Here is a 227,426-nt window from a genome sequence, read left to right as displayed (position 1 = left end):
TCTGGGTCGACGCACTGACCAATTACCTGACCGGCGTGGGCTTTCCGGACACCGAGTCGGAGTCCTACCGTCGCTACTGGCCTGCCGATCTGCACATGATCGGCAAGGACATCATCCGGTTCCACACCGTGTACTGGCCTGCCTTCCTGATGTCGGCGGGGCTCGAACTGCCGCGCCGGGTGTTCGCGCACGGCTTCCTGTTCAACCGCGGCGAGAAGATGAGCAAGTCGGTGGGCAACGTCGTCGACCCCGTCGCCCTCGTCGACGCGTTCGGGCTCGACCAGGTTCGCTTCTTCCTGCTGCGCGAGGTGCCGTTCGGTCAGGACGGCAGCTACAGCGAGGACGGCATCGTCAGCCGTATCAACACCGACCTCGCCAACGAACTGGGCAACCTGGCGCAACGGTCGCTGTCGATGGTGAACAAGAACCTCGGCGCGGCCGTGCCCGATCCGGGACCGCTGAGCGCCGAGGACGCCGAGATGCTCGCCGCAGCCGATGCCCTGCTTCCCACGGTCCGCGCGCACTTCGACGAGCAGGCCATGCACCTTGCACTCGAGGCGATCTGGTCGGTGCTCGGCGCCGCCAACCGGTACTTCTCCGCCCAAGAGCCATGGGTGCTGCGCAAGTCGGAGGCCGCCGAGGATCAGCAGCGGTTCGGCGCAGTGCTCTACACGACGCTGGAGACCGTCCGCATCGCCGCGCTGCTCGTCCAGCCGGTGATGCCGGAGTCGTCGGCAAAGCTGCTGACGCTGCTCGGACAGAACGAGGACGCCAGGACGTTCGCGTCGATCGGCACGCGGTTGGCACCGGGCACGGCACTGCCGAAACCCGAGGGTGTGTTCCCCCGCTACGTCGTCGAGGAGGCTTCGTAGTGAGCTGTGCCACATTCGCCGTCTAGGTGTCACACTTCGACGGTCACGGGTGTCTTGAGGTCAGACCGGCAGCGCAGCCGGAACGACCCTGAGGAGTAGTCATGACCACGAGCAAGCAGACCAACGTCGTGGTGATCGGCGGCGGATACGCGGGCGTCATCGCGGCCAATCACCTGCGGACCAACCCGGACGTTGCGGTCACGCTGATCAACCCTCGCCCGGTGTTCGTCGAGCGAATCCGGCTGCACCAGTTGGTGACGGGCTCCGACGATGCAATCGTCGACTACGCCGACGTGCTGGGCGCCGACGTCCGGCTGGTCGTCGACTCGGCCGTCCGGGTCGACGCCCCCGCGCGCACCGTCGCGCTCGCGTCCGGTGACACCGTCGCCTACGACTACCTGATCTACGCCGTCGGCAGCACCGGCGCTGCGCCGACCGTGCCCGGCGCCGCCGAATTCGCCTATGCTGTCTCCGAATTCGAGCACGGTGAGCCGCTGCGCGCCGCGGTGGCAGGCACCCGGCGGGGCGAGCCCGTCGCCGTGGTGGGCGCGGGCCCGACCGGCATCGAGATGGCCACCGAGTTAGCCGAAGAGGGCCATGCGGTGACGCTGCTGTGCGGTGGCGTGCTCGGGCCGTACCTGAGCAACCCGGGCCGCAGGTCGGTCGCGAAGGTGATGCGGCGCCTCGACGTCACGGTGGTCGATGGGCCAGGCTCGAAGGTCACCGAGGTGCGCGAGGGCTCGGTGGTGCTGTCCGACGGGCGCGAACTGCGCAGTGCCGTGACGATCTGGACCGCGGGCTTCGGGGTGCCGGACCTGGCCCGGCGCAGCGGCCTGACCACCGACGGGCTCGGCCGGTTGCTCACCGACGAGACGCTCACCAGCGTCGACGATCCGTTCATCGTCGCCGCAGGCGATGCGTCCGCGCCGTCGGGCGCTCCGCTGCGGATGAGCTGCCAGGCCGCGCTGCCCCTCGGCGCGCAGGCCGCCAACACGGTGCTGAGCCGGATCGCGGGAATCGAACCGGCGGTGATCAATCAGGCGTTCACGGGTCAGTGCATCAGCCTCGGGCGCAACGCGGCCACCATTCAGTTGGCTCGCCCCGACGATCGGGTGATGCCGCTCTACATCGGTGGCCGCGCTGCCGCCACGGTCAAGGAAGCGGTGTGCAAGGGCACGATCTCGTTCCTGGCCAAGGAGGCACGCAAGCCGGGCTCGTACTTCTGGCTCAAGGGCGGCAAGCGTGCGCAGCGGCTGGCGGAGGCCGACACCGCGTCGGTCCGATGAGCGAGGAGCACGCCGAACGGTTCACTCGGCTGCGGCCGCTGCTGTTCACGATCGCCTACGAGATCCTGGGCGCCGCAACCGAAGCCGAGGACGTGCTGCAGGACGGGTACCTGCGCTGGGCCGAGGTGGACCTCGACACCGTCGAGGACACCAAGGCCTACCTCGCCCGGCTCGTCACCCGTCAGGCCCTCAACGCACTGCGCGCGCAGTCCCGCAGGCGCGAGGAGTACGTCGGACCGTGGCTGCCCGAGCCCGTGCTGGTCGATGCAGGCGATGCGTCGTCGGACGTGGTACTCGCCGAGTCGGTCTCGATGGCGATGATGGTCGTGCTGGAGACGCTGAGCCCCGATGAACGTGCGGTGTTCGTGCTGCGCGAGGTGTTCGGCTTCGACCATGGCGAGATCGCCAAGGCCATCGGGAAGTCGCCTGCGGCGGTACGCCAAATCTCCCACCGGGCACGCGAACACGTTCAGGCCAGACGCCGACGGTTCGAGCCGGTCGACCCCGCGACGTCGTCGGAGATCACCGCGCAGTTCTTCGCCACCGCCGCGACCGGGGACGTCAACGGGCTGATCGGCATGCTCGCACCGGACGTGGTGTGGACCGCCGACAGCGACGGAAAGGTCAGCGCCGCACGGCGTCCGGTGTCCGGAGCCGACAGCGTCGCCCGGCTCATCGTCGGCCTCATCCGGCTCGGCGGGCCCGACGGTCGCGCCGAACCCGCGTTCTACAACGGGGCACCCGCGCTCGTGCTGTACACCGGCGACAAGCTGGAGGGCGTGGTGTCGGTCGAGATCGTCGACGGCAAGATCGCCAACTTCTACGCGATGCGCAACCCAGAGAAGCTGGCGGGCGTGACGGTCTCCCGCGCGATCGGGCGGGTCTGACAAGCTGAGGCGGTGCACGTCGAGCCGTTGAGTGCCGGGAACGCCCCGGCAGTGCTGCGCGCACTCGCAACGGCGACCACACGGCTCCGTCTGCCGCCGCCTGCCGCGCTGACCGGCGACTGGTTCGCCTCGCGCGCGGTGATCGTGCCCAGCGTCGCGGTGCTGCCGGTGGATTCGGCCGACGTGTTCGACGTCGCGCCGGGGGCGGGTGACGGCACCGTCGGCGGCGGGTGGATCGGCTACCTGTCCTACCCCGACGCCGGTGCCGACGCAGCGGACGGCCGCATCCCCCGTGCTGCGGGCGGCTGGACGGATTGCGTACTGCGCCAGGACCTCGACGGCCAGTGGTGGTACGAAAGCCTGCTCGGCACAGGGCCGCCCGCCTGGATCACCGACGCCCTGGCAGCGCGGGCGCCGGTCGAACCCCACCACGTCGACTGGCGGGCACCCGATCGCGCGACGCACCGCCGCGGCGTGCTGGCCTGCCTGGAGGCCATCCGCGCCGGCGAGGTGTACCAGGCGTGCGTGTGCACCCAGTTCACCGGCAGGCTCGACGGATCGCCGGTCGACCTGTTCGTCGACGCCGTCGCCCGCACCGCACCCGCCCGGGCGGCGTTCCTGTCCGGCGAGTGGGGTGCGGTGGCGTCGCTGTCGCCCGAGCTGTTCCTGTCCCGGCACGGCGAAGTCGTCACCTCGAGCCCCATCAAGGGCACCCTGCCGCTGGACCAACCGCCGTCGGCGCTGCGGCAGTCGGCCAAGGACGTCGCGGAGAACGTGATGATCGTGGACCTGGTGCGCAACGATCTGGGCCGGGTGGCGATCACCGGATCAGTGACGGTGCCAGAACTACTCAGCGTCCGTCGCGCACCGGGAGTGTGGCATCTGGTGTCGACGGTCGAGGCGCGCGTCGACGCCGACCTGCCGATGGCCGCGCTGCTGGACGCGACGTTCCCACCGGCGTCGGTCACCGGGACGCCGAAGGAGCGGGCGCGGGAACTGCTGCGGACCTGGGAGCCCGCGACGCGCGGAATCTACTGCGGGACGGTCGGATTCGCCTCGCCGGTGGCGGGATGCGAACTCAACGTCGCGATCCGGACCGTCGAGTTCGACGCCGACGGGTCGGCAGTGCTCGGTGTGGGGGGCGGCATCACCGCCGACTCGAATCCGGACGACGAGTGGGACGAATGCCTGCACAAGGCGGCACCGGTGGTCGGCAGGACGCTAGCCGCGGGCCCGCAGCACGGCGTCGTACAGCTCGCGCCGTGACGGCGCACCCGGCGTGGCCTCGACCACCTCGGCGCACGCGTCCTTGACCCGCATGCCGTCGTCCACCCTGGCCTGGACCAGGGTCACCAGGGTGTCGACGTCGGCCCGCGGTTGGGCGCCGGCGAGCACGACGGTGATCTCGCCAAGCACGCCCTCGGCCGCCCACTCGGCGAGGTCGCCCAGCGTTCCGCGCTTGACCTCCTCGTGGGTCTTGGTGAGTTCGCGGCAGACGACTGCGCGGCGATCGGCGCCCAGCACGTCGGCGGCGTCGCGCAGGCACTCCGCCAGACGGCGGGGTGACTCGAAGAACACGCACGTCCGCTGCTCGTTGGTCAGGGCCTTGAACCACGTGAGGCGGGCGGCATGCTTGCGCGGGGCGAAGCCGTCGAAGCAGAACCGGTCCGACGGCAGACCGGACACCGCCAGCGCCGTCGTCACCGCCGACGGGCCGGGCAGGCAACTCACCGTCAGCCCGGCCGCGGCGCAGGCGGCCACCAGCCGGTAGCCGGGGTCGCTGATCAGTGGCATGCCCGCGTCGCTGACGACGAGCACCGTCGCTCCCCCGGCCACGTCGTCGACGAGGCCCTGCACCCGCCCCGCCTCGTTCTGGTCGAAGAAGCTGACGATGCGGCCGGCCGGCTTCACCTCCAGCGACTGGGCGAGCACCCTGATGCGGCGGGTGTCCTCCGCGGCGATGACGTCGGCGGTGGCCAGCGCCTCGATCAGGCGCGCCGAAGCGTCGCCGACCTGCCCCAACGGTGTTGCTGCGAGCAGCAGGCGGCCTCCGGTCACAGGCAACAGCCTACGATCGCATGCGTGACCGCCCCGCCCGCCGAGCGCACAGTGCCGGTGATCAGCCCGGCGCCGCTGATGCCTACGCCCGACTTCGGGCCGCTCGACCGGATGCAGGGCTGGATCATGACCGCGGTCATCACCGCGCTCGCTGCGATCACGCGCTTCATCAACCTCCGCTCGCCCACCGACGCGGGCACGCCGATCTTCGACGAGAAGCACTACGCGCCGCAGGCCTTCCAGATCCTGGGCAACCACGGCGTCGAGGACAACCCCGGCTACGGCCTCGTGGTGCACCCGCCGGTGGGCAAGCAGCTGATGGCGATCGGCGAGGCGATCTTCGGCTACAACGGGCTCGGCTGGCGGTTCAGCGGCGCCGTGTGCGGCGTGATCATCGTGCTGCTGGTGGCGCGCATCGTCCGTCGGATCACGCGGTCGACGCTGATCGGCGGCATCGCCGGGCTGCTGATCATCGCCGACGGCGTCAGCTTCGTGACCGCGCGCACGGCGCTGCTCGACGTGTTCCTGGTGACGTTCGTGGTCGCGGCGTTCGGGGCGCTGATCGTCGACCGGGACCAAATGCGCGAGCGGATGCACGTCGCGCTGCTCGAGGGCCGGATCGGCGAGACGGCATTCGGCCCGCGGCTCGGCGTGCGCTGGTGGCGGTTCGGCGCGGGCGTGCTGCTCGGGCTCGCCTTCGCGACCAAGTGGTCGGGCCTGTACTTCATCCTCTTCTTCGGGCTGATGACGCTGGCGTTCGACGTCGCCGCGCGTCGGCAGTACCGGGTGCCGCGGCCGTGGGTGGGGACGCTGCGTCGCGACCTCGGCCCGACGGCGTACGCGATGGGCCTCATCCCGGTGCTGGTGTACCTGGCGGCGTATGCGCCGTGGTTCGCCTCCGAGACCGGGGTGTACCGCCACGAGGAGGGCCGCACCATCGGCGACGATGGTCTGCTGCCCAACGCCATTCGCTCGCTCTGGCACTACATGTATTCGGTGTTCACGTTCCACTCGGAGCTGACGAATGCCGCGGGCAACCACCACCCGTGGGAGTCGAAGCCGTGGACGTGGCCGATGTCGCTGCGGCCGGTGCTGTACGCGATCGACCAGCAGGACGTGGGCGGCTGCGGCGCGCAATCCTGCGTGAAGGCCGTCATGCTCGTCGGCACTCCGGCGATGTGGTTCCTCGCCGTGCCGGTGCTGGGCTGGGCGCTGTGGCGCGCGGTCGTCAAGCGCGACTGGCGCTACGGCGTGGTCCTGACCGGTTACTTCGCGGGCTACCTGCCGTGGTTCGCCGACATCGACCGGCAGATGTACTTCTTCTACGCCGCGCCGATGGCCCCGTTCCTGGTGATGGCGATCGCGCTGATCCTCGGCGACGTGCTGTACGCGCCTCGCCAGAATCGCGAACGCCGAACGCTGGGCCTGCTCGCGGTGTGCTTCTACGTCGCGCTGGTCATCACGAACTTCGCGTGGCTGTTCCCCATCCTCACCGGCCTGCCGATCTCCCAGGCGACCTGGAACATGCAGATCTGGCTGCCGTCCTGGCGCTAGGTGTTGAGTGTTGAGTTCTCGCGAGGTCTACACCAGCGTCGTGCCTTGGGAGTTATCCACAACCGTGGGGTAGACGTCGCGAAACTCGGCGGGTTCTGTCGGGTGCGGCCACCAGCATCCGGTCCATGGAACGAGCATTCGTCGGCAGTGAACTACTCGACGGCGGCCTCACGCCGGGCCAATTGCGGTGGCGGTACAGAGCCGTCCACCCACGCATCTACGTCCCGCGTGACGCCGCGTCGTCGATCCAACTGGACGCGTACGCCGCCTGGCTGTGGACCGACCGTCGCGGCATCGTGTCCGGGCGCGCGGCCGCCGCACTGCATGGGGCGCAGTGGGTGATCCCCGGTACGCCGATCGAGATGATCGCCCCGCAGGGTCGCCCTCGAGCAGGGGTGCTGATCCGCAACCAGCGCATCGACTGGGACGAGGTGTGCATGCTCGACGACGTATCGGTCACCACGCCCACGCGGACGGCGCTCGATCTCGCCAGGCACTTCGCGCGCGACACAGCCGTGCGGTACCTCGATGCGCTGGCGGCGGCGACCGGCATCACGGCCGAGGACGTGGCACCGCTTGTCGAGCGCTATCGCGGCGCCAGGGGGATGAAGCGCGCTCGCATCGCGCTGGACCTCATGGACGGCGGGGCGCAGTCGCCGAAGGAGACGTGGCTACGTCTGCTCGCAGTCGACGCCGGATACCCGCGGCCTCGGACCCAGATCCGCGTACACGACGGCAACAGCGAGGCGTTCCTCGACATGGGCTGGGACGAACCCATGATCGGCCTGGACTACGACGGAGAGCAGCATCAAACCGACCGTCAGCGCTTCGTGCACGACATCGGACGCAACGCGGTGGTCGAGCGCCAGGGCTGGCTCGACATTCACGTCGTCAAGGAACACAGCAGGGGCTTCATCCTGCAGCGCATTCGGGAGGCTGCCGAGCGCCGGCGGTGGTTTCCGCTCGCGAGATCTACACCAGCGTCGTGATCAGCGGTCGATCGACGACAGTGGTGTAGATCTCGCGAGGACTACAGCGGGTCGCGAGCCACCGGGCACGACATGCACCTCGGGCCGCCGCGGCCGGTGCCCAGCTCGGAGGCGGAGATCGGCAGCACCTCGATGCCCGAATCCGCCAGCCGCGCATTGGTTTCGGCGTTGCGCTCATAGGCGACGACGACGCCGGGCGCCAGTGCCAGGGTGTTGTTGCCGTCGTCCCACTGCTCACGCTCGGCTGTCACGGGATCGAGGCCGGTGTCGATGACGCGCAGCTTCCCGATCCCCATCGCATCGGCTGCCGCCTTCACGAACGGGGCCGCGCCGTCGATCTTCACCCCGCTGCCGGTGCGGTGGATCGTGAACGCCGACAACGAGTCGACGATGTTCGGGTACATCACGACGGCGTCGTGGTCGACCATGGTGCACACCGTGTCGAGGTGCATCTGCGCCCGCTCCTGGGCGATCGGCACAGCCAGCACGGTGTGCGCGAGGTCGTCGTCGAACAGGCTGCGCGCCAATGCTTCCGCTCCGGCGGGCGTGGTGCGCTCCCCCACACCGACGGCCACCACGCCAGGCGCCAGCAGCAGCACGTCGCCACCCTCGACCGGAGCCGAGCGCGACTCGTACGCCCGCCGCACGCCCAGGAATCGCGGGTGGTGCGCATAGATCAGGTCGGTCAGCGATGTCTCGCGCACCCGGGCGGGCAGCGCCAGCGACGTGATGGCCACCCGCGCCCCGATCCAGAACGACGAGTCCCTGGTGAACAGCAGATTCGGCAGCGGGTCGATCACGAAGTCGCCGCCGTGGTGCATGCGGCGGACCAGCGACAGCTCGATCTCGTCGAACGGCAGCTCGTTGAACGTCATGCCCGCCATCAGCACGTGGGCCAGCGCTCCGGCGTCCAGCGTGCGCAGGTACACCGAGAGTTCCTGTGCCAGCGGCAGTCCGAGCCTGCGGGCGTCGACCGCGGCCGAGATGCCGTGCATCCGCGCCGCGCCACTGGCAAGTGCCTCGGTGAGCAGGTCGGCGACCAGCAGCACCTCGACGCCGCGGGAGCGCAGCAGGTCGGCGAACGCATCGTGCTCCTGCTGCGCGCGCGCCACCCACGGCAATCCGTCGAAGAGCAACTTGTCGTTGTTGCGCGGCGTGAGGCGCTGCAGTTCGGCGCCGGGCCTGTGCAGGATCACCACCCGGAGCGTGCCGACCTCGGAATCCGCTCCCAGCAGCGTCTCAGTCACGTCTAGCACCGTACGCGCAGGGCACTGCATCGTCCCTTCAACGCGACCACCTCAACTATCGTTGAGGTCATGGAGACGCTCGAACTGAGCCCTGGCGAGCTGTCGCGGCGCAGCGGGGTGGCGGTGTCGGCACTGCACTTCTACGAACGTGAAGGCCTCATCGTCAGCAGGCGGACTACGGGCAACCAGCGCCGGTACGCCCGCGAGACGATCCGTCGAGTCGCGTTCATCCGGATGTCGCAGCGCCTGGGCATCCCGCTGGCCCGCATCCGGGAGGCGCTGTCCACGCTGCCCACCGACCGAGTGCCAACCAGCAAGGACTGGGCGCGCCTGTCGGCCGGGTGGCGAGAAGACCTCGACGAGCGGATCCTGCACCTGCAGCGGTTGCGCGACAACCTCTCCGGCTGCATCGGCTGTGGTTGCCTCAGCCTAAAGGCGTGCTCGCTGGCCAACCCGGGTGACGTCCTGGCCCAGCGGGGGCCGGGCGCTGCGAACCTATGACATCGAACGCCTGTGCGATAGGATCACGGCGTGGCTGGAAGCGCGATGCCGGTTCAGACCTCGCTGTTCGATTGCACCGAACGGCGAGATCTCGGTGACGGCGCCTGGATCGACGTCCGGGCCGGTTGGCTGACCGGCCACGACGAGTGGTTCGGCGAACTGCTCGAGGCGATCCCGTGGCGGGCCGAGCGCAGGCAGATGTACGACCGCGTGCTCGACGTGCCCCGCCTCGTCAGCTTCCACGACCTGCTGGCCGGTCCCGCTCCGCACCCTGCGCTCGCCAAGCTTCGCGTCCGGCTCAACGACATCTACGCCCGCGAACTCGGCGAGCCGTTCACCACCGCCGGCCTCTGCCTGTACCGCGACGAGTCGGACAGCGTCGCCTGGCATGGCGACGACATCGGCCGCAGCCGCTCCGAGGACACGATGGTGGCGATCGTGAGTCTCGGCGCGACAAGGGCTTTCGCCATGCGTCCCCGCGCCGGTGGCCGCTCGCTGCGCCTACCCCAGGCGCACGGCGACCTGCTCGTCATGGGCGGGTCGTGCCAGCGCACCTGGGAGCACGCGGTGCCCAAGACCACCAAGCCGACGGGCCCGCGGATCAGCATCCAGTTCCGGGCCCGCGACGTCCGCTAGGCCCCGCGGACGTCCTCGACCGCGGCGACCACCAGGTCGCGGGCACGCTTGGTGTCCACCGGTACGACGGGCTGATTCGGCACGACGAGAGGGTTCGCGGTAACGATCACCAGGAACGACCCGAAGGTCGCGACGTAGTTGTACAACTCGCCGGAGGCCGGCTTGCCGTTCACCACGGTCTGCACGACGCGGTGAGTGCCCGTGGTCCGCACGCCGTCGATGGCAGGCGCCTCGGCCACTTCGACGAGGCCGCGGGCGCCCGTTCCGGCGAACGCCACCTTCTGACAATCCGGGCCGGGCTCGGGCAGCGGCACCGCCTCGGACGTCTCGACGGCGATCGCGATGAACCGGTTGCCAGCGCCCTCCGCGGTGACGGCGGCCATGTTGCCCTTCAACCCCGGCGGCACCTGCAGGCCGGTCGCGAACTTCCCGCACGCGGGTGGGTCGAACCTGATGCCCGGCGGAAGTGCCTGCGGCGCAAGCAGACGCGGGTCGACACCGGTGGGGTCGACGGTGGACACCTTGAACTCCTGGCCGAACGCCGACTTCAGGTCGAGCACCTTCGCGATGTCGCCCCCTGCGTCGTCACCGGATGAGGCCGACCCGCCGGAACACGCGGCGCATGCGGCCAGCAGGAGGGCGGACAGAAGCACGAGCGGGGTCCGAGACATCGGCGCCAATCTACCCGCCGGCGGGTGCAGCACCCCGCAACGCCGACACGGTACTGCTCAGCAGCGTCGCGCCGAAGTCGGCGGGCAGGCCCGGCTCCGCCGACCCCGGGTCGGTCACGACCGTGACGTAGGCGACGTGACCGGGCAGGTAGGCAGTGAAGGTGTCTGCGTGCGAGCGCGTTTCGGTGCTGCCCTCGACCACGGTGACGGTCTCGGCGCGCAGTGTCAGCGTCCGTGCGTCGGCGATGGGCGGCGCGTCCACCATCGACACCGTTCCCGAGGTGTGTCCGGCCAGCACGGTGAACTCGCCGCACTCGGCACGCGCGACGTCGTCGAGCCCCACCGGCGCCGCCGCCGCTGCGACGACGTAGACGATGGCCCCCGGACCCGAGGCGGACCAGCCCCGCACCGATACGGGGTCCACCGGCGGATCGGCCAGCACGCCGCATGCCGGCGGCTCGGCCGTCCATTGCGCACCGAGTCCCCACATCGCCACCGGCGCCACGCGTCCCGTCACGTCGGCCACCTCGAACCCCGCGGGCAGCGCCGTGCGCGTCCGACCCACCTTCGCGGGGTCGATCACCGTGTTCACCGCCGGAGGCGCCGCTGACGGCCCGGACGAGGAGGGAGGCGGTGCCGGCTCGGATTCGCCACACGCCGCGCACAGGGCCAGCACCAGGGCGACCGCGAAGATGCGCACGCCGCCTTGATACCACGGCTGCGTCGTCATTCCCGAGCGCTTCGGCACCTCCGTCCGTAGGCTCATGCTGCTTGCCCACGACAGGAGATCCACGAGAATGAACACGCCCACGAAGGCCGCAGGCACCGTCGTCGCCGCCGTCGCGTTGGCCCTGGCCCTCGCCGGGTGCGGGTCCGACTCCGAGACGCAGGCGACGTCGTCGTCGTCGGAGAGCAGCAGTGCGTCGAGCAGCAGCTCCGAGAGCAGCGCGCCCCAGACCAGTGCAGCGCCCGCGGGCAAGCGCGAGACGATCGCCGACTACATCAAGGCGAACGGCATCACCGAGACACCGGTCAAGAAGGGCCAGCCGGACACGCCGACGGTCGACCTGCCCGTGCCGGCCGGTTGGCAGGATGCGGGGCCCAGGACCCCGCAATTCGCTTACTCGGCAATGGTGTTCACCGGCGACCCAGCGATGGCGGCCGATCCGCCTACGATCGTGGCGCTGATGTCGAAGCTGACCGGAAACGTCGATCCGGCGAAGATCGCCGAGTACGCCCCGGGCGAGCTGCAGAACCTCCCAGGGTTCCAGGGTGGCGATGCCCAGAAGGACGAGTTGGGCGGTTTCGAGGCGTATCAGGTGGGCGGCAGCTACCTCCGTGACGGCGTGAAGCGGATGATCGCCCAGAAGACGGTCATCATCCCGAAGGGCCCCGACCTGTTCGTGCTGCAGGTCAACGCCGACGGTCTCGAGGATCAGATGGGACCGCTGATGGACGCCACCGCCACCCTCGACGAGAAGACGGTCATCACCCCCTAGCCGGTCAGGCCCGGGAGATCTCCGATGCCTCGGCGACCTGCTCGTCGGTGGGCCGCACCCCGGTGTAGCGCTCGAACTGCTCGGCGGCCTGCAGGGCGATCACCTCGGCGCCGGTGACGACGGCGGTGCCTGCGTCCCGCGCCGCCTTGATCAGAGACGTCTCCGACGGCAGGGCCACCACGTCGAACACCGTGTCCGCGGCGGCGATGGTCGCCGGGTCGAATGCGCACTCCGACGCCTCGGCGCCGCCCGCCATCCCGATCGGCGTGACGTTGACGATCACCGATGCAGTGCGATCGCCCACCTCGGGGGCGTACTCGTAGCCAAGGCGATCGGCCAGCGCTCCACCGGTGTCGACGTTGCGGGCGACGATGACGCCCGAGGTGAAGCCGCTGTCGCGGAAGGCCGCACCGACGGCGTTGGCCATTCCGCCGCTCCCCCGGATCAGCACCGTGCCCTCGGGGTCGAGGCGATGCGTCGCGATGAGCCGTTGCACCGCAAGGTAATCGGTGTTGGAGGCGGTCAGATGGCCGCCCGGGACCGACACGTCGTTGACGATGGTGTTGACCGAGTGGATGGCCCGGGCCGAGGGCTCGACCTCGTCGACCAGGGCGAGGACGTCTTCCTTGAACGGCATCGACACCGAACAGCCGCGGATGCCCAGCGCACGCACGCCGCCGATCGCCGCGGCGATGTCGGTGGTGGTGAACGCCTTGTAGACGAAGTCGAGGCCCAGCACGTCGTAGAGATGGTTGTGGAAACGGGTGCCGATGTTGCTCGGTCTCGCGGCCAGCGAGATGCACAACAGGGTGTCCTTGTTCAGCGGTGGTCGTCGGCCGGCCGACTGCGTCATCAGCCCAGCGCCCGCATGACTTGGCGTGCGAGCGAATGGATCCCGCGGTACTGCGACGGGGTGAGCGACGTCTCGGAGAGTGTGGGCACGTCTATCACCGTAGTCACCACCCCGAGGTCGTCGCGATGCCAGCGCGCGCCGTATCGGTCGAGGATGGCGCGCATCGCGTAGTTGTCGGCCAGCACGCGCGCGGTGAACTGCTGAACGCCATCACCGTGTGCGGCGACCGCCAGGGCGTCCATCAGGAACGACCCGATCCCGCGGCCCTGGTAGTCGTCGCCGACGATGAAGGCGACCTCCGCTACGCCGGGTTGACCCTCCTCGCGCACGAACCGGGCGTCCGCGACGACCGGACCGGCGGCGCCGTCGGTCAACACCCACACGAAGTGGTCGACGTAGTCCACCTCGAAGAGGTAGCTCATCAGCCGCGGAGTCGGCGTGCGGGTGGATTGGAAGCGCCGGTACAGCGTCTCGCTGGAGAACTGCACCGGACCATGCACGAGTCGTTCGTTGTCGCCGGGCAGGACGGGCCGCAGGAACAGCACGGTGCCGTCGCGCATCGTCACCGGAATCGGCGCCACGTAGGCTGCGAGCCGCTGCCGGGCGGTCCGGACGAGGGAGTCCATCATCGCGGGCGCTTCGAGCATCGTGGCGAACGCCTCGCGGCCCCCGATCCACCCGGTGAGGCCTTCGACGGCAGTCACGGTCGCCGTACGCGGGGTGTCTCGCAGCAACGCGATCTCGCCGACGATCAGACCGGGTCCGACGGTCGCCACGCTGGAGTCGCCGTCGATGTTCGCGTGCGATACCTCGGCGTGCCCGGAGCGGATCAGGAGAAAGGAGACGGCCTGCTCGCCCTGGCGCATCAGCACCTGTCCGGGCGCGGCGCTCAACGGACGAAGCCGGGCTGCCAGCGGCCTCAGGGTTTCGGTGGGACAACCAGCGAAGAACGCCAGTTCAGCCAGCTCGTCGACGCTGACGGCATCGGTTCCCGTCACGCCCCGAGGCTACGGGTTCGGCGGAGCCGTGTCAGGGGGTGACGGCATCCATCGGAGGACCGTTCAATGCGGTCACCTCGCGATGGGCCACGGCCGTTGCGACCGCGGTCCCGTCCCGGACCACGCCCACGATGGCCACTTCGTCGTTCACGGTGAAGGCGCCCGCGGTATCGCCGACGCGGCTACCGGCGGCCGTGATCGCATTGGTGTCCGCGTTCACGAGGTAGGTGCGCGCCACGCCGTCAACGCCTTGGGCGGTCACGGAGGTGGGCGTGACGTCGATCAGCCTCCCCTCCTGGCTGATCGACTGCTCGACGTGCGGTACGGCAGCGTTCTGGACCTGCTGCGCCGGCGCGGCGGTGGGTGCCGGATCGGCCGTACGCGCGAGGATCGCTGCGGTCACCGAAGCGAAGACCACGGCAAAGGAGATCGTCAAGAAGATGGTCACCGTTCGCCGCATCTCGCGGTCCTGCATCGTGTTGGTCTTGCCCATTGCGGGCCTCGCCTCTCGTCGGGTAAGCAACGAATACCCGAGGCGTCGGTCGAGAAAACACCGAAGTCGACGCGCACGTCGGCGCGATGGCGGGAAGATCTCGACAGGTCGGCAACGTCGGAGTGCAAGAATCCCCATTGTCCGGGGCCCTGGCGCGTAATACAGTCAGGTCAGGTTGAGGGCACAGCCGTCCAAACGTCATTCGACGCCCGGCAAGAACTGCGAGCGGTGGCTTTAAGTCAACAGGGCCCATTCCCGTGACGTGACTCCCAATCCCCCATGGAGTTCACTGTGTCCGTCGCACCCAATGCCACCCGTGGCGCGCCCGTCCGTCCACACCAGGCGACCTTCACCTCCTGCCCCATCGGCACGTCGATGGTGCTGCACGCCGTGGCCGGAGAGATCGACGCCGCCAATGCGTCGAACCTCTCGGCCTACGTCGAATCCAACCTGGGCGACGCGGGAAAGCTCGTCCTGGATCTGCGCGAGCTGACGTTCTTCGGCACGCAGGGTTTTTCGGTCCTGCACCGCATCAACGTGACGTGCTCACGGCAAGGGGTCACTCTGGTGGTGGTGTCCGGTTCGGAGGTGGACCGGATACTGCGGATCTGCGACCCGGCGGGAGGCCTGCCGGTCGCTCGATCACTCGAGGCTGCGATCAACGCGGCGGCGGCCCCGCCACCGACTCACCTCAGGTTGGTCCCCCGGGGCTGAGAATTCGTCGCGATACGCACGTTCCTGTTCGCGATCCAGCTTGGCCTGGCGCCAGCCGCCCTGACCCTTGCCGCCGGAAGCGAACAGCCATATCCCGCCGACGATCAGCACGACGGAGAGCACGGTCAGTACGACTGGCGAAGCCCACCCCGCCCCGCCGCCCGCCGCAGTCAGCATTAGACCGACGGCGACCACGCCGGCGATGACCGACGACAGTCCTAGCAATGGCATCCAGTAGCTCTTCTTGGAACGTTCTCTCGCCATGTCGAGTACCTCAACTGGTAGGGGGCTGAGCCTCTACATCGGGGTGTTGCTCGGCCCAGCGGAGTTCCTGCTGCCGAACACGACGGTGGGTCAGCCACAACCACGATCCCCCCACGATCCACGCGAGCACTGCAATGCCCGCGCATACGGCGCCGGTCGCCACGCTGCCGGACGCGAACGACGCCAGGCCGACCACCAACGCGACGACGCCCACGGCCATCGTCACCAATCCCGGTGCGTTCACACCGTTCTTCATCGTCTCGCCCGCGTGCTGACGCGTCGTGCGGGCGTGATCGACCGGATCGTGCGACGTATCACCCATCGTCCACCTCACTCCCGGCACCGCATCTAGATCCACGGCGCCACGGTGCAGCGAATACCCGCGGCCGTTCCGTCAAAACGACCGCGCGACCCCGTTCACCGTCATGTCACCAACGCTGACCGCCGTTTCGCATCGCGAGTGCGGGGAACCCCGCCTCCCATGCCTAGATGTACTGACCACGGACGTTGGTGACGGCGTGGTGAGGTGACAAGACGAAGACCTCCGAGTGGAGTGCGAGCTGTCTAGGAACGCTCACCGATCTCGGAGGTCTTCGTGGTTCACCGTAATGCCCCTTTGTCCGAAACCGGCCGTCTGCGGTTGGCTCGTTGCGTCGTTGATGACGGGTGGCCGCTGCGACGTGCGGCCGAACGTTTCCAGGTGTCGGCGACGACCGCCGCACGCTGGAGGGACCGCTACTGCGAGCAGGGTGAGGCCGGAATGTCCGACCGCAGCTCGCGGCCGCATCACAGCCCGAATCGCACGCCGACGCGCACCGAGCGGCGCATCATCGGAGTGCGTGTCACCCGCCGTTGGGGACCGGCCAGGATCGCCTACCTGCTGGGGCTCAACGTCTCCACGGTGCACAACGTGCTGCGCCGTTACGGCATCGCGAGGTTGCGGTGGCTCGACCGCGCTACCGGCCGAGTCGTGCGCCGCATGGAATCCGCATCGTGTGGAGATCTCGTGCACGTCGACGTCAAGAAGCTGGGCAAGATCCCCGCCGGCGGAGGCTGGCGGATGCTTGGTCTGGCCGCCGGGAAACGCAACAAGCAGGCCGACAAGAGTTCGGGGGTGCAGACCAAGTATCACAATCCGGTGCGCGGTTATCACTTCATCCACACCGCCATCGATGCGCACTCACGGCTGGCGTACTCCGAACTGCTGACCGATGAACGCAAGGACACTGCAGCCGACTTCTGGGTGCGCGCCAACGCCTGGTTCGTCACGCACGGCATAGATGTGCGGAAGGTATTGACTGACAACGGATCTTGTTATCGATCGCACGCGTTCCGCGACGCATTGGGCGATATCGAGCACCGGCGAACCCGTCCGTACCGGCCGCAGACCAACGGCAAGGTCGAGCGCTTCCACCGCACCCTGGCCGACGAATGGGCCTACGCGCGGCTCTACACCAGTGACGCGGAGCGCTGCGAGGAGTACCCGCGCTGGCTGCATACCTACAATCATCACCGCGGCCACACCGCACTCGGCGGTCAACCACCAGCCAACCGTGTACCTAACCTCTCAGGTCAGTACACCTAGACCAGCCGTGCTCTTCGACATCGACGGAACCCTCGTCGACAGCAACTACCTCCACGTCCACGCCTGGCTGCGGGCGTTCGCGGAGGTCGGCGTCGACGTCGAGGCATGGCGCATCCACCACCGGATCGGCATGGACGGCGGTTCCCTGCTCGACGAGTTGGTCCCCGACGAGTCCGCCGAGCGGGCGCCCAGGGCCAAGGAACTGCACGGCACCTTCTACAAGGAGACCGCGCCGCTCATCCGTCCCCTCGCCGGTGGACGCGAACTCCTCGACGCCGTCGCCGACATGGGCCTGCAGGTGGTGCTCGCGACGTCGGCGCCGGAGGACGAGTTGGCCATTCTGCGTGACGTGCTCGACCGGGAGGACATCCTCTCGGCGGTGACGTCGTCCGAGGACGTGGAGACCGCGAAGCCCAGGCCCGACATCGTCGAGAAGGCGCTCGAGCGCGCCGGCGTTCCCGCCGATCAGGCCGTGTTCGTCGGCGACACGGTCTGGGACATCACCGCAGCCAGTCGCGCGGGCGTCGAGTGCATCGCCTTCGCCAGTGGAGGCATCGGCCGCAAGGAGCTGGAGGACGCGGGCGCGATCGCCGTGTACGACAACCCGCGGGATCTGCTCGAGCAGTTGGCGTCCAGCCCGATCGGGCGGCTGCGTGACAGCGGCTAGACCGCGTAGGGCAGGGTCGACCCGATGAAGTAGACGACGGCGGCCGAGATGACGGCGACGAACATCAGGAACGCCGACACCGTGGCGATCACGTACGTGACCCCATCCAGCTTCGACTCCGGTGCTCGCTGCTTCGTTTCCATGACCTTCGCTTTCGTCGAACCGCGTCCGATGTGCTGTCAATACCCAAACCGCAGCACCAGAAAACGCCAGGGTTAGCCATACCTACGGATTCAGCGCTCGAATCGGCCACGAGCCACCACGGAGAATCGACGCCTACCAGTCAGCGCGCGGCTCAACTGCATATTCGCCGAAAAACCGAGGCCATTGCGATGACCACTGATTCCGTATTAGCCTGATCACACCAGGTTGAGCGCCCAGCCGGACGTCATCGTCACCCGGCTCGAATCCTCCGGCGACGGCCCTCAACCGCAGCACGTGACGTGAACCTCAGTACGAACCCCCCTCGACTGATGGAGTTCTCGAATGTCGGTAGCACTCGCGGCCCCGCCGGCCGCCACCCTTCGCCCCGGCGCCCTCTGCATTCGCGATGAGCGCCTGAACCCCACGACGGTGTTGGTCGACGCCGCAGGCGAACTCGACGCCGCCAATGCGCGCCAGCTCGTCGACCACGTCGCAGCCATCGACGACCCACATTCGGCGCTGATCGTGGACTTGCGCGGATTGACGTTCTTCGGAACGGAAGGGCTGTGGGCGGTCAACCGGATCATCGCGGCGAGCGCCAAGCGCCACGCCACACCCGTGCTGGTGGCCGGCCCCGAGGTGAGGCGGCTGCTGCGGATCTGCGATCCGCACGGAGTCTTGCGGACGGTGAGTTCAGTGGTCGACGCACTGGTCGCGTCGAAGCCGAACTCGACGCGCACGCTCATCCACGTCTAACCCGCCGCACCGGGCACATCGGTCCGCACAGCCACCGACGCCGACGCCGACGCACCCACGGTGAACACGTCTATCACCACGTCATCGTCCCGGTACCGGGCCAAGTGATGCAGGCCTGGCGTCGCGGCGATCACCTCGTTGGCCTCGTCGCCGCTCATCGGGTAGTCCGCCACGGCATAGCGCCAATGCGCCGCGACGATGGTCGTACCGCTGTCGAGCCGCGGGCACTCGCGCGTCAAGACGTCCCGCAGCGCGGACGCCTCGAAGTAGTAGGCCACCTCCGAGAGCACGACGAGATCGGTACCGTCGAGCGGCCAGCGTTCGTCGAGCGATGACCGCAACAGATCGACCCGCCCAGCGGCGCCGCTGCGTTCGAGACGTGCCCGGGTGGCATCGAGGGCGGCCGCCGCGACGTCGGTCGCAGTCACCTTGGCGCACCGCGCGGCCAATGCGTCGGTGAGCACGCCCACCGAGCATCCCGGCTCGAAGGCATGCTCATAGCGCGGGGAGGGCAGCATCGCCAGCGTGATCGCGTACTTGCGTTGCTCGTACCAGCGCTCCCCGAGGCTCCAGGGATCTGCTGCGGCAGCGTAGATCTCGTCGAAGTAGTCGTCCGACAGGCGACCGGTCATACGAACACGACCTCCCCAACCGTCATCAGCCGATTCACGACGTGCGGCGGCAGGATCGCTTCGCCATCGACCGGCTTGGTCGTCTGCGAATGGAACTGTCCGGCCGCGGCCACCTTGCCTGCTCGTGCACTCGCGTCGACGGCAACGCGCTGCATGCGCGACCACGGCACCGCGACGTCGCCGGGTTGCGCCCAGTGCCACATCCAGATCGGGTACTCGAGGAGCCGCACGGAGGTTCGGTCGCATGCCGCGGCAGCAGCCCGACCGACCGCCTCGTGGTCGGGGTGTCCGTCGCCTCGCCACGTCGCCGCACACCAGGATCCCGGCGGTCGGTCCGTCAGCAGGTCGACGAGCGATTCGCTCAACGCACCCTCATGGGATTCCAGTTCGCCGTCGGGCAAACCCAATTCGATGACGTCGTCGATTCCAAGTGCGTGCGCCGCCCGCCGGACTTCACCCCTCCTCGTCGCCTCGAGTGCCGTGCGCCGCGCGGGCGACCAGTCCGGGAAGGCGCCGCCGCCATCGGTGACCGAGACCCACCGGACCTCGACACCCCGGGCGCGCAACGCCGCAGCCGCCCCGCCGAATCCGTAGGTCTCGTCGTCGGGATGCGCCGCAACGACGGTGAGCGACGAACACGTCGAGAAGTCCAGCGCTGGATGCCCCGCCAGCCAGTCGAGCCACGCGGCGGACGACGTGCCGCCGTCGGCGATCGGGCACGCCGCGAACCGCGAGCAGTTGCCTTCGTCGACGTTCACCGTGCGGCCAGTCGGCCGAGTACCGCAAGGTCGCGCTCGGCGTGGCTCTGGCGCACGTACATCGTGAGGTCCGCGACGCGTTGCGCGTGTGCGGCATCCATCGCGAGCGGCTTCGGTCCGAGCGCGCGGCCCGTGCGACTGATCGCCTCGTCGACCGCGTGCTCCACCACTGCCCGCACCCGGCGGGCGATCAGTTCGGCATCGGGATCGCGGGAATCCGAATCGACGGCACGAGCTGCTGCCGCGACCGTCGCCTCGGCAGCCGCGAGCGCTGCGTCCACGGCGCCGAGATGGGCCTGGGCATGCGGATCGGCCGGTGCCTGCGACGAGTCCTGCGCCGCGTGCGACACCGAGCGATACAGCGGAGCAGCGACGGCCCGGGCGCCTCCGAGCCAACACGCAGCCACGCCGATCGCGCCGTGCCAGAAGCCATGTCGCGTCAGATACTCGCCAGGGGCACCGACCTCCACCGCAACCGCCGACTCGAAGTGGACGTCTCCGGTGGCGCTGTCACGCATGCCGACGTTCTGCCACGTCGACGGCGGTATGGACACCCCGGGGTCGGAGAGGTCGACCGCGTACAACCCGCGAGCCCCGTCTGCGCGGCGCGCGGTGACGAGTGCGTGCGTGCACAGACCGGCACCCGAGCACCAGGCCTTGGTCCCGTCGAGGATCACGCGGTCGGCGTGGTGGGCCGTCACGACGGCGTCCGGCGGCTCAGCCGCCCACACGCCCCACAGTTGGCCGAACGCCGGGGGTGCGCCGTTCAACTCGACGAGGATCGCGGCCGCGTCGGTGTGCGCCTCGGCGAGTCGGCCTGCGGTGACGTCGACTTCGGTCAGCCTGGCCAGCGCCGTCCAGCGTTCCAGGGTGCGCCCGTGCCCCGGCAGTGGCAGGTCGAGTTCGCCCGCGTCCAGCCACCGGCCGACGAGATCGCTGGTCACGTCGGCTCCGTCGTAACGCCCTTGGAAACCGAACGGAGGTGCGCGGCGAAACCGCGGGGCGCTCTGCCGACGGGGCGTGCAGACGTCGAAACGGAGATGCGGCGGTCGCTGTCGATGCGCACCCCGGCCTCACGGAACCGGCGCACCAGATCGACGTCCTCGTCGGCGGCCAGGGGCGCGAAACCACCCGTCTGCCAGTAGGCGCCGGCACGAAAACCCATGTTCGCGCCATGGACGTGCCGATGCCCGCGTCCGTCGGGCCGGTACTTGGATTGGTAGGAGGACAGGTAACGGCGGACGGCGGCGGCGGACGTGTTGCGCCAGTTGCGTACGCGCACGACGCCCAGCACCACGTCCGCGCCCGACCCGATCTGCCGAATCAGCCAATCGGGATCCACCCTGCTGTCGGCGTCAGTGGTCGCATACCAGACCTCGTCGTCCGAGACCGCCTTCGGCAGCGACCTCGCATGTTCGAATCCCGCTGCGCGCGCCGCTCCCACGTTGCGAAGGTCGACCTCCAGCGCGTGCACGGCACCGCCGAAGGACCTGGCGACCTCGACCGACCCGTCGGTGCAGGCATCGAGCACGACGACCACCGACGTCGCGAACGGCAGATGCCCTGCGGCATCCAGAACCGATTCCACGCACCCTCGGAGTCGACTCGCCTCGTCGTGGGCGGGAATGACGACGACGGCATGGCGCAGGGTGACCCCCTGCAGCGGTGAGGCTGGTCGTCTCACCCGTTACTCATAAGCCGGGTAATCGGCAGCGGCCAACACCGTGGCCAGGTGTACCGCGTTGCGGGCCACCGCCGCCGTCGTCGAGGACACCGCGTCGGGCACCTCGTCGAGATCGCCGTAGTCGGTCGAACCCATCGCCGGGCCGGTCCAATAGGTGTTCGCCTGTGCCGGAATGGTGTAGCCGACGTCGTTGAGCGCTTGGAAGACGTCGGCGGCCACCTTGTGCGCGCCGTCCTCGTTGCCGACGACGCTCACCACCGCGACCTTGCCCGCGAGGATCGGCCGTCCCGCGTCGTCCTTGGTGGACAACTCGGCGTCGAGACGTTCTATGACGCGCTGGGCGATGCTCGACGGATGGCCCACCCAGATCGGGGTGCTGAACACCAGGATGTCGGCGGCGAGGACCTTCTGCCGGATCGTGGGCCACTCGTCGCCATCGCCCATGTCGACCTCGACCCCGGGGGCGATCGCGTGGTCCACGCATCGCACCGACTCGCATTCGACGCCGGCCCCGCGCAGGTGCTCGAGCACGTGCTCGGCGATGAGTGCACTGCTCGACGGTGCCGGGCTGGGTTTGAGGCTGCACACCAGCGCCAGGGCGGTCAACTGCCCCCTGTCATCACTCATGATCGATCATCTACCCAATCGTCTCGGAGCGGAATCTGACGAGAACATGACGTGGGTTGCGTCGCCGCGAACCGGGGTAACGCTTGATGCACCACGATCAGGAGGAACACATGGCCGGACGAGACCCGGAGCAGAGCGAGTCAGACGTGCAGGCCGACGATCACGTCGCCTCGACACGGGCGAGCAACGACGACGACGGTGACTACGTCGGCCGCACGTTCGCCGACGACGACTTCGACGCCGGCGAGAGCGGTGCAGAGGCCCGCGCGAAGACCGAGTAGCCCTCCTCACTCACCCCTTCGCGACGCGAGCGATGAGGGTGCGGGTGGCCTTCTCCACGATTGCCTGCCGTTCGGCCGGGTCGTCGGTCCGTTCCGCGCGGCGGGCCGACGCCTTGATCGTAAGGCCGTGTTCGTACGCCGTCACCACCCGCGGATCGACGTAGGACGCCCTCGCGACGGCCGGTGTGTTGCCGAGCCCGTCCGAGACCTCCTTGAACACATGCGATTCGACCCGCTTGACGACCTTCTTCGACACCGGCGGGTCCGCGTCGACGAAAGCCTCCGCAGCGAGCACCGTGCCATGCCAGGTACGCAGATCCTTCACGCTGTACTCGGACCCGACCATCTCCTTGAAGCGCGCGTTCAGGTCCTCGGCGTGCAGGTCCGCCCAACCGGACATGGTGCGGCACACCAGAAGTCGATTGCTGTCGTGCTCGCGACGGAGTAAGGAGCGGATGGAGCGCACCACCTGCGGATCCTCGATCTCGAGGATTCGCCGCACACCGCTCTTGGCAGGGTAGTCGAAGGACACGGCGTTCTTGCGCACCGACACGTGTTCGCACAGCAGCGTCGCAATGCCGTAGGACTCGTTCTCCTCCGCATACTGCTCGCCACCGGCCCGGAAGTACCCCCGGTCCAGCAGGTGCAGCGCGATCGCCAGCACGCGATTTCGGTCCAGACCCTTGCGCCGAAGGTCCTCGGCTACATCGATTCGCCACTGCGGCAAGGCCTTCGACATGCCGAGGACACGGTCGAACTTCTCCTCGGCCCGCTCCTCCTGCCACCGCTGGTGATACAGGTATTGGCGGCGCCCGGCGGCATCGGTGCCGACCGCCTGGATGTGCCCGTTGGCGTGCGGGCTGATCCACACCTTCTTCCATGCCGGCGGGATGACCAGTTCCTTGATCCGGGACACCGCTGCCTCGTCGGTCAGCGGCAGTCCGTCGGCGCCGACGTAGGAGAAGCCCTTGCCGCGCCGCACCCTTCCGTAACCCGGGCCAGTGACGACGCTGCGCCGTAGCCGCACCGCAGGGTCCTATCCGTTGCTCTTGCGCAGCGCGTCGGGCTTGTGCACGGCGTCGTTGCCGCTCTTCTCGCTACGTACCCGGTACTGCGGGTCGTCGGGGCTCGCCCGCACCGTGCGCTTGGCCGCCTTCGTGTCCTCGGTGATCTTCTCCTCGACGGTCCCCTCGGCGGTGCTGCCGTGGCTGCTCCACTCGACGTGGTCGCCCTTCTTGAATTCTTCGTCTTTGCTCATGAGGTCGTATTACCCACTGTCACAGGCAGTTATGTGACGGCTTTATTTCGGCGCCCATGTTCCGTTCCATCATGGCCAGCGCGGCCTCACCGAGTTCGGGAATGATGTGGGCCACCGCGTCGGGCGGCACGACCACGTCGAGGTGACGCAGGTAGCCGTCGAGGGCGGTGTAGAGGATGCACTGTTCGGTCACCTGGCCGGTGAGCACGACGCGCTTCGTCTCCAGCCGTCCCAGTAGGTAGTCGAGCGCGGTGGCGTAGAACGCGCTGTGGCGCACCTTGGTCAAGAAGGTGCATTCGTCGCCAGGGGCAATCGGTTCGATGAGATCAGGGCGCTTGCCGTCGAGTGCCGTTCGGATCAGGTCGCCGCGGTCGGCGGTGAAGTCGCCCCTATTGTCGTTGACGTAGATGAGGTCGACGTCGTCGCTTGCCCTCGCCTCGTCGATCAGCTTGGCCAGGGGGTCGACGATCTCTCCGACGTTGGCGGCGAGCGCGTCGGAGTCGCGATGGTCGTAGTCGTTCAACATGTCGATCACCAGGAGTGCGGTCTTGCTCATCAACGGTCAGTACCCGGGAATCCCCGGCTCATTCGTCCGCCCCGCCCACCCGACGCCGGTTCGTCACGGTGAACGGAACCGCCGCGGTGGTAAAATCTAGATCAAGGTTGAGAGTGCAGCCTGCGGTGTCGTCGCCGGGGCGGACACGGTTCCCCCCGCGTCTGGACGAGCTGACATCACTTCGATCGCCGACCGGCTGTCAAATACCGACGTCGGCAAGACGCCCCAGACGGGGCAGGGAAGCTGGTGGGCATGCTGCCCAAGCAGACCATTACCGATCAACCAGTCGACCCGCGGGGGCCGGTGGCCCCGGGCCCGACCGTCGATCGTGCTGAACTCCTCGACCAAGTCGGCACCGGCCTGGCCGGGTCGCTGAACCTTCGTCGCACGGCCATCCGCCTGCTGACCCTCATCACACCCGGTCTCGCCGACTGGGCGGTCGTCATCGTCCCCGACAGCACCACCGGTGGGCTGCACGTACTGGGCGGTGCAGAGCACGGCTTCAGCGACATCGTGCCCATGGCTCAGGTGTATGACCAGGCGCTGGGCCGGGTCATGCGATCGGGACGGACCGAACTGCTGCACGTCGAACTCGGCGTCTTCGAGACCCCGGTCGTCGGCGACGGACTCGCTGCCCTGATACCCCACCCGCGGCTGTCGGCCGAGGCCGCCGCACTGCGCCCGGCCGACGTGGTTGGCCTCGGGCTCACGGCCCGCGGCTCGACCGTCGGCGCACTGATCCTGGTCCGCGGCCAAGGCCGAGGCTTCGACGCCCACGACATCGCCCTCGCCGAGCAGGTCGCAGAGCGGGCAGCGCTGGCGCTGGACTCGGCGCGCCTCTACGAGGACAGCTCGCGCATCGCCAGCACGCTGCAACGGGGCCTGCGTCCACCGTCGCTGCCGGACATCGTCGGCGTGCGTCTGGCAGCGCTATACCGGCCCGCGGCCGAACACCTCGACATCGGCGGCGACTTCTACGACGTTCACGGCTCCGACGACGATTGGCTACTGGCACTCGGCGACGTCAGCGGCAAGGGCGTGGAGGCCGCCGCCGTCACGGGCCGCGCCCGGCAGAGCATCCGCACCGCCTGCCTGTTCGACCGTCGACCCACCGCACTGCTCGGTGCGCTCAACACCGTGCTGCACGAGACGGGCACCGACAAGTTCGTCACCGTGGTGTGCGCCCGCCTGCGCCGCTCCGATGACGGGCGGATCACCGTCGAACTCGCATCGGCCGGGCATCCCCCGCCAATCGTGTTGCGCGCCAACGGCCGCGTGGAACAGGTCGACGTGTTCGGTACCGCGGTGGGCATGATTGCGCACGTCGAGTACGCCTCCGTCGAGATCGAGCTGCGGCCGAACGACACCCTGCTGATGTTCACCGACGGGATCGACGAGGCGTTCGGAGCCGACGGCATGTATGGCGTCGAACGACTGCTCCGGCTGCTGCCCGCGTACGCCGGCGCCGCGCCCGAGGTGGTCTGCGAGGCCATCGAGCGCAGCGTGATCGAGCACCTCGACAGCCGCGCCCACGACGACATCGCCTTGCTCGCGGTGACGTGCGGGGATTGAGCACGTGAGCGATCTCGCCCTCGCCTCCGCCTACGACGACGCCATCGCCTCGGGCGACGCCAGCACCGTCGCCGCGGTGATCGACCGCATGCTGGCCGCGGGTGAGGATCCCGTGACCGTCCTGACCGACGTCATCGCCGCGTCGCAGCGGGAGGTGGGCGCCCGCTGGCAACGTGGTGAGTGGACCGTCGCGCAGGAACATGCGGCCACGGCGCTCGCCGTCTCGGCCACCAAGGTGGTCGCCGCCCACGTCCGTCGGATCCCACCGACGCGTGGTGGCGCGCTCATCGCATGCGCGGAGAAGGAATGGCATGCCCTGCCCGCGATGATCATTGACTGTGCCCTGCGGGCGGACGGCTGGGACACCACGCTCCTCGGCGCATCGACCAGCCCGATGCGACTGAACCGGCACCTGCAGGAACTGGGTCCCGAGGCCGTCGCCGTCAGTTGTTCGGTCCTCGGCTCCCTGCCGACGTCACGCCGCTTCATCGAGGCGAGTACCGCTGCGGGAGTGCCGATCCTGGTCGGAGGACCCGCGTTCGGCCCCGACGACGCGCGGGCGCGTACCCTGGGTGCCACCGCGTGGGCGCGCGACGCGCACGATGCCATTCGAGCGATGCGCGAGCTGCCCGCAGTGGTCGCGCCCGCACCGGCGCTGCCGGGCGAGGCGCTCGCCGAGCAGTCGGCGCTCGAGATCGAACACCGCAGGATGGTCGATCAGCTGGGCCGTCAATGGTCGGTCGCGGCGATCGGCACCGGTTCGGTCAACCTGAGCGACGACGAGGTCGTCGACGTGCTCAACCAGACGCTGCACGCCGCGGCGGCCGCGGTGCTCACCGCCGACCCGCGGCCCGTGTCCGAGACCTCGGCGTGGATCGAGGACTTGCTGCGCGGGCGGGGCGCCGACCCCGCCTGCGTCGCCGAACTCCGCGGGCTCGTCGGCGCGGCGCTGCGCGACTACCCGCTGGCAGCCGCCGTCGTCGCGGAGCACTTCGCCACCGGACCCGCCTGACGCACTCGCGGGCTAGTGCTCCTCGAGCACCGGGTGAGCGGCCGAATCGCTCGTCGCGGTGATGAACTCGTCGATGAGACGGAACACCTCGTAGGGCGCCTCCACGTGGGCGAAGTGGCCCACGCCGGGCATGACCTCGAGGTGACAGTCGGGCCTCGCCTCGAGTGCGGAGTACGCGTGGTCGACGGGAATGATCGTGTCGTCCTCACCCCAGATCGCCAGCGTCGGCAGATCCGACTTCAACTTCAGCCTGTTCAGTGCGCTGACCGACTGGCCGCGGTAGTCGACCACCGACCGCAGCGTCCGCAGGAACGACTGGCGGGTGGCGGGGTCCGCGAACGACGAGTACGCGCTCCAGATCTCCGCTCCGCGCGGTGAACGAAGGCCCCTCGACGTGAGCCACGACTTCACCGCGTCGCCCACCCGGAGCACCGGTGGCGGCGCGATGATGGGCATGAACAGTTCTGCTCCCGGTGCCGAGAGCAGTCGCAGGATCAGACCCACGTCTGGACCCAACCCGCCGCTGCTGATCAGGACCAGCCGTCGGCAGTAATCGGGGTGCTGGTAGAGGAACTGCATCGAGATGCCACCTCCCAGCGAATGGCCGACGACCGTCGCCGAACTGACGCCGAGCTCGTCGAGGAGGTCGCGCAATCCCACCGCGAACGCGCCCAGCGAGTAGTCGGTCCGTGGTTTCGCCGACTGCCCGTGACCGAGTAGGTCGGGGGCGATGACCCGGTACCGCTGCGCGAGCTTCGGCAGGAGTTCCCGCCACGACTGGGAACTCCCGGCCATGCCGTGGACGAGGAGGATGACCTCACCCTGGCCCTCGTCGTAGTAGGCGATGCGTTCGCCGTGGATGTCGATGGACTTCTGTTCGGTCATCAGGGTTCTCCGTCCCTAGAACCACCATCTTACCGATGGGTAACTTTTACGCGATGCGTTTGTGGTGTCGAGGATGGAACACAGCCCGTGTGGGTAACGTCACGTCCATGAAGCTCATCTCGCCGACCGACTCGATGTTCCTCCTTGGCGAATCACGCGAGCACCCGATGCACGTCGCCGGCCTGCAACTGTTCGAGCCGCCCGCCGACGCCGGACCGGACTTCGTACGCGAGCTGCACTCGGTGATGGCCGAGACGGGTGACTTCCAGCCCACGTTCCGCAAGCACCCGGGCACCCTGCTCGGCGGCATATCGAACCTGACGTGGGCCGTCGACGACGACATCGACGTCGACTACCACCTACGGCGTTCGGCACTCCCCCGCCCCGGCCGGGTGCGCGAACTCCTCGAGCTGACGTCGCGCCTGCACGGCTCTCTGCTGGATCGTCACCGCCCGCTGTGGGAGACGCACCTGATCGAGGGTCTCGCCGACGGCCGCTTCGCCATCTACGTGAAGTTCCACCACGCGCTCATCGACGGGGTGTCGGCTCAGCGTCTACTGATGCGCGCGCTGACCCCCGATCCCGACGATCGCGAGACCCGCATCGCCTGGACGCTCGGCTCGAAGCGGCGCAGCGCCGAGGACGCGCCCTCGCGGTCGGCGCTCCAGCAACTGACCGGCGCCGCGGGATCGGCACTCTCCCTCGCGCCGACCACGCTGTCGCTGGCACGGGCCGCGCTGCTCGAGCAGCAGCTGACGCTGCCCTTCCGCGCGCCGAAGACGATGTTCAACGTGCCGATCGGCGGTGCGCGTCGGGTCGCCGCGCAGTCGTGGCCGCTGGCCCGGCTGCGCAACGTGAAGACCGCGGCGGGGACCACCGTCAACGACGTCGTGCTCGCGATGTGCGCAGGTGCGCTGCGGGCGTACCTGACCGAACAGGACGCGCTGCCCGACACTCCCCTGATCGCCATGGTCCCGGTCAGCCTGCGCGGCGAGGACGAGCAGGACGCGGGCGGCAACCTGACCGGCGCGATGCTGTGCAGCCTCGCCACCGACGTCGCCGATCCAGGGAAGCGACTGGAGATCATCAGCACCTCGACGCGCGAGAACAAGCAGGTGTTCAACGACCTGCCGCGCACCCAGGCCCTCGCACTCTCAGCCTTCGTCATGTCCGGGCTCGCACTGGGACTGCTGCCCGGCTTCGTCTCGTCGGCGCCGCCGCCGTTCAACATCGTGATCTCGAACGTGCCTGGCGCACGCCAACCCATGTACATGAACGGTGCCCGCCTCGACGGCAACTACCCGTTCTCGATCGCCCTGGACGGCCAAGCGCTCAACATCACGCTGACCAACAATGCCGACAACCTCGACTTCGGTCTCGTCGGCGCCAGGAGCAGCGTGCCGCACATGCAGCGCCTGCTCGGCCATCTCGAGGACTCGCTGACCGCGCTGGAGGAGGCGGTGGGAGCCTGACGGCTCCGACCGATTGGGTTCTGCGCCGCCGTGCTGCGATGCTGGTGCGTCGTGGCGGTTGACGGTGGTACCCGATGAGCCGCGGTCTGTACGACCGCTGCACCTGCGGCCACACCCATCCCGAGCATTCGCTGTTCGGCACGTGCCGGGCGTGCCTCGACTGCGGCGAGGTGTTCGACGAGGACGACGATCACGCCTATCGGCAGTGTGAGTGCCGTGCGTTCGACCCCGTCCCCGAGGACGACCCGGTCGTCTACGTCATTCGAGACAGCTGAGGTCGTCCAGAACCGCTGCGGCTCAGGCCTTTCCGAACGCGATCGATACGTTGTGGCCGCCGAAGCCGAAGCTGTTGGTGATCGCGTGGCGGAAGTCGCCGCGGCGGGCCTCACCCGTGACGACGTCGAGGTCCATCTCGTCGTCGAGGTGCGCGAGGTTGAGCGTCGGCGGCACGACGCCGTCGCGCAGGGCGAGGACGGTGAGCACCGACTCGATCGCACCCGCCGCCCCGAACGAGTGACCGAGAGCCGCCTTCGGCGCGTAGACGGCGGGATGGTGGCCGCCGAAGACCTTGTGCAGGGCGATGGCCTCGGTTTGGTCGCCGCGCACCGTGCCCGTGGCATGGGCGTTGACGTGGTCGACGTCGGTGGGCGACAGACCTGCGCGCTCGAGCGTGCGGTTGATCGCGTACGTCTCCTGCTCGGCGTCGGGGTCGGGCAGGAACGCGTCGTAGCCGTCGGAGGACACCGCGGCCCCGAGCACCCGCGCCAGCACCGTCGCTCCACGCGCCTTGGCGTGCGCCTCGGTCTCCATGATCAGCATCGCACCGCCCTCGCCGAGCACCATGCCCCTGCGGTCCCTGTCGAACGGGCGACAGGCCCCGGCCGGGTCGTCGTCACCGGGGGCCAGCACGCCGTCGATCTGGCCGTACGCCGCCAGCGGCACACCCTCGATGCGCAACTCGACCCCGCCGCAGATGATGATGTCGGCGTCGCCGAACACGATGCCGCGCCACGCCTCGGCGATGGCGGCAGCGCCGGACGCGTCGCCGGTGAGCGGCGCCGTGACACCGGCGCGAGCCTTCTGGTCCAGTCCGACCGCGGCGGCAGCACCGTTCGGCATGAACATCTGAACCGCGAGCGGTGACACCGCCTTCAGTCCCCGCTCCTGCATCTGGTGGTACGCCACGATGATGTCCTCGGTGCTGCCGAGGCCGGTACCGACCGTCACGCCTAGGCGCGCGGTGTCGACCTCGGGCGATCCGGCGTTCGCCCATGCCCTGCGGCTCAGAATCAGCGCCATCCGCTGCAGCCAGGACAGACGCCGCAGCTCGACGCGGCTCAGCTCGCTCTCGAAGTCCTCGAGCATCTGACCGCCGGCACGCGACGGCAGGTCGAGACCGTCGAGGTTCGGGGCAGACAGGTGACGGATTCCGCTGCGACCCTCGAGCAGCGCGGCCCAGGTGGACTCCGCGTCGGTAGTGAGAGCCGTGGTGGCCGCGACACCGGTGATGACGACGTCTGGGTACTGGCCCGACATGGTTCGCCTTTCTCGAGGCCGGCGGGGAACGTCACCCGCCGACACCACTGCAGTGTTCGAGGGGGCGCTCGTCGTACGGCGCAATGCCAACACAACTGCAACGTCAGTTCAACGGCACTGCCGCCGACGGCTACCCCCGAGGCCCCTCGCCAACCATTTCTCGACGGACGCGGGCGAAAGCCAAAATACAGGGTCGCCGCCGCACGCGGTGCAATCGATCGCCGTCGACGCTGGTGACGCCGGTCGTCGGACCCCGTCGGGACCGGTGCAGTAGCTTCGTCCGCGGGCGGCGGGCGGTGCGCGAGGCCCCGGGTTTACACGATCTGCGGCCACGGTCACGTGATCGCCTCCGCAAAGCGTTTGGCGCCCGACCTGCCGGGCAACCTCCCCTCGAACGTTCGACGGGCAGTGCGGCCCTCGACTGCTGGATCGAACCGCTCACGGAGCGAAGAAGGACGTGCCATGCCAGGCGGCCAGGGAATCTACGACAACACCGACGAACCCGACGAGGGTGAGAGCGGCACCCCCACGACGGGCGAGGACGTCGACACCGACGCCGACACTCCGGACGTGAACATCCCCGAAGGCGCCGAACCGACTGACTGACAGTCGGTAGGGGCAGAATCGGTCGATGGCCGCGAACACCTCCGACACCACGCGCGACGACCGCGCGCGGGATCGCGACGAGACGGGCCGGGCGCGCAATGCCCGTCCGCGCGACGCGCTGGGCCGGCCGCTTCCCCGGGGTGCCGCCGGGGTGCCGCGCGTTCCCGACGACGCCACGTTCACGCCCGACGAAGCGCTGCGGCAAGCGCAGGACCTCATCGACGACGGCGGCTTCTTCCACGCTCACGAGGTGTTCGAGGCGGTGTGGAAGACCTGCCCACCCAACGAGCGGTGGCTCTGGCGGGGTCTGGCCCAGGTGGCGGTCGGCGTCACCCACGTACAACGCGGCAATCACAGTGGTGCTCGCGCCCTGCTCCAGCGCGGCCGGGACGCGCTGGACCGCCCGCATGCCCCGCACGACGTCGACGTGACCGGCGTCGTCGCATTCGCGGATCGGCTGCTCGAGGATGTCGGCGCCGGCCACCTCGTCGACACGGCCGTCCTGAATTTCACGCTGCGCGCCAACTGATCCTCAGCCGTTGGCACCCATCGCGGGGATGCCGAGGGCCAGCAACGCGAGTGTGGCGAGGAACCACCCGGCGCCCTGCCAGATCGGCCAGGTGCGGTTGCGCTGCCAGTCGCGGTAGGTCTTGGCGAATGCTCCGAGTGCGCCGAGGAAGAGCACTGCCGGCGCCGACACCGCCCACCACACGTTGTTCCTGTCGACCACCGCGTAGATCGCGAAGGCCGCTGCGGCCAGTGCCACGATCACCACGGCGTACACCGTCGCCGCGCGCTGCGCACGTGGGTCGTGCCAACGCTTCTCGACGTCGTTCGTGCCGAGGGACATGGTTGCCGATCCTTTCCGCGAGGGCGCTGCACTGAGAGCTTCCCCCGCCCGCCTTCGCGAAACGTGACTCGGCAGTCGCTAGGCCCGCCTTCGTCCGCTCAGCGTCGCGGTCGGCCAATGAACGCACGACTGAAGACGAGCGCGTGAGGTGCCAGCGAACGGGTACGCGCGCCGCGGTGGACACCCCTACGACCGCAACCACCGCACGGTTCGCGGGCGAGGCGTGCCAACGATGAACCGGCCCCCGCAACCAGAGGACGTCCGTGCCGCGATGATTCGCGAGATCGTCCGCAGCCTGCGCGCCCTGCTGACCGAGTCCGACCGCATCGCCCACGGCTTTGCCATGGAGCATCGACTGTCGCCCAGCGACTTTCGCGCTCTCCTGCACGTCGTGGCCTCCGAAACCGAAGGCGCGCCGCTGGCGGCGAGCGACCTGCGCACCCGGCTCAACGTGTCCGCGGGTGCGATCACCTACATCATCGACCGGCTGGTGAAGGCTGGGCACGTCCGACGCGACGCCGACCCGTCGGATCGCCGCAAGGTCATACTTCGCTTCTCCCAGCAGGGTTTCGACCTGTGCCGGTCCTATTTCGAACCCATCCAGACGGGGTACGCACGTGCTCTCGCCGACGTCTCGGAGCACGACCTGGCTGCCACCGAGGCCGTGCTCGACGCGCTGCTCGTGGCGATGCGCTCACCGGGTCCCAATGCCGACCTGGCCCGGACGTTCGAGTAGTCCGCGCACATCCGGTCCGCCAAACGAACGAACCTCCCCACGGGGCAGCCACCGTTCCCTCGGCGTCGTAGCGTGATTACAAGGCATTTTTTGACCTTTCACCGTTTAGGCACAAGCGGGCCATTCAGCCGCCGGGTCGCAACCGCAGCCGTCGAGCGAGTGCACATCCGTGATTCGCCAGGCAGCCCGGACCGCTGAGGGCAACCCTGATTCGCACGGCGAAAGGGATACAGCTCTCACGCTGCCCCCCCCCCTTCGGGAAGGGAGTCCTCTCCATGACAAGCACTCTGACGACCGCGACCGTTCAGCTCGGCATCGACATCGCCGCTCCCGTCCCCCGGCCAGTCAAGCCCACGCGTTCCCGGGTGACCGATGAGTACCTCGACGTCGTCGACATGTTCCACGCACTGCACGACATGGCGGTGGGCGGCCACGAGTACCACCGTCAACGCGAACGCATCATCCGGCGCTGCATGCCGATGGCAGATCACGTGGCCCTGCACTTCGACAGGCGAGGCGAAGCGCTCGACGACCTAGTCCAAGTGGCCCGCGTGGGGCTGCTCAACGCCGTCGAACGCTTCGACCCCACGCGCGGTTCTTCGTTCGTCGCGTTCGCCATTCCCACGATGATGGGCGAGGTACGCAGGCACTTCCGCGATCACGCATGGACGATGCACGTACCGAGGCGGATTCGCGATCTGCACGTGCAGATCACCCGCGCCACCACCTCCCTGATGCAGGAGCTGGGTCATTCGCCGACGCCGAGCGAATTGGCCGACTACCTCGGCGCGGATCGGGAGCAGGTGGTGGAATGCCTGATCTCCGCCGACGCCTATCAGTTGCGGTCACTCGATGCCCCGATCGGCGGTGACGGGGTGCGGCCGCGCATGGTGGCCGACGTCGTCGGCGAGGTCGACGACCGCATCGACTACGTCACCGACAGGGAGGCGATCCGGCCGCTGTTGGCTGCACTGTGCGACCGAGACCGCGACGTCCTGCAGATGCGCTTCTTCGACTCGATGACGCAGAGCCAGATCGCCGAGAAGATCGGCACGTCGCAGATGCAGGTGTCCCGCATCCTCGCGCGGATCCTTGCCGACATGCGCAAGGCGCTGGAGTAGGCGCGGCTGCGACGGGTATGAGATTCGTGGCACCCAACGACCGAGAAGATTGTCGAGGACCACGAATGAATCACCTGTGCAGCGGAAGCGGACGGGAACTCGCAGGCGACCCTCCGCCGAACACCGCCACGAGCTGCCCCGTCTGCGGCCGGGGCGTCCGAGTCGACGGCCACGACACCGACCACGGGATGACATTCAGCGTCGCGGCGCACCAGCAAATCTTCCAGAGCAGCTAGCACTCGGCTCGCGTTCGTCGGGCCGCTCGACGGCGACCAGTCCCCGTCGGGTTAGTCTCCGTGTCGCCGGCGCGTCGCCGCCGGTTCCCCGATCTCCCGCACCGCCTTGCGAACGGACGACTCATCAACGACACCGCGATCACGATCGTGGGCGCGCCCACGGGCCGCCTCGCGTGACGGGACTGGGCACCGTCGGCCAGGCGGTGGCGATCTTCGTCGCCACGAACGTCGACGACGTCGTCATCCTCGCCCTGTTCTTCGGCCGTGCGGCCGGCCACCGGGCGGCGACGACGGCCGTCGTGGTCGGCCAATACCTCGGGTTCGTCGCGATACTCGCCGGGTCGGTGGTGGCGGCGCTGGGAGCCCGGCTGCTGCCGGAGTCGACGATCGCCTACCTGGGCCTGCTGCCGCTGCTGCTCGGCTTCTACGCCGCGTGGGAGGCCTGGCGTTCCCGGGGCGACGATGACGACGACGACGCGACGGGCCCCTCGCAACTGGGTGTGCTGACCATCGCCGCGGTCACCTTCGCCAACGGCGGCGACAACATCGGCGTCTACATCCCCGTGTTCGCCGTGGCCGGCGTCGCGGGGATGGTCACCTACGTCGTCGTGTTCCTGGTCGGGGTCGCGGCGTGCTGCGCGCTGGGCTGGTATCTCGCCACCCGCCCTTCGATCGCCCGGCTGATGGCGCGCTGGGGCGACGTCGTCCTACCGGTGGTGCTGATCGTGCTGGGAGTGGTGATCCTCGTCGAGGGCGGGGCGTTCGGGCTCTGACCTCACGTCCGCCGATGACCCGAGCGAACTGCTCGCTAGGGTGCGAACGTGACCGCAGCGCCGCCGCCGTCCGGCGAACCCCAGCCCTCCCCACCGGTTGCCGGCATGGGTGCCCGCGCTGCTGCGCTGCTCGTCTTCGGCTCGTCGGCTGCGGTGCTGGTCATCGAGATCACTGCCCTGCGACTGCTCGCGCCGTACCTCGGGCTGACGCTGGAGACCAGCACCCTGGTGATCGGCATCGCGCTCACCGCGATCGCGATCGGCTCGTGGGCGGGCGGGCACCTCGCCGACCGGTCGGATCCGCGCCGGCTCATCGCACCGTCGCTGGGCGTCTCTGGGGCCGTCGTCGCGATCACGCCCGCGGTGGTGCGTGCCACGGGCGAGTGGGCGCAGCCGATCCTGCTGCTGGTCACGTCGCTGACCATCCTCGTTCCGGGCGCCCTGCTGTCCGCGGTGACGCCCATGGTGACCAAGATGCGTCTGACGGCCCTCGCCCAGACCGGCACCGTGGTCGGGTCGCTGTCCGGAGTCGGCACCGTCGGCGCCATCACCGGCACCGTGCTCACCGGATTCGTGCTGATCTCGCGGGTTCCGGTGAGCGGCATCCTCGTCGGGCTCGGCGCCCTTCTGGTGGTCGGCAGTCTCGTCCTCGAGTGGCGAATGCGCACGTGGCGCAGGGCCAGCGCCGCGGCGGTCGCAGGCATCGTCGTGCTGGGCGGTCTCGCAGGCCTGGTGGCGCCGGGAGGGTGCGATGCCGAGACCAAGTATCACTGCGCCCGCGTGACCGCCGACCCCGAACGTGCCGGTGGACGCACCCTCGTGCTCGACGGAGTCCGGCACTCCTACGTCGACGTCGACGATCCCACCACCCTGACGTTCGCCTACGTACGCGCGATCGCGGCGGCCGTCGACAGCGCATTCCCTCCGGGTCAACCGCTGGCGGCCTACCACCTCGGCGGCGGAGGCATGACGTACGCCCGCTATCTCGCCGCCACCCGTCCAGGATCCGACAGCGTCGTCTCCGAGATCGACGGTGGCGTGGTCCGTGTGGACCGCGAGCGGCTGGGGCTGACCCAGGACAGCGGGATCGACGTACGGGTCGAAGACGGCCGGCTCGGTCTGCGCGAACTGCCTGCGCGCAGCCGCGACGTCGTGGTCGGCGATGCCTTCGGCGGCGTCAGCGTCCCGTGGCACCTCACCACCAGGGAGGCGATCGGCGACGTTCGGCGCGTACTGAAGGACGACGGCGTGTACGTCGCCAACCTCATCGACTACGGCGCACTGGCATTCCTGCGTGCTGAAACGGCCACTCTCGCAGAGACCTTCGACCACGTCGTCCTCGCCGGGGAACCCAGGGACGTCGGCGTCGACCAGTCGGCAGCGCCGAACGGCGGCAACTTCGTCGTCATCGCCTCGGACCGGCCGATCGACCCCCGGGCGCTACGAGATGCATTGCGGCAGCGCGGAACCCATTGGACCACGATCTCCGGCGCCGACCTCGCCGACTGGACCGGCGACGCCCAGGTGCTCACCGACGACCATGCTCCGGTCGATCAACTCGCGGAGCCGAACCGCCCGTGAGGTGCTCACGCGCGACGTTCACGAAGTCCGCGACCAGCGGGTTGGAGTCACCGACGCGCGTCGCCACCATGACCTTGCTGTTGGGGAATCGCTCGACCGGCACGGTGGCCAGATCGGTACGCAACGAGCTGCGCCGGTCGCCCACCGGCAGGACCGCGATCGCCTGACCGCTCGCGACGAGTTCCATTCTGTCCTCGAAACTCTCGTTGACCGGGCCCGCCGAGATGGGGCCGGGATCGCCGCCCCGGTACGAATCCGTCGGATAGAGGGCGCGAGCACCGCCATGCGGGCAGATGAACTGCTCGCCGGCGAAGTCGTCCGGCGACACCGATGCCCGCCCTGCCAGGTGGTGGTCGATCGGCACCACCAGCATCCGCGGCTCTTCGTAGAGCACGGTCGTGTCGGCGACGTCGGCGGGGAACGTCAGCGGGTCACGAGCGACCAGAGCGTCCACTCCCCCTTCGGCGAACACCCGACCGTCGTGACATTCCAGGTGGCGGGTGTCGATCTCTGCACCTGGGTGACGCCGGCGTAGTTCCCGTACGGCGGGAGTGATCACCAGGTCCTCGACGTATCCGATGATGACCTTGCCCGTCGGCCGGTAGGCCCGCGTCGCCAGCGTCGCCTGCCGAGCGGCCCGCAACAGCGCATGCGCCTCCGGTAGGAACGCCTTGCCCGCCTCGGTGGGCAGCGTGCCCTGCGGCGTGCGGTCCAGCAGACGTACGCCCAACCGGTGTTCGAGCCGCTGGATCTGGCGGCTCAGCGACGGCTGCGCCAGGTGCAGTTCGGCGGCCGCGCGGCCGAAGTTCCCGTGCTCGGCCACGACGGTGAAGTAACGCACCAGTCGCAGCTCGAGGTCCGTCCCGAGGTCGTTCACCCGCACACCCGCATGACCCTCCCAACCCGGTCGGTGGCCGGAGGTATTCCTCGCCATGCCGATTCGGCATGGCGGGATGCGAACCAGGTCTTGGACACCATCCACCCGCGGTCGAAGACTCGAGGGGACGAATGCGACGAGAGGATCGACGAAATGGGCAGGTACGACGGCAAGAACGTCGTCATCACCGGTGGCAGCAGCGGGCTCGGACTGGCGGCCGCCCGATACCTGGTGGACGAGGGCGCACGCGTCATGGTGACGGGGCGGACCAGCGAGACACTGGCGGACGCCGCTCACCGACTCGGCGACCGCGGTGTCGCGGTACGAAGCGATGCGAGTTCGCTCACCGACATCGACGCGCTGGCCGACCGGGCCGCCGCCGAGTTCGGCACCATCGACGCGCTGGTGGTGAACGCGGGCATCGGCAGCTTCGACGCCTTCGAGGACGTCACCGAACGGACCTTCGACGACGTGTTCGCGATCAACGCGAAGGGTCCGTTCTTCACCGTGCAGAAGCTGGCACCGCTGCTCGCTCCGGGCAGCGGCGTGGTGTTGACGACGTCGATCGCCAACCGAACGGGGTGGGACAGGCTCAGCGTCTACTCGGCCAGCAAGGCAGCGCTGCGGTCGATGGCGCGCACGCTGAGCCGGGAACTACTGCCGAGGGGGATCCGCGTCAACGCGATCAGCCCCGGCTCCATCGACACCGGAAAGCTGGAGAAGGAGGCGCCGGAGCGAGCCGAACTCCTCAAGGCCCAGTTCACCGCGAGCAGCCCGATGCAGCGGTTCGGCCATCCCGACGAGTTCGCCCCGGCGGTGGCCTTCCTGGCCTTCGAGGCCACGTTCGTCGCAGGCATCGAATTGGTCGTCGACGGCGGCGAGTCCCAACTATGCGGTCGTCTGGATCGGCGAACACGTCGATGACATTGCAGGACAACGGAAAGGCACACCCATGACCACCTTCGAAGGCAAACGAGTCGTCATCACGGGAGGAACCAGCGGCATCGGCCTCGCCACCGCGAAGGCACTGGTGGGTGGCGGCGCTCGCGTCCTCGTCACCGGCCGTTCCGCGGCGTCCCTCGATGCCGCGAGAGCCGAGCTGGGTCCGACGGCGATCGTCGAGCACAGTGACGCGGTCACCGGCATAGCCGCACTGGCCGATCGCGCGGCCACCGAGTTCGGCGGCGTCGACCTGCTGGTGCTCAACGCAGGCGGAACTCTGATCGCGACACTCGACGAGACCACCGAGTCGTCGTACGACGAACTGTTCGATCTGAACGCCAAGGCGCCCTTCTTCACACTGCAGCGGTTCCTGCCGCTCATGCCCCCTGGCAGCGCCGTCGTGCTGACGACGTCGGTGAGCCACGTCAAGGGCATCGCGTCGACGAGCGTGTACTCGGCGACCAAGGCGGCGCTGCGGTCGATGACGCGGACGTTCGCCCGCGAGCTGATCGGCCGGGGCATCCGCGTCAACGCCGTGTCCCCCGGCCCGATCGACACCGGCATCCTGGAGCGCAACATGCCTCGCGACGAGGCCCGGCAATTCCTCGGTCAGATGGCCGCCGACAACCCGATGCAGCGCGTGGGCGAGGCCGAGGAAGTGGCGAAGGCGATCATCTTCCTCGCGTTCGACGCCACCTACACCACCGGCACGGAACTGGCCGTCGACGGAGGTGCGTCTCAGTTGTGAATCAGGACGCTTCGGCCTCGAAGGCGGCGAGCGCTGCGTCCAGTGTCGGGAAGGTGGCGAACATTTCGTTCAACGCGGTCACCTCGATCAGTCTGCGCGTGGCCGGTGAGTCGGCGACGACGGCGTAGAAGACCGCTGGGTCGAGTTCCTGTGCAGCGAGTACCAGCACGCGCAGACCTGCCGAGCCCATGAACGTCACGCCCGTCAGATCGATGATCAGTGCACGTCCAGGGGACGCAACGGCGGCCGTGACGGCCTCTTCGACTAGCGGTGCCGTGGCCAGGTCGACGTCGCCCTCCACGAACAGCGCGGTGACGTCGCGATCGCGACGTTCCTCGCGTGTGACGACCGGATTCGGGGGCATCGTCGACCGACCCTTCATTCTCACGACGCAAACGTCACGCGCAAGCGGACATACAGTTCGAAGGACTCCGGTCTGAACCCAAGTCGACTCTAGCCGATGTTTGAGTCGCCCCTCCGACGTGAAAGTAACTCCCCAAGGGGACGACCACACCGCGGGAGCTTGGATGACGACTGACGTAGCTCGCGTTCGGCGTCCGCCGGTACGGCGATGACTCCATCCCGGCTACATCTCGTCGTTCCGGCGCGCGCGGAGTCGCTGTCGGCCGTACGCGAACAGGTAGCGGATTGGTTGTCGTCGCTCGGGACGCCCGACGAGCGGATCGGCGACATCATCCTCGTGGTCAACGAGGCATGCAGCAACAGCATCGAGCACGCCTACGTGGGCGCAGCGGCGGGCGCCGTCCGCGTATCGGCCGACGTCGACTCGCAGTCCATCTGCATCACCGTCGAGGACTTCGGCCGATGGAAGACGGACACGTCGAAGACCGACGTCTCGCGTGGCCGTGGTCTTGCCCTGATGCGTGCGATGAGTTCTCACGTCGGCCTCTACACCAACACGAACGGCACGCGAGTGTCGCTGACGTTTCGCGCACCGGCAGACGGCGGCGATCCCCCACGCTGACGGCGCTCACGCGGTCGTGCACGCCATGGACTTGACGCCGTTGACGAAGGTGGACCGCAGCAGATCCGGTGGTGCCGTCGCGTGCAGATCCGGGAACGCTGCGAGCAGCTTGCCGAGCACCACCCGCATCTCCATGCGGGCCAGATTCGCACCGAGGCAGTAGTGCGGACCGCCTGCACCAAATGCGTGGTGATCGCGGGCGTTCGCACGGTGGATGTCGAACCGATCCGGCTCGGCGAATACCGCCGGATCGTGGTTCGCAGCCAGGTACCAGACCACCAGCTTGTCTCCGGCCCTCACCTCGTGCGGACCCAGCATGGTGTCAGTCGTCGCGGTGCGTCGCATGTGAAGCACGGGAGAAGACCAGCGCAGGACCTCCTCGATGGCATTGGCCTGCAAGTCCTCGAAACGCGAAGCGAGAGCCCGCTTCTGGTCGGGATGTTCGCTCAGGAGATGCATGGCCCACGCAAGGCCGGTCCTCGTCGTGTCGTTGCCCGCGGCGGCAAGCAGGATCACGAAGGACCCGAACTCCTGCGGCGAGAGCCTCTTGCCGTCCACCTCGCTGTGCATCAGCGTCGACGTGATGTCGTCGCCCGGGGATCGACGGCGCTGCTCGCCCAATGTCATCGTGTAGTCGAAGAATTCGACCACGGCGTTCAGGCTCGTGGTGGCGTCACTCACGTCGCCGTCGTTCACGCCGAGGATGAGGTCGATGAGTTCCCGCAGGCGCGGGCGATCCGACTGCGGGATGTCCAGCAGGTCCGAGATGACCTGAAAAGGCAGGTGCGCCCCCACGGTCTCGACGAAGTCGAAGTGCCGCTCGTCGCGCAACCGATCGACGATCTGGGTGGCGAGATCGTCCACGTAGTCGGTCATTCGACGAATCGCGCGCGGCGAGAAGGCGACCTGTACGAGCCGCCGATACTGCTGATGTTTGGGGGCGTCCATCGCGATGATCGATCCGAGCATCTGAAGCACGTCGGCGGGCATGTCGTCCATCGAGAAGCCCTGCGTGCTGGTGAACGTCTCCGGAGCCCGGGTCACCGCCCTCACGGAGTGGTACGAGGTCACCGACCAGAAGCCGGTCCCATCGTCGGGTTCGACGAACTCGACACCGCCGCTGCGGTCCCGGCGAGCGTGGAATGCGCTCAGGCGAGCAGCGATGCCTTGGTCCCAGAACGGGCTCGGGTTCGCCGAGTTGGGAATGACGTCGATCGACTTCAGGACTTCCTCCAAGGCCGGGGATGGACATGCGGCAGGACGTGGCTTCGCGTGAACCGTTCTGCCAGCACCATACTTTTTAGTATGGTACATCGGCCTAGTGCGTCACGATGGACCTGCCGCTGCGCGCCGATGGGCACTGGCTGAAGACTTCGAGCACTTCGCCACTGAGATGGTTGGGCTGAGCACTTCGGATCCCCTTGCCGCACACTGGCTGACCCGAACTCCTCTGGCGCTGTGGTACAGCTTCTTCACGACACTGCAGTCACCGCCACCTCGGCCACACGGCGGCCGGACCGAAGGCAAAAGGACCAGGCCAACCTTCTGACCTGGTCCTATTCTGTGGAGCTAGGGAGAATCGAACTCCCGACCTACTCGATGCGAACGAGTCGCGCTACCAACTGCGCCATAGCCCCTAGTGCCGGTACAGGTTATCAGTCACCCTGCCCGGCGAGAAAACCACCGGCTACTGGCCCGCCGCTCGGGGCAGGTCGTAGTCACGCTCGAGCCGGGTGTACTCGAGATGCTCGAAGATCGGATCCTCGTCGTCGATCTCCAGGACCACTGATCCTGGGCGACGCAGTCGTGAAGGGACGACGTCGAACTCCTGGTCGTCGGTGTTCTCCACCCCCAACCTCGACCGAGCCATGCGCTGCGCCCTACGGCGTCGCAACTGCTCTTCGATCCGGGTCTGCCGTCGCAGATAGGCGAGGTAGAGAACGGTGACGACGCCGATGGTGCCGCACAGCCACCACAGGCTCGGAGTCACCACATAGGACGCCACGGCCGATGCGAGCAGCAGTACCGACATCGCCATCAGCATGCGCTTGCGGAACGCGAACTTGCGCTCGCGGACGGCCACGGACGTCTTCGTCTCGTAGCGGTTGGTGCGGGCTCGCGACATGGAGTCGGCCAGCTTCGGCTCACCGTCGGACTCGGCTTCCAGGCCCGACGAGTCGTCGACGTACTCGTAGTCGTGGTCGGTGCCGTCGTCGATCGCCTCGAGTCCGTCGGTGTCCTCATCGGTCTCGAAGGCGGCGTCGCTTATGGAGGCGGCGTCGGTTTCGACCACGGCGGCGGGTTCGGCCGCCGCACGGACGTCGGGCTCGACGGCCTCGAACTCACCGGTGTCGTCGGAGAACTCGGCGTCGGCGCGGGTGCGGATGGCGGCGGTGGGAGGCCCAGCCTCGGCCGCGACGTACTCGGGTTCGGCCGGGACGTCCTCGTCGGACTCGGCGTGGAAGTCGAGCGGCAGCTGGGGCTCGTCGGCCTCCGGTTGGGCCGTGGCTCCCACCGGCAGTGCGCCGGAATCCATCTCGACGACGTCGACGTCGAGGTAGTCGGGTTCGGTCGACACCGCGCTCGCGGCCAGCACGACGGCCTTGCGGGGTGCGGTCTCGGCGTCGTCCCCGTCGTAACCGTCGTCGTACTCGTCGAGGTCTTCGTGGGTGGGGCGCCAGTCGGGGTCGCTGAAGTGTCCGGCGGCCGGCCCGCGCTTGCGCAGTCGCGCGCCGCGACCGGTGTTGAGCACCCGGGTGGCCAGCGCGACGTCGCTCGTCCGGCGCACGGTGTCCCGCTTGCTGATGAGCATCGGGACGAGGACGAACAGCCAGAGCACGACGAGGGAGATCCACAGGAGGGATTGGGGGATGCTTGGCATTGCGCCGGCTCCTTTCCCCTTCAGGCTAGGTCTGACGACCAGCGCATCGAGGGGGGACGCGCCGAGGACAATTACACACCTGTAATTCTCCTTCTACAAGCACATTCGCCACTGGTGTCACATCTGCAACAGGTTTCACGCCCAGTTCGCTCGCCCGGACCGGACCAGCGCTGCCGTTGCGGACACCTGCAGTTCCTCGACGGTCAGCGCCACCAGAAGATGGTCGCGCCACGCGCCGTCGACCTCCAGGTAGCGCCGCAGCAGACCCTCTTCACGGAACCCGGTCTTGGCCAGCACCCGGCGACTCGGCGCGTTCTCCGGCCGCACCGTCGCCTCGATCCGGTGCAGCATCACCCCGCTGAAGCCGTGATCGACGCCCAGCGCGAGCGCCGCGGTCGCCACTCCTCCGCCGTTGAACTGGCGAGCCACCCAGTAGCCGATCCAGGCCGACCGCAACGCGCCATGGGTGACGTTGCCGATCGTCAACTGCCCACAGAACTCGCCGTCCAACTCGATCGCATACGGCAGCATGCGGCCCCGTCGTGCCTCGGCCCGCAACCCCGAACAGATCGACGGCCAGGACGAAACAGCATGCCGCACTTCCCAATCGACCTCCGCGACCGGCTCCCACGGTTCGAGGTGAGCGCGGTCGGCCAACCGGATGCGGCTCCACACGCCGCCGTCGCGCAACCGCACCGGCCGCAGCCTCACCAGACCTGCGCGCACCCGGATCGGACCGATCGGCTTGGGCCAGCCCGGATGCAGCGAGGCGGAGCGGAACAGGTTCACCGACGTGCCACCGGTCGGTCAGCCGCGCTGGGCCAGGAAGGCCACGTCGACGACCTCACCGGTGCGGACCTCCTCGGTCTCACTCGGCACCATCACCAGACAGTTCGCCTCGGCCAGCGTCGCCAACAGGTGTGACGACGCGCCCGGCGCACCACCGAGCGCCTGCACCAGGTACTCGCCGGTGTCCTGGTCGCGCATGAGCTGCCCACGGAGGAAGCCCTTGCGCCCGGCGACCGAGCTGATCGGCGACAGCGCGCGGGCCTGCACGACACGCCGAAGCGGTTGCCGCTTGCCCAGCGACATCCTGATCAGCGGACGCACCATGACCTCGAACACGACCAGCGCGCTCACCGGATTGGCAGGCAGCAGGAACACCGGGACGCCGTCGCGTCCCAGTTGGCCGAAGCCCTGCACCGACCCGGGGTGCATCGCGATGCGGGCGACTTCGACCTCGCCCATGTCGGCCAGCACGGTGCGGACGCTCTCGGCGGCCACACCGCCGACCGCCCCGGCGATCACCACGACCTCGGCGCGGTTGATCTGACCCTCGACGACGTCGCGCAGGGTCTTGGCCTCGGTGTCGACGATCCCGACCCGGTTGACCTCGGCGCCGGCGTCACGGCCGGCCGCTGCCAGCGCGTAGGAGTTGACGTCGTAGACCTGCCCGTTGCCCGGCGTGCGGGAGGTGTCGACGAGTTCCCCACCCACCGACATCACCGACAGTCGCGGCCGGGGATGCACCAGCACCCGCTCGCGACCCACGGCCGCGAGGAGACCAACCTGGGCTGCGCCGATGATCGTGCCCGCGCGGACTGCGACGTCACCGGGCTGGACGTCGTCCCCGGTGCGGCGCACGTAGGCACCGGATCGCACGCCGCGCAGGACGCGCACCCGCGAGTCGCCACCGTCGGTCCAGCGCAGCGGCAGCACCGCGTCGGCCAGCGTCGGCATCGGCGCACCGGTTTGCACCCGCGCCGCTTGGCGCGGCTGCAGGCGGCTGGGGGTGCGGGCACCGGCCTCGATCACGCCCATGACGGGCAGGCTCAGGTCGCCGCGGTTCTGGTCGTCGTCCGCCCCGGCTCCCAGGACGTCGACGCTGCGCACCGCGTACCCGTCGATGGCCGCCTGGTCGAAGCCGGGCAGCGGTCGCTCGGTGACGACCTCTTCCGCGCACATCAATCCCTGCGCCTCGGCGATCGCCACTCGAACGGGTCTGGGTGCCACCGCAGCGGCTGCCACGCGAGCCTGCTGCTCCTCCACCGAACGCAAGTCAAGCCTTTCTACAGTCCTAGGGCCCGCCGTGCGCACGTGCGCGTCGCCGCCCAGCCCGTGGGCTGGGTTGCCGCGTCAGCCCGCGGAAAGGCCCAGTCGCTCGACCAGCCAGCTCCGCAGCTCGGGGCCGTAGTCGTCGCGTTCCAACGCGAAGTCAACCGCAGCCTTGAGGTAGCCGCCGGGATTTCCCAAGTCGTGTCGGGTCCCGCGGTGCACCACTACGTGCACTGGATGCCCGTCCTCGATGAGCAGTGCGATGGCATCGGTCAGCTGGATCTCGCCGCCGACGCCCTTCTGCACTCGGCGCAACGCGTCGAAGATGGCGCGGTCCAGCACGTAGCGTCCGGCGGCGGCGTACAGCGACGGCGCGTCCTCGGCCTTCGGCTTCTCGACCATGCCGTTGACCTTGAGCACGTTCGGGTTGGCGGCGTCGGGGACGACCTCGACGTCGAAGACGCCGTAGGCGCTGATCTTGTCCTCGGGCACCTCGATCGCGCACAGCACGGTGCCGCCGCGCTTGGCGCGGACCTTCGACATGGTCTCCAGCACGCCGGTGGGTAGCACCAGGTCGTCGGGCAGCAGCACCGCGATCGCGTCCTCGTCGGACGACAGGCTGTCCTCGACGCAGCCGACGGCGTGCCCGAGGCCCAGCGGCTCGTGCTGGACCACGGACTCGACTTTGATGAGCGCTGGCGCCCGTCGCACCTTGGCGAGCATCACCTGCTTGCCGCGCGCCTCGAGGGTGCCTTCGAGGACGAGGTCCTCGACGAAGTGCGCGACGACGCCGTCCTTTCCCTCGGAGGTGATGATCACGAGACGCTCGGCGCCCGCCTCGGCGGCCTCGGCGGCCACCAGTTCGATTCCGGGGGTGTCGACGACCGGGAGCAGCTCCTTGGGAACCGTCTTCGTCGCGGGCAGGAAACGGGTTCCCAGACCTGCGGCGGGAACGACGGCGGTACGCGGAATCGGCACCAGAGCCTGTGGAGTCATCCGTCACACGATAACGCCCTAGGCCGCTCGCCACCGTGGGACTCCGTCAACTTTGCGCGACGTGGCCAGGTGGGTGACAGGCTGACGATCGTGACGGGCGCGACGAGGACGAAGGCTCAGTGGCGAACCGCGATCCTGCGGGCCCGCCGGGAACTGCCACTGGAGGCGCGCCGCGCCGATGCCGACGCGATCCGAGTGGCGTTGCGCAGCGTCGTCCGCCGTGGAGACGTCGTCTGCGCCTACGTGCCGTTGGCGACGGAACCGGGGTCGGTCGAGATGCTGGACGCATTGGTAGCCGCAGGCGCACGGGTGCTGCTGCCCGTCGCGCGCGACGACGAGGGAACCCCGATGCCGCTGACGTGGGGCGCCTACCGCAGCGACGCACTCGTCGAGGCGCCGTTCGGGCTGCGTGAACCCGCGCCGCCGCACGAACCTCCCCACGCGATCGCCGCTGCCTCGGTGGTGCTGGTGCCGGCGCTGGCCGTGGATCGCCGCGGAGTCCGGTTGGGCCGGGGTGCCGGGTACTACGACCGCTCGCTTCCACTGGTCGGCGCCGGCGCACGACTGTGCGCGGTCGTGCGGGACGACGAATTCGTCGAGGAGTTGCCGGGTGAGGCACACGACGTGGCCATGACGCACGTGCTGACACCGGGGCGAGGATTGTTCGAGCTGCCGCACTGATGAAGTGCGCTGCTCGTCACGTCGCGTCGAGAGCTGCGGCAGGAATCGACAGGGCCGCGTGGCGGTTCTAGCACTTGCACCGGTAGAGTGCTAACAAGTTTGACCATCTTCGGAGGTTCACGTGCCGACCTATTCGTACGCATGTACTGAGTGCGACAACCGCTTCGACGCCGTTCAGGCGTTCACTGACGATGCGCTGACGACGTGCCCGCAGTGCTCGGGCCGTCTGCGCAAGCTCTTCGGCAAGGTCGGCGTCGTCTTCAAGGGCAGCGGCTTCTATCGCACCGACAGCCGCGATGCGGCCAAGAGTTCGTCGAGCAGCTCGTCGAACGGCGATTCCTCGTCGTCGACGTCCTCGTCCTCCGAGTCGTCGACTTCGGCCGGCAAGGACTCCGGCAGCAAGGACTCGAGCAGCTCGAGTTCCAGCTCGTCTGGTTCGTCCAGTGACGGCGGCAGCAAGTCGTCGTCGAGCAGTACGGCTCCGGCGTCCGCCGGCTCCAAGTAGAGGTTGTCCACAGGCGTGCGCGTTGGGCATGTTCACGGAGACCGTCGCTCTCTAGCGTGAGGGCATGGGCCATCCGCTCGATCCGTCGGCGTTGAGCCGCCTTGCGGCGCTACGCCCCGACTGGACGCGTACCGTTGCCGCCCGCCGCGCGCTTGCAGGTGCCCTCGTCGTGCTGGCCGCCGTCGCAGCCCTGCGCCCCGACCCTTCCGACGGACGCGTCGACGTCGTGGTCGCGGCCCGAGACCTCACCCCCGGCACCGCGCTCACCGAGGCCGATGTCGTCGTCGAATCACATTCGGCGACAACGGTTCCCGATGGCGCGCAGTCCAGTCTCGACGGTTTGGTCGGCATGAACCTCACCGGGCCCGCCCGACGCGGCGAGGTCATCACCGACGTGCGCCTGCTGACCCCGCGTCTCACCGAGGCCACCGCAGGACCAGACGCCCGGGTCGTGGCACTCGACCTCGCCGATGCCGCCCTACTCGACCTGCTGCGACCCGGTGACGTCGTCGACGTCCTCGCTGCCCCGTCGACGCTGCCCGGCGATCAGGCCGACGCCCCACCACGGGTGTTGGCGGCCGAGGCCGTCGTCGTGATGGTGTCGCAGCGGTCGGCGTCACCCACCAGCGGCGATCAACGCGTCGTACTCGTTGCGCTGCCCTCGCGATCCGCGACCGAGGTGGCGGGCGCATCCCTGACCCAGGCGCTCACGCTCACGCTGCGGTGACGCGGTACTTCACGCGTCCCAGCGAGTTACGGTTGCGACGCAATCGTCACATCCGGAAGGGGACATCTCGTGCTCAAGGGCTTCAAGGAGTTTCTCGCTCGCGGCAACATCATCGACCTCTCGGTCGCGGTCGTCATCGGCACCGCGTTCACCGCCCTGGTCAAGTCGTTCACCGACACGATCATCACGCCGCTCACCAGTCGCATCGGCGCCAGCGGTACCGACGTCGGGCTGCTCAAGATCAGCATCGGCGGCGGCCAGACGATCGACCTCAACGTGCTGATCTCTGCGACCATCAACTTCGTCCTGGTGGCCGCCGTCGTCTACTTCCTCGTGGTGGCGCCGTACAACCGGCTTCGCAAGCGGGGCGAGGTGGAACAAGCCCAGGACACCGAACTGAGCCTGCTCACCGAGATCCGCGACCTACTGGTCGACGGCCGTGGCAGCGCGCCCGGCGCCGGGCCCAGCCCGGACACGGCGAAGGTGACGAGCGCCGACAAGGACTGACACTTCCCCAGAACGAAGACAGCCCCCCGGCCTGAGCCGGGGGGCTGTTCTCGATGAGCGGTCGAGCAGTTAGTTCATGTTCCAGGGCTCGCCGTAGGTGGTGACGCTGTCGCCGGTGCTCGAGATCAGTCGAGCGAACGGACGCAGCAGCACGCCACCGGCAGCACCGGTCACCGTTCCATGCGCGTTGGAGACGGCAACCGCACCGTCGGGACCCGCGACGTCCACCGAGAAGGTGGCGACTTCCTGGATGCCGGGGCCGTTGCCCAGGTCAGCACTGAAGGACACGCCGGGGAACAGGTTCGGGGTGATGACCGACTCCAGACCGAACGGAGGACCGGTGATGTCACCATCGTCGATCAGGATGTTCGGGGTGGTGTACGAGAAGTTGATGCCCACGCCGAGCGACCAGGGGAAGCCGATCTGGTAGCCCAGCTCCAGCGTTCCCTCGAACTCCTCGGCACCGGGGCCGGCCACGATGTACTTGGCCTTGCCCGAGTGGAACCACTCACGGGTGAGCCGGTTGCGGTCCAGGGGGAACACGCCATTGAGGAACGTGTCCCACTGCTGGATCGTCAGCGTGCGGTCCTTGCCGTCAACGAGGCTCAGCTCGTTGTCCAGACCTGCGTGTGAGGTGCCCGTGCTCGCGAACAGAGCCGCGATGGTCGCGACCAACGCGACCAGCACCCGACTGATTGCCTTCATTTCTGGTGACCCTTCTCGGTGAGTACTGCGGTGAATGCGGCCCTGCGGAGCGAACGTGCCGGCCGGACCGAAGTCCGACCGGCACGCACCGCTACCTAGTGATCGTCACAGGAGTGACAATTGTTAATTCATGTTCCAGGGCTCGCCGTAGGTGGTGACGCTGTCGCCGGTGCTCGAGATCAGTCGAGCGAACGGACGCAGCAGCACGCCACCGGCAGCACCGGTCACCGTTCCATGCGCGTTGGACACGGCAACCGCACCGTCGGGACCCGCGACGTCCACCGAGAAGGTGGCGACTTCCTGGATGCCGGGGCCGTTGCCCAGGTCAGCACTGAAGGACACGCCGGGGAACAGGTTCGGGGTGATGACCGACTCCAGACCGAACGGAGGACCGGTGATGTCACCATCGTCGATCAGGATGTTCGGGGTGGTGTACGAGAAGTTGATGCCCACGCCGAGCGACCAGGGGAAGCCGATCTGGTAGCCCAGCTCCAGCGTTCCCTCGAACTCCTCGGCACCGGGGCCGGCCACGATGTACTTGGCCTTGCCCGAGTGGAACCACTCACGGGTGAGCCGGTTGCGGTCCAGGGGGAACACGCCATTGAGGAACGTGTCCCACTGCTGGATCGTCAGCGTGCGGTCCTTGCCGTCAACGAGGCTCAGCTCGTTGTCCAGACCTGCGTGTGAGGTGCCCGTGCTCGCGAACAGAGCCGCGATGGTCGCGACCAACGCGACCAGCACCCGACTGATTGCCTTCATGTTCTCCCTATGTGTCGAAGGTGATCCGGCAGGCTCACCGCTGTGGTTCCGGTGGGTGGTCTTACGCCTCAACCACACACCGTGCAAGAGCTTCATGTGAGCGGAATTAGAAAGTCCACATGTTGCTCTTATCAATCGCTCATCGTTGACAGCAGAAACATAACGGTGAGGCATCCCCCCGGCAACGCAAGCAATTCTCGAGTTTGGGAGACGTTCGGCTGAGAGAGCGATTTGCTGGGACGTCCCGGGGTCAACTCGTGTACGGGTCCGTCTACCAAGGCGCCCCGCCATCGACGCCGGTCACATACCGGAAGTATCCATGGGGTGAGGTGCACACCTGTGGCCCGCGGCTTTTCGCTCAGCGGGAAAGCACAGGTCAGCCGTGGTGTGGTGGGACGTTGTCCCGCAGCCAGCGATCCCGGTCCGGATCGTCGTCGGGGCGGGTGTCGTCGCGTTCGTCACTAGTGATAGTGGGAATGGATTCGCCGAAGATCTTGTTAACTACATCCCGCGTTGGCCGCGCTGCGTCGGTCACGAGATCCACCCGGTGTGACGAAGATCACAGTTGGCGCATCGCCGCTGTTCACCGTGCGTTAACAGAACACGGGTGTGACGTACGAGGTTTCGCTTCATCACGAGCATTGCTCCACCTGAACCCCCGCGACCGCGACCGAGGTCGGGCCGTGTGAACACCGGCTCAGATGTCCAGGCTGGATAGCTGGGCGATGACCTGAGTCGCAAGCGGACCCAGAGTGGCCATGCCGTCGCGTACCGCGCCACGTGAACCGGGAATGTTGACGACGAGCGTGCTGCCCGAGATGCCGGCGAGGCCGCGGGAGACGCCCGCGTCGACGATGCCGGCCGACAACCCGGAGGCTCGGAGCGCCTCGGAGATGCCGAGGAGCTCCCTGTCGAGGATCGTGCGCGTGGCCTCGGGCGTGACGTCTCGGGGCGTGACACCGGTGCCACCGACGGAGACCACCAGATCGACGCCACCGATGACGGCGGTGTTGAGCGCGTTGCGAATCTCGACCTCGTCGGACGCCACGACGACGACGCCGTCGACCACGAATCCCGCTTCACCCAATAGTTCGGTGACCAACGGACCGCTGTGGTCCTCCTCGTCGCCATGCGCGGTGCGGTCATCGACGACCACGACCAGCGCGCGGCCCACCAGTTCCGACGGCTGTTCCATGAAGCCAACCGTATATGGCCCGGCCGACGCGGGCGCGACCATTCTCAGCTCGGGCCGCCCCGGCGCGATGGTCACTGGGCGGCCTTGCCGAGGGTGACCTGCACGGTCTGCGGCTTGCCCGACGGATCGAGGTAGGTCAGCGTGACCTGGTCACCGGGTGCCTTCGACCGCACGGCCGCCACGAGCGCGTCGGCGCTGCCGATCACCCGGTCGTCGACCTTGGTGACGACGACGCCGCTGGGCAGGCCTGCTGCCGCGGCAGCACCACCGCTGGTGACGTCGACGATCTTGGCGCCGTCTGCCGCCGCATCGTTGCCAACCTGCACGCCGAGCGAGGCGTGCGAAGCGGTGCCGTTCTGGATGAGTTCGTCGGCGATGCGCTTGGCCTGGTCGACCGGAATGGCGAAGCCGAGCCCGATGGAACCGCTCTGCGACTGCGCCGAGTCACCGCCCAGCGTGGCGATCGCGGAGTTCACGCCGACGAGTTCGCCGTTCATGTTGACCAGCGCGCCACCCGAGTTACCCGGGTTGATCGCGGCGTCGGTCTGGATCGCGTCGAGCACGGTGTTCTGGTTCTTCACGTCGCCGCCCGCGGCCACGGGCCGGTTCAGCGCGCTGACGATTCCCGTGGTGACGGTGCCCTCGAGCCCCAGCGGCGACCCGATGGCCACCACGTCCTGGCCGACGCGCAGATTGCCGGAGGAGCCGACCGTGATGGGCGCCAGGTCCCTGGCGTTGTCGGCGCGGACCACGGCGATGTCACTGCTCGGGTCGGTTCCCACGACGGTGAACGACGTGGTCGCTCCGTTGGCGAACGTGACCTTGGTCTGGACGGCCCCGCCGCCGGGACCGCCGTCCTTTGCGGCCGAGACGACGTGGTTGTTGGTGAGGATCAGTCCGTCGGACGACAGGATGATGCCCGAGCCCTCCTCGGACTGCCTGCCCATGTCGGTCTCCAACTTGACGACGCTGGGAACGACCTTGGCGGCGACCTGCTCGACGGAGCCTGCGGGCAGGCTGGCCGCAGGCTCGCCGGGCGTCGCACCGGAGACCGAGGACACCGATGCCCGGTCGGGCTCGACCAGCGTCGCGACACCGCCGCCAATGCCGGCCGACACCAGTGCAATCGCGAGCGCTCCCACCGTCAAAGCGCCTGCGCGGGAGCGGGTTTGGTGTGCCGGCGCGTGCCCACCGGGCACGACGCGGGTCTGCGCACCGCCGGCGTAGGGGTCGTAGGGTCCCCGGTAGGCGTGCTGCTGGGTGGGGTGCTGCTGCGTCGCGTAGCGCCAGTCGTAGTTCGGCTGCTGCGGACCGGGACGAGCCTGCCCACCCTGGTAACCAGGCGCCGCGTGGTCGTAGCCACCGGGACGCGGGCCCTGCGGCGGCTGCGGCGGCGAGTACCTCGGGTGGTTCGTCATCTGCGGTCTGCGCTCTTCCTTCGAATCGGTGCCTGGTCGATCAGTACGTACAACGAAACGCTCGTCCAGACAGTGCCCCCCTGGGCTGAGAATCCACTTAGAGATTCTTCGGGGCAGGCCGAGACTTCCCCCCGACCGCCAGACCAATCACCCTCAATCATCGACGCCCGCGTTCGACCCGTCCACTGCAGCGCCCGCGCGTGTCGCCATCGGACGGCCGGGAAGCACCACGTGGATCGAGGTCCCCGGCGGGTCGGCGCCAGGCACGGTGTCCTCGATCCACAGTGTCCCACCATGTTTCAGCACGACCTGCTTCACGATCGCCAGCCCGAGGCCCGAGCCGGGCATGGCGCGCGCGGCCGTCGAGCGGAAGAAGCGCTCGAACACCAGCGCCCGTTCGTCGGCGGGGATGCCGGGTCCGTGGTCGGCGACGACGAGCGTCGCGTTGACCGGATCGATCTGCACCAGACGGACCCCGACCCGGCCGCCGGGCGGGCTCCACTTGGCGGCGTTGTCGAGCAAGTTCAGCACGGCCCGCGACAGACCGGCGGCATCGCCATAGACCTGCCAGCCCTCCAGCAGGACGTCGAAGTCGATGTCGTTGCGGCGCCGCCGAACTCGCTCGAGACTGCGCTCGACCACCTCGGCCATGTCCACCGGCTCGTGCACGGCGATGCCTTCGTCGTCGCGGGTGAGGTCGACGAGGTCGCCGACGAGGGTGGACAACTCCTCGATCTGTGCGATGACGTCCGTGCGCAGATCGTCCATCTCCTCGTCGGGCAGCCGCGGGGCGCCAGGCTGCTGCGACGCCATCAGCAGCTCGACGTTGGTGCGCAGCGAGGTTAGCGGGGTGCGTAGTTCGTGGCCTGCGTCGGAGACCAGCCTGGCCTGGCGTTCACGCGACTCGGCGAGAGCGCGCAGCATCATGTTGAACGCCTCGGTCAGACGCGCGAGTTCGTCGCTGCCGTGCACGGGTATCGGGCGCAGATCGTCGGTCCGCGCCACCCGTTCGGCCGCCTGCGTGAGCCGGGCCACGGGTCTCAGCCCGGTGCGCGCGACGGTGCCGCCCGCGATCGCCGCGACGGCCATGCCGAGCCCGCCGACGATCAGCAGGATCGTGCCCAACCGGCTGAGCACCTGGCCCGTCGGCTCCATGCTCTTCGAGATCAGCAGCGAGCTGCCGTTGTTGAGGTGATACGCCAGCACCCGCTGCCCGTTGATGGTGCGCAGCGACATCCGGAGCTTGCCGGTGATGACGTCCTTCTCGGGCGGTCCGAGCGGCAGGGTCTGCCCCTGCTGGTTGGCGGTGTAGATCGACCGGCCCGGGTTCACGAGCATCGCGTTGACGTCGGAGTACGCCGTGCCCTCGATGGCCTTGCCGGGGTCGGCCGCCAGCGACCCGCTCTCGATCAGCAGCTTCGCCCGGCTCTGTAGCTGGTTGTCGACGTCCTGGTAGAGGGCGCGGGACACCACCACGTACACCGCGACGGCCATGAGCACCACGACCATCGCCACCATCGACATCGCCAGCAGCATCACCCGCCAGCGCAACGACACCGAACTCACGTCGTGCAGTACGTCGGTGGCCGGGCGGCCGGAGGGATTCGGCCGCTGCTTGCGCCACGGCTTCACCCGAGCCATCAGGGCGGGGTCTCGCGCAACACGTAACCCACACCGCGCACGGTGTGGATCAGTCGCGGCTCTCCCTCGGCCTCGGTCTTGCGGCGCAGATAACCGACGTAGACCTCGAGCGCGTTGCCCGACGTCGGGAAGTCGAAGCCCCACACCTCCTCCAGGATCCGGCTGCGAGTGAGCACCCGGCGGGGGTTGGTGATCAGCATCTCGAGCAGCGCGAACTCGGTGCGCGTGAGGCTGATGGCGCGTTCGCCCCGCATGACCTCACGGGTGACCGGATCCAGGCTGAGGTCGGAGAACGTCAGCGCAACCGACTCGCCATCGTCGTCGGGTGTCGCGCGACGAAGCAGGGCGCGCATCCGGGCCAGGAGTTCTTCCAGGGCGAACGGCTTCGGCAGGTAGTCGTCGGCGCCGGCGTCGAGGCCGGCCACGCGCTCGGACACCGAGTCGCGCGCGGTGAGGACCAGGATGGGCAGATCGTCGCCCGTGCTGCGGAGCTGTCGGCAGACCTCGAGTCCGTCGAGGCGCGGCATCATGACGTCGAGGACCACCGCATCGGGGCGGGTGCTCGCAATGGATTGGAGGGCTTCCACGCCGTCCTGCGCCAATTCGACCGAGTAGCCGTTGAACGAGAGTGAACGGCGGAGGGATTCGCGGACAGCGCGATCATCGTCTACGACAAGTATTCGCACAGCCACAGTCTCAACCCACTGTCTGAGACTGGGCTGAGAGGCGCGCCGTCAGGGTCGATTCCCCGGGTCGCTGCGCTCCTGCCCGCCGATCACGGCGCGGTGGGTCAGCGGCGGTCGAGGTCGATCAGGCCGAGGCGTGCGGCCTTGAGCAGGCGACGCGGCACCTTGTGCTGCTGACCAGCGACGTTGACGTTGACGAGCCCGGTGGCCTCGGTCTTCCACTGCGCGCGACGGCTACGGGTGTTCGAGCGCGACATCCTCCGCTTGGGCACGGCCATGACGAGCATCTCCTTGATCAGGGGTGTTGCCGCGCATACGACAGCGGCCAACGGTTGCCTAGAAGGATAGCCGCCGACCTGCGTAGCGTCCAAAACGCAGGCCGTCGCCCCCGCCGACGGTCCGAGCCTTGACGCGTTACCGGAGGTATCGGCTAACCTACCGGTTGGTTGAGAGCCGTCGATGGCGATGGGAGCACTGTGACGTTTTCGGAGGGCAGGGGCGCAGTGACCCGGGACGGTGAGCACCCAGGCAGGCATCCGGTGCGCATCGGCAACTGCTCGGGCTTCTACGGTGACCGCCACGCGGCCATGCGGGAGATGATCACCGGCGGCGAACTGGACTACCTCACCGGGGATTACCTGGCCGAACTCACCATGCTCATCCTCGCCCGCGACCGCGCGAAGTCGCCGGAGCGGGGATACGCCAAGACCTTCCTGACCCAGCTGGAGGAATCGCTGGGATCCGCCCTCGATCGCGGGGTGAAGATCGTCGCCAACGCAGGCGGGCTGAACCCGGCCGGCCTGGCCGCGGCCGTCCGAGCCCTCGCCGAGCGCCTGGGTCTGGCGGTCGACGTCGCGCACGTCGAGGGCGACGACCTCGTCGGCCGTGCCGACGAACTCGGACTGACGAGTTCCCCCGCCGCTTCGCTCGCCCCGGGCGCGCCCCTTGCGGCCAACGCCTACCTCGGCGCGTGGGGCATCGCCGACTGTCTGCTCGGCGGCGCCAACGTCGTGGTGACGGGCCGGGTCACTGACGCGTCGGTGATCGTCGGACCTGCCGCTGCGCACTTCGGCTGGAGCCGCACCGACTACGACGCGCTCGCCGGCGCCGTCGCCGCAGGTCACGTGATCGAGTGCGGCACCCAGGCGACCGGTGGCAACTTCGCCTTCTTCACCGAAGTGCCCGACCTGATGCATGCCGGCTTCCCCGTCGCCGAGATCCACGCCGACGGGTCGTCGGTGATCACCAAGCACCCCGGCACCGGCGGACTGGTCAGCACCGACACCGTGACCGCGCAACTGCTCTACGAGATCGGCGGCGCACGCTACGCCAATCCCGACGTGACGCTGCGCGTCGACAGCGTGACGCTGGCCGACGACGGACCCGACCGGGTGCGGATCAGCGGAGTGCGCGGCGAGCCGCCGCCACCCACGCTCAAGGTGTCCTTGAACTCGGTCGGCGGCTTCCGCAACGCGATGACGTTCGTGCTGACGGGACTCGACATCGAAGCCAAGGCGGATCTGGTGCGCCGGCAGCTGGAGTCCAACCTGACGGTCGAGCCCGCGGAGATGGAGTGGACGTTCGCGCGCACCGATCACCCCGACGCCGACACCGAGGAGGCCGCCAGCGCGCTGCTGCGCTGCGTCGTCCGGGACTCCGACCCCAAGAAGGTGGGACGCCACTTCTCCTCAGCCGCAGTTGAACTGGCACTGGCGAGCTACCCGGGTTTCACCACCACCGCCCCGCCTGCCGAGGGCCAGATCTACGGCGTGTTCACCGCCGGCTACGTCGACGCGACAGACGTCCCGCACGTCGCGGTGCACGGTGACGGCGTCCGCGTCGACATCGCACCGGCCGGTGAGACCCAGGCACTGCAGCCCGTCGACGCTCCCGAACTGCCCGCCGCCCCCGTCGGCGGATCAACCCGTCGCGTGCCACTCGGGACCATCGCTGGTGCGCGCAGCGGCGACAAGGGCGGCGACGCGAACGTCGGGGTGTGGGTGCGCACCCCCGAGCAGTGGCAGTGGCTGGCCCACACGCTCACCGTCGACCGGCTGCGCGAATTGCTGCCCGAGACTGCGGATCTCGCCGTCACCCGACATCTACTGCCCAACCTGCGTGCGGTCAACTTCGTCATCGAGGGCATCCTCGGCCAGGGCGTCGCACATCAGGCCCGCTTCGACCCGCAGGCCAAGGGGCTCGGCGAATGGCTGAGAGCCCGCTACATGGACATCCCGGAAGGACTTCTGCCGTGAGCATCTGGACCACTCCCGAGCGTGACGCGCTGCGAAAGACGGTGCGTACCTTCGCCGAACGCGAGATCCTCCCCCACGTCGACGAGTGGGAACGCGCCGGGGAGATACCGCGCGAACTGCACCTGGCCGCCGGGGAGGCCGGTCTGCTCGGCGCGCCGTATCCAGAGGCCGTGGGCGGGGGCGGCGGGGACGGCGCCGACGCGGTGATCATCTGCGAGGAGCTGCACCAATCCGGTGTGCCCGGTGGCGTTTTCGCGTCGCTGTTCACGTGCGGGATCGCGGTGCCCCACATGATCGCCTCGGGCGACGAGCGGCTCATCGACACCTACGTCCGGCCCACGCTGCGCGGCGAGAAGATCGGCTCCCTGGCCATCACCGAGCCCGGCGGCGGCTCCGACGTCGGGCACCTGACCACCCGGGCGGACCGCGACGGAGATGAATACGTCCTCAACGGCGCGAAGACCTACATCACCTCGGGGGTGCGGGCCGACTACGTCGTCACCGCGGCGCGCACCGGTGGCCCTGGCGCGGCGGGCGTGTCGCTGATCGTCGTCGACAAGGGCACACCGGGATTCGAGGTCACCCGCAAGCTCGAGAAGATGGGCTGGCGTTCCAGCGACACCGCCGAACTGGCGTACACCGACGCCCGCGTCCCCGTCGAGAACCTCGTCGGCGCCGAGAACAGCGGCTTCCTGCAGATCGCCGCGGCGTTCGTCTCCGAGCGGGTGGGCCTGGCCGCGCAGGCGTACGCCAGCGCCCAACGCTGCCTCGACCTGACCGTGCAGTGGTGCCGCGATCGAGAAACATTCGGGCGACCGTTGATCTCGCGGCAGTCGGTGCAGAACACGCTCGCCGACATGGCACGGCGGACCGACGTCGCCCGCGTGTACACCCGGGCGCTCGTCGAGCGTCAGATCGATGGAGCCGCTTCGGCGGCGACTTCAGGCGCAGGCGACCAGAACCTGATCACCGACGTGTGCTTCGCGAAGAACACCGCCGTCGAGACCGGCGAATGGGTGGCCAACCAGGCAGTGCAATTGTTCGGGGGCATGGGCTACATGGTCGAGTCGGAGGTCGAACGCCAGTACCGCGACATGCGCATCCTCGGCATCGGCGGCGGGACCACCGAAATCTTGACCGGGCTGGCCGCCAAGACGCTTGGATACCAGTCGTGACCACCCTGAAGTCGACGATCGACGTCCGCTCGGCGGCCTACACCGGCGCGACGGAGGCGATGAGGACCAAGATCGCCGAACTCGACGCCGAGCACGTCAAGTCGCTGGCCGGTGGCGGCGCCAAGTACGTCGAGCGCCACCACGCCCGCGGCAAGCTCACCGCCCGCGAACGCGTCGAGGCGCTGCTCGACCCGGACTCGCCGTTCCTGGAGCTGAGCCCCCTGGCGGCGTGGGGCACCGACTTCACCGTCGGCGCCAGCGTGGTGACGGGCATCGGCGTCGTCGAGGGCGTCGAGTGTCTGATCGTGTCCAACGATCCGACGGTCAAGGGCGGCACCAGCAATCCGTGGACGCTGAAGAAGATCCTGCGCGCCAACCAGATTGCGCTGGAGAACCGGCTGCCGGTGATCTCGATGGTCGAGTCGGGCGGCGCCGACCTGCCGACGCAGAAGGAGATCTTCATCCCGGGCGGCCGGATGTTCCGGGACCTGACCCGGCTGTCGGCGGCGGGCATCCCCACGATCGCGCTGGTGTTCGGCAACTCGACGGCCGGTGGGGCGTACATCCCCGGCATGTCCGACCACGTGGTGATGATCAAGGAACGCTCGAAGGTGTTCCTCGCCGGTCCCCCGCTGGTGAAGATGGCCACCGGCGAGGAGTCCGATGACGAGTCACTCGGTGGCGCCGAGATGCATTCGCGTATATCGGGTCTCGGCGACTACTTCGCGGTCGACGAACTCGACGCCGTCCGCATCGGTAGGCGCATCGTGGCTCGCCTCAACTGGCGCAAGCAGGGCCCGACCCCGCAGCCCGTCGTCGAGCCGGTGTTCGACGCGGAGGAGCTGATCGGCATCGTGCCCGCCGATCTGCGCATCCCGTTCGATCCGCGCGAGGTCATCGCGCGCATCGTCGACGGTTCGGACTTCGACGAGTTCAAGCCGCTCTACGGCGGGTCGCTCGTCACGGGCTGGGCGACGCTGCACGGCTACCCCGTCGGCATCCTGGCCAACGCGCGCGGCGTGCTGTTCAGCGAGGAGTCGCAGAAGGCAACCCAGTTCATCCAGCTGGCCAACCGCTCCGACACGCCACTGTTGTTCCTGCACAACACGACCGGGTACATGGTGGGCCGCAAGTACGAGGAAGGCGGCATGATCAAGCACGGCTCGATGATGATCAACGCCGTGTCGAACTCGACCGTGCCGCACATCTCGCTGCTGATCGGCGCGTCCTACGGCGCAGGCCACTACGGCATGTGCGGGCGGGCGTACGACCCCCGCTTCCTGTTCGCCTGGCCGAGTTCGAAGTCCGCGGTCATGGGCGGCACGCAATTGGCGGGCGTGCTGTCCATCGTCAGCCGGGCCGCGGCCGAGGCCCGCGGCCAGCAGGTCGACGAGGACGCCGACGCCGCCCTGCGCGCCGCGGTCGAGGCGCAGATCGAGGCCGAGTCGCTGCCGATGTTCCTGTCCGGCAGGCTCTACGACGACGGGGTCATCGACCCGCGCGACACCCGCACCGTGCTGGGGATGTGCCTGTCCGCCATCGCCAGCGGCCCGATCGAGGGGACGTCGAACTTCGGCGTCTTCCGGATGTGAGCGCCATGACGGCGACTTCGGCGCGCTTTGCCGCGGTGACCGCGGGTTTCCGCGCCGAATTCGCAGAGGGAGTGAAGTGATCACCACAGTTCTGGTCGCCAACCGCGGCGAGATCGCCCGACGCGTGTTCGCCACGTGCCGACGCCTGGGAATCGGCACCGTCGCGGTGTACACCGACCCCGACGCCGCGAGCCCCCACGTCGCCGAGGCCGACGCCCGCGTGCGCCTCGACGGCCGCAACGGGTACCTCGACGTCGCGCAGTTGATCGGCGCCGCCCGCGCCTCTGGCGCCGACGCGATCCACCCCGGGTACGGATTCCTCTCGGAGAACGCTGAATTCGCCGCCGCGGTGCAGGACGCCGGCCTGGTCTGGATCGGCCCGCCGGTGCCGGCCGTACAGGCGATGGGCAGCAAGATCGAGGCCAAGAAGATGATGGCCGCCGCGGGTGTGCCCGTGCTGGCCGAACTCGACCCCGACACCATCACCGCCGAGCAGCTGCCCGTGCTGATCAAGGCGTCCGCCGGTGGCGGTGGCCGCGGCATGCGGGTGGTCCACGACTTGGCCGAACTGCCCAAGCAGGTCGAGGCAGCGCAGCGCGAGGCGCAGTCCGCGTTCGGCGACGCGACGGTGTTCTGCGAGCGCTACCTGGCCACCGGCCATCACGTCGAGGTGCAGGTGATGGCCGACGCACACGGCACGGTCTGGGCCGTCGGCGAGCGTGAGTGCTCGATCCAGCGTCGCCATCAGAAGATCGTCGAGGAGGCCCCCTCGCCACTCGTCGAGCGCGTCGAGGGCATGCGGGACAAACTCTTCGAAGCTGCCCGCCTGGCCGCCGAGGCGATCGACTACACCGGTGCGGGCACCGTGGAGTTCATGGCCGACGACGAGGGCTCGTTCTTCTTCCTCGAGATGAACACCCGCCTGCAGGTCGAGCATCCGGTGACCGAGGAGACGACGGGGCTCGACCTCGTCGAGCTGCAGCTGCACGTGGCCGACGGCGGCCGGTTGGACCCGCACCCGCCGACCGCGCGGGGTCATTCGATCGAGGTGCGCCTCTACGCCGAGGATCCGTCGAAGAATTGGCAGCCGCAGGCCGGGCCCGTGCACCGGTTCGACGTGCCGACGGCGCGGGCGGCGTTCACCACCCTCGGCTCGGTCGGCGTGCGCGTCGATACCGGCGTGGTCGACGGGTCGGAGGTGTCCATCTTCTACGACCCCATGCTGGCCAAGGTGATCTCCTATGCGCCCACCCGCAGGCAGGCCGCGGCCGTGCTCGCCGATGCGCTGGCGCGGACCCGGCTGCACGGCATCACCACCAACCGCGACCTATTGGTCAACGTGCTGCGGCACCCGGCGTTCCTCGACGGCGCCACCGACACCGCGTTCTTCGACACGCACGGCCTTGCGGAGTTGGCTGCCCCGTCGACCGCCACCGGTGCCGCCCGCCTGTCGGCGATCGCCGCGGCGCTTGCCGACGCCGCCCACAACCGCAGCAGCGCAACGGCTCTGTGCGCCGTCCCCGGTGGATGGCGCAACCTGCCGTCGGGTCACCAGGTGAAGCGGTTCACCGACGCGGGCGGTGACGAGATCGAGGTCCGATACCGGTTCACGCGGGGTCGCCTCGAGCTGCCCGACGACGTCGACGTGGCGCTGGTGTCCTCGGCGCCGGAGCAGGTGGTGCTGTCGGTCGGCGGCGTCGAGCGTCCCTTTGGGGTCGCGCGGTACGGCGACACCGTGTTCGTCGACGGCCCGCTCGGGTCGGTACGGCTCACCGCGCAACCGCGCTTCGGCGATCCCGACGCCGCCGTGGCGCAAGGGTCGCTGCTGGCGCCGATGCCGGGATCGGTGATCCGGGTAGCCGCCGCGGTGGGCGACCGCGTCACGGCCGGCCAGCCGCTGATCTGGCTGGAGGCCATGAAGATGGAGCACACCATCGCCGCACCCAGCAGTGGCGTGCTCGCCGAACTGAACGTCGATGCAGGCCAACAGGTGGACGTGGGCGCCGTGCTGGCCCGGGTCGAAGACCAAGACTGATTCAAGGAGAGACAATGAGCTTCATGGAGACCGACGAGCAGAAGGAACTGCGCAAGGCCGTCGCGCAGTTCTCGGCCAACTACGGCGAGAAGTACTACCTCGAGAAGGCCCGCGCCGGTGAGCACACCACCGAATTGTGGCAAGAGGCAGGCAAACTCGGCTTCATCGGCGTGAACCTCCCCGAGGAGTACGGCGGTGGCGGCGCCGGGATGTACGAGCTGTCGCTGGTGATGGAGGAGATGTCCGCGAGTGGCTGCGCGCTACTGCTGATGGTCGTCTCCCCCGCCATCAACGGCACCATCATCAGCAAGTTCGGCACGCCAGAGCAGAAGCAGCGGTGGATTCCCGGCATCGCCGACGGATCCATCACGATGGCGTTCGCGATCACCGAACCCGACGCCGGATCCAACTCGCACCGGATCACGACGACCGCGCGCCGTGACGGGAGCGACTGGATCCTGTCCGGGCAGAAGGTGTACATCTCGGGCGTCGACCAGGCACAGGCGATCCTCGTGGTCGGCCGCACCGAGGAGGCAAAGACCGGAAATCTCAAGCCCGCCCTGTTCATCGTGCCCACCGATGCTCCCGGCTTGTCGTGGACCAAGATCGACATGGAGATCGTCAGCCCGGAGAACCAGTTCCAGTTGTTCCTCGACGACGTCCGGCTGCCCGCGGATGCGCTCGTCGGCTCCGAAGACGCCGCGATCGCCCAGCTGTTCGCGGGCCTCAACCCGGAGCGGATCATGGGCGCCGCGAGCGCGGTCGGCATGGGGCGCTTCGCGATCAACAAGGCCACCGAGTACGTGAAGACGCGGCAGGTGTGGAAGATGCCGATTGGTGCGCATCAGGGCATCTCGCATCCGTTGGCGCAGAACCACATCGAGGTCGAACTGGCCAAGCTGATGATGCAGAAGGCCGCGACGCTCTACGACCTCGGCGACGACGGCGGCGCCGCTGAGGCCGCGAACATGGCGAAGTACGCCGCGGGTGAGGCGTCGGTGCGCGCGGTCGACCAGGCCGTGCAGTCGCTGGGCGGCAACGGCCTGACCAAGGAGTACGGCATCGCGTCGGTGCTCGTCGCGTCGCGGCTGGCCCGCATCGCACCGGTCAGCCGGGAGATGATCCTGAACTTCGTCGCGCAGACGTCGCTGGGCCTCCCCCGGTCGTACTGATGAGCGCTGAGACACTCGTCCGCTACTCGGTCGAGGCGGGCGTCGCACGCCTGGTCCTCGACTCACCGCACAACCGCAATGCGCTGTCCACCGCGTTGGTGACCCAGTTGCACGACGGGCTGGCGAGCGCAGCGGCCGATCCGACGGTGCGGTGCGTCGTCCTCGGACACGAGGGCGGCACCTTCTGTGCGGGTGCTGACCTGAGCGAGGCGGCAGGCCGCGATCCCGGTGCGCTCGCAGTCGACCGCGCCCGCGAGATGACCCAGGTGTTGCGCGCCATCCTCGAACTCCCGGTGCCGGTGATCGGGGCCATCGACGGGCACGCTCGCGCAGGCGGTCTGGGATTGGTCGGCGCCTGCGACATCGTGGTCGGCGGGCCGGCGAGTACGTTCGCACTGACCGAGGCGCGCATCGGTGTGGCACCGTCGGTGATCTCGCTGACCCTGCTGCCCAAGATGACGGCGCGCTCCGCGGGACGCTACTTCGTCAGCGGTGAGAAGTTCGGCGCCACCGAGGCCGCGGCCATCGGTCTGATCACGGTCGCCGCCGACGACATGGCGGGCACCGTCGCAGCGCTGGCTGCCGACGTGGCCAAGGGTTCGCCACAGGGGCTGGCCGCGTCGAAGGCGCTCACCACCGCGTCGATCCTGCGGGCGTTCGACCAGCACGCCGACGCGCTGGCCGAGCAGTCCGCGGCACTGTTCGTCTCCGAGGAGGCCCACGAGGGCATGCTGGCCTTCCTGGAGAAGCGGCCGCCCCGCTGGGCGTCGGCGTAGCGTCGGGGTAGTCGCCGCCGACACTTCGAGGCGACATCGCCGAGTTGGATGCCGAGTTGGATGAGGTCCGCCCCTTGCATGTACCGAGGTTCGTCGTAGGCTCGTGTCGATGAGCACTCCAGCGTCGCGCAACGGGTCGAAGCGCGCTGCCGACACGGATCGCATCCACGTTGCTCAGCTCCTCACCGAGGCCGCGTCGCAGGGTCGGCTGCAGATGGCCGATTACGAGGAGCGGTTGACCAAGGCGTACGCCGCCCAGACCGTCGACGAACTCGAGCGCCTCAGTGCCGACCTGCCCGACGTGGTGACGGCATCTGGCCGCAGCGACGGCGCCTGCCACCCCGCTCCGTCGACTCTCCTGCTCGCGATCATGAGCGGCTTCGAACGGCGGGGTCGCTGGAACGTCCCGCGCCGCGTGACGTCGTTCGCCCTCTTCGGTGGTGGCGTGATCGACCTGCGCTACGCCGACTTCACGTCACCCGAGGTGGAGATCCACTCGTACTCGATCTTCGGCGGGCAGACGATTCTGCTTCCCCCCGAGATCAACGTCGACGTCCACGGTGTCGGGGTCATGGGGTCGTTCGAGCACATCGGCGACGTCGGCTCCCCGGGTGCACCGCAGGTGACCATCCGCGGATTCTCGCTCTGGGGCAGCGTCGGCATCAAGCGCAAGAAGCGCAAGAACCCCTGACGAACATCGGCCCCCTCCGCGAGCGGAAGGGGCCGATGTCCTTTGTGCGTGAGTGGCTACTCGCCGTCGCCGCCACCGTCGTTGTCAGCGCCGTCGGTCGCGCCGCCATCGGTGGTGCCGCCGGTCGTGCTGCCGCCGGCAGCCGGCTTCTTGCCGCCCTTGATCATGTTGTCGACGGCTGCGAACGCGGGCTTGAAGACACCCCACGCTCCGCCGCCGCGCACCCCGTCGGACGAGCCGCCGCCCCCGGGGATGATGATGACCGGCTCGACCTTGTTGCCGTCCTTGACCTCGGCGTCCGCTTCCTCCTCCGAGACGGCCTCCTGCTTCACCGCCGAGGTGGATTCCACGGGTGCAGTCGCGGGTGCCGCGGGTGCGGCGGCCGGCGCGGCTTCGACCTTGCGGGCCTGCGGCGCCGCCGGCTCATCGGCGGGCTGCTGGGTCTCCTCGACGGCCGCCGCCAGTTGCGTGTCGGCGGTGGTGGACTCCTCCACGTTTGCGACGAGGGTGTTCACCGGCGGAGGCGTCGTCGGTGGCACCGGCGGGCTCTCCACCTCGGGCACGGGGCCCGTCAGGATGTACCGCACGACACCGGTTACGCCGTTGTCGAAGAACTCATTCCACAGATCCTTGGACCGTTCGTCGGCCGCACCGTCGACCAGGCGCGCGCGGATCACTTCGTCGATGCCGCCGTCGAAGTACTGGTTGATCGTGTCCTTTTGTCCTTGATCGCCGGTGCTCGACAGCAGACGTTGCCGAACGACCTCTTGAACGCCGCCATCCCAGAACTGATCGAGCGTGGCCTGCTGATCGGGGCTCAGCCCGGTGTTCCTGATGGTGTTGTAGATGACGCCGAAGCTGCCGCGGCGGGCCGGGTTCGGGTTGCCGACGAGAACGAACTGGCCGGGGATCGGGTTCCCCTGCGCATCCTTGACGGGGATCGGATTTCCGTCTTCGTCGAGCAACTGGACCGCTTGTGAGTTGTAGATCGTCGGCGCGTTGAAGAACGTGTCGAGGAGCCGCCGCTGGTCCACGCTCAAGCCCGTCCCGACGAGGGCGTCGTAGAACAAGCCTTGGAACCCGACTTGCGCGATGTTCTCTGAACCGTCGGCGTTCACGGAGTCACCGAAGAAGGTGTTGATCTGAGCCCGCAGCGTCGGGTCGGCTTGGTACATGAGGAGCCGGTAGCGCACTACCTCGCTGAGCCCCTCGTTGAAGAAGAGATTGATCTGATCGCGCGAATACGGGTCCACGTTGTCCCGAGTCAGGAGCAGTCGGACGACGTCGGAGAGGCCTTCTTCGAAGTACGAGTCGATTACCGCAGTGCCGCGCGGGTCGTTCACGTTGGCGTTCTGCAGGAGCTGCTGGATGACTCCGGAGGCATGAATGGTGCCTGCGTTGCCGGGGTCGCCGGGGAACTCTCGGAAGTACGTGTTGATCAGATCCGTGAGATTCGCATTCAGATCGACCTCGGTCTGCTGCGCCACCTTGACTTCGCCAGGGGACATCGGCGGCGCGATGGCGACCGTGGCGGCTACGGCACCGGCCGCAGCAAAGGCCACGCCTGCAGTGACGAATGGGCGAAGTGCCATGTGAATCCCCCTTGAATCTAATGGTGGCTCGGTGCGTGGCTAAACCATCCTGCGCGGCTTAGAAGAACCTGAGAAGACCTTAAACCGTTTCGAATGTTTTTGCCACGGCTACGTCAAAAGTTTGCGAACCAATCTTCTCGAACGCGCCCCTGCGACAGTTGTCACACCTTTAGGACGATTGGTCGGCGCAATTCGGCCCGATTGGCTCAATGGCAGTTGAGAGGCCATTTCGACCGTCGAAGACGGCAATGGCCGAGCGCGGATGGGACAAGATCAAGATCGGTCGAACTCGCGCCAGCAGCTCGATTGCCGGAATGGTTGCCAGCAGCTAATTCGAATTCACCTGCGCGCACGTGGCGAACGGGGTCAGCGGCGTTTGCGGGACCGCAGATAGTCACTGACCACGGCAGCACCGAGGCCATCGAGTTCTGGCACCACGACACGGCCCTCGACACGGCGCGCCACCTGATCGATGAACCGCGTCAGGCTCGGGTCGCTGCCGAGCCGGAAGATCGTCACGTGTGCGCCGAGGCGGGCGACCTCGTCGAAGCCGCGCACCGTGTGGGCGATCGTGCGCGGATGCGGCGGGTAGTCGAAGAACACCGACGAACCGTCGCCGTCGCCGAAGTCCTCGAGATGTGCGGTCGGCTCACCGTCGGTCACGATGAGCACCGTGGGCTGGGCGTTGGGATGACGCCGGAGGTGGCGGGTGGCCAGCGCCAGCGCATGGTGCAGGTTGGTGCCCTGTTCGTAGACGCCTTCGAGCCCGGCGAGTTCGCTGGCCGACACGGTGCGCGCGTAACGCCCGAAGGCGATTATCTCCAGCGCGTCCGACCGGAAGCGCGTGCTGACCAGATGGTGCAGCGCCAGCGCCGTGCGCTTCATCGGCAGCCAGCGGTTCTCCATGACCATCGAGAACGACGTGTCCACCAGCAGCGCCACCGCCGCCTGCGTGCGGGTCTCGGTCTCGGAGATCTCCACGTCGTCGACGCTGATCCGCAGCGGCGGCTCCGCAACGCCCGTTCCGGCCTGCCGCAGTACGGCGTTGGTCAGCGTCCGAGTCACGTTCCAGGGCTCGGTGTCACCGAACTGCCAGGGCCGCGTGGCGCCGGTCAGCTCACCGGCGGCGCCGGCGCGCCGCGTGTCGCGCTCGCCGTGACGTCCCGAGAGTTGTTGCGCCACATCGCGAAGCGCCGCCTGACCCAGCTGGCGCATGGCCTTGGGCGACAGTCGCCATTGCCCGTCCGAGCCGCGATCGAGGAACCCCTGCTCCATCAGGGCACGCTCGAGTTCGGCCAAGGTGCGAGCGTCGACGGCAGCGTCCTCACCCAGCTGGCGGGCCAGCATGTCGAGGTCGACGTCGTCCATCTGTGCGCCGGCGTAGCTCTGCGAGAGTTGCTCGGCGAGCTGTTCGAGTTCGGCGATGTCGGCCATCGCCTGCGCGCCCTCGCCCATCCCCATCGGGTTGTCGCCGCTGAAGTTCTCCGAACCCGACCAGTCCTCACCCGGGCGGGCAGACTGCAGGTGGGAGTCCAACCGATTCAGCGCGTTCATCAGCGACGGCGACCCGAAGGCTTGCTGTGCCAGCGCGTCGAGTTCCGCGCGCTGCTGCTCGGTAAGGCTGTTGCGGAAGCGCTGGGCGGCCGCGGCACGTTGGGCCAGGGAGTCCAGCAGTTCATCGATGTTCTGCGGGTTCTCCGGGAAGTACTCGCCGTGCTTGGCCATGAAGTCTTGGAAGTCCTGGGGCGTGTCCTGCCCCTGGGCATGCTTGTCGAGTAGCTCGTTGAGGTCGTCGAGCATCTCGTTGACGCGCTGACGGTCCTCGTCGGTCGCGTTCTCCAGCGCCTCCTTCATGCCGGCGAAGCGCTGGTCGAGCATCTCGCGACCCATGAGGTCCTTGATCTGCTCGTACTTCTCGCGAGCCTCCTGGCTGCGCCAGTCGTACTCCGCGAGTTCCTGCACGGCCTTGGCCGGAGAGGGTGACAGCGACTCCATCTGGAGTTCGCCGAAACGCGCGTCGTCGTCGAGCGCCCGCGCGAGTTCCTTGCGTTCGGCTAACACGGCCTCGTCGAGCAACTTCTTGATGTCCTGCAGCGTACCGTCGAGATTGTTGCGTTGCAGGAGCTTCCGGCGCTTGCTGTTGGCCTCGGCGGCCAACCGGTCGGCGCCCCGTTGGTTCTGGGTGCCGCGCCGCAACAGCTCCTGCAGTGCCCGCCGGGGCGAGCTGCCCTCCATGACCTCCTGGCCGATCTGCTCGAGTGCATCGCGCAAGTCGACCGGCGGCGCCAGCGGGTCGGGCCCGCCGGTGTACCGGGAGTATCGCGAGAGGCGCTTACTCACTGCGGCCCTCCTCAACGCGGCTCGTCCCTCGCCGCTTGATCGTCGAACCGCGGTTAGCCATAGACGGTTTCGCCCTCGCCGGACACCTTGTCGATCCGCTTGGCCAGGTACAGGGCTTCGAGCGCCAGCTCGAGGGCCCCTGCCCGTTCGCCGTCGCTCTGCGCGCCGAGGCGCTCGGCGATCTCGTCGACCACCGGCAGATCCGGCACGGCGGCGAGGACGTCCTTGGCCGATACCCGCTCCCCCGTCGTCACCGGTGCACCGTCCTCGACGGCAACCACCAGCGGTCCGACGTCGATGCCGCCGAGCAGGCGCTGCGCGGTGTCGGCGGTCGCACGGCGCAGCAGGTGCTCCAGGATGGCCTGCTCGCGGCCCTCTTCGCCGGACTCGAATTCGAGCTTGCCGCGCAGCACGTCGACCACGGTGGCGAGGTCGACGACGCGGGCGACCGGCTCCTGCTCGCCGAGGATCGTCGACCGGTGCCGTGCCGCGGCTGCAACAGTCTCGGCCGCGGCGATGGCGAAGCGCGCGGAGACGCCCGACCGCTGGTCGATCGACGACGACTCGCGCAGCGCGCGAGCGAACCGGGCAAGGATCTGGATCAGGTATTCCGGCACCTCTGCCGCCAGATGGGCCTCCTGGGTGATGACGCCGACCTCGGCGTCCAGGCGGATCGGGTAGTGCGTCCGGATCTCTGCGCCGAAGCGATCCTTGAGCGGGGTGATGATGCGGCCGCGGTTGGTGTAGTCCTCGGGGTTCGCGCTGGCGACCACCAGGACGTCGAGCGGCAGCCGCAGCGTGTAGCCGCGAACCTGGATGTCGCGCTCCTCCATCACGTTGAGCATCGACACCTGTATGCGCTCGGCGAGGTCGGGCAGCTCGTTGATCGCGACGACGCCGCGGTGGGCACGCGGGATCAGGCCGAATGCAATGGTCTCCGGGTCGCCGAGGCTGCGTCCCTCGGCCACCTTGATCGGGTCGATGTCACCGACGAGGTCGGCCACGCTGGTGTCCGGGGTGGCGAGCTTCTCGGTGTAGCGATCACTGCGGTGCACCCAGCTGATCGGCAGGTCGTCACCCGAGGTCGCCACCCGGCGAATGGATTCGGGGGTGATCGGGCTGAACGGGTGCTCGTTGAGTTCCGAGCCGTCGATGACGGGCGTCCACTCGTCGAGCAGTCCGGTCAGCGCACGCAGCAGACGCGTCTTGCCCTGACCGCGCTCACCCAGCAGCACGATGTCGTGGCCCGCGATCAGCGCCCGCTCCAACTGCGGCAGCACGGTGTCCTCGAACCCGAGGATGCCGGGCCACACGTCGCGGCCCTCGGCAAGGGCGGCGAGCAGATTCGCCTGGATCTCGTCCTTGACTCCCCGCTCCTGGTGGCCCGAGGCACGCAGTTCGCCGACAGTACGGGGGAGATCGTTAGGTGATGTCACGACTCCACGCTACGACTGCTCTGCGACAACGGCACGAGTTCCCCCACGAGCGAACGATGATCCGCACGTTTCGACCCGCCACGAGGGCCGCGCATCGGCCTGCGGGGTCAGCGGAAACCCGGCTGCGTCGCAGCCGACGAAAGCGCACTGCGCCAATCGGCTCGCGACTGCACCGGTTCGTGATCATGGCAATTCCGCGTTTGTTAGCGGCACTTACCGTCGCGTCCGCCATTGTTGGGTGTCAGGACCTCAAGAGCATTTGCCGAGAGGCGTCGCCGTGGTTCGCCAGCGTCATGCATTCGTTTGCGGTGTTGGTATATTTTGGTCGACTACCTGTGTATTTGCGTCCGCAAGGACATTGCAGCACACCAACGCACCGCGGAGCAAAACTCTTCGCCATACTCCCGTACCAGGGGTATATTTCGAACAAGGGACCAACCGGGGCGGTTCCAGCGGTCTTTCAGCAAAGGGCTGAGGCGTTCACGAAGGGGATGACATGGTGGGGAAGACCAGAATCGACTCACGACGACTGCAGCTTGCGGTTGGCGGTGCAATCGCGAGCGGCGCGCTCCTATTCGGTGCGTCGGCAGGCGTCGCGAGCGCGGAGCCCGCGCCGGCGCCGAACCCGGACTGCTTTGGCATCCCGCAATGCGCCATCCTCCCGGGCCTTCTCACGCCCACGGGCAATGGTGGTGGCGGGTACGCGAACGGCACGGCGGGTGGCGGGTACGCGACCGGCGAGGCTGGCGGCGGGTACGCGACCGGCGAGGCCGGCGGTGCGTTCTCGCGCGGCGAAGGCGGCGGCGCCTTCAGTCAAGCCGAATAACAACCCCCGCGAAGCAACCACGATCGCGCGGACTCGGCGGAGTCCGCGCGATTCTTGCTCACCGCGGCCGGTGTCAGTGCGCGAAGTGCCGCGCGCCGGTCAGGTAGAGCGTGATGCCCGCCTTCGCCGCGGCCTCGGTGACGACGTCGTCGCGCATCGAACCGCCAGGGTGCACGATGGCCTTCACCCCGGCCGCGGTCAACGTCTCGAGACCGTCGGGGAAGGGGAAGAACGCATCGGACGCGGCGACGGCGCCCGCTACCCGGTCACCGCCCCGCTCGACGGCCAGCCGGGCCGCGTCGACGCGGTTGACCTGTCCCATGCCAACGCCGACGGTCGCACCGTCCTTGACCACGACGATGGCGTTCGACTTCACCGCCCGGCAGGAACGCCAGGCGAATTTCAGCTCGGCCAGGGTCTGCGGATCGGCGGGCTCGCCGGTGGCCAGCGTCCAGGTCACCGGGTCGTCGCCGGGGGCGTCGAGCGCGTCGCGCTGCTGCACCAGCAGACCGCCGCTCACCTGACGGAACTCGGTGCCGCCCGGCTGCGGCTCGGCAGCGACCAGCACGCGGATGTTCTTCTTACGGGCCAGGATCTCGACGGCGCCGGGCTCGTAGGCGGGGGCGATGATCACCTCGGTGAAGATGTCGGCGACGGTCTCCGCCATCTCCACGCTGACCGCCGTGTTCGATGCAATCACCCCGCCGAAGGCGCTGAGCGGATCGCATTCGTGTGCCTTGCGGTGCGCATCGGCGACCGACACCGACGACACCGCGATGCCGCAGGGGTTGGCGTGCTTGATGATCGCCACGCAGATGTCCTCGTGATCGAACGCCGCCCGCCACGCCGCGTCGGCGTCGGTGAAGTTGTTGTACGACATCTCCTTGCCGTGCAGCTGTTCGGCTTGCGCCAGGCCGGGCCAGGCCGCGTCGTCGACGTACAGCGCGGCCTGCTGGTGCGGGTTCTCGCCGTAGCGCAGCACCGCGCTGCGACGCCAGGTCCCCGCGTACCACTGCGGCAGCGGCTGCTCGGGCTCCTCCGGTGTCAGGGTGTCGGCCATCCACGTGGCGACGGCCACGTCGTACTCGGCGGTGTGCCGGAAGGCCAACGACGCCAACCGCTTCCGCTCGGCGAGGGTGAACCCGCCCGACCGCACCGCGGCGAGCACGCCGTCGTAGCCGATCGGCTCGACGACCACCGCCACGCTCGGGTGGTTCTTGGCGGCGGCGCGGACCATCGACGGTCCGCCAATGTCGATCTGCTCGACGCATTCGTCGACACCCGCACCCGACGCCACGGTCTCGGTGAACGGGTACAGGTTCACGACGACGAGTTCGAAGGCCTCGACGCCGAGGTCGTCGAGCGCCGCGACGTGCTCGGGCTTGCGGGTGTCGGCCAGCAGGCCGGCGTGCACGCGCGGGTGCAGCGTCTTCACCCGGCCGTCGAGCACCTCGGGGAAGCCGGTGACGTCCTCGACGGGCGTGACCGGAACACCGCTCGCGGCAATCGTTTTGGCCGTCGAGCCGGTCGAGACGATCGTGACGCCTGCGTCATGCAGGCCACGGGCGAGTTCGGCCAGACCCGTCTTGTCGTAGACGCTGATCAATGCTCGTCTGACCGGACGCCGGCCCTCGCTCGCGTCGCTCATCCCATGGCCGCCTTTCGTCCCGTCCAAGTCACACCGCGCGTCGCCATCGCCGCGAGTACGTCAACCAACAACCGTCTTTCGACCACCTTGATGCGCTCGTGCAGAGTCGCCTCGTCGTCGTCGTCGAGCACCGCAACCGCCTCCTGGGCGAGGATCGGGCCGGTGTCCATGCCTGCGTCCACCAGGTGCACGCTGCAGCCGGTGACCCTCACACCGTAGGCCAGCGCGTCGGGCACCGCGTGCGCGCCGGGGAAGGCGGGCAGCAACGCGGGGTGGGTGTTCACGACACGGCCCATGAACCGCGAGAGGAATTGTGGGCCAAGGATCTTCATGAAGCCGGCACTGACCACCAGATCCGGCTCGTGCTCGGCGGTGGCCGCGGTGATGGCGGCGTCCCACGCGGCGCGGTCGGGGTGGTCGCCGAGGCGGGTCGTGTAACCGGGGATGCCCGCGGACGACGCAACTTCGAGCGCCCGGCACTCGCGGTCGGTGCCGACGGCGATCACTCGCGCGGGGTAGTCCCCGGTGGCCGCCTCCAGGAGCGATTCGAGCAGAGATCCGGTGCCCGACGCCAGTACCACCAGCCGAGCGGGTGCACTCGGGGGCACACGGAGCGGGGGCTGCACGCGAAGCAGCCTAATCGGCCGGTCGACGGCCCTCGCCGCTGGTGGCCCCGGGCCAATCGTCGTCGTCGGTGACGAAGTGCGCCTCGGGATCGTCGTCGAGGTCGTGGGGTCGCGGCTCACGCACCCGCGGCACCGGCTCGGGCTCGTAGTACGGCTCGTCGGGCGCCTCGTCCTCGGGCACGGGGTCCGGGTCGAGGTCCACCTCGTCGCGTGCCGGGTCGGGGTCGGCGGCCGGTCCGGGCGAGCCCATCACCACGGTGGGCGACTCGGAGTCGCCGACGAAGCCGTCGTCGTCGGCGACGGGGTCGGGGCCGACCTTGCGGGCTGCGACGGGGCGCGGTTTACGCACCTGGCTGATGCCTCCGGCCATGACGACCGTCAGCCCGCCGACGCCGACGAACCACAGCAGGATGGCGGGCGCGAACGTCGCCTGGTCGACGCCGACGTCGCCGAAGTTGCCGAGCCGTCCACCCCCGGCGTAGGCGAGCAGGGCCATGACGAGTGCCGACAGCACCGCTGCGGTGGCCAACTTGGCCGCCGCCGCAGACAGCGGCAGAGGCCGGCGGGCGCATTGCTGGCCCAGCGCCACCGCCGACGCAGCGCCCACGATCAGCAAGGCCACCCAGATCGGTCCGAGCGGAGGCGTCGGGAGCGCGGCAAGGACCGGCACGGGCGGGATGTCGCCGCCCAGCACGGTGAAGGAACTGAACGTCGCGAGCCCGACGTGGGCACTGGAGCCGACGGCGACCGCGGCGGTACCGACGATGACGTTCGGGACGTAGAGCGCCGACAGCAGCGTCAGGCTCAACTGCCCGAACAGCGAGTCGGTGATGCCGTAGAGGTCGTGCATGGTGCCCCAGTGGACGACCATCGACGCCACCGCGACGACGCCCGAGAGCCCGCACAGCGCGAGCACGCCCGCCGCTGCGGCACGGCCCGCCTCGGGCAGCCAGTCCGGAACCCACGGCAGAGCCGCGATGCGGCGGTGCATGCGCATGCCGACACCGATCACGGCGCCGGCGAGGTGCACCGCCAGGACGCCGCCGAACGCCCGCAGCGCGCTGGGTGTCTGCAGCTCGGTCAGCACCGAGGAGGCGTCGTGGATCACGGCGAGGGAGAGCGCCGCGATCAGCAACGGACCGCCCAGCGCCGACGCGACCACCCACCGGGCCACGAACCACGACGTGCTCGGCGACAACGCGTTGGCCGTCGACCTGGCCGTGCCCCACACCATCAGGAGCAGCGGCAGCAGCGGCATGACGCCAAGCACCCGGCCACCGATCGATACGGGTACCTGATGCACGCCGAGCCACATGCTCGCGATGGCGCCGAACGCGCCGGTCATGTCGCTGTTGGCGATCAGCAACTGGAGCAACACGACCGCGGCGATGATCACCAGGGCGACCACCGACGGACCGAACGCGACCCTCAGCAGGTCGCGGGCCTGGCGGGTGCCGACGGGCCGGTTGTCCACTAGACGGGTCACTCCTCGCGCAGGCAGGGGCGCGCGTGGATCGCAAGCGCGCCGCTAGAGACTACGACGGCGGAGGACCGCCCTGCGGGGAGGTGGACTGCTGTGTCGACTGCGGCTGCTGTACCGACTGCGGCTGCGCCTGGGCCTGGGGGCCGGTGTCGGCGGAGCTGCCGGGAGGCTGCGGCTGGCCGTAGGCGGGGAAACCGGTGGGAGGCGTCGGAGGACCGGACTGCTGCCCGCCCTGTGCGCCCTGCGAGGCCTGACCACTGAAGCCGCCGGTCGACGGGCCGCCGTAGCCGTAACCCTGCTGCGGGTAACCCTGGCGCTGCTGGCCCTGGTGCGACCCGAGCTGCTGGGGCTGCCCATGCGACTGGCCGCCTTGCGGCTGGCCGTAGTACTGCTGCTGCTGAGGTGAGTAGCCGCCGTACTGCTGCTGCTGGTCGTACTTCTGCCGCGGCTCCGGTGCGGTGATGACGCCGGAGTCCAGCAGGAGGTTGGCGATGGCCGCACCCGCCTGCAGGAACGTGAAGGCGATGATCGCGTAGAGCGCCCAGCCGATGCTGACCTCAGCGGGTGCGTTGATGACCTCGGCCAGCACGAGCAGGAAGGCCAGCGTCGCGACGATGGCCACCCAGGCGCGGCGCGGCTTCTGCTTGGCGAGTACTCCCGCGCCTGCGATCAACGCGGCGACGACGGAGGCGATGACGGCCAGGCCGAGGCCGGTGGTGCTGCCGCTGGCGCTGCCCAGCTGCGGGAAGTCGGAGTTGCTGATCGTGAACAGCGGACCGAAGTTCAGCAGATAGACGCCGAGGCCCAGCAGGGCGACGGCAAGGCTCAGGTACAGCGGCAGCTTGCTCGCACCGGTCGGCGTCTGCTCCGACGGCTTCGCGAACTGCTGTGTGGGCGCGGCGAACTGGGTCGTCGGCGCCGGTGGCGGGTATCCGGGGTTACCGGGCGGGTAGCTCATGAAATCTCCTGTGCTCCTCGATTCGCCACCCACGCTAGCGCACGCGCCTGCGAGTCCCGACGTGCGCTCGTGCCGCCAACCCTGCGATCAGACGGACGCGAGCACCGGCTCGCCGCGCGAATTCGATTCCGCCGCCTCGATCTCGCGCACCAGCGGCAGGACGTGCGCGCCGAAGTACTCGATCTCCTCCTGGAAGTGGAGGAAGCCGCCGAGGATGAGGTCGACGCCGCGGTTGCGATAGGCGACGATGCGTTCGGCGATCTGTTCCGGGGTGCCGATCAGCTGGGTCCGGAAGCCGTCGTTGTACTGGACGAGATCGGAGAACGAGGAGTCGGCCCACATCCCCTTCTTGTCGCCGGTGGAGTTGCCTGCCTGCTGCACGGCGCCGCGGAAGCCCTCGACGGCCGGCTTGTTGGCCTTCTCGATGATCTCGCGCAGGACGTCGCGCGCCTCCTTCTCGGTGTCGCGCGCGATGATGAAGCCGTTGAGCCCCACCTTGACCTCGCGGTCGACGGTGCGGGCGTGGTCGCGGACCTCGACCACCTGCTCGGTGATCCCGTCGAAGTCCTTGCCGTTGGAGAAGTACCAGTCGGAGTAGAGCCCGCCGTTGCGTCGCGCGGCGGTCGAGTTGCCACCCTGGAAGATCTCGGGGTTGGGCCGCTCGGGCGTGTTGGCGGGCTTGGGCTTCAGCGTGAAGTCGTGGATGCGGTAGAAGTCGCCGCGGAAGTCCACGTCGTCCTCGGTCCAGATCTTGCGCAGCACCTGGAGGAACTCCGCGGTGCGGCGGTAGCGCTCGTCGTGTTCCAGCCAGGGCTCGCCCAGGTGGGTGAACTCGTCCTTGAACCAGCCGGAGACGACGTTGACGGCGAACCGACCGCCGGACAGCTGGTCGGCGGTGGCGCCGAGCTTGGCCAGCACGCCCGGCTGCCACAGGCCCGGGTGGACTGCGGCGATCACCTTGAGGCGTTCGGTGGCGAGCAGCAACGCCAGGCTGAAGCTGGTCGACTCGTGCTGGTACTCGGCGCCGTAGCTGGCCTCGTAGCGGACCTGCGACAAGGCGTACTCGAAGCCGTTGTTCTCCGCGGTCTGCGCGAGCTTCTTGTTGTAGTCGTAGTTCCAGTCGGTGCGCTGCTCGATGTCGCTGGTCACCAGGCCGCCGCTGACGTTGGGCACCCAGTAGGCGAACTTGACGTGGTCGGCGATGCGTTCGGTCGTCATGGGTGCCATGACAGCAACCGGGCGCCCGCAGGTCACCGGTAAGGATCTGGCGGAATGTAATGGTGCGCGGGGGCGCGCGTGTTCAATCTCGACCGCCGTCGCGCGGGCTCACCTGCGCACGGCCTTGCGCACACCGACTGAAACACGTTCTAATTCTCGCCATGGACTACGGGCTCGTTCTCTTCACCAGTGACCGCGGCATCGCGCCGGCACCAGCCGCCAAGCTCGCCGACGACCACGGCTTCACCACCTTCTACGTGCCCGAGCACACGCACATCCCGATCAAGCGCGAGGCGGCGCACCCGACCACCGGCGACGAGTCGCTGCCCGACGACCGTTATATGCGCACCCTGGACCCGTGGGTCTCGCTGGGCGCCGCGTCGGCCGTCACCACCCGGGTGCGTCTGTCGACGGCGGTGGCGCTGCCCGTCGAGCACGACTGCATCACGCTGGCCAAGTCGATCGCGACGCTCGACCACCTGTCCGGCGGCCGGGTGTCGCTCGGCGTCGGGTTCGGCTGGAACACCGACGAACTCGCCGACCACAACGTGCCCCCGGGCCGGCGTCGCACCATGCTGCGCGAGTACCTCGAGGCCATGCGTGCGCTGTGGACCCAGGAGGAGGCGGAGTACCACGGTGAGTTCGTGGACTTCGGCCCGAGCTGGGCGTTCCCCAAGCCGGTGCAGTCCCACGTGCCCGTGCTGGTCGGCGCCGCCGGTACCGAGAAGAACTTCAAGTGGATCGCCAAGTCGGCCGACGGGTGGATCACCACGCCGCGCGACTTCGACATCGATGCCCCGGTGAAGCTGCTGCAGGACACCTGGGCCGCAGCCGGTCGCGACGGCGCACCGCAGATCGTCGCGCTGGACTTCAAGCCCGACCCCGACAAGCTGGCCCGCTGGGCCGACCTCGGCGTCACCGAGGTCCTGTTCGGCCTGCCCGACAAGTCGGAGTCCGACGTCGCCGCCTACGTCGAGCGCCTGGCCGGCAAGCTCGCCGCCCTCGTGTAGGGGCGTAGTCCTTCCGCGAGCGTGCGTGTCTGCGGGCGACACGCCGGGCTAGAACCCGAGTTCGCGCACGCTCGCGCCCTCAGGCCAGCGTCGCGGTGTTCGTCTTGCCGTCGTTGGTGACCGCGATGGCCGCGCCCAGCGGATCGCCCTCGGTCATCAAGGCCATCAGGTCGGCGTCGGTGGTGAGCGCCATGAACCGGCTCTGGTCGGCGTCGAGCCTGCCGATGATCACGCCGGTGGTCTCCGGCCAGTCGTAGCGCACCGAGTACGTCTCGATGGTGCCCCGACCCACGGCGTTGCGGGTGACCGCGACCTTGGGCTGCGCGGCGATCCGAGCCTGCAACTCCCTGCTGCGGTCCGGCGCCCAATCGGCGGGCTCCGTCGAGTACACGCCGACCGAATACTTGCTCATGACACCGCCGTTGGCGCCGACGAGGCCGTACGCCCCCGGCTTGTCGCGCATCGCGGCGACGGTCTCGGCGATGCCGTGCAGTGAGTAGCTGTTGCCGGGCCCGCCGAAGTAGGGCAGCCCGCCGGTCAACGTGAGGCCGCGCGGATCGTCGGGCGTCAGCCCGAACTCGTCGCACACCGCGAACACCGGGAACGGGAAGCAGCTGTAGAGGTCGAAGGTCGCGACGTCGTCGATGCCTATGCCCGCGACCCGAAGCGCTTCGGCGACGGCGTGTTTCGCGGAGATGCTAATGCTGACGTCGCTGCGGTCCAGCAGGTCCTGCTCGGTCTGGTCGGCGTGCCCGCGCAGGTACACCCACTTCTCCTCCGGCACGCCGAGCCGGGTCGCGGCGGCCACCGACATGACCAGCGCCGCGGCGCCCTGGTTGACGGTGTCGCGCGCCACCAGCAGGCGGGGATACGGGTCGCAGATCATCCGGTTCTCGTCGGTGACCGTGACGATCTCGTCGACCGAACGCTCGACCGGGGACGACGAGAACGGGTTCTTCGCAGCCACTTTCGAGAATGGCGCGAACAGTTCGGCCATCTCGCGCCGGTACTCGGCGACGCCGAGACCGAGGCGGGCACGCCGCGCGTTGTCGAGGAGGCCGTACTGCACGGGCGCACCCGTCAGCCCGTGGCCCGCGGTGTACTCGCTCATGTACTGCTCGAAGCCGTAGCCGCGGTCCTCGAGTTGGCCGCCGACGTGTTCGGTGAAGTCGGGCTTGTCGTCGCGGTTCGAGAAGTACTTCGCCGTCGATCCCGGTTCGGACCCGACGATCAGCGCCACCTCGATGTCGCCGGCGGCGATGGCCCCGGCGAACTCCGTCATCACCTTCTGCGGACCGTTGCCGCCGATGGGTTCGAGCACGGCGCGTGCGGGGTCGGCGCCGATGCGCCGAGCCACCGAGCGCAGGTAGTTGTCCGACGCGCCCAGCGGCGGGTCGGCGAAGGGCGTGCAGATCTCGAACTGCCGCAGCCCGACGAACACCTCGATGGCTGCGGCCACGTCGGCGGCCGGCGCTCCGGTGTCGGCGAGCGCGGCCTGGGTGGCCCTGGTCGCCAGTTCGACGGCCGAGATGCCCTGATAGTCCGGGTCGTCGAGGCGTTCGGTGAACTGCCCGACGCCGACGAGCACGGGGGTACGCGGGTCGACCTGCATGACAAACCTCCTGGCACGTGTTAATTCGTCACGCTAATAGAACCTGTTGCAGTTTGGCCAACGGGTCGGATGTACGCCCGACTTGACGTACATCAATCCTGTTGTACGTCGGAACGGTTGTATACGCTGATCTCATGCCCTGGGAGCCGCGTCCGATGTCGCTCGTCGTCGGCGGGATCGTGCCGCCCGAAGACGTCGTCGGGCGGGTGCGCGAGGCCGGCGAGGTTCTCGCGTCGCTCCCGGCTGCCGGTGCGGTGCTGGTGGGCGATCGCAGACACGGCAAGACCTCGCTGTCGCGCCTGGTGCAGCGCCATGCCGCCGACCGTGGCGCGGTCGTGGTCGCCGTCAGCGCCGAACGGGCGAGCTACGCGGACTTCGTCGCCGCCCTGACCAGTGAGCTGGCCCGGCTCGACCCGGGGTGGGCACAGGAACTCGCCAGGATCCGCGTCTCGGTCACCGCGGGCCCCGTCCCCGTCGAGCGCGACGTGCGGGCTGCCGCCGCCTTCGACGAACTGCTGAACCGCGCCATCCGGCGGACCGACGGCCGGCTGCTCGCCCTGTTCATCGACGAGGTCAGCATCCTGGCCCGCAACCTGGAACGCGAACAAGTGGGCAGCGGCGACGCGTTCCTGCATCTGCTGCGGCGCCTGCGGCAGGAGAACCAGGGCAGCCTCGCGACCGTGCTGTCCGGCTCGATCGGGTTCCACCACGTGTCCGGCGACGCTCCCAGCACCGTCAACGACATCACGAAGATCGCCGTCGGACCCATCCGCTTCGATCACGCGACGTATCTCGCCGAATGCCTGCTCATGGGCAGCGGCACGCCGACCACCGACCGCCACGCCGTCGCCGCGGCCATCGCCTCGGCCGCGGAGAACGTGCCCTACTACATCCAGCACCTGGTGGCCGCAGCCCGCAAGTCCACTCAGACGACGGGCACCGCAGCGGTGCCCGAACTCATCGGTCGGCTGGTCGACGACGCCGTCGACGACCCGTACGACCCGTGGGATCTGCGGCATTACCGGGACCGGTTGACGCACTACTACGGCGACGATGCCCCGGCGATAGCCAAGCTCCTCGACGTCTACGCGCACGCCGACGGGCCGCTGACCGTCGACACCGTGCTGGCCCGACTTCGCAGCGAGGGCAGCACCATCGCCGACCGCGACGCGCTGGTCGGGTTCATCGAACGGCTGGTCCTCGACCACTACCTGATCCGTACCGCCGACGCCGACCGGTTCTCGTCGGCGTTGATCCAGCGGGCGTGGAAGTCGATGCGGCGATGAGCGCCCTTCCGGTGTTCACGCCGAACGCCGTGGATCCCGCACGACTCGACGCGTTCACCTTCGGCCGGGCCGACCTGTTCGACGACCTGGTGTCGAGGCTGCGGTCGGCCGCCCGCGACGGCTCACGGCCCCACACCCTGCTCATTGCAGCTCACGGCGGCGGCAAGACCCACACGCTGCACGTCGTGGTGAACCGTGCGCTGGCCGACGAGGGCACCCGCGCACGCGTCCTGCCCGTGCTGCTGCCCGAGTCGTCGCTCGCCATCGGCTCGTACCTCGACCTGCTGACCGAGATCGCAGGCCAGATCGGCGGCGACCTGCTCGACACCGCGCGGGCGCTGCGCCGCACCAGGGACCCGGTGGGCATCGAGGCCGCAATCTCCGCCGCGGCGGGCGAGCGGATGATCTTGCTGTGCCTCGAGAATCTCGACCGCGTCTTCGACCGCATCGGCGAGGCCGGTCAGGGCAGCCTGCGCGCGTGGGTCGAAACGTCAACTGCAGTACTGGTATTCGGTACCGCGCCCGCACTGTTCCCAGGGGTCTCGTCGCGCACCCACCCCTGGTACGGATCGTTCATCGTCGAGACACTGCCCGAACTCGACGTCGACGAGTGCATCGAGCTGTTCACCTCCGCCGCCGAGCAGCGAGGCAAGGCAGACGTCGCCGAGTTCGCGGCATCGAACACAGGGCGCCAACGGCTTTCGCTGGTTCACCGGCTGATCGGTGGGTCACCGCGACTGTGGCACCTCCTCGTCGACGTCGCCGACGTCGCCGCGGTGGACGAGGTGACGCCCGTCGTCAACGCGCTGCTGGATCAGATGGCGCCGTACTACCAGCAGCGCCTCTGGGAACTGCCCGCCGGTGAACAGCGGCTCGTCGTCGAACTCGCCCGCGGCAGGCAGGCCCGCACGGTGGGCGACCTGGCCGATGCGGTGGGCGTGTCGAACCAGTCCGCGGCGTCGGCCCTGGGTCGGCTCAGCGACGCGCGGTGGGTGTCGTCGTCGAAGGCGCCCGACGGCGACCGGCGCACCTCCTGGTACGACGTCACCGATCCGCTGCTGCGCTACTGGGTGCAGTACCGCGAGGGCAACCCCCAGCCGCTGGCCCGTGCGATCGAACGGCTACGCGACGAGTGACCCCCGAACGCGAGACTGCGGCCAGATCGTGAATCTCGGTGGATTCGCGATCTGACCGCAGTCTCGGCGGAACGTGGTGCTGGTTACAGGCTTTCGTAGATCTCGCGGGCCAGGCGCGCGGTCTCGGACGGCGTCTTGCCGACCTTGACGCCTGCGGCCTCGAGTGCCACCTTCTTGCCGTCGGCGGTGCCCGCACCATCGGACACGATGGCGCCTGCGTGGCCCATCGTCTTGCCCTCGGGCGCAGTGAATCCCGCGACGTAGCCGATGACCGGCTTGGTGACGTTGGCCTTGATGTAGTCGGCGGCCTTCTCCTCGGCGTCGCCGCCGATCTCGCCGATCATCACGATGACCTTGGTCTCGGGGTCCTTCTCGAACGCGGCGATGGCGTCGATGTGGGTGGTGCCGATGACCGGGTCGCCGCCGATGCCGATCGCGGTCGAGAAGCCGAGATCGCGCAGCTCGTACATCATCTGGTAGGTCAGCGTGCCGGACTTCGACACCAGGCCGATCGGGCCCTTACCGGTGATGTTGTTCGGCGTGATGCCGACCAGCGACTCACCGGGGGTGATGATGCCGGGACAGTTCGGCCCGATGATCCGGGTCTTCTCACCCTTCTCGACGTTGTAGGCCCACGCATAGGCACTGTCCTGCACCGGGATTCCCTCGGTGATGACGACCAGCAGCGGAATCTCGGCGTCGATGGCCTCGATGATGGCGTCCTTGGAGAACGCGGGCGGGACGAAGGCGATCGACACGTCGGCGCCGGTCTCCTTCATCGCCTCGGCGACACTGCCGAACACCGGCAGTTCGACGTCGTTGCCGTCCTTGTCCTTGTGCGACACGGTGGTTCCGGCCTTGCGGGCGTTGACGCCACCCACGACCTGTGTGCCGGCCTTGAGCATCAGGGCGGTGTGCTTGGTGCCCTCGCCGCCGGTGATGCCCTGGACGATTACCTTGCTGTCCTTGTTCAGGAAGATCGACATTGGTTTGCTCCCTTACTTGTTGGCCAGCTCGGCGGCCTTGTCGGCACCGGCGTCCATGGTCTCGGCCTGGATGACCAGGGGGTGGTTCGCTTCGTCGAGGATGCGGCGGCCCTCTTCGACGTTGTTGCCGTCCAGACGAACCACGAGCGGCTTGTTCGCGCTGTCGCCGAGCTTCTTGAGCGCGCCGACGATGCCGTTGGCCACCGCGTCGCAGGCGGTGATTCCGCCGAACACGTTGACGAAGACGCTCTTGACCTGCTCGTCGCCGAGGATGACGTCGAGGCCGTTGGCCATCACCTCGGCCGAGGCGCCGCCACCGATGTCGAGGAAGTTCGCCGGCTTCACGCCGCCGTGCTTCTCACCGGCGTAGGCGACCACGTCGAGCGTCGACATGACCAGGCCGGCGCCGTTGCCGATGATGCCGACAGCACCGTCGAGTTTGACGTAGTTGAGGTCGTTCTCCTTGGCCTTCAGCTCGAGCGGATCGGTGGCGTCCTTGTCCTCGAACTCCTCGTGGTCCGGCTGCCGGAAGTCCGCGTTGGCGTCGAGGGTGACCTTGCCGTCGAGGGCGAGGATCTGATCGTCGGGCGTGCGCACCAGCGGGTTGACCTCGACCAGCGTCGCGTCCTCGCCGATGAAGACCTCCCACAGCTTCTGGATGGTCACCGCGGCGGCGTCGAGCACCTCGGCGGGCAGGTGGCCCTGCTCGGCGATCGAGCGCGCGGTGGCCAGGTCGACACCCTTGACGGCGTCGACGGGCACCTTCGCGAGGCGCTCGGGCTTGGTGGCGGCGACCTCTTCGATCTCCATGCCGCCCTCGACGGAGCACATGGCGAGGTACGTGCGGTTGGAGCGGTCGAGCAGGAAGGAGATGTAGTACTCCTCCGCGATGTCGCTGGCCTCGGCGACCAAGAGCTTCTTCACGACGTGGCCCTTGATGTCGAGGCCCAAGATGTTCTGCGCGTGCGTGAACGCGTCGTCGGGGGTGGCTGCGTACTTCACGCCGCCGGCCTTGCCGCGGCCGCCGACCTTCACCTGCGCCTTGACCATGACGGGCTTGCCGATCTCCTCGGCGATGGCCTTCGCGTCCTCCGCGGAGTCGGTCACCCGGCCCGGCGTCGTTGGTACGTTGTGCTTGGCGAACAGTTCTTTCGCCTGGTATTCGAAGAGATCCATGGGCTCACTGTCTTGTCTGCGTTGACGTTTGCGTTATTTAGAGGTCTGGCCAGATTTGGCGCTGGACTCGAACCAGTGGAAACTTTATCCACACGCGGAGGAGGCTCCGGCACCGCCTACCAGTCATGTGGCACATCTCACCAGGGTGCTGAAGTGATACGGATCACAATCACGGTTGGAATCATTCCTCGGGTTGCCACCAACATTGGATTTTGGTTAACGTGCCTGGGGCCTCGATAACGGTACGGTTACGGAACTAAGGATATTTCGGTTGGCAGAGCACAGTTCGTCCAGATTCCCGCGAGGGGTTCCGACGGGCGCTTATGACGCCACCATCACCGACATCATCCCGTTCAACGAGTTCGGCGACCTGGCCGACCTGGGCAACGACCTGGGTTTCAGCAACAGCTCCGCCTTCGACCGCGAAGCCCGCGTCATCCACGCCCCCGAGCTGGACGACCTGCACGACACCGACGACCTGACCCCCCTGCGGCTCGAGGTCCCCGCTCAGTTCCAGCTCACCGGCAGCGGCCGCCACGGTGCTCGTCAGACGGCACGCGCCTACCGCGAGAGCAACACCGACACCAGTGACGGCATGGCCCAGACCGACGTCATCGACATGTCGTCGCGGCGGGGCGCACACCGCAAGCTCGACGCAGGAGCGGTCAAGGGCCGTCTCGTCGCCGCCGCAATGGCAGCAGGCGCCACCGCGGCCGCTGCCTACTCCGTCGCCAACAGCACCGACGTTCCCGCCGCCGACACCATGCTCGCCGCGGGCCAGGGCGCCTTCGTCGACGGCGGCACCATCACCGGTTCCGTCGACGGCATGCAGATCGTCACCGTGGCCCCGGTCGCCAGCGCCGCGATCCACAGCGAGGAACTCGCCAACGGCGCCGCCTACGCCCAGGAGCGCGCCGAGCGCGAGGCCCGCCTCGTCCGCCCCATGTTCGTCATGCCGACCAAGGGCGTGTGGACGTCGGGCTTCGGCTACCGCTGGGGCGTGCTGCACGCAGGCATCGACATCGCCAACTCGATCGGCACGCCGATCCTGGCCGCCTCGGACGGCGTCGTCGTCGACGTCGGCCCCACCGCCGGCTACGGCGCCTGGGTGAAGCTGCGTCACTCCGACGGCACCGTGACCCTGTACGGCCACCTGAACACCTGGTCGGTCAGCATGGGTGAGCGCGTCATGGCGGGCGACCAGATCGCCACCATGGGCAACCGCGGCAACTCGACCGGCCCGCACCTGCACTTCGAGGTGCTGTCCGGCGGCACCAACCGCATCGACCCGGTGCCGTGGCTCGCATCGCGTGGCCTGACCCCAGGCGGTTACGTAGGCTAGTTCGGTGGCTGACCGGACGTCCTCCTCCGACGGACCATCCTCAGACCGAACGCGCATCATCAGGCGACGCCCGGATCCTCTGCACGCCGACTTCGCCCCGCAGACCGGCATCATCCGTCGAGCCCCCACCGGCCCGCTTCCCGTCGTAGCGCCACCCGGCCGCGACGACCCGCAGACGACGTTCATCACGCCGCCCGAGTCGCAGACCACGTTCATCGAACCACCGGACGCGCACACCTTCCTGCGGCCGCCCGACGACCCCCAGGCGGCCTATCCGCCGCGCGCCACCCCGGAGGTCGTGCTTCCCCGCCCCAGCCCCGGTGCCGCCTCGGCCACCGCGACGCTGGCCATCATCAGCGGCTGGGCCACCGCCGTCATCGCCACGTCGCTCATCACCAACTGGTGGCGCACCGACGAACTGTTCTGCATCGCAATCGGATTCCTCACCGCGGTGTCGGCCGCGGCCACCATCGGCGGGCTCATCTCGTTGCTGCTGCGCCGTCGCATCGGCCGGCTGCTGATCGGCGTCGGCAGCATCGTCGCGCTCATGATCTTCGCTGGCCTATTCGTGGCAGGAGCCAGCCTGCCCGCGATCGTCTACGCCATCCCGGCGCTGCCGCTGGCCACCATCGTGCTGGCGGTGCTACCCGCGACCGGACGCTGGTGCCGCTAGCGCCGTCAAAGCTTCTGGATCGGCGCGTGGTTGTGCATGAGCTTGACGCGCCCGGCGCTGCCGAAGTCGATGAGCGACATCGCCGACTCCCCCATGCCCGAGACCTCCTCGACGCGGCCCAGCCCGTACTTGTCGTGCGTGACGCGGTCGCCCGGCTCCAGCACGATCAGCGGCTTGTTCCTCGCAGCGCCTGGACGTGACGCCGGCGACGGCCGCGGCGTGCCGAAGCGGCCCGCCCCGCTCACCGGAGCGCTGTAGGACGACGCCGGGGTGTCGACGCGGCGCCAGTCGATGAGTTCCTGCGGGATCTCGCGCAGGAACCGCGACTCCGGGTTCAGCATCGGCTGCCCCCACGACGACCGCACCTTGGCCCGGCTGAGGTACAGCCGCTGCCGCGCCCGGGTGATGCCGACGTAGGCCAGCCGGCGTTCCTCGGACAGTTCGTTCGGGTCGCCGAGGGCGCGCATGTGCGGGAACATGCCGTCCTCCCAGCCCGTGACGAACACGACGGGGAACTCGAGGCCCTTGGCGGTGTGCAGCGTCATCATCGTCACGACACCCGCGCCGTGTTCGGGGATCCCGTCGGCGTCGGCCACCAGCGACACCCGTTCGAGGAACTGCGCGAGCACGCCGGTGTCGGGCACGTCCTCGTCGACGGGCCCGCCCTCCTCCTCGCGCAGCGCGGCGGCGTTGGCCAGGTCGATGCTGAATTCGTGTGCGACGCTGACCAATTCGTTCAGGTTGTCGAGCCGCGCCAAGTCCTGCGGATCACTGGACGCTTCGAGTTCGCGACGGTAGCCGGTGCTGTCGAGCACCGCCTCGACCAGCTCACCCAGCTCGCCGTCGAGCAGGCCGCGCAACTCGTCGAGCAGGCTCACGAAGCCGGCGATTGCCTTCTCGGACCGGGTGTTCAGCATCGGCACCCGACCCTCGGCGGCTGCCTGCAGCGCGTCGTTGAAGCTGGCGCCGGTGTTCTCGGCGTACACCGCGACGCACGCCTCCGCACGGTCGCCGATGCCGCGCCGCGGCGTGTTCAGGATGCGCCGCATGCTTACCGCATCACCCGGGTTGTCGAGCACCCGCAGGTAGGCGACGATGTCGCGAATCTCCTTGCGCTCGTAGAACCGAACGCCGCCGACCACCTTGTACGGGATGCCCGCGCGGATGAACACCTCTTCGAGTGCGCGCGAGTTGTTGTTGGTGCGGTAGAAGACCGCGACGTCGTTGTAGGTGATGTCCCCGCGGTCGGACAGCTCGTCGATCTCGCTCGCCACGAAGCGGGCCTCGTCGTGCTCGTTGTCGGCGACGTAGCCGACGATCAGCTCGCCCTCCCCCGCGTCGGTCCACAGCCGCTTCTCGCGGCGGCCGGAGTTGCGCGCGATCACCGCGTTCGCGGCGCTCAGGATGTTCTGGGTGGAGCGATAGTTCTGCTCAAGCAGGATCGTCGTTGCGTTGGGGTAGTCGCGCTCGAAGTCCTCGATGTTGCGGATCGTCGCGCCGCGGAAGGCGTAGATCGACTGGTCGGCGTCACCCACCACGCACAGCTCGGCGGGTGGTACCTCGGTGTCGGTGAGGTCGTGGCCGACCAGCTCGCGCACCAGCATGTACTGGGCGTGGTTGGTGTCCTGGTACTCGTCGACCAGGATGTGCCGGAACCGTCGGCGGTAGTACTGCGCGATCTGCGGGAACGCCTGCAGGACGGCGACCGTCTCCCCGATCAGGTCGTCGAAGTCCAGCGCGTTCGCCGCACGCAGCCGCTTCTGATACTCCGAGTAGACCTCGGCCACGATGCGGGTCAGCTCGTCGGTCGAGTCGTTGAGTTCGGCCGCCGCGCGATCCGGGTCGATCAACTCGTTCTTCAGGTTGGAGATGTTGGTCGCCAGCAGCCGCGATGAGTACTTCTTGGTGTCGAGGCCCATGTCCTTGGCGATCATCATCAGCAGCCGGCGGGAGTCGTCGGCGTCGTAGATCGAGAAGTTCGAGTTCAGGCCCGGCAGCAGCGACGCCTGGTTGCGTAGGATCCGCACGCAGGTCGAGTGGAACGTCGACACCCACATCGACCGTGCCCGCGGGCCGATCAGGCCGGCGACCCGCTCGCGCATCTCGGCGGCCGCCTTGTTGGTGAACGTGATGGCCAGCACCTGGCCCACCCCGACGTCGCGGGCGGCGAGCAGGTAGGCGATGCGGCGGGTGAGCACCGCGGTCTTGCCAGACCCTGCGCCCGCGACGATCAGCAGCGGCGACCCCTCGTGGATGACCGCTTGACGCTGCTGAGGATTCAGTCCGTCGAGGAGCTGATCTGTTTCGGTGGCGATCGACATAGCGTCTCTGAACTTACCGCTGCCCGGGGACACTGCGGCGCAGCCGCGAAAACCAGCACTGCGGCACATCCGCCGAATAGGGCTTTGCGCGGACGCGGGAGTTGGTGGCACACTCGTTCCGTGCTCGTAGCGCAGGGACGATTTTTTTACGGATACCGGCCGCCGGTGTCCGTGGTCTAGCTGCTTTCCCAGAGCCCCGCGGTCCGCTTCCGGATCCGGGGCTCTTCTTCTCTCGTGAGGCCCGAAACCGGATGAGACCACAATCCACCCGAGACGACGATTCGGAGCCACACATCATGAGCGTTGACGCAGAACCCACACCAGACATCGACGACCTCCGCCAGGAGATCGACCGGCTCGACGCCGAGATCATCACGGCCGTCGCGCGGCGCGCGGAGGTCTCGAAGATCATCGGCAAGGCGCGGATGGCCTCCGGCGGCACCCGCCTCGTGCACAGCCGCGAGATGCAGGTCATCGAGCGCTACAGCGTGCTGGGCCCCGAGGGCAAGGACCTGGCGATGCTGCTGCTGCGCCTCGGCCGCGGACGCCTCGGGCACTAGCGCCTCAGGGCGTGCCGAACCCCGCGTCGCCCAGCACCTTCCGGCCCTGCTCGCCGGTGACGAAGTCGACGAACGCCTGCGCCAACTCGGCGTGCGACGAGTCCTTCAGCGTCGCGATCGGATAGGTGTTGACGGCGTCTGCCGCCTCCGGGAAGTCGACGGCGGCCACCTTGCCGCCCGACCCCGCTACGTCGGTGACGTAGACCAGCCCGGCGTCGGCCTGCCCCGACGTCACCTTGCCGAGCACGTCGGTCACCGATGATTCTTCGCTCACCGGGGCCAGCCGCACACCGGTCGCCTGCTCGACGGTCTCGGTCGCGGCGCCGCACGGCACCTGCGGGGCGCAGGTGACGACGTCGAGCCCTGGGCGGGCGAGGTCACCGAACGTGGCGATGCCCTCCGGATTCCCCGGTGCGACGGCGATGGTGAGGACATTCGTCGCAAAGTCGACGGGCTCGCCGGCCAGTAGGTCCGCCTGCGCCGCCTTGTCCATGTTCTTGGTGTCCGCCGAGGCGAAGACGTCGGCCGACGCACCCTGGGTCAGCTGTGTGACGAGGTCCGACGAGCCTGCGAACGAGAACTCGACCGTCGAGCCCGGATGGTCGGCCTCGAACTGCTCGCCGATCTGGGTGAACGACTGCTTGAGCGAGGCCGCCGCGAACACCGTGAGGGTGTCCGGGGAGGCAGTGTCCTGACCGCACCCGGCGGCCAGCGTCGCGACGGCGACCAGCGCCGCCGCGACCGCGAGTGGTCTCACGCCCTACTTCGTCAGCGCGATGTACTTCGTGTCGAGGTACTCCTCGATGCCCTCGGTGCCGCCCTCACGGCCGAAGCCCGACTCCTTGATGCCGCCGAACGGAGCAGCAGCGTCCGAGATCACGCCGCGGTTGACGCCGACCATGCCCGACTCGATGGCCTCGGCCACCCGCAGCGCCCGGTCGAGCGACTGGGTGTAGACGTACGCCGCCAACCCGTACTCGGTGTCGTTGGCCGCGGCGATGCCCTCCTCCTCGGTGTCGAAGCCGGTGATCGGCGCGACGGGCCCGAAGACCTCCTCCTTGAGGATGCGCGCGTCGGTCGGCACGTCGGCGAGCACGGTCGCCGGGTAGAAGTTGCCCGGCCCGTCCGGCGCCACGCCACCCACCTCGACCGTCGCGCCGCGCGACACGGCGTCGGACACCAGCTCGGTCACCTTGTCGAGCTGCTTCTGGTTGATCAGCGGTCCCAGCGTCGACGACTCGTCGAGGCCGTTGCCGAGCTTCACCTCGCTCATGCGCTTCACCAGCTTCTCGGTGAACTCCGCGCGGACCGAGTTCGCGACGTGGAAGCGGTTGGCCGCGGTGCACGCCTCGCCGCCGTTGCGCATCTTGGCGAGCATCGCGCCGTCGACCGCGGCGTCGACGTCGGCGTCGTCGAACACGATGAACGGCGCGTTGCCACCCAACTCCATCGAGGTGCGCAGCAACTTGTCCGACGACTGCTTCACCAGGGCCTTGCCAACGCCCGTGGATCCGGTGAAAGTCAGCTTGCGCAAACGTCCGTCGTCGATCAGCGCGCTGGTGACCGCACCGGGATCACTGGTCGGCAGGACCGACAGCACGCCCTTGGGCAGGCCCGCCTCGTCCATCAGCTTGGCGAGGTACAGCATCGTCAGCGGCGTCTCCTGCGCGGGCTTGACGATCATCGTGCAGCCGGCCGCGAACGCCGGGCCCATCTTGCGGGTGCCCATGGCCAACGGGAAGTTCCACGGCGTGATCGCATAGCAGGGGCCCACGGGCTGCTTCGTGACGATGATCCTGCCGGTGCCCGCGGGGCTCGGGGTGTAGCGGCCGCCGATGCGCACGGCCTCCTCGGCGAACCAGCGGAAGAACTCGGCGCCGTAGGTCACCTCGCCCTTGCTCTCGGCGACCACCTTGCCCATCTCGAGGGTCATCAGGGCCGCGATGTCGTCGGCGCGGTCGGTGATGGTCTCGAACACCGACCGCAGGATCTCGCCGCGCTTGCGGGGCGCGGTCGCGGCCCACTCGGCCTGGACGGCACACGCGGCGTCCAGCGCGGCGACGGCGTCCTCCGCAGTGGCGTCGGCCACGCTGATCAGCGGTTCGTCACTCGAGGGGTCGAGCACGTCGAAGGTCGATTTTCCCTGCCGTTCCTCACCGCCGATCCACAGGCCGGTGGGAACTGACTTCAGGAGCGCGCTGGTGTCCATACATCCATCATTTACACCTTCGTTTCGACGCCCGCATTAGGGTTTGGATATGGCGCAGATTTCAGACATCTCGACGACTCCGGCGTGGAACGCATTGGTCCGGCACCACGAGACCATCGGCTCGAAGCACCTGCGCGAATTCTTCGACCAGGACCCGGCCCGCGGCCACGAATTGACCTTGACCGTCGGCGATCTCTACGTCGACTACAGCAAGCACCGCGTCACCCGCGAGACGCTGGAACTGCTCGTCGACCTCGCCCGCGCAGCCGACCTCGAAGGCAAACGCGACGCGATGTTCGCCGGCGAACACATCAACACCTCCGAGGACCGCGCGGTGCTGCACACCGCGCTGCGCCTGCCCCGCGACGCGTCGCTGACGGTGGACGGTCAGGACGTCGTCGGCGACGTGCACGAGGTGCTGGACCGGATGGGCGAGTTCACCGACCGGCTGCGTAGCGGCGAGTGGTCGGGGGCGACGGGTGAGCGCATCGCATGCGTCGTCAACATCGGCATCGGCGGATCCGACCTCGGCCCGGTGATGGTGTACCAGGCGCTGCGGCACTACGCCGACGCCGGCATCTCGGCGCGCTTCGTCTCCAACGTCGATCCCGCCGATCTCGTCGCGAAACTCGACGGGCTCGACCCCGCCTCGACGCTGTTCATCGTGGCGTCCAAGACCTTCACGACGCTCGAGACGCTAACCAACGCGACCGCCGCGCGGCGCTGGCTCACCGACGCGCTCGGCGACGACGCGGTGGCCAAGCACTTCGTCGCGGTGTCGACCAACGAGAAGCTCGTCGACGAGTTCGGCATCGACACCGCCAACATGTTTGGCTTCTGGGACTGGGTCGGCGGCCGCTACTCGGTGGATTCGGCGATCGGCCTGTCGGTGATGGCGGCGATCGGCAAGGAGCGGTTCGCCGAGTTCCTGGCCGGCTTCCACCTGGTCGACGAACACTTCCGCACGACGCCGCTGGAGTCGAATGCGCCTGTGCTGCTTGGCCTCATCGGGCTCTGGTACAACGAGTTCTTCGGCGCCCAGTCGCGGGCGGTTCTGCCCTACTCGAACGATCTGGCCCGGTTCGCGGCGTACCTGCAGCAGCTCACGATGGAGAGCAACGGCAAGTCGGTGCGCGCCGACGGCTCACCGGTGACGACCGCAACCGGCGAGATCTACTGGGGCGAACCGGGAACCAACGGTCAGCACGCGTTCTACCAGTTGCTGCACCAGGGCACGCGGCTCATCCCCGCGGACTTCATCGGGTTCTCGCAGCCGACCGACGACCTGCCGACCGCCGACGGCACCGGCAGCATGCACGACCTGCTGATGAGCAACTTCTTCGCCCAGACCCAGGTGCTCGCGTTCGGCAAGACCGCCGAGGAGATCGCCGCAGAGGGCACCGCGGCCGACGTCGTCCCGCACAAGGTGATGCCCGGAAACCGGCCCAGCACATCGATTCTCGGCACCAAGCTGACGCCGTCGGTGGTGGGCCAGCTGATCGCACTCTACGAACACCAGGTCTTCACCGAGGGCATCATCTGGGGCATCGACTCGTTCGACCAGTGGGGTGTGGAACTCGGCAAGACCCAGGCCAAGGCGCTGCTGCCGGTGCTCACCGACGACGGCTCCCCTGCCGAGCAGACCGACAGTTCGACCGACGCCCTGGTGCGGCGCTACCGGTCCGAGCGCGGTCGCTCGGCCTGATCGCTACTCGGGATCGAGGTCGGGGCGGGTCCAGCCGACGATCATCGCGGGTAGGCAGCCGCCGATAAGCAGCACCGTCAAGACCATGAGTCCGCCGGCGTAGGCCATGTCGGGGTCGGCGCCGTCGGTGAGCGTCGCGCCGAAGATCAGGTAGAAGGCCGGTATCAGCATCAGGGCCTGGGTCACCGACAAGCCCATGGCCCTGGCGCTGTTGCGCTGCGCGATCTCGAATTCGTCGAGCGCTCCCTCGGGCGCGTCTCCCCTTCTGCCCGAGACGACCTGCAGCGCGATCCACAACGGGAAGAACAGCACGCAGGCGGGCAGCCAGAGCAGCGGCGCCCACTGCAGACCCGCCGCGCACAGGATCGAGACGACGGCCATGAACGCGAACGTCACCGCGAGGCCGACCACCAGGACGCGCCGCCGGCTCGGGGTACGCCAGCCGGGTAGCGAATTGGCATGTCTGCGTTCGTTCTTGAGGAACTGCCGGGTGCGGTAGTCCTGGTAACGGTCGAGGATGCTGGGTTCAGTCATGGTCGTGTCCTTCCGCTCGTCTTCCGTAGAGTTCGGCCGAAAGCGGCGTGAACGCGGTACGCGAGAAGACCGCTTCGACCGGTAGTCCGAACACGTCGCAGATCCGGAACGCCAGATCGAGGCTCGGGTAGTGGTCGCCCCGCTCGAGCGCCCCCACGGTCTGGGGGTTCACGTCGATCAGCGCCGCGAGTTGGGCCCGCGTCATCCGCCGCTCGGCGCGCAGCACGCCGATGCGGTTGTGAATGGGAAGGTTCTCCCCACGCCTCACCGGACTCATACAACTAAACGTTAGGAAAACCCAACACTCACGTCAAGCCCCAGCGCGGCTTGTGGCGTATTTCCTGCGGTCAGCGCGGGAAATGTTCCACGAATCGCTAGGCGAAGCGATCCATGAACCGCGGCGGCAGCAGCTTGATGACCTCGACCAGCGGCCACCAGGGCCACCCGGGGACGACGGCGCGGCCCTTCTCCTTCTCGATCGCGTCGACCATCGCCTTGACGCCGGTCTCGTTGTCGACCATCAGCAGCGTCGAGTTCGACTTCGCGGTCATCTCGGACTCGATGTAGCCGGGCTCCAACGTGGTGATCTTGATGGGGCCCGACTTGTACTCGGCCCGAAGCGATTCGCCCAGCGACGTCACGCCCGCCTTGCTCGCGGCGTAGGCCGCCTTGAAGCCCGGCACGCCCTTGTTGCCCAGCACCGACGACACCAGCACGAGGTGTCCGCGGCCTGCGGCCTTGAACATCGCGAGCGCGGTCTCGATCTGCACCAGGGCACTGACCAGGTTGGTCTCGATGGTCGCCTTGTTGGCCCACAACTTGCCGCCACCGAGCGGGTAGCCCTTGCCGATGCCGGCGTTGACGATCACGGTGTCGATGCCACCGAGTTCCTCGGACAGCGCCTCGAACACCTTGGGCACCTGCTCGTGGTCGTTGACGTCGAGCGACGCGACGGCCACGGTGATGGCCGGGTACTTCGCCGTCAGCTCGGCCTTGAGTTCCTCGAGGTTCTCGGTGCGACGGGCGCACAGCGCGAGGTCGCGGCCCTTGGCGGCGAACTGGCGAGCCATGCCCGCGCCCAGCCCCGAGCTGGCGCCGGTGATGAGGATCTTCTGCCGAGTCATGCGAGCAGGATAACCGGACTCGACAGCCGTCAACTAACTGGTCGGTGGGGCGGACGCGCCCGATCGATGGCGACCGCACGGCGTCTTGGCGGATGATCGACGCCGTGAAACGCAGAGTCTTGCTGACCATCGGGCTCGTCGTCGCAGTGTGCGGCGCCGTCCCCGCCGCCCACGCCGACGAGCCCGGACCGCTGTTCCGGCTCGTCGACACTGCCGCCCAGCGCCTGCTGACGGCCGACCCCGTCGCGGCGTCCAAGTGGGTGGACGGCGGTCAGATCGTGGATCCCGCCCGCGTGGGGCAGGTGCTCGACGCCGTGGGCGCCGACGCGCGCACGCGCGGGATCGACGAGGCCTACGTGCGGCGGGCGTTCGAGAACCAGATCCACGCGACCGAGGGCATCCAGTTCACCCGCTTCGGGCAGTGGAAGTTCGATCCCGCCGTCGCCCCGACCGCGGCGCCGGACCTGTCGCAGTCCCGCACCGCGATCGACGGATTCAACGAGACGATGGTCGCCGAGATGGCCGCGCAGTGGGGCGTGCTGCGCGGCGCGGGCTGTCGCGTGGCCCTCGACGAGGCACGCGCCTCGGTGATCGCCCAGCGTGCGCTGGACCCGCTGTACGACCGAGCACTCGACGTCGCCACCGGGTCGTACTGCGGCTAGCTCACTTGAGCAGCTTGGACATCCGCCGGTCGGCGAGCACCTTGCCGCCGGTCTGACACGTCGCGCAGTACTGGAACGACTTGTCGACGAACGACACCTCGCGCACGGTGTCCCCGCACACCGGACACGGCAGCCCGGTGCGGGCGTGCACCCGCATGCCGCTGCGCTTCTCACCCTTGAGCGTGGCCGCCTGCTGACCGACGGACCGCGTCACCGCGTCGGTGAGCACGGTGATCATCGCGTCGTGCAGTGCGTCGAGTTGCGGGTCGGTGAGCTTGCCCGCCGTCGCGAACGGCGAGAGCCGGGCGACGTGCAGGATCTCGTCGCTGTAGGCGTTGCCGATGCCCGCGATCACCTTCTGGTCGGTCATGACGGTCTTGATCCGCCCGCTGTTGCCCTTGAGCACCTCGCAGAGCGCTTCGCGGTTCAACGACAGGGCGTCGGGTCCGAGCGCGGCGATGCCGGGCACCTTGGCCGGGTCGTCGACGAGGTACACCGCCAGCCGTTTCTGGGTGCCTGCCTCGGTGAGGTCGAAACCGGGTGCCTCGCCGGGTATTCCGAGGTGCACGCGCAACGCGATCGGACCCTTGCCCGGCTTGAGCGGTAGCGGCGAGAGCTTGTCGGACCACCGCAGCCATCCGGCCCGCGACAGGTGGGTGATGAGGTGCAGGTCGCCCACCTCGAGGCCGAGGAACTTGCCCCAGCGGTTCGCGCCGGTGACCTGAAGGCCGTGCAGCGCGGTGGGCGGCGGGTCGAACGTCTTGAGCACCGACAGGGCGGCGACGTCGATGCGACCTATGGTCAAGCCGGTGGCGTGACGCCGCAGATGGTCGGCCAGCGCCTCTACCTCGGGCAGTTCGGGCATGTCACCCAGTGTGCCGTACGGGTGCCCGCCGTCGACGTCATACGCCGGGGGTGACGACCGACAGTCCCCAGCTGACGATCGACAGCACGATGGCAGCCCAGATCGCCGTCCACCAGAAGTCGTCGATGAACAGTCCCCAGTGGGTGGTGTTCTCGGTGATCCGCGACGTGATCCAGAGCATCAGCGCGTTGACCACGACGTGGAACAAGCCGAGCGTGACGATGTAGAGCGGCAGCGAGATGAGCTTGACGATCGGCTTGATGATCGCGTTGACCAGCCCGAAGATCACCGCCACCACGAAGATGACGCCCGCCCGCTGCAGCGTGTCGTCGCCGCCGACGAAGGAGATGCCGTCGACGAGCAGCGTGACGATCCACAACGCCACTCCGGTCAGTGCGGCGCGTAGGAAGAATTGGACCATGTGCGGATCTTGCCACCGCGCAGCGGTTCAGGCGGGTCGCAGCAGGTACGTGTCCATGATCCAGCCGTGCCGCGCACGGGCCTCGGCGCGGATCGAGGCGATGCGTTCACCGTCGTCGCCGACCGTGCCCGCAACGAGCAGTTCGTCGGGGGTACCGAGGTAGGCGCCCCACCAGATGTGGGTGGACGGCGCGCAGCCGAGGAACGCGCAGTCACCGTCGAGCATGACGACCGAGGCGCCGGCAAGCCCGTCCTCGCGCAGCCGGCGTCCGGTGGTGATGAGTACCGGTTCGCCGATGTCGTTGAGCGGGATGCGATGTCGGGCCGTCAACGCCTGGATGGCGGTGATGCCGGGCACCACGTCGTAGGTCAGGTCGATGCGCTGGGCCACGATGTCGAGGATGCGCAACGTGCTGTCGTACAGCGACGGATCGCCCCACGCCAGGAATCCACCGACGCCGCCGTCGGGCAGTTCGGCCAGCATCGCCTGCGCCCACTGGTCGGCTCGGGCGGCGTGCCAGTCCGCGACGGCCTGGGTGTAGTCACCGTCGCTGGCGCGCTTGGGGTCCGGCAGCTCGACGAAGCGGTAGCCGGGTTCGCGAATGAAGCGCGCACACACCTCCCGACGGAGTGCCACCAGATCGTCCTTGGCGGCGCCCTTGTCGGGGGCGAAGAACACCTGCGTGTCGTTCAGCGCGGCGACGGCCTGGGCCGTCACGTAGTCGGGATCGCCCGCCCCGATGCCGATCACGTTGATGCGCCGCGTCATGGGGCGAGTATGCGCTACGTGGTCTGACCGTGACTGCGGCGCAGTTCCTCGGCGCGCTCGATGTCCTTCTCCTCGGCGGCCTGGTTCTTCTCGATGACGCGGGTGTCGCGTGGCGGTAGCTGCAGTTCGCGTTCGGCGGGTAGCCCGGCCTGCAGTTGGCGGCCGCGTTCGAGTTCGGCGTCCAGTTCGGCGCCGAAGAGCAGCGCGAGGTTGGTGATCCAGAGCCACAGCAGGAAGACGATGACGCCGGCCAGTGCGCCGTAGGTCTTGTTGTAGCTGCTGAAGTTCGACACGTAGATGGCGAAGCCGATCGAGGCGACGATCCACGTGACGATCGCCAGGCCGGCGCCGATGCTGATCCAGCGGAACTTCGGCTGTTTCACGTTCGGTGTGGCGTAGTACAGGATCGCGACGGCGAGGACGACGGCGATGAGCATCAGTGGCCACTTGGCGATGTTCCACACGGTCAACCCGGCGTCGCCGATGCCGATGGCGCCGCCGATCGACTTGGCGATGGGACCGCTGACGGCCAGCATGAACGCGACGAGTGCGGCGAGGACGAGACCGCCGAAGGTGAGCACCAGCTGCAGCGGGCGCAGCTTCCAGAACGGCCTGCCCTCCTCGATCTCGTACATCCGGTTCATCGCACGGCCGAACGCCCCGACGTAACCCGAGGCCGACCAGAGCGCGGTCGCTAGGCCGAGGATCAGGGCGAACCCTGCCGACGGCGTATTGACCAGCTGATCGATCGTGGGTCGCAGCGTGTCGACCGCCGACGTCGGAGCCACGCTGTTGACGGTCTCGAGGACCGCGTCGGTGGTGGCCCTGCCTTGACCGAACACGCCGAGCAGCGAGACCAGCGCCAGCATCGCGGGGAAGATCGAGAGCACTGCGTAGTAGGTCAGTGCGGCCGCGAGATCGGTGCATTGATCCTGGCTGAATTCCCGTGCGGTCTTGCGCAGTACGTAGATGATCGACGGCTTGGTGAGGTCCGCCGGCGAGTCCGGCTTGCGCGGATCGTCCGGATCGGGGGCCTTTTCCTCGGCCTCCGCGGTCGCATTCGTGTCAGTGGCCATGTGCCAACCGGTACCCCTACCCCGATCTGCCAAACGCGATCGGCACCGCGCTACCGAAAGTACCCGGTACCGAGGGTATTGACATGGTTGCGCCGAGATACCTACGTTGAGTGATCGGCAACGAAGGGACGTCAACGGTGACCCGTTCCAGCCAGGCCAGCGCGACCGTCGGCCCCACCCGGGAGGTCGTCTCCGACCGCTTGCTGCGGGGTTCGGTGCGGAAGTCGTACGAGCCCGTCGTCGACATCGACTGGGACGCACCGCTGGACCCGGACAAGTTCTTCCTGCCGCCCGCCGTCGTCTCGCTGTACGGAACCCCGATGTGGGACGCGATGACCCGGCAGCAGCAGATCGAATTGTCCCGCCAGGAGTTGGTCAACACGCTCTCGGCGGGCATCTGGTTCGAGAACATCCTCAACCAGGCGCTGCTGCGAGACCTGATGCACGCCGACCCCACGTCCAACGCCACGCACTACGCGCTCACCGAGATGGGTGACGAGACCCGGCACATGGTGATGTTCGGCAAGGCGATCGAGCGACTCGGCGCCAAGCCGGTGCGGCCGCGCCGCTATCAACGCGTCATGATCAACGGGCTGCCGCTGGCCTTCAAGGGGTCGCTGCTGTGGGTGGCGGCGCTGGTCGGCGAGGAGATCTTCGACTCGCTACAGCGGCAGATGATGGACGACCCCGACCTGCAGCCAATGGTGCAGCGCCTCATGCGAATTCACGTGACCGAGGAGGCCCGTCACATCCAGTTCGCGCGCGACGGCGTGCGCAGGCGGGTCCGGGAGATGCCGCGTCTGCACCGGATGTGGGTCGCCAACCTCAACGGGGTGGGCGGGCTGTTCTTCCGGTTCCTCTTCACCAACCCGGTGCCGTACCGCCGCGCCGGTCTCGACGGCCGCAAGGCGCGGCGGGTCGCCAGGCGCAGCCCGCACCGCCACGACGTGCAGATCTCGGGGTTCGCTCCACTGGCCGCGTTCCTCGAGGAGGTCGGGCTGATGGGGCCGCTCGCCCGGCGACTGTGGCGGCGCACGAACTTCCTGCCCGCCGCCCCGTCGCGGGCCGTCGCGGGAGGGAATGCCGCGCCCGAGGACGGCGCCCACGAGACCTACGAGGGTTCCGCCGTCTTGCGCATCGCCGACGAGGACCACGCCGTACGGGTTCGACTGGCCGGTCACCTCGACCCGATCGACGGCCGATTCCATTGGCGCGGAACGGTTCACGGCACGCTCCCCGACGACGCCCTGCGGCGCCCTGAGGCGCTGCTCACCGCCAACGGCCGCACGGCGGCGGCGCGTCTGACCGAGCGCACACAACAGGGCGACTACTCCGTCGCGGGCCTTGGCACTCCGCCGTTCGGGTGACGAACCGATGACCGGCCGCCGTTCGGCACCGCGGAATTAGAACGTGTTCTAGTATCCCCCACATGCGGTTCACGTATGCGGAGGCAATGACCGATCCGAAGTACTACATCCCGTTGGCGAAGGCTGCCGACGAGGCCGGGTATCACGCGATGACGATCCCTGACAGCGTCGCGTATCCGGAGGAGTCCGACTCGACGTATCCGTACACCGAGGACGGCAATCGGGAGTTCCTCGACGGCAAGGCCTTCATCGAGTCGTTCGCGTTGATCGGCGCGCTGTCCGCAGTGACCACGCGACTGCACTTCAACATCTTCGTGCTCAAGCTGCCGATTCGCCCGCCCGCGCTGGTCGCCAAGCAGGCCGGCTCACTGGCCGCGATGTTCGACAACCGCCTCGGCCTCGGCGTCGGCACCAGCCCGTGGCCGGAGGACTACGAGATCATGGGCGTGCCGTACGCCAAGCGCGGCAAGCGGATGGACGAGTGCATCGACGTCATCCGTGGCCTCACCTCCGGTGACTACTTCGAGTACCACGGCGACTTCTACGACTTCCCCAGGTTCAAGATGACGCCTGCGCCGACCAAGCCGGTGCCGATCCTGGTCGGCGGCCACGCGGACGCGGCGCTGCGGCGCGCCGCCCGCAACGACGGCTGGATGCATGGTGGCGGCGACCCCGAGGAGCTCGACCCGCTGCTGGCCAAGCTGGCGCGCTTCCGCGAGGAAGAGGAGCGGATCGGCCTGGCCGACGAGTTCCAGATCCACGTGATCTCGATCGACGGGTTCACCCTCGACGGCGTGAAGCGCTTGGAGGACAAGGGCATCACCGACGTCATCGTCGGGTTCCGGATCCCCTACATCATGGGTGAGGACACCGAGCCGCTCGACGCCAAGATCCGCAACCTCGAATGGTTCGCGGAGAACGTCATCGCCAAGGCGACCTGACCCGGACTAGGGCCTGGGCCCCCGGGCCACGAGCTGGTCGACGGCGCGGGGGCTGAGCACCTCGTCGAGCACCATCACCGCGGTGCCGACCACCGCGGAGTGGCCGCCATGGGCGGCCTGCACGACCTCGAGTTCCCGGGTCGACATCGCAGTGGCGTTGCCGTACAACGTCTCTCGCAAGCCAGCGACGAAGATCTCGTAGGCACGGGCCAGGTCACCGGCGATGACGAGCACCTTCGGATTGAGCAGGTTGACCGCGGCGGCGACGACTTCGCCGATGTGCCTGCCGCTGTCACGGATCATCCGGCGCACCTCCGGGTCACCCGCGTGCGCGAGTTCGACGACGTCGCGCATGTGCCGCACCGAGTAGCCCCGCTGCTGTAGGGCATGCACCACGGCCCAGCCCGCGGCGATGGTCTCGAGGCACCCGGTGTCGCCGCACCGGCATGCGAGGCCCGCCGCCGCGGGAGTCTTGTTGTGGCCGAACTCGCCAGCCGCCTGGGACGCGCCGCGCTGCAGTTCCCCGCCGGCGATGATGCCCGCGCCCAGCCCGGTGGAGACCTTGAGCACCAACAGGTCGTCGATGCGCTCGCGCTCGCCGCCGCGCTCGCCGAGCGCGATGGCGTTGGCGTCGTTGTCCAGCAGGACGGGCGCAGTCGAGAAGTCCGCGAAGTACGGCCGCAACTCGACGCCGTCCCAGCCGCGCAGGATCGGCGAGTCCCGGCTGCAGCCGCGTTCGCGGTCGACGGGCCCCGGCAGGCTGACGCCGATGCCGTACACCGGAACGCCGGGAAGCTCGGCGAGCAGGACGTCCAGTCGCTTGACCACGTCGGGCAGCAGGTCTTCGGGCCCCAGCGCCATCTCCTGGTCGATGTCCGCCGTGGCGACGATCTCGCCTGCGAGGTTGCACACGGCCAGCCGCGTGCGGCTGATCCCGATCGCCACGCACAACACGATCCCGGCGTCGGCGTCGAAGCTGAGCATCGTGGCGGGACGTCCGCCCGTCGACGGCGCACGCTCCGTCTCCTCGATCAGCCCCAGGTCGAGGAGTGCAGCCACCCGGGCCGCCACCGCGGTGCGGGACAACGACGTCGTCACGACGAGTTCCGCGCGCGTGGTGTCACGCAGTTCGCGGATCAAGGCGAAGACGTCGCCGACTGTGGTCACATCCCGATTGAACCTCACCGACGTAAGCTGCGCCACTTTCGACCGGAAAAGACCTAAGTCGGTTTGATGACATGCATAAGTAGGTCTACCGTTTCATCCATGACCCGCACCCTGACGCGCCCAACCAGACCCATGTCTGTCGTCGCGCCCGACCCGACCGTCCGGTGGCTCGCCGTGATGGCCCTCGCACTCGGCGGGTTCGGCATCGGCACCACCGAGTTCGTCGCGATGGGCCTGCTCCCCGACATCGCCGCCAGCCTGCGCATCACCGAACCGGTCGCCGGACACGTCATCTCCGCCTACGCCATGGGCGTCGTCATCGGCGCACCGCTGATCGCGTCGGTCACGGCCCGCATGCAGCGCAAGACCCTGCTGCTCGGCCTGATGGTGCTGTTCACCCTCGCCAACCTCGCCAGCATGTTCGCGCCGTCCTACGGCACCCTGATGGCGGCGCGCTTCGTGGCAGGCCTGCCGCACGGCGCGTTCTTCGGCATCGCCGCGCTGGTAGCGGCGCACCTGATGGGTCCGCGCAACCGGGCGAAGGCCGCAGCCTACGTGCTGAGCGGGCTCACCGTGGCGACTGTCCTCGGGGTACCGATGGCGTCGTGGCTCGGCCAGCACTTCGGCTGGCGCAGCGCCTTCGGGCTGGTCGTCGCCGTCGGTGCCATCACGCTGACCGCGATCTGGTACTGGCTGCCCGACATGCACAGCATGCACGTGACGAGCCCGCTGACCGAACTCGGCGCACTGAAGCGGGTGCAGGTGTGGCTGGCGCTGCTGGTCGGCATGATCGGCTTCGGCGGCATGTTCGCGGTGTACACCTACGTGTCGACGACGCTGACCGACGTCGCCGGCCTGTCCCGGAGTCTGATCCCGTTGGGGCTGATGGCATTCGGGCTCGGCATGGTGGTCGGCAACCTGGTGGGCGGCAAGTTGGCCGACAAGTCGGTGATCCGCGCGCTTTACGCGTCGCTGACGGCGTTGGGGTTGGTGCTCGGCTTGTTCGTGTTCGCCGCCCACAACCCGTGGACCGCGATGATCGGGCTGTTCTTCATCGGGTCGACCGGCGCCTCGATCGGGCCCGCGCTGCAGGCGCGATTGATGGACGTCGCCCACGATGCGCAGACGCTGGCCGCGGCGCTCAACCACTCCGCCCTCAACATGGCCAATGCGGCGGGCGCGTGGATCGGCGGCATGGTGATCTCGGCCGGCCTCGGCTTCACCGCACCCGCAGCAGCCGGGGCGGCACTGTCCGCCGGAGGCCTGGTCGTGCTGACCGTGTCGGTGGTCCTGCAGCGGTGGACCGAACGCGCCCGCTGATTCATCCGGCCGACGGGTGCACCTCGACGCGGTAGCCGTACCGCAGGGCGTCGACCGACATCGCGGGCGTGAGCACCGTCGCCTCGCCCGCGGCGCGGATGGGGTCGACGTATCCCTCGGGCGTCCAGCGCAGCAGCGTCCCGTTCCACAGCAGCCGGAAGTCACCGCCTGAGTCGACGAATACGCCGTCGGGCAGGTCGGCGACCGCCGCGCTACGGCGGGGCGAGTTCCGCGATGCCCGCAGCCGCCGGTTGAGGTCGGTGGCGTTCGCGACGGGGTCGTCGGTGGCGCGGTTCACCGCGTCGAGGTAGGCGCGATAGGAGTCGCGTCGGCACTCTCCGCACGGTCGGTGTCCGGCCGCGAGCGCGACGGCGTCGTCGAGGAAGAACAACTGCGTGTAGCGGCCGGGTCTCATGACCTCTTGCTTGCGCCCGTTGAACTCGAGCCGGCAGCTGATCCAGAGGATCGAGTTCGCCCTCCGGACGATCCGCCTGTCGTCGTCGTGCAGCACGCCCCGGTTGCCCATGAGGGTGCCGCGGGCCGCCGTCGCGATCAGCTCGCCGTCCGGGCGGACGCGGTTTCGAAGCGGCATGCGGCGACGGTAGCGCCGGGGTGTGACGTGGGCGCGGCGCCGCTGAGCTGCGGTGTTCGGCCGCGCGGCGTCATCAATTGATGACGCCGCCGGCTCGGCACGTGCCCGACTTTGCGGCTGCTCGACGCCGGTCCATTCGGCGATACCTCCAGGTCATTACGAATTCAGGCGTATATGTAATGGTCATGGGAAAGCGATCGCACGTCGGACGGATGGGCGCAGTCGCGGTGGGCCTCGGGATCGGCGCCGCCGTGGCGGCCGGTTGGTCCGCGCCGCAGGCAAGCGCCGACGCGGACGGCGGCACGTCCGCGAGTTCCGAGTCCTCGTCGGACTCATCCTCGGAGTCCTCGTCGCCGGCGGCCTCGAAACCGGACGCTGCGAACAAGTCGAAGGACCCCGCGTCGGGCCCAGGCGCCAAGGATGACGACGCTGCGGCGACCGACACCGATGAGGACGCCGAGGAGTCGGCGACCACCGCGCGAGACCGAAAGCCGCAGCCGAAGGACAACGACGATGACGAGCAGCGAGAGACGGTAAAGCCGACCGACCTCGAACCCGTCACGACCCCAGAACCGGAGCATGCCGTACCCGTCAGTGCACCGACCCGACCGGTCGACGAGCCGTCGGTGTCGACGGTGCCCGTCCTCACCCGCCGCGACACCGACCGGACGACCGTCAGCCCACCGATCGAGCCGGCTGCACCCGCGCTCACGTCGAGCGCGCCACCTACCGACCTCGCCGCGGCAGCACTGCCACCCACGGACCAGCGTCTGTACACGGGTACGCCGTCGCTCGTCTCGCAGGTGGTGACACTCGGGCTGCGGGTCGTCGACGTCGTCCTGCGCCCGTTCGGCGGCATCCTCGCCTTCACTAGCCTCGACATCCCGATCTTCACCGATGGCGTTCCGCCGTTCTTCCTCACCCACGGATTGCACGTGCAGCGCAGCGACTTCGAGGGCACGCCGGTGTGGACGCTGCGACCCGCGTCGTCGACGGAGAAGGTGATCATCGGTCTGCATGGCGGCGCGTACGTCGCCGAAGCCAGCCTCTTCCACTGGTGGACCTACACCGACATGGCACGTGACACCGGCGCGACGGTCGTCGTACCGCTCTACCCGCTGCTACCCGAGGGCAAAGCCGCCGAGGTCGTGCCCGACACCGCCGACTTCATCTCGGCGATGATCAGTCAGCACGGCGCCGAGAACGTCAGCGTCATAGGCGATTCCGCCGGCGGCGGTCTCGCGCTGGCCGCCACCCAGGAACTGGTCCGGCGTGGCTCGCCGGTTCCGTCGCGGATGGTGCTGCTGGCGCCGTGGCTCGACGCGACCGTGAGCGACCCCCGCAGCGCCGCGATCGACGGCGACGACCCACTGCTCGACGTCCCGAGCCTGCAGGGCGACGGCCGTGAGTGGGCCGGGTCGCTGGGTGCCGATCACCCGTACGCCAGCCCACTCAACGGCTCCCTCGACGGCTTGCCGCCGACGACGGTGTTCTCCGGATCGCTCGACCTGCTGACGCCGGATTCGTTGCGGCTGCGGCAACGGACGATCGACGAGGGGCTGACGAACTTCAGCTTCGAATTCCGCAACGGCATGATCCACGACTGGCCGATCTTCGCGTTCCTCCCCGACGCGATCGGCGTCCGGCCCGCCATCAACCGGGCGCTGCTGGGCTGAGCCCCCTATCGTCTGAGCGGACCATGCGACTCGTGGAGTATTTCCTGCGGTGGACGCAGGTGATGTTCCACGAATCACCGAAAGGACGCACTGACATGTCGATCATCACTACCGGCGACGGCACCGAGATCTTCTACAAGGACTGGGGCACCGGCCAACCCATCGTGTTCAGCCACGGCTGGCCACTATCCAGCGACGACTGGGACAACCAGATGCTGTACTTCCTGTCCCAGGGCTACCGCGTGATCGCCCACGACCGCCGCGGCCACGGCCGCTCCACCCAAACCCCGGGCGGCCACGACCTCGACCACTACGCCGACGACCTGGCCGCCCTCGTCGAACACCTCGACCTGCACGACGCCATCCACATCGGACACTCCACCGGCGGCGGCGAAGTCGTCCGCTTCCTGGCCCGCCACGGCCAAGCCCGCGCGGTCAAGGCCGTGCTCATCAGCGCCGTCCCACCACTGATGGTGCAAACCGAGGCCAACCCCGAAGGCCTGCCCAAAGCCGTGTTCGACGACCTGCAAGCCCAACTGGCCGCCAACCGCTCGGTGTTCTACCGCGCGCTGCCCGCGGGCCCGTTCTACAACTTCGACCAACCCGGCGCCGAACCCGCCGAAGACCAACGCGAAGCCATCATCGCCAACTGGTGGCGCCAAGGCATGATGGGCGACGCCCTGTCGCACTACGACGGCATCGTCGCGTTCTCCCAGACCGACTTCACCGAGGACCTCAAGACGATCACGCTGCCCACCCTGGTCATGCACAGCCAAGGCGACCAGATCGTGCCCTACGTCGCCTCGGGCCCCAAGTCCGCCGAACTCCTCGCCAACGGCACCCTCAAGACCTACCAAGCATTCCCCCACGGCATGCCCACCACCCACGCGGGAGAGATCAACGCCGACATCCTGGCCTTCCTTCAGTCCTGACCCGCGGTTAGCGGAAGCACCGTCTGGGCACCCTCCTGCATGGCATTCAAACTGACGTACAGCGACGGGCAGGAATCTTCGTACGACGACGACACCGTCTGGGAAGTCGACGACGGCGTGTTGAAGTTGGGCAAGAAAGAGGGTCGATGGTCGGTGCTCTTGTCACCGAGCCACTGGGCCGTGATCGAAGTCGATGGCGCCAAGTCGCGGGAAGCCGACGGCAAGGACGACGACGAGTCCAAGGATGGCGACGACGACGCCAAGGATCGCGACGCCAAGGCCGGCTCCAAAGACGATGACGCCAAGGACGACTCCGACGGGGACGACGAGTCCAAGGACGACTGACTCTGCTTGAATGGGTTGGTGCAGAACCGATCTCAGTCGGATACCGAGACCACGGCCGCGGTCGTCGTCGACGATCTGATCGTCGCCGACCCGGCGGACGCGTGGGAGTCGGCCGGGTTCACGGTTGAGGACGGATCGGTGTGCCGCATCGGGGGCGTCGTCATCCGTCTGACGGGACGCGACGCCGGCAGCGGCATCGTCGGATGGTCGCTGCGCGGCCTGCCCGTCGACGCGGCCGGTGACGTCGACGGCGTACCGACCACGCCGTCGAACCGGTCGGCCTCTGCACCGGCCCGGCACCCCAACGGCGTGGTCGCCATCGACCACGTCGTGCTGATGTCGCCGGACCTGAACCGCACCGTCGACGCACTGACCGCGATCGGCGTGCACCCGCGCCGGACCCGCGACGCCGATCTCGGCGGACGTCCCATCCGCCAGGTGTTCTTCCGCATGGGCGAGGTGATCGTCGAGGCCGTCGGTTCGCCGGACGCCGCGAGTGAGGGCCCGTCCGCACTGTGGGGCATCACCTACACCGTCGCGGACATCGAAGCCACGGCGGCGTTCTTCGCCGACCGGACGGCGCCGGTCAAGGACGCCGTACAGCCCGGGCGTCGGATCACCACGGTCCGCCACCGAGAGTTCGGCATGTCGGTTCGGACGGCGATGATCTCGGTGCCTATCCTCGGCGCATGACCCTGCCCGCTGACGCCGTCGTGATCCACACCGATGGCGGATGCCGGCCCAACCCGGGGCCCGGCGGTTGGGGGGCGGTGCTGCGCCATGGCGTGCACGTCCGCGAGATGTGCGGCGGCGAGCCCGGCGAGACGAGCAACAACCGGATGGAGCTGATGGCGCCCATCATGGCGCTCGAGGCGCTCACCCGTCCCGTCGTGGTCCACCTGCACACCGACAGCACCTACGTGCGCAACGGCATCACGAAGTGGGTGCTGGGGTGGGAACGCAACGGCTGGATGACGTCGGCGAAGCAGCCAGTGAAGAACGTCGACCTCTGGAAGCGCCTTCGGCTGGCGTGCGCCCAACATCAGGTCGAATGGTTCTGGGTGAAGGGGCATTCCGGCGTGGCCGACAACGAGTTGGCCGACGTGCTCGCGACCCGGGGCATGCATGAGGCCATCGAACGCGGCGTACCGGTCGGCTGAGCCACCGCGGCCGACCGCCGCTTTCTGGCGTGCTATTGTCTAGTACACGATGGAATCGCGCACTGGAAGTCGACGTACCGCGAAGCGGACGCCCCCGCCCACCGAGCTGGGGCAGCAACTGTCATTCGCCCTCTACGGCGCCGCGAACCGCATGGTTCGCCTGCACAAGCCGTTCCTGGAACCACTGGGACTCACCTTCCCCCAGTACCTGGTGATGCTCGCGCTCCTGGACGGCGCACCGCTGACCGTCGGCACGCTTGGCGCCCGGCTGGACATGGACACCGGCACCATCACCCCACTGGTGAAACGGCTCGAGGCCGCCGGGATGGTCACCCGCGTGCGGGACCGCACCGACGAACGCCGGGTACTGGTCGACCTGACCACCGAGGGCCGCGCGCTGGAGTCGCGGATCCGCGGGGTCACCGACCAGATCAAGTCGGCATGCCAGCTCACCAATGACGACATCGACGACCTTCGGCACACGCTCGATGGTCTCGCCCACCCGGCGACCGACTAACCCCAAGCGCATTACGAGAACCCGAATCGAGACTATCCGATGGCGAATGACAAGACGCCCGTTGACTTCCCGGCCAAGGTCGGTGTCTGGTGGAACAGCGAACCGTGGCCGATCCGCGAGGCGCAGGGCATCGCCCGCGAGATCGAGGACCTGGGCTTCGGGTCGCTGTTCATGCCCGAGGGCGGCGGCAAGGACGCACTCGTCGAGTCCGCGGCCTTCCTGGCGGCGACCGAACGCCTCGTGGTCGGCACCGGCATCGCCAACATCCACTTCCGCATCCCGATACCCGCTGAGACCGGAGCGCGGACACTGGCGGCCCTGCATCCCGGACGGTTCGTGCTCGGTCTTGGCGTCAGCCACGCGCCGTTCGTCGAGGCGACCATGAAGGGCTCCTACGGCAAGCCGCTCGCGACGATGCGCACCTACCTGGAACGCATGAACTCCGTGCCCACGGAGGTGGAAGAGGGCGCGCGGCCGGCGCGCGTGCTGGCAGCCCTGGGACCGAAGATGATCAAACTCTCCGGCGAACTCGCCGACGGCGCCCACCCCTACCTCGTCACGCCGGAGCAGACAGCCGCCACGCGTGCGATCCTCGGTCCCGATAAGTGGGTCATCACCGAGCAGGCCGTCGCCATCGGCGGCGACGCCGCGGATCAACTCCGACGGGCACACACGCACGTCGGGTTCTACACGCCGCTGCAGAACTACCGGAACTCCTGGCTACGGCAGGGCTTCGACGACGCCGACCTCGAGCCCGGCGGATCCGACCGGCTGGCCCGTGCCCTGGTGGGCATGGGAACAGCCGATGAGGCCGCCGCATTCGTCACCGCGCACTTGGATGCCGGCGCAGACCACGTCGTCATCCAGGTCGTCGGCGAGGGAGTGACCGCAGACCCGCGCCCGGCATTGCGCGAACTCGCTGCGGCACTGCAGCTCTGACCACGAAGGAACACTGATGACCGACTCCCTGGCACCCTTCGTCGACGTCGTGCGGTCACGGCGATCGGCTCGGCGGTTCCTGCCCGACCCAATGTCGTCGCAGGAAATCTGGAGCGTGCTCGAAGACGCGCAGACTGCTCCATCCAACAGCAACACCCAGCCGTGGGCGGTGCACGTCGTCTCCGGCGAACTCAGGGACGCTCTGCGTGACGAACTGCTGCGAGCCTACGACGACGGGCGTGAATCCCCCGACTTCACTGCCGACTACGGCAACGGCGTACACCTGCAGCGGTCGCGAGACCACGGCGCAGCCCTCTACCAGAGTTGGGGAGTGGCGCGCTCGGACGTCGAAGGCAGACGTGAGGTGGTGCGCGAGAATCTCCGTTTCTACGGCGCTCCCCACGTCGCCTTTCTGTTCATGCCCGCACTCGGTGACGGGGTCCGCACCGCAGGCGACATCGGCATGTACGCACAGACGTTCCTGTTGTCGCTGACCGCTCGCGGGTTCCACGGTATTCCGCAGACCGTCCTAGGGATGTACGCCGACACCGTCCGCAATACGCTCGGCATCTCGGACGACCTCAAGCTGCTGTTCGGGATCTCCTTCGGGCACGCCGATCCGTCGGCACCGGTGAACGACCTCCGCATGCACCGCCTTCCGCTCGGCGACAGCGTCGTCGTGCACGGATGCTCGTAGCGGTCTACTCCCACACCACCTCGTCGGGCGACTTGTCGTCGCGCAGTCCGCGCCAACTCGGTTGGCGCAGGCGGCCATCGGAGGTGCGCTCGCTGTAGCGCACCTCCCCTACCAACTCGGGCCGGACGAACGTCACGCCCTTGGCGTCGGGTCCGGTGAGACGCTTCGTGAACGGGGACTCGTCGGTGTGCAGCGGCGCCAGGGTCTTCTTCAAGCTCGCGAGGTCCTTCTCGGTGAAGCCCGTCCCGACCCGGCCGGCGAACTGCAGCCCCCCCTGGGGCTCGGGCACGCCGAGCAGCAGCGCGCCGATGCCGCTGCTGCGTCCGCCCTCCCCCGCACGCCATCCGCCGATCACGACTTCCTGTGTGCGCCAGATCTTGTCCTTGATCCACGACGACGACCGCCCGCCCGGCTGATAGGTCGAGTCGAGCTTCTTGGCGACCACGCCCTCCCACCGGCGTTCCCGCGCCAGCTCGAGGGCCTCGGGACCGTCGCCGTCGAGCCGGTCCGGCACGATCAGACCGCCGGCGTCGGCGAGAGTCTCCAAAATTCGGCGGCGGTCGGAGTACTTGGCGCGCAACAGCGATCGCCCGTCGAGCGACAGGACGTCGAACGCCCAGAACTCGACCCGGGTCGAGCGCGCCCGGTTCTGCATCAGCCCGAAGTTCGGCACGCCCGCCTCGTCGAGCGCCACCGCCTCACCGTCGAGGATGACGTGATGGTCGGCCAGATCGGCGGCGAGCGCCTGAAGTTGGGGATATTCGCGGGTGACGTCGCGGCCACTGCGCGACCTGAGTTCCAGCGCGCCGTGGTCGGCGTCGACGAGCAGCCGGTAACCGTCCCACTTCCCCTCGAACGCCCACTGGCCCGCCTTGAGTTTCGCCACCGATCCGTGGGTGGCGAGCATCGGCGCCAGGTCCGCCAGGGCGAGCGAAGCGACGGGGGATTCCGTCGGCGAAAGCGTGGGCTGCTCCTTCATGCGATGCGCCAGCCAGTTCTTGCCGCCGGTCTGGATCAGCGCATACCGGCCGGACACCTTGGACCCGTTCAGCGTGACGATCACCTCGCCGCCCTTCTCGGGTCCGTCGGGCGGGTTGTCGTTGAACTTCTCCGCCTCGTACGTGCCGGAGTCGTAGATGAAGACCTCGCCACCGCCGTACTCGCCCTTGGGAATCGAGCCCGCGAAGGTCGCGTATTCCAGCGGGTGATCCTCGGTGTGCACGGCGAGGTGGTTGACCGACGTGGTCTCGGGCAGGTTCTTCGGAATGGCCCACGACACCAGCACGCCGTTGCGCTCCAACCGGAAGTCGTAGTGCAGGCGGCGGGCGTGGTGCTCCTGGATGACGAAGGTGTCGTCGTTGCCGACCGCCGGCGCCTTCTGCGGGACGGGTTCGGGCGTCTTCACCGGATCGCGCATGCTGCGGTAGGTCGTCAACTTGTCTGCCAGCGGGACGAATTCGTCGAGTCCGGCCAGCAGGTCGCCGTCGGCCTCCACCCGCGCGAGCACCTCGTCGAACCGCAGGTGCCGCAGATCGGGGTCCTCGATCTCCTCCCACGTGCGCGGGGCCGCCACCGTCGGCTCGTCGCGGCCGCGCAACGAGTACGGCGCGATGGTGGTCTTGGCGGCGCTGTTCTGGCTCCAGTCGAGGAACACCTTCCCCGCGCGCAGGCTCTTGGTCATCGTCGCGGTCACCTGCTTGGGCATCTGCTTCTCGAGCTGCACGGCGATCCGCTTGGCCAGCACCGACGCGCCCTGCGAACTCACCGGCTCGGCGAGCGGAACGTAGAGGTGCAGGCCCTTGCTGCCACTGGTGAGCGGATAGGTCGTCAGCCCGATGTCGGTGATGAAGCCGCGCACCTCGTGGGCAACCTGGCACAGCTGGCGGAACGTCACGTCCTCGCCCGGGTCGAGGTCGAACACGATCCGCGTCGCAGGCCCGGGCGTCGTGGCTGTGTCATGACCCGCCCCGCTTCGCCCGCCCGTGACGAATCGCCACTGCGGCACGTGCACCTCCAGCGACGCCTGCTGTGCGATCCACGCCAGCCCCTCGCGCGAGTCGATCACCGGGTACGTCGTGGTGCCCGACTTGTGGGTGACCGACCCGCGGTCGAGCCAGTCGGGCGCCGACGACGCCAGCTGCTTCTCGAAGAAGTCGGGCTGCCCGACCCCGTTGGGCCAGCGCTTGCGCGTCACGGGCCTGCCTGCGATGTGGGGCACCATGACGTCGGCGATGGTGGCGTAGTACTCGAAGACCTCCGCCTTGGTCGTACCCGTGGCCGGGTACAGCACCTTGTCGGCGTTGGTCAGCTTCACCCGCCCGCAACGATCCACCATTCCACGCTATTACCCGCTGTTACGTTGACCTAGTGATGCGGGCGTTGGCAGTGTGCGCGGCGGTGGTGGCCGTCGTGACGGCGGCACCGGCCGCGGCCGATCCGCAGGATTTGGTGCCCTACTGCTCCGGCGATCAGACGCCGATGGACTCGAACTGCCGGACTCCGTCCTCGCAGGTCTTCACCCACCCCGATCCCACGGGTTCGGGCCTGAGCCCGGATCTGCCCTACGGCCTCACCCCGGGCCAACAACCCGCGGTCTAGGGCTCAGTCGTCCTCGAACTGCACGGCGAACGGCGCGGTCGGCACCTCCGCGATCGCCAGTTTCGCCGCCGCGTCCATCGGGATCCGATTGCGGGTGAGCGCGGCGAGCGCCGCACTGGTGCCGACGTCGCGACCCGCCTGCTCGCTCAGCAGCCACCGCACCTCGAGCAGGTCGCAGTAGGCCTGGATCGGAGTGCCAGCGCGGTGCACGGCGTCGTGCGCCAGCCGTTCGGTCGGCGTCAGCACCTCCATGACCCACAGCCGTGCGGCGGTCGACTCGTCGACGTCGTATCCCGCTTCGGCGGACAGCTGCGCCTGGTAGGCCCGAAGGTCCCCCAGCAGGATGCGCGCCTGCCCCTCGCCGACGTCGAGACCGGTGAGCCGCTGCAGATCCTGGGCGTGGTAGCGCCGGTCGCCGACCGCGAACCGGACGTGCATCCGGCTGGGGTCGGCACTATCGGGTTGCAGGGACAGTTCGTCGACCGCGAAGCCCAGATCGTTGAGCCGACGGATGATCCCCTCGACGCGGTAGCGGTCGTTGAAGCCGAACACCGGCTCGGAGTGCAGGATGCTCCACAGCTCCTCATACCGGAGTCGAACCTGTTCGGCCTCCGCGATTAGCGTGTCCTGCAACTCCTCCGACGTGTCGAGCCGTGCGGCGAGGTCGACCATCCCCATCGCCACGTTTTCGACCGCGATGTCGAGGTCGTACTGCCGTTGCCCGCGGCTCAGCGACGGATGCACCTCAGAGGTCTCGGCGTCGACGAGCCACGCCTGCAGCAGCTGACCGTCGCGGGAGAACAGCGTGTTCGCCAACGAGCAGTCACCCCAGAACATTCCGTGCCGGTGCAACTCCACCAGCAGCCCGGCCATCGCGTCGAGCAGACGGGCCCGATGCTTGGGTTCCTCGGGCGGCAGCCGCATGAACAGCCTGCGGTACTGCCAGGACCCCTCCAGGTAGCGCGTCACCAGGATCGCGGTGTCGAATTCCGGTTGCAGCACCAGCCCGGCCGGCCGTACCGCGGGCAGCCCCATGTCCTCGAGGCGGCGCAGGACGTCGTACTCCTTGGCGGCGATCCGCCCCGGCATGTCCTTGACCGCCCACACCTGACCGTCGGCCTCGACGAACTTGACCAGGTGCCGGCTCGGCCCGACGGCGAAGTCGCGCAACGGAACGTCGGGCACCAGCCACTGCGCCAGCGGCCGGTCCCACGGCAGCGAGATCAGCCCGGGTGTGGGCGCCCGGAGTTTGAGTTCGGGCGCCTTCACGTCAGTTCAGGCGTTCGCCGGTCTCCGGGTGGAACAGGTGCACCGCACCCTCGGGGTGCCTGCGCAGCCGCACCGTGTCGGCCAGTCGGGGTGCGGTGCGCGGGTTGCAGCGCGCCACCAGCTCCACGCCCGTCGAGCCGGAGCCCGCGTGGGTGTAGACGTAGGCCTCGCTGCCGAGGTCCTCGACGAGGTCGACGACGACCTCCACGCCACCGCTGTCGGTGACCTCCAGCTGCTCGGGCCGGATCCCGACGGTCACCTCCTTGACGCCCGCACCGGACAGGGTCGAGATGTCGTCCCGCTCCAATTCGAACACCGAGTCGCCCACCTGGACACCGTCGTTCGTGATTGCCGCGGTGAACAGGTTCATCGCGGGCGATCCGATGAAGCCGGCGACGAAGGCGTTGGCCGGGCGATCGTAGAGTTCGTTGGGCGCGGCGAACTGCTGGAGCTTGCCGAACCGCAGCACGGCTACCCGGTCGCCCATCGTCATCGCCTCCACCTGGTCGTGGGTGACGTAGACGGTGGTGGTCCCGAGTCGTCGCTGCAGCGCGGCGATCTGGGTGCGGGTTTGCACGCGCAGCTTGGCGTCGAGGTTCGACAGCGGCTCGTCCATGCAGAACACCTGCGGTTCGCGCACGATTGCACGGCCCATCGCGACGCGCTGGCGCTGACCGCCGGACAGTTTGGCGGGCTTGCGATCCAGGTGCTCGGTCAGGTCGAGTACCTTGGCGGCCTCCTCGACCTTCTTGCGGCGTTCCTCGGCCGAGACGCCGCGCAGCTTGAGCGCGAAGCCCATGTTCTCGGCGACGGTCTTGTTCGGGTACAGCGCGTAGTTCTGGAACACCATCGCGATGTCGCGGTCCTTGGACGGCACGCCCGTCATGTCCTTGCCGTCGATCTCGATGGCGCCCTCGTCGATGTCCTCCAGGCCGGCCAGCATCCGCAGTGCGGTGCTCTTGCCGGACCCGGAAGGCCCGACGAGGACCACGAATTCGCCGTCCTCGATCTCGAGGTTGAGGTTGTCGACTGCGAGTTTGTCCGAACCCTCGTAGATGCAGGAGGCGTTCTTGTAGGTGATCGATGCCATGTCTCTAGCTCCTTGAAAGTGAGGGGAAGTTACTTGATCGCGCCGAAGGACAGTCCGCGCACCAGCTTGTTCTGCGCGAACCATCCGCAGAGGATGACGGGCAGGGCCGCCATCGTCGCGGCCGCCGACAGCACGGCCCAGTACTGACCCTCACCGGCGATGAACCCGACGAGGTACACCGGCATGGTCTGTGCGTTCACCGCGGTCAGGTTCACCGCGAAGAAGAACTCGTTCCACGCGAAGATCACGCAGATCAGCGCGGTCGCCGCGATGCCGGGTGACACCAGCGGCAGGATCACCTCGCGCACCGAGCGCCACAGGCTCGCGCCGTCCAGGCTGGCCGCTTCGAGCAGTTCACCTGGCACCTCGAGGAAGAACGAGCGCATCATCCAGACCGCGATCGGCAGGTTCATCGCCGTGTAGAGGACGACCAGTGCCCAGATATTGTCCAGCAGACCGACGTTGGACACGATCACGTAGAGCGGCAGGATGACCGCGACGACCGGCAGCATCTTCGTGCTCATGAAGAAGAACAGCGCGTCCGACGTCTTGCGGACGGGCCGCAGCGACAGTGCGAACGCGGCGGGCACGCCGAGCAGCAGCACCAGGATCGTCGACATGCCGGTCGCGAACAGCGAATTAAGCATGGCAGGACCGATGCCCTGGCTGAACACGGCGCTGTACTGGTCGAGGGTGGGGGTGAAGAACAGCGTCGGCGGATTGGTGGCAGCGGCGCTCTCCTGCTTGAACGACGTCAGCACCATCCAGAACACCGGGAAGAAGAACCCGAGGCCGGCAAGCCAGGCCACGATCCCCCAGGGGCTGAACTTCTTGCTCTTCTTCTTCCGCGGTCGGGCCGGCGCCGCTGTCGCGGAGACGTTCTCGGTAGCAGTAGCGGTCATGTCAGGCTGCCTCTTCCTTGCCGGTGAAGGATTTGAAGATCAATCGGAGGGCGAAGCTGGCGATCACCATCGTGAACAGGACGATCACCACGCCCATGGCGGCGGCCTGGCCCATGTCGAAGCCCAGGAACGCACGCTGGTAGATGTAGAACGGCAGGTTCGCACTCGCGATACCCGGCCCGCCCTGGGTCATCATGAAGATCGCGTCGAAGGTGTTGACCAGGTAGACCGCACCGAGCACCACGCCCAGTTCGATGAAGCGGCGGAGGTGGGGCAGGGTCAGCTCTCGGAAGAGCTGGAACGCCCCGGCACCGTCGACCCGGCCCGCCTCGAGCTGGTCGCGGGGCATCGACGTCAGGCCCGCCAGGATGAGCAGCATCATGAACGGCGTCCACTGCCAGATGAGTTCGACCATCACCATCGTGAGCGGGAACTGACCGATCCAGTCGACCGGCCCGATCCCCACCAGCGAGAGCACCCAGTTCAGGATGCCGTTCGTGGGGTCGAGGATCGTGGTCTTCCAGATCAACGCTCCCGCAACGGGTGTGATGAGGAACGGCGTGATCAGCAGCGTCCGCACGATGCCGCGGCCGAGGAAGGCGCGGTCGAGCAGCAGCGCGATCAGCAGGCCGAGCACCGCCGAGATCAGCACGACGCCCACGATCAGGATGACGGTGTTGAGCGCCACCGACCAGAACTGACTGTCCTTGACCACCGCGATGTAGTTGTTGAGCCCGACGAACTGGCGTGACCCCGGGCGAACCAGGTTCCAGGACAGCGTCGAGTAGTACAGCGTGAACAGGAACGGCAGCTGCGTGACCGCGATCATGAAGATTAGCGCGGGTAGCAACGGCCCTCGCCTGCGCCAGCCTTCGGCGCGACTCACGCCGGTCTCCTGTGCAGCCCGGATCTTGCGGACCCGCTCGGCTACCGCGTTCTCGCCGGCGTCGGCATCGGTGTCAGCAGTAAGAGTCATCACTTCTCCTGGTAGGTCTTGCCGACGACCTCGGCATATTGCTGTGCTTGCGCCAGCGCTTCGTCGACCGAGATCTGGCCGGCGATCGCTGCGCTGATCTGTTGGCTGACCCGTGTTCCGAGATCCTGGAACTCGGGGATGCCGACGAACTGCACGCCCGTGTAGGGCACCGGTTGCACCGTCGGCTTGTCCGGGGTGGCGTTGGTGATCGACTTGAGGGTCAGGGGGCCGTAGGACCTCGAAACGGCCTCGTACTCCGGCAGTTCGGTGTAGGTCGAGGTCCGGCTACCGGGTGGCACCCTTTCCCAGCCGAGCTTCTCGCCCACCAGCTTCATGTAGTCCTTGCTGGTCATCCAGGAGATGAACTTCCATGCGCCGTCGGGATTCTTGGCTCCCTTGGGGATGCCCAGCGCCCAGGTGTAGAGCCAACCCGAGTTCGGCTTCTCGACGATCGGCGCGGGCAGGTAGCCGATCTTGCCGACGAGATCCGGGTACGTCTTGGGATCCTCGAGCGTCGAGACCGCAGACGTGGCGTCGTACCACATTGCTGTCTGCCCCTGGCCGAAGAGGTTGGCGCATTCCTGGAAACCCGTTGAGGACGCGCCCAGTTCGCCGGACTCCTTGATGGTGTTGACGTAGAAGTTGACGGCCTCCTTCACCTGGGGGCTGTTGAGCTGTGCGTTCCACTGCTCGTCGAACCAGCGCCCGCCGAAGGTGTTGATCACGGTGTCCAGGGGTGCGAGTACCTCGCCCCAGCCCGGCTTGCCGCGCAGGCAGATACCGGCGCGGTCGGCGGTCTTGAGCGTCTTCGCCCACTGCCCGACCTCCTGCCACGTGGGCTGGTAGTTCGGGTCCTGGTTGATGGTGATGCCGGCCTGCTCGAACAGGTCCTTGCGATACATCAGGAACGATGACTCGCCGTAGAACGGAACGGAGTACATGTCGCCCTCGTACGACAGCGACTCCCGCAGCGACGGGATGAAGTCGGTCATGTCGTAGCCCGGCGTTTTGTTCGCGTAGTCGTTAAGTGGCAGCAGCCACCCGTCCCGGGCCCACTGCGGCGTCTCGAAGTTGCTGATCATGGAGACGTCGAACTCGCTACCGCCCATGGCGGCCGACATCGTGATCTTGGCCCGCGCCTGGTTCTCCGAGAGCGAGATGAACTTCAGCTTGGTGCCGGGGTTCTCCTTCTCGAATTCCGTCGACAGCTCTTGAGCGTCGGTCATCTGCGAGTTGGACACGAGGGCGATCGTCACCTCGTTCTCCGACGCGCCCAGACTGCCCGCCCCCGCGCAGCCTGCCGTGAACGTCAGGCCGGCCGCCGCAGCGCACGCCCCGAGTCGGTGTAGAACTCTTCGTCGAGTCTTCATACCGGTCAACCTCTCACTGTGCCAACGAACATGGTCACTGTTCCAACAACCAACGTGCGCAATCGAATTCGCATACCAATAGCTTCGCCATCCCGCCGCGCAGTGCGGCCAGGGTGGCGACGTACTTCTCCGGGCCGCTGCAGACCAGGATGGTCTTCGAGCACGCCCGGACGTCCTCGAGCGGCACCGACACCGCGCGGTGCGCGAGTTCGGTCTCCACGGGCGCGCCGTCGGCGTCGAAGAACCGCCCACCGATCTCGCCGACGGCCCCGCGGGCCACCAGGTCGTCGAGCATGCGGACGTCGAGGAAGCTGCCCTCGAACAACGTGGTTGAGGTGGACACCGAGCCGACGCCGAACAGCATCGTGTCCGCGCGGCGGCCCGCGTCGAGCGTCCGCGAGATCACCGAGTCGCTGCGCAGCGAGACGACCGTGGACGGATCGGCGTAGAGCGGCGCGGGGAGACGCATGGCGTCGGCGCGCAACATGTCCGCGCTGCGGCTGAGGATGAACTCCATGCCGGTCTGATAGGAGGCGGTCGACATGGCGCCGTCGAGCTGAACGACCACGCGGCAGCTCGCCACGCCGGGGCTCAGCGCCGACACGGCGGCCACTTGCTCGGGGCCCCAAGTGAATCCGAGCACGTCGTCGTGGGCGAGGCGGCGCATGAGCAGGGCCGCCGATGCGCGGCCGAGGTGTCCGGTGACGACGGCCTCGGTGATGCCGAAGCGATCCTCGAGGAGGCGCTCCTCCTCGGCGTGCAGGTCGTCCTTGAGCGTCGGGGGGACGACGACCTCGATGCGCACCAGTCCGTTGGCCTTCGCCCGGGCGATGAGGCGCCCAGCCGTCGGGCGGGAGACGCCGAGCTTGGCGGCGATCTCCGCCTGGGTGAGCCCGTCCAAGTAGTAGAGCGTCGCAGCGCGGAGAGCGAGTCGGAGGTCTTCGGGCGTCGAGCCGGCGGCGGGCTCGGTGGGCGACACCGCCCGACCGTCCGCCGCCTCGGCCGACCTGAAGTCCGATACAGCTGCAGCCACGTTGGGGGCTCCACCTTTCGAATTTCGACTGAACTTATGCTCAGGGGTGCGAGTAGATGATCATCACGCTAACATCGAAGTGTGACGCACACAACACCCCAGACTTCGGACCACGAGCACCCGGCGATCCACCCCGAAATGGTGGTGTTGGCGTCATGAAGCTGAGCAACGAGACGCTGCCCGAGGTGCCGATCGACAAGCCCGGCTACGACCGCAGCAAGGTGAAGATCGGCATCGTGCACTTCGGCGTCGGTGGCTTCCACCGCGCCCACCAGGCGATGTACGTCGACCGGCTACTGGAGACGGGCAACGCGAACGAGTGGGGAATCTGCGGCGTCGGCGTCCTGCCGGGCGACCGCAAGATGGCCGACGTCATGAAAGCCCAGGACGGCTTGTACACCCTGTTGGCGCTGCGCGCCGACGGCGGCCGCGAGGCACGCGTCATCGGCTCGATCGTCGACTACCTGTACGCACCCGACGACCCGGAAGCGGTCGTCGAACTGATCGCCGCGCCGACGACCCGGATCGTGTCGCTCACCATCACCGAGGGCGGGTACACGATCGACGACGCCGGACCCGACAGCGTCTTCGGGCTCGTCACCGCCGCACTCGCCCGGCGCCAGGAACGCGGCCTGTCCTCGCCGACGATCGTGTCGTGCGACAACATCGAGGGCAACGGCGACGTCGCCCGCGAGGCGTTCACCGCCTACGCCGAACGGGAGCACCCGAGCCTGGCCGGCTGGATGGCCGAGCACACGCAGTTCCCCAACTCGATGGTCGACCGCATCACGCCGGCCACCTCGCCGGAGGTGATCGAGACGGTCGAGTCGGAGTTCGGCGTCGAGGACCAGTGGCCCGTCGCCGCGGAACCGTTCACCTCCTGGGTCCTCGAAGACCACTTCTCCGACGGCAGACCGCGTTTCGAGGACGTCGGGGTGATGCTCGTCGACGACGTCACGCCGTACGAGCTGATGAAACTGCGACTCATCAACGCCGGCCATCAAGCGCTGTGCTACTTCGCCTACCTCGCCGGGTACCGGTTGGTGCACGACGCCGCGGGCGATCCGCTGTTCGCCAAGTTCTTGCAGCGGTACATGGACGAGGAGGGCACGCCGGCACTCAAGCCGGTGCCGGGCATCGACCTCGACGACTACAAGCGCACGGCGATCGAGCGCTTCGCCAATCCCGGCGTGCGCGACACCATCGTCCGGCTCTGCTTCGGCTCGTCCGACCGCATCCCGCAGTGGCTGCTGCCGGTGGTCCGGGAAAACCTGCGCACCGGCGGACCCGTCGAACTGTCCGCCGCCGTCGTCGCCAGTTGGGCCCGCTACGCAGAGGGCGTCGACGAGCAGGGCGAGCCGATCGACGTCCAGGATCAGCTGGCCGACAGCCTGGTGCCGCTGGCCAAGTCGCAACTCGACAACCCCACGGCGTTCATCGAGAACACCGCGCTGTTCGGCGACCTGGCGCAGCAGCCGCGGTTCGCCGACGCCTACGTTCGGGCGCTGGATTCATTGCACCGCAACGGCGCTCGGGCCACGCTCGAGCAGTTGGTCGAGTCGTGAGCTCCCGAAGACGAGCGCGAGCGAGGCACGAGCGAGCGGGAGTCGAGCCATGAGCCAGCGTGCACTGGTCATCGGCGAGGCGCTGATCGACGTCGTCGAGCGCGACGGCACAGTCACCGGCGAGCACGTCGGCGGCAGCCCACTGAACGTCGCGGTGGGGCTGGGCAGGCTGGGCCGGGAGGTCGACTTCCTCACCCACGTCGGTACCGACGAGCGTGGCCGGCGCATCGTCGACCACGTGGAGGCGTCGGGCGTCGCGCTGGTGCCCGGCAGCACGAATGCCGCCCGCACCCCGACCGCACTGGCACGCCTCGACGCGGCCGGCGCCGCCACCTACGAGTTCGACATCGAATGGCAATTGGCCGGCACCCCGGAGGTGGGGCCGCCGCTGGTCGCGCACACCGGATCCATCGCGGCGTTCCTCGACCCGGGCTGCCTCGCGGTCGCGGCCCTGCTCGACGCCTACCGGGCCTCGGCCACCATCACCTACGACCCCAACGTGCGCCCGGCCCTGATCGCCGATCGCGAGCAGGCCATCGGCCGCATAGACCGCCTGGTCGCCAAGGCCGACGTCGTCAAGGTCAGCGACGAGGACCTGCACTGGCTCGACCCGGACCGCTCTCCTGAGGAGATCGCCGCGGCATGGCAGTCCGTCGGCCCTGCGGTCGTCGCCGTCACGATGGGCGAGCGCGGCGCGTTCGCCACGTGCGCTGCGGGAACGGTGCGCATCGAGGTGCCAAAGGTCGAGGTCGTGGACACCGTGGGCGCCGGCGACGCGTTCATGACCGGGCTGATCGACGAGCTGTGGACGCTGGGTCTGCTGGGCGCCGACCGGCGAGCCGACCTGGCCGCGATCGACACCTCGACGCTCGAACGCGTCCTCCGGGCGGCGGCGAAGGTGTCGGCGATCGTCGTCGGCCGGGCGGGCGCGGACTCACCGGATCGCGCCGCTCTGCTTCGGGGCTAGCTCGATGGGCAATACTGGGTCATGCGTTCCATCTGGAAGGGATCCATCGCGTTCGGGCTGGTGAACGTGCCGGTCAAGGTCTACACCGCGACCGAAGACCACGACATCAAGTTCCACCAGGTCCACGCGAAGGACAACGGACGCATCCGCTACAAGCGGACGTGCGAGGTTTGCGGCGAGGTGGTCGAGTACCGGGACATCGCGAAGGCGTTCGACTCCGACGACGGTCAAACCGTCATCATCACCGACGAGGACATCGCGACGCTGCCCGAAGAGCGCAGCCGCGAGATCGAGGTCGTCGAGTTCATCCCCGCCGAGCAGCTCGATCCGCTGATGTACGACAAGAGCTATTTCCTGGAGCCGGACTCGAAGTCATCGAAGTCCTACGTCCTGCTCGCGAAGACACTCGCGGAGACCGACCGGGTCGCGATCGTGCACTTCGCGCTGCGCAACAAGACGCGGCTTGCGGCGTTGCGGGTCAAGGACTTCAGCAAGCGCGACGTGATGGTCATCCATACGCTGCTGTGGCCCGACGAGATCCGCGATCCCGACTTCCCGGTGCTGGACAAGGAAGTCGAGATCAAGCCTGCCGAGTTGAAGATGGCGGGCCAGGTGGTGGAGTCGATGACCGACGACTTCCACCCCGACCAGTTCCGCGACGACTACCAGGAACAGCTGCACGAGCTGGTGCAGGCCAAGCTGGAAGGCGGCGAAGCGTTCACGACCGACGAACCCGAACCGGAGAACCTCGACGAGACCGACGACGTGTCCGACTTGCTGGCGAAGCTCGAGGCCAGCGTGAAGGCGCGCAAGGGTGGCTCGAGTTCTAGCTCCGATTCCGACTCGGACGACTCGGACGAGGACGAGAAGGAGAAGCCCGCCAAGAAGGCTCCTGCGAAGAAGGCGGCCGCGAAGAAGGCCCCGGCCAAGAAGACCGCCGCGAAGAAGGCTCCCGCCAAGAAGACAGCTGCGAAGAAGACGGCGGCCAAGAAGAGCTGACGCTGGGGGCGCGCTTGGAGCGCCGCCGCTCCCCGGCGCGTCATCATTTGATGACGCCCGCCAGTGGAACGCCGCCGGTCTCGCGGCTGCCAACCACGAACCGCACCTTTTGGCGACGCCCACTCGCACATCTCCGCCAATACGCGCATCTCAATGCCGTGCCAAGCCCTGGTCGGCCACCATGTCAGAAGGTTGCCATGGCCACAGCGGTGTCACTATTGGCGCAGCGATCCGTAGCTATCAGCAAACCGGTGAACACGAATCGCCGTTTTCGCCAGAGCTATGGATAGTTGACGAAACCCTGCTGTAGCTTGAGATTCATTCCGTTGACCGACGTGCGTTTCGGATGATGACTGTACGCAGCTAAAGGGGTGGAAATGGTTATGGATCTCCGCAGGGGAGTTGCTATGGGGCTGATGGCGACCGGTGCCGCGGCTTCTGCGATTGGCCTAAACGTGGACGACGCTCGGCCCGTGGGTGAGGGCATCGTCGCACTGACCTCCACTCAAGGCCCGCTGGCGGCCACTCCACCGAAGAGCTTGTGTTTTCTGTTGTGTCGTGCGGCAGCGACTGCGACGCTGGCCACTCCGACGGTGTCAACCGTGACGGCGCTTCCCAGCACCGCGCCAACACCGCCCGATCTGTTGAGCACGCTTTTGGCGTCTCTCGTATCCGACGGCACGCCCGATAGGCCGAATGCTGGCTTGTTGATCGGATCCGGCGCGACAGGCGCGCCGGGTTCCGATGGAGGCAGAAGCGGACTTCTCATTGGCAATGGCGGCGCGGGCGGAACCGGAGTCAACGGCGGCAACGGGGGACGCGGAGCCAACGGTGGCCTATTGATCGGCAGCGGCGGCGCGGGCGGTGACGCTGGGGGCGGTGTGGGAACTGGCGCGCCAGCGGTAGCCGGGTCCGGTGGCGCTGGAGGCAACGGTGGCTTGTTGGTGGGCGACGGCGGTAACGGGGGACGTGGGGGTGACGCCTTCGGACTAGGCACTGTCGCCGTTGGCGGAGCAGGGGGCGCAGGCGGCAACGCCGGTGCGTTCGGCAACGCCGGCAGCGGCGGAGACGGCGGCGATGCGAGTTCGGTCTTCACCACGGCGAATGGCGGTGCGGGCGGCGCCGGCGGCAGCGGCGTTCTCGTAGGCAACGGAGGCGACGGCGGCAACGGCGGATCAGGCACCGCTCTTTCGTTCGCCAATGGGGTCGGCGGCGCTGGCGGAGACGGAGGCGACGCCGGTACTGCGTTAGGACAGGGTGGCGACGGTGGCAACGGTGGCTCGGCGACTCGAGACCCCTCGCAAGGCATTCCCGTGATCGGCGGTGACGGCGGCAACGGTGGCGATAGCGGCCCCGGGTCGCCCGGTGGAGCAGGTGGCACTGGCGGCGACATCGGCCAGCCAGGGCCAGGAGACTCACGTGCCGGCAATGGCGGGAACGGCGGTGCCGGAGGTGCAGGCGCACCTGGAGGAAATGGGGGGCCGGGAGGCAGCGTCGGCTCGGGAGGCAGCGGCATCGGCACCCCCGGAGCGGGTGGCGACGGCGGCCCAGGAGGCACAGGCGCTTCCGGCGGAGACGGCGGCGCAGGTGGGACGGATGCCAACTCGGGCTCGACGGGCGCCGACGGGAACGACGGCGCCGACGGCTGAGGAACCGAGCAAGCCCCGCCGCGCCCCGGCGCGTCATCATTTGATGACGCCCGCCAGTGGAACGCCGCCGGTCTCGCGGCTGCCAACCACGAACCGCACCTTTTGGCGACGCCTACTCGCACTTCTCCGCCAAAACGCGCATCTCGTCGCGCCACGCACCCGCTCCACACCGCCGCCACAACCAAAGTAGAACGTGTTCCAGAAATCTCTCACACGGCGTGATCACCCTTGTTACGGTGACCCGCGGCAAGGGAAGTGAGGAACCGTGATTCTCGACAGATTCAGGCTCGACGACCAGGTGGCAGTCGTCACCGGCGCGGGCCGTGGCCTGGGCGCCGCGATGGCGCTCGCATTCGCAGAAGCCGGTGCTGACGTGGTCATCGCCGCGCGCACGCAGTCCCAACTCGACGAGATGGCCGAGCAGATCCGGGGCACCGGCCGACGCGCCCACGTCGTCGTCGCCGACCTCGCCCACCCGGAGGCCACGGCCCAGCTCGCGGCCGAGGCCATCGAGGCGTTCGGCAAACTAGACGTCGTCGTGAACAACGTCGGCGGCACCATGCCCAACGCCCTGCTGAGCACCTCCACGAAGGACCTCCGCGACGCGTTCACGTTCAACGTCGCGACGGCCCACGCGCTCACGACGGCCGCCGTGCCGCTGATGCTCGAGCACTCCGGTGGCGGCAGCATCATCAACATCACCTCGACGATGGCGCGGGCATCCGGCCGCGGGTTCGCCGCCTACGGCACCGCCAAGGCCGCGCTCGCGCACTACACCCGCCTGTCGGCACTCGACCTCGCGCCACGCATCCGGGTCAACGCGATCGCGCCGGGATCGATCCTGACCTCCGCCCTGGAGATCGTCGCGAGCAACGACGAACTCCGCGACCCGATGGAGAAGGCCACCCCGATGCGGCGTCTCGGCGACCCGCTCGACATCGCCGCAGCCGCGGTCTACCTCGCCTCCCCCGCCGGGGCGTACCTGACCGGCAAGACGCTCGAGGTCGACGGCGGCCTCACGACCCCGAATCTCGACATGCCCATCCCGGACCTGTGAGGACACACCGTGACTGAACCGAGCAAGCCCATCAAGGTCGCCGCGATCGGCACCGGAAACGTCGGCCGCCACGCGCTGACGCAGCTGATCATCGATCCCCGCTTCGAACTGACCGCAGTGTGGGTGTCAAGCGAGTCCAAGGCGGGCAGGGATGCCGGTGACCTCGCCGGCCTCGACACCACGACCGGCATCACGGCCACCACCGACCTCGACGCGGTGCTCGCCACCAACCCCGACGCCGCGGTCTACACCGCAATGGCCGACAACCGACTGGTCGAAGCGCTGGAGGACTACCGCCGCATCCTCGCCGCCGGCGTCAACGTCGTCGGCAGCAGCGCCGTGTTCCTCCAATACCCCTGGGCCACACTGCCTCCCGAGATGGTCACGCCCATCGAGGAGGCCACCAAGACCGGCAACTCCAGCCTGTTCGTCGGTGGCATCGATCCCGGGTTCGCCAACGACCTGCTGCCCCTCGCCCTGGCGGGCACCTGCCAGAGCATCGAGCAGGTCAGGTGCATGGAGATCATCAACTACGACACCTACGACAGCGCCACGGTGATGTTCGACGTCATGGGCTTCGGCAGGCCGCTCGACGACCTGCCGATGCTGCTGCAACCAGGCGTGTTGAGCTTGGCCTGGGGCTCGGTGGTCCGACAGCTCGCCGCCGGCCTCGGCGTCGACCTCGACGAGGTCAAGGAGGAATACGTGCGCGAGCCCGCGCCCGAGGCCTTCGACATCGCGTCGGGGCACATCGAGAAGGGCACGGCCGCTGCGCTGCGCTTCGAGGTGCAGGGCATCAAGGACGGAAAGGTGGTCGTCGTCCTCGAGCACGTCACGCGACTGCGCGACGACCTGTGCCCGGACTGGCCGCAGCCCGCGCAGGAGGGCGGCTCCTACCGCATCGAGATCACCGGTGAACCGTCGTACACCGTCGACCTGTGCCTCTCGAGTCCGAATGGCGACCACAACCACGCCGGTCTCGTGGCGACGGCAGCCCGCGTCGTCAACGCCCTGCCCGAGGTCGTGGCCGCAGCGCCCGGCATCCGAACCACGATCGACCTGCCCCTGGTCACGGGCCGTGGGTTGTACGCTGTCGGTTCACTGTGAACGCCACAGCGACCACCTGAGGGGATCCGCCATGACGACAGCCACGCGCTACTTCCTGCCATTGGTCGCTGCGGCGGGTGCCGTTGTCGCCGTTGCCTTTTCGCCGGTCGCCGCAGCGGAGCCGACGTGCCAGACGACACCAGGCGGCACCTACACGGGCACCGGGATCACCCAGTGCCAGTCGCCGGGCAACGTCCAGATCAATGCCACTGCGCCGGCGCCGGCGTACCCGTACCCGTGGGACGACGAGTTCTACGGACCTGCGTTGATCATCGGCGGTGGCAGCTGGGGCAACCACGGCGCAGGCGGCGGCGGTCACCGCTGATCGTCGGGTCCATTTCCCGGCGACGGGCGTAGACTTCCTCCGTAGATCGGAGCAGGTCATGAGCGTTCATCCCCGCATTCTCACCCCCCTGTTGGCTGCCGTCGGCATGGCTGGCGCAGTGGTGCTCGCGGCACCCGCGTCGGCGCAACCCACGTGCGTCGACACCGCGCCGCGGACCACCATATGCAGCACCAACGGCAGTTCGTCACTCACCACGTCGCCGCCGGTCATGAACAACTGGCCCTGGTACGGCGGCGGCTTCGGATTTGGCGGGTTCGTGATCGGCCTGGGCTGACCGCCCCTGATTGGCCGACGACCTAGGTTTCGGCTAACCTAACTTTTCTATTCGTCACACCGGATGGGAAGTAGGTAAGTGCTACCGATACCCGCCACGCGTCAGCGTCATGGATTTTGGCTGCTCGGACCCGCCTTCGTCGCGGCGATCGCCTACGTCGATCCAGGGAACGTCGCCGCGAACGTCAGCGCCGGTGCGCAATTCGGCTTCCTGCTGGTGTGGGTCATCCTGGTCGCCAACGTCATGGCGGGCCTGGTGCAGTACCTCTCCGCCAAGCTGGGCCTCGTCACCGGCAGGTCGCTGCCCGAGTCGGTCGCCGACCGAGCGAGCACCAAGGCCCGGATCGCGTACTGGATTCAGGCCGAATTGGTGGCCATGGCAACGGATCTCGCCGAGGTCGTCGGTGGCGCCATCGCGCTATACCTGCTCTTCGACCTCCCCCTGCTAGTCGGCGGCGTCGTCACCGGCGCGGTGTCGCTGCTGCTGCTGGCGATCCAGAACCACCGCGGGCAGGGCGTCTTCGAGCGCGTGATCAGCGGACTGCTGCTCGTCATCGCGATCGGCTTCCTGACCAGCCTCGTCGTCGAGCCGCCGTCGGCCGCCGACGTGGCCGGTGGCCTGGTGCCGCGCTTCGAGGGCCCGGAGAGCATCCTGCTCGCCACCGCGATGCTGGGCGCCACCGTCATGCCGCACGCGGTGTACCTGCACTCGGGTCTCGCGCGGGATCGGCACGGCCAACCCGAATCCGGTGCGCCAAGACGGCGCCTGCTGCGCATCACCCGGTACGACGTCGGCCTGGCCATGCTGGTCGCGGGTGCGGTCAACCTGGCCATGCTGCTGGTGGCCGCGACCAACCTGCAGGGCATGGAGAACACCGACTCGATCGAGGGCGCCCACGCGGCCGTGGAGTCGACGCTGGGCCACACGGTCGCGCTGTTCTTCGCGATCGGCCTGCTCGCGTCGGGCCTGGCCTCGACGTCGGTCGGCGCCTACGCCGGGGCGATGATCATGCAGGGGTTGCTACGCCGGTCCTATCCCCTGCTGCTGCGTCGGCTCGTCACGCTGATCCCGGCGCTGGTGGTCCTGGCCGTCGGCGTCGACCCGAGCCGTGCGCTGGTGCTCTCGCAGGTGGTGCTGTCATTCGGCATCCCGTTCGCGCTGATCCCGCTGGTCCGCCTGACCAGCGACCGCGCGCTCATGGGCGACGACGTCAACCACCGCGTCACCACCGCGCTGGGCTGGCTGGTGGCGGGGGTGATTAGTGTGCTGAACGTGGTGCTGATCTACCTGACCGTCACGGGCTGAATGCAGCCGTACTTCGCCTACGGATCGAATCTGAACGTCGCGCAGATGGCGCGGCGCTGTCCCGACGCGGTCGACCCGCTGCCCGCGACCCTCGCCGACCACGACTGGCTGATCAACGAACGCGGCGTCGCGACGGTGGAACCGTCCGTCGGCGCCGAAGTACACGGCGTGCTGTGGCACGTCAGCGACCGCGACCTCGACGTCCTCGACAGCGCCGAGGGCGTGCCGGTGCGCTATCGCCGCGACAGCATGGTCGTGCAGACCGAACGCGGACCGCTGCGGGCATGGGTCTACATCGACCACCGGGTGGAACCGGGCGCCCCGCGAGAGGGCTACCTGGAGCGGATCATCGAAGGCGCCCGCCACCACGGACTGCCGCAGCGCTGGGTGGAGTTCCTGCACCGCTGGGATCCGGCGAACTGGCCCCGCGGCCTCGCCCCGACCGACACGCCGGGCCCGCAGTCGCTCACCGAGCTGCTGGCCGATCCCGAGATCGACGAACGCTGCACGCTGCGTTCGTCGTTCGGCTTCCTGGCCATTCACGGCGGTGGCCTCGAGCGCATGACCGACGTCATCGCCGAGCGTGCGGCCGAAGCGGCAGGCGCCTCGGTCTACGTAGTGCACCACCCCGTCGACTACCCGTACCACCTCTCGTCAGCGGCCTACCGCGCCGACGAATCAGCCCGGCTCGCCGAGTTCCTCGACCACGTCGACCACGCGATCTCGCTGCACGGGTACGGACGGATCGGGCGCAGCACCCACCTGCTCGCCGGCGGCGCCGACCGCGACCTCGCGGCCCACGTCGCGCGGCACGTGTCGATTCCCGGCTTCCAGGTGATCACCGACCTCGACGCCATCCCGCGCGAGCTGCGCGGCCTGCACCCCGACAACCCGGTGAACCGAACCCGCCGCGGCGGAATGCAACTCGAACTCACACCACGCGTGCGCGGCATCAGCCCGCGCAGCGGGCCTGCCGGCGACGACGGTCTAGCGCGGCCCACCGCCGCGCTGATCGACGGCCTGGTCGCCGCGGCCCACCACTGGACCTGACGTCTCGGTCATGTCGAGCACGGGCGTTGGTCGCCGGAAGCCGTGGGTGACGACGGCGAGCCAGATCACGCCCACTGCCGACCAAATCAGCCCGATCGTTAGCGCCTCCATGGACAGGCTGGTCCACAGCCACACGGTGAGCGCGAAGCCGATGAACGGCAGGATCAGGTTGTTCAGCACGTTCTTCTCGCCCTCGTCGACGAAGTAGTGCTTGATCACCGTGAGGTTGACCGCCGAGAACGCCACCAGCGCACCGAAGCTCACCACCGATGCCAGGATCGCGAGGTCGATGACGATGGCCAGCAGCGAGATCACCGAGATCACGATGATTGCCCACGTGGGCGTACTGAACTTGATCGAGACGTGCCCGAACACCTTGCGCGGCAGCACGCCGTCGCGTCCCATCGCGTACAGGATGCGCGCGACCGACGCCTGCGAAGTCAAGGCCGATCCGGTCGCGCCCGCGACGTAGGCAGCGGTGAAGAACGCCGACAGGAACGCTCCGCCGGCTGCGGTCATGACGTCCACCGACCCGGTGTCGACGCTCTCGAACGCATTCGACGGGAACACCAGCTGCGACGCGTACGACAGGATGATGAACAGCACGCCGCAGATGAGCGTGGCCAACATGATCGCCTTGGGCACGTCTCGCCGGGCGTCCTTGGCCTCCTCGGAAAGCGTTGACACCGCATCGAATCCGAGGAACGACAGGCACAGGATGGCCGCACCCGCCAGCACGGGACCCATGCCGCCTGCGGTGCCGTCACCGCGGAACGGCGCCATGACGTCGACGCTGCCCGAGCCCGAGATGGTGGCGACCGCCATGACGAGGAACACCACGATGAAGATGGCCTGGATCGCGATGATCAGGAAGTTGGCCCGCGCCACCGAGACGATGCCGACGATGTTGAGCACCGTGACGATGCCAATGGTGACCAGGATGATGACCCACGGCGGGATCGCGGGCACGGCGGCGTTCAGGTACAGCCCGATGACCATGTAGTTGAGCATCGGCAGGAACAGGTAGTCCAGCAGCAGCGACCAGCCCGCCAGGAAGCCGATCGGCGCACCGAACGTCTTCTGCGTGTAGGCGTACGCCGAACCGGCGACCGGGAACGCCGCGGCCATGCGCGCGTACGAGCGGGCGGTGAAGATCATCGCCACCAGCGTCACGACGTAGGCCAACGGCACGCGGCCCCCGGACTCGACCGTGACGATGCCGTAGGTGGTGAACACGGTGAGCGGCACCATGTAGACCAGACCGAACAGCACCAGCGACGGCACCCCGAGCGCTCGTTTCAGCCTTCCCTCGTTGGGGTCGGCAGAGATTCCCACCAATGGCTCCGATGACATCGGCATTCCCTTCTACGAAGCGGTGAACGCGGGAGCACCCCGCAGGTAGGTACCGCGAATGCGCAGACCGGGCAGGTCCAGCGCGGCCGTTTCGCGCGGATCGCCGTCGAGCCACACCAGGTCGGCACTCGCACCGGGGACCAGGCGCCCCCATACCCCTTCGCCGAACGCCTGGTCGGCGACCGCAGCCGTCGCCGCCGTGAGCGCGCGGTCGATGGTGAGGATCTCCTCGGGCACCCAGCCGCCGTCGGGTTGCCCGTCGGACGTCTGCCGCGACACCGCGATCGCGATGCCATCGAGCGGGGCGCCCGACGACACCGGCCAGTCCGACCCGAAGGCCAGCGGTGCACCCGACTGCTCGAGCGTGCGCATCCGGTACTGCTTGTCGGCGCGCTCCTGCCCGAGCCGTGGGATGGTCAGCACCGTCATCAGCGCGTCCATCTGCGCCCAGAGCGGCTGCATGTTGGGGATGACGCCCAGTTCGGCGAACCTGGCCAGATCGGCGTCGTCGACCAACTGCACGTGGGCGATGACGGGCCTGCGGTCGCGCGGGCCGTTCCACTCGGCGGCGTACTCGATCGCGTCGAGCGCCTGGCGCACGGCGGCGTCGCCGATGGCGTGGATGTGGATCTGCAGACCCAGGTCGTCGATTTGGCGGGCCGCCTCGGAGAGGCTGTCGCCCTCCCACACCGTCATGCCGACCTTCTCCCCCGAGTCGCTTCGCTCCTGCCCCCCGGGATGCCGGTGCAGGCCCGAACAGTAGGGAGCCAGCAGCGCGCCGGTCTCGTTCTCGACCACGCCGTCGGCGAAGAACTTGACCGTGTTGGCCGTCAGCATCGGGGAGCCGAGCTGGTCCACCCGGCGCTTGACCTTGGAGAAGTGCTCGACCTGGGAGTCGAAGTGGCGCGGGTCGGCGTACAGGGCGAGGTTGAACCGCATCCGCAGGGCTCCGCGGCGCGCGGCCTCGATGTAGGTGTCGACGTCGCCGGGCTCGACCCAGGCGTCCTGCACCCACGTCACTCCCCTGGCGAGGTAGTAGTCGGCGGCGGTGCCCAGCGCGGCGATCCGAACGTCCTCGTCCTGCGGCGGCATGACAGCGGTGAGCAGGTCGATCGCACCCCATTCGCGCAGCGTGCCGAGCACCGAGCCGTCGTCGCGGTGCGGGATCTCGCCGAGTTCGGGGTCGGGCGTGTCCGCGGTGATGCCTGCCCGTTCGAGTGCCGCGGAGTTGCACCACACGGTGTGGTAGTCCCAGGCGCGCAGCACGACGGGCCGGTCTAGCACCGCCTCGTCGAGCCACCGCGCGTCGAACAGCCCGCCCTCGGCGAGGCTGCCGTCGTACGAGGCGCCGACGATCCACTCCTCGTCGGGATGCGCCTCGGCGTAGGTACGCACTGCCTCGACGATCTCGGCCACCGACCCGCAGGGCCGCACCGCGGGGCCCACGTACTCGAGTCCACCGAACATCGGATGGGCGTGACCGTCACCGAAGGACGGCATGAGGAAGCCGCCCTCGAGGTCCACCTCCTCGACCTCGCCCTCGGCGGCCGCCGACCGGGCGGCGTCACCGAGGCCGGCGATCACGCCGTCGGCGACGAGCAGCGCATCGGAAACGGGCACCTCGGACAACCCCGTCCACACGGTCCCGTTGTGAAACAGCGTCATCGCCACGGTTTGGCACCTTACGCGGGGAAAAGGCTTTCGCAATCCGAACTCACCCATCCATTTCGGTGGCGGCTCCGAATAGAAGACGTGGAACGTGGAGACCTGATGTCACGCCCGATCGTCGCGAAGGAATCGACGACGCGCCGGCGCGGTGCGGCTCGCAAGGCAGCCGCCGCGTCGGCACCGGCGATCTATCGCACCCGCATCACGCACCTGCGCCGCACGCCGGTGCATCACTACTTCGAGCAGGGCGGATACAGCTGGTACGTCGACCTCGACGAGCTGCCGACGTTGCCGGCGTGGATGCGGCCGTTCGCCCGCTTCGAGGCGAGCGACCACTTCGCCGGACCGCCCGCTGACGGCCGCGAGGACACCCTGCGCCACCGGGTGGACGACTTCCTCGCCGGACACGGCATCGACATGCGCGGTGGTTCCGTGACCGCCCTGCTGCAGGCCCGGGTTCTGGGGTACGTCTTCAACCCCGTCAGCCTGTACTGGTGCCACGACGCCGACGGCGTGCTGCGCCACGTCATCGTCGAGCTGCACAACATCCACGGTGAGCGGCACGCCTACCTGCTGCCGCCGACCGACCATGCACCCGCAGCGGTCAAGAAGACACTGCCCATGTCACCGTTCAACGACTCCGACGGCTACTACCTGTTGCAGGCGCCCAAGCCGAACGGGTCGGTCGACGTGACCATCTCCCTGCACCGCGAGCACACACCCGGGTTCGTGGCGACGCTGCGCGGGAACCGACGTTCGGCCAGTGTGGGACAGGTGCTGGCGCTGCAGTTCACGGCTCCGATGGCACCGCTGATGGGCGCGCTGTGGATGCGCATCCACGACGTGACCCTGTGGGCACGACGGGTGCCGCTGGTCTCCCGCGAGTCGTGGGCACCGCGGGAGCCGGTGGGCCAATCATGACTTCGGGCGACTGGACCGCTGAATCCACTGCGGTCCAGTCCTGCGCCTTCCAAATCGGTTCGGGCGCACGTCTATTCGTGCCCAGCCCGGCGGAGATCATGATAATTATGACTTCGTTGGGAATCGCCGCTAGGCTACCGGGCGTGACGGCCGACCTCGACGCATTGCTGCGCCGGGCCGCTGAACGAGATGTCGAGGCGTTCACCGCCTTCTACGACGCCACCCGCGCCAGGGTCTACGGACTGGTGACTCGCGTATTGCGCGATCCGGGCTACAGCGAAGAGACGACGCAAGACATCTACCTGCAGGTATGGCACAACGCCGCCAATTACGACCCTGCCGCCGGGTCCCCGTTGGCGTGGCTGATGACGCTGGCCCACCGCCGCGCCGTCGACCGGGTGCGCAGCGAGCAGGCCGCCAGTCAACGCGAGTCCCGCTACGGCGCGGCCAATGTCGAACCGGCCGCCGACCGCGTCGCCGAGGCCGTGATCCACTCCGAGGAGCGTCGCGAGGTCGTCGCGTGCCTCGACACTCTCACCGACGCACAGCGCGAATGCATTCAGATGGCCTATTACGAGGGTCTGACCTACGTCCAGGTCTCCACCCGTCTGGCCGCGAATCTTGCGACGATCAAGTCACGGATGCGCGACGCCATCCGGGGACTGCGCAACTGCTTGGGGGTGTCGTGACCGAGCCCGAACGTCAGGACCTACTCGCCTTGGCGACCCCCTACGCCCTGCACGCCGTGTCCGCCGACGAACAGCGCGACATCGAGCAGCAGATCGCCGGTGCGCCCGCGGATGTGGCGCGCGCCTTCCACGACGAGGTGCGCGCGGTCCGGGAGACGATGGCCGTGGTGTCGGCCACGACCTCGGTCGAGCCGCCCGAGCATCTGCGGGACCGGCTGCTCGCCGCAATCGGTGACGCACCAAGACTTTCCGTCGTTCCCGGTCCGAATGCGCCAGCAGCGCAACCGTCTTCACGGCCCGCGTCGCGCTCCACGCGGTGGCGCACGGTCGCACTGTCGGCCGCTGCCGCCGTCATCATCGGTCTCGGCGCGGTGGGCGTTGGCGTCGCGCTGCGGCCGGAGGCGAAACCGTCTGCGGCCGAACAGGTGTTCGAGGCGCCAGACGTCAAGACGGTGTCCGGACCGATCCCGACCGGGGGTACCGCAACGGTCGTGTTCTCCCGGGAGCGCAACGCCGCGGTGCTCGTGATGAACGACGTCGCACCACCCGAGCAGGGCTACGTGTACCAGATGTGGCTCGTCGCGTCCGACGGTGCGCACTCGGCAGGCACGATGGACGCGAAGGCGGTGGCACCGTCCACCACTGCGGTACTGCCCGACATCGACGGCTCGAAGGCATTGGCCTTCACCGTGGAACCCGGCACCGGGTCCACCCAGCCGACCAGCCCGGTGTTCGCCGAGCTACCGCTGATCTGACCTCAGAGGTCTTCGATCGTGGCGGACGCCGCCTCGTCGATGACGTCGGCCGCGTCGTGCCTGCGGTCGAAGGCCCGTCGCTGCCGGGTGGCGCCGTTCCCCGAAGCAACCACCCGCTCGAGTTCGCGATGCACGAACTCGGCGTCGCCCACTGCGTCGAGTGCGGGAGTGACGTGCTCGATCAACGCGTGCAGCAGGTCGACCGCGGGGATCGGTGCGTGGGTGCCGACGAGGTCGATCCCCTCGCCTTCGAGACCGTCGCGCGCGCTCTTCCAGTACGCGGCGCGCAGGGCGTGCGCCGTCAGCGGCACCGTGGGCTGGTTGCGCTCCCGCTCGTCGAGGGCGGTCATGACGGCAGCGCGCACCAGCGCGCCCAAGAGGACGGACTGGGTGGCCGTCGCGGGGACGTCGGCCGCGCGCACCTCGACGGTCGGGAAGTTCGCCGACGGCCGGACGTCCCAATAGACCATCCCGTCGTCGAGCATCGCGCCGGAGTCCTGCATCATCCGCACCGTCGCGTCGTAGTCCTCGACGGAGTCGAAGTGGGGCGGCGGGCCGGCGCTGGGCCAGCGGGCCCACAGCACGCTGCGCCAGCTCGCGTGGCCGCTGTCGGAGTTGCGGTAGATCGCCGAGTTGGCGGTGAGCGCCAGCAGCGAGGGCAGCCACGGTCGCAGTCGGTTGCTCACGTCGACGGCGGCCTCGCGCGACGGCACCGCGACGTGTACGTGGCAGCCGCAGATGCCCTGCTCGTGGGCGATCATGCCGAACTTTTGGGCGATCTCCCGATAGCGGGGGGTGTCGGTGATCGGGAACTCGTGCGGGACGGTCGGCGGCAGACCCACAGCGAGTAGCCGCGCTCCCGCCGCCGTTGCCGCCTCGGAAGCGACCTGACGCAGCCTGCGCAGGTCGTCGTGCAGCTCGTCGACGGTCGAGGAGACCGAGGAACTGGTCTCGACCTGACACCTGGTGAGTTCGAGCTGCAGTTCGACACCGCGCTCGCCGGCCTCGGCGGCCGTCTCGCGGTTGAGCGGTACGGGCTCGCCGCTGCGTGGGTCGACGAGGAGGAATTCCTCTTCGACGCCCAGCGTGGGGTGGCTCACGACGCCTCCGGTCGGTGAATGTTTGATCCGGCCCGTCGGATGTGCACGACGGGCCGGATCTCGGGAGTGGCTCTTGAGCCGAGCGCCTTCGCTTCAGCTAGGCCGTACTGATGCCCCGCCCGAGCAGAACCAAACCTGCGACCTCGGTGGTCGCATATGGTCGGGTCATGGCCAGGGACTTCCGGTTCGGTTTCGGTTTGCACGCCGCACGGCGGCTGTCCGCGGTGCAGGACTGGGCGACGCGTGCCGAGGGCATGGGTTACGACGTCCTGCACGTTCCCGACCACCTCGGCGCACCCGCCCCGTTCCCGACCCTGACGGCGGCCGCGGCGGCGACCGAGACGCTGCACCTGGGCACGTTCGTCCTCAACGCAGGCTTCTACAAGGCAGCGCTGCTGGGGCGCGACGTGGCCGAACTCCGCGACCTCAGCGCGGGTCGGCTGGAGTTGGGGCTCGGGGCCGGCTACGTCCGCAGGGAGTTCGAACTCGCTGAGATCCCCTACCCCACGGCGGGACAGCGCGTCGACCATCTGCGCCACGTCGTCGAGTACATGGGCGAACACCTGCCCGACGTGCCCCTGCTGATCGCGGGCAACGGCGACCGACTGCTGACGATCGCCGCCAAGCACGCGCAGATCATCGGGCTCACCGGCGGCGACCCCGCAGGCGCGGACGGCGACCCGCTCGCCGAGCGCATCGCGTTCGTTCGCAACGCGGCACCGGAGCGCTTCGACGAACTGGAACTGAACATCTCGGTCACCGCGATGCCGATCGACGACTCCGGCATGCCCGATCTGTCGATCACGCGGCGCTTCCTGCCGGAACTCACCGACGAGCAGCTGCTGCGCACACCGGGCGTGCTGTCGGGGTCGACGAAGGACATCGCCGACACCATCCGCGGCTACCGCGACACCTATGGCGTCACGTACGTGATCGTGCAGCAGCCGCACGCCGAGGCCTTCGCGAAGGTGATCGAGGAGCTGCGCTAGCGATCAGCGCCCGCGGAAGGCGTCCTTGAGGCGCTGACCGGTCATCTTGACCCTGGCCTTCATCTCGTCGTTGGCGCCTTCGTTGCGTAGCCGGTTGTCACCGGTGGCGCGACCGATCTTCTGCTTCGCCTGACCGGTGAGGCGGTCGACGGTGTGGCGGGCCTTCTTCGCTGTGCTCATGATCTTGGTATTGCCGCTGGTCGTCGGGCGGAAACCTGCAGCAACCCCCAATGCCGGTATGCTCCAAGCCGGTCCGCCCCCGTAGCTCAGGGGATAGAGCACGGCTCTCCTAAAGCCGGTGTCGCAGGTTCGAATCCTGCCGGGGGCACCAAGCGTCCTGGGATGCTGCGAGCGTCGACTTTTCGTCGAGGTTCTGTTGCGATGTCGACGAAAAGTCGACGTTCGGCGCTCGGGCGCCCACTCAGGGCAGCGGCGCGTCCAGCGGCGGCCCTGGCATCGGCGGCAGCTTCATCAGCTCTTCCAACGCCACGTCGCCCGACTGCACCTCGGGCGGCGCCTGGCGGGTGGGCATGAAGATCACCGGCCGGTAGTCCGGCGCCGGGTTCGCCATCGCGGACACGCACCCGATGCCGAAGCGGGTCGGCGTGGGCACCCCGAAGTTCTCCACGCAGCAAGAAGTCGCGACGCCATCCATGTCGACGCCGGGAGCGGCCAGTGCCGTGCACGTGGAGTACGCCTGATCGTCGAAGACCTCGGCGTGGGCGATTCCCGCTCCACCCAGAGCGCTGAACGCGAGCGCGGCGAAGCCGGAAACCAGCATGCGTGTGACGGGTGTCATGGGGCTCCCACCATAATCAGCGGGTGTCGACGCCGTCCACCCTCGAGGTGATCCTGATCGTGGCGACGGCGCTCCTGTCCGCGGGACTCATCACGTTCATCGCGCTCTTCGTCGCCGCGCGCCGCCAGCTGAGCAGCGCGCGGCGGGAACTCGAGCTGATGCGCACCGAGGGGTCCGGTCGTCGGCGCAGGCGCGGCGTCGGCCCAATGGCGGTGAAGACGGTCCTCAAGACCGCGGACGCGGTGCTCAACCGCGGCCTCGGCGCTGTGCAGAACTCGATCGACCAACTCGCCGGCTGGGCGCAGGTCGAACGGCCGGACCTCGCCCGCCTCACGCCAGGCGGCGACGTCGTACTCGTCTTCTCCGACATCGAGGGCTCGACCCGGCTCAACGCCGCACTCGGCGACAAGGCCTGGGTCAAGCTGCTCGAACGTCACGACGACCTCGTCCACACCCACGTCGCACGGCACGGCGGGCACGTGGTCAAGTCCCAGGGCGACGGGTTCATGATCGCGTTCGCCGAGCCGCGCGACGCCGTCCTCTTCGGGACCGACGTCCAGCGCGCGCTGGAGGCGAATCCGCAACGCTGGCAGGACATCCGGATCCGGATCGGCGTCCACATGGGGACGTCGGTACGACGGGGTGACGACCTCTTCGGGCTCGACGTCGCCACGGCGGCGCGGGTTGCCGATCAGGCCGACGGCGGCGAGATCCTCGTCAGCGCGCCGGTACGCGACGCGGTGTCCGACCTCGCCGATGTGCACTGGGGCCCGCCGCGCGACGTCGAACTGAAGGGCGTACCCGGCGTCCACACGCTGCACCCGGTGCTCGCCGGGTAGGGCTCAACTTCCCCGGGTGTCGATGACCTGCTGCGCCACGTCGCTGAGCTTGACGTTGCTGTCCTGCGACAGCTGGCGCAACATCGCGAACGCCTGCACGTCGTCGACGTTGAACCGTTCCATGATGATGCCCTTGGCCTGTCCGATGCGGTCACGCGTCGTCAACGCCGACTGCAGCTGATCGCCCTCGCGGCTGGCGATGATCGCCGCGGCGGCATGTGCGGCCAGCACCATGCCGACGGTCTCGGCCTCGCCGTCCCAGACGTCGGCCTGATAACCGAACAGGTTGAGAGCGCCCGCGGTGCGGTCGGCGGTGTAGAGCTTGAACGACAGTCCGCTGAGGATGCCGAGCTTCACGACCTCCGGCGAGTACTTCGGCCACTGCTGGTCTTCGCGGAAGTCGTCGGTGCGGACCACCGTCTCGTCGAGCGCGGCTTGCACGCATGGGCCCTCGACGTGCTTCATCTGCAGCTGGTCGATTTCGAAGAGGACGTCCGACGTCGGAGCCAGGGTCTCGAAGGCGCCGCCCTTGCCCACCAGCAGGACGCCTGCGACGTCCACACCGGGTATCAACTCCGTCGCCGCGGACGTCACGTCGGCCAGGATGTCCATCAGGCTGCGCGGCATCGCCGTCGCTCTGGCCAACTCCGCCATCCGCAGGGCGAGATCGCGATTGCTGACCGTCATGACCTGATTCTCCCCTGGCATTGGTGATGAAAAGCAAGTTTGCCCCATGCCGTCACCGGGCAAGGCAGTGGCTAGGCGAGATCGGTGGCCGGCCACTGCCCTTGCTTAGGTCCCGTCGGTTCTGCCGTGAGCCGACGGGGCCGACTCCTTCCATTCAGCCCGAGTCACTCTGTTAGTCGTAGTACGGTGCGGTCATGAGCGGCGTGTGGATCCTCGGCGGCATGCAGACCGACTTCGCACGCAACTTCACTCGCGAAGGCCTCGACTTCACCGACCTGACCGCCGACGTCGTCCGGGCGACGCTGGACGCGTGCCGGATCGACGCCTGCGACGTCGGCGTCGTCCACGTCGGCAACGCCTTCGGCGAGATGTTCGCTGCCCAGGGCCATCTCGGCGCCATGCCCGCCACGGTCGTCGACGGACTTTGGGACACCCCGTCGACGCGGCACGAAGCCGCCTGCGCGTCCGGCAGCGTCGCGATCCTGGCTGCGATGGCCGACCTGCGCTCGGGCGCCTACGACTGCGCGCTAGTGGTCGGCGTCGAACTCGAGAAGACCGTGCCCGGCGACACGGCAGCCCGGTACCTCGGCGCCGCCGCGTGGACCGGCCGCGACGGCGCCGACGCGACCTTCATGTGGCCGCACGCCTTCAGCCAGGTGCTCGACGAGTACGACCGCCGCTACGGCGTCGACGAACGTCACCTGCACGCCATCGCGGAACTCAACCTCCGCAATGCCAAGGCCAATCCGAACGCCCAGACGCGAGAATGGACCGTCCCCGACCCGATCGAGGCCGACAACGCGTCGAACCCACTGGTGGACGGACGGATCCGCCGCTACGACTGCAGCCAGATGACCGACGGGGGCGCCGCGGTCGTGCTGGTCTCCGACGCATACCTGCGCGACCATCCCGACAGCAGGCCCATCGGGCGAATCGACGGCTGGGGACACCGCACCGTTGGCCTCGGGCTGGCCCAGAAGCTCGAACGGTCCCGCGGTGACGAGTACGTCATGCCCCACGTGCGTGCCGCGGTGCTCGACGCGTTCGGGCGGGCCCACATCACGCTCGACGACCTCGACGGCATCGAAGTGCACGACTGCTTCACCCCCAGCGAGTACCTCGCCATCGACCACATCGGACTCACCGGTCCCGGCGAATCGTGGAAGGCCATCGAGAACGGCGAGATCGAGATCGGCGGGCGACTGCCGGTCAACCCCAGCGGCGGGCTGATCGGCGGCGGCCACCCCGTCGGCGCCACCGGCGTCCGCATGCTGCTCGACGCCGCCCGTCAGGTCAGCGGTAGCGCCGGCGACTACCAGGTCGACGGCGCGCGGACGTTCGGCACCCTCAACTTCGGCGGGAGCACCACAACCACGGTGAGCTTCGTCGTCTCCAACGCTCAGGAGGACCCACGATGACCACCGCTGCGACCAACCCCGAGATCTTCGCGAAGTACCTCTCCACGCTGCCCGAGGACGACGACCACCCCTACCGCACCGGACCGTGGCGGCCCCAGACCACCGAGTGGGATGCCGACGACCTGATCGTCGTCGAGGGCGAACTGCCCACCGACCTCGACGGCGTCTACCTGCGCAACACCGAGAACCCGTTGCACCCAGCGCTCAAGACGTACCACCCGTTCGACGGCGACGGCATGATGCACGTCGTCGGGTTCCGCGACGGAAAGGCGTTCTACCGCAACCGCTTCGTCCGTACCGACGGCTTCCTGGCCGAACTCGACGCGGGCGGCCCGCTGTGGCCGGGCATCGCCGAGCCCATCGATCTGGCCAAGCGCGACTACGGCTGGGGCGCACGGACGTTGATGAAGGACGCCTCCTCGACCGACGTCGTCGTCCACCGCGGCGTCGCGCTGTCCAGCCATTACCAATGCGGCGACCTCTACCGCATCGACCCCTACACCGGCGACACCCTCGGCAAGGAGGACTGGCGCGGTGGCTTCCCGGCCAACTGGGGTGTGTCCGCCCATCCGAAGGTCGACGACGCGACCGGCGAACTGCTGTTCTTCAACTACTCCAAGCAGGCACCGTTCATGCACTACGGCGTCGTCGACGCCGCCAACGAGCTGGTGCACCTCGTCGACGTGCCGCTGCCTGGCCCGCGGTTGCCACACGACATGGCGTTCACCGAGAACTACGCCATCCTGAACGACCTGCCGCTGTTCTGGGCGCCCGAGTACCTCGAGCACGGCGTGCACCTGCCGCGGTTCCACCGAGACGTGCCTTCGCGATTCGCGGTGATCCCGCGCCGCGGTCAGACCGGCGACATCATGTGGTTCGAGGCCGACCCCACCTACGTCCTGCACTTCACCAACGCCTACGAGGACGGCGACGAGATCGTCCTCGACGGCTTCTTCCAGGGCAATCCGGTGCCTGCGCTCGCGCTCGACCAGATGCAGACCCGCCTGCATCGGTGGCGGTTCGACCTGACGACGGGCACCACGCGCGAGGAATCCCTAACCGACAGCGTCACCGAGTTCGGCATGATCAACCCAGGCCGCGCCGGGCGCGACTACCGCTATGCGTATGCGGCCACCGGCAAGCCCGGCTGGTTCCTGTTCGACGGTCTGGTCAAGCACGACCTGCGAACCGGGACCGAGGAGCGCTTCGCGTTCGACGACGGCGTCTACGGCAGCGAGACCGCGATGGCGCCCAGGATGAACGGCACGGCGGAAGACGATGGCTACCTCGTCACGATCACGACCGACATGAACGCCGACGCGTCGTACTGCCTGGTGTTCGACGCAGCCCGCGTGGGCGACGGCCCCGTCTGCAAGATTCAACTGCCCGAACGGGTCTCGAGCGGCACCCATTCGACGTGGGCACCGGGCTCTGAGCTGCGCCGCTGGCACGACGTCGACCGCGCCGCCGAGGCGATCGGCCTCTAGCCGAGCATGACCGGCGTCAACGCGGTGGGCCGGATGCTCGGCGTACTCGGCGACGAGTGGACGCTGCTCATCGTCCAGCAGGCCCTGCTGGGGGCGGCCCGATACGGCGACTTCACTGCGCGCCTACCGATCTCGCACGCGGTGCTCACGGGCAGGCTCAAGACGATGACGGCCGAGGACCTGGTGACCCGTCGGGTGTACCAGGACAGGCCGGTGCGCGCGGAGTACGTCCTGACTCAACGGGGGCGGGCGCTGTGGCCCGTGCTCGCGTCGGTGTGGGCGTGGGAGCGGCAGTGGGTTCCCCGCCACGGCGACGGGTTGCCCGCCATGCACCATCGCGCCTGCGGTGCCGACGTCGCGCCGGTGCTCGTCTGCCGGTCCTGTCGCGAGCCGACGTCGGAGAAGGAGCTGCGGGTCCGGTGGGGTCCCAGCGGATCGTGGCCGCGGTCGGTGCCGGTTCTGTCCACGCGCCGGCGGTCGTCCCCGGACACCGGACGTTCCGCCCCCGGCCTGTTCCCGGAGACCATGACGATCCTGGGCAACCGGTGGGCGTTCGCGGTGGTGGTCGCCGCGTTCGTGGGCACCAGCCGGTTCGGCGACTTCGAGGCTCAGCTCGCCGTCCCGCCGAGCACGCTCGCCGACCGCCTAGCGACTCTCACCGACCGCGGAATCCTCGCCAACGCGAGCGGTCCCTACCTGCTGACAAAGAAGGGACGCGCGGTGTTGCCCGTGCTCATCACCGCGCTGCAGTGGGCTGAGCAGTGGTACCCAGCGGCAGAGGGCCCAGCGGTGCTGCTGCACCACATCGCCTGTGGCGCAGCGTTCCACGGCGCACTCGCCTGCGACTCGTGTGCCGAAATCCTGCGCGGAAATCAACTCGAAAGGGTCTGGCACTCTCCGTCCTAGAGTGCTAAATTCGGTATCGCACAGTGATTGGTCGCCCGCCAGGGTGGCGGGCATTTCAGTGACATAGGAGGTGGATTGCTGTGCTTCGCTTCGATCCCTTCAGTGACCTGGACGCGATGGCCCGAGGCCTGCTGAACAGCCAGACCGGATCGGCTCGTAGTCCGCGGTTCATGCCGATGGACCTGTGCAAGGTCGACGACCACTACCTGCTCACCGCAGACCTTCCCGGGGTCGACCCCGGCTCGGTCGACGTGGACGTCGACAACGGCACGTTGACCATCTCCGCGCACCGCACCGCGCGCTCGGAGGACTCGGTGCAGTGGCTGACCAACGAGCGGTTCTTCGGCACGTACCGCAGGCAGCTATCCCTGGGCGACGGCATCGATTCCGCGAAGATCGCCGCGTCCTACGAGAACGGCGTCCTCACCGTGACGATCCCGTTGGCGGAGCGGGCCAAGGCCCGCAAGGTCGAGATCGCGCATGGCGGCGGCCGGAAGTCCATCGAGACGACGACCGTAGACGCCTGACGGTTCGGGTGGTGGGTGACGGTCCCTGAGCGGCCGTCACCCACCCAACCGGAACCGTAGATTGTTGCGCACCGCAAGCCATTCCACGTCCAGGATCGAGTAGACGACGGTGTCGCGCCGGGATCCGTCCGGCAGCACCTGATGGCTGCGGAGCACTCCGTCCAGCTTGGCGCCGAGCCGCTCGATGGCCGTCCGGCTGGTCGAGTTGAAGAAGTGCGTACGGAATTCCACTGCGACGCAGCCCAACTGCTCGAACGCATGGGTGAGCAGCAGCAACTTGCACTCGGTGTTGACGCCAGTGCGCCGCACGGCGGGCACGTACCAGGTGTAGCCAATCTCGAGGCGCCGGTTGGCCGGATCGACGTTGCAGTAGCTCGAGGACCCCACCAGGGTGCCGTCGGCGTCGCGCACCACGAACGTCAGACCCGTCTGCGGGTGCTGCACCGCCAGCCGCCCGTCGATCCACTCCTGGGCCGTCTCGGGTGTCGGCGCGCTGGTGAACCAGAGTTCGCGGACGCTGGCCGACGCCTCGATGATCTCCGGCGCGTGTGCGGCCGTGAGGGGTTCCAGCCTCACCCACTGCTCACCGGTCAGCACCACCGGTTCCACGAATCCCGTCACGTCCGCCGTCCTTCACCCGTCCATGCCGCGACCACCGCCAACACCGACAGCACCACCGCGGACACCGTCACCGCCGCGCCGATGTACAGCCCGTAGCCTGCGGACACCGGAGGTGCCACGTACAACCGGTAGTAGAATCCCACCATGACGGCGATGAACACCGAGATGCCAAGGGCGACAGCCGATGCCACCCGCACCGAGAGCCCGCGGGCGGCCATCGCGGCCGCCACGATCAGCGTCGACGACAGCACCACGATGAACTGGCCGATGCCGAAGCCGTCGGGCGGAACCCCGATCTGACCGTTGCGGCCGCCGATCGCGTTCGCCCGGCCGCCGCCACCCGCGGCAGTGGTGAGCCACGGCAACCACGCGCTCACCAGCAGCACGGCCGCGCACAGCACGACGAACCATCCGGGGCGCAGGCGTGCCATGCGACGAGGGTATCGGGTGCACGGACGTAGGCTGCACCCATGACGGAACTGCCCGACTGGGCCCACGGCCTGGACCTGGCGCCCCACCCCGAGGGTGGCTGGTACCGCGAGACCTGGCGTAGCGATCTGACCGTCACGCAGTCGGCTCTGCCGCCCGACTACACCGGCCCCCGCAGCGCGGGAACGGCGATCCTGTTCCTGCTGATGCCCGGTCAGCAGTCCGCGTGGCACACCGTGCGCAGCGCCGAGCTGTGGCTGTATCACCGGGGCAGTCCTCTGCTGCTGGAGGTCGGTCCCGAACGGGAGAGTGCGCCAACGGTTCTGCTCGGCAGCGACATCGGCGCCGGTGAGTCCCCGCAGATCGTCGTGCCACCCGGACACTGGCAGCGGGCCACCCCGCGCGACGACGAACCGACCCTGGTGAGCTGTGTCGTGGTGCCGGGGTTCGACTTCGCCGACTTCGCGCTACACGCCCCTACCGACTGAGCAGTGCGACCGCGGCCGCCACCAGTTCGGCGTTGCCCGGCGCGGTCGACCCGTCGGGAAGCCGCAGCGTGTCCTCCATGCCGATGCGGGTCTGGACGTCGCACGAGCCGGCGTGTTCCAGCAGCGGCCAGCAGCTCTCGTCGAGCCCGTGCAGCAGCACCGGCGCCGGCGTATCGGCGGCGCGCACCCTGGCCAGCATGTCGTCGGCGACGCTGGCGTCCTGGTTGCCCTGCAACTCGATCATCACGCGCATGCAGTGTTCGACCATCTCGGACTCCGCCCACGACGCGACGGCCTCGGCGTGGAACAGCCCGATCTCGACGCCGACGCCCATGTCCAGCAGCACCTTCGCCAGATCGGGCGCGCCGGGTTCGTGCCAGTTGAGCGAGGCGAAGTCCGGCAGGACCGTCCACGCCTGCACCGCGCGGCGCCTGGCGTCGGGGTCGGGTAGCGCCCAGAAGCCCGTCGTGACGCCGAGCGGCAGCCCCGGGATGGCCTCGCGGACGGCCGCCACTGCTGCCCCGACGGCGTCGGGCTCCAAAGAGTCCTTGCCGTCGGGCGTCTTGGGGTGCATGTGCACGGCCTGCGCGCCCGCCTGATGGGACCGGACTGCGGCCTCGGCCAGCTGCGCAGGCGTGACCGGCAGCCCGGGGTGCTGGTCCGGCGTGCGGGCACCGTTGATGCAGGCCTTGAGGTAGATCACGAGCTGCCCCTCTAGCCGAAGACGGCCTTGAACTTCTCCAGGGACGCGCGGATGTCGCTCTTCAGCGCGCTCGCGACCACCATGCCGATCGGCCCGAACAGCGCGGGGCCGCCGAGGTGGATGTCGAACGACACCGTGGAGCCGGCAGGTGACGGCTTGATCTTGCCGATCAGCTTGACCTTGACCCCGCCCTTGCCGTTGCCGTCGAGCGTCATCGACTGCGGCGGCTTCCAGTTCACGATCGTCCAGTCGATGCGGTTGAGCATGCCCTTGACCTCCAGGATCGAGGTGATCCTGGTGCCCTTCTCCAGGTTCTCGGGCAGCTTGCTGCGCCACATCCGGTGGATCGTCAGCCACTCCTTGTAGCGCGACAGATCGGACGCAGCCGTCCAGGCCTGCTCCGGCGGGAGGGGGATCTCGACGGATTCGGAGAGCTTCGCCATCGGCCTACGACAGCGGGGGGTTCGGCGCCTGCGGGGGCGTGTTCGGGCCGGGCTGCTGGTTGGGCGGCACCTGTCCGGGCCGCTGCTTGGCGGCCTGCTCGCGCGCCGCCTTCTTGGCAGCCTCCTGCACCTTGTCGACGTGCGACGCGTACTTGCCCTGCGTCTTCTTGTCGACGACGTCGCCCACCTTGTCGATGGCGGTCTCTACCTTGTCGGCGTTCTTCGACACCGCGTTCTTCACCTTGTCCAAGAATCCCATGCGCTCAGCCTATAGAACGCTCACAGATCGGCCGAGCGCCAGAGCCGGCGCCGCTCCCCCAGCATCGCGCCCTGCGCCCACCAGACGACCTCGATGACGGCCGCGCCGATCAGCCCGACGACCAGTGCCGTCGTCGTGACCGTGGCGTTCGACGGATCGAGCAGGAACAATTCCTGGGCCATCGGTACCGAGAAGATCAATACGTAGGCCAGGCCCGAGACCGCGACCAACGCCACGCGCCACCACTCGTACGGCCGGGCCACCACGGCGAGCACCCAGACCGCGCCGACGAGCAGCGTGATCAGCGCAGCCGTCGACGCCTGGGTCTGCTGAGTCGGCGTCGCCGCCCTGCCCTCGTAGGCCAGCAGGTACGACACGAACGTCGTCGTGCCCACCACGACGCCCGACGGCAGCGCCGAGGTCATCACGCGCCGGACGAAACCTGTGTGCGCCCGTTCGTTGTTGGGTGCCAGCGAGAGCACGAAGGCCGGGATGCCGATCGTGAACCACGCCGCGATCGTCACGTGGATCGGTTGGAACGGGAACGGCAGCGGATCGGTGCCGAAGATCGCCGACGCCAGACCGGCCAGCCCAACTGCCATCGCCAGCAGCACCGAGTACACCGTCTTGGTCAGGAACAGATTCGAGACGCGTTCGATGTTCCCGATGACGCGGCGGCCCTCGCCGACGACGTACGGCAGCGTCGCGAACTTGTTGTCCAGCAACACGATCTGGGCAACCGCGCGGGACGCGGACGACCCCGAGCCCATGGCGACGCCGATGTCGGCGTCCTTGAGCGCCAGCACGTCGTTGACGCCGTCGCCGGTCATCGCGACGGTGTGACCGCGCGACTGCAGCGCGTGCACCATCGCGCGCTTCTGGTCCGGTCGCACTCGACCGAAGGTGGTGCACTCCTCGAGTGCGGCGGCGAGGTCGTCGGGCTCCGCGGGCAGCTTGCGGGCGTCCATGGCCTCGCCGCGCAGGCCGAGCGTGCCCGCCACCGCGCCGACCGACACGGCGTTGTCGCCGCTGATCACCTTGACCGTGACGTGCTGGGAGGCGAAGTAGTCCAGGGTGTCACGGGCGTCGGGCCGGACGCGCTGCTCGAGCACCACCAGCGCGACCGGGGTGACGACGCCTGGCGCGTCGGGGGCGTCGACCGCCCGGTCCGACGAGGCGAGCAGCAAGACGCGCAATCCCTGGGCGCCGAGCCGTTCGGCCTCCTCGGCCTCCGGGGCCGCCGGATCGAGCAGTACGTCGGGAGCCCCGATCACCCAGTTGGCGTGCTCGCCGTAGGACGCGCCGCTCCACTTGGTCGCCGACTTGAACGGCGCGGTGGCGGTGGCCGTCCAGCCCGGAGCGGTGGGATGGGCCTCGGCGATGGCCGCGATGCTGGCGTTGGGGTGAGCGTCGTCGGCGGCGAGCTGTGCCAGCACGTCGTCGGTGTCATTCCCCCGGTCGCTACGCTCCTGCCCGCCGGCGCGCGGCTCGGCCAGCGTCTTGGTCTCGGCGAGCCGCATGCCGTTCTCGGTGAGTGTCCCGGTCTTGTCGGCGCACACCACGTCGACGCGGGCGAGGCCTTCGATGGCGGGCAGCTCCTGCACCAGGCACTGCCTGCGGCCCAGCCGGACCACCCCGACCGCGAACGCGATCGACGTCATCAGCACCAAGCCCTCGGGAACCATCGGCACCAACGCCCCGACCATGCGGAGCACCGACTCGCGCCAGTCCGCACCGGTGGTGAACAACTGCGTGTAGATGATCAGCAGGCCCGCGGGCACCAGCAGGTAGGTGATGAACTGCAGGATCTTGTTGATGCCGCTGCGCAATTCGGACTTCACCAGCGTGAACTTGCTGGCTTCCTCGGCGAGTTTGGCGGCGTACGCCTCGCGGCCCACCTTGGTGGCGCGGTAGGCGCCGCTGCCCGCGACGACGAAGCTGCCGGACATGACGTCGTCGCCGGCGTCCTTGGCGATGGCGTCGGCCTCACCGGTGAGCAGCGACTCGTCGACTTCGAGGTTGGTCTCTTCGAGAATCGTTCCGTCGACCACGATCTGGTCGCCGGGGCCGAGTTCGATGACGTCGTCGAGCACCACTTCGCTGGGCGGGAGTTCGGTCGTGCCCGACATCCTGCGCACGGTGGGCCGGGCCTGGCCCACGATCGCGAGTTCGTCGAGTGTCCGCTTGGCCCGCAGCTCCTGGATGATGCCGATGGCGCTGTTGGCGACGATGAGCAGGCCGAACAGTCCGTTGATCAACGATCCCGTGGCGAGCACGATGAGGAACAGCACCCCGAGGATCGCGTTGATCCGGGTCAGCACGTTGGCGCGGACGATCTCCGAGACGCTGCGCGCCGCCCGCGCCGGGACGTCGTTGGTCTTGCCTGCGGCGACCCGCTCGGCGACCTCGGCGTCGGAGAGGCCCTGGGCCAGGGCGCTGCTCAACTGTCCTCGATTCTCTTCGCGCAAGCGCTCATCGCAAGAACGTTCCCATACCGTCTTCGTCGTAGTACTCCAGCTTCAGCACGTCACCGTCGAACGTGGCGGTCGACGTGCTGCCGGGCGGCGAGTTCTCGGTGACGAAGGAGACGGCGAATACGTTGCCGTTCCAATGCTTCAGCGGCACGTTGAGTTTCGGTCCGAGGGCGAGGTTCAGCTCGCCGTTGCGCTCGGTGATGCGCGCAGCCCCGAAGTACGGGTTGGCATAGTCGCCGACGTACTCGGACAGTGGCGCAGGGGGCGCGGGGTTGGCGGGCGGCTGCTGCCCCACCAGCGAGCCGACCGGCTTCTCCATCTCGACGTACGCACCGTTGTAGAGCTTGAACCAGTCGGTGCGCACTTCGCCGTACTGCACCAGGTCGGCGAACTCGGCGGTGAGCGTCTCGGGCACTCCGGCAGGCGTGGCGTTGGTCAGGACGACGATGCCGACGTCAGCGGACGGCAGGAAGAGCACGTTGGTGTTGGCGCCCAGTTCGAAGGCGCCCGAATGGCTCATCTGCGTCCGGCCCGCCGACGTAGACCCGACGTTGAAGCCGTAGCCGTAGAAGCCCGACCGCATGGCTGCTTCGGTGGGCGGGCTGGACACGATCTGCGGCGACAGCGCCGGCAGCAGCGCCGCCGGTTCGACGATCGTCTTGCCGTCGTGAGAACCGTTGGCCAGCACCATCGCCATCCACTTCGCCATGTCGTTGGCGGAACTGCTGACGCCTCCCGCGGGAGCCTCGGGCTGCGGGTCGCGGACGTAGCGCGGGAAGTACTTGCCGTCGACGTGGATGTGGCCTGCGGCGCGGTTGGGCCGGGCCTGGTATTCGTCGAAGCGCGAGCTGGTCGACGTCATGCCCAGTGGCCGGAACATCACGTCCTGACTGAGGTCCTCCCACGTCGTACCCGCATTGACGGCCACCGCCTCGGCTGCCGCCGTCAAGCCGAAGTTGGTGTAGGCGTACGAGACTCGGAACGGGTCGAGCGGCAGTTGGCGCAGCCGTTCCAGGATCTGTCTGCGGTCGTAGCCCATGTCCTCGAGCATGTCGCCGGCATGATCGGGCAGACCCGAGCGGTGCGAGTACATGTCGCCGACGGTCACCATGCGGGTGACGGCGGGGTCGGCGAGGGCGAACCAGGGCAGCTTCTCGGCGATCGGCGTGTCCCACCCGATCGCGCCCTTGCCCACCTCGTGGGCGACGACGGTGGACCCGACCGGCTTGGACAGCGAGGCCAGCTGGAACACCGTGTCGGGGTCGATCTTGTTCACGTCGCCGCTGCCGTTGCGACTGTCCTTGACGCCGAAACCCTTCGAATACACCGTCTTTCCGCCGTGCACGACGGCGACGGACATACCGGGTATGCCGGTCTGATCCATCAGTCGCTTCGCGATGCCGTCGAGCTTGGCCACCGCGTCCTCGACCGCGTTGTCGGGCAAGGGCATCGCCGGCATCAGCGGCGGCAGGACGTCGGAGAGCTGGTCCTGCGCCGGGGCGCTGGAGGCCTCCTGCGACGGCTCCGTCGAGCCGCAACCCGTGAGCACGGCCAGGGCGGTCATGGACACGGCGAGCCGGCGGATCAAGATCGAGGAGCGCACACCTGCACGCTAGTCGGTCAGGACCGCCACCATGCGTCCAATGACGCCTCCGTCATGCGTTCGACGCGCTCCCCCGGGCGCGGGGTCGCGACCAACACGCCCTCGCCGGTCGCGGCGGTCAGCATCCGCTCGACGGGTTCGGACCACGGATGCGGTGCCAGCCGGAACGTCGCCCAGTGGATCGGGACGAGCAGACCGCGGTCGGTGACGTCGCGGTGGGCCCGCACCGCCTCTTCGGGATTCATGTGGATGTCGGGCCAGCCGGGGTGATAGGCCCCGATGGGCATGAGCGTGACGTCGAACGGGCCGTGCTCGGCGCCGATGTCGGCGAAGATCTTGCCGTAGCCGGTGTCGCCGCCGAAGAACGCCTTGTGCTGGGGGCCGATCACGGCCCACGACGACCACAGCGTCACGTCGCGGTTGACGAAGCGTCCCGAGAAGTGCCGCGCCGGGGTGCAGACCAGCGTGAGGTCGCCGAGGCGCGCGCTCTCGTTCCAGTCGAGTTCGACGATCCGGTCATCGGGGATGTGCCATGCCCGCAGGTGCGCTCCGATGCCGAGCGGTACGAAGAACTTCGATCGCTGGGTGCGGGCCAGTTGCTTGACGGTGTCGATGTCGAGGTGGTCGTAGTGGTCGTGGCTGATGATGACCGCGTCGATGGCGGGCAGCGCCTCGAGCGGGGCGGGTACCGGGTGCAACCGGTGCGGACCGACGGCCCGGGACGGCGAGCACCGGTCGCTCCAGATCGGGTCGGCCAGGATGCGGTAGCCGTCGACCTCGATCAGGGCGGACGAGTGACCGAACCAGGTCACGGCGAGGTCCGCGGCGGGCAGGTCGACGGCGGGCGTCACCAGCGGCACGTCCTTCGGCGGGCGCTGGGCCGGGCCGTTGCCGACGACGTCGCGCAGCAACAGGAACTGTTCTTCCCTGCTCAGGCTGGTCTCGGAGGCGGGTTCGAGGTTGACGAACACCCCGTCGCGGTAGTTCGGCGACCGCTTGGCGACGGCGCCGATCTCGACCGGCGAGGCACCGAGCGCCGAGGGGGTGCCCTGCAGCGCGCGCAGTGCCCAGCCGCCACCGACGATGGCCGCCGTCCCGCCGATCAGGCGTACCGCCTCGCCGAGCATCAGGCGCCCTTGAAGTTCGGGGGTCGCTTCTCGATGCGGGCCACCTGGGCCTCGATGATGTCGCTGCTGGCCCATGCCCGGTCGAAGAGTTCCTTGTGTGCGGGCCAGGCGTCCTCGTAGGCGCCGTCGTCGTTGAGCACGCGCTTGGCGTGCTGCAGCGCCAGGGGCGCGAAGCCCGCGATCTCCTGAGCCCAGGCCTGCGCGTCGGCGAGCGTGCCGATGCGGTTGGCCATTCCGGTCGCCAGCGCGTCGTCGGCGGTGAGGCGCTCGGCGGCCAGCAGCATGCCGCGCGCACGGCCGGCCCCGACCAGCGACGTCAGCCGGCGGATGCTCCAGTTGTCCAGTGCGATGCCGTATTTCGCGACGGGGAACTGGAAGTACGCCTCGGGTGCGACGACCCGTAGATCGCAGATCATCGAGAGGATGACACCGGCGCCGATGGCCGGTCCGTTGATCGCCCCGATGACCGGGAGCGGCGCCTGGTCGATCGCGATGTTGAGCGCCCTGGCCTTGTCGGGCAGCTCGTCGGCGACGCCCTGGCCGCCGGAGAGGTCGGCGCCGGAACTGAAGACGTGTCCGCCGCCGGTGAGGACGATGGCGCGGACGTCCTCTGCGGCTGCCTTCTCGATCACCTCGCGCAGGCCGTCGACCAGTTCGCTGTTGAGCGCGTTGCGTCGCTCGGGGCGTTGCATCTCCAAGGTCAGCACGGCGCCGTCACGGCTAACACCAATCATGGCGACCAGACTATAGATAGCCTTTTCGGGGTGAGTCGGATAGCCGCCAGGGCGCTTCGCGATGCCGTGTTGGACGCGGGATCGTTCCGCAGCTGGGACGCCGCGCCGTTGGCGGTGCCCACCAATCCCGACTACCGCCGGGAACTCGACGAGGCGGCCGCGGCTACGGGGCTCGACGAGTCCGTGCTGACCGGTGAGGGCACGGTGTTCGGCAGGCGCATCGCGGTCGTCGCCTGCGAGTTCGACTTCCTGGCGGGCTCCATCGGCGTTGCTGCGGCCGAGCGGATCACCGCCGCGATCGAACGGGCGACCGCCGAGAGTCTGCCGCTGGTGGCGTCGCCCAGTTCGGGCGGCACCCGGATGCAGGAGGGCACGGTCGCGTTCCTGCAGATGGTGAAGATCGCGGCAGCGGTCGAGCTGCACAAGCGCGCGCACCTGCCGTACCTCGTCTACCTGCGGCATCCGACGACGGGCGGGGTGTTCGCGTCGTGGGGATCGCTGGGTCACGTCACCGCCGCCGAGCCGGGTGCGCTGATCGGCTTCCTGGGTCCCCGGGTGTACGAGCACCTGTACGGCGAGCCGTTCCCGAAGGGCATCCAGACTGCGGAGAACCTGCACCGCCACGGCGTGCTCGACGGCGTCGTTCCGCTGGAGGTGCTGCGGTCGGTGCTGCACCGCACGCTCAAGGTCGTCCTCGATCCGCCGGGCCTGCTGTCCGACCCGCCCGAGCCGGAGCCCGTTGCCGACGTTCCGGCCTGGGACTCGGTGGAGGCGTCGCGGCGGCCCGACCGGCCGGGGGTCCGCTATCTGCTCGAGCACGGCACCACCGAACGGGTGCTGCTGTCGGGCACGGGCGGCCAGGGCGAGGCGGCAACGACGCTGCTCGCGCTGGCCCGGTTCGCCGGCCAACCCGCGGTGGTCGTCGGCCAGCAGCGCGGTCGCGGCGGCGGGCTGGTAGGACCACGTGCGCTGCGGGAGGCTCGGCGCGGGATGTCGCTCGCCGCGAGCCTGCGATTGCCGCTGGTGCTCGTCATCGACACCGCGGGTCCGGCGTTGTCGGCCGAGGCCGAGGAGGGTGGGCTGGCCGGTGAGATCGCGCGCTGCCTGGCCGAACTCGTCACGCTCGACACCCCGACGGTGTCGGTGCTGCTGGGTCAGGGCAGCGGCGGTCCCGCACTGGCGATGGTGCCCGCCGACCGGGTGCTCGCCGCGCAGCACGGCTGGCTCGCGCCGCTGCCGCCCGAGGGCGCCAGTGCGATCGTCTACCGCGACGTCGACCACGCCCCAGATCTCGCTGCGGCTCAGGGCATTCGATCGCTGGACCTGCTCCACGACGGCGTCGTCGACGTGATCGTCGGGGAGCGCCACGACGCCTCCGACACGCCTGCGGACTTCACCGACCGGCTGGCGGCGACCATCGCCGCCGAGTTGGTGGCACTGCGCGACGTTCCCGACGACGCCCGGCTGGCTGCGCGGTTGCGTCGCTACCGACGCATCGGGCTGCCCTGACGGCGGTACACCTCTGCCGGTCTGCCGCGGCTGCCCTCGGTGGTCTCACCCGTCGGCTCGATCAGCCCACGCCTGGTCAACCTGCGCGCGAAGGCGTCGCGCGGAATTGGTTCTCCTGCAACGGCTTCGTGAACCCGCCGAAGGTCGCTGAGCGTGAACGTCTCTCCGGCGAGCCGGTCGGGGTCGGGATACTCGGCGTACTTGGCGCGTAGACGCGCGACCGCTGCGTCGATGATCGCCTCGTGGTCGCGCCACATTCGGCCGGGTCGCGACACCGGCATCAGCCGCGTCCGGTCGGCGAACCGTTCGTCGAGCGCCGCGAGCGGGACGACCGCCATGTGGGCCACCGACAGCACGCGCCCCCGGTCGTCGCGGTCGATGGCGTCGAAGACGTGCAGCTGCCTCGGCCTCAACCCCGTCACTCCGGCCTTGTCGCGCAGCGAGCGGTGAACGGCTTGCTCGAGTAGCTCGTCGACGTGCATGAAGGTGCCGGGCAGGGCCCAGCCCCGCTCGTTGGGTCGCGGCACCTGCAGCACCAGGAGGTCGCCGCCGTTCGGCTCGAGCGTCAGCACGGCGGTGTCGACGGCGACCGACGGCTGCGGGTACTCGTCGAGCCGAGCCATCGTGTCAGCCCCCTGGTGTATCGTTCGATTTATCGCGATTTCGCGCAAAGTAGTTCTCGGGGAGGAGAACGATATGAATCTATCAACAGCACAACTGGATCGGGCGTGCGGCGTCCTACTGGCCACGGCAGCGGGTGACGCGCTCGGCGCGCCGTACGAGTTCGAGCCGCCGCGCGGTCCCGATCTCGAGGTCGCCATGGTGGGCGGCGGTTCGTTCGGGTGGAACCCCGGCGAGTGGACCGACGACACCTCGATGGCGCTGGCGATCGCCGAAGTGGCCGCGACTGGCGCCGATCTGCGCGACGAGCCGGCCCAGACCGCAATCGTCACGCGGTGGTATGAGTGGTCCTTGACAGCGACGGACGTGGGCAATCAAACCCGCAGCGTCCTGGGCGCCACGGGCCGCGCCGGCGTCTCGGCCGCCAACGCGCTGGCCGCGTCGCGGATGTTGCACGAGCGCACCGGTCACACGGCAGGCAACGGATCGCTGATGCGGACCGCGCCCGTCGCGCTGGCCTACCTCGACGACGAGGACGCGTTGGTCGACGCCGCGCGGACCATCAGCGAGCTGACCCACTTCGATCCCGACGCCGCCGAGGCCTGCGTGCTCTGGTGCCTGGCGATCCGGCACGCCGTGCTGACGGGTGATCTCGACGTGCGCGCCGGACTGGAACGCCTGACCGATGCCCGTCGGGAACTCTGGGTCGAGCGACTGGACGTGGCGGAGGCGTCGGTGCCGTCGTCGTTCCGGCGCAACGGCTGGGTGGTGGAGGCTCTGCAGGCGGCCTGGTCGGCGATCACGACGACGCCGGTGCCCGCCGACGATCCGACCGCGGGCGTGTTCGCAGCGGATCACCTGCGACTGGCGCTCGATGCTGCGGTGCGGTCGGGCAACGACACCGACACCGTCGCGGCGATCGCCGGTGGGCTACTCGGCGCGAGGTGGGGCGCGTCTGCAGTGCCGGGCACGTGGCGCAGGCTGCTGAACGGATGGCCGGGTCTGAAGGCGCGGGGTCTGGTGTCGCTGGCGACGCGGATCGTGGGGGCCGATCGTCCGTTCGACAACTACGTCGTTCCGATGACCCCCTCGCCGCACCCGCATGACGACGGGGTGTGGCTCGGCGATCTGGCCACGCTGCAGGCGCTTCCCGAGGACGTGGGCGCCGTCGTCTCACTGTGCCGGGTCAACGACCGGGATCTGCCACCCGGCGTCGAGCAGATCGACATCCGCCTGATCGACGTCGTGGGCGCCAACGCGCATCTCGACTTCGTGCTGCTCGACACGGTGCGGCTGCTCGAGGCGTTGCGGGCCGAGGGGCGGACCGTCCTGCTGCACTGCGTGGCCGCACACAGCCGGACCCCCGCGGTGGCCGCGCTGTACGGCGCGCGCAGGGCGGGGCTCAGCGGGCGCGACGCCTTGGCGGCGGTGTGCGAGGTGCTTCCGGACGCCTACCCGAACTGGGACTTCCGCGACGCGCTCGACCGCCTCGCGCCGTGACGTCGTCGGTGAGCACGTGAAACTGTTTCGCTCTCAACTGCTTTGGGTCGGCCGCCGAAGGCGTGGCATCCTGGCACGGTGGAATCCCTGCTGCACTTCGCCGGCAACTTCTGGTGGCTGATCTTCCCCCTGGGCGGGGTGATCGGCGGCGGGGTCAAGGCGGTCGCCGCAGCGAATGAGCGGCGGGCCGAGCGGAGGCTCGAGCGCTATCGGATCAAGCAGCAGACCAAAATCGCGGTCGCCGAGGCGTCGGGACGCGCACGGATCGACGAGGCGTCGGCGCGGCGGGAGATGACCAGGGTGCTTGCACGTCACGACGACGTCGATGCGCGCTGGCTCGACTACGAGATGGACGTGGCGAAGCTGCTTGACTTCCCGTTGATGACCGACATGCGCGATCCGTTGACGGCGGCGTTCCACAAGGCGCGCAGCCGGGCCGACCTGTTGCGTCCGGTGTCGGTGGACGAGGTGATCGGCGACCGCGATGCCCAGGCGGAGTACCGCGATGCGGTGCACGACTATGCCGTCGCGTTCGAGGTCGCCGAGGCAGAGGCGATCCGGCGGCGGCGCAGCGACTTCTCCGCCGACGACCGGGATCGGTTGTCGCGGGCGCAGAGCCTGCTGCGGATGGCATCCGACGGTTCGGCGACCGTGCAGGAGCGGCAGAACGCGTACGGGAAGGCGCAGCGCGAACTCGACGGGTTGATCGTGTTGCCCGCGGTGACGCGGAAGGCGTTGGAGCGGTCGGTGGCCGGCGAGCTGGAGGCCTGACGGTTCGGGGTCGCTCCTACACCCTTGGTCTGACAATTGCGGCGATGTTCGGTCGATCCATCCCCAGTGCCGTGCTCGTCAACAGGCTGCTCAGGGTCTGTTTTTGGTGCGTGGGTTTGTCGTACCGGAGTAGTAGATTCGAAAGTATGTTTGATCGATTCGCCACCGTCTTCGACGCTTCCGGCACAGTCGGGGAGTGGGCGCGCGTCGAGGCCGCAGCCACCGCGCGGCGCCTCGCGGCGATGGTCGTGCTCTTGGATCGGGCCTACGCCGCCAACGGGTCGGCTGACCGTGAGCAGTGGTACCTGGACAACTGGGGTGCGATCGCCGCCGAGATCGGCGCCGAGCAGAACATCACCCAGGGTGCCGCGGCGCATCAGCTGTTGATCGCCACGGCCCTGCGGGACCGGCTGCCCGAGGTCGCCAAGCTCTTCGCGCAGGGGCTGGTGTCCTACCGCGTCGTGTCGGCGATCACGACCCGCACCGCCCTGGTCCGGGACGGGGATGCGCAGCGGGCGGTCGACAAGGCCTTCGCCGAGGTGCTCGCGGACTGGGCGCCCATGTCGGAGGACAAGCTCAACACCGCGATCGACGCGATCGTCGCCGAGCACGACCCGCACGGGGTGTACCGCACGAAGCTCTCGGCCAAGGGCCGCAACATCCAGTTCGACTACGACGGCTCGGGCATGGCCACGATGTTCGGCACCCTGTTCGCCACCCACGGGAAGGCACTTGAGAAGCGCTTGAACCTCCTGGCCTCGACGGTCTGCCCGGGCGATCCCCGAACGGTCGAGCAGCGTCGCGCCGACGCGGTCCACTCGATCACCCATGCACTCGACTACCTGCCCTGCCTGTGCGGCAGCAACGACTGCCCCGGACCCACCACACCCCCGAAGAGCACTGCGGTGGTCTACGTGGTGGTCAACGAGGACACCCTCGACGAGACCTCCGATGCCGCGAAGGCACAAGATGCCGCGCTCGACGGCGACCCCGAGCCGCTGTACGACAAGCCCCTGACAGAGGTCACGACGTGGGATGAGTTGGGCGGCAACGCAAACGGCGCCCGGGGTACCCGGGCCGAAGTCGCCAACGCCCACGACACAGGCGCAGGCGCGGGCGCGGGGACGGCAAATGACCCACAGGGCAATGGCACCGAACCGGGCGTCGAGGACGACGCTGACCCCGCGGACCAGCATGAGTTAAGGAGCGACTCCGGCGGCGCCGCCGCCGCCGACCGCGCCGCGGATGACGCACCCCGCTCGGACGGCCACGGCGCGACCTCGACCTCGGCCCATCGCGAATCCCCCGCCACCCGCCCCGGCGCCATCATTGGCGGCCCCTTCCTGCCTGGGTCCCTGGCCCGCCGCTTCGCGCTCACCGCGAAGATCTGCAAGGTCTGCCACCCCGGCGACAGCCCACCCGAACCCCGCTACACCCCATCGCGACGGCTCGCCGAATTCGTGCGGTGCCGAGACCTCACCTGCCGCTTCCCCGGTTGCTCGCAACCCGCCACCGAAGCAGACATCGACCACACCATCGCCTGGCCGATCGGGCCCACCTGCGCGTCGAACCTCAAATGCCTATGCCGTCGACACCACTTGTTGAAAACCTTCTGGGGCGGACCCAACGGCTGGCGGGACCGACAACTGCCAGACGGAACCATCATCTGGACCTCACCCCGCGGCCGGACCTACGCCACCGAGCCGGGCAGCAAGATGCTCTTCCCCAGCCTGTGCACGCCCACCGCACCAGTCACGATCACCACCGAACAAGCGGAACGAGCACGGCCACAGACGAACAAGGGCCTCACCATGCCCCGCCGCCAACGCACCCGCGCCCAAGCCCGCGCGCAACGCATCGCCGACGACCGCCGGCTCAACCAGGCCGAAGCAGAGCAAGAGGCCGCTAGGTCACGTCCTCCGTGGCATAACGCTGAAGCGTCGGCCCCAGCCACGCAGCGAGTTCCGCCCGGCTCATCGCGGCGACCGGGGGAATGCGCAAGACGAAGCGGCACAGCGCCATTCCCAAGACCTGGGTAGCGATGAGGCCGGCGCGCCGGGGTGCATCGTCGGGCACCAGCTTCGAGATCGCAGGCAACAGTTGGCCGGCGAAGATGTCCGCCATCCGCTGTGCCGCATCGGCATTCGTGGTCGCCGACCGCAGCAGCACCACCAGCGCGTCGTCGTCCTCCCAGCGCGCCAGGAAGTGCGACACCATCGCGGCGCCCAGCTCCGACGGTGGCAGGTCGGACAGGTCGGGGAAGCGCAGGTCGAACTCCGCCGCCGCGGCGAACAGCTGCTCCTTGTTGCCGAAGTAGCGCATCACCATCGAGGGGTCGATGTTGGCGTCGGCCGCGATCGCCCGGATCGTCGCCGCCTCGTACCCGGACTCGGCGAAGCGCTCCCTAGCCGCCGCGAGGATCACGGCCTTCGTCTGATCCGCCTTCGCTCCCATGCCAACAACTGTATGCCAACAACCGTTGACTTTCTCCGCACCACGGCGCATGCTGAAAAAGTCAACACGCGTTGGCATAGCGGCCAGCAGAGGAGCGACCATGACCGACACGACAGCCCGAAACGCCCACACCACCGACGTGCTCGTCGTCGGCGCCGGCCCCACCGGGCTGACGCTGACGGCCGCACTACTGAGCCACGGCGTTCGCGTCGTCCTCGTCGACAAGCAGGCCGAAGGTGCCAACACCTCCCGCGCCGCAGGCATCAACGCCCGCACCCTCGAGGCCCTCGAGGGCATCGACGTCACGCGCCGCCTGCTCAAGGAGGGCATCGAAGCCCCACGCTTCACCATCCGCGACGGCGCCAAGACCCTGCTCACGGTCGACTTCAGCGGCCTCGCCACCGACTACCCCTTCACCCTCCTCGCCCCGCAATCCACCACCGAACGCCTACTGCTCGACCGCGTCTGCGAACTCGGCGGCGACGTCCTGCGCGCGGAGACCCTCGCCTCCCTCACCCAGGACGCCGCCGGCGTCACGGCGACCTTCGCCGAGGGCGAGACCGTCCGAGCGCGCTACGTGGTCGGCGCCGACGGCATGCACAGCACCGTCCGCGAGCAGGCAGGCATCGGCTTCCGCGGCGGCTCCTACGAACACTCCTTCGTCCTCGCCGACGTCCGCCTCACCGGCGACGCCCCGACCGACGAGGTCCGGCTGTTCTGGGCCGCCGAGGGCCTCACCGTCGTCGCGCCCCTGCCCGACGGATCGTTCCGGATCGTCGCGCCCGTGGACGACGCCCCCGAACGGCCGTCGCGCGACGTCATCCAGGCCCTCCTCGACGCTCGCGGCCCCGGCGGACTGACCGTCACCGACGTCACGTGGGGCTCGCGATTCCGCATCCACCACCGCGTCGCCGACGCCTACCGCGCAGGCCGCATCCTGCTCGCCGGCGACGCCGCCCACGTGCACAGCCCCGCAGGCGGCCAGGGCATGAACCTCGGCATCCAGGACGCCATCGTCCTCGCCGACGCCCTGACCACGGCCGTCAATGGCGACCTCGAACTGCTCGATCGCTACGACACCACGAGGCGCCCCATCGCCCACGAGGTCGTCGAGCTGACCGACCGCCTCACCCGGCTCGCCACCCTCCCCCGCCCATTGCGTCCGTTGCGCAACGTCGTGCTGGGCATCGTCGGCCGCATACCGGCCGCCCAGCGGGCGCTGGCGTCCCGGCTGTCGGGTCTCGTCTACCGCTGAGAATCGGGCTGGCAAACTGACACGATGCAAACGATCGAGGCCGACTACCTCGTCGTGGGCGCCGGCGCGATGGGCATGGCGTTCGCCGACACGTTGATCGCCGAGACCGACGCCACCGTCGTCATCGTCGACCGCAACGACCAGCCCGGCGGCCACTGGCTCAGCGCCTACCCCTACGTACGCCTACACCAGCCGTCGGCCTATTACGGCGTGAACTCCCGCACGCTCGGCACCGACTCCATCGACGCCAGCGGCTGGAACCAGGGCTTCTACGAACTGGCCGGCGGCAGCGAAGTCGTCGCTTACTACGACACCGTCATGCGCCAGCACCTGCTGCCCAGCGGCCGGGTGTCGTACTTCCCGATGAGCGAGTTCCTCGGCACCGACGACGACGGCGCAGGCCTCATCCGCACCCTCGGCGGCGAGGAGCACCGCGTGGTCGCACGGCGGAGGATCGTCGACGCCACCTACCTCAGCGTCGTCGTGCCGTCGATGCGCCCACCTCTCTACGACGTGTCCCCCGACGTCACCTGCATCCCACCCAACGGCCTCCCCCGGCGGCCGGTCCACGACCGGTACGTCATCGTCGGGGCGGGCAAGACCTCGATGGACACCGGCCTGTGGCTGCTGCGCCACGGCATCACGCCCGACCGCATCACCTGGATCAAGCCCCGTGACTCCTGGCTCCTCGACCGCGCCGCCGTGCAACCCGGCCCGCAGTTCGCGCGACGCGTGCTGGCCGACTTCTCCGCGCAGTCCCGTGCCATCAAGAAGGCCACCTCGATCGACGACCTCTACCTCCAACTCGAGGCGTTCGGCTGTCTGCTGCGCATCGACCAGACCGTCGAGCCCACGATGTACCGCTGCGCGATCGTCTCCCAGGGCGAGCTCGAGAACCTGCGCAGGATCACCAACGTCGTCCGGATGGGCTACGTCGAGTCGATCGAGCCCGGCCGAATCACGTTGCAGCAGGGCACCATCGACACCGCGCCCGACACCCTGTACCTCGACTGCACCGGCGACGGCATCGGGCAGCGCGAGCCGACTGCCGTCTTCTCCCCCGGTGCCATCACGCTGCAGTCGGTGCGTACGTGCCAGCCCGCGTTCAGCGCGGCCGTCATCGCTCGCGTCGAGTCGATGGACGCCGACGACGACGTCAAGAACGAATACTGCAGGCCCGTACCGCATCCCACGAAACCGCTCGACTGGGTCACCATGACGGTCGCCTTCAACCACAACCAACTGCGCTGGTTCACCGACCCCGATCTGATGCACTGGCTCAACCGCGCCCGCCTCAATGCCGTCAGCCACATGCAGACCGACGACGACGACGCCCGCAAGGGCGCAGAGATGATCGGGCCGCGACTGAAGGCCGCCAACGAGAAACTGGCCGAATTGCTCGCCGAGGTCGAGCTACCCGTCTGAGAGACCGAGCATCTCGACGCTGCGCTCACGCATCTCGACCTTGCGGATCTTGCCGGTGACCGTCATCGGGAACTCGTCGACCAGCTGCACGTAGCGCGGAATCTTGTAGTGCGCCAACCGGCCCTCGGCGAATGCGCGCACGCCTTCGGCGTCCAGCGGCGGCGCGCCCGGCTTCATGCGGATCCACGCGCAGATCTCCTCGCCGTACTTCGCGTCGGGCACGCCGATCACCTGAGCGTCCTCGACGTCGGGATGGGTGTAGAGGAACTCCTCGATCTCCCGCGGGTACACGTTCTCCCCGCCCCGGATCACCATGTCCTTGATGCGGCCGACGACGTTGCAGTACCCGTCCTCGCGCATCACCGCGAGATCGCCGGTGTGCATCCAGCCATCGGAATCGATTGCCTCGGCGGTCTTCTCGGGCTCGTCCCAGTAGCCGAGCATGACCGAGTACCCGCGCGTGCAGAATTCCCCGGGCTCACCCCGCTCCACTGTGGCGCCGGTCTCGGGGTCGACGACCTTGATCTCCACGTGTGGATGTGCCCGTCCGATCGACGACGTGCGGCGCTCCAGGTCGTCGTCGATCAGCGTCTGACACGACACCGGCGAGGTCTCGGTCATCCCATAGGCGATGGCCACCTCGGACATGTTCATGTCGTTGACGCAGTGCTTCATCACCTCGACGGGACACACCGCCCCGGCCATGATGCCGGTGCGCAGCGTCGACAGGTCGCGGCGCGGGAAGTCGGGATGGTTCTGCATCGCGATGAACATCGTCGGCACGCCGTAGACGCCCGTGCACCGCTCCGACTCGACCACCTCGAGCGTCACCCCCGGATCGAAACCCGGTGCGGGGATCACCATCGTCGCCCCGTGCGACGTGCAACCCAGGTTGCCCATCACCATGCCGAAGCAGTGGTAGAACGGCACCGGGATGCACAGCCGGTCCGCCGGACCGAGCTTGATCAGCTCCGTCGTGAAGTAGCCATTGTTCAGGATGTTGCGATGCGACAGCGTCGCACCCTTCGGGAAGCCCGTCGTGCCCGACGTGTACTGGATGTTGATGGCCTCGGTGTTGACCAATCCCGCCGACCGCGAGGCCAATTCGTCCGCGGAGACCTCCGCGGCGCGCTCCCGCAACCCAGACCAGTCAGCGGTGTCGAAGAAGACCACCTCCGTCAGCGACGGCACGTCGCCGCGGACCTCTTCGACCATCGCCATGTAGTTCGACGTCTTGAACTCCCTTGCCGCGACCAGCATCCGCACGCCGGACTGATTGAGCACGTAGGCCAACTCGTGCGTGCGGTAGGCGGGGTTGACGTTGACCAGGATCGCGCCGATCTTGGCCGTCGCGTACTGGACGATGGTCCACTCGGCCCGGTTGGGCGCCCAGATGCCAACCCGGTCACCCTTGGCGATACCGACCGCCATCAAACCCCGTGCGACGACGTCGATCTCGGCGTTCAGCTGGGCGTAGGTGTAGCGCAGCCCCTGCGCCACGTCGACGAGTGCGTCGACGTCCGGGTGCTGGGCAACGGTGCGTTCGAAGTTGGCCCCGATCGTCTCCTCGAGAATCGGGACGTCGGTCGGTCCTGCGTCGATCGCCTTCATCGGATCAGATCCTCGTAGCGGTGCTCGGTGCCGATCGGCGTGCCCGACCGGTGCGCCTCATCCTCCCGCGTACGCAGTTCGACGCGACGGATCTTGCCCGAAATCGTCTTGGGCAGCTCGAAGAACTCGACTCGGCGCACCTTGAGGTAGGGGGCCAGGTGGTCGCGCGCGTACTCCATGATCGCCTTGGCGGTGTCGGCATCGGCGGGCCATCCCTGCGCCAACGACACGTAGGCCTTGGGCACCGACAGCCTGGTCTCGTCGGGTTGCGGCACCACTGCGGCCTCGACGACGGCCGGATGCTCGATCAGCACGCTCTCCAGCTCGAACGGCGACACCTTGTAGTCCGAGGACTTGAACACGTCGTCGGTGCGCCCGATGTAGGTGATGTAGCCGTCCTCGTCGCGGCTGGCGACGTCACCGGTGTGGTAGTACCCACCCGCCATCACCTGGGCGTTGCGCTGGGGGTCGCCCAGGTAGCCGGTCATCAAGTTCAGCGGTTGCCGAGCCAGATCGAGACAGATCTCGCCTTCGTCGGCGAGTTCGCCGTCACCGGATCGACCAGCACGACGGGCACACCCGGCATCGGCCTGCCCATCGACCCCGCCTTGACCGGCTGGCCCGGGGTGTTGCCCACCTGCAGCGTCGTCTCGGTCTGACCGAACCCGTCGCGGATCGTCAGCCCCCACGCCTTCTCGATTCGAGCGATGACGTCGGGGTTGAGTGGTTCACCAGCGCCGAGCACCTCGCGCAGCGCGGCCGGCCGGTCGCCGAGGTGGGCCTGAATCAACATGCGCCACACCGTCGGTGGCGCACAGAACGTACTGACCTCGGCCCGACGCAACTGCCCCAGCAGCGCGGCGGCGTCGAACCGGGTGTAGTTGTAGACGAAGATCGTGGCCTCGGCGATCCACGGCGCGAAGAAGCAGCTCCACGCGTGCTTGGCCCACCCCGGCGAGCTGATCGCCAGGTGCACGTCGCCCGGCCGCGCGCCGATCCACGCCATCGTCGACAGGTGACCGACGGGATACGAGACCTGCGAGTGTTCGACGAGCTTGGGCCTGCTGGTGGTGCCAGAGGTGAAGTAGACGAGCATCGCGTCGTCCACGTCGGTGCGCGCGGTGAACGGCCCCGCCGAGACGACGTCGCGGGCGTCCGAGTAGGAGTGCCATCCCTGCGGCGCATCACCCACCGCGATACGGAGGTAGTCCCCCGGTACGTCGACGAACTTGGGCGCGTCCGCGGCGTTGGCGATCACGTAGCCCGCACCGCCGCGGCCGATCCGGTCGGCCAGATCGGCCGGCCCCAGCGCGCCGGTCGTCGGCATGATCACCGCGCCCAGCTTGGACACGGCGAGCATGGCCTCCCACAGTTCGACCTGGTTGCCGAGCATGAGGATCACCCGGTCGCCCTTGCCGACGCCGAGGCGCTCGAGCCAGGTCGCCACCCGGTCCGACCGGTGCGCCATGTCCGCGAACGTGACCTTCTGCTCGGCGCCGTCCTGCTCGACGATCCAGAGCGCGGTGCGGTCGGCGGTCACCGGGTCGCTGGCGATGACGTCGAACCAGTCAGTTGCCCAGTTGAACCGCCCGGTCAGCCGCGGCCAGGTGAAGGTCTCGACGGCCTTGGCGTAATCGCCGATCACGGCCACCAGGTGATCGCGTGCGCTGCGATACAGATCGGTGTTGGTCGTCATGCCGACTAGGATCTACGTCACAGTCACCCGTCCGCTACCCCCGAAAGAGGGTGCCACGTGCTCCGTCCGCGGGACGCCGACGCGCTGCGTGCCGAACTGCGGCACCTGGCGGTCGACGGCGGCGTTCCTGTGCTGTTCGGCGGGGAGGTGCACGGCAACGCGCTGCTGCTCAGCGAGTTCGTCGGCACCAGAACGAGCCTGCTGCGCGGCCTCGTCGTGCGCTCGAACTCCGGACTCGGCGGGGCGAGCATGGTGGCCGGCAGGCCGCTGGCGGTCGCCGACTACCGCAGTGCGGCGACCATCACCCACGACTACGACACCCCCGTCTTGAGCGAGGGCATCCGCAGCGTGCTCGCGGTGCCCGTGGTCGTCGACGGCACGCCGCGGGCGATGCTCTACGGGGCCTACCGCGCCAGCGCGCCGATCGGTGGCCGAGCCGCCGAAATGATGGTGGCGGCGGGGCGACGGCTGGCCGAGGAGATGCGGATCCGCGACGAGGTCGATCGCCGCATCCGGCAGCGCGACGCTCAGATCGCGACGGCCGCGCAGTCCGAGACGGTGCGGGAGGTGCACGCCGAGTTGCGCCGCCTCGCCGCTGCCGACCAGCCCGTGACGAAGCGGGAGCTGCAACAGCTCGCCGAGCGGCTCTCCGGCCGCATCGACGATTCCGCCGACGACGCGCCGCTGACCGTGCGTGAACTCGACGTCCTCGCCCACGTTGCGCTCGGGTGTACGAATGGTGAAGTGGCGAGGCGTCTTTCGCTGCGACCCGAGACGGTGAAGAGCTACCTGCGTAGCGCGTCGGGCAAGCTCGGGACTCGGACCAGGCACGAAGCCGTATCGCGGGCGCGCAGCCGCGGACTCTTGCCATAAAACTCTTTGCTAGATCTGCACCCGTGTGCTTGTATGGCGCCGTCGACACGGGTCGTGTCGACGTCGAAGGCCGGTTTCACTGGGGGGTGACCGCGCTCGGCCCGGGGGGAGTCTTGATCTCCGATGACATCGATGACGAGGCGCAGCGTCCGATGGGTGTTCGCTGCGACGTTCCTGTGGATCGCGCTATTGCAATACGTCTGGCTCGGAGTCCAACGCGCAGAGCCCTACCCGGCACTCATCCTGCCCGGCTTCCCGGCCCACTGCCCCGGCTGCCTGCTCGAGACGGGTGAGCCGTCGACCAAGGAGCCCGAACTCATCGTCCGATTCGCCGACGGCCGCACACAGCGGGTACCGATGGACACCGTCCTGCCGCCTGGGCCTTCGGTGCGCCTCATCGCCTTCTCGGCCGCCTTCACCGACGGCAGTTTCGCGTCCAATCCCGATGCGAGAGCCTGGCTGCGATCGAGGATCGATCAACGCTTTCCCGGTCAGCCCGTGTCGGGCCTGGACATCGTCTGGCGGACGGCGACCTACCCGGCGGCCGACGCGTCATCGGTCGAGTACGGACCGCCGAAGACGGTTCACGTCGATCTCGGGGGCGCCCAGTGAAACTCGGCGACCGATTCGACGCATGGGTCCGCAGCGGACCCTTCACGCCTGCCGACTTGGGGATCAGCCGCATCGTCTACGCGGTGGGTGCGCTGTTCACCGTGCCGAACATCGCATGGCTCGCGGAGTATCCCGACTTCATGTTCCATCCACCACCGGGGCCCCTTCAACTACTCTCGGGCTTCCCACCGCTGGCGGTCCTGATCGGGCTGGAGGTGCTTCGCTCCGCGAGTTTGCTCGCAGTGGGTTTCGGGCTGTGGACGAAAATCGCGTCCATCGCGTCCGCGGTGATGTTGACGAGCACCTACGGCCTGACCTACTGCCTGGGCAAGATCGACCACACCATCCTGCTCGTATTGCCGCCTCTGGTACTGGCTTTCGCCAACTGGGGGGATCGCTTCTCGATCGATGCGTGGCGACACCGGAAGGCGGCGCCGTCGGAACAGGAACAGTGGCCGCTGCGTCTGCTCGGTCTCCTCGTCGGCTGGGGGTTCTTCACTGCAGCGCTGACGAAGCTCGGGACGGGATGGCTGTCGTTCGACAGTCAGGCCGCCCGCGGCTATTACGTGCTCGCGTTCGTGACCGAGGACAGGACGCACTGGCTGGCCGAGTGGGTCGCCACCCATGACTGGCGCGTCGCGTGGGAACTCGCAGATTGGCTCACCGTGGCCTTCGAGTTCGCGATCCTTCTCGCGTTGCCCTGGTGGCGCGCCTTCCGCATCACGCTGGCCGTCGCGACCACGTTCCACCTGGGCGTGCTGCTCGTCATGAACATCGACTTCAGCCATGCCGTGATCGCCTATGGCGCGTTCGTGTCGTGGGGAACGATCGCGCGGCGGGTGGGTGATTCCAGGCTCGTCGGGTTCGCCGAACGCGTGTTGCGCGCGGGCCGGCCGCTGTTCACCGGGGTCCCGGCCCGGGTTCTCCTGGTACTCCTTGCGGTGGCCATCGGTTCCTCGTCCTGGTTCCTGATGGCGAGCCCCGTGGGCAGGATCGCGATAGGACGAGTGGGCGGTGTCGCCGTCATCGTCGTCGGTGCGCTGATCGGCATCACGTACCTGCTGCAACAGGTGTGGGCCGCGTTAGACCAGCGACTCCACCCACGCGCGGTGCAGGGCGGCGTACTGCCCGTCGCCGGCGATCAGTTCGTCCGGTGATCCGTCCTCGACGATCCGGCCGTGCTCGAGCACCAGCACCCGGTCGGCGATCTGCACCGTCGACAACCGGTGCGCGATCACCAGCGCAGTGCGCTCGGCAAGCACGGTGGCCAACGCGCGCTGCACCATTCGCTCGCTCGGGATGTCGAGCGACGACGTCGCCTCGTCGAGGATGAGTACCGCCGGGTCGGCCAGGAACGCCCGCGCGAAGGCGATCAACTGCCGCTGCCCCGCCGACAACCGGCCGCCGCGCTTTGCCACGTCGGTGGCGTACCCCTCGGGCAGCGCGGCGATGAACTTGTCAGCGCCAACGGCTTCCGCGGCCTCGCGCACCTGCGCATCGGTGGCGTCGGGACGGCCGAACCGGATGTTGTCGGCCACCGTCCCCTCGAACATGAAGTTCTCCTGCGTCACCATCACCACGTGACGACGTAGCTCGGCCTGAGGCAGATCGCGCAGGTCGTGACCGTCCAGCGTCACCGCACCCGACGTCGGGTCGTAGAACCGGGCGATCAGCTTGGCGATCGTGGTCTTGCCCGCACCCGTGGTGCCGACCAGCGCCACCGTCTGCCCAGCGGGAACCTCGAGGTTCAGCCCTGGCAGCACCGGCCGGTCCCGCACGTAGGAGAACTCGACGTCATGGAACGCGACGTCCCCCTTCACGACCGGCAACTGCACCGGGCGATCGGGGTCCTCGATGGCCGGCCGCTGCGCCAACACGCCTGCGATCTTCTCCAGCGCGGCCGCGGCCGACTGGAAGGTGTTGAAGAACTGCGAGAGTTCCTGCATCGGCTCGAAGAACATCCGCAGATACAGCAGGAACGCCGCCAGCGTGCCGATCGTCATCTCGCCGTGCAGCACGCGGTAACCGCCGTAGAGCAGCACGGTGCCGGTGGTCACGTTGCCGACGAGCTTCACCGCGGGCATGAAGATCGCGAGCAGTTTGAACGCCCGCTCGTTGACGTCGCGGTACTGGTCGGCGACCTCTTCGAAGATCTCCTGGTTGCGCGGCTCCCGGCGGTAGGCCTGCACGGCCTTGATGCCCGTCATGGTCTCGACGAACTGCACGATCACCAGCGCCGCGCTCTCGCGGACCTTCAGGTACACCTTCGACGACTGGGTGCGGAACCACCAGATCAACCCGACCAGGACCGGGAACACCCCCAGGCAGACCAGCCCGAGGTGCACGTCGAGCACCACCAGCAGCACCGCCGTGCCACCGAGGGTCAGCACCGCGGTGATCAGGCTGTCGAACCCGGTCTGCAGCATGTCCTGGATGGCGTCGACGTCGTTGGTCGAACGGCTGACCACCCGTCCCGAGGTGTAGCGGTCGTGGAACGCCACGTCGAGGCGTTGGAAGTGGCGGTAGATCTGCTGCCGCAGGGACAGCAGCACCCGTTGGCCGATGCGGCCCGATCGGCGCAGGAAGTACAACCTGCTGGTGGCCTGCAGCACCACCACACCGCACAGCGCGGCGACGATCTTCAGCAGCTCACCGGTGGCACCGCCGTCGACGATCGGTGGGATGCCATGGTCGATTCCACGCTGCACCAGCAGCGGCACCGACAGCCGCGCGGCGTTCTCCACCACGACGACGATCGCCAGCAGCGCCACCGTGACCTTGTACGGCCGCAGCAGCGAGCCCAGCAGCGAGCGGGCCTCGCGACGGCGCGACACCGTCTCGTCGATGGGCAGGTCGCCGGTCTCGTCGGAGACCGTGCGCCCGCGCCAGTCCATGACGCTCATGGCAGGGCCTCGGCGAGGTCGTCGTCGGCGGCCAGCAGGTAGCGGTACTCCGGCACGTCGGCGAGCAGTTCGGCGTGAGTGCCGACGTGGGTGATGGTGCCGCCCTCGAGCAGTGCGACGCGGTCGGCGAGCAGCACGGTGGACGCCCGATGTGCCACGACGATGCCCGTCACGTCACCCAGCACGCGGCCCAACGCCTCGGTCACCTGCGCCTCGGTGTGCACGTCGAGCGCAGACAGCGTGTCGTCGAGTACCAGGATCGCCGGCTTCGCCAGGATCGCGCGGGCCAGCGAAAGCCGTTGCCGCTGACCGCCGGACAGGCTCATGCCCTGCTCTCCGATGCGGGTGTCCAGACCGAACGGCAGGTCGTAGACGAAGTCGGCAGCGGCGACGTCGATCGCCTCGGCCAGTTGCTCCTCGGTCGCCGTCGGGTTGCCCAGCCGTAGGTTCTCCGCGACGGACATCGAGAACAGCGTGGGATCCTCGAATGCCGTCGCCACCGCCCGGCGCAGCGTCGACAGCGACAGGTCGCGAACGTCGATGCCGTCGAGCATGATTCGACCCTCGGTGACGTCGTGCAGGCGCGACAGCAGCGACGCCAGCACCGACTTGCCCGAACCCGTCGAGCCGACCAGCGCGAGGGTCTCGCCCGGTTCTACGGTGACGGTGACGTGGCGCAGGGCCCACTTCTCCGGAGCCGCTCCGGCGGCGACATCGGGCGCAGAGTCGGGGAACCGGAACCCCACGTCCACCAGCTCCAGCTTGCCGCCGCGGGGCACCTCGTCGATCGGGCCGTCGTGGATGTCGCGCGTGGCGTCGAAGACGTCGGCAACGCGGTCGGCGGCGGTGAACGATTCCTGCGTCATCGACAGCAGGAAACCCAGCGACGCGATCGGCCAGACCAGCGACAGCATCATCGTGATGAACGCGACCAGGGTGCCGAGCGTGACCTGCCCCATGCCCGCGGCGTAGGCGCCGAAGCCGAGCACCACGATCAGCGTGAGGTTCGGGATCACCTCGAGCAGCGTCCAGAACTTCGCCGACACCGCAACCTTGTCCACCTCGGTGTCGTAGAGCGCGCGCGCCTTCTCGTCGAAGCGCTCGTACGAGTAGTCCTCGCGGCCGAACGACTTGACCACCCGCATGCCGAGCGCGGCCTCCTCGACGTCGGTCGCCACGTGACCGGCCTGGTCCTGTGACAGCCGCGAGAGCTTGGTGAACTTGCGCTGGAAGTGCAGCACCGTCACCGTGATCGGCACGACCGACACCACGACCACCACGCCGAGCGGCCAGTACATCGACAGCAGGATCGCGGTCACGACGACGATCTGAATCCCGTTGAGCACGAGGAACAGCAGGCCGAACGACAGGAACTGCCGAATGGCGCTCAGATCGTTCATGACCCGGGACAGCAGCTGCCCCGACTGCCACTGACCGTGGAACGACATGGGCAGGATCTGCAGTCGGGCATAGAGGTCCTTGCGGATGTCGGCCTCGACGCCGAGCGTGGCGCGGGCGACCAGCCAGCGGCGGATGAACCACAGCGCGGCCTCGGTGATGCCGATGCCCATCGCCGCGGCGCCGAGCACCCACAGCCCCTGCTGATCCTGGTTGCGGATCGGACCGTCGATCACCGCCCGCGTCATCAGCGGAATCACGATCGTCGCGCCGGTGCTGGCTAGCGCGATGACCGACATCGTGATCCACCGCCAGCGGTACGGCAGCAGGTAGGGCAGCAGGCGGACGAGCGACGACGAGCCGCGCTGCTTCGACGGCGGAGGCGAGATGGCAGGCTCGCGTGAGATCCGCGTCATGCAGCGGCCCCGTCGCGGAACTGCGTCTCGTAGAGGCGCGTGTAGCGGCCGCGGCGGGCGAGCAGCTGGGTGTGGGTGCCACGTTCGACGATGCGGCCATCCTCGACGACGAGGATGACGTCGGCAGCACGGATGGTGGACAGCCGGTGCGCGATCACGATCGACGTCCTACCGCTCAGCGCCTCGGCCAACGCTTGCTGCACGGCAGCCTCCGATTCCGAGTCCAACGATGCCGTCGCCTCGTCGAGGACGACGACGCGCGAGCGGCCCAGCAGCAGCCGCGCGATGGTCAGGCGTTGCCGCTGCCCACCGGACAGACGGTAGCCGCGCTCACCGACAATGGTGTCCAGACCATCGGGCATGTCGGCGACCACGTCGGCCAGCCGGGCGCGGCGCAGGGCGTCCCACAGCTCGTCATCGGTGCGCTCCGATTCCCCGAGGGTCAGGTTGGCGCGAATGGACTCGTGGAACAGGTGACCGTCCTGGGTGACGACGCCCACGGTGTCCTGCAGCGAGGCGAACGTCAGGTCCCGGACGTCGACGCCGGCCAGCCGCACCGCGCCGGACGACACGTCGTACAGCCGGGCCACCAGTGAGGCGGTCGTCGACTTGCCCGCACCCGACGAGCCGACCAGTGCCACCATCTGGCCCGGTTCCGCGCGGAACGAGATGCCGTGCAGCACCTCGTCTCCGCCGCGGTCGTCGAGCACGGCGACCTCCTCGAGCGAGGCCAGCGACACCTCGGTGGCCGACGGGTAGGCGAAGCGGACGTCGTCGAACTCGACGGCGACCGGGCCGTCGGGCACCGCGCGGGCGTCGGGCCGCTCGCGGATCAACGGCTCCAGGTCGAGGACCTCGAAGACCCGCTCGAAACTCACCAGCGCGCTTGCGATCTCGACGCGGGCGTTGGCCAGCGCGGTCAGCGGCGCGTAGAGGCGGGTGAGCAGCAGGGCAAGCGACACGATCGCACCGGCTTCGAGCCGGCCGCCGATCGCGAGCACGCCGCCCAGGCCGTACACCAGTGCCAGCGCGAGCGCAGACATCAGCGTCAGCGAACTCATGAACGTGGCCTGCAGCATCGAGGTCTTGACGCCGATGTCACGGACCCGGCCCGCGCGCACCGCGAACTCGCGGGATTCGCGCGCCGGGCTGCCGAACAGCTTGACCAGCGTCGCGCCGGGCGCTGAGAAGCGTTCGGTCATCTGGGTATTCATCGTGGCGTTGTTGATCGCGCTCTCGCGGCTCAGATCGGCCATGGACCGGCCGATGCGGCGCGCGGGCAGCAGGAACAGCGGCGTCAACAACAGCGAGAGCAACGTGATCTGCCAGGAGATGCCGAGCATGACGACCAGCGTCAGCGTCAGGGTGACGACGTTGGACACCACGCCGGACAGCGTGTCGGAGAAGGCGCGCTGTGCGCCGATGACGTCGTTGCCGAGCCTGCTGACCAGAGCGCCGGTACGGGTCCTAGTGAAGAAGGCGACCGGCATGCGCTGCACGTGGTCGAACACCGCAGTGCGCAGGTCGAGGATCAGGCCCTCGCCGATCGTCGACGACAGCCAGCGGGTCAGCATCGTGACCGCGGTCTCGGCAAACGCCACGCCGGCGATGATCAAGGCCAGCACAACCACCGTGCCGGAGGCGCCACCGCTGACGATCGCGTCGACGACCTTGCCGGCCAGCAGCGGGGTCGCCACGGCGAGCAGGGAGCCAACGACGCTGATTGCGACGAACCCGCCTAGCCTGCGGTGATGGCGCGCGGAGAACCGCCAGATGCGTCCGAGCAGGCCGCGGTTGGCCAACTCGCGCAGTTCGCCGCCGCGTGCCCGGGTCTGCCGGTACAGCGTCTGTCGTGCGACGGTTTCCAAGTTCATGTAATCACCGTAAAACCTCAACAATTGATGAGGTCAAACCATTTCCTGACCTCATACAGCAACGAACGGTTTACCCGCGTTCGGTGCGGTTCAGACGAAGGTGCCGATCTTGTTGGATGGCTGCGACCCTCTCAGGATCGATACCCCACGGGTGATCGACTCCGACGTGACGGTCGAGATCCCACATGATGCACCTCTCGCCCGGCGCGGACACCATGGACCACGCGACCACGGTGCGGCGGAGTTGCTCGGACATCGGGTCTGGGTCGACCCCGGGTAGCGAACCACCTTCAGGGTGGTGGTGGAGGAACTGGCCGTACGCCGTCCGGCAGAACGCTGCGTATCTCGCGGTGCAGAGGATGAGGCCGTGCCATGCCTCGTCGATTGCGCGCGATGGCATCCCGATTACTTGACCGTCGTGAAGCGCCGGGGCGCAGCACCTGAGCCACTGCCGCAATCCCATCTCCACGAGATCGCGAGGTTGCCACGGACACGTCTTGAACACGGCAGGGGGGAGTTCGAGCGACGCAACCGCGGCGTTCGCGCGATCCCAACGACCCTTCCGGCGGCCGAGCACGTTCCTACTCTAGGCGGCGCGCACGAGGCGTCGTATCATCCGCTCATGGATGCAACCACTCTCGGGTGGGTCATCGGAATTGGGACCATCGCAGCGGTCGTCGCGTCGTTCTTTGCCATCAATAGGTGGGTGAAGCGCCGCACGGCGCGTTACTGGCAAGCCGGCAGGGACAGCGCAGCGTATGGCGGCGGAACCTCCTACGGCCACGGAGACCATGGCGTTTCCGGTGGCACCTCCGATGGCGGCGGATCAGGAGGCTGCGGGGGCGGGTCCAGCTGCGGGGGTGGCTGCGGCGGCGGGGGTGGCTGCGGCGGCGGGGGCGGCTGCGGCGGCGGGGGTGGAGGCTCCTAACCCGCGGTTCAGACGAACCCGAGGTAACCGATCACCCCGGCACCGGCGACCACCAGCAGGGGGTTCAGCTTGGTACGGACGAAGATCACCGTGCACACCGCGGTCAGCAGGTACGCCCGCCAGTCGTGATCCGCCGCGCGGCTCATCACCAGCGATGACGCCAGGATGAGCCCGACGGTCAGCGGAGCGAACCCCTTCTCGACCGCGATCCGCCAGCGCGACTCCTCCGCCCGCTGCCAGAACAGCGTGATGGCATAGACCAGCGACGCGGCGGGCAGCACCATAGCCACCGTCGCGACCACTCCGCCGAGGATGGCGCCGGGCACGCCGCCCACCTCCAGGCCGGCGGCATAGCCGACCATCCCGACGATCAGGATGCTCGGCCCCGGCGCGGTCTGCGAGATGGAGAACAGGTCGGCGAACTGGCCGTTGCTCAGCCAGTGGTGCTGGTTCACCGCACGCAGGTGCATCTCGGGCAGCACTGCGTTGCCGCCGCCGATCGACATCAGCGACAGCGAGCCGAACAGCACGATCAGCTGGAGGTAGGTGCTCACGTCGCGGGCGCGGAGCGGTCCCTGGGCCAGGCCCACAGCAGCGCCAGCGGCGCGACGATCGCCAACACGCCGAGCAGCGGCCAGCGCAGGATGCCGTTGAGGACGAAGGCCAGCGCGAACAGGGCGACCGGGATTACGCCGGTCAGGCAGTTGCGACCGGTCTTGATCACCATGGCCACCGTCAGCGCGACCGCGGCGGCCGATGCGCCGTGCAGCACCCCGGCGACGGCAGGCACCTCCTTGAAGCGGAAGTACAGCCACGACAGGAACAGCACGATCGCCAGCGGCACCACGCACAGCCCGAGCACGGCGGCCACCGCGCCGGGGACGGCCCGCATCTTGGTGCCGACGAACACCGCCATGTTCACCTGGTTGGCGCCGGGCAGGATGCGGCACATCGTCATCGCCGAGAGGAACTCCTCCTCGCCCAGCCACTGCTTCTCGACGACGAGCACCTCCCGCGACCACGCCGACAGGCCGCCGCCGAACGAGGCCAGCGCGATGTGGTTGAACGTCCAGGCGACGTCGAACAGGGAGGGCGGCCGGTCCTCACTCATGAACGAGCGTTGAGTCCGACGGGAAGTCCGACGCGTCCTCGTCGTGGTGTTCTTCGGGGTGCAGCGGGTCCGGCGGCGCGTAGTGGTGCGACAGTTCCCAGTCCTCGTCGAACACGGCCTTGAGCCGCTCGACGATCAGTGGGTCGGACGTCGTGATGCCGAGTTCGCGACGGAGGTCGAAGGCGCTGCGGTCGATGTTCATCGAGCCGACGAGTGCGCGTTCGTCGTCGACGATGATCAGCTTGGCGTGCACCCGCAGGTTCTTCTGCTTGTGCACCTTCACCCCGAACCGGCGCAGCGTGCGCAGCGAGGCGAACGTGTCGAGCACGTCCCACTCGCTGATGCCGTGCCTGCCGCCGCAGAGGACGTGCACCTTGACGCCGCGGTCGGCGGCGGCCGCGAGGTGGTCGAGGATCACCGCGTCGACGTACTTGGGGTGCTGCACGTCGATGCGCTTGGTGGCCGTGTCGATGAAGCGGGCCATGTGCAGACGCGAATTCGCGTTGCTCCACAGCAGGCCGTGGCAGGGCGACGGCTGCCAGTCCGCCTCGTTCCAGTCGGCGTCGAAGACCTCCGTGATCTGGGCGACCTGGGCCGGATCGACGGTGACGACGCCGTAGTCGCGTGTCCGGGTGAAGTACTTCTCGCACAGGTTGAACGTCGCGACCAGGGCTGCCGTGCCGTCGACGACGATCGACTTCTCGTGGGTGACGTAGAACAACGGGTTCGCCCACTTGACGTCGATGCCCGCGGCGCCCAGCCGTCGATGCGTCTCGTCGTTGGCTCGGTCGCCGCCGGATCGCTTGGCGTTCAGCATGACCCGCACGTCGACACCGGCACGCCTGCGCTCGATGACGGCCTCGATCAGGGTCTCGTCGGTGAACGTGAACTGCTTGATCAGCAGCGTGCGCTCGGCCGAGGCGATGAACGCCCGCACCGGTTCGACGCCGTCGTCGGGCTCGACGATCACACCCGCAGCGTTCGGTTGCACGACTCACGAAGCTAGCAGTGCAGACGTGGTTTCTGCGCTTCGAGCGCGCAATCGCGGTTTGGTGTCACCTGGCGTTCACGCGCCTACCGCATCGCGGGAGGGGTATCGGGCAAGATTGGCCGCATGGACTCTGGCGCAGGGAGTGGCTCGTCTCCCCGGGTACTCGTGGTCGATGACGATCCCGACGTGCTCGCGTCGCTGGAGCGTGGGCTGCGGCTGTCCGGATTCGAGGTGTTCACCGCCGTGGACGGCGCCGAGGCGCTACGTAGTGCGACCGAGACGCGACCCGATGCGATCGTCCTCGACATCAACATGCCCGTGCTCGACGGCGTCAGCGTCGTGACGGCGCTGCGCGCGATGGACAACGACGTGCCGGTCTGCGTGCTGTCGGCGCGCAGCTCGGTCGACGACCGCGTGGCGGGGCTGGAGGCGGGCGCCGACGACTACCTGGTGAAGCCGTTCGTCCTCGCCGAGCTGGTGGCACGGGTCAAGGCTCTGCTGCGCAGGCGCGGATCGACGGCCACCTTCTCCTCGGAGACCATCTCGGTCGGACCGCTCGAGGTCGACATCCCCGGCCGCCGCGCGCGCGTCAACGGCACCGACGTCGACCTGACCAAGCGCGAGTTCGACCTGCTCGCGGTGCTCGCCGAGCACAAGACGGCCGTGCTCTCGCGGGCACAGCTGCTCGAGCTGGTCTGGGGTTACGACTTCGCCGCCGACACCAACGTCGTCGACGTGTTCATCGGGTATCTGCGCCGCAAGCTGGAGGCGGGCGGCGCTCCGCGGCTGTTGCACACGGTGCGCGGCGTGGGCTTCGTCCTCAGGCAGCAGTAACTGGGGTGAACGTCTTCTCGCGGTCGTTCAAGCGCACTCCGTCGCTGCGGACGCGCGTGGCGTTCGCGACGGCCATCGCCGCGGCGATCGTGGTGGGCATCGTCGGCGCGATCGTGTGGATCGGCATCACCAACGACCGCAAGGAGCGGCTGGACCGCAGGCTCGACGAGGCGGCGGGCTTTGCGATCCCGTTCCTGCCGCGCGGTCTCGACCAGATCCCGCGTTCACCGAACGACGAGGACGCCATCATCACCGTCCGCCAGAACGGCGAGGTGACGTCGAACACGACCGTCGTCCTGCCCCAGCTCGAACCCGGCTACGCCGACACCTACGTCAACGGCGTGCGCTACCGGGTCCGGACCGTCGACATCCAGGTGCCCGGGCCGGACCCGACCTCGATGTCGGTGGCGGTGGGCGCGACGTACGACGCGACGATCTCGGACACCAACAACCTGCACCGGCGGGTGATCATCATCTGCTCGTTCGCGATCGGCGCGGCCGCGGTGGCGGGCTGGCTGCTGGCGGCGTTCGCGGTGCGACCGTTGAAACGGCTGGCGCAGCAGACGCGGGCCATCGACGTGGGCGGTGACGAACCCGACGTCGAGGTGCGCGGCGCCACCGAGGCGGTCGAGATCGGTGAGGCCGTTAACGGTCTCATCCAGCGGATCTGGGACGAACAGGACCGCACCAAGAACGCACTGGCGTCCGCACGCGACTTCGCGGCCGTGTCGTCGCACGAACTGCGGACGCCGCTGACCGCGATGCGGACGAACCTCGAGGTGCTCGACACCCTCGACATGTCCGACGATCAGCGCAAGGAGGTCATCGGGGACCTCGTCCGTACGCAGACCCGCATCGAGGCGACGCTCGCGGCGCTCGAGCGGCTGGCCCAGGGTCAGCTGACCACGTCGGACGACCACGTGCCCGTCGACATCACCGAGCTGCTGGACCGCGCGGCGCACGACGCGATGCGGGTCTACCCCGACCTCGAGGTGTCGCTGGTGCCGGCGCCGACGGTCATCATCCTTGGCCTGCCCGTCGGTCTCCGGCTCGCCGTGGACAACGCGATCGCCAACGCGGTCAAGCACGGCGGCGCGACGCGGGTGCAGTTGTCGGCGGTCAGTTCGCGCGCCGGTGTCGAGATCGCGGTGGACGACGACGGCGTCGGCGTTCCGGAGGAGGAGCGCACCGTGGTGTTCGACCGGTTCTCCCGCGGCTCGACCGCGTCGCACTCGGGTTCGGGACTGGGCCTGGCGCTGGTGGCGCAGCAAGCGGAACTGCACGGTGGGACGGCGACGCTGGAGTCGAGCCCGCTGGGCGGGGCGCGGATGCTGCTGCGCCTGCCCGGGCCGTCCTAGCTAGAGAAGCCCGCCCGTTCGGCGGCCGTGACGTCGCTGAAGAACACGTCGGCGACCAACTCCTCGTAACCGGCGCTGCCGGGCGCGTGCAGGGTCGTCGCTCCCTCGTCGATCTTGACGGGATAGCCGACCGGAGCGTCGGCCGTGCCGATCGCCAGGCGCACCGACCCGGGACCGTAGGGCTCCACGACGTCGGACTCCTCGGCCTCGTGCGAGTCGCCGGTGACGTCGACCCGCCTCGGCGTCTTGGGTTGAGCCGCATCGAGAATCGCGGCACCCGCACTGATGCGGGGTTCGTGGACCGGGACCTCGCGCCGGACCCGGCGCACCATCAGCGCCCACGTCAGCGCGGCGCCGAGCACGAACGCGACGGCGAACAACCACCAGTTCGGTCCGGTCACGATCGGTCCCTCGGCTCGCGGGCGCCCGGCATGGCCTCGAGCGCCTCCTGCTCGCTGACGTAGCCGATCGTCACGGCGGCCACGATCCAAGCGGCCAGCGAGCCGAGCAGGAACGCTGCCAGGTACCAGAGCCACTGAATCACGAAGTCCATCGGTGCTCCTCAGCCGACTCGGATGTCGTTGACGACCCGCGTGCCCGGCCACGCGTCGCCGACTGCAGACGTGACGTCGGCCTTCTGCTTCTCGGACTGCGCGGTGCCGGTGACCCGCACCGTGCCGTTCGCCAGTCGGAGGTCGAAGCCGGTGACGTCGGGTGTCACGCTGAACACCCCGCCGAGCAGCGCGGCGTCGGGCGCACGCACCTTCGGGTTGACCTTGATCTGATCGACGACCGTGGCGCCGGGCAGCGCGAAGCGGATGGCATCGACGAGTTCACGCTTCTGGTCCTCGGGCATCTCTCCGCCGAGGGTGTAGCCGTTGCCGGTACGCGCCATCGAGAACGCCCCGAACGGCCCAGCGGGCGGCACGGACGTGGTCGTCATCGGCGCCGGCGTGGCGGTGGCACTGGGCACCGGCGGCGGCGCGGACGGTTGTGCCGCGTCATCCGACCCGGCGGAGCCGGCCCAGCCGATCACCGCGAGCACCAGCGGGACGATCATCGCCGCGAGCACCCAGCGCAGGCCCGGCGGCCTGCGGTAGAGCTTCGACTCCGGCCGCCAGTCGCCGACGACGCGGTCCTCACCGCTGTCCGACACGGGCGCCCTCTGCTAGCGGACGTCGAGCAGATCGATGACGAAGATGAGCGTCTTGCCCGACAGCCGGTGCCCCGAGCCTGCCGGGCCGTAGGCCTGCGCAGGCGGGATGACGAGCTTGCGCCTGCCGCCGACGCGCATGCCAGGGATACCGTCCTGCCATCCCTGGATCAGCCCGCGCAGCGGGAACTCGATGGACTCGCCACGGTTCCAGGAGCTGTCGAACTCCTCGCCGGTGTCGTACTCGACGCCCACGTAGTGCACCCGGACGTTGCCGCCGGGCACGGCCTCGGCGCCGTCACCCACCTCCAGGTCGGTGATGACCATCTCGCTGGGCGCGGGGCCGTCGGGGAATTCGATCTGAGGTTTCTGGTCGCTCGCCACGACTCAACCGTAGTCGGGCAGACTGAACGCATGGACAAGGACCACGACATTCTCGGCCGCGTCGACGAACTGGTCGCCGAGGAGCGCGCGCTGCGCGAGAAGCTTCAGCACAAGGACATCGACGAGACCGAGGAGCACCAGCGGCTGAAGGCCGTCGAGGTGCAGCTCGACCAGTGCTGGGACCTGCTGCGCCAGCGCCGCGCCCTGCGCGAGTCAGGCCAGAACCCCGACGACGCCAGCGTGCGGCCCGCCGGCACGGTCGAGGGCTACCTGAACTGATCGTGCGGCACGACCGGTACGACGCCGTCGTCGTCGGTGGTGGGCACAACGGTCTGGTGGCCGCGGCCTATCTCGCCCGCGCGGGCAAGCGGGTGTGCGTGCTCGAACGTCTCGACCACGCGGGCGGTGCCGCCGTCTCGGCCCACGCCTTCGACGGCGTCGACGCGCGCCTGTCGCGGTACTCGTACCTCGTCACCCTGCTGCCCAGACGGATCGTCGACGACCTTGGCGCCGACGTCCGGTTGGCTCGGCGTGAGTACTCGTCGTACACGCCGAACCCCGCCGACGGCGGCAGCACCGGCCTGCTGATCGGCGCCCAGAGTTCATTCGACGCGATCGGCGCCGGCCGCGACGCCGAGGCGTTCGCCGACTTCTACCGGCGTTGTGCCAAAGTGACGCAACGGCTTTGGCCGACGCTGCTCGAACCGTTGCGCACCCGCTCGCAGGCGCGCACGCTCGCCACGGGCGACCTAGGCACCGACGCGACGTGGTCGGCGCTGATGGATCGCCCGATCGGCGAGACGATCACGGCGGTGGTGGCCGACGACGTCGTACGCGGCGTCATGGCGACCGACGCGCTGATCGGCACCTTCGCCCGCACCGACGAACCGTCGCTGGTCCAGAACGCCTGCTTCCTCTACCACCTGGTGGGCGGCGGAACGGGCGATTGGGACGTGCCGATCGGCGGCATGGGCGCCGTCAGCGGGGCGCTCGAGGCGGCGGCATCCCGGTTCGGCGCCGAGATCGTCACCGGTGCCGAGGTCTTCGAGGTGTCGCCAGACGGTGACGTCTCCTACCGCGACGCCTCGGGCGAGCACCTGGTGCACGGCGACGTGGTGCTCGCAGGCGTCACCCCCACCGTGCTGGCCGGGCTACTCGGCGAGGCCGCACCGGACTCGGCACCCGGCTCGCAGGTGAAGGTCAACCTGATGCTGTCACGGTTGCCGCGGCTGCGCGACGGTTCCGTGCGCCCGGAGCAGGCTTTCGGTGGCACGTTCCACGTCAACGAGACGCTGTCGCAACTGGACTCGGCCTACGACGCGGCGTCGGCGGGCAACATTCCCGACCCGCTGCCGTGTGAGATCTACTGTCATTCGCTGAGCGATCCCAGCATCCTGTCCGATGACCTGCGACGCTCGGGTGCGCAGACGCTGACGGTGTTCGGGCTGCACACCCCGCACCACCTGGTCGCCGGGCGCCAACCCGACGGGGTGCGCCGGGTCCTGACCGATGCGGTGCTCGAGTCGCTGAACGCCGTTCTCGCCGAGCCGATTCAGGACGTCATCCTGACCGACCGCCACGGGGCGCCGTGCATCGAGACCAAGACCACGGCCGACCTGCAGGACACCCTGGGCATGACGGCGGGACACATCTTCCACGGTGGCCTGTCGTGGCCGTTCACCGAGGACGACGACCCGCTGGACACGCCCGCGCGCCGGTGGGGCGTCGCGACCGGTCACGATCGAATCATGCTGTGCGGATCGGGGTCTCGCCGCGGCGGGGCGGTGTCGGGCATCGGCGGCCACAACGCGGCGATGGCGGTGCTCGAAGAGGTCTAGCCCGCCGTCAGCTTGGCCAGGACGTCGCGCAGCGCCCGCAGGTCGTCGTCGCTCAACGCGGCGATGGACGGCGGCGCGGGATCCTCCACGCGGTCGATGCGGGCGACGACGTCGCAGCCCGCCTGGGTCAGCGAGACCAGCTTCGAGCGCCGGTCGGCCGGGTCGGGTGTGCGGACCACGAGACCGCGGTCCTCGAGGTCGTTGATCGCCACCGTCGCGGCCGGGGCGTCCATCATGGTCGCCTCCGCGATCTCGCGCAGCGACATGGCCTTTCGCGCCAACCGACGTAGCACCCGGATGCGGCTGAACGGCAGGCCGGAGGTCTCGATGACGTCGCGCTTCCACCCGTCGCGGTTGTCGAACACCACGGCGGCCATCGCGCGCCACACGTCGTCGGCGAGTGGGTTAGCGGACACGCGCGTCCTCCTCGGCGGTCGTGGACTTGCCCGCGATCAGCGGTGCCAGCCGCTCGGCGGAACGCAGCGCCCGCGGTGAGGTCGACAGGACGCCGATGCCAAAGACCACGACACCCAATGCGACGCAGACGAACCACAGTGGCCGCGCCGCCGACGCGAAGTCGATGCCGGCGCCGGACAGCGCTCCCCCGGCCACCGATCCGCACAGCGCCACGCCGATGCTCACGCCCACCTGACGACTGGTCGACGTGACCGCGGACGCGGCGCCCGCCCGGTCCAGGGGCATGCCGCTCACCGCGGCATTCGTGATGGGCGCGTTGACCATCGAGAAGCCGATGCCGAAGACGGCGAACAGCACGACCAGTTCCCACACCGGCGTGGTGGCGGTCAGGAAGGTCAGCATGATCGCCGACGTCGTGATCAGCACTCCCGCCGTCAACAGGGATGGCCGCGCGCCGTAACGACCCACCAGGCGGCCGGACAGCGGCGAGAACACCAGTGCGCCGATGGCGATGGGTAGGTAGATCAGACCGGTGTGCATCGCCGAGTAGCCGCGTTCGCCCTGCAGGTAGAGCGACATCATGAACAGGAACGCACCCCACGCCGCGAAGGCGCAGATGGCGGTCACCGTCGCCCCCGTGAAGGGGATGCTGCGGAAGAAGCGCAGGTCGATGAACGGGTCGTGCCGTCGCCCTTCGTAGCGGACGAAGGCGGCCAGCGCGGCGGCGGCCACCACGGCGATCGCGATGACCAGCGGGTGAGACCAACCCAGGCCGGGGCCCTCGATGAGCGCGAACACCACGCCGAACAGGAACACCACCGCCAGCGCCTGGCCGATCGGGTCGACGTTGCGCATCGTCAGCGACTTGGTCTCGGGCACGAAGACGGCGGTCAGCACGATCGCAAGGGCGCAGATCGGCAGGTTGATCCAGAACACGGCCCGCCAGCTCACCGTCTCGATCAGCAGACCGCCCACGACCGGGCCGAGCGCCATCGAGATGCCGACCACCGCACCCCAGAAGCCCAGCGCGCGAGCGCGCTCCACGCGGCCGGTGAACACCTGCGAGATGATGGACAGCGCAACGGGATTCAGCATGGATCCACCGACCGCCTGGAGCAGGCGGGCGACGATCAAGGTCTCGATGTTGGGTGCGAGGCTGCACAGCAGCGACCCGACGGCGAAGACCGTCAGGCCGATCTGGAACACCCGCCGCCTGCCGAACCGGTCGCCCATGGCCCCCGAGAGCATGAGCAGCGACGCCAGCACCAGGGTGTAGACGTCGACGATCCACTGCAGCTGCGACGACGAGGCGTGCAGGTCGTCGCGGATCGCCGGGATCGCGACGTTCACGATGGTGGCGTCCATCGACACGATGAGCAGGCTCAGGCAGCAGGACACCAGGACGATGGCCTTGCGCCTCGGCGTCAGCGTCCCAATGGTTTCATTCACACAACCATTGTGGATTTACAACTATCTAGATCGCAACCAGGTGTGGCCGAACAGACACCAACTCGCGGGGCTAGCGGCCGCCAATGTCGGCGTAGTCGCGCTCGGTGTACCCCGTGTAGATCTGACGCGGGCGGCCGATCTTGCTCGGCTCCTCGTGCATCTCACGCCAGTGCGCAATCCAGCCGGGCAGCCGGCCGAGCGCGAACAGGACCGTGAACATGCGCGTCGGGAAGCCCATCGCGCGGTAGATCACGCCCGTGTAGTAGTCGACGTTCGGGTAGAGCTTGCGCTCGACGAAGAAGTCGTCGGTGAGCGCGATCTCCTCGAGTTCCTTCGCGATGTCGAGCAGCGGATCCTGTATGCCGATCTTGGCGAGGATCTTGTCGGCCTGCTCCTTGACGATGCGGGCGCGCGGATCGTAGTTCTTGTAGACCCGGTGCCCGAAGCCCATCAGCTTCACGCCGTCTTCGCGGTTCTTGACCTTCTTCACGAAGGTCGCCACGTCGTCGTCGCCGTCGCGGATCTTCGACAACATCTCCAGCACAGCCTGATTGGCGCCGCCGTGCAGCGGACCCCAGAGCGCGTTGATGCCGCCCGAGATCGAGGTGAACAGGTTCGCCTGCGACGAGCCGACCAGGCGCACCGTCGACGTCGAGCAGTTCTGCTCGTGGTCGGCGTGCAGGATCAGCAGCATGTCCAGCGCCCGCACGATCTCGGGGTCCACCTCGTAGGGCTCGGCGGGGAAGCCGAACGTCATCCGCAGGAAGTTCTCCACCAGCGTCAGCGAGTTGTCCGGGTACAGGAACGGCTGGCCCTCGGACTTCTTGTACGCGTACGCGGCGATCGTCGGGAGCTTGGCGAGCAGGCGGATGGTCGAGAGTTCGACCTGTCCCTTGTCGAGCGGATCCAGCGAGTCCTGGTAGTACGCGCTGAGCGCGTTCACCGCGCTGGAGAGCACCGGCATTGGGTGCGCGTTGCGGGGGAAGCCGTCGAAGAACCGCTTGAGGTCCTCGTGCAGCAGGGTGTGCCGCTGGATCTGGTTGGTGAACTTCTCGAGCTGATCGGCCGTGGGGAGTTCCCCGTAGATCAGCAGGTAGCTCACCTCGATGAAGGTCGACTTCTCGGCAAGCTGCTCGATCGGGTAACCGCGGTAGCGCAGGATGCCCGCGTCGCCGTCGATGTAGGTGATCGCACTCTTGGTCGACGAGGTGTTGACGAACCCGCCGTCGTACGTGGTGTAGCCCGTCTTGGCCAGCAGCGATCCCAGCGCGATCGCGTCGGATCCCTCAGTCGCCTTGACGATGTCCAGGTCGATTTCGCCGCCCGGGTAACGGAGCGAGGCGACCTCGTCGGAACTGGCGTTTTCGGGCACGTTAACCCCTTCTACGGTTGTCGACCGGATCTAGGCTGTCCGTCACCACAGAAAGGTAGTCGCTATGCCCCGGGCGCGCTCGTGTGGGGTTGGCTCTCGGGGTCCTGCTGCCCGGCCGACGGCTGCCAGGTCCGGCGGAACACTTCGACGGTCGCGCACAGGCGATCACGGATGATCTTGGGTTCGATCGGGTCGTTGCCCGGTCGGCCGAGGCCGGCGAACGAGTCGGAGAACAGGATCGCCCACGTATCGGTCACCAACGTGACGGCCCGGTCGCCGTCGGGCACGCCCATCCGCCGCGCCATCACGCCCATCGTGGCCTTGTTCGTGACGTCGTGCCGCAACGCCAGCGCCGACGCCCGGTAGGACGTCGAGCCGTTGATGATGCGGATGAGCATCGCCATCCGGCGGAAGCCGGGCGTCTCGTCCTCGTCCTCGCCGGTGAACACCTCGAGGGACGCACCGAGCAGCGCCTCGTACTCCGTGATGCCGAGCGGCTGCTTCTCCATCGCCTCGGCCATCAGGTCGTCGAGGTCGTCGGTGATCGCCGCGACCACCGACTCCTTGTTCGGGAAGTAGCGGCTGAACGTGCGGGGCGCCACGTCGGCGGCCGCCGCTATCTGGTCGACCGTGGTCTTGTCGAACCCCTGCCGCACGCACAGCTCGGCCGCCGCCTCGATGAGCGCCGCGCGGGTCCGACGTTTCTTCCGTTCGCGCAGCCCGTCGAGCGGCAGGTCAGTCATGCTCCAGGTCCGGATCCGTCGGCCGGGGCAGGTCCGCGGCGAACATCGCCACCTGTTCGAAGGCGTCGTTCAGGCGGTCCACCATCACCTGGGGTCCGAGGCGCACGGTGTCGGTGTCGGTGATCAGGTCGCCGCAGGCGGTGACGATCGTCGAGGCGAACACCGCGCTGACGAGCCGCCTGCGCCGGTCGTCGATGTCGACGCCCATCCGCTTGGCGATCAGTACCTCGGTGGCGTCGTGCTTGAAGTCGAACGCCGCCTGCTTCAGCGCATCCGAGGCGTTGATGACGCGCAGCATGAGGATGATCCGGTCGGTGGTCAATCGGCCCACCTGACGCTTCGCGACGCGGGTCAGGACGGCGACGTGCGCCTGCCGCTGCGCCTCGAGCGGGCCCACCTCCGCGGGAATGGTCTCGAGTTCGACCGCGACCTCGTCGGAGTAGTCGGAGATCAGCGTCAGGAACACCGCGTCCTTGGTCGCGAAGTAGCGGCTGAACGTCCGCGGCGACACGTCCGCCGCAGCCGCGATCTGCTCGACGGTCGTGCTCTCGTAGCCATGCTTGAGGCAGAGGTCCATGGCGGCATCGATGAGCGTGGCGCGGGTGCGCTGCTTCTTGCGTTCACGCAAGCCGGGGACGATGTCCTCCGCCAGTTCAGACACGCGCGAGATCGTAATCCGGCTAGATGTGATTTCCCTAAGTCGTCAGCCCGGATACGCGATACCGCACGAAGGCGGGCACCGCGAGCGTCGCGATCATCACGCCCACCACGACCAGGGCGCCGCCCCCGGCTGCCGCCGCGGTGGTGCCGACCGCGGCCGCCGCGGCACCGTGCAGTGTGTCGGCCACCCGCGGGCCGCCCGCCACCACCACGATGAACACCCCCTGCAGCCTGCCGCGCAGTTCGTCGGACGCCGCCTGCTGCAGGATCGTGTTCCGAAACGCCGACGACACCATGTCCGCGGCCCCGCCGACCACCAAGAACGCCACCGCGAACCAGAGCAGCGTGCCGGCACGGCCATCGCTGAAACCGCACGCCAGGCCGAAGCCCACCATCGCCGCGCCCCACACCACGATCGCGATCACCACCGCAAGGCCCTGGCGACGGATCCGCGGCAACCAGCCGGAGAACACCCCGCCCGCGACCGCGCCGATCGAGATGCCCGCCGCCAGCAGCGCCATCGTGGTGCCGCCCTCGATCGGACCGCCGAAGCTCTCGTGCGCGATCTGCGGGAACAATGCCCGCGGCATGCCGAAGATCATCGCGATCAGGTCGACGACGAACGACATCAGCACCACCGTGTTCCCGGCGAGGTACCGGAGGCCGTCGAGGACTGCGCCGACGCCCCAGCGCGACGACCCCCGTTCCTGTGACGTCGCGGGGATGCGGCGCAGGCGGTACGTCGCCCAGATCGGCAGCACGCACGTGACGGCGTCGATCAGATACAGGGTGGACAAGTCGACCCAGCTCAGCATGATGCCTGCCAGCAGCGGCCCCACGATCGAGCCGAACTGCGTCACCGTCATGTTCAGCGCATTGGCCGCGGGCAGCTGGTCACCGGGCAGGATGCGCGGGATCGCGGCCGCCCTGGTCGGCGAGTTGATGGCGTAGAACGCCTGTTGAAAGGCCAACAGGCACAACACCAGCCAGACGTTGTTCACCCGAAGTGCCGCCTGCAACCACAGCAGCACCGAGGCGACCGCCAGCCCGCAGGAGGCGATCACCAGCAGCGTCCGGCGGTCCATCGCGTCGGCCAGCGCGCCACCCCACAGCCCGAACACGACGAGCGGCACGAGCGCGAAGACGCCGGCGAGGCCGACGTACGCCGAGTTCTGGGTCAGCGCGTACAGCTGAACCGGAACCGCGAACAGCGTCAGCCCGGCGCCGATGACGGTGGGGATGCCTGCCCACCACAGCCGCGCGAAGTCCTGGTTGCGCAGGGGTGTGGTGTCGGCGAACAGCCGCGCCACGGTTAAGGCTGGAGGCGGGTGACTCGGCCGCCCGCGACGTGAATGCGGTTGTGCAACCGGTTCTCCCGGCCCTGCCAGAACTCGATCTCCTCGGCAGCGACGTGGTAGCCGCCCCAGTGCGGCGGCACCGGGACGACGTCGTCGTCGGCGAACCGGGAGGTGACGTCGGCCAGCTGCGCGAGCAGCGCCTCCCGCGAGGCGATCGGGCTCGACTGGTGCGAGGCCCACGCCCCGAGCTGAGACCCGCGCGGGCGCTTGGACCAGTACTCGGCGGTGACCTCCGGAGCGACCTTGGTCACCGTGCCGCGGACGTGGACCTGGCGGCCCAGCCCATACCAGGGGAAGGTCGCCGACGCCTGAGGGTGGGTGCGCAGCTGTGCGCCCTTCGCGGAGTCGTAGTTGCTGTAGAACACGATGCCGGTGTCGTCGACGCCCTTGCACAACACCGTGCGGGTGACGGGCCATCCCCGCTCGTCGACGGTGCCGACCACCATGGCGTTGGGCTCGACGACCCCGGCCCGCTCGGCGTCGGCGATCCACGTGCGCAACAACGTGATCCACCCGGTCGCGGGATCGTCCCCGAGCCAGTCGACGTCGAGGTCGGCACTGCCGTCCTTCTCCACCGAGCCGTACTCCACCCGCATCCTGACCAGGTGTTCGCGATCGTCGTCGGGCATGGCTTTCGACACCCACCAGACGCTACGCCCGCACGTTCGCCAACGCGTTACCGGCCGGTAGCGGTGGCGCGGCACACGGGTGCGAGAATTCGGCGCATGAGCTGCATGCCAGGGGTTCCCGACGACTTCGTCGAAGGCTTGGAGGGCGTGGTGGCCTTCACCACGCAGATCGCAGAACCGGACAAGGACGGTGGCGCGCTGCGCTACCGCGGGGTCGACATCGACGAGCTGGTGAGCCGCCGCGTCACGTTCGGTGACGTGTGGGCCCTGCTCGTCGACGGCGAGTTCGGCAACGGGTTGCGGCCCGCCGAGCCGTTCCCGCTGCCCATCCACAGCGGCGACGTCCGCGTCGACGTGCAGGCGGGGCTGGCGATGCTGGCGCCGATCTGGGGTTACGCACCGCTGCTCGACATCGACGACGCCACCGCCCGCGACCAGCTGGCCCGCGCGTCGGTTATGGCACTTTCCTACGTCGCGCAGTCGGCCCGCGGAATCCACAAGCCCGCGGTGCCGCAGCGCAACATCGACGAGTGCGACACCGTCACAGCGCGATTCATGACGCGATGGAAGGGTGACCCGGACCCCCGCCACGTGGAGGCAATCGACGCCTACTGGGTGTCGGCGGCCGAGCACGGCATGAACGCCTCGACGTTCACCGCCCGCGTGATCGCCTCGACCGGAGCCGACGTCGCCGCAGCACTGTCGGGCGCGGTGGGCGCGATGAGCGGGCCGCTGCACGGCGGGGCGCCCGCGCGCGTGCTGCCGATGGTCGAAGAGGTGGAGCGCACCGGCGACGCCCGCGCGGTCGTGAAGGGCATCCTCGACCGCAAGGACAAGCTGATGGGCTTCGGGCACCGGGTGTACCGGGCCGAGGACCCACGGGCGCGCGTGCTGCGGGCCACGGCGCAACGGCTCGCGGCGCCGCGGTTCGAGGTGGCCGCCGCGCTCGAGCAGGCCGCGCTCGCCGAGCTGCGGGAGCGTCGCCCCGACCGTGCCATCGAGACCAACGTCGAATTCTGGGCCGCGGTGATCCTCGACTTCGCGGGCGTGCCGCCGCAGATGATGCCCGCGATGTTCACCTGCGGCCGGACCGCCGGGTGGTGCGCGCACATCCTCGAGCAGAAACGGCTCGGCAAGCTGGTCCGCCCGGCCGCGGTCTACGTCGGGCCCGAACCGCGCAGCGTGGAGACCGTTGCCGGCTGGGACCGCGTCGCGACGTCCTGATGGCGCCGACGTACACCGCTGCGGCGGAGGCGATCACGGATCTGGTGCGACGGATCCCGGACGACGCGTGGGACGGTCCCGGTCTGGGTGACTGGGACCTGCGGTCGCTGGTCGGGCATGCGTCGCGGTCGTTCGTCACGGTCAGCACCTACCTGCGCGCCCCCGCCGAGCGCGAGGACCTCGGCAGCGCCGTCGACTACGTCGCACGGCTGCGTGAGATGGCAGCGGGCCTCGGCGCCGCCGACGTCGTCGAACGCGGCAGGCAGGCAGGCCGCGACCTCGGCGCCGACCCCGCCGCTGCCGTCGACGCCCTGGCGCGCACCGCCCTGTCCGACGTCGCGGCAGCGGGCGACCCGCTGATCACCGTGATCGGCGGCCTCGGCATCCGGCTGAGCAACTACCTGCCGACCCGCACCTTCGAACTCACAGTGCACGGGCTCGACATCGCGCGGGCCGCAGGCCTCGACCTGGTCCTGCCCGCCGAGGTGCTCGAGGAGGCGACCGTGCTGGCCGCGCGGGTCGGCGTCGCGCTGGGTCACGGCGATGCGGTGCTGCTCGCGCTCACCGGGCGGGCCGCGCTGCCGGCGGGGTTCTCGGTGGTGTAGCTCGGACGACCGGTCACCCGCGCCAGGATCGGCGCAGCGGCCGTCGTGGTGAATGGCGTAGCCATCGGGAACTCCGGCTCGCGTGAATGGATCTCGACCGTACGCACGATCGTCGCCAGTGCGAGTGCGAGTTCCAACATCGCGAAGTGATCACCGATGCACGTCCGTGGGCCGGCCCCGAAGGGTATGTATTGCCACCGATCGAGGCTCTTGGCCAAATCGGGACGGAAGCGGTCGGGGTCGAATTCGTTTGGTCGGTCCCACAGTGCGGGATCCCGCTGCATCGCGTACACCCCGACCGCCACCAGCGTGCCCGCCGCGACACGGTAACCGTCGACCGCGATGTCCTCCGTGGCCATACGACCATTGATCGCCGCGGGCGGACACATGCGCAATGCCTCGTGGAGCACCTGAAGTGTGTAACCGAGGTGCCCGACGTCGCCCGGTTCCAGCTGCCGGTCCCCAATGGCATCCACCTCACGGCGGACTCGGTCCTGCATCTCGGGGTGGAGCCCCAGCTGCCACAGCGCGTATGCCATCGTCGTCGCCGTGGTGTCGTGGCCGGCGCCGATGAATACGACCAGCTCATCGGCGATCTCGGCGTCGGTGAGACCGCGACCGGTAGCCGGATCCGTCGCCGCCATCAACGCCCGCACCAGGGGCGCGTCCCTCCCGGGATCCCGACGGCACCCGTCGAGCACGTCAGCAGCGAGCGCGCGCAGCGTTGCGCTCGCGGCACGCGCCCGCCGCTGCCTGGGCGTCGGCACCCACCGCGGCAGGCGCACCGGTGCGACTCCACGATCCGCGACGTATCTCAACATGACCCGCATGGGTTCCGCGATCCGGTCCGATTCCTCATCCAGGTCGAGGCCAAGAACCGAACGTCCCAGGGCGCGCATCGTCACCTTCCGACACTGCGCGTCGAGGTCGATCACTCCGCCCGGCGGCCAACTCGCGGCGATGCCCTCGGCCGCCTGCGACATCGCCCCGGTGAAGTTTTGAACGTTCTTCTTCGTGAAGATGGGCTGAAGCAAGCGGCGACGCGGGAGCCATTGCTCGTGCCGTACGACGAACAGATTCGCCCCGATCTGGTTACGCATCTCTTCGTGAACCGCGTTGCGCTCGACGATCGCATCAGAGAGTCCCAACACGTCGTGCGCGCCCTGCGGCGACGTGACGATGACCATCTCGGGCAACATCCATCTGGGCGCGAACGTTATTCGTGTGACGTACCCACCGGCGTCGCGGAGTTCCTCGACGCCGGTGTGAAATCGACGGAGCGCGTTCAATTGTCGGCGCAGTGGCAACGGATTGCGGGGGGCTACGGGCAACGATGCGGTCGCCTTGCGGCATGGCGTATTCGTCATCCTCGCAGCATCTCTGCTCACCCCACGGGGAGCTAGAGTAGGCCGCTACCCCAAAACCCTTGACATGATCACGATTCACCAGCCAAGAGCCGCGCTAGCTGATCGCGGGTGTGCACACCCAGCTTGGGATAGATCCGGTAGAGGTGCCCGTCGATCGTGCGCACCGAGACGCCCAGACGCTCGGCGATCTCGCGGTTGGTCGAGCCCAGGCCCACCAAAGTCGCGACTTCACGCTCTCGGTCGGTCAGCGGCAGCGGGGCGCCGCCGGCCAGCGTCGCCGGGGATCTCAGCCCGCACTGCCGCGCCAGCGACTGCGCGCGCGATGCTGACGCGAGTTCCGACGAGCGCATGCCCGCACGCGCATGCGCTGCGGCGGCATGCGCCGCGGCGTCGGCAGCCAACGCCAGGGCACCGATGTCCATGAATCGTCGGGCCGCTTCGTCGAGTCGACCCCCGTCGTGGTCTGCGAGCGCACGACAGTGCAGCCACATGGCGGCCGGCAGCGGTGCCCCGAGAAGGTCTGCCAGCCTTCGCATCCGTGCCTCCTGGCCGGAATCGCCGAAACGCACCGCCGTGTGCAACGCGTACATCTCCATGGCGTGCGTACCCGAGCGCCGGGCACGGTCGGCGGCACGGATGGCATACCACCGTGCCTTTGACGTCTCCCCCATGGCGGCGTTCACCCAAGCCCGGCCGACGAGTAGCTCCGGAACGAACACCTCGGCCTGCGGACCCGCTGCCTGCTCTGCCTGTGCTACAGCGTGTTTCGATGCGTCTAGGTCACCATGTGCGGCGTGCGCCTGGGCAGACCAGGATGAGACGACCATCGTCAAAGCGGTGGGCAGCGACTCGGCCATCGCGTCCAACGATCGGTGCAACGTCTCAGCGGAACGGGTGAGGCGTCCTCGCTCGAGGTCCACCTTGGCTGCGAACGCCGCGGTCACGGCCACGGCCTGCGGGACCCCTGACGCCATGGCGCCATACCTCGCGCAGGTGCGCTCAGCGGCATCGAAGTCACCGAAGTTGAGTTGCGCCAACATCTCGGCCATGCCGATCAAATAGCGCTGGGGCCCAGATTCGCAACGCTCCGAGGCCTCCAACGCGCATGCAGCTACCGGGCCGACCGCATCGAAACGACCCGTCATCGCCAACGCTCCCGCGGTCGCCATGCCCGTCCATACCACTGCGGGGCCGACCATTTCGTCCTCGAGTGCCGACGTCCCGAGGGCTACCGACTTCTCGACGTCCCCGCTCAAATAAGCGAAGGAGACTTCCATGGCGGTCGCGATCGTCAACAGCAGCGGTTCGGTGACCGTCTGTCTGACGATCGTCAACACCGACCGCGCGGCATCGGCCCGACCGCAGGCAAAGAACAGGTTCGCCGCCCGTAGGCCACCCCACCGTGCCACCAGTGCGGGGTGATGCCCGGCCGGCTCGTACCGGGCAAGTACGGCCTCGGCCTCCTCACCCCTCCCCTGCCAGCTCAGGGCTTCCGCGAGCACCGTCGCCGACGCCAGCCCACCACCTCGGTCCACGGCGAAGCGCGCCAGCGTCTCGGCGAGGTCCAGCTTGGACATCGTCAAGGCACTCGCTGCAGCCTGGTCGATGAGTTCGAGGTCGGGCGCGAGGTCGCTGTTCGTCATGAACTGGGCGAGGCGGATCCGATGCACGACTCCCGACGAGCCGGGTTGCGTTGCATCTGCGGAACACAGCTCGGCATAACATCGCGCCAGCAGGCCATTGATCGCCCTTGCTCGGGCAACGCCGCAACGCCCGCGGACGACGTCTCCTATGAGGGGGTGCGCGGGTCGCGCGACACGCATCGGGCCGTCGTCGACGACGTGGATCGCACCGTGACGCTCCGCCCGGTCGATGAGTTCGATGTCGAACAGGCAGATGAGAGCGTCCCAGTCGACGACCTCGGCGACCGAGACAGTCTCGAGAAGATCGATCTCCGAGGGATCGAGCGTCGCCAACCGGCTCCCAATGACTTGGCGGACGTTGTCGCTGACCTGCAAAGGCCCCTTCAGACGCCAGACCCCACCTTCCTGCAGCAGGGTGCCGTCGCCCCCAGCTTGCGCGAGCACACCCCTCAACATCAATGGTGATCCCGCTGCGTAGTCATGCAGAAGGTCGATAACCCCGCCGTCGACCTCACCGTCGAGGACCGACGTGACCAAATCGGCGGTTTGTGCTCGACTCAGCCCGCCGATGGGGATACGACGCAGGTTGCCTTCCTTCCACGTCGCCGATACGGCATCGGGAACGTCGTCGCCAGCGCGGATGGTGAGGATCAGGCGGACCGTGCCGGTACCGCTCAACTGTTGGATCAACAGCGCTGAGAGCGTGTCGAGGTAGTGCGCGTCGTCGACGACGAGGATCAAGTCGCCGAAATCTGCGAGCGCGTGGTGGGCGGCGGCGAGCATTGCCGCGGGGTGGCGGGCCGTGTCCGTGGGCAGCAGCCGGGAGAATGCGGCGAGCGGCAAGTCTCTACCGGTTCGCGTGCCCAGCACGTATCGCGTGGCGCTTCCGCCAGGATCGAGCGCAGTGGCAACCGACCGGGCGAGTGTGGTCTTGCCAATCCCGGCCTCGCCGACCAAAACCGCCCCGTTGTAGCCAGAACCCGCGGTCGAGGCGCTGAGGCATGCGGAGAACTCGGCGTCGCGCGATACAACCGGCCACCCCACCAACCCGATCGCCCCCCTTGCCCACGCCCCCACGTGTTGGACTGATCTTGGGCAGATTCTACGCATTCGTCAAAGATTGTGACAGTCCCTGCCACCTCCCATGAGTGCTTAATCTGGTGATCGGCGGGCATACCCCCGCCATGACGATTACGAGTGGCGACGTACGCCAACTGCTGGAGTCCGACGACGACGCGGTGCTGGTGCTCATCGAGGGGCGCGCCGAGGTCGTCCGGGGTGACCAGATCGACGACGACGCCCACCGCGGCGCGCTACAGGTGATCTCGCGCGCGGACCTGATCGAGCGGACCGGCGGCGCCGAGCTGTCCGACCACGAGCTGGAGGAGCAGGCGGGGACCCTCGACGCGACGGTGGCCGAACTGGGCGGCTGAGCCCGACCCCGTCACAGCATGCGCACCAGCGCGCCGTCGCGGGCGTGGGTCAGCATCAAGGCGACGTGAACCGCCACCGTCGCGAGGAACACCAGCTGCGCTGCCACGTGCAACGCCAGCCAGTCGGTGCCGACGGCGAGAAGCGCCAAACCCGACACCGGCACGACGAATATCGCGGCGAGCAGCACCTTCTCCAACGCCGACTCCAGTGACCGCTCCCCCGGCCGCAGGTATGGCGCCCACGGCGGCAGCGGCGTGGTCATCCGCCACAGCACTCGCAGCACGCCGAGCACGATCAGCGACAACCCCAGCAGGACATGGGCTTCCGGCAGCGACAGTCCGTCCTCGAGGAAGGTCGCGGAAGCGATGTCGTCGAAGGCGGCTGCGACGTAGTCGTCCTCGCGGGCGTCGAGCCGGTCCTCGAGCGCGTCGATCTCCGCCTCGAACCGCTCCTCGGCTGCCTTCCCACGCCGTTCGGCGTCCTCCTCGCCGGCGTCCTCGAGCCGGTCGATGCGATCCTTCTCGGCGTCGAACGCTTCGTCGTCACCACTCATCGTCAAGCCGACGGCGAACTGCGCGGTGAATGCGGCCACCGTCAACCAGTGCAGTGTCTTGGTGACCAGGCCGTAGCCGTGTTCGCCGTTGCGCAAGTACACGGACCGACGAGTACCCGTCGAACGCGGTGGCCATTGCGATGAGTTTCCGACGTTGGCAGGGTCGGTAGTGGTGAACCTCCCCGAAAGGAACCAGCCATGACACAACCCGCCACGTCCTACATCGCCCCGCACCTCGTCGTCGACGACGCGGCCGCCGCCATCGACTTCTACGTCAAGGCCTTCGGCGCCACCGAGTACGGCCGCGTCCCGGGTCCCGGCGGCAAGCTGATCCACGCCGCGCTCGACTTCAACGGCTCGATGGTCATGCTCAACGACGACTTTCCCGAGATGAACGACGGCAAGTCGACGACGCCGAAGTCGCTCGGCGGCACCCCGGTGACCATTCACCTGCAGTTCGCCGACGACGTCGACGCGAGGTTCCAGCGCGCGCTCGACGCGGGCGCCACGGTCGTCATGCCGCTGGAGGAGCAGTTCTGGGGCGACCGTTACGGATTGGTGCGCGATCCGTTCGGCCACCAGTGGTCGCTCGCGCAGACCGTCCGCGAGGTCAGCATGGAGGAGATGACCGAGGCGATGAAGCAGGAGACCTAACCGGCCGGTCTCAAAGGCCCAGGCCGGCCAGGAGCCGTTCGCGCATGGACGGTTTCGGTGCCGTCGCGGCGGCGGCGAGCATGTCGGAGATCTCGGTGAACTTGTCCCGCGGCCGGTCGTCGCCACCACGGGCGACCTCGGCCGCGTCGATGGCCTTCCAGCCCGCCACGTCGACCAGCTCGGGTTGGCGTGCCCGGATCAGCCGGTCGAGGTGGACCGGCCTGCCACGCGGATCGCGAAGCGCGCCGGCATTGAAGTCCGCCACCAATTCGTGGACGGTCTGCGCCGCGCAGGACTTGTTGGTGCCGATGAACCCCGTCGGACCCCGCTTGATCCAGCCCGCCACGTAGGTGCCGGGCGCCCCGACGACGCGGCCGGACTCGTTGGGCACGACCCCGGTCTCCTCGTCGAACGGGAGGTCGCGAATCGCCCTGCCGCGGTAGCCGATCGAGGTGAGCACCAGCCCGGCGGGCAGGGTGCGCACGTCGTCGCCACCGGTCACGGTGAAGGCCATGCCCTCGACGCGGTCGGTGCCGAGCACCCGCTGCGGCGTCATCCGGTAGGCGAACCTGATGCGCGGACGGGTGGCCGGGGCGTCGGCGTCGCCGAGCTTCGACAGGATCTCGAGCTTGTTGCGGGTCAACGGATCCGTGCACTCGGCGAGATCCCGCTGTACCAGTTCGTGGTCGGCGCGGTCGAGCACGACCTCGTGGGTGGCCGTCAGACCGATGAGTTCTGGAAGCGTGAACGCGGAGTCGGCGGGGCCTCGGCGGGCCGCGATCACCACCTCGCGCACCTTCGAGTCGCGCAGCGCCGCCAACGCGTGGTCGGCGATGTCGGTGCGGGCGAGGTCGTCGGGATCGCTGGTGAGGATCCGCGCGACGTCCAGCGCGACGTTGCCGTTGCCGATCACCACGACCCGCTCGGAGCCGAGATCAACTGGCAGATCGGCGAACTCGGGGTGGCCATTGAACCACGCGACGATCTCGGTCGCCGTACCGGTTCCCGGCAGGTTCATGCCCTCGACGTCGAGACGCTTGTCGTTGGGCGCACCCACCGCGTACAGCACGGCGTGGTGATGTTCGAGTAGCTCGCGGTGACTGACGTGGTTGCCGACCTCCACGTTGAGGTAGAACGTGAACCCCGGCAGCCGCGTCGTCCCGTCGAACAGCCGTGTGACGCGCTTGGTCGTCTGATGATCCGGGGCGACCCCGGCGCGGACCAGTCCGTAGGGCGTCGGCAGCTTCTCGAACACGTTGACTTCGACGCCCTGCTGGGTGAGCAACTCGTCGGCGGCGTACATCGCAGCGGGGCCCGAGCCCACGATCGCCACTCGCAGCGGCCCGTCGCCACGCTCCACCCTGGGCGCCTCGAGCACCGGCGCCAGCTTCGACGTCGGGGGCAGCTTGCCCTCCCGTTTCGGGTAAAACGCCGCGTTCAACTCGACGAACGGAAGCTGCTCAGGCTCCAGCTTCGTGTCGGGCGAGATCGCCCCCACCGGGCACGCCGACACGCACGCCCCGCAGTCGACGCACGCCACCGGGTCGATGAACAGCATCTCCGCGGTCGCGAACCCGGGCTCGTCGGGCGACGGATGGATGCAGTTGACGGGGCACGCGTAGACGCACGACCCGTCACTGCAACACGATTGGGTGATTACGTGGGGCATCGAAGGTCCCTACGCGACGGCGACGACGTGCTGGCGTTGCGGCTCGCTGCGGTAGCGGCTCGCCGGTCCGTCGATCTTGCAGATCTTCCAGATCAGCTTGGCCAGCGGGTTCATCAGGCCGGTCTCGTGGCACAGCATTCGGACGTCACCGAACGTGTCGCGCAGGAACTGGCGGCCCTCCGGCAGGTCGAAGAAGATCTCCTTCTTCACGGACTTCGGGATGTCGAACTCCTCCCAGAAGGCCTTCGGCGGCACCACGATCGCCTGGCACAGCACGCGCATGATGATCGGCACGTGCAGCGACAGCACGAAGCGCTTGAAGCGACCGGTGCTCGTCACCCGCTTGTGCAGGTACTCATGGGCGAACGAGATGTGCCGGGCTTCCTCGGCCACGTGAATGGCCATGACGCGCTCCATGATCGGGTGCAGCGCCTTGCCCTCGCGCAGGACGTTCTTCTGGATGTGGTCGATGGGCTCCTCGCCGGCGAGCACGCCGAAGAAGAACACGACCGGCAGCGGACCCGCGGCGAGCGGAATGAGCTGCGACAGCCACTTCAGCATGCGGGGCATGCCGGGCACGTCGATGCCGATGCGGTTGACCATCTCCTGGAACATCATGGTGTGGTTGCACTCCTCGACGGACTCGTGGAGGCAGTAGCGGTACTCGGGCGAGCCGTTGGGCACCCAGAACGCGTAGTTCATCAGGCCGCGGATGAGGATCGACTCGAAGTGCAGGCCGACCTTCGCCACGTTGGCCTGACGCCACATGCCGATCTCGATCTGACGTTCCCTGGACTGCGCCTGGTACCAGGGGTGCCTGCCGAACGGGTCGGTGGCCGGCAGGATCCAGCGCTCGTCGTTGGGCGTGACCGCGAACTCGGGAGAATCCCAGTCGATGTCGCCGTACGGGTTGAAGTTGCGTCGCACGGAACCCGCGGACAGCGTCTCCAACTTGTTCACGTACTCGGTGTCGTCGCGGACGTCCATGTTCTTGCGCCACCGCCGGATGAGGCGGGTGCGTGCTGGCTTGGGTTCGGTCTTGACGACCATGAGCAGCCTCCGATGTCTCGTGGAACGATTTACATTCGCCTGCTGGATGTCTAAGACGGTACCGGAGGTCCCAGGAATTGAACAGGGCGATCGCGTCGATGTGGTGTCGCCGCGTTATCCACATCACATGTGACCCAGTTCACACGTGAGGCCCGCCGAACGTGGGCCTCGTGTACTTGCGCGGGCCGATTTGCGTGCATAGGACCCACGCTCGACGGCATTCCCGCCGGAACTACGCTTGAGCGCATGTCCGACGCCGATTTGACCATCCCCGCCGACCTCAAACCCGCCGACGGACGGTTCGGATGCGGCCCGTCCAAGGTGCGGCCCGAGCAGCTGCAGGCGCTCGCCGCGGCCGGCGACCTGTTCGGCACGTCGCACCGCCAGGCCCCGGTGAAGAACCTCGTCGGCCGGGTCCGCGACGGCGTCCGGCAGCTGTTCTCGGTGCCCGACGGCTACGAGGTCATCCTCGGCAACGGCGGGTCGACGGCGTTCTGGGACGCGGCCGCCTTCGGCCTCGTCGACAAGCGCTCACTGCACCTCACCTACGGCGAGTTCAGCTCCAAGTTCGCCTCGGCAGTGAAGGCCAATCCGTTCGTCGGCGACCCCATCGTGATCAAGGCGGACGCGGGCAGCGCGCCGCAACCGCAGTCGGATCCGTCGGTCGACGTCGTCGCCTGGGCGCACAACGAGACCTCGACGGGCGTCGCGCTGCCCGTGCAGCGGCCCGAGGGCGACGCCCTGGTGGTCATCGACGCGACCTCGGCCGCAGGCGGCCTGCCCGTCGACATCGCCGACACCGACGCCTACTACTTCGCGCCGCAGAAGAACTTCGCCTCGGACGGCGGCCTGTGGCTGGCGGTCATGAGCCCCGCCGCGCTCGCCCGGGTCGAGGCGATCGCCGCGTCCGGACGCTGGGTGCCCGACTTCCTGTCGCTGCCCATCGCGATCGACAACAGCCTGAAGAACCAGACCTACAACACCCCGGCCATCGGCACCCTGGTCCTGATGGCCGAGCAGCTCGACTGGCTCAACGGCAACGGCGGCCTGGACTGGGCCGTCGCGCGCACCGCCGACTCCTCGCAGCGGCTGTACTCGTGGGCCGAGGCGACGAGCTACGCGACGCCGTTCGTGACCGATCCCGGCCTGCGGTCGCAGGTCGTCGGCACCGTCGACTTCAACGACGACGTCGACGCGGCGGCAGTGGCCAAGGTGCTGCGGGCCAACGGCATCGTCGACACCGAGCCGTACCGCAAGCTGGGCCGCAATCAGCTCCGCATCGCGATGTTCCCCGCGGTCGATCCCGACGACGTCAGCGCGCTCACGGCCTGCGTCGACTGGGTCGTCGAGCGCCTCTGACCTCGTGCAATGGGCACCGAGGCCAGCGTGTCGCCACGGTTACGAGTCGATAACGCAGTAGGGTCACGCGTTAGCCCCTAGGAGGTGGATATGCGCGAATTGAATGTCGTCGGACTCGACATCGACGGCAAGAGCGTCATCTGCGAATCAGCCGAATCGGGCGAGAAGTTCCTCCTGATCCCCGACGGACGGCTGCACGCTGCCCTGCGCGGCGACCGGGTGGGTTCGAGCAAATTCCAACGCGAGGCCGAGGACCCAGACGTGTTGCGTCCCAGAGACATTCAATCCCGAATCCGCGCAGGCGCCTCCCCGGAGCAGGTCGCCGAGGCCGCTGGCGTCGACCTCGCACGGGTCGAGCGATTCGCCCACCCCGTGCTGCTGGAGCGCTCGCGGGCAGCCGAACTCGCCACAGCTGCGCACCCGGTGCTGGCCGACGGCCCGACCGTGATGACACTGCTCGAGACCGTGAGCACCGTGCTCATCTCGCGGGGTCTCGATCCCGACGACACCAACTGGGACGCCTGGCGCAACGAGGACGGCCGCTGGACCGTGCAACTCTCTTGGAAGGCCGGCCGCTCGGACAACGTGGCCCACTTCCGGTTCAGCCCGGGCTCACACGGCGGCACCGTCACGCCGTTCGACGACTCGGCCGCCGAGCTGGTCGACCCCAACTTCCACCGGCCGCCGCTGCGTGCGGTAGCGCCGGTGCCCGCAGCCATCACGGCCGAAGCCGAGCCCGAACTGCCGCTCGAGGTCGCCATGCCGCCTGCGCCCGCTCAGCCGGAGCCGCAGGAGCAGGAGCAGGAGCAGACGGCCAAGCCCGCACGTGCCCGGCGCCGCAAGCCCGAGGTGCCCGCCTGGGAGGACGTCCTGCTCGGCGTCCGCTCCGGCACGCAGCCCTGAGCGCGGGCTAACCGCCCAGTGTGATCGCGAGCAGCGCCAGCCAAGCGGCTGCCACGCCCACACCGCCGCCGAGCACGAACCACCGCCAGACCGGACGGGTGCGCCACCCCCACACCGTTGGCGCCAGACCGCCGACGGCCACCACGTTCAGGCCCAAAGCCAGCATCGGGTGGACCCGAATCAGGCCGAGGCTCAACACGATGAGCGCCGCCGCCGTCACCGCCGCGACGAACGCGGCCACGGTCAGGCCGGTGCCCCACGGTGTCGCGTCGCCCTCGCTCACGTGTCATCACTCCCCTGGTCGCTGCGCTCCTGCCCGCCGGACCAAACCCTAGCCCGCTCGTAGAACGCCAACGCCGCAGCCGTTGCGACGTTCAGGGAGTCCGTGCCACGCGACATCGGGATGCGCACCCGTTCGTCGGTGGCCCGCATCGCGCGTTCACTCAGCCCCGGTCCCTCGGCCCCGACGAGCATGGCCACCCGATCGTCCGTCAGGTCGGCCATCGCTGCGGCCAGCGTCCGGGCAGCCGGGTTCGGCGTCATCGAGAGCAGTCGGAAACCCCTGTCGCGCAACGACGCCAACTCGTCGGGCCACGCCGGCGCCCATGCGTACGGCACCAGCAACGCGTGGCCCATCGACACCCGCACCGCGCGCCGGTAGAGCGGGTCGGCGCAGCCGGTGCCGAACACCACCGCGTCGACGTCGAGGCCCGCCGCGTTGCGGAAGATCGACCCGAGGTTCTCGTGGTCGTTGACCCCTTCGAGCACGGCGACGGTGCGCGCGTCGGCGATCACCTCGTCGACGGTCAGCTCCCGCGGCCGCGGCGCAGCGCCGAGCACGCCCCGGTTGAGGTGGAACCCGATCACCTCGGCCATCACCTCGGGGCTCGCCCGGTAGTAGGGAGCAGAGGTGACCCGCAGGTCGTCGGCCAGTTCGCGCAGCCTGCGGTCGGTGCCGAGGAACGCCCGCGGCGTGAACCGGGACGCGAGCATGCGCTGCACCACCAGCACGCCCTCGGCGATCACCAGACCCTTCCCGCTGGGCAGATCCGGTCGGCGGTCGATGCTGTTGAGGTCGCGGAAGTCGTCGAGCCGCGGATCGGCGGAATCGTCGACGTCGACGACGTTCGGTTGCCCGGTCACGCGCCTTCGTCGACGATCGCGCGCATGAGGTCGGCGGCCTCGAGCAACGTCTCGCGTTGCGCGGCAGTGAGTTCCGCGAGCCGCTGCTGCAGCCACTCCCGGCTGGCTCGCCGTTCCGCCTCGATCAGATCGGCTCCGGCGTTCGACACCGACACCAACACCTGGCGCCCGTCGTCCGGGTGCGGGGTGCGGTCGACGAAGCCGAGATCGACGAGCGAGGCGATCACCCGCGTCATCGACGGCGGGCGCACCCGCTCGCGCACCGCCAGCATGCCCGGGGTCATCGGCCCCTCCTTGGACAGCGTCGCGAGCGCCGACAACTGCGACAGCGAGACCGGAGAATCAGGCCTGCGGAACCGGAGCTGCCGCGCGAGCCGCACCACCGCCAATGACAGATCACTGGCCAGGCGTGCGTCGGCGTCGCTCACGAGCCATCACAGTACCGACAGCAACTTCCCAGCGGTCGCAACGACGCCCGATTCGCCCCTGCCGCCGGCTCGGGCCGTCGCAATGCATCGACTACGTTTGGTCCAAATGGCCGAGCAAACCCCCAGCACCGAGTCCAGCGCCGACGCCCCGCAGCCGCCGCCGCTGCCTGCCGGGCTCCTGCGCGTCCAGCCCGCCATCGCGGCCATCGCCGTCGGCTGGCTCGTCGCCGTGGTGCTGGCGTTCACCGTGCCCGGACTGCACGACTGGCGGCCCGTCACGATCGCCGGACTCGGCGTGGGAGTGTTTGGCACGTCGTTGTTCTTGTGGCAACGTGCCGCGGTACGACGCGGCTCCCGTGGCGCGCAGACCGGCCTGAACTGACTGGGCCAGACCAGGAGAAACCGATGGCAGAACCGCTGTTGCAAGCCGAGATCGAGATCGCCGCACCGCCGGCCAAGGTGTGGAGCCTGGTCTCCGACCTGCGCCAGATGCCGCGGTGGAGCCCGCAGTGCCGGCTGATGAAGTCGTTCGGCCCGCTGCGCCAGGGCGCCAAGACCGTCAATCTCAACCGGCGCGGTTTCCTGTTCTGGCCGACGACGAGCCAGATCACCGAGTTCATCCCCGGGCAGAAGCTGGCGTTCCGCGTCAACGAGAACAACACCATCTGGTCCTACGAACTGGAGCCCACCGCCACCGGCACGCGCCTCGTCGAGACGCGGCACGCCGAGAACGGCGTCAAGGCCGTGTCGAACGCGTTGGTGAATGCCGTGATGGGCGGCGTCCCCAGCTTCGAGCGGGAGCTGCTCGAGGGCATGAATCAGTCGCTGTCGCGCATCAAGGCCGCAGCAGAGACGAGCTAGGCCCGCGCCTTCAGGACTCGGTGAGGTCCAGCACGCCGTCGTCGTAGGGGTCGAACATCGGCGACCCGATCTGCGCGGGTGGCGGCGTGTCCGAGTGCGCGCCACAGCCGTAGTCGATGGCGACGACGTGCCCGTCGGCCGACATCTCGTTGGCGCACACGCCGAACAACGTGCCGAGCGAGCCGGTCAGCTTCAGGTAGTAGGCGCAGTCGCGGCACACCCGTCGCGTCGACCGGGCCATCGCCGACTGCGGCCCGTAGTCGCCGTCGTACCACCGCTGCGCCGCCTCGGCCCGCCCCAGCGGGCTGAGCAGCTGCTTGCGACCGAGGCCGATCTCGCCTTCGAGTTCGTCCAGTTCGTCGTCACCTGTCGACTGGTATCCCGGCACCAGGCGCGGATCGTCGGCCGGAGGCGCGAGCAGGTCACCGGGGCTCAGGTCACCCGGCTGGACGCGTTCGTGCCAGGGCACCCATGCCGGTGCGAGCAGCGCCGTCGGCCCCGGGACGAGCACGACCTCGCTGACGGTCGCGTGGTCGGCACCCGGGTACGCAGCGACGACGACGGCCCACTGCCACCCCTGATAGCCCGGCATCACGGCCAGGAAGCGGTGCGTCGCGGCGGTCGGATCCTCGAAGCTGGCACCGAGGTATTCGCCGACCTGTTCCTCGCCGTCGACACCACCTTCGATGATCGCCGCGCGCGCCAGGTCGACGGCGCCGGTCAGCACCGCGGTCAGATCCGCGGGTCGCTCGGTCTCGTCGCGTCCAGGGTCCTGCTCGCCGCCGTCCGGCGAAGCGGACGCGGCGTCTTGCTCGGCAGGTTCGGTGATGCTGTCCATCGCGGTCGATTCTGCCTGACATCAGCAGGGCAAAGCCACACCGGCTGCCCTACGGGCGCCCGTCACACCGATGGGGAACAATCGTGGCGTGAGCGGACCACGTCGCGACCCCGGCAGTTCCGGGGACCCACGTGACCGTCTGTACCACCCGCCGCGGCCGCCTTCGGGTGCCGGCGGGGGCGAGCATCCGGGCATGGCCAACTACCCCAGTGACGACCCGCCATACGGGCGCCGACCGCGCGGTGAGGCGACCTCGAGCGCAAACCGGTGGCTCCCGCCGCTCGACGACGACGGGTCGCAGCGCGGGCGCACCCACCCGTCGGACCCGCAGTACGGCGCCGGTCCGCGCGAACGGATCACGGTCACCCGGGCGGCGGCCTACCGCAGCCGCGAGATGGGTTCGCGGATGTACGGCCTGTTCCATCGGGCTGCGACGGCCGACGGGGCGGACAAGTCCGGGCTCACCGCGCTCACCTATCCGGTGATGGCCAACTTCGCCGCCGACTCCGCGATGGCCGTCGCGTTGGCCAACACGCTGTTCTTCGCCGCGGCATCGGGTGAGAGCAAGAGCAAGGTCGCGCTGTATCTGCTCATCACGATCGCGCCATTCGCGCTCATCGCCCCATTGATCGGGCCCGCGCTGGACCGGCTGCAGCACGGTCGGCGGGTGGCGCTGGCGATGTCGTTCGGGCTGCGGACCGTCCTGGCCGTGGTGCTCATCGCGAACTACGACGGCGCGGACGGCAGCTTCCCGTCCTGGGTGCTGTACCCCTGCGCGCTCGGCGCGATGGTGCTGTCGAAGTCCTTCATCGTGCTGCGCAGCGCCATGACACCGCGTGTGTTGCCACCGTCGATAGACCTGGTGCGGGTGAATTCCCGCCTGACGGTGTTCGGCCTGCTCGGCGGAACCATCGTGGGCGGAGCGATCGCCGCCGGCGTCGAGTTCTCGCTGAACATGCTGCACCTGCCCGGCGCGCTGTACGTCATGGTCGCGGTGACGGTGGCCGGTGCGGTGCTGGCCATGCGGATCCCCAAGTGGGTCGAGGTCACCGAGGGCGAGGTGCCGACCACGCTGACCTATCACGGGCCGACGACGCAGACCCCACGGCCGAAGGGGCTCAAGCGCCGCAAGGCCGAACGGCAGCCGCTGGGCCGCAACATCATCACCTCGCTGTGGGGCAACTGCACGATCAAGGTGATGGTGGGGTTCCTGTTCCTCTACCCCGCGTTCGTGGCGAAGTCCCACGACGCCAGCGGATGGGAGCAGCTGCGGATCCTCGGGCTGATCGGGGCCGCCGCGGCGATCGGCAACTTCACCGGCAACTTCGCGAGCGCACGCCTCAAACTCGGCCACCCCGCGCAACTGGTGGTGCGGGCGACCGTCGCGGTCACCCTTGCCGCACTGGCCACCGCGGTCACGGGCAATCTGCTGATGGCCGCGGTCGCCACGCTGATCACCTCGGGGGCGAGCGCCGTCGCCAAGGCGTCGCTGGACGCGTCACTGCAGGACGACCTTCCGGAGGAATCCAGGGCGTCGGCGTTCGGCCGCTCGGAGTCCCTGCTGCAACTCGGTTGGGTCGCAGGCGGCGCCATGGGCGTGCTGATCTACACCGATCTGTGGGTCGGCTTCACGGCCATCACCGCCGTGCTGATCCTCGGACTCGCGCAGACGTTGGTGAGCTACAACGGTGACTCGCTGATCCCGGGCTTCGGCGGCAACCGACCCGTCGTCGCCCATACCGAGGGCGGCACCCTCGACGCCTCCGCCGCGGCGCGCGGGTAGGAAGGACCTCGTGAAGGTCACGGCACGCAACGTCATCATCTCCCTAGTCCTCGTCACCGTGGTGTCGGTGGCGCTGACCGCCGTCCTGGTCTGGCGGACGAGCCGCGACGTCGAGCCCCCACACCCCGAGATCAGCGCGTTCACCGCAGGCCAGCTGGTACGGGTCGGGCCCTACCGGTTCTGCGACGTCTACGAGATCACCAAGTGCGACGTGTCCGGCGCGAGCGGGGAGCTGCGGGTCACCACCCGCGACAAGATCCAGCTGTCCGTGCCGCCGCGGATCGCCGAGGCGCCGTGGGTGCTGCTGCGGTCCTTCGAGGACGGCGGCCCCGCTGCGGTCGAGGAGTTCCGGCCCGACACCGCGCTCGCGGCCACGATCCCGACGGTCGACCCTCGGCGCGGCAAGCTCACCGGGTTCGCGGTGATGCTGCCGACACTGGTGCGCGACGAGGACGGCAACGAGTTCCCGTGGCCGCACGCCGAGTGGTCGGTCAGCACCGTCTGGTCGTGACTACCCGGCGCCGTGTCCCTCGGGGACCCGCTCGCCCTCGGGCGTCTCACCGGGCGGTGTGCCGTCGCCGAAGGGCCTGCCGCCTAGTTCCTCCCGGCCGTGTGGGGTCAGCCAGTTCGTCAAGTCGGGCCCCTTCGGGACGACGCGGGTGGGATTGATGTCGGTGTGCACCATGTAGTAGTGCTGCTTGATCTGCACGAAGTCCGTGGTGTCGCCGAACCCCGGCGTCTGGAAGAGGTCGCGCGCGTAGGCCCACAGCACCGGCATCTCCGAGAGCTTGCTGCGATTGCACTTGAAGTGCCCGTGGTAGACGGGGTCGAAGCGCGCCAGCGTCGTGAACAGCCGGACGTCGGCCTCGGTGATGGTGTCGCCGACCAGGTACCGCTGGCCCTCCAGCCGCTCGGACACCCAGTCCAGGGCGGTGAACAGCCGGTCGTAGGCCTTGTCGTAGGCGTCCTGTGAGCCGGCGAAGCCGCAGCGGTACACACCGTTGTTGATCTCGGTGTAGATGCGCTGGGCGACCTCGTCGATCTCGTCGCGGTGCTTCTCGGGGTAGAGGTCCGGAGCGCCGTCGCGGTGGTACTGGGTCCACTCGGTGGAGAAGTCGAGCGTGATCTGCGGGAAGTCGTTGGTGACCACGGCGCCGGTCGGGACGTCGACGATCGCAGGCACGGTGATGCCCTTCGGATACTCCGGATCCCGCTTGAAGTAGGCGTCCTGCAGGCGCGGGATCTTCAGCACCGGATCCACGCCGCCTGGGTCGAGGTCGAACGTCCAGCTGCGCTCGTCGTGCGTGGGACCGCAGAAGCCAATGGAGAGAACGTCTTCCAAGCCCAGCAGCCTGCGCACGATGATCGACCGGTTCGCCCAGGGGCACGCCCGCGCGACGACCAACCGGTACCGGCCCGGCTCGACGGGATACCCGTCACGGCCGTCGGCGGTGATCCTGGTGGTGATGTAGTCGGTGTCGCGGTCGAAGTCACCCTTGGGGTTCACGTAACTCACGACGCCAGTCTTCCCGTTTCGGTCGCGCGCCGAACGTCGACTTCTCGTGGAAGATCCCTGGTCGGGTCAACGGAAAGTCGACGTTCGCGGGACGTGGAACCGATGGGGCAGGTCGACGAGTCCAAACTGTCATGACCTCGTTGCGGTGGCCGTTCGTCGGCACCGAGGCCGTCGTCGCGGGCTCGGTGACGAATCACCAGCTCCGCACCACCTACGTCGCCGTGCATCGCAACGTCTACGTTCCACGTGGCGCCGAGTTGGACGCCGTCGACAAGGCCGTTGCGGCATGGCTGTGGTCGCGACGCCGGGCCGTCATCGTGGGAACCTCCGCAGCCGCTCTACATGGCACTCGATGGATCGAAGCCAACCTGCCCGCCGAACTGAATCGACCTGGCCGCGACAAGGTGAGCGGGATAGTTCTGCACAGCGACGTCCTCGACGACGACGAGATCTGCCGCGTCGGAGGGATGCCCGTCACGACGCCCGCACGCACCGCCTTCGACGTCGGCCGGGCGCCCGGCCTCGAGACCGCAGTCATCAGGCTCGACGCACTGCGTCGCGCGACCGGGCTGAGCGTCGAGGCCGTCGGGGCCATCGCCGAACGACATCGCGGGGCGCGGGGCATCGTCCAGTTGCGCCGCGCCCTTGCACTGAGCGACGCCGGGGCCGAGTCACCGCAGGAGACGCGCACCCGACTGCTGCTGGTGAATGCGGGGCTCCCGCGGCCCTCGACGCAGATCGAGGTGCGCGACCCGGCCGGACGCTTCGTCGCGCGCCTCGACATGGGCTGGCCCGCGGCGGAAGTGGCCGTGGAGTTCGACGGCGCTCACCACTGGACCGACCCACGACAACGAAGCAGGGACATCGATCGCATCGCCGAACTCGCCGACCTGAACTGGATCATCGTCAGGGTGAGCGGCGACATGCTGCGGCACCGACCGGCCGTCATCCTGCAGCGGGTACTGGCCGCCCTACGCGAACGTGGAGTTTTCGTCGTCCAAAGTGCCTGAACGCAACGGAAAGTCGACGTTCGCAGGATGGACTCAGGCGTCGAGTTCCTGCGCGACCGCCTTGACGACCTCGGACACCCGGCGGGCGATCTTGCGATCGGGGTAGCGACCCTTGCGCAGCTCGGGCTGCACCGCACCCTCGAGCAGCGTGATCATGTCCTCGACCATGCCGTGCAGCTCGTCGGGAGTGTGCTTGTGCTCGGGGCGCTCGGGACGACCGGCCTCGCGACGGGTCTTGGCGAGGCTGGGCGGCGGCTCGATGACCTTCAGACTCAGTGCCTGCGGACCGCGACGACCGGCGGCGATGCCGAACTCGACCTTCTGGCCGGCCTTGAGTTCCGCGACACCCGAGGGCAGGGCCGACGAGCCGACGTACACGTCCTCGCCGTCCTCCTGGGACACGAACCCGAAGCCCTTCTCGGCGCTGTACCACTTCACCTTGCCGGTAGGCACTCGTCTCACCCGCTCGTCATATCGCTGGACATCGAACACATAATTGAAGCGTCCCGCCTGCGCAGGACGCCACTGGCACCGATCCTACTCGGACACCGCCCCGACCAGCGAACCCTTTGGCCGGTAGCCTGGGAACCACCGCTGGAGGAGACAAATGCGCCTGATCCTGAATGTCATCTGGTTGATCTTCGGCGGGCTGTGGCTCGCCCTGGGTTACTTCCTCGCGGGGATCATCTGCTTCATCCTCATCGTGACCATCCCGTTCGGGTTCGCGGCGTTCCGGATCGGCGTGTATGCGCTGTGGCCGTTCGGGTACACCGTGGTCGACAAGCCCGGCGCCAGGCCCGGCGCGATGATCGGCAACGTCATCTGGATCGTCGTCGCCGGAATCTGGCTAGCCATCGGACACGTGCTGACCGCCATCGCGATGGCGATCACGATCATTGGAATCCCCTTGGCGATCGCCAACCTGAAACTCATCCCCGTCTCGCTGCTGCCGCTGGGCAAGGAGATCGTCCCGGCCAACGGCCCCCAGGACCGGTTCGGGGTGCGGCAGTGACGGTCACCGCGCTGGGCCTGCCGATGCCGCGCGCCGCGGTGCCCGGGGGCATGCCGAGCGAGGGTCCCCTGCTCGACACCCATGGTCGCGCCGCCACCGACCTCCGCGTCTCGCTGACCGACCGGTGCAATCTGCGCTGTACGTACTGCATGCCCGCAGAGGGTCTGAACTGGTTGCCGGGTGAGGACCTGCTGAGCACCGCAGAACTGACTCGGCTGCTCGAGATCGCCATCACCCGCCTCGGCATCACCAACGTCCGGTTCACCGGAGGCGAGCCGCTGCTGTCGAAGCATCTCGAGGACGTGATCGCCGCCGCGGCAGCGCTCACGCCTCGACCCGAGATCGCACTGACCACCAACGGCGTCTCGCTCGCCCGCCGGGCCAAGCGGCTGAAGGACGCCGGGCTCAACCGGGTCAACGTCTCCCTCGACACCGTGGATCCGAACCGCTTCGCGCACATCACGCGTCGCGACCGTCTCTCCGACGTCCTCGATGGCCTTGCCGCCGCTGCGGAGGTCGGACTGACCCCGGTGAAGGTGAACGCCGTCCTCGACGCGGCGACGGGCCTCGACGACGCCGTGGAGCTGCTGCGCTTTTGCCTCGGCCACGACTACCAACTGCGCATCATCGAGCAGATGCCGCTCGACGCCGACCAACACTGGCGGCGCGAGGAGACGCTGAGCGCCGAGCAGATCCTGGCTGCGTTGCGCCGCCACTTCGATCTGCAGCCGGACTCGGCGCCCCGTGGCTCGGCCCCTGCGCAGCTGTGGCGGGTCGACGGCGGACCGGCCACCGTGGGCGTCATCGCATCGGTGTCCGAGGCCTTCTGTGCCGCGTGCGACCGCACGCGGCTCACCGCCGACGGGCAGGTGCGCAGCTGTCTGTTCTCGGCCGACGAGACCGACCTGCGGATGCTGCTGCGCTCGGGCGCCGACGACGACGCGATCGAGGCGGCGTGGCGCGGCGCGATGTGGGCCAAGCCGGCGGGTCATGGCATCAACGACCCCGACTTCATCCAGCCCGCCCGGCCGATGAGCGCCATCGGTGGCTGACGTGACCCCCTCCGACGGGGTCGAGGGCGTTGCGCCGGTCCGGGTGACCGTTCGCTACTTCGCTGCCGCACGCGCGGCGGCAGGCACCGAGGACGAAACCGTCGAGATCGCAGCGGGAACGACGATCGACGGTCTTCTCGCCAGGCTGCGGGAGCGCGGCACCGACCTCACCCGGGTGTTGGAGAGATGTTCGTTTCTCTGCGACGGCGTGGCGGTTCGGGATCGATCGGTTCGGTTGAGAACAAACCAGATCGTCGACGTGTTACCGCCCTTCGCCGGCGGATGACGGTGATTTACATCACATCACGGAATGGTCACGAACTGGCGGGGCGGCCCCGATACCCGCTGACACTCCTGCGGAAACACCGAATCCGCCTGCGGCTTTAAGGTCCTCATAATATTTGCTGGGGGCGGAAACGCCGAGGTCGGCGCGAAGTGACGGGACCGAAGCCAGCCGTTACGGTCATGACCCAAGCCACACGACCCAAATCACGTGGCCCGCTGTGCCCGATAGCGCCGAGCTCCATCCGTTGGGCACAGCCGATACCGACCACCTGGATGGAGGCGGGGGACCCACCGGTCCACCGAAAGGACCTGGGGCTGCAACTGCAGCTCCTTGGGGTGAAGCCGACATACGTGCCGGCCGGGCAACCTCTCCAGCCCGAACCCGACAGCTGACCTCGCGGGCGCCTACGAGAGGAATTTCTGCACCTATGACTGGACGCCACCGCAAGGCTGCCCCAATCACGTCCGCTGCAAACGTCGCCAAGATCGCCTTCACCGGCGCGGTCCTGGGTGGCGGCAGCATGGTCCTCGCCAGCCAGGCCGGCGCTGCGACTGACGGCGAATGGGACCGGGTCGCTTCGTGCGAGTCCGGCGGCAACTGGGCCATCAACACCGGCAACGGTTACCACGGCGGTCTGCAGTTCTCGCCCAGCACGTGGTCCGGCCACGGTGGCGGTGAGTACGCCCCGACGGCCTACATGGCCACCAAGGAAGAACAGATCGCGGTCGCCGAGCGCGTCCTGGCCAGCCAGGGCAAGGGCGCATGGCCGACGTGCGGTCGCGGCCTGTCCGCCTCGACGCCGCGCAACGTGGTCGCCGACGCACCGGCACCTCTCGACAACCCCGGGCTGAATGGCGAGCTTCCTCCTCCGCCACCGTTCGAGCTGTTCGCGGCTCCCGCGCCGCCCCCGCCGCCGCCGGCTCCCGAGCTGCTGCCGCCGCCCCCGCCGCCCTTCGAGGCCATCGGCCCGCTGAACATGCCGGCGCCTCCTCCGCCGCCGGCCCCCGAGCTGCCACCGCCGCCGCCCGAGGCCGCTGCCGTTCCGCTCGATGCGCCGCTGCCCGTGGACGCCGCCCAGACGATCGGTGCGCCCATGCCGGTCGACGCGCCGCTGCCACCTCCGCCTGCTGACCTTCCGCTGCCTCCCCCGGTCGACGCACCCCTGCCTCCGCCGCCCGCACCCGAGCTGCCTCCCCCGCCGCCCGCACCGCCGATCGTCGAGGCCGCCAACTGGGACGTCGCGCCCGGTGGTCCGGCTCCCGCCGACCAGCCGCAGGTGTGGTCGCTCGGCCGGGCGGACGTTCCGCTCGAGCCGGTGCTGCCGGCTCCGCCCGCCCCGGCGCCTGCCCCCGGTCCGTTGGCACTGGGTGCCGAGGCTCCCCTGCCCGCACCGGCGCCCGCCCCCGACGCGGCAGTTCAGCCGGTCAGCGGCGAGGTCCCCGCGCCGCCCGCCGAGGGCGTCCCGCACCTCGCCAGCCCGGAAGCCCTTCCGCCCGGCTCGACCCTCGACCCGGCAGCGCAGGGGAACGAGAGCCCGAACGCGAGCTACATCAAGGATCTGTGGCAGGCCGTGCAGAGCCAGGAGATCAGCGGCAAGGAAGCCCTGATCATGGGTCTCGCGCAGCGCGGCATGAACACCCCGTACCCGCAGCAGGCCGCAGGGCCCAACGTTCCGGTCACGCCCGGCGATGCACCGGCACCGGCACCCGCACCGGACGCTCCCGTGCCCGCGCCGGTCGGTGGCCCGCTGCTGCCGCCGCCCGCGGCGTAAGTCAGTCAGGCCGAGCCGACCCACTCCTCGGAGCCGTCGGCGAAGAACTGGTGCTTCCACACCGGTAGCCGCGCCTTCACGGTGTCGACGAGCGACGCGCACGTCTCGAACGCAGCCCTTCGGTGGTCGGCCGCCACGGCGGCCACCAGGGCGGCGTCGCCGATGTGCAAGGTCCCGATGCGGTGGCTCACCGCGATGGCGCGCACGCCGTCAGCGGTGCGTGCGACGTCCTCGGCGACCTCGGTGAGCACGTCCAGAGCAGTCGGGTGCGCGGAGTACTCGAGCCGCGTCACGCCCCGGCCGCCGTCGTGATCGCGTACGACGCCGGAGAAGCCGACCACCGCACCTGCTGCCTGGTGAGCGACGAGCGCCTCGTGCTCGGTCAGGTCGATCAATTCCTCGGTGAGTGCGATGCGCACGATCGACGTCATCGTTGATGGTCTCCGCCCCGTAGTTGATCCAGCGCATGGTCGAGCACACCGTCCAGGACGCCAAGGCCGTCCCTCACGCCGCCCGTCGAGCCGGGCAGGTTGACGATCAGCACGCCGTCCCGGACGCCGCAGACGCCGCGGGAGAGCACCGAGGTGGGCACGTGCGGTAGTCCGGACCGCCGGATCGCGTCCGCGAGGCCGGGAATCTCGTAGTCGACGATTGCCGCCGTTGCGTCCGCGGTGCCGTCGGTCGGCGAGATGCCGGTGCCGCCGGAGGTGAGGATCACGTCGACGCGCTCCCCGACGGCGGCGAGCAGCGCGCGGCTGACGTCGGTGCCGTCGGGCACCACGACCGGTTCGGGCGCGTCGAACCCGCGGGCGGTCAGCCATTCGACGACGACGGGTCCGCTGCGGTCGGAGTAGACCCCGGCCGCCGCCCGGGTCGAGGCGACGATGACTCGTGCGGTCCTGCGAGCGCTCGTCACGTCCGCTCCCACGTCCCCGTCTTGCCGCCGTCCTTGCGCACCACGGCGATGCCGTCGATGGTGGCCGCGGGGTCGACGGCCTTGAGCATGTCGTAGAGCGTCAGGGCGGCCACGCTGACGGCCGTGAGCGCCTCCATCTCGACGCCGGTGCGGTCGGTGGTGCGCACGGTCGCCGTGATGTCGACAGCCGTTGTACCGATGGCGAATTCGACGTCCACGCCGGTGAGCGCCAATTGATGGCACAGCGGGATGAGGTCGCTGGTCCGCTTGGCCGCGAGGATGCCTGCGACGCGCGCGGTCGCCAGCGCATCGCCCTTGGGCAGTCCCTTGGACGCGATGAGGTCCACGACGTCGGGACGCGTCCGGAGCGTGCCCGTCGCGACCGCGGTGCGCTTGGTGGCGTCCTTCGCCGTGACGTCGACCATGTGTGCCGCGCCCTCGTCGTCGAGGTGCGACAACCGATCGGTCACGGCTACTTGTTTACGACGGTGACCGGGTGCGTGTACGGCAGTTCCGTGGCCGGCAGCGGGAACGTCACGTCGCCGAACGGGGACAGTGCGCCCGTGCGGTCTGCCGCGAGTTCGCTGACCGCATGGTCACCGTCCTCGGTGACGGGCCAGCCATTGTCGACGTAGTGGTTCTTCTTCTTCTCAGCCACGCTGACATTGTGGCAGGCCAAGCGTTGACTGGCGAGACCGGTCACCTGGCTTACGCTGGGTGTCGATGACCGAACCCAACCCCGCCATGCCGCTGGGCGCCTGGTTGGCCGGCCTGCCCGACGAGCAGCTGATCCGGCTGCTCCAGTTGCGACCCGACCTCACGCAACCGCCGCCCGGCTCCATCGCGGCTCTTGCGGCCAGGGCGCAGTCCCGTCAGTCGGTGAAGGCTGCCACCGACGACCTGGACTACCTGCGGCTTTCCGTGCTCGACGGCCTGTTGCTGCTGCACGCCGACGCCTCCGCGGTGCCGGTGGCCAAGCTGCTGTCGCTGTTCGGCGACGACGAGCGGGTGAGTGCCGCGGTCGACGATCTGCGGGATCGGGCGCTGATCTGGGGCGACACCAGCCTGCGCGTGACGGCCGAGGCGGCGTCCGGTCTGCCCTGGTACCCGGGTCAGGTGACGGCCGAGACCGCCGCACCCGACCCTGCTGCAATCGCGGAACGCCTCGCCGGTCTGGACACCCCTGCCCGCGAACTGCTCGAGCGCCTCGTCGAGGGCTCCCCCGTGGGGCGGACGCGGGACGCCGCTCCGGGCACGCCGCCCGACCGCCCCGTGCAGCGCCTGCTGGCCGCGGGGCTGTTGCGGCAACTCGACGACGACACCGTCATCCTGCCGCGCACCGTCGGGCAGATCATGCGCGGTCAGCAGCCCGGCCCCACCGGCCTGGCGCCGCCCGACCCGACGGTCGCCAAGCTGAAGGTGGGCGACGTCGACGCCGCGGCCGCAGGTGCCGCGATCGACGTGCTGCGCGAGGTCGAGGTGATCCTCGAGACGCTCTCGGCTGCGCCGGTCGTCGAACTGCGCAACGGCGGCCTCGGCGTGCGCGAGGTGAAACGGCTCACCAAGGCCACGGGCATCGACGACCACCGGCTCGGCCTCATCCTCGAGGTGGCCGCCGCCGCCGGCCTGATCGCCTCGGGCATTCCGGACCCCGAACCCCAGGACGGCTCGGGCCCGTTCTGGGCGCCGACCGTGGCGGCCGACCGGTTCGTCGAGTCGCCGGCCGCGACGCGGTGGTACGCGCTGGCGTCGGCGTGGCTCGACCTCGCGGCCCGGCCCAGCCTCATCGGCGAACGCGGGCCTGACGGCAAACCCTATGCGGCGCTGTCGGATTCGCTCTACTCGACCGCGGCGCCGCTGGACCGCAGGCTGCTCCTGCAGGCCATCGCCGACCTGCCGTCGGGCTCTGCGGTGGACGCGAACTCCGTCGCCGCGGCCATGGCGTGGCGCAGGCCGCGGTGGTCGACGCGCCTGCAGCCGGTCCCCGTCGGGGCGCTGCTGACCGAAGCGCACACGCTGGGCATGGTCGGCCGCGGTGCGATCGCGACGCCGATCCGTCGCCTGCTCGACGGCGCGGAGGAAGCCGCCGTCGTCGCATCGATGGAGAAGGTGCTGCCTGCGCCCATCGACTACTTCCTGCTGCAGGGCGACCTCACGGTGATCGTGCCGGGTCCGCTGGAGCGCGAACTCGCCGAGCGGCTCGCCGCGGTGGCGACCATCGAGTCGGCGGGCGCGGCGACGGTCTATCGGATCAGCGAGGCCACGATCCGGCGGGCGCTGGACACCGGCTGCACGGCGAGTGAGTTGCACACGCTGTTCGAGCGTCATTCCAAGACCCCGGTCCCCCAGGGGCTGACCTACCTCGTCGACGACGTGGCGCGGCGGCACGGGCAGCTCCGGGTCGGCATGGCGTCGTCGTTCATCCGTTGCGAGGACCCGGCGCTGCTGGCCCAGGCCATCGCCGCGCCTGCGCTGGCCAACGTCGAGATGCGCAGCCTGGCGCCGACCGTCGCGATCTCGGCGGCGCCCATCGCCGACGTGCTGGCGGCGTTGCGCGCAGGCGGCTTCGCGCCGGCGGCCGAGGACTGGTCCGGCGCCATCGTCGACATCAGCGCCCGCGGGGCCAGGGTTCCCGCGCCCGTGCGCAGGCGCGGCTACCGGCCGATGTCCACACCCAACGCGCAGACCCTCGGCGCGATCGTCGCGGTGCTGCGCAAGATGGGCGGCGCGCACGCCTCGGGATCGCGACTCGACCCCGCCGAGGCGATGGCGCAGCTGCAGTCCGCGGCGCATCAGCAGACCTCGGTCGTGATCGGTTACGTCGACCCCGCGGGAGTCGCGACCCAGCGCGTGGTCTCGCCGATCAACGTCCGCGGGGGGCAGTTGACCGCCTACGACCCGGCTGCCGGCCGGGTCCGGGAGTTCGCGATTCACCGCGTGACGTCCGTGGTGTCGGCGGACACGGGATAATGGGTCAGATGACCTCCCACAACTGCAGCGGGGATCGCTCGTGACCGACGGCCCCTTGATCGTGCAGTCCGACAAGACACTGCTGCTCGAGATCGACCACGAGCTGGCGGGCGCCGCCCGCTCGGCCATCGCGCCGTTCGCCGAGCTGGAGCGTGCCCCCGAGCACGTGCACACCTACCGCATCACGCCGCTGGCGCTGTGGAACGCCCGCGCCGCGGGCCACGACGCCGAGCAGGTGGTCGACGCGCTGGTGTCCTTCTCGCGCTACGCCGTGCCGCAGCCGCTGCTCGTCGACATCGTCGACACCATGGCCCGGTACGGGCGCCTGCAGCTGGTGAAGAGCCCCGTGCACGGCTTGATGCTGGTCAGCACCGACCGCGCGGTGCTCGAAGAGGTGCTGCGCAACAAGAAGATCGCCCCGATGCTGGGCGCCCGCCTCGATGACGACACCGTGATCGTGCACCCCAGTGAGCGCGGCCGAGTGAAGCAGATGCTGCTCAAGATCGGCTGGCCGGCGGAGGATCTCGCCGGGTACGTCAACGGCGAGGCCCACACGATCGACCTGGACCAGACCGGCTGGGAGCTGCGCGACTACCAGGAGATGGCCGTCGAATCGTTCTGGGCCGGCGGCTCGGGCGTGGTGGTCCTCCCCTGTGGCGCGGGCAAGACGCTGGTCGGCGCCGCGGCGATGGCCAAGGCGGGCGCCACCACGCTGATCCTTGTGACCAACACCGTCGCGGGACGGCAGTGGAAGCGCGAACTGATCGCGCGCACGTCACTGACCGAGGAGGAGATCGGCGAGTACTCCGGTGAACGCAAGGAGGTCCGGCCGGTCACCATCGCGACCTACCAGGTGATCACACGGCGCACCAAGGGCGAGTACAAGCACCTCGAGCTGTTCGACAGCCGCGACTGGGGCCTGATCATCTACGACGAGGTGCACCTGCTGCCCGCGCCCGTGTTCCGGATGACTGCCGACCTCCAGTCGCGACGCCGGCTGGGGCTGACCGCGACGTTGATCCGCGAGGACGGCCGCGAGGGCGACGTGTTCAGCCTGATCGGCCCCAAGCGGTACGACGCGCCGTGGAAGGACATCGAGGCCCAGGGCTGGATCGCGCCTGCCGAGTGCATCGAGGTGCGCGTCACGATGACCGACAACGAGCGCATGCTCTACGCCACCGCCGAGCCGGAGGAACGCTACAAGCTGTGTTCGACGGCGCGGACCAAGATCCCGGTGGTCAAGTCGATCCTCGAACGTCATCCCAACGAGCCGACGCTGGTCATCGGGGCCTACCTCGACCAGCTCGACGAGTTGGGTGAGGAGCTGAACGCACCCGTGATCCAGGGTTCGACGAAGAACGCCGAACGCGAGATCCTGTTCGACCAGTTCCGGCGCGGCGACATCCAGACCCTGGTGGTCAGCAAGGTCGCCAACTTCTCGATCGACCTGCCCGAGGCCAGCGTCGCGGTCCAGGTGTCCGGCACGTTCGGATCCCGGCAGGAGGAGGCGCAGCGCCTGGGCAGGCTGTTGCGCCCCAAGGCCGACGGCGGCGGTGCGGTGTTCTACTCGGTCGTGTCCCGCGACAGCCTCGACGCCGAGTACGCCGCACACCGCCAACGCTTCCTCGCCGAGCAGGGCTACGGGTACGTGATCAAGGACGCCGACGACCTGCTGGGACCGGCGATCTGATCGTGACGGCGCGGTAGGAGCGCGGAGGCGCTAGCCTCCTTGTTCATGACCGCACGTCGGCGCGACCGCGCCACCTCACCCGTGCAGGCCGCCAAGATCGTGGTGGCCGGCGCGGCGATAGGCCTGGGCGCGTTCGCGCTGGGCCTGGCCGGACCCGCTGGTGCCGAGCCCCTCGTTCCCACACCGGTGCCGGGTGAGCCTGCCCCGCCGCCACCGCCGGGGCAGCCCGTGCCGGTCCCGCCCGGCGAACTGGTGGTCGCGGCTCCCGCGCCGCCGCCCATGGGTGAGCCGATGGTTCCCGAGATCACCGACCCCAAGTACGGGTCGGGATCCAGCTCGGGTCCGCTGGGCTTCCTCAAGGACGCGTGGAACCAGGCGAAGAACCCGTACGGCGACGCGATGCCGGTGCAGTCTGCACCTCCGCCCGGCGCAGGACCCGCACCTCAGTTGCCGCCCGGGTACGTGTCGACGAACGCGCCGGGGTCCAACGGGCCTCCTGCGATGGGCGACTACTCCGGGGGACCTCCGCTTCCCGAGGGGTACCACTCCCTGAACGGTCCGCCGCCGCCCGGGTACTTCGACGGGCCGCCACCACCGCCGCCCCCGGACCCGAATGCGTACGTGCCGGTGGTCTCACCCCCGCCGCCACCGCTGCTGCCTCCTCGCTAGCTCGAACGGCGCTGTGAGGTAAGGCCTCACAGCTGCGAGCAAATGGGTCGTGGCCATGCCGCGGCGCTCTGCCCACGATGGCAGGATGACCTGGCAGCACCCCCACGTTCACATCGCCCGCGGCGCGGCCGGCTTGGCCGCCGCCATGGGGATCGGTCGTTTCGTCTACACGCCGATCCTTCCGCTGATGACCGCCCAGAGCGGGCTCAGTCCCGCGGCCGCTGGCGGTCTTGCGACGGCCAACTACGTCGGCTACCTCGCGGGCGCGATGGCAGGTGCCGTCGCGCCGAGACTGGTCCGTACGCGTTTCACCTGGCGTGCGGCGCTGGTCCTCGTGGTCGCCAGCCTGGCCGCGATGCCGTTGTGCGACGGCGTCATCGGATGGCTCGTCGTCCGCACGGTCGCAGGGTTCGCGAGCGCCCTGCTGTTCGTGATCGCCGTCGACTGGATGCTCGACCATGCCAGAGGCCGGTCCGCGCAGCTTCCGGGCTGGGGCTTCGGCGGGGTGGGCGTCGGGATAGCGCTGTCGGGCGCCCTGGTCCTGCTGCTGCCGACGGCCGGATGGCGCACCGCGTGGTGGTCGTCGGCTGCGCTGGCGGCCCTGATCGCGGCCGTGGCATGGCACATGCGCGGCGCGGCCGAAGGCACCGGTCCAGTGGCGGATTCCGTTGTGGCGACCGCTAATTCACGGCGCTGGTTCATCGTGCTGTTCGCTTGCTACACCCTCGAAGGAGTCGGGTACATCATCGCGGGGACGTTCCTGGTCGCCGCCATCGGCCAGAGTTCTCCGGGCTGGCTCGGCAACAGCGCATGGATCGTCGTCGGGGTGGCAGCCGCACCGTCGGCAGCGCTGTGGGCGGCGGCCAGCAGACGCTGGTCACACCCGACCCTGCTCGTCGCGGCGTTGGCGCTGCAGGCCGTGGGCATCGCGTTGCCCGCCGTGGCCGGAGGCCCCGTGGCTGCGTTGATCGGCGCGGTGTTGTTCGGCGGCACCTTCATCGGCGTGAGTACCGTTGCTCTGGCGGCGGGGCGCCTGCTGGCGTTTCCCCGGGCGGTGGCAGTGCTCACGACGGGCTATTCCGTCGGCCAGATCGTCGGCCCGTTGCTCGTCAGTCCGCTTCTGCACCAGGGTTTTCGGCTGGCACTCATCACCTCGTCGGCCGTGGTGAGCCTCGCCGCGGTCGCCGCGATCGGACTGCGGGTCGGCTCGTCGGAACTCAGTCGCGGCGGTGCGGATCGCCTGGCGGCAGCCACGTCTGCGGGTCGTCAAGGGCCGACCGGTCCGCCCCCGCGCAGAACGCCTCGATGAGAGCCAGCACCGCGGGGTTGACCTCCGCCCGCCGCCACACCAGCGACCAGGTCCATACCGGAGCCGGACCGATCACCGGGCGCCGCACCAGATCCGGCGGTGTCGCATCGTTCTGGCCGCGGGGGTTGTTCAGCAACGGCCGGCGGAAGCGACGGACGTGGTCGAAGAACGTGGAGCCGGTGACGCCGCCGTCGTCCACCCGGATCAGCCGGGCGTCGTTGTCCCGCGCGAACTGTTCGGCGTACCGGTTCCACGACGACCAGCTGGCTTCGTCGGCGTCGGCGAGGACGCTGGTGTCCCGCGCGGCGACGGGAGTTGCATCCCTGCCGACGTCGAGGGCGTAGAGCCGGTCGGTGCCCACCAGGCGGGCGTTGAGGGACAGCGCGTCGAGGTCAGCGTTCTGCACCCAGCAGATGGCCAGATCCAGGCTGCCCTCGGCGACGCGGGCGGCCTGCGCATGCGACGGCATCACCCACGTGTCGATCCGGACCTGGGCAACGCCGGCCGCCCGTTCCGCCCAATCCGTCGGGCACCACTGCACGTAGCCGATTCGCACGGGCTCGGTCGACGACATCCCCTGCGCCTGTCTGCGTAGGTCGTCTGCATCGGTGACGAGGGCGCGGGCGCGGGGAAGCAACGCCGAGCCTGCTGCGGTGAGGGCCACGGAGCGACGGTCCCGATCGAATAGCTGGACCTTGAGATCCCGCTCCAAGGCCTTGATCTGCTGCGAAAGGGACGGCCCCGCGATGCGCAGCCGCTCCGCGGCCCGGCCGAAGTTCAGCTCCTCGGCGACCGTGACGAAATAGCGCAGCTGGCGCAGCTCCACGCCGGTCAGCGTAGTCCAGTGGTAGGCGTTGCCTATCAGCAGCGAGCATTCCGGTCCTGTCGCCGAGGAGTGGGCCGGGGCGATGCTGCGTTTCCACGGACACCACCACGAGAAGGGAACGGACATGAACAACACTCCACGCGTCGCACTCATCACCGGCGCATCGCAGGGCATCGGCGGGGGCCTGGTGGCCGGCTACCGCAAGCTCGGCTACGCCGTCGCCGCCGTCTCACGCAACATCGCGGAGTCGGACGACCCGATGGTGCTCGCCATCCCGGGCGACGTGTCCGACCCCGGCGTCGGCCAACGGATCGTCGACGCGACCCTGGCTCGCTTCGGCCGGATCGACACCGTCGTGAACAACGCGGGCATCTTCATCCCCAAGCCGTTCACCGAGTACACCGACGAGGACTTCGATGCCATCACGGGTGTGAACCTCCGTGGCTTCTTCGAGGTGTCCCGTGCGGCGGTCGCCGCGATGCTGAACCAGGGCAACGGTGGCCACGTGGTCAGCATCTCGACGACGCTGGTCGAACATGCCAACTCGAACGTGCCGTCGACGCTCGCGTCGCTGACCAAGGGCGGGGTGAACGCGGCGACGCGGGCGCTCGCGGTCGAGTATGCGACACGGGGCATCCGGTCGAATGCCGTTGCACTGGGCATCATTCGGACGCCCATGCACGATCCGTCGGAGTACGACGCCCTGGCGGCGCTGCACCCCGTCGGTCGGATCGGTGAGATCGACGACGTCGTCGACGCCGTGCTGTACCTGGAGAACGCGAACTTCGTCACCGGCGAGATCTTGCACGTCGACGGCGGTCAGAGTGCGGGCCACTGACATGGACGCCGCATCGGTCGTCGTCGCCGTCATGGACGAATGGAAGGCCGGGATCGACGCACACGATCCCGGCCGGGTGGCCGCCGCGTTCGCCCGGGACGCGGTGTTCCAGGGCCTGCGCCCGTACGGCGTGGGGCGTGCGGCGGTTGCGGCGTACTACGAGTCGCAGCCGTCGGGCATGACCGTCTCGTACCGCGTGCTCGAAAGTCGCACGCTGGCAACCGATGCCGTCATCGGATACCTGCGCGCGACGTTCGAGTTTGTCGATCAGCCGTCGCTGGACCTGAACATCGGTGTGGCGCTCGCCCGAGTGGGTGACGAGTGGCTCGTCGCCCAGTACCAGGCGTCGCGGGTTTAGAGGACGCTCACGACCGGCACCGTCAACGGCAGCCCGAGACTAGTCGCGCCCTGTCGGTCCGTCACGTTGAACGTGACGGTCCGGACGGCGAGGTTGAGTAGGCCGCCCGAGGTGTCGAATGTGACCGACCGCAGGGCTGCCTGGTACTCGGCCACGGTGGCCTCGCCAGCCATCGTCAACGTTCTGGTGGTCGAGTTGTAGATCCACGTAATACCGCTGCTGGCAGGCGGTGTCGCCGCGAGGACATCGCTGCCGCCGAGGTTCACCCCGGTGTAGGTGATGGTCACCGTGGCACCGGTCAGCGACGTGGAATCATCGAGGATCGTGATGTTCGGGTCCAAGACCTTCGCCGGGTCGTTGTTGAGGACCTTGATGTCCACGCCGACCAGCGATGACGTGACGAGCGGCGCCGAGTTCGCGGTGACGATGGCCGTGAATGGAAGCGACGTTCCCGCCAGGCCTTGCTGGTCGGTGATCTCGAACGTGAACGTCCGCAGACCGATGAGCCCGGATGCACTGGTGGAGAATGTCACTGAACGCAGAGCGGCCTGATACTGCTCGACCGTCGCCGTCCCGGAGAGCGTGAGGACCCCGTTGGCGCTGTCGTAGCTCATCGTGATGCCGCTTGCCGACGGTGCTGTGAAGGACAACGCGTCCCCAGCCTGCTTCCCCAGCGTGATCCGCACCTTGGCACCCTGGATCGAGGTCGAGTCGTCGAGGATGGTGACGAACTGGTCCAAGACGACCGGAGCGTTGCCCACCGTGTAGGGCACCGCGTTGATCAATGAGCCGACGATGATCGGCGACTGGTTCGCCAAGACGGTCACGGCGATGACGGCGGGGATGCTCGGCGCCAGTTGCGAATCCGTAACGACGACCGCGACTGTCCGAATCCCCTGCGTTGCAGACGTTGACGACGAGAACGTCACCGACCGAAGTGCCTCTTGGTAGGCCTGCGCAGAGGCATCGCCGGTCAACGTCAACGTTCCCGTGGCCGCGTTCCATGAGGCGCTTATCCCCGGCGTCGTGCCCGTGTAGCTGAGCACGTCGTTGACGTTTCGGCCGAGCCCGATCGTCACCGTCGCGCCCGACATGGTCGGCGATGTCAGATCGGCCACCGAGAGGGACGGATCGAGAACGACCGCGGTGGCGCCGGCGGTGTAGCTCTGCGCCAGCGAGGTGACGACCAATGGTGGGACGTTGACGATCGGCGGCAGCGCCACCACCGTCACACCGATCACACCCGGCAGGCTGTCGACGTCATCGGCAGTCACCACCACCGACACCGACCTCAACCCGGCCAACGCAGTCGCCGTCGAGGCGAACGTCACCGAACGCAACGCCGCCTGATACGCCGCCACCGATGCATCACCGTTGAGAGTCAACGTCCCCGACGCCGCATCCCACGACCCCGTAATCCCGTTGCCATCGACGAATCCCAACGAATCAGTGGCCGAATCGAACCCAACACCACCGACGGTGACCGTCGCCTGCGACACCGTATTCGAATCCAGATCCACCACCGTGAGCACCGGATCCAACACCACCGCAGCACCACCAGCGGTGTACAACTTCACCGCCGACGTCGCCACCACCGACGGCACATTCGTCGACATCGGCAGCGCCACCACCGTCACACCGATCACACCCGGCAGGCTGTCGACGCCATCGGCAGTCACCACCACCGACACCGACCTCAACCCCGCCAACGCAGTCGCCGTCGAGGCGAACGTCACCGAACGCAACGCCGCCTGATACGCCGCCACCGACGCATCACCGTTGAGAGTCAACGTCCCCGACGCCGCATCCCACGACCCCGTAATCCCGTTGCCATCAACGAATCCCAACGAATCAGTGGCCGAATCGAACCCAACACCACCGACGGTCACCGTCGCCTGCGACACCGTATTCGAATCCAGATCCACCACCGTGAGCACCGGATCCAACACCACCGCAGCACCACCAGCGGTGTACAACTTCACCGCCGACGTCGCCACCACCGACGGCACATTCGTCGACACCGGGAGGGTGGCGACCGTGACGGTCACCAGTCCGGGAGTGCTCTCCACCTCATCGGCGGTCAGCACGATCGTGACCGCCTTGACGCCGGCGGTCGCCGTGGAAGAGAAGGTGACCGACCGGAGGGCGGCCTGGTATTGATCGATCGTGGCATTGCCAGTCAGCTCCAACACCCCCGTAACCGGGTTGAATATCCCGGTTATCGTTCCTGCGCCGTTGTACGTCAACGAGTCTGCACCGGCCGTGTAGCCGCCGATGGTCACCGTCGCACCACTGGCCGACGTCGAGTCAGCGTCGACAATCGTCAAACTTGCATCCAGCACCACCGGCGCGCCACCCGAGGTGTACAGCTTCACGGGCGTCGTGGCGATCACCGAGGGCAGGTTCGTCGAGACCGGCAAGGTGGCGACCGTGACCGTCACGAGCCCTGGTGCGCTCTGCACGTCATCGGCGGTCAGCACGATCGTCACCGGCTTCACACCCACGCCGGCGGTGGAAGCGAACGTCACCGACCGCAACGCCGCCTGGTACTCGGCGATCGAGGCCGTACCGGAGAGGGTCAGCACACCGGTCGCGACATCGAACGACCCGCTGATCAACCCGGACCCGTTGTAACCCAACGTGTCCGCACCGTTGCTGTAACCGCTGATGGTCACCGTCGCACCACTGGCCGACGTCGAATCCGCGTCGACGACCGTCAGGTTCGCATCCAGCACCACCGGCATACCGCCTGAGGTGTACAGCTTCACCGGAGTCGTGGCGACCACCGAAGGCAGGTTCGTCGACACCGGCAGCGTGGCGACCGTGACGGTCACCAGACCCGTCGCACTCGGCACGCCATCGGCCGTCAGGACGATCGTGACCGCCTTGACCCCTACCTCGGCCGTGGAAGCGAATGTCACCGAGCGCAGGGCCGCCTGATACTGGGCGATCGAAGCCGTACCGGTCAGCGTCAACACACCCGTCGCAGGGTCGAACAAGCCGGTGATCGGTCCGAAGCCGTTGTACGACAACGTGTCCGCACCGTTGGAGTATCCACCGATGGTGACCGTCGCACCACTGGCCGACGTCGAATCCGCGTCGACGATCGTCAGGTTCGCATCCAACACGACCGGCGTTCCGCCGCTTGTGTACAGCTTTACCGGCGTCGTGGCGATCACCGACGGCAGATTCGTCGACACCGGCAGGGTGGCGACCGTAACGGTCACCAGCCCGGGTGCGCTCTCCACGCCATCGGCAGTCAGTTCGATCGTCACCGCCTTGACACCAACGCCGGCGGTAGAAGCGAACGTCACCGACCGGAGTGCGGCCTGGTATTCGGCGATGGAGGCCGTACCGGAGAGCGTGAGAATGCCTGTCGCTGCATCGAACGCTCCACTGATCGGTCCCAACCCGTTGTACGCCAACGTGTCCGCACCATTGGTGTAACCGCCGATGGTGACCGTCGCTCCGCTGGCGGTTGTCGAGTCAACGTCGACGATCGTCACGTTGGCATCGAGCACGACCGGCGCGCCACCGGAGGTGTACAGCTTCACCGGAGTCGTGGCGATCACTGAGGGCAAGTTCGTCGACGTCGGCAAGGTCGCCACCGTCACCGTCACCAAACCCGGTGCGCTCGTAGCGCCATCGGCGGTCAGCACGATCGTCACCGGCTTCACACCAACGGTCGCCGTGGACGAGAACGTCACCGACCGGAGTGCGGCCTGGTATTCGGCGATGGAGGCCGTACCGGAGAGGGTGAGCACACCGGTCGCGGCATCGAACGCGCCGCTGATCGGCCCGGACCCGTTGAACCCCAACGTGTCGACACCGGCCGTGTAGCCGCCGATGGTCACCGTCGCACCACTAGCCGACGTGGAATCGATGTCGACGATCATCAGGTTCGCATCGAGCACCACCGGCGTACCACCGGAGGTGTACAACTTCACCGGCACCGTCGCGATCACCGAGGGCAGGTTCGTCGACACCGGCAAGGAGGCCACCGTCACGGCCACCACACCCGGCGCACTCGCCACGCCATCGGCAGTCAGCACGATCGTCACCGGCTTCAACCCCACGCCAGCGGTAGAAGCAAACGTCACCGACCGCAGCGCGGCTTGATATTCGGCGATCGAGGCACTACCGGTCAACGTCAACACACCAGTCGCGGCATCAAACGCCCCGCTGATCGGCCCGGACCCGTTGTACCCCAACGTGTCGACACCGGCCGTGTAACCGCCGATGGTCACCGTTGCACCGCTGGCGGACGTCGAGTCCGCGTCGACGATGGTCAGGTTGCCATCGAGCACCGCCGGCACGCCGCCGGAGGTATACAACTTCACCGGCACCGTCGCGATCACCGAGGGCAGGTTCGTCGACACCGGCAAGGAGGCCACCGTCACGGCCACCACACCCGGCGCACTCGCCACGCCATCGGCGGTCAGCACGATCGTGACCGGCTTCAACCCCACGCCAGCGGTAGAGGCAAACGTCACCGACCGCAGCGCGGCTTGATATTCGGCGATCGAGGCACTACCGGTCAACGTCAACACACCAGTCGCGGCGTCGAACGTGCCGCTGATCGGCCCGGACCCGTTGTACCCCAACGTGTCGACACCGGCCGTGTAGCCGCCGATGGTCACCGTTGCACCGCTGGCGGACGTCGAGTCCGCGTCGACGATGGTCAGGTTGCCATCGAGCACCGCCGGCACGCCGCCGGAGGTATACAGCTTCACCGGCACCGTCGCGATCACCGAGGGCAGGTTCGTCGACACCGGCAAGGAGGCAACCGTCACGGCCACCACTCCCGGCGCACTCGCCACGCCATCGGCAGTCAGCACAATCGTCACCGGCTTTAACCCCACGCCAGCGG

At 68.6% G+C, this 227,426-nt stretch carries 229 protein-coding genes, 2 tRNA genes, 2 pseudogenes and 1 riboswitch (2 of these 234 only partly in view); of the genes and pseudogenes, 114 read left to right on the top strand and 119 right to left on the bottom strand.

All coding sequences use genetic code 11. The features are described 5' to 3' along the window. From metG to G6N61_RS25705, 4 genes are all read left to right on the top strand, one after another. On the top strand, nt 1–872 hold the 3' portion of the coding sequence (metG, locus tag G6N61_RS25720) for a methionine--tRNA ligase (RefSeq protein ID WP_163922980.1). 712 nt of this gene lie to the left of the window's left edge; 872 of the gene's 1,584 nt are visible here — the last part of the coding sequence; its start codon lies off the left edge, out of view; its stop codon occupies nt 870–872. A gap of 101 nt (nt 873–973) precedes the next feature. Further along, entirely contained in the window at nt 974–2,158 is a 1,185-nt protein-coding gene (locus G6N61_RS25715; RefSeq protein ID WP_163922977.1) for an NAD(P)/FAD-dependent oxidoreductase, read from the top strand. Continuing rightward, nucleotides 2,155–3,045, top strand: a complete 891-nt coding sequence (locus G6N61_RS25710) for an RNA polymerase sigma-70 factor (RefSeq protein WP_163922974.1) — start codon at nt 2,155–2,157, stop codon at nt 3,043–3,045. The genes G6N61_RS25715 and G6N61_RS25710 overlap by 4 nt, the downstream gene beginning before the upstream one ends. A 12-nt stretch (nt 3,046–3,057) precedes the next feature. Further along, nucleotides 3,058–4,311, top strand: a complete 1,254-nt coding sequence (locus G6N61_RS25705; protein WP_163922971.1) for an aminodeoxychorismate synthase component I — start codon at nt 3,058–3,060, stop codon at nt 4,309–4,311. Here G6N61_RS25705 and rsmI read toward each other — a convergent pair. Continuing rightward, nucleotides 4,267–5,103: a 16S rRNA (cytidine(1402)-2'-O)-methyltransferase gene (gene rsmI / locus G6N61_RS25700; protein WP_163922968.1), complete on the bottom strand. Its 837-nt coding sequence runs from the start codon at nt 5,101–5,103 to the stop codon at nt 4,267–4,269. The genes G6N61_RS25705 and rsmI overlap by 45 nt on opposite strands. A 24-nt stretch (nt 5,104–5,127) precedes the next feature. Between rsmI and G6N61_RS25695 the strand changes: the two genes are divergently transcribed. Both G6N61_RS25695 and G6N61_RS25690 read left to right on the top strand, forming a co-directional pair. Beyond that, a complete protein-coding gene (locus G6N61_RS25695; RefSeq protein ID WP_407666312.1) occupies nt 5,128–6,657 on the top strand; it encodes a dolichyl-phosphate-mannose--protein mannosyltransferase in 1,530 nt (509 codons plus the stop codon). 125 nt (nt 6,658–6,782) lie between these two features. After that, complete coding sequence (locus G6N61_RS25690; RefSeq protein WP_163922965.1) at nt 6,783–7,646, top strand: type IV toxin-antitoxin system AbiEi family antitoxin; 864 nt, start codon at nt 6,783–6,785, stop codon at nt 7,644–7,646. Between the two features lie 41 nt (nt 7,647–7,687). On the opposite strand, the gene arcA is transcribed toward G6N61_RS25690, so the two are convergent. Next, nucleotides 7,688–8,923 carry an arginine deiminase gene (gene arcA / locus G6N61_RS25685; RefSeq protein ID WP_276078140.1) on the bottom strand — a complete coding sequence of 412 codons (1,236 nt, stop codon included), beginning with the start codon at nt 8,921–8,923 and terminating at the stop codon, nt 7,688–7,690. Nucleotides 8,924–8,962: 39 nt separating this feature from the next. On the opposite strand from arcA, the gene soxR reads away from it, so the two are divergent. Together soxR and G6N61_RS25675 are read left to right on the top strand one after the other, a co-directional pair. Then, a complete protein-coding gene (soxR, locus tag G6N61_RS25680) occupies nt 8,963–9,394 on the top strand; it encodes a redox-sensitive transcriptional activator SoxR (RefSeq protein WP_163922959.1) in 432 nt (143 codons plus the stop codon). Nucleotides 9,395–9,439: 45 nt separating this feature from the next. Then, nucleotides 9,440–10,030: an alpha-ketoglutarate-dependent dioxygenase AlkB gene (locus tag G6N61_RS25675; RefSeq protein ID WP_163925108.1), complete on the top strand. Its 591-nt coding sequence runs from the start codon at nt 9,440–9,442 to the stop codon at nt 10,028–10,030. Here G6N61_RS25675 and G6N61_RS25670 read toward each other — a convergent pair. Both G6N61_RS25670 and G6N61_RS25665 read right to left on the bottom strand, forming a co-directional pair. Next, on the bottom strand, nt 10,027–10,701 hold the full coding sequence (locus tag G6N61_RS25670; RefSeq protein WP_179973524.1) for a DUF5642 family protein: 675 nt from the start codon (nt 10,699–10,701) through the stop codon (nt 10,027–10,029). The genes G6N61_RS25675 and G6N61_RS25670 overlap by 4 nt on opposite strands. 10 nt (nt 10,702–10,711) lie before the next feature. Further along, nucleotides 10,712–11,467: a DUF5642 family protein gene (locus tag G6N61_RS25665; protein WP_235887306.1), complete on the bottom strand. Its 756-nt coding sequence runs from the start codon at nt 11,465–11,467 to the stop codon at nt 10,712–10,714. A gap of 31 nt (nt 11,468–11,498) precedes the next feature. Between G6N61_RS25665 and G6N61_RS25660 the strand changes: the two genes are divergently transcribed. Continuing rightward, nucleotides 11,499–12,200 carry an envelope biogenesis lipoprotein LpqN gene (locus G6N61_RS25660; protein WP_163922956.1) on the top strand — a complete coding sequence of 234 codons (702 nt, stop codon included), beginning with the start codon at nt 11,499–11,501 and terminating at the stop codon, nt 12,198–12,200. Nucleotides 12,201–12,204: 4 nt separating this feature from the next. Here the strand turns inward: G6N61_RS25660 and G6N61_RS25655 are convergent, their stop codons facing one another. Genes G6N61_RS25655 through G6N61_RS25645 form a run of 3 tightly spaced genes read right to left on the bottom strand, consistent with a single transcriptional unit; the run spans nt 12,205 to nt 14,544 of the window. Further along, nucleotides 12,205–13,053, bottom strand: a complete 849-nt coding sequence (locus G6N61_RS25655; protein ID WP_163922953.1) for a shikimate 5-dehydrogenase — start codon at nt 13,051–13,053, stop codon at nt 12,205–12,207. Next, entirely contained in the window at nt 13,053–14,051 is a 999-nt protein-coding gene (locus tag G6N61_RS25650; protein ID WP_163922950.1) for an acetyltransferase Pat, read from the bottom strand. Before G6N61_RS25650 ends, G6N61_RS25655 begins: the two co-directional genes overlap by 1 nt. A 31-nt stretch (nt 14,052–14,082) precedes the next feature. Continuing rightward, nucleotides 14,083–14,544, bottom strand: a complete 462-nt coding sequence (locus G6N61_RS25645; RefSeq protein ID WP_163922947.1) for a hypothetical protein — start codon at nt 14,542–14,544, stop codon at nt 14,083–14,085. A gap of 291 nt (nt 14,545–14,835) precedes the next feature. Between G6N61_RS25645 and G6N61_RS25640 the strand changes: the two genes are divergently transcribed. After that, nucleotides 14,836–15,258, top strand: coding sequence for an STAS domain-containing protein (locus G6N61_RS25640; RefSeq protein WP_163922945.1), 423 nt, complete (start codon nt 14,836–14,838; stop codon nt 15,256–15,258). A gap of 274 nt (nt 15,259–15,532) precedes the next feature. Here the strand turns inward: G6N61_RS25640 and usfY are convergent, their stop codons facing one another. After that, nucleotides 15,533–15,844, bottom strand: a complete 312-nt coding sequence (gene usfY, locus G6N61_RS25635) for a protein UsfY (protein ID WP_163922942.1) — start codon at nt 15,842–15,844, stop codon at nt 15,533–15,535. Nucleotides 15,845–16,117: 273 nt separating this feature from the next. Here usfY and G6N61_RS25630 point away from each other — a divergent pair, with 273 nt between their 5' ends. Further along, nucleotides 16,118–17,107 (top strand): IS481 family transposase, encoded by a 990-nt coding sequence (locus G6N61_RS25630; RefSeq protein WP_163918557.1) that lies wholly within the window; start codon nt 16,118–16,120, stop codon nt 17,105–17,107. Nucleotides 17,108–17,114: 7 nt separating this feature from the next. After that, entirely contained in the window at nt 17,115–17,774 is a 660-nt protein-coding gene (locus G6N61_RS25625; RefSeq protein ID WP_163922939.1) for an HAD family hydrolase, read from the top strand. Here the strand turns inward: G6N61_RS25625 and G6N61_RS25620 are convergent. Next, the gene (locus G6N61_RS25620) at nt 17,771–17,917 is read right to left on the bottom strand and encodes a hypothetical protein (protein ID WP_163922936.1); all 147 of its coding nucleotides are present in this window, start codon (nt 17,915–17,917) and stop codon (nt 17,771–17,773) included. The two genes, G6N61_RS25625 and G6N61_RS25620, sit on opposite strands and share 4 nt — an antisense overlap. Before the next feature lie 343 nt (nt 17,918–18,260). Between G6N61_RS25620 and G6N61_RS25615 the strand changes: the two genes are divergently transcribed. Beyond that, nucleotides 18,261–18,674, top strand: a complete 414-nt coding sequence (locus tag G6N61_RS25615; protein ID WP_163922933.1) for an STAS domain-containing protein — start codon at nt 18,261–18,263, stop codon at nt 18,672–18,674. Here G6N61_RS25615 and G6N61_RS25610 read toward each other — a convergent pair. Genes G6N61_RS25610 through G6N61_RS25590 form a run of 5 tightly spaced genes read right to left on the bottom strand, consistent with a single transcriptional unit; the run spans nt 18,671 to nt 22,375 of the window. Continuing rightward, nucleotides 18,671–19,306: an SAM-dependent methyltransferase gene (locus G6N61_RS25610; RefSeq protein ID WP_163922930.1), complete on the bottom strand. Its 636-nt coding sequence runs from the start codon at nt 19,304–19,306 to the stop codon at nt 18,671–18,673. The two genes, G6N61_RS25615 and G6N61_RS25610, sit on opposite strands and share 4 nt — an antisense overlap. Next, nucleotides 19,303–20,064: a PIG-L deacetylase family protein gene (locus G6N61_RS25605; protein WP_163922917.1), complete on the bottom strand. Its 762-nt coding sequence runs from the start codon at nt 20,062–20,064 to the stop codon at nt 19,303–19,305. The genes G6N61_RS25610 and G6N61_RS25605 overlap by 4 nt, the downstream gene beginning before the upstream one ends. Beyond that, complete coding sequence (locus G6N61_RS25600; protein WP_163922915.1) at nt 20,061–21,008, bottom strand: acyl-CoA dehydrogenase family protein; 948 nt, start codon at nt 21,006–21,008, stop codon at nt 20,061–20,063. The genes G6N61_RS25605 and G6N61_RS25600 overlap by 4 nt, the downstream gene beginning before the upstream one ends. After that, the gene (locus tag G6N61_RS25595) at nt 21,005–21,748 is read right to left on the bottom strand and encodes a glycosyltransferase family 2 protein (RefSeq protein WP_235887305.1); all 744 of its coding nucleotides are present in this window, start codon (nt 21,746–21,748) and stop codon (nt 21,005–21,007) included. The genes G6N61_RS25600 and G6N61_RS25595 overlap by 4 nt, the downstream gene beginning before the upstream one ends. Nucleotides 21,749–21,751: 3 nt before the next feature. Then, nucleotides 21,752–22,375: a flavodoxin family protein gene (locus G6N61_RS25590; RefSeq protein ID WP_163922913.1), complete on the bottom strand. Its 624-nt coding sequence runs from the start codon at nt 22,373–22,375 to the stop codon at nt 21,752–21,754. Between the two features lie 110 nt (nt 22,376–22,485). Between G6N61_RS25590 and G6N61_RS25585 the strand changes: the two genes are divergently transcribed. Then, nucleotides 22,486–22,656 (top strand): hypothetical protein, encoded by a 171-nt coding sequence (locus tag G6N61_RS25585; RefSeq protein WP_170314491.1) that lies wholly within the window; start codon nt 22,486–22,488, stop codon nt 22,654–22,656. A gap of 10 nt (nt 22,657–22,666) precedes the next feature. Here the strand turns inward: G6N61_RS25585 and G6N61_RS25580 are convergent, their stop codons facing one another. The 3 genes from G6N61_RS25580 to G6N61_RS25570 are packed head-to-tail and all read right to left on the bottom strand — an operon-like array spanning nt 22,667 to nt 24,470. After that, nucleotides 22,667–23,683 (bottom strand): DNA topoisomerase IB, encoded by a 1,017-nt coding sequence (locus tag G6N61_RS25580; protein ID WP_163922910.1) that lies wholly within the window; start codon nt 23,681–23,683, stop codon nt 22,667–22,669. Nucleotides 23,684–23,692: 9 nt separating this feature from the next. Next, complete coding sequence (locus G6N61_RS25575; RefSeq protein WP_163922907.1) at nt 23,693–23,914, bottom strand: hypervirulence associated TUDOR domain-containing protein; 222 nt, start codon at nt 23,912–23,914, stop codon at nt 23,693–23,695. A 19-nt stretch (nt 23,915–23,933) separates the two neighbouring features. Next, on the bottom strand, nt 23,934–24,470 hold the full coding sequence (locus G6N61_RS25570) for a cysteine hydrolase family protein (protein WP_163922904.1): 537 nt from the start codon (nt 24,468–24,470) through the stop codon (nt 23,934–23,936). A 252-nt stretch (nt 24,471–24,722) separates the two neighbouring features. On the opposite strand from G6N61_RS25570, the gene G6N61_RS25565 reads away from it, so the two are divergent. Together G6N61_RS25565 and G6N61_RS25560 are read left to right on the top strand one after the other, a co-directional pair. Further along, nucleotides 24,723–26,042 (top strand): PP2C family protein-serine/threonine phosphatase, encoded by a 1,320-nt coding sequence (locus tag G6N61_RS25565; RefSeq protein ID WP_163922901.1) that lies wholly within the window; start codon nt 24,723–24,725, stop codon nt 26,040–26,042. Between the two features lie 4 nt (nt 26,043–26,046). After that, a complete protein-coding gene (locus tag G6N61_RS25560; protein WP_235887304.1) occupies nt 26,047–27,054 on the top strand; it encodes a cobalamin B12-binding domain-containing protein in 1,008 nt (335 codons plus the stop codon). A 12-nt stretch (nt 27,055–27,066) separates the two neighbouring features. Here the strand turns inward: G6N61_RS25560 and G6N61_RS25555 are convergent, their stop codons facing one another. Continuing rightward, nucleotides 27,067–27,939: an alpha/beta fold hydrolase gene (locus G6N61_RS25555; protein WP_163922898.1), complete on the bottom strand. Its 873-nt coding sequence runs from the start codon at nt 27,937–27,939 to the stop codon at nt 27,067–27,069. Between the two features lie 107 nt (nt 27,940–28,046). Here G6N61_RS25555 and G6N61_RS25550 point away from each other — a divergent pair, with 107 nt between their 5' ends. Both G6N61_RS25550 and G6N61_RS25545 read left to right on the top strand, forming a co-directional pair. Then, nucleotides 28,047–29,411 (top strand): WS/DGAT/MGAT family O-acyltransferase, encoded by a 1,365-nt coding sequence (locus G6N61_RS25550; protein WP_163922895.1) that lies wholly within the window; start codon nt 28,047–28,049, stop codon nt 29,409–29,411. Between the two features lie 74 nt (nt 29,412–29,485). Further along, nucleotides 29,486–29,686: a hypothetical protein gene (locus G6N61_RS25545; RefSeq protein WP_163922893.1), complete on the top strand. Its 201-nt coding sequence runs from the start codon at nt 29,486–29,488 to the stop codon at nt 29,684–29,686. Nucleotides 29,687–29,708: 22 nt separating this feature from the next. Here the strand turns inward: G6N61_RS25545 and G6N61_RS25540 are convergent, their stop codons facing one another. Then, on the bottom strand, nt 29,709–30,947 hold the full coding sequence (locus G6N61_RS25540; RefSeq protein WP_163922889.1) for a KasA/KasB family beta-ketoacyl-ACP synthase: 1,239 nt from the start codon (nt 30,945–30,947) through the stop codon (nt 29,709–29,711). 462 nt (nt 30,948–31,409) lie between these two features. Between G6N61_RS25540 and G6N61_RS25535 the strand changes: the two genes are divergently transcribed. Continuing rightward, nucleotides 31,410–31,553 carry a hypothetical protein gene (locus G6N61_RS25535; RefSeq protein ID WP_163922887.1) on the top strand — a complete coding sequence of 48 codons (144 nt, stop codon included), beginning with the start codon at nt 31,410–31,412 and terminating at the stop codon, nt 31,551–31,553. Between the two features lie 25 nt (nt 31,554–31,578). Beyond that, nucleotides 31,579–32,082, top strand: a complete 504-nt coding sequence (locus G6N61_RS25530; protein ID WP_163922885.1) for a DUF309 domain-containing protein — start codon at nt 31,579–31,581, stop codon at nt 32,080–32,082. A 3-nt stretch (nt 32,083–32,085) separates the two neighbouring features. On the opposite strand, the gene G6N61_RS25525 is transcribed toward G6N61_RS25530, so the two are convergent. Continuing rightward, nucleotides 32,086–32,403, bottom strand: a complete 318-nt coding sequence (locus tag G6N61_RS25525) for a hypothetical protein (protein ID WP_163922882.1) — start codon at nt 32,401–32,403, stop codon at nt 32,086–32,088. A gap of 232 nt (nt 32,404–32,635) precedes the next feature. On the opposite strand from G6N61_RS25525, the gene G6N61_RS25520 reads away from it, so the two are divergent. The 4 genes from G6N61_RS25520 (at nt 32,636) to G6N61_RS25505 (ending at nt 36,850) form a co-directional block, all read left to right on the top strand. Then, nucleotides 32,636–33,139 (top strand): MarR family winged helix-turn-helix transcriptional regulator, encoded by a 504-nt coding sequence (locus G6N61_RS25520; RefSeq protein WP_163922879.1) that lies wholly within the window; start codon nt 32,636–32,638, stop codon nt 33,137–33,139. A gap of 275 nt (nt 33,140–33,414) precedes the next feature. After that, nucleotides 33,415–34,260, top strand: coding sequence for a SigB/SigF/SigG family RNA polymerase sigma factor (locus G6N61_RS25515; protein ID WP_163922876.1), 846 nt, complete (start codon nt 33,415–33,417; stop codon nt 34,258–34,260). 409 nt (nt 34,261–34,669) lie between these two features. Further along, nucleotides 34,670–35,269 (top strand): cadmium resistance transporter, encoded by a 600-nt coding sequence (locus G6N61_RS25510; protein WP_235887303.1) that lies wholly within the window; start codon nt 34,670–34,672, stop codon nt 35,267–35,269. Nucleotides 35,270–35,317: 48 nt separating this feature from the next. Further along, nucleotides 35,318–36,850 (top strand): fused MFS/spermidine synthase, encoded by a 1,533-nt coding sequence (locus G6N61_RS25505; protein ID WP_235887302.1) that lies wholly within the window; start codon nt 35,318–35,320, stop codon nt 36,848–36,850. Here G6N61_RS25505 and G6N61_RS25500 read toward each other — a convergent pair. Beyond that, complete coding sequence (locus tag G6N61_RS25500) at nt 36,798–37,727, bottom strand: LysR family transcriptional regulator (RefSeq protein ID WP_163922873.1); 930 nt, start codon at nt 37,725–37,727, stop codon at nt 36,798–36,800. The two genes, G6N61_RS25505 and G6N61_RS25500, sit on opposite strands and share 53 nt — an antisense overlap. Before the next feature lie 153 nt (nt 37,728–37,880). Between G6N61_RS25500 and G6N61_RS25495 the strand changes: the two genes are divergently transcribed. Together G6N61_RS25495 and G6N61_RS25490 are read left to right on the top strand one after the other, a co-directional pair. After that, nucleotides 37,881–38,651: an SDR family oxidoreductase gene (locus G6N61_RS25495; protein ID WP_163922871.1), complete on the top strand. Its 771-nt coding sequence runs from the start codon at nt 37,881–37,883 to the stop codon at nt 38,649–38,651. Nucleotides 38,652–38,679: 28 nt separating this feature from the next. Then, nucleotides 38,680–39,417, top strand: coding sequence for an SDR family oxidoreductase (locus G6N61_RS25490; protein ID WP_163922868.1), 738 nt, complete (start codon nt 38,680–38,682; stop codon nt 39,415–39,417). Between the two features lies 1 nt (nt 39,418). On the opposite strand, the gene G6N61_RS25485 is transcribed toward G6N61_RS25490, so the two are convergent. Next, nucleotides 39,419–39,799 (bottom strand): STAS domain-containing protein, encoded by a 381-nt coding sequence (locus G6N61_RS25485; protein ID WP_235887681.1) that lies wholly within the window; start codon nt 39,797–39,799, stop codon nt 39,419–39,421. Between the two features lie 189 nt (nt 39,800–39,988). On the opposite strand from G6N61_RS25485, the gene G6N61_RS25480 reads away from it, so the two are divergent. Next, on the top strand, nt 39,989–40,402 hold the full coding sequence (locus tag G6N61_RS25480; protein WP_163922862.1) for an ATP-binding protein: 414 nt from the start codon (nt 39,989–39,991) through the stop codon (nt 40,400–40,402). 6 nt (nt 40,403–40,408) lie between these two features. Here the strand turns inward: G6N61_RS25480 and G6N61_RS25475 are convergent, their stop codons facing one another. From G6N61_RS25475 to G6N61_RS25450, 6 genes are all read right to left on the bottom strand, one after another. Beyond that, a complete protein-coding gene (locus tag G6N61_RS25475; protein ID WP_235887301.1) occupies nt 40,409–41,638 on the bottom strand; it encodes a cytochrome P450 in 1,230 nt (409 codons plus the stop codon). Between the two features lie 328 nt (nt 41,639–41,966). Further along, nucleotides 41,967–42,039, bottom strand: a tRNA-Ala gene (locus G6N61_RS25470). Between the two features lie 50 nt (nt 42,040–42,089). Then, complete coding sequence (sepX, locus tag G6N61_RS25465) at nt 42,090–43,283, bottom strand: divisome protein SepX/GlpR (RefSeq protein ID WP_163922856.1); 1,194 nt, start codon at nt 43,281–43,283, stop codon at nt 42,090–42,092. A 135-nt stretch (nt 43,284–43,418) separates the two neighbouring features. Next, nucleotides 43,419–44,072, bottom strand: coding sequence for a GNAT family N-acetyltransferase (locus G6N61_RS25460; protein WP_163922853.1), 654 nt, complete (start codon nt 44,070–44,072; stop codon nt 43,419–43,421). Between the two features lie 18 nt (nt 44,073–44,090). Beyond that, nucleotides 44,091–45,341, bottom strand: coding sequence for a molybdotransferase-like divisome protein Glp (glp, locus tag G6N61_RS25455; RefSeq protein WP_163922850.1), 1,251 nt, complete (start codon nt 45,339–45,341; stop codon nt 44,091–44,093). A 78-nt stretch (nt 45,342–45,419) separates the two neighbouring features. After that, nucleotides 45,420–46,334, bottom strand: coding sequence for a UTP--glucose-1-phosphate uridylyltransferase (locus tag G6N61_RS25450; protein ID WP_163922847.1), 915 nt, complete (start codon nt 46,332–46,334; stop codon nt 45,420–45,422). A gap of 69 nt (nt 46,335–46,403) precedes the next feature. On the opposite strand from G6N61_RS25450, the gene G6N61_RS25445 reads away from it, so the two are divergent. The 4 genes from G6N61_RS25445 to mscL all read left to right on the top strand — a co-directional run bounded on the left by G6N61_RS25445 (nt 46,404) and on the right by mscL (nt 48,754). Next, nucleotides 46,404–47,015 carry a 5-formyltetrahydrofolate cyclo-ligase gene (locus tag G6N61_RS25445; RefSeq protein ID WP_235887300.1) on the top strand — a complete coding sequence of 204 codons (612 nt, stop codon included), beginning with the start codon at nt 46,404–46,406 and terminating at the stop codon, nt 47,013–47,015. 121 nt (nt 47,016–47,136) lie between these two features. Next, nucleotides 47,137–47,520 carry an FmdB family zinc ribbon protein gene (locus G6N61_RS25440; RefSeq protein ID WP_163922844.1) on the top strand — a complete coding sequence of 128 codons (384 nt, stop codon included), beginning with the start codon at nt 47,137–47,139 and terminating at the stop codon, nt 47,518–47,520. A 64-nt stretch (nt 47,521–47,584) separates the two neighbouring features. Further along, nucleotides 47,585–48,247 carry an SAF domain-containing protein gene (locus G6N61_RS25435; RefSeq protein WP_163922841.1) on the top strand — a complete coding sequence of 221 codons (663 nt, stop codon included), beginning with the start codon at nt 47,585–47,587 and terminating at the stop codon, nt 48,245–48,247. 69 nt (nt 48,248–48,316) lie between these two features. Further along, nucleotides 48,317–48,754: a large-conductance mechanosensitive channel protein MscL gene (gene mscL / locus G6N61_RS25430; RefSeq protein ID WP_163922838.1), complete on the top strand. Its 438-nt coding sequence runs from the start codon at nt 48,317–48,319 to the stop codon at nt 48,752–48,754. Between the two features lie 69 nt (nt 48,755–48,823). Here the strand turns inward: mscL and G6N61_RS25425 are convergent, their stop codons facing one another. The 7 genes from G6N61_RS25425 to rpmF form a co-directional block, all read right to left on the bottom strand. Beyond that, nucleotides 48,824–49,459, bottom strand: coding sequence for a porin MspA (locus G6N61_RS25425; RefSeq protein WP_163922835.1), 636 nt, complete (start codon nt 49,457–49,459; stop codon nt 48,824–48,826). Nucleotides 49,460–49,582: 123 nt separating this feature from the next. Continuing rightward, nucleotides 49,583–50,218, bottom strand: coding sequence for a porin MspA (locus G6N61_RS25420; RefSeq protein ID WP_163922835.1), 636 nt, complete (start codon nt 50,216–50,218; stop codon nt 49,583–49,585). A gap of 697 nt (nt 50,219–50,915) precedes the next feature. Continuing rightward, the gene (locus tag G6N61_RS25415; RefSeq protein ID WP_179973717.1) at nt 50,916–51,455 is read right to left on the bottom strand and encodes a MogA/MoaB family molybdenum cofactor biosynthesis protein; all 540 of its coding nucleotides are present in this window, start codon (nt 51,453–51,455) and stop codon (nt 50,916–50,918) included. Between the two features lie 29 nt (nt 51,456–51,484). Continuing rightward, nucleotides 51,485–52,831, bottom strand: a complete 1,347-nt coding sequence (locus tag G6N61_RS25410) for a S1C family serine protease (protein ID WP_163922830.1) — start codon at nt 52,829–52,831, stop codon at nt 51,485–51,487. 153 nt (nt 52,832–52,984) lie between these two features. Further along, complete coding sequence (locus G6N61_RS25405) at nt 52,985–54,472, bottom strand: HAMP domain-containing sensor histidine kinase (protein ID WP_163922827.1); 1,488 nt, start codon at nt 54,470–54,472, stop codon at nt 52,985–52,987. Next, entirely contained in the window at nt 54,472–55,158 is a 687-nt protein-coding gene (locus G6N61_RS25400; protein WP_163922824.1) for a response regulator transcription factor, read from the bottom strand. The genes G6N61_RS25405 and G6N61_RS25400 overlap by 1 nt, the downstream gene beginning before the upstream one ends. A gap of 104 nt (nt 55,159–55,262) precedes the next feature. Further along, nucleotides 55,263–55,436: a 50S ribosomal protein L32 gene (rpmF, locus tag G6N61_RS25395; RefSeq protein WP_163922821.1), complete on the bottom strand. Its 174-nt coding sequence runs from the start codon at nt 55,434–55,436 to the stop codon at nt 55,263–55,265. A gap of 225 nt (nt 55,437–55,661) precedes the next feature. Between rpmF and G6N61_RS25390 the strand changes: the two genes are divergently transcribed. From G6N61_RS25390 to G6N61_RS25360, 7 genes are all read left to right on the top strand, one after another. Continuing rightward, the gene (locus G6N61_RS25390; protein WP_264076832.1) at nt 55,662–57,413 is read left to right on the top strand and encodes an acyclic terpene utilization AtuA family protein; all 1,752 of its coding nucleotides are present in this window, start codon (nt 55,662–55,664) and stop codon (nt 57,411–57,413) included. Further along, nucleotides 57,410–58,588, top strand: a complete 1,179-nt coding sequence (locus G6N61_RS25385; RefSeq protein WP_163922818.1) for an acyl-CoA dehydrogenase family protein — start codon at nt 57,410–57,412, stop codon at nt 58,586–58,588. Before G6N61_RS25390 ends, G6N61_RS25385 begins: the two co-directional genes overlap by 4 nt. After that, nucleotides 58,585–60,180 (top strand): acyl-CoA carboxylase subunit beta, encoded by a 1,596-nt coding sequence (locus G6N61_RS25380; RefSeq protein ID WP_163922814.1) that lies wholly within the window; start codon nt 58,585–58,587, stop codon nt 60,178–60,180. Before G6N61_RS25385 ends, G6N61_RS25380 begins: the two co-directional genes overlap by 4 nt. 76 nt (nt 60,181–60,256) lie before the next feature. After that, nucleotides 60,257–62,215 (top strand): ATP-binding protein, encoded by a 1,959-nt coding sequence (locus G6N61_RS25375; protein ID WP_163922811.1) that lies wholly within the window; start codon nt 60,257–60,259, stop codon nt 62,213–62,215. Nucleotides 62,216–62,229: 14 nt separating this feature from the next. Continuing rightward, nucleotides 62,230–63,387: an acyl-CoA dehydrogenase family protein gene (locus G6N61_RS25370; protein ID WP_163922808.1), complete on the top strand. Its 1,158-nt coding sequence runs from the start codon at nt 62,230–62,232 to the stop codon at nt 63,385–63,387. After that, nucleotides 63,387–64,163: an enoyl-CoA hydratase family protein gene (locus tag G6N61_RS25365; RefSeq protein WP_163922806.1), complete on the top strand. Its 777-nt coding sequence runs from the start codon at nt 63,387–63,389 to the stop codon at nt 64,161–64,163. Before G6N61_RS25370 ends, G6N61_RS25365 begins: the two co-directional genes overlap by 1 nt. Nucleotides 64,164–64,272: 109 nt before the next feature. Next, complete coding sequence (locus G6N61_RS25360; RefSeq protein WP_163922803.1) at nt 64,273–64,854, top strand: DUF1707 SHOCT-like domain-containing protein; 582 nt, start codon at nt 64,273–64,275, stop codon at nt 64,852–64,854. A gap of 56 nt (nt 64,855–64,910) precedes the next feature. On the opposite strand, the gene G6N61_RS25355 is transcribed toward G6N61_RS25360, so the two are convergent. The 3 genes from G6N61_RS25355 to G6N61_RS25345 all read right to left on the bottom strand — a co-directional run bounded on the left by G6N61_RS25355 (nt 64,911) and on the right by G6N61_RS25345 (nt 70,222). Then, nucleotides 64,911–66,446 (bottom strand): hypothetical protein, encoded by a 1,536-nt coding sequence (locus G6N61_RS25355; protein ID WP_163922801.1) that lies wholly within the window; start codon nt 66,444–66,446, stop codon nt 64,911–64,913. Between the two features lie 366 nt (nt 66,447–66,812). Further along, the gene (locus G6N61_RS25350) at nt 66,813–68,786 is read right to left on the bottom strand and encodes a VWA domain-containing protein (protein ID WP_179973523.1); all 1,974 of its coding nucleotides are present in this window, start codon (nt 68,784–68,786) and stop codon (nt 66,813–66,815) included. Nucleotides 68,787–68,839: 53 nt separating this feature from the next. Beyond that, nucleotides 68,840–70,222, bottom strand: coding sequence for a sigma 54-interacting transcriptional regulator (locus G6N61_RS25345; RefSeq protein WP_163922794.1), 1,383 nt, complete (start codon nt 70,220–70,222; stop codon nt 68,840–68,842). A 499-nt stretch (nt 70,223–70,721) separates the two neighbouring features. On the opposite strand from G6N61_RS25345, the gene G6N61_RS25340 reads away from it, so the two are divergent. Continuing rightward, nucleotides 70,722–71,048, top strand: coding sequence for a hypothetical protein (locus G6N61_RS25340; protein WP_163922791.1), 327 nt, complete (start codon nt 70,722–70,724; stop codon nt 71,046–71,048). Nucleotides 71,049–71,121: 73 nt separating this feature from the next. Here the strand turns inward: G6N61_RS25340 and purH are convergent, their stop codons facing one another. The 5 genes from purH to sfnG all read right to left on the bottom strand — a co-directional run bounded on the left by purH (nt 71,122) and on the right by sfnG (nt 76,981). Beyond that, nucleotides 71,122–72,696 carry a bifunctional phosphoribosylaminoimidazolecarboxamide formyltransferase/IMP cyclohydrolase gene (purH, locus tag G6N61_RS25335; RefSeq protein WP_163922788.1) on the bottom strand — a complete coding sequence of 525 codons (1,575 nt, stop codon included), beginning with the start codon at nt 72,694–72,696 and terminating at the stop codon, nt 71,122–71,124. Beyond that, nucleotides 72,693–73,322 (bottom strand): phosphoribosylglycinamide formyltransferase, encoded by a 630-nt coding sequence (gene purN / locus G6N61_RS25330; RefSeq protein ID WP_163922785.1) that lies wholly within the window; start codon nt 73,320–73,322, stop codon nt 72,693–72,695. The genes purH and purN overlap by 4 nt, the downstream gene beginning before the upstream one ends. Nucleotides 73,323–73,332: 10 nt before the next feature. Next, complete coding sequence (locus G6N61_RS25325) at nt 73,333–74,796, bottom strand: cell division protein PerM (RefSeq protein WP_163922782.1); 1,464 nt, start codon at nt 74,794–74,796, stop codon at nt 73,333–73,335. A gap of 61 nt (nt 74,797–74,857) precedes the next feature. Beyond that, nucleotides 74,858–75,763 carry a DUF5336 domain-containing protein gene (locus G6N61_RS25320; RefSeq protein WP_163922780.1) on the bottom strand — a complete coding sequence of 302 codons (906 nt, stop codon included), beginning with the start codon at nt 75,761–75,763 and terminating at the stop codon, nt 74,858–74,860. Between the two features lie 87 nt (nt 75,764–75,850). Continuing rightward, entirely contained in the window at nt 75,851–76,981 is a 1,131-nt protein-coding gene (gene sfnG / locus G6N61_RS25315) for a dimethylsulfone monooxygenase SfnG (RefSeq protein WP_163922776.1), read from the bottom strand. Between the two features lie 161 nt (nt 76,982–77,142). Here sfnG and G6N61_RS25310 point away from each other — a divergent pair, with 161 nt between their 5' ends. Next, entirely contained in the window at nt 77,143–77,991 is an 849-nt protein-coding gene (locus G6N61_RS25310; protein ID WP_163922773.1) for an LLM class F420-dependent oxidoreductase, read from the top strand. 79 nt (nt 77,992–78,070) lie between these two features. Here the strand turns inward: G6N61_RS25310 and G6N61_RS25305 are convergent, their stop codons facing one another. Then, nucleotides 78,071–79,603 (bottom strand): acetyl-CoA acetyltransferase, encoded by a 1,533-nt coding sequence (locus G6N61_RS25305; RefSeq protein ID WP_163922770.1) that lies wholly within the window; start codon nt 79,601–79,603, stop codon nt 78,071–78,073. A gap of 155 nt (nt 79,604–79,758) precedes the next feature. Here G6N61_RS25305 and G6N61_RS25300 point away from each other — a divergent pair, with 155 nt between their 5' ends. Continuing rightward, nucleotides 79,759–80,889: an ATP-binding protein gene (locus G6N61_RS25300; protein WP_163925101.1), complete on the top strand. Its 1,131-nt coding sequence runs from the start codon at nt 79,759–79,761 to the stop codon at nt 80,887–80,889. Then, complete coding sequence (locus G6N61_RS25295; protein WP_163922767.1) at nt 80,886–82,025, top strand: ATP-binding protein; 1,140 nt, start codon at nt 80,886–80,888, stop codon at nt 82,023–82,025. Before G6N61_RS25300 ends, G6N61_RS25295 begins: the two co-directional genes overlap by 4 nt. An 83-nt stretch (nt 82,026–82,108) precedes the next feature. Here the strand turns inward: G6N61_RS25295 and sucD are convergent, their stop codons facing one another. Next, complete coding sequence (sucD, locus tag G6N61_RS25290; RefSeq protein ID WP_163922763.1) at nt 82,109–83,011, bottom strand: succinate--CoA ligase subunit alpha; 903 nt, start codon at nt 83,009–83,011, stop codon at nt 82,109–82,111. A 12-nt stretch (nt 83,012–83,023) separates the two neighbouring features. Continuing rightward, entirely contained in the window at nt 83,024–84,187 is a 1,164-nt protein-coding gene (sucC, locus tag G6N61_RS25285; protein ID WP_163922745.1) for an ADP-forming succinate--CoA ligase subunit beta, read from the bottom strand. Nucleotides 84,188–84,458: 271 nt separating this feature from the next. On the opposite strand from sucC, the gene G6N61_RS25280 reads away from it, so the two are divergent. Both G6N61_RS25280 and G6N61_RS25275 read left to right on the top strand, forming a co-directional pair. Further along, entirely contained in the window at nt 84,459–85,529 is a 1,071-nt protein-coding gene (locus G6N61_RS25280; RefSeq protein ID WP_163922743.1) for a M23 family metallopeptidase, read from the top strand. Nucleotides 85,530–85,533: 4 nt separating this feature from the next. Further along, nucleotides 85,534–86,202: a hypothetical protein gene (locus G6N61_RS25275; protein ID WP_163922741.1), complete on the top strand. Its 669-nt coding sequence runs from the start codon at nt 85,534–85,536 to the stop codon at nt 86,200–86,202. A 5-nt stretch (nt 86,203–86,207) separates the two neighbouring features. On the opposite strand, the gene pcrA is transcribed toward G6N61_RS25275, so the two are convergent. Beyond that, nucleotides 86,208–88,523, bottom strand: a complete 2,316-nt coding sequence (gene pcrA / locus G6N61_RS25270) for a DNA helicase PcrA (protein ID WP_163922739.1) — start codon at nt 88,521–88,523, stop codon at nt 86,208–86,210. Between the two features lie 296 nt (nt 88,524–88,819). Here pcrA and G6N61_RS25265 point away from each other — a divergent pair, with 296 nt between their 5' ends. Beyond that, entirely contained in the window at nt 88,820–89,083 is a 264-nt protein-coding gene (locus G6N61_RS25265) for a chorismate mutase (protein ID WP_407666308.1), read from the top strand. 4 nt (nt 89,084–89,087) lie between these two features. On the opposite strand, the gene modA is transcribed toward G6N61_RS25265, so the two are convergent. Beyond that, entirely contained in the window at nt 89,088–89,840 is a 753-nt protein-coding gene (gene modA / locus G6N61_RS25260; protein WP_163922733.1) for a molybdate ABC transporter substrate-binding protein, read from the bottom strand. Between the two features lie 3 nt (nt 89,841–89,843). Further along, the gene (locus tag G6N61_RS25255) at nt 89,844–91,292 is read right to left on the bottom strand and encodes an NAD-dependent succinate-semialdehyde dehydrogenase (protein WP_163922730.1); all 1,449 of its coding nucleotides are present in this window, start codon (nt 91,290–91,292) and stop codon (nt 89,844–89,846) included. Nucleotides 91,293–91,341: 49 nt separating this feature from the next. Here G6N61_RS25255 and pgi point away from each other — a divergent pair, with 49 nt between their 5' ends. Next, nucleotides 91,342–92,997 carry a glucose-6-phosphate isomerase gene (pgi, locus tag G6N61_RS25250; RefSeq protein ID WP_163922726.1) on the top strand — a complete coding sequence of 552 codons (1,656 nt, stop codon included), beginning with the start codon at nt 91,342–91,344 and terminating at the stop codon, nt 92,995–92,997. A gap of 3 nt (nt 92,998–93,000) precedes the next feature. Here pgi and G6N61_RS25245 read toward each other — a convergent pair whose 3' ends face one another. The 3 genes from G6N61_RS25245 to G6N61_RS25235 form a co-directional block, all read right to left on the bottom strand. Beyond that, nucleotides 93,001–93,531 (bottom strand): hypothetical protein, encoded by a 531-nt coding sequence (locus G6N61_RS25245; RefSeq protein WP_163922723.1) that lies wholly within the window; start codon nt 93,529–93,531, stop codon nt 93,001–93,003. Next, a complete protein-coding gene (locus tag G6N61_RS25240) occupies nt 93,524–93,808 on the bottom strand; it encodes a helix-turn-helix transcriptional regulator (RefSeq protein ID WP_163922720.1) in 285 nt (94 codons plus the stop codon). Before G6N61_RS25240 ends, G6N61_RS25245 begins: the two co-directional genes overlap by 8 nt. Nucleotides 93,809–93,905: 97 nt before the next feature. Further along, nucleotides 93,906–94,655: an SDR family oxidoreductase gene (locus tag G6N61_RS25235; RefSeq protein ID WP_163922717.1), complete on the bottom strand. Its 750-nt coding sequence runs from the start codon at nt 94,653–94,655 to the stop codon at nt 93,906–93,908. Between the two features lie 104 nt (nt 94,656–94,759). Here G6N61_RS25235 and G6N61_RS25230 point away from each other — a divergent pair, with 104 nt between their 5' ends. Further along, nucleotides 94,760–95,317 carry a chorismate mutase gene (locus G6N61_RS25230; RefSeq protein WP_235887299.1) on the top strand — a complete coding sequence of 186 codons (558 nt, stop codon included), beginning with the start codon at nt 94,760–94,762 and terminating at the stop codon, nt 95,315–95,317. A 1-nt stretch (nt 95,318) separates the two neighbouring features. On the opposite strand, the gene G6N61_RS25225 is transcribed toward G6N61_RS25230, so the two are convergent. The 4 genes from G6N61_RS25225 to G6N61_RS25210 are packed head-to-tail and all read right to left on the bottom strand — an operon-like array spanning nt 95,319 to nt 98,447. After that, nucleotides 95,319–96,182: an Fpg/Nei family DNA glycosylase gene (locus G6N61_RS25225; protein WP_163922711.1), complete on the bottom strand. Its 864-nt coding sequence runs from the start codon at nt 96,180–96,182 to the stop codon at nt 95,319–95,321. 37 nt (nt 96,183–96,219) lie between these two features. Continuing rightward, the gene (locus G6N61_RS25220) at nt 96,220–96,603 is read right to left on the bottom strand and encodes a phage holin family protein (protein WP_163922708.1); all 384 of its coding nucleotides are present in this window, start codon (nt 96,601–96,603) and stop codon (nt 96,220–96,222) included. A 27-nt stretch (nt 96,604–96,630) separates the two neighbouring features. Then, nucleotides 96,631–97,371 carry a precorrin-6A synthase (deacetylating) gene (cobF, locus tag G6N61_RS25215; protein WP_163922706.1) on the bottom strand — a complete coding sequence of 247 codons (741 nt, stop codon included), beginning with the start codon at nt 97,369–97,371 and terminating at the stop codon, nt 96,631–96,633. 14 nt (nt 97,372–97,385) lie between these two features. Further along, the gene (locus tag G6N61_RS25210) at nt 97,386–98,447 is read right to left on the bottom strand and encodes a YihY/virulence factor BrkB family protein (RefSeq protein ID WP_163922704.1); all 1,062 of its coding nucleotides are present in this window, start codon (nt 98,445–98,447) and stop codon (nt 97,386–97,388) included. Nucleotides 98,448–98,584: 137 nt separating this feature from the next. Between G6N61_RS25210 and G6N61_RS25205 the strand changes: the two genes are divergently transcribed. Both G6N61_RS25205 and G6N61_RS25200 read left to right on the top strand, forming a co-directional pair. Further along, nucleotides 98,585–99,814, top strand: a complete 1,230-nt coding sequence (locus G6N61_RS25205; RefSeq protein ID WP_163922701.1) for a diiron oxygenase — start codon at nt 98,585–98,587, stop codon at nt 99,812–99,814. A gap of 62 nt (nt 99,815–99,876) precedes the next feature. Beyond that, a complete protein-coding gene (locus G6N61_RS25200) occupies nt 99,877–100,755 on the top strand; it encodes an LLM class flavin-dependent oxidoreductase (protein ID WP_163922699.1) in 879 nt (292 codons plus the stop codon). 6 nt (nt 100,756–100,761) lie between these two features. Here G6N61_RS25200 and G6N61_RS25195 read toward each other — a convergent pair whose 3' ends face one another. Next, on the bottom strand, nt 100,762–101,922 hold the full coding sequence (locus G6N61_RS25195) for an ROK family protein (RefSeq protein ID WP_163922697.1): 1,161 nt from the start codon (nt 101,920–101,922) through the stop codon (nt 100,762–100,764). Between the two features lie 99 nt (nt 101,923–102,021). On the opposite strand from G6N61_RS25195, the gene G6N61_RS25190 reads away from it, so the two are divergent. Then, on the top strand, nt 102,022–103,242 hold the full coding sequence (locus G6N61_RS25190) for an MFS transporter (RefSeq protein WP_163922695.1): 1,221 nt from the start codon (nt 102,022–102,024) through the stop codon (nt 103,240–103,242). Nucleotide 103,243: 1 nt separating this feature from the next. On the opposite strand, the gene G6N61_RS25185 is transcribed toward G6N61_RS25190, so the two are convergent. Then, a complete protein-coding gene (locus G6N61_RS25185) occupies nt 103,244–103,834 on the bottom strand; it encodes a hypothetical protein (RefSeq protein ID WP_163922693.1) in 591 nt (196 codons plus the stop codon). Between the two features lie 185 nt (nt 103,835–104,019). Here G6N61_RS25185 and G6N61_RS25180 point away from each other — a divergent pair, with 185 nt between their 5' ends. The 8 genes from G6N61_RS25180 (at nt 104,020) to G6N61_RS25145 (ending at nt 110,100) form a co-directional block, all read left to right on the top strand. After that, on the top strand, nt 104,020–105,510 hold the full coding sequence (locus G6N61_RS25180) for an alpha/beta hydrolase fold domain-containing protein (RefSeq protein ID WP_235887298.1): 1,491 nt from the start codon (nt 104,020–104,022) through the stop codon (nt 105,508–105,510). A gap of 95 nt (nt 105,511–105,605) precedes the next feature. Further along, complete coding sequence (locus G6N61_RS25175) at nt 105,606–106,442, top strand: alpha/beta fold hydrolase (RefSeq protein WP_163922689.1); 837 nt, start codon at nt 105,606–105,608, stop codon at nt 106,440–106,442. Nucleotides 106,443–106,481: 39 nt separating this feature from the next. After that, nucleotides 106,482–106,787, top strand: a complete 306-nt coding sequence (locus G6N61_RS25170) for a hypothetical protein (RefSeq protein WP_163922685.1) — start codon at nt 106,482–106,484, stop codon at nt 106,785–106,787. Between the two features lie 18 nt (nt 106,788–106,805). Next, complete coding sequence (locus G6N61_RS25165) at nt 106,806–107,480, top strand: VOC family protein (RefSeq protein ID WP_163922682.1); 675 nt, start codon at nt 106,806–106,808, stop codon at nt 107,478–107,480. Continuing rightward, nucleotides 107,477–107,947 carry a ribonuclease HI gene (gene rnhA, locus G6N61_RS25160; RefSeq protein WP_163922679.1) on the top strand — a complete coding sequence of 157 codons (471 nt, stop codon included), beginning with the start codon at nt 107,477–107,479 and terminating at the stop codon, nt 107,945–107,947. Before G6N61_RS25165 ends, rnhA begins: the two co-directional genes overlap by 4 nt. Before the next feature lie 49 nt (nt 107,948–107,996). Then, a complete protein-coding gene (locus tag G6N61_RS25155; RefSeq protein ID WP_198339316.1) occupies nt 107,997–108,464 on the top strand; it encodes a MarR family winged helix-turn-helix transcriptional regulator in 468 nt (155 codons plus the stop codon). Nucleotides 108,465–108,503: 39 nt separating this feature from the next. Then, on the top strand, nt 108,504–109,403 hold the full coding sequence (locus G6N61_RS25150; protein ID WP_163922676.1) for an LLM class F420-dependent oxidoreductase: 900 nt from the start codon (nt 108,504–108,506) through the stop codon (nt 109,401–109,403). Between the two features lie 16 nt (nt 109,404–109,419). Further along, nucleotides 109,420–110,100, top strand: a complete 681-nt coding sequence (locus G6N61_RS25145) for a nitroreductase (RefSeq protein WP_163922672.1) — start codon at nt 109,420–109,422, stop codon at nt 110,098–110,100. A 4-nt stretch (nt 110,101–110,104) separates the two neighbouring features. Here G6N61_RS25145 and G6N61_RS25140 read toward each other — a convergent pair whose 3' ends face one another. After that, nucleotides 110,105–112,435, bottom strand: a complete 2,331-nt coding sequence (locus G6N61_RS25140) for an ATP-dependent DNA ligase (protein ID WP_163922668.1) — start codon at nt 112,433–112,435, stop codon at nt 110,105–110,107. A gap of 35 nt (nt 112,436–112,470) precedes the next feature. Between G6N61_RS25140 and G6N61_RS25135 the strand changes: the two genes are divergently transcribed. After that, on the top strand, nt 112,471–112,698 hold the full coding sequence (locus G6N61_RS25135) for a hypothetical protein (protein WP_163922664.1): 228 nt from the start codon (nt 112,471–112,473) through the stop codon (nt 112,696–112,698). 3 nt (nt 112,699–112,701) lie between these two features. Here G6N61_RS25135 and G6N61_RS25130 read toward each other — a convergent pair whose 3' ends face one another. The 6 genes from G6N61_RS25130 to G6N61_RS25105 are packed head-to-tail and all read right to left on the bottom strand — an operon-like array spanning nt 112,702 to nt 119,284. Then, nucleotides 112,702–113,967: a DUF4032 domain-containing protein gene (locus G6N61_RS25130; RefSeq protein ID WP_163922661.1), complete on the bottom strand. Its 1,266-nt coding sequence runs from the start codon at nt 113,965–113,967 to the stop codon at nt 112,702–112,704. A 1-nt stretch (nt 113,968) separates the two neighbouring features. Beyond that, nucleotides 113,969–115,057: an ABC transporter ATP-binding protein gene (locus G6N61_RS25125; RefSeq protein ID WP_163922658.1), complete on the bottom strand. Its 1,089-nt coding sequence runs from the start codon at nt 115,055–115,057 to the stop codon at nt 113,969–113,971. A gap of 29 nt (nt 115,058–115,086) precedes the next feature. Further along, the gene (locus G6N61_RS25120; RefSeq protein WP_163922655.1) at nt 115,087–115,959 is read right to left on the bottom strand and encodes a carbohydrate ABC transporter permease; all 873 of its coding nucleotides are present in this window, start codon (nt 115,957–115,959) and stop codon (nt 115,087–115,089) included. A gap of 1 nt (nt 115,960) precedes the next feature. After that, a complete protein-coding gene (locus G6N61_RS25115) occupies nt 115,961–116,935 on the bottom strand; it encodes a carbohydrate ABC transporter permease (protein WP_163922652.1) in 975 nt (324 codons plus the stop codon). Continuing rightward, nucleotides 116,935–118,305, bottom strand: a complete 1,371-nt coding sequence (locus G6N61_RS25110; RefSeq protein WP_163922649.1) for an ABC transporter substrate-binding protein — start codon at nt 118,303–118,305, stop codon at nt 116,935–116,937. The genes G6N61_RS25115 and G6N61_RS25110 overlap by 1 nt, the downstream gene beginning before the upstream one ends. Before the next feature lie 34 nt (nt 118,306–118,339). Further along, a complete protein-coding gene (locus G6N61_RS25105) occupies nt 118,340–119,284 on the bottom strand; it encodes a sugar-binding transcriptional regulator (RefSeq protein ID WP_235887678.1) in 945 nt (314 codons plus the stop codon). A 209-nt stretch (nt 119,285–119,493) separates the two neighbouring features. Between G6N61_RS25105 and G6N61_RS25100 the strand changes: the two genes are divergently transcribed. The 10 genes from G6N61_RS25100 to G6N61_RS25055 all read left to right on the top strand — a co-directional run bounded on the left by G6N61_RS25100 (nt 119,494) and on the right by G6N61_RS25055 (nt 129,657). Next, on the top strand, nt 119,494–120,903 hold the full coding sequence (locus G6N61_RS25100) for a mannitol dehydrogenase family protein (protein WP_163922643.1): 1,410 nt from the start codon (nt 119,494–119,496) through the stop codon (nt 120,901–120,903). A gap of 49 nt (nt 120,904–120,952) precedes the next feature. Next, nucleotides 120,953–121,870 carry a carbohydrate kinase family protein gene (locus G6N61_RS25095; RefSeq protein WP_163922639.1) on the top strand — a complete coding sequence of 306 codons (918 nt, stop codon included), beginning with the start codon at nt 120,953–120,955 and terminating at the stop codon, nt 121,868–121,870. 21 nt (nt 121,871–121,891) lie between these two features. Beyond that, nucleotides 121,892–122,869, top strand: coding sequence for a non-homologous end joining protein Ku (ku, locus tag G6N61_RS25090; RefSeq protein WP_163922637.1), 978 nt, complete (start codon nt 121,892–121,894; stop codon nt 122,867–122,869). Nucleotides 122,870–123,813: 944 nt separating this feature from the next. After that, the gene (locus G6N61_RS25085; protein ID WP_163922633.1) at nt 123,814–124,518 is read left to right on the top strand and encodes a hypothetical protein; all 705 of its coding nucleotides are present in this window, start codon (nt 123,814–123,816) and stop codon (nt 124,516–124,518) included. A 265-nt stretch (nt 124,519–124,783) separates the two neighbouring features. Further along, complete coding sequence (locus G6N61_RS25080) at nt 124,784–125,575, top strand: SDR family oxidoreductase (RefSeq protein WP_163922630.1); 792 nt, start codon at nt 124,784–124,786, stop codon at nt 125,573–125,575. Nucleotides 125,576–125,584: 9 nt separating this feature from the next. Further along, nucleotides 125,585–126,682, top strand: a complete 1,098-nt coding sequence (locus G6N61_RS25075) for an NAD(P)H-dependent amine dehydrogenase family protein (RefSeq protein ID WP_235887297.1) — start codon at nt 125,585–125,587, stop codon at nt 126,680–126,682. Between the two features lie 31 nt (nt 126,683–126,713). After that, the gene (locus G6N61_RS25070; protein WP_163922627.1) at nt 126,714–127,007 is read left to right on the top strand and encodes a hypothetical protein; all 294 of its coding nucleotides are present in this window, start codon (nt 126,714–126,716) and stop codon (nt 127,005–127,007) included. A 58-nt stretch (nt 127,008–127,065) separates the two neighbouring features. Continuing rightward, nucleotides 127,066–127,302, top strand: a complete 237-nt coding sequence (locus G6N61_RS25065; protein WP_163922623.1) for a hypothetical protein — start codon at nt 127,066–127,068, stop codon at nt 127,300–127,302. 78 nt (nt 127,303–127,380) lie between these two features. Next, nucleotides 127,381–128,607 (top strand): Nramp family divalent metal transporter, encoded by a 1,227-nt coding sequence (locus tag G6N61_RS25060; RefSeq protein WP_235887296.1) that lies wholly within the window; start codon nt 127,381–127,383, stop codon nt 128,605–128,607. Beyond that, the gene (locus G6N61_RS25055) at nt 128,608–129,657 is read left to right on the top strand and encodes a poly-gamma-glutamate hydrolase family protein (protein WP_163922620.1); all 1,050 of its coding nucleotides are present in this window, start codon (nt 128,608–128,610) and stop codon (nt 129,655–129,657) included. Here G6N61_RS25055 and G6N61_RS25050 read toward each other — a convergent pair. Continuing rightward, nucleotides 129,595–131,010 carry an APC family permease gene (locus tag G6N61_RS25050; RefSeq protein ID WP_198339315.1) on the bottom strand — a complete coding sequence of 472 codons (1,416 nt, stop codon included), beginning with the start codon at nt 131,008–131,010 and terminating at the stop codon, nt 129,595–129,597. The genes G6N61_RS25055 and G6N61_RS25050 overlap by 63 nt on opposite strands. Before the next feature lie 12 nt (nt 131,011–131,022). Next, complete coding sequence (locus tag G6N61_RS25045) at nt 131,023–132,681, bottom strand: amidohydrolase (RefSeq protein ID WP_163922617.1); 1,659 nt, start codon at nt 132,679–132,681, stop codon at nt 131,023–131,025. Nucleotides 132,682–132,780: 99 nt separating this feature from the next. On the opposite strand from G6N61_RS25045, the gene G6N61_RS25040 reads away from it, so the two are divergent. From G6N61_RS25040 to G6N61_RS25030, 3 genes are all read left to right on the top strand, one after another. Then, nucleotides 132,781–133,599, top strand: a complete 819-nt coding sequence (locus G6N61_RS25040) for a DUF1365 domain-containing protein (RefSeq protein WP_163922614.1) — start codon at nt 132,781–132,783, stop codon at nt 133,597–133,599. A gap of 107 nt (nt 133,600–133,706) precedes the next feature. Then, nucleotides 133,707–134,288 carry a sigma-70 family RNA polymerase sigma factor gene (locus G6N61_RS25035; RefSeq protein ID WP_163922611.1) on the top strand — a complete coding sequence of 194 codons (582 nt, stop codon included), beginning with the start codon at nt 133,707–133,709 and terminating at the stop codon, nt 134,286–134,288. Then, on the top strand, nt 134,285–135,043 hold the full coding sequence (locus G6N61_RS25030) for an anti-sigma factor (protein WP_163922608.1): 759 nt from the start codon (nt 134,285–134,287) through the stop codon (nt 135,041–135,043). The genes G6N61_RS25035 and G6N61_RS25030 overlap by 4 nt, the downstream gene beginning before the upstream one ends. A 2-nt stretch (nt 135,044–135,045) precedes the next feature. Here the strand turns inward: G6N61_RS25030 and G6N61_RS25025 are convergent, their stop codons facing one another. Beyond that, nucleotides 135,046–136,143, bottom strand: coding sequence for a glutamate--cysteine ligase 2 (locus tag G6N61_RS25025; RefSeq protein ID WP_407666307.1), 1,098 nt, complete (start codon nt 136,141–136,143; stop codon nt 135,046–135,048). A gap of 167 nt (nt 136,144–136,310) precedes the next feature. On the opposite strand from G6N61_RS25025, the gene G6N61_RS25020 reads away from it, so the two are divergent. Further along, a complete protein-coding gene (locus G6N61_RS25020; RefSeq protein ID WP_163922605.1) occupies nt 136,311–137,132 on the top strand; it encodes a TIGR03621 family F420-dependent LLM class oxidoreductase in 822 nt (273 codons plus the stop codon). Between the two features lie 3 nt (nt 137,133–137,135). On the opposite strand, the gene G6N61_RS25015 is transcribed toward G6N61_RS25020, so the two are convergent. Next, nucleotides 137,136–137,312 (bottom strand): CsbD family protein, encoded by a 177-nt coding sequence (locus G6N61_RS25015; RefSeq protein ID WP_163922601.1) that lies wholly within the window; start codon nt 137,310–137,312, stop codon nt 137,136–137,138. 75 nt (nt 137,313–137,387) lie between these two features. Between G6N61_RS25015 and G6N61_RS25010 the strand changes: the two genes are divergently transcribed. After that, a tRNA-Arg gene (locus tag G6N61_RS25010) sits at nt 137,388–137,463 on the top strand. Nucleotides 137,464–137,553: 90 nt separating this feature from the next. Here the strand turns inward: G6N61_RS25010 and G6N61_RS25005 are convergent. Next, complete coding sequence (locus tag G6N61_RS25005; RefSeq protein WP_163922599.1) at nt 137,554–137,931, bottom strand: hypothetical protein; 378 nt, start codon at nt 137,929–137,931, stop codon at nt 137,554–137,556. Nucleotides 137,932–137,954: 23 nt separating this feature from the next. Here G6N61_RS25005 and G6N61_RS25000 point away from each other — a divergent pair, with 23 nt between their 5' ends. Further along, nucleotides 137,955–138,770, top strand: a complete 816-nt coding sequence (locus G6N61_RS25000) for an adenylate/guanylate cyclase domain-containing protein (protein ID WP_235887295.1) — start codon at nt 137,955–137,957, stop codon at nt 138,768–138,770. A 3-nt stretch (nt 138,771–138,773) separates the two neighbouring features. On the opposite strand, the gene G6N61_RS24995 is transcribed toward G6N61_RS25000, so the two are convergent. Continuing rightward, a complete protein-coding gene (locus G6N61_RS24995) occupies nt 138,774–139,457 on the bottom strand; it encodes a GAF and ANTAR domain-containing protein (protein WP_163922596.1) in 684 nt (227 codons plus the stop codon). A 194-nt stretch (nt 139,458–139,651) separates the two neighbouring features. Here G6N61_RS24995 and G6N61_RS24990 point away from each other — a divergent pair, with 194 nt between their 5' ends. The 4 genes from G6N61_RS24990 to G6N61_RS24975 all read left to right on the top strand — a co-directional run bounded on the left by G6N61_RS24990 (nt 139,652) and on the right by G6N61_RS24975 (nt 143,795). Beyond that, on the top strand, nt 139,652–140,875 hold the full coding sequence (locus G6N61_RS24990) for an acetyl-CoA acetyltransferase (protein ID WP_163922592.1): 1,224 nt from the start codon (nt 139,652–139,654) through the stop codon (nt 140,873–140,875). Further along, the gene (locus G6N61_RS24985) at nt 140,872–142,362 is read left to right on the top strand and encodes a carotenoid oxygenase family protein (protein WP_163922590.1); all 1,491 of its coding nucleotides are present in this window, start codon (nt 140,872–140,874) and stop codon (nt 142,360–142,362) included. Before G6N61_RS24990 ends, G6N61_RS24985 begins: the two co-directional genes overlap by 4 nt. Before the next feature lie 6 nt (nt 142,363–142,368). Next, nucleotides 142,369–143,268: a winged helix-turn-helix transcriptional regulator gene (locus G6N61_RS24980; protein WP_163922587.1), complete on the top strand. Its 900-nt coding sequence runs from the start codon at nt 142,369–142,371 to the stop codon at nt 143,266–143,268. A gap of 80 nt (nt 143,269–143,348) precedes the next feature. Then, the gene (locus G6N61_RS24975; protein WP_163922584.1) at nt 143,349–143,795 is read left to right on the top strand and encodes an Hsp20/alpha crystallin family protein; all 447 of its coding nucleotides are present in this window, start codon (nt 143,349–143,351) and stop codon (nt 143,793–143,795) included. A 36-nt stretch (nt 143,796–143,831) separates the two neighbouring features. Here the strand turns inward: G6N61_RS24975 and G6N61_RS24970 are convergent, their stop codons facing one another. Both G6N61_RS24970 and G6N61_RS24965 read right to left on the bottom strand, forming a co-directional pair. Further along, nucleotides 143,832–144,416, bottom strand: coding sequence for a GNAT family N-acetyltransferase (locus G6N61_RS24970; RefSeq protein WP_163922582.1), 585 nt, complete (start codon nt 144,414–144,416; stop codon nt 143,832–143,834). Beyond that, nucleotides 144,413–144,847: a hypothetical protein gene (locus tag G6N61_RS24965; RefSeq protein ID WP_163922579.1), complete on the bottom strand. Its 435-nt coding sequence runs from the start codon at nt 144,845–144,847 to the stop codon at nt 144,413–144,415. Before G6N61_RS24965 ends, G6N61_RS24970 begins: the two co-directional genes overlap by 4 nt. A 39-nt stretch (nt 144,848–144,886) precedes the next feature. Here G6N61_RS24965 and G6N61_RS24960 point away from each other — a divergent pair, with 39 nt between their 5' ends. After that, nucleotides 144,887–145,333 (top strand): cupin domain-containing protein, encoded by a 447-nt coding sequence (locus tag G6N61_RS24960; RefSeq protein ID WP_163922577.1) that lies wholly within the window; start codon nt 144,887–144,889, stop codon nt 145,331–145,333. Here the strand turns inward: G6N61_RS24960 and G6N61_RS24955 are convergent. The 7 genes from G6N61_RS24955 to G6N61_RS24925 are packed head-to-tail and all read right to left on the bottom strand — an operon-like array spanning nt 145,323 to nt 152,676. Then, a complete protein-coding gene (locus G6N61_RS24955; protein ID WP_163922574.1) occupies nt 145,323–146,036 on the bottom strand; it encodes a 3-keto-5-aminohexanoate cleavage protein in 714 nt (237 codons plus the stop codon). The genes G6N61_RS24960 and G6N61_RS24955 overlap by 11 nt on opposite strands. An 11-nt stretch (nt 146,037–146,047) precedes the next feature. After that, nucleotides 146,048–146,479 (bottom strand): type II toxin-antitoxin system Rv0910 family toxin, encoded by a 432-nt coding sequence (locus G6N61_RS24950; RefSeq protein ID WP_163922571.1) that lies wholly within the window; start codon nt 146,477–146,479, stop codon nt 146,048–146,050. A gap of 4 nt (nt 146,480–146,483) precedes the next feature. Beyond that, nucleotides 146,484–146,738 (bottom strand): antitoxin, encoded by a 255-nt coding sequence (locus G6N61_RS24945; RefSeq protein ID WP_163922568.1) that lies wholly within the window; start codon nt 146,736–146,738, stop codon nt 146,484–146,486. A gap of 20 nt (nt 146,739–146,758) precedes the next feature. Continuing rightward, nucleotides 146,759–149,182 (bottom strand): HAD-IC family P-type ATPase, encoded by a 2,424-nt coding sequence (locus G6N61_RS24940; protein ID WP_163922565.1) that lies wholly within the window; start codon nt 149,180–149,182, stop codon nt 146,759–146,761. Nucleotides 149,183–149,210: 28 nt separating this feature from the next. Then, complete coding sequence (locus G6N61_RS24935) at nt 149,211–150,776, bottom strand: serine hydrolase (protein ID WP_163925095.1); 1,566 nt, start codon at nt 150,774–150,776, stop codon at nt 149,211–149,213. Nucleotides 150,777–150,832: 56 nt separating this feature from the next. Beyond that, nucleotides 150,833–151,942 (bottom strand): MBL fold metallo-hydrolase, encoded by a 1,110-nt coding sequence (locus G6N61_RS24930; RefSeq protein WP_163922562.1) that lies wholly within the window; start codon nt 151,940–151,942, stop codon nt 150,833–150,835. Further along, nucleotides 151,942–152,676, bottom strand: coding sequence for an enoyl-CoA hydratase (locus G6N61_RS24925; protein WP_163922559.1), 735 nt, complete (start codon nt 152,674–152,676; stop codon nt 151,942–151,944). Before G6N61_RS24925 ends, G6N61_RS24930 begins: the two co-directional genes overlap by 1 nt. A gap of 30 nt (nt 152,677–152,706) precedes the next feature. Between G6N61_RS24925 and G6N61_RS24920 the strand changes: the two genes are divergently transcribed. Next, the gene (locus G6N61_RS24920; RefSeq protein ID WP_163922556.1) at nt 152,707–154,185 is read left to right on the top strand and encodes a carboxyl transferase domain-containing protein; all 1,479 of its coding nucleotides are present in this window, start codon (nt 152,707–152,709) and stop codon (nt 154,183–154,185) included. Here G6N61_RS24920 and G6N61_RS24915 read toward each other — a convergent pair. Next, entirely contained in the window at nt 154,161–154,808 is a 648-nt protein-coding gene (locus tag G6N61_RS24915) for an NUDIX hydrolase (RefSeq protein ID WP_179973521.1), read from the bottom strand. The genes G6N61_RS24920 and G6N61_RS24915 overlap by 25 nt on opposite strands. Nucleotides 154,809–154,881: 73 nt before the next feature. On the opposite strand from G6N61_RS24915, the gene G6N61_RS24910 reads away from it, so the two are divergent. The 3 genes and pseudogenes from G6N61_RS24910 to G6N61_RS30995 all read left to right on the top strand — a co-directional run. After that, nucleotides 154,882–156,306: an ADP-ribosylglycohydrolase family protein gene (locus G6N61_RS24910; protein WP_163922553.1), complete on the top strand. Its 1,425-nt coding sequence runs from the start codon at nt 154,882–154,884 to the stop codon at nt 156,304–156,306. Nucleotides 156,307–156,384: 78 nt separating this feature from the next. Then, nucleotides 156,385–157,077, top strand: a complete 693-nt coding sequence (locus tag G6N61_RS24905) for a hypothetical protein (RefSeq protein WP_163922550.1) — start codon at nt 156,385–156,387, stop codon at nt 157,075–157,077. A 44-nt stretch (nt 157,078–157,121) separates the two neighbouring features. Further along, nucleotides 157,122–158,540 (top strand): annotated as a pseudogene (locus tag G6N61_RS30995) (DUF222 domain-containing protein); the annotation flags it as partial. A gap of 442 nt (nt 158,541–158,982) precedes the next feature. Here G6N61_RS30995 and G6N61_RS24895 read toward each other — a convergent pair. Then, on the bottom strand, nt 158,983–159,531 hold the full coding sequence (locus tag G6N61_RS24895; protein WP_163922547.1) for a TetR/AcrR family transcriptional regulator: 549 nt from the start codon (nt 159,529–159,531) through the stop codon (nt 158,983–158,985). Nucleotides 159,532–159,631: 100 nt separating this feature from the next. On the opposite strand from G6N61_RS24895, the gene G6N61_RS24890 reads away from it, so the two are divergent. After that, nucleotides 159,632–160,786 carry an FAD-dependent oxidoreductase gene (locus G6N61_RS24890; RefSeq protein ID WP_163922543.1) on the top strand — a complete coding sequence of 385 codons (1,155 nt, stop codon included), beginning with the start codon at nt 159,632–159,634 and terminating at the stop codon, nt 160,784–160,786. 24 nt (nt 160,787–160,810) lie between these two features. Then, nucleotides 160,811–162,211, top strand: a complete 1,401-nt coding sequence (locus G6N61_RS24885) for an NAD(P)-binding protein (RefSeq protein ID WP_163922540.1) — start codon at nt 160,811–160,813, stop codon at nt 162,209–162,211. On the opposite strand, the gene G6N61_RS24880 is transcribed toward G6N61_RS24885, so the two are convergent. Beyond that, nucleotides 162,200–163,822, bottom strand: coding sequence for an AMP-binding protein (locus tag G6N61_RS24880; protein ID WP_163922536.1), 1,623 nt, complete (start codon nt 163,820–163,822; stop codon nt 162,200–162,202). The genes G6N61_RS24885 and G6N61_RS24880 overlap by 12 nt on opposite strands. Further along, nucleotides 163,819–165,518, bottom strand: a pseudogene (locus G6N61_RS24875) (AMP-binding protein). Before G6N61_RS24875 ends, G6N61_RS24880 begins: the two are co-directional and overlap by 4 nt. A gap of 57 nt (nt 165,519–165,575) precedes the next feature. On the opposite strand from G6N61_RS24875, the gene G6N61_RS24870 reads away from it, so the two are divergent. The 3 genes from G6N61_RS24870 (at nt 165,576) to G6N61_RS24860 (ending at nt 168,160) form a co-directional block, all read left to right on the top strand. Next, the gene (locus G6N61_RS24870; protein ID WP_163922532.1) at nt 165,576–166,391 is read left to right on the top strand and encodes a helix-turn-helix transcriptional regulator; all 816 of its coding nucleotides are present in this window, start codon (nt 165,576–165,578) and stop codon (nt 166,389–166,391) included. Between the two features lie 132 nt (nt 166,392–166,523). Continuing rightward, nucleotides 166,524–167,003, top strand: coding sequence for a hypothetical protein (locus G6N61_RS24865; protein ID WP_235887294.1), 480 nt, complete (start codon nt 166,524–166,526; stop codon nt 167,001–167,003). Beyond that, on the top strand, nt 167,000–168,160 hold the full coding sequence (locus G6N61_RS24860; protein ID WP_163922525.1) for an HTTM domain-containing protein: 1,161 nt from the start codon (nt 167,000–167,002) through the stop codon (nt 168,158–168,160). The genes G6N61_RS24865 and G6N61_RS24860 overlap by 4 nt, the downstream gene beginning before the upstream one ends. On the opposite strand, the gene G6N61_RS24855 is transcribed toward G6N61_RS24860, so the two are convergent. The 7 genes from G6N61_RS24855 to G6N61_RS24830 all read right to left on the bottom strand — a co-directional run bounded on the left by G6N61_RS24855 (nt 168,086) and on the right by G6N61_RS24830 (nt 176,624). Next, nucleotides 168,086–169,906, bottom strand: coding sequence for an ABC transporter ATP-binding protein (locus G6N61_RS24855; RefSeq protein ID WP_163922522.1), 1,821 nt, complete (start codon nt 169,904–169,906; stop codon nt 168,086–168,088). The genes G6N61_RS24860 and G6N61_RS24855 overlap by 75 nt on opposite strands. Beyond that, entirely contained in the window at nt 169,903–171,720 is a 1,818-nt protein-coding gene (locus G6N61_RS24850) for an ABC transporter ATP-binding protein (protein ID WP_163922519.1), read from the bottom strand. Before G6N61_RS24850 ends, G6N61_RS24855 begins: the two co-directional genes overlap by 4 nt. Next, complete coding sequence (locus G6N61_RS24845) at nt 171,717–173,594, bottom strand: ABC transporter ATP-binding protein (protein WP_163922516.1); 1,878 nt, start codon at nt 173,592–173,594, stop codon at nt 171,717–171,719. The genes G6N61_RS24850 and G6N61_RS24845 overlap by 4 nt, the downstream gene beginning before the upstream one ends. A gap of 70 nt (nt 173,595–173,664) precedes the next feature. Continuing rightward, entirely contained in the window at nt 173,665–174,171 is a 507-nt protein-coding gene (locus tag G6N61_RS30990) for a UCP032817 domain-containing protein (protein ID WP_235887293.1), read from the bottom strand. A 359-nt stretch (nt 174,172–174,530) separates the two neighbouring features. Continuing rightward, nucleotides 174,531–175,076 carry a chromate transporter gene (locus G6N61_RS24840; RefSeq protein WP_163922513.1) on the bottom strand — a complete coding sequence of 182 codons (546 nt, stop codon included), beginning with the start codon at nt 175,074–175,076 and terminating at the stop codon, nt 174,531–174,533. Further along, on the bottom strand, nt 175,073–175,633 hold the full coding sequence (locus tag G6N61_RS24835; RefSeq protein ID WP_163922510.1) for a chromate transporter: 561 nt from the start codon (nt 175,631–175,633) through the stop codon (nt 175,073–175,075). Before G6N61_RS24835 ends, G6N61_RS24840 begins: the two co-directional genes overlap by 4 nt. Further along, nucleotides 175,626–176,624: a phospholipase D-like domain-containing protein gene (locus G6N61_RS24830; RefSeq protein ID WP_163922507.1), complete on the bottom strand. Its 999-nt coding sequence runs from the start codon at nt 176,622–176,624 to the stop codon at nt 175,626–175,628. Before G6N61_RS24830 ends, G6N61_RS24835 begins: the two co-directional genes overlap by 8 nt. A gap of 114 nt (nt 176,625–176,738) precedes the next feature. On the opposite strand from G6N61_RS24830, the gene prrA reads away from it, so the two are divergent. Next, nucleotides 176,739–177,458 carry a two-component system response regulator PrrA gene (prrA, locus tag G6N61_RS24825; protein WP_198339363.1) on the top strand — a complete coding sequence of 240 codons (720 nt, stop codon included), beginning with the start codon at nt 176,739–176,741 and terminating at the stop codon, nt 177,456–177,458. Nucleotides 177,459–177,463: 5 nt separating this feature from the next. Next, entirely contained in the window at nt 177,464–178,816 is a 1,353-nt protein-coding gene (locus G6N61_RS24820; protein ID WP_163922501.1) for a HAMP domain-containing sensor histidine kinase, read from the top strand. Here G6N61_RS24820 and arfC read toward each other — a convergent pair. The 4 genes from arfC to G6N61_RS24800 are packed head-to-tail and all read right to left on the bottom strand — an operon-like array spanning nt 178,813 to nt 180,296. Then, nucleotides 178,813–179,217, bottom strand: coding sequence for a channel accessory protein ArfC, sunset domain variant (arfC, locus tag G6N61_RS24815; protein ID WP_163922498.1), 405 nt, complete (start codon nt 179,215–179,217; stop codon nt 178,813–178,815). The two genes, G6N61_RS24820 and arfC, sit on opposite strands and share 4 nt — an antisense overlap. Further along, nucleotides 179,214–179,369, bottom strand: coding sequence for a channel accessory protein ArfB (arfB, locus tag G6N61_RS24810; protein ID WP_170314490.1), 156 nt, complete (start codon nt 179,367–179,369; stop codon nt 179,214–179,216). The genes arfC and arfB overlap by 4 nt, the downstream gene beginning before the upstream one ends. Before the next feature lie 9 nt (nt 179,370–179,378). Further along, nucleotides 179,379–179,972 carry a channel-forming protein ArfA/OmpATb gene (arfA, locus tag G6N61_RS24805; RefSeq protein ID WP_163922495.1) on the bottom strand — a complete coding sequence of 198 codons (594 nt, stop codon included), beginning with the start codon at nt 179,970–179,972 and terminating at the stop codon, nt 179,379–179,381. Between the two features lie 12 nt (nt 179,973–179,984). Continuing rightward, nucleotides 179,985–180,296 carry an FKBP-type peptidyl-prolyl cis-trans isomerase gene (locus G6N61_RS24800; RefSeq protein WP_163925092.1) on the bottom strand — a complete coding sequence of 104 codons (312 nt, stop codon included), beginning with the start codon at nt 180,294–180,296 and terminating at the stop codon, nt 179,985–179,987. Between the two features lie 87 nt (nt 180,297–180,383). On the opposite strand from G6N61_RS24800, the gene G6N61_RS24795 reads away from it, so the two are divergent. Beyond that, nucleotides 180,384–180,632, top strand: a complete 249-nt coding sequence (locus G6N61_RS24795) for a DUF2630 family protein (protein ID WP_163922492.1) — start codon at nt 180,384–180,386, stop codon at nt 180,630–180,632. Nucleotides 180,633–180,634: 2 nt separating this feature from the next. Continuing rightward, on the top strand, nt 180,635–182,191 hold the full coding sequence (locus G6N61_RS24790) for a phytoene desaturase family protein (protein WP_163922489.1): 1,557 nt from the start codon (nt 180,635–180,637) through the stop codon (nt 182,189–182,191). Here G6N61_RS24790 and G6N61_RS24785 read toward each other — a convergent pair. From G6N61_RS24785 to pdxH, 7 genes are all read right to left on the bottom strand, one after another. After that, nucleotides 182,188–182,607, bottom strand: a complete 420-nt coding sequence (locus tag G6N61_RS24785; protein WP_235887292.1) for a MarR family winged helix-turn-helix transcriptional regulator — start codon at nt 182,605–182,607, stop codon at nt 182,188–182,190. The two genes, G6N61_RS24790 and G6N61_RS24785, sit on opposite strands and share 4 nt — an antisense overlap. Then, the gene (locus G6N61_RS24780) at nt 182,597–184,057 is read right to left on the bottom strand and encodes an MFS transporter (RefSeq protein WP_179973520.1); all 1,461 of its coding nucleotides are present in this window, start codon (nt 184,055–184,057) and stop codon (nt 182,597–182,599) included. The genes G6N61_RS24785 and G6N61_RS24780 overlap by 11 nt, the downstream gene beginning before the upstream one ends. A 70-nt stretch (nt 184,058–184,127) precedes the next feature. Then, nucleotides 184,128–185,429, bottom strand: a complete 1,302-nt coding sequence (locus G6N61_RS24775; protein ID WP_163922486.1) for a citrate synthase — start codon at nt 185,427–185,429, stop codon at nt 184,128–184,130. 62 nt (nt 185,430–185,491) lie between these two features. Beyond that, nucleotides 185,492–186,172 carry a TetR family transcriptional regulator gene (locus G6N61_RS24770; RefSeq protein ID WP_163922483.1) on the bottom strand — a complete coding sequence of 227 codons (681 nt, stop codon included), beginning with the start codon at nt 186,170–186,172 and terminating at the stop codon, nt 185,492–185,494. Beyond that, complete coding sequence (locus G6N61_RS24765; protein ID WP_163922479.1) at nt 186,165–186,833, bottom strand: TetR/AcrR family transcriptional regulator; 669 nt, start codon at nt 186,831–186,833, stop codon at nt 186,165–186,167. Before G6N61_RS24765 ends, G6N61_RS24770 begins: the two co-directional genes overlap by 8 nt. Nucleotides 186,834–186,867: 34 nt before the next feature. Then, a complete protein-coding gene (locus tag G6N61_RS24760) occupies nt 186,868–188,142 on the bottom strand; it encodes an MFS transporter (protein ID WP_163922476.1) in 1,275 nt (424 codons plus the stop codon). Nucleotides 188,143–188,144: 2 nt separating this feature from the next. Further along, nucleotides 188,145–188,819, bottom strand: a complete 675-nt coding sequence (pdxH, locus tag G6N61_RS24755; RefSeq protein ID WP_163925089.1) for a pyridoxamine 5'-phosphate oxidase — start codon at nt 188,817–188,819, stop codon at nt 188,145–188,147. A 105-nt stretch (nt 188,820–188,924) separates the two neighbouring features. On the opposite strand from pdxH, the gene G6N61_RS24750 reads away from it, so the two are divergent. Continuing rightward, entirely contained in the window at nt 188,925–190,043 is a 1,119-nt protein-coding gene (locus tag G6N61_RS24750; RefSeq protein WP_163925088.1) for a citrate synthase 2, read from the top strand. After that, entirely contained in the window at nt 190,043–190,648 is a 606-nt protein-coding gene (locus tag G6N61_RS24745) for a maleylpyruvate isomerase N-terminal domain-containing protein (protein WP_163922472.1), read from the top strand. The genes G6N61_RS24750 and G6N61_RS24745 overlap by 1 nt, the downstream gene beginning before the upstream one ends. On the opposite strand, the gene G6N61_RS24740 is transcribed toward G6N61_RS24745, so the two are convergent. Both G6N61_RS24740 and G6N61_RS24735 read right to left on the bottom strand, forming a co-directional pair. Then, entirely contained in the window at nt 190,579–192,015 is a 1,437-nt protein-coding gene (locus G6N61_RS24740; RefSeq protein ID WP_163922468.1) for a cytochrome P450, read from the bottom strand. The genes G6N61_RS24745 and G6N61_RS24740 overlap by 70 nt on opposite strands. Nucleotides 192,016–192,083: 68 nt before the next feature. Next, nucleotides 192,084–194,702: a helix-turn-helix transcriptional regulator gene (locus tag G6N61_RS24735; protein WP_163922465.1), complete on the bottom strand. Its 2,619-nt coding sequence runs from the start codon at nt 194,700–194,702 to the stop codon at nt 192,084–192,086. A 140-nt stretch (nt 194,703–194,842) separates the two neighbouring features. On the opposite strand from G6N61_RS24735, the gene G6N61_RS24730 reads away from it, so the two are divergent. Beyond that, nucleotides 194,843–195,091 carry a hypothetical protein gene (locus G6N61_RS24730; RefSeq protein WP_163922462.1) on the top strand — a complete coding sequence of 83 codons (249 nt, stop codon included), beginning with the start codon at nt 194,843–194,845 and terminating at the stop codon, nt 195,089–195,091. Nucleotides 195,092–195,102: 11 nt separating this feature from the next. Here G6N61_RS24730 and G6N61_RS24725 read toward each other — a convergent pair whose 3' ends face one another. Further along, entirely contained in the window at nt 195,103–195,747 is a 645-nt protein-coding gene (locus G6N61_RS24725; protein ID WP_163922459.1) for a cytochrome b, read from the bottom strand. A 96-nt stretch (nt 195,748–195,843) separates the two neighbouring features. Here G6N61_RS24725 and G6N61_RS24720 point away from each other — a divergent pair, with 96 nt between their 5' ends. Beyond that, nucleotides 195,844–196,299, top strand: coding sequence for a VOC family protein (locus G6N61_RS24720; protein WP_163922456.1), 456 nt, complete (start codon nt 195,844–195,846; stop codon nt 196,297–196,299). Between the two features lie 10 nt (nt 196,300–196,309). Here G6N61_RS24720 and G6N61_RS24715 read toward each other — a convergent pair whose 3' ends face one another. Then, nucleotides 196,310–197,968 carry an FAD-dependent oxidoreductase gene (locus G6N61_RS24715; protein WP_163922453.1) on the bottom strand — a complete coding sequence of 553 codons (1,659 nt, stop codon included), beginning with the start codon at nt 197,966–197,968 and terminating at the stop codon, nt 196,310–196,312. A gap of 9 nt (nt 197,969–197,977) precedes the next feature. Next, nucleotides 197,978–199,018 carry an AurF N-oxygenase family protein gene (locus G6N61_RS24710; protein ID WP_163922450.1) on the bottom strand — a complete coding sequence of 347 codons (1,041 nt, stop codon included), beginning with the start codon at nt 199,016–199,018 and terminating at the stop codon, nt 197,978–197,980. Nucleotides 199,019–199,264: 246 nt separating this feature from the next. On the opposite strand from G6N61_RS24710, the gene serC reads away from it, so the two are divergent. After that, nucleotides 199,265–200,377 (top strand): phosphoserine transaminase, encoded by a 1,113-nt coding sequence (gene serC / locus G6N61_RS24705; protein WP_163922446.1) that lies wholly within the window; start codon nt 199,265–199,267, stop codon nt 200,375–200,377. Between the two features lie 90 nt (nt 200,378–200,467). Beyond that, on the top strand, nt 200,468–201,280 hold the full coding sequence (gene sepH / locus G6N61_RS24700) for a septation protein SepH (RefSeq protein WP_163922443.1): 813 nt from the start codon (nt 200,468–200,470) through the stop codon (nt 201,278–201,280). Between the two features lie 7 nt (nt 201,281–201,287). Here the strand turns inward: sepH and G6N61_RS24695 are convergent, their stop codons facing one another. The 3 genes from G6N61_RS24695 to G6N61_RS24685 are packed head-to-tail and all read right to left on the bottom strand — an operon-like array spanning nt 201,288 to nt 202,851. Next, nucleotides 201,288–201,563 carry a DUF2537 domain-containing protein gene (locus G6N61_RS24695; RefSeq protein ID WP_163922439.1) on the bottom strand — a complete coding sequence of 92 codons (276 nt, stop codon included), beginning with the start codon at nt 201,561–201,563 and terminating at the stop codon, nt 201,288–201,290. Next, on the bottom strand, nt 201,560–202,423 hold the full coding sequence (locus tag G6N61_RS24690) for a TrmH family RNA methyltransferase (RefSeq protein WP_163922435.1): 864 nt from the start codon (nt 202,421–202,423) through the stop codon (nt 201,560–201,562). The genes G6N61_RS24695 and G6N61_RS24690 overlap by 4 nt, the downstream gene beginning before the upstream one ends. After that, nucleotides 202,420–202,851: an Rv0880 family HTH-type transcriptional regulator gene (locus tag G6N61_RS24685; RefSeq protein WP_163922432.1), complete on the bottom strand. Its 432-nt coding sequence runs from the start codon at nt 202,849–202,851 to the stop codon at nt 202,420–202,422. The genes G6N61_RS24690 and G6N61_RS24685 overlap by 4 nt, the downstream gene beginning before the upstream one ends. 106 nt (nt 202,852–202,957) lie before the next feature. Between G6N61_RS24685 and G6N61_RS24680 the strand changes: the two genes are divergently transcribed. Together G6N61_RS24680 and G6N61_RS24675 are read left to right on the top strand one after the other, a co-directional pair. Beyond that, entirely contained in the window at nt 202,958–203,233 is a 276-nt protein-coding gene (locus G6N61_RS24680) for a DUF2530 domain-containing protein (RefSeq protein ID WP_163922429.1), read from the top strand. A gap of 23 nt (nt 203,234–203,256) precedes the next feature. Further along, nucleotides 203,257–203,712 carry an SRPBCC family protein gene (locus tag G6N61_RS24675; RefSeq protein ID WP_163922424.1) on the top strand — a complete coding sequence of 152 codons (456 nt, stop codon included), beginning with the start codon at nt 203,257–203,259 and terminating at the stop codon, nt 203,710–203,712. Between the two features lie 10 nt (nt 203,713–203,722). On the opposite strand, the gene G6N61_RS24670 is transcribed toward G6N61_RS24675, so the two are convergent. Continuing rightward, nucleotides 203,723–204,550 (bottom strand): DUF3027 domain-containing protein, encoded by an 828-nt coding sequence (locus G6N61_RS24670; protein ID WP_163922421.1) that lies wholly within the window; start codon nt 204,548–204,550, stop codon nt 203,723–203,725. A gap of 70 nt (nt 204,551–204,620) precedes the next feature. On the opposite strand from G6N61_RS24670, the gene G6N61_RS24665 reads away from it, so the two are divergent. Both G6N61_RS24665 and G6N61_RS24660 read left to right on the top strand, forming a co-directional pair. Then, nucleotides 204,621–206,333 (top strand): MFS transporter, encoded by a 1,713-nt coding sequence (locus G6N61_RS24665; protein WP_163922418.1) that lies wholly within the window; start codon nt 204,621–204,623, stop codon nt 206,331–206,333. A 10-nt stretch (nt 206,334–206,343) separates the two neighbouring features. Further along, entirely contained in the window at nt 206,344–206,844 is a 501-nt protein-coding gene (locus G6N61_RS24660) for a DUF2771 domain-containing protein (RefSeq protein ID WP_235887290.1), read from the top strand. On the opposite strand, the gene G6N61_RS24655 is transcribed toward G6N61_RS24660, so the two are convergent. Further along, nucleotides 206,845–207,849 (bottom strand): glutathione S-transferase family protein, encoded by a 1,005-nt coding sequence (locus tag G6N61_RS24655; protein WP_163922415.1) that lies wholly within the window; start codon nt 207,847–207,849, stop codon nt 206,845–206,847. A gap of 131 nt (nt 207,850–207,980) precedes the next feature. Here G6N61_RS24655 and G6N61_RS24650 point away from each other — a divergent pair, with 131 nt between their 5' ends. After that, nucleotides 207,981–208,859 carry a hypothetical protein gene (locus G6N61_RS24650; protein WP_163922413.1) on the top strand — a complete coding sequence of 293 codons (879 nt, stop codon included), beginning with the start codon at nt 207,981–207,983 and terminating at the stop codon, nt 208,857–208,859. 33 nt (nt 208,860–208,892) lie between these two features. Here G6N61_RS24650 and G6N61_RS24645 read toward each other — a convergent pair whose 3' ends face one another. After that, a complete protein-coding gene (locus G6N61_RS24645) occupies nt 208,893–209,312 on the bottom strand; it encodes a cold-shock protein (RefSeq protein WP_163925086.1) in 420 nt (139 codons plus the stop codon). 154 nt (nt 209,313–209,466) lie between these two features. Here G6N61_RS24645 and G6N61_RS24640 point away from each other — a divergent pair, with 154 nt between their 5' ends. From G6N61_RS24640 to G6N61_RS24625, 4 genes are all read left to right on the top strand, one after another. Beyond that, nucleotides 209,467–209,871 carry a YccF domain-containing protein gene (locus G6N61_RS24640; RefSeq protein WP_163922410.1) on the top strand — a complete coding sequence of 135 codons (405 nt, stop codon included), beginning with the start codon at nt 209,467–209,469 and terminating at the stop codon, nt 209,869–209,871. Further along, a complete protein-coding gene (gene moaA, locus G6N61_RS24635; protein ID WP_179973519.1) occupies nt 209,868–210,923 on the top strand; it encodes a GTP 3',8-cyclase MoaA in 1,056 nt (351 codons plus the stop codon). The genes G6N61_RS24640 and moaA overlap by 4 nt, the downstream gene beginning before the upstream one ends. A gap of 1 nt (nt 210,924) precedes the next feature. Continuing rightward, nucleotides 210,925–211,209 (top strand): MoaD/ThiS family protein, encoded by a 285-nt coding sequence (locus G6N61_RS24630; protein WP_163925084.1) that lies wholly within the window; start codon nt 210,925–210,927, stop codon nt 211,207–211,209. A gap of 248 nt (nt 211,210–211,457) precedes the next feature. Then, nucleotides 211,458–211,627, top strand: a riboswitch (cyclic di-AMP (ydaO/yuaA leader). A 9-nt stretch (nt 211,628–211,636) separates the two neighbouring features. Then, nucleotides 211,637–212,980: a transglycosylase family protein gene (locus G6N61_RS24625; RefSeq protein WP_163922407.1), complete on the top strand. Its 1,344-nt coding sequence runs from the start codon at nt 211,637–211,639 to the stop codon at nt 212,978–212,980. Between the two features lie 5 nt (nt 212,981–212,985). On the opposite strand, the gene G6N61_RS24620 is transcribed toward G6N61_RS24625, so the two are convergent. From G6N61_RS24620 to G6N61_RS24605, 4 genes are read right to left on the bottom strand one after another with little or no spacing between them, the layout of a single operon-like run. Continuing rightward, on the bottom strand, nt 212,986–213,411 hold the full coding sequence (locus tag G6N61_RS24620; protein ID WP_163922404.1) for a molybdenum cofactor biosynthesis protein MoaE: 426 nt from the start codon (nt 213,409–213,411) through the stop codon (nt 212,986–212,988). Further along, nucleotides 213,408–213,896 carry a MogA/MoaB family molybdenum cofactor biosynthesis protein gene (locus tag G6N61_RS24615; RefSeq protein ID WP_163922401.1) on the bottom strand — a complete coding sequence of 163 codons (489 nt, stop codon included), beginning with the start codon at nt 213,894–213,896 and terminating at the stop codon, nt 213,408–213,410. Before G6N61_RS24615 ends, G6N61_RS24620 begins: the two co-directional genes overlap by 4 nt. Continuing rightward, complete coding sequence (gene moaC, locus G6N61_RS24610; protein ID WP_163922398.1) at nt 213,893–214,366, bottom strand: cyclic pyranopterin monophosphate synthase MoaC; 474 nt, start codon at nt 214,364–214,366, stop codon at nt 213,893–213,895. The genes G6N61_RS24615 and moaC overlap by 4 nt, the downstream gene beginning before the upstream one ends. 2 nt (nt 214,367–214,368) lie before the next feature. Continuing rightward, on the bottom strand, nt 214,369–214,554 hold the full coding sequence (locus tag G6N61_RS24605; protein ID WP_179973518.1) for a hypothetical protein: 186 nt from the start codon (nt 214,552–214,554) through the stop codon (nt 214,369–214,371). Nucleotides 214,555–214,619: 65 nt separating this feature from the next. Between G6N61_RS24605 and G6N61_RS24600 the strand changes: the two genes are divergently transcribed. From G6N61_RS24600 to G6N61_RS24585, 4 genes are all read left to right on the top strand, one after another. Further along, nucleotides 214,620–216,866, top strand: coding sequence for a helicase-associated domain-containing protein (locus G6N61_RS24600; protein ID WP_163922395.1), 2,247 nt, complete (start codon nt 214,620–214,622; stop codon nt 216,864–216,866). Nucleotides 216,867–216,906: 40 nt separating this feature from the next. Further along, nucleotides 216,907–218,556, top strand: a complete 1,650-nt coding sequence (locus tag G6N61_RS24595; RefSeq protein ID WP_163922392.1) for a DNA repair helicase XPB — start codon at nt 216,907–216,909, stop codon at nt 218,554–218,556. A 45-nt stretch (nt 218,557–218,601) separates the two neighbouring features. Beyond that, the gene (locus G6N61_RS24590; RefSeq protein ID WP_163922390.1) at nt 218,602–219,225 is read left to right on the top strand and encodes a hypothetical protein; all 624 of its coding nucleotides are present in this window, start codon (nt 218,602–218,604) and stop codon (nt 219,223–219,225) included. A gap of 85 nt (nt 219,226–219,310) precedes the next feature. Continuing rightward, complete coding sequence (locus G6N61_RS24585; protein ID WP_235887289.1) at nt 219,311–220,534, top strand: YbfB/YjiJ family MFS transporter; 1,224 nt, start codon at nt 219,311–219,313, stop codon at nt 220,532–220,534. Here G6N61_RS24585 and G6N61_RS24580 read toward each other — a convergent pair. Further along, nucleotides 220,443–221,360 (bottom strand): LysR family transcriptional regulator, encoded by a 918-nt coding sequence (locus G6N61_RS24580; protein ID WP_163925081.1) that lies wholly within the window; start codon nt 221,358–221,360, stop codon nt 220,443–220,445. The genes G6N61_RS24585 and G6N61_RS24580 overlap by 92 nt on opposite strands. Nucleotides 221,361–221,484: 124 nt before the next feature. Here G6N61_RS24580 and G6N61_RS24575 point away from each other — a divergent pair, with 124 nt between their 5' ends. Continuing rightward, nucleotides 221,485–222,198 carry an SDR family NAD(P)-dependent oxidoreductase gene (locus G6N61_RS24575; protein ID WP_163922388.1) on the top strand — a complete coding sequence of 238 codons (714 nt, stop codon included), beginning with the start codon at nt 221,485–221,487 and terminating at the stop codon, nt 222,196–222,198. Further along, nucleotides 222,185–222,556 (top strand): nuclear transport factor 2 family protein, encoded by a 372-nt coding sequence (locus tag G6N61_RS24570; protein ID WP_308215010.1) that lies wholly within the window; start codon nt 222,185–222,187, stop codon nt 222,554–222,556. Before G6N61_RS24575 ends, G6N61_RS24570 begins: the two co-directional genes overlap by 14 nt. Here G6N61_RS24570 and G6N61_RS24565 read toward each other — a convergent pair. Next, nucleotides 222,553–227,426: the 3' portion of a cadherin-like domain-containing protein gene (locus G6N61_RS24565; protein ID WP_163922386.1), read on the bottom strand. 2,887 nt of this gene lie beyond the right edge of the window; the window shows 4,874 of its 7,761 coding nt (coding positions 2,888–7,761); the start codon falls outside the window, past its right edge; its stop codon occupies nt 222,553–222,555. The two genes, G6N61_RS24570 and G6N61_RS24565, sit on opposite strands and share 4 nt — an antisense overlap.

Origin of the sequence: Mycolicibacterium arabiense, assembly GCF_010731815.2 — a bacterium.
Taxonomy (GTDB): Bacteria; Actinomycetota; Actinomycetes; order Mycobacteriales; family Mycobacteriaceae; genus Mycobacterium; species Mycobacterium arabiense.
Note: the sequence above shows the minus strand (reverse complement) of the source record. Positions and strands in the feature narration are given on the sequence as shown.

Coding starts and splice junctions, on each gene's coding strand:
- G6N61_RS25715 (WP_163922977.1), top strand. CDS start 974: ATGACCACGAGCAAGCAGACCAACGTCGTGGTGATCGGCGGCGGATAC.
- G6N61_RS25710 (WP_163922974.1), top strand. CDS start 2,155: ATGAGCGAGGAGCACGCCGAACGGTTCACTCGGCTGCGGCCGCTGCTG.
- G6N61_RS25690 (WP_163922965.1), top strand. CDS start 6,783: ATGGAACGAGCATTCGTCGGCAGTGAACTACTCGACGGCGGCCTCACG.
- arcA (WP_276078140.1), bottom strand. CDS start 8,923: ATGCAGTGCCCTGCGCGTACGGTGCTAGACGTGACTGAGACGCTGCTG.
- soxR (WP_163922959.1), top strand. CDS start 8,963: ATGGAGACGCTCGAACTGAGCCCTGGCGAGCTGTCGCGGCGCAGCGGG.
- G6N61_RS25675 (WP_163925108.1), top strand. CDS start 9,440: ATGCCGGTTCAGACCTCGCTGTTCGATTGCACCGAACGGCGAGATCTC.
- G6N61_RS25670 (WP_179973524.1), bottom strand. CDS start 10,701: ATGTCTCGGACCCCGCTCGTGCTTCTGTCCGCCCTCCTGCTGGCCGCA.
- G6N61_RS25665 (WP_235887306.1), bottom strand. CDS start 11,467: ATGAGCCTACGGACGGAGGTGCCGAAGCGCTCGGGAATGACGACGCAG.
- G6N61_RS25660 (WP_163922956.1), top strand. CDS start 11,499: ATGAACACGCCCACGAAGGCCGCAGGCACCGTCGTCGCCGCCGTCGCG.
- G6N61_RS25655 (WP_163922953.1), bottom strand. CDS start 13,053: ATGACGCAGTCGGCCGGCCGACGACCACCGCTGAACAAGGACACCCTG.
- G6N61_RS25645 (WP_163922947.1), bottom strand. CDS start 14,544: ATGGGCAAGACCAACACGATGCAGGACCGCGAGATGCGGCGAACGGTG.
- usfY (WP_163922942.1), bottom strand. CDS start 15,844: ATGGGTGATACGTCGCACGATCCGGTCGATCACGCCCGCACGACGCGT.
- G6N61_RS25620 (WP_163922936.1), bottom strand. CDS start 17,917: ATGGAAACGAAGCAGCGAGCACCGGAGTCGAAGCTGGATGGGGTCACG.
- G6N61_RS25615 (WP_163922933.1), top strand. CDS start 18,261: ATGTCGGTAGCACTCGCGGCCCCGCCGGCCGCCACCCTTCGCCCCGGC.
- G6N61_RS25610 (WP_163922930.1), bottom strand. CDS start 19,306: ATGACCGGTCGCCTGTCGGACGACTACTTCGACGAGATCTACGCTGCC.
- G6N61_RS25590 (WP_163922913.1), bottom strand. CDS start 22,375: ATGAGTGATGACAGGGGGCAGTTGACCGCCCTGGCGCTGGTGTGCAGC.
- G6N61_RS25585 (WP_170314491.1), top strand. CDS start 22,486: ATGGCCGGACGAGACCCGGAGCAGAGCGAGTCAGACGTGCAGGCCGAC.
- G6N61_RS25575 (WP_163922907.1), bottom strand. CDS start 23,914: ATGAGCAAAGACGAAGAATTCAAGAAGGGCGACCACGTCGAGTGGAGC.
- G6N61_RS25570 (WP_163922904.1), bottom strand. CDS start 24,470: ATGAGCAAGACCGCACTCCTGGTGATCGACATGTTGAACGACTACGAC.
- G6N61_RS25565 (WP_163922901.1), top strand. CDS start 24,723: ATGCTGCCCAAGCAGACCATTACCGATCAACCAGTCGACCCGCGGGGG.
- G6N61_RS25555 (WP_163922898.1), bottom strand. CDS start 27,939: ATGACCGAACAGAAGTCCATCGACATCCACGGCGAACGCATCGCCTAC.
- G6N61_RS25550 (WP_163922895.1), top strand. CDS start 28,047: ATGAAGCTCATCTCGCCGACCGACTCGATGTTCCTCCTTGGCGAATCA.
- G6N61_RS25545 (WP_163922893.1), top strand. CDS start 29,486: ATGAGCCGCGGTCTGTACGACCGCTGCACCTGCGGCCACACCCATCCC.
- G6N61_RS25540 (WP_163922889.1), bottom strand. CDS start 30,947: ATGTCGGGCCAGTACCCAGACGTCGTCATCACCGGTGTCGCGGCCACC.
- G6N61_RS25535 (WP_163922887.1), top strand. CDS start 31,410: ATGCCAGGCGGCCAGGGAATCTACGACAACACCGACGAACCCGACGAG.
- G6N61_RS25530 (WP_163922885.1), top strand. CDS start 31,579: ATGGCCGCGAACACCTCCGACACCACGCGCGACGACCGCGCGCGGGAT.
- G6N61_RS25525 (WP_163922882.1), bottom strand. CDS start 32,403: ATGTCCCTCGGCACGAACGACGTCGAGAAGCGTTGGCACGACCCACGT.
- G6N61_RS25520 (WP_163922879.1), top strand. CDS start 32,636: ATGAACCGGCCCCCGCAACCAGAGGACGTCCGTGCCGCGATGATTCGC.
- G6N61_RS25515 (WP_163922876.1), top strand. CDS start 33,415: ATGACAAGCACTCTGACGACCGCGACCGTTCAGCTCGGCATCGACATC.
- G6N61_RS25495 (WP_163922871.1), top strand. CDS start 37,881: ATGGGCAGGTACGACGGCAAGAACGTCGTCATCACCGGTGGCAGCAGC.
- G6N61_RS25490 (WP_163922868.1), top strand. CDS start 38,680: ATGACCACCTTCGAAGGCAAACGAGTCGTCATCACGGGAGGAACCAGC.
- G6N61_RS25485 (WP_235887681.1), bottom strand. CDS start 39,799: ATGAAGGGTCGGTCGACGATGCCCCCGAATCCGGTCGTCACACGCGAG.
- G6N61_RS25480 (WP_163922862.1), top strand. CDS start 39,989: ATGACTCCATCCCGGCTACATCTCGTCGTTCCGGCGCGCGCGGAGTCG.
- sepX (WP_163922856.1), bottom strand. CDS start 43,283: ATGCCAAGCATCCCCCAATCCCTCCTGTGGATCTCCCTCGTCGTGCTC.
- G6N61_RS25450 (WP_163922847.1), bottom strand. CDS start 46,334: ATGACTCCACAGGCTCTGGTGCCGATTCCGCGTACCGCCGTCGTTCCC.
- G6N61_RS25435 (WP_163922841.1), top strand. CDS start 47,585: ATGGGCCATCCGCTCGATCCGTCGGCGTTGAGCCGCCTTGCGGCGCTA.
- G6N61_RS25425 (WP_163922835.1), bottom strand. CDS start 49,459: ATGAAGGCAATCAGTCGGGTGCTGGTCGCGTTGGTCGCGACCATCGCG.
- G6N61_RS25420 (WP_163922835.1), bottom strand. CDS start 50,218: ATGAAGGCAATCAGTCGGGTGCTGGTCGCGTTGGTCGCGACCATCGCG.
- G6N61_RS25415 (WP_179973717.1), bottom strand. CDS start 51,455: ATGGTCGCGCCCGCGTCGGCCGGGCCATATACGGTTGGCTTCATGGAA.
- G6N61_RS25410 (WP_163922830.1), bottom strand. CDS start 52,831: ATGACGAACCACCCGAGGTACTCGCCGCCGCAGCCGCCGCAGGGCCCG.
- G6N61_RS25405 (WP_163922827.1), bottom strand. CDS start 54,472: ATGGCTCGGGTGAAGCCGTGGCGCAAGCAGCGGCCGAATCCCTCCGGC.
- rpmF (WP_163922821.1), bottom strand. CDS start 55,436: ATGGCCGTGCCCAAGCGGAGGATGTCGCGCTCGAACACCCGTAGCCGT.
- G6N61_RS25370 (WP_163922808.1), top strand. CDS start 62,230: ATGAGCTTCATGGAGACCGACGAGCAGAAGGAACTGCGCAAGGCCGTC.
- G6N61_RS25365 (WP_163922806.1), top strand. CDS start 63,387: ATGAGCGCTGAGACACTCGTCCGCTACTCGGTCGAGGCGGGCGTCGCA.
- G6N61_RS25360 (WP_163922803.1), top strand. CDS start 64,273: ATGAGCACTCCAGCGTCGCGCAACGGGTCGAAGCGCGCTGCCGACACG.
- G6N61_RS25355 (WP_163922801.1), bottom strand. CDS start 66,446: ATGGCACTTCGCCCATTCGTCACTGCAGGCGTGGCCTTTGCTGCGGCC.
- purH (WP_163922788.1), bottom strand. CDS start 72,696: ATGAGCGACGCGAGCGAGGGCCGGCGTCCGGTCAGACGAGCATTGATC.
- G6N61_RS25320 (WP_163922780.1), bottom strand. CDS start 75,763: ATGAGCTACCCGCCCGGTAACCCCGGATACCCGCCACCGGCGCCGACG.
- sfnG (WP_163922776.1), bottom strand. CDS start 76,981: ATGACGACCGAACGCATCGCCGACCACGTCAAGTTCGCCTACTGGGTG.
- G6N61_RS25310 (WP_163922773.1), top strand. CDS start 77,143: ATGGACTACGGGCTCGTTCTCTTCACCAGTGACCGCGGCATCGCGCCG.
- G6N61_RS25305 (WP_163922770.1), bottom strand. CDS start 79,603: ATGCAGGTCGACCCGCGTACCCCCGTGCTCGTCGGCGTCGGGCAGTTC.
- G6N61_RS25300 (WP_163925101.1), top strand. CDS start 79,759: ATGTCGCTCGTCGTCGGCGGGATCGTGCCGCCCGAAGACGTCGTCGGG.
- G6N61_RS25295 (WP_163922767.1), top strand. CDS start 80,886: ATGAGCGCCCTTCCGGTGTTCACGCCGAACGCCGTGGATCCCGCACGA.
- sucD (WP_163922763.1), bottom strand. CDS start 83,011: ATGTCGATCTTCCTGAACAAGGACAGCAAGGTAATCGTCCAGGGCATC.
- sucC (WP_163922745.1), bottom strand. CDS start 84,187: ATGGATCTCTTCGAATACCAGGCGAAAGAACTGTTCGCCAAGCACAAC.
- pcrA (WP_163922739.1), bottom strand. CDS start 88,523: ATGTCGATCGCCACCGAAACAGATCAGCTCCTCGACGGACTGAATCCT.
- G6N61_RS25265 (WP_407666308.1), top strand. CDS start 88,820: ATGAGCGTTGACGCAGAACCCACACCAGACATCGACGACCTCCGCCAG.
- G6N61_RS25255 (WP_163922730.1), bottom strand. CDS start 91,292: ATGGACACCAGCGCGCTCCTGAAGTCAGTTCCCACCGGCCTGTGGATC.
- pgi (WP_163922726.1), top strand. CDS start 91,342: ATGGCGCAGATTTCAGACATCTCGACGACTCCGGCGTGGAACGCATTG.
- G6N61_RS25245 (WP_163922723.1), bottom strand. CDS start 93,531: ATGACTGAACCCAGCATCCTCGACCGTTACCAGGACTACCGCACCCGG.
- G6N61_RS25240 (WP_163922720.1), bottom strand. CDS start 93,808: ATGAGTCCGGTGAGGCGTGGGGAGAACCTTCCCATTCACAACCGCATC.
- G6N61_RS25235 (WP_163922717.1), bottom strand. CDS start 94,655: ATGACTCGGCAGAAGATCCTCATCACCGGCGCCAGCTCGGGGCTGGGC.
- G6N61_RS25225 (WP_163922711.1), bottom strand. CDS start 96,182: ATGCCCGAACTGCCCGAGGTAGAGGCGCTGGCCGACCATCTGCGGCGT.
- G6N61_RS25220 (WP_163922708.1), bottom strand. CDS start 96,603: ATGGTCCAATTCTTCCTACGCGCCGCACTGACCGGAGTGGCGTTGTGG.
- cobF (WP_163922706.1), bottom strand. CDS start 97,371: ATGACGCGGCGCATCAACGTGATCGGCATCGGGGCGGGCGATCCCGAC.
- G6N61_RS25210 (WP_163922704.1), bottom strand. CDS start 98,447: ATGGCCACTGACACGAATGCGACCGCGGAGGCCGAGGAAAAGGCCCCC.
- G6N61_RS25200 (WP_163922699.1), top strand. CDS start 99,877: ATGCGGTTCACGTATGCGGAGGCAATGACCGATCCGAAGTACTACATC.
- G6N61_RS25190 (WP_163922695.1), top strand. CDS start 102,022: ATGACCCGCACCCTGACGCGCCCAACCAGACCCATGTCTGTCGTCGCG.
- G6N61_RS25185 (WP_163922693.1), bottom strand. CDS start 103,834: ATGCCGCTTCGAAACCGCGTCCGCCCGGACGGCGAGCTGATCGCGACG.
- G6N61_RS25180 (WP_235887298.1), top strand. CDS start 104,020: ATGGGAAAGCGATCGCACGTCGGACGGATGGGCGCAGTCGCGGTGGGC.
- G6N61_RS25175 (WP_163922689.1), top strand. CDS start 105,606: ATGTCGATCATCACTACCGGCGACGGCACCGAGATCTTCTACAAGGAC.
- G6N61_RS25170 (WP_163922685.1), top strand. CDS start 106,482: ATGGCATTCAAACTGACGTACAGCGACGGGCAGGAATCTTCGTACGAC.
- rnhA (WP_163922679.1), top strand. CDS start 107,477: ATGACCCTGCCCGCTGACGCCGTCGTGATCCACACCGATGGCGGATGC.
- G6N61_RS25155 (WP_198339316.1), top strand. CDS start 107,997: ATGGAATCGCGCACTGGAAGTCGACGTACCGCGAAGCGGACGCCCCCG.
- G6N61_RS25150 (WP_163922676.1), top strand. CDS start 108,504: ATGGCGAATGACAAGACGCCCGTTGACTTCCCGGCCAAGGTCGGTGTC.
- G6N61_RS25145 (WP_163922672.1), top strand. CDS start 109,420: ATGACCGACTCCCTGGCACCCTTCGTCGACGTCGTGCGGTCACGGCGA.
- G6N61_RS25140 (WP_163922668.1), bottom strand. CDS start 112,435: ATGGTGGATCGTTGCGGGCGGGTGAAGCTGACCAACGCCGACAAGGTG.
- G6N61_RS25135 (WP_163922664.1), top strand. CDS start 112,471: ATGCGGGCGTTGGCAGTGTGCGCGGCGGTGGTGGCCGTCGTGACGGCG.
- G6N61_RS25125 (WP_163922658.1), bottom strand. CDS start 115,057: ATGGCATCGATCACCTACAAGAACGCCTCCTGCATCTACGAGGGTTCG.
- G6N61_RS25120 (WP_163922655.1), bottom strand. CDS start 115,959: ATGACCGCTACTGCTACCGAGAACGTCTCCGCGACAGCGGCGCCGGCC.
- G6N61_RS25115 (WP_163922652.1), bottom strand. CDS start 116,935: ATGACTCTTACTGCTGACACCGATGCCGACGCCGGCGAGAACGCGGTA.
- G6N61_RS25110 (WP_163922649.1), bottom strand. CDS start 118,305: ATGAAGACTCGACGAAGAGTTCTACACCGACTCGGGGCGTGCGCTGCG.
- G6N61_RS25100 (WP_163922643.1), top strand. CDS start 119,494: ATGAAGCTGAGCAACGAGACGCTGCCCGAGGTGCCGATCGACAAGCCC.
- G6N61_RS25095 (WP_163922639.1), top strand. CDS start 120,953: ATGAGCCAGCGTGCACTGGTCATCGGCGAGGCGCTGATCGACGTCGTC.
- ku (WP_163922637.1), top strand. CDS start 121,892: ATGCGTTCCATCTGGAAGGGATCCATCGCGTTCGGGCTGGTGAACGTG.
- G6N61_RS25070 (WP_163922627.1), top strand. CDS start 126,714: ATGACGACAGCCACGCGCTACTTCCTGCCATTGGTCGCTGCGGCGGGT.
- G6N61_RS25065 (WP_163922623.1), top strand. CDS start 127,066: ATGAGCGTTCATCCCCGCATTCTCACCCCCCTGTTGGCTGCCGTCGGC.
- G6N61_RS25055 (WP_163922620.1), top strand. CDS start 128,608: ATGCAGCCGTACTTCGCCTACGGATCGAATCTGAACGTCGCGCAGATG.
- G6N61_RS25050 (WP_198339315.1), bottom strand. CDS start 131,010: ATGTCATCGGAGCCATTGGTGGGAATCTCTGCCGACCCCAACGAGGGA.
- G6N61_RS25040 (WP_163922614.1), top strand. CDS start 132,781: ATGTCACGCCCGATCGTCGCGAAGGAATCGACGACGCGCCGGCGCGGT.
- G6N61_RS25035 (WP_163922611.1), top strand. CDS start 133,707: ATGACTTCGTTGGGAATCGCCGCTAGGCTACCGGGCGTGACGGCCGAC.
- G6N61_RS25020 (WP_163922605.1), top strand. CDS start 136,311: ATGGCCAGGGACTTCCGGTTCGGTTTCGGTTTGCACGCCGCACGGCGG.
- G6N61_RS25015 (WP_163922601.1), bottom strand. CDS start 137,312: ATGAGCACAGCGAAGAAGGCCCGCCACACCGTCGACCGCCTCACCGGT.
- G6N61_RS25005 (WP_163922599.1), bottom strand. CDS start 137,931: ATGACACCCGTCACACGCATGCTGGTTTCCGGCTTCGCCGCGCTCGCG.
- G6N61_RS24995 (WP_163922596.1), bottom strand. CDS start 139,457: ATGACGGTCAGCAATCGCGATCTCGCCCTGCGGATGGCGGAGTTGGCC.
- G6N61_RS24990 (WP_163922592.1), top strand. CDS start 139,652: ATGAGCGGCGTGTGGATCCTCGGCGGCATGCAGACCGACTTCGCACGC.
- G6N61_RS24985 (WP_163922590.1), top strand. CDS start 140,872: ATGACCACCGCTGCGACCAACCCCGAGATCTTCGCGAAGTACCTCTCC.
- G6N61_RS24980 (WP_163922587.1), top strand. CDS start 142,369: ATGACCGGCGTCAACGCGGTGGGCCGGATGCTCGGCGTACTCGGCGAC.
- G6N61_RS24965 (WP_163922579.1), bottom strand. CDS start 144,847: ATGGCACGCCTGCGCCCCGGATGGTTCGTCGTGCTGTGCGCGGCCGTG.
- G6N61_RS24960 (WP_163922577.1), top strand. CDS start 144,887: ATGACGGAACTGCCCGACTGGGCCCACGGCCTGGACCTGGCGCCCCAC.
- G6N61_RS24950 (WP_163922571.1), bottom strand. CDS start 146,479: ATGGCGAAGCTCTCCGAATCCGTCGAGATCCCCCTCCCGCCGGAGCAG.
- G6N61_RS24945 (WP_163922568.1), bottom strand. CDS start 146,738: ATGGGATTCTTGGACAAGGTGAAGAACGCGGTGTCGAAGAACGCCGAC.
- G6N61_RS24935 (WP_163925095.1), bottom strand. CDS start 150,776: ATGACCGCCCTGGCCGTGCTCACGGGTTGCGGCTCGACGGAGCCGTCG.
- G6N61_RS24930 (WP_163922562.1), bottom strand. CDS start 151,942: ATGCTCGGCGAGGCGGTACGCCTGATCGGCGGGACGGCGGCCATCGTC.
- G6N61_RS24925 (WP_163922559.1), bottom strand. CDS start 152,676: ATGATTGGTGTTAGCCGTGACGGCGCCGTGCTGACCTTGGAGATGCAA.
- G6N61_RS24915 (WP_179973521.1), bottom strand. CDS start 154,808: ATGGCTCGGCTCGACGAGTACCCGCAGCCGTCGGTCGCCGTCGACACC.
- G6N61_RS24910 (WP_163922553.1), top strand. CDS start 154,882: ATGAATCTATCAACAGCACAACTGGATCGGGCGTGCGGCGTCCTACTG.
- G6N61_RS24895 (WP_163922547.1), bottom strand. CDS start 159,531: ATGGGAGCGAAGGCGGATCAGACGAAGGCCGTGATCCTCGCGGCGGCT.
- G6N61_RS24890 (WP_163922543.1), top strand. CDS start 159,632: ATGACCGACACGACAGCCCGAAACGCCCACACCACCGACGTGCTCGTC.
- G6N61_RS24885 (WP_163922540.1), top strand. CDS start 160,811: ATGCAAACGATCGAGGCCGACTACCTCGTCGTGGGCGCCGGCGCGATG.
- G6N61_RS24880 (WP_163922536.1), bottom strand. CDS start 163,822: ATGAAGGCGATCGACGCAGGACCGACCGACGTCCCGATTCTCGAGGAG.
- G6N61_RS24865 (WP_235887294.1), top strand. CDS start 166,524: ATGACGAGGCGCAGCGTCCGATGGGTGTTCGCTGCGACGTTCCTGTGG.
- G6N61_RS24855 (WP_163922522.1), bottom strand. CDS start 169,906: ATGAGCGTCATGGACTGGCGCGGGCGCACGGTCTCCGACGAGACCGGC.
- G6N61_RS24850 (WP_163922519.1), bottom strand. CDS start 171,720: ATGACGCGGATCTCACGCGAGCCTGCCATCTCGCCTCCGCCGTCGAAG.
- G6N61_RS24845 (WP_163922516.1), bottom strand. CDS start 173,594: ATGAACTTGGAAACCGTCGCACGACAGACGCTGTACCGGCAGACCCGG.
- G6N61_RS24835 (WP_163922510.1), bottom strand. CDS start 175,633: ATGAGTGAGGACCGGCCGCCCTCCCTGTTCGACGTCGCCTGGACGTTC.
- arfB (WP_170314490.1), bottom strand. CDS start 179,369: ATGGACTTCGTGATTCAGTGGCTCTGGTACCTGGCAGCGTTCCTGCTC.
- G6N61_RS24800 (WP_163925092.1), bottom strand. CDS start 180,296: ATGGTCATCACCGACCTGGAGGTGGGTGACGGCGCCGAGGCCGTGCCC.
- G6N61_RS24795 (WP_163922492.1), top strand. CDS start 180,384: ATGGACAAGGACCACGACATTCTCGGCCGCGTCGACGAACTGGTCGCC.
- G6N61_RS24770 (WP_163922483.1), bottom strand. CDS start 186,172: ATGACTGACCTGCCGCTCGACGGGCTGCGCGAACGGAAGAAACGTCGG.
- pdxH (WP_163925089.1), bottom strand. CDS start 188,819: ATGCCCGACGACGATCGCGAACACCTGGTCAGGATGCGGGTGGAGTAC.
- G6N61_RS24750 (WP_163925088.1), top strand. CDS start 188,925: ATGCCAGGGGTTCCCGACGACTTCGTCGAAGGCTTGGAGGGCGTGGTG.
- G6N61_RS24745 (WP_163922472.1), top strand. CDS start 190,043: ATGGCGCCGACGTACACCGCTGCGGCGGAGGCGATCACGGATCTGGTG.
- G6N61_RS24740 (WP_163922468.1), bottom strand. CDS start 192,015: ATGACGAATACGCCATGCCGCAAGGCGACCGCATCGTTGCCCGTAGCC.
- G6N61_RS24730 (WP_163922462.1), top strand. CDS start 194,843: ATGACGATTACGAGTGGCGACGTACGCCAACTGCTGGAGTCCGACGAC.
- G6N61_RS24720 (WP_163922456.1), top strand. CDS start 195,844: ATGACACAACCCGCCACGTCCTACATCGCCCCGCACCTCGTCGTCGAC.
- G6N61_RS24715 (WP_163922453.1), bottom strand. CDS start 197,968: ATGCCCCACGTAATCACCCAATCGTGTTGCAGTGACGGGTCGTGCGTC.
- G6N61_RS24710 (WP_163922450.1), bottom strand. CDS start 199,018: ATGGTCGTCAAGACCGAACCCAAGCCAGCACGCACCCGCCTCATCCGG.
- serC (WP_163922446.1), top strand. CDS start 199,265: ATGTCCGACGCCGATTTGACCATCCCCGCCGACCTCAAACCCGCCGAC.
- sepH (WP_163922443.1), top strand. CDS start 200,468: ATGCGCGAATTGAATGTCGTCGGACTCGACATCGACGGCAAGAGCGTC.
- G6N61_RS24680 (WP_163922429.1), top strand. CDS start 202,958: ATGGCCGAGCAAACCCCCAGCACCGAGTCCAGCGCCGACGCCCCGCAG.
- G6N61_RS24675 (WP_163922424.1), top strand. CDS start 203,257: ATGGCAGAACCGCTGTTGCAAGCCGAGATCGAGATCGCCGCACCGCCG.
- G6N61_RS24670 (WP_163922421.1), bottom strand. CDS start 204,550: ATGGACAGCATCACCGAACCTGCCGAGCAAGACGCCGCGTCCGCTTCG.
- G6N61_RS24665 (WP_163922418.1), top strand. CDS start 204,621: ATGGGGAACAATCGTGGCGTGAGCGGACCACGTCGCGACCCCGGCAGT.
- G6N61_RS24650 (WP_163922413.1), top strand. CDS start 207,981: ATGACCTCGTTGCGGTGGCCGTTCGTCGGCACCGAGGCCGTCGTCGCG.
- G6N61_RS24640 (WP_163922410.1), top strand. CDS start 209,467: ATGCGCCTGATCCTGAATGTCATCTGGTTGATCTTCGGCGGGCTGTGG.
- G6N61_RS24625 (WP_163922407.1), top strand. CDS start 211,637: ATGACTGGACGCCACCGCAAGGCTGCCCCAATCACGTCCGCTGCAAAC.
- G6N61_RS24620 (WP_163922404.1), bottom strand. CDS start 213,411: ATGACGTCGATCGTGCGCATCGCACTCACCGAGGAATTGATCGACCTG.
- G6N61_RS24600 (WP_163922395.1), top strand. CDS start 214,620: ATGACCGAACCCAACCCCGCCATGCCGCTGGGCGCCTGGTTGGCCGGC.
- G6N61_RS24590 (WP_163922390.1), top strand. CDS start 218,602: ATGACCGCACGTCGGCGCGACCGCGCCACCTCACCCGTGCAGGCCGCC.
- G6N61_RS24585 (WP_235887289.1), top strand. CDS start 219,311: ATGACCTGGCAGCACCCCCACGTTCACATCGCCCGCGGCGCGGCCGGC.
- G6N61_RS24575 (WP_163922388.1), top strand. CDS start 221,485: ATGAACAACACTCCACGCGTCGCACTCATCACCGGCGCATCGCAGGGC.